Origin of the sequence: Pseudomonas sp. Z003-0.4C(8344-21), from assembly GCF_900104975.1 — a bacterium.
GTDB lineage: Bacteria > Pseudomonadota > Gammaproteobacteria > Pseudomonadales > Pseudomonadaceae > Aquipseudomonas > Aquipseudomonas granadensis.
In genome coordinates this window covers 2956786-3187471 of record NZ_LT629756.1, presented here as the reverse complement: position 1 = coordinate 3187471, position 230686 = coordinate 2956786, and the positions used below count along the sequence as shown (strand labels likewise).

The following is a 230686-nucleotide window of genomic DNA, read 5'->3' as shown; positions in this document are numbered from 1 at the left end:
ATCATCGAGCTGAGCCCGGATGGCGTGACGGATTTCAGCGGCACCTATGATGACTACCTGCGTAGTCAGGGCGTCGTTTTTTAAACGCAGCTGTGAGTTATTAGCTGCAAGCTGCAAGTTAAAAGCCCTGTCCTTGGTGACGGGGCTTTTTGCATTTTGAGCCGAGTGATCAGTTGATGCGGGGACCTTCGCGAGCAGGCTCGCTGCCACATTGGGAACGCGTTCTTCTGTGGGAGTGAGCCTGCTCGCGATGGCGGCCTCAGCATCACCGCACTCATCGGCGAAGTCGTTAGCCTGCTTTCTTTTCATCCATGCCCGCGCCATGATGACGGCAACGCTCCCACCGCCGCCCGCGATCGAGTTCTCATGTCTGCACAGCCTCAACCCCCGCAAAGCTCCCTGGCGATCACGCTGAAGATCGTCTCCATCGTCTTCTATACCTTCATTGCCTTCCTCTGCATCGGCCTGCCGATTGCGGTGTTGCCCGCTTACGTGCACGAGCAACTGGGTTTCAGCGCCGTGATTGCCGGGCTGGTGATTGGTTCGCAGTACCTGGCCACCCTGCTCAGCCGGCCGATGGCTGGGCGCATGTCGGATACTCTCGGAACCAAGCGGGCGATCATTTACGGTTTGTGGGGGATAGTCCTCAGTGGTGTGCTGACGCTGCTTTCGACGTTGCTGCAGGATTTTGCCCTGACCAGCCTGATCATTCTGATCATCGGCCGCTTGCTGCTCGGCGTGGCGCAAGGCTTGATCGGTGTGGGCACGATCAGTTGGTGCATGGGCGCGGTCGGCGTTGAGCACACGGCGAAATCCATCGGCTGGAACGGCATCGCCTCGTACGGCGCCATCGCCATTGGCGCGCCGTTGGGTGTGGTGATGGTCGCCGATTACGGTTTCACCAGCCTCGGCATTGCGCTCGCAGCGCTGGCAGCGGGCGCGTTGCTGCTGATTCGCAACAAACCTTCGGTGCCAGTGATTCGCGGCGAGCGCCTGCCGTTCTGGGCGGTGTTCGGGCGAATCGCACCTTATGGCACCAGCCTGACCCTGGCCTCGATCGGTTATGGCACGCTGACCACCTTCATCACGCTGTATTACCTGGATCGTGGCTGGACCGGTGCGGCGTACTGCCTGACGGTGTTCGGCGTGTGTTTCATCCTGTCGCGGCTGCTGTTCATTTCGGCGATCGCGCGCTTCGGCGGCTTCACCTCGGCCATCGCCTGCATGAGCGTTGAAACCCTGGGCCTGGTGTTGTTGTGGCTGGCGCCGTCCACCGCGTTCGCCTTGATCGGCGCCGGGCTGGCGGGGTTTGGCCTGTCGCTGGTGTACCCGGCGCTGGGCGTCGAGGCGATCAAGCAAGTCCCGAGTTCCAGCCGTGGATCGGGGCTGGGGGCGTATGCGGTGTTTTTCGATCTGGCGCTGGCGATTGCCGGGCCGTTGATGGGCGCGGTGGCGTTGAATCTTGGCTATGGGTGGATATTCTTCAGTGCTGCGATGCTGTCGGTGATCGGCTTGGGGCTGACGTTGCTGCTCAAGCGCCGGACAACCACCTGAACCCCAACGCGGTCCCCTGTAGGAGTGAGCCTGCTCGCGATAGCGGAGTGTCAGTCGACATCTTCTTGCCTGATACACCGCTATCGCGAGCAGGCTCACTCCTACAGGTGATTGGTGGTGTTTGACAGGTCGGGTTTATTGATCGGCCGTCTGCATCCCCGCCCGTGTCGGTTTGCCCAGCGCATGGGTGAAGAAGCGGCCGGCCTCGGAGATCAGGTTGCGGTGGATGTCTTCGCGGTCGACACCATCGGCATCGGTGCAAAGCGCTGGCATCGCGCGGATCTGCTCTTCATTGCACGGCGCCAGGAACACGAAATGCCCTGCCCCGGCCAATAATTTGAAGTCCGGCGCGGTCGGCAGTTTGCGCGCCAGTGCGGCGGCGTTCTTGTCGAAAGCCACCAGTTTGTCGCCGTCGCCGCTGTAGAGCAGCACCGGCACGTGCACATCGGCCAAGGTGTGCCGGCCGAACTTCAGGCTCAGCGGCGCCATCAGCAGCAAGGCGTGGACGCGCGGATCGGGCACCGGTTGCAGATCATCGCGATCGACGATCAATTCACCCTGAGTGTTACAGGCGTCGTGATCGTCCGGGCGTTCCTGGCAATAGCGACGCAGGCGATCCAGATCCGGCTGCGCGCCGGAGAGAATCAACGCGGTCTCGCCACCCGCCGAATAACCGATCACGCCGACCTGCTCGGCATTCACTAAAGGCGCGAGCATGCCGTCGCCGAGTGTCGCGGTGATCGCTTGAGAAATCTGGATCGGCCGCCCGTAGAGATTACTCAGGGTACCCAATCGGCTGTGGTCTTTGGAATTGTCGCCGGGATGAATCACCGCGACCACCACAAAGCCCTTGCGCGCCAGCGAGGTCGCGAGATCGTGCAAGGCCAGCGGTGTGCCGGTATTGCCGTGCGAGAGCATGAGCATCGGAAAACGGCCGATGGCGACTTTGGTGTCTTCACCCGCCTCGACCGAATAGCCCTCGAGCAGGCTCTGGTGTTCGCGGTCGCTGGACGGGTAGAACGCAATCGCGCGCATCGGTTGCAGATCGAGGGGATCGAGAAAGGTCATTTCGTGGTAGCCGACGCTCCACACGGGGTGTCGTCCGGGCGCAGCCTGCACTGAATCGAGGCTGACCAGCAGGCCTATCAGTAACACTGCACAAAGACGCACCATGGATGCCCCACCCTGTCTTGACTGAATCCTGTGATTCGCTGCCCGCGTGGATCGGCGCGCGAACGCTGAGCGATCAACTGCATAACCCGGGCCAGATTATGTAACAGCCAGAAACAAAAAACTCCGTACTCGCCCCTTGCGGAACCAGAATACAGAGTTTTTTGAGTACTGCCTGAACCTCAGCTGTTCTTTACGCAAGCCTTATGCGGCGGCGAACAGTTGCTCGCTGATCTTCGCCTGGGCTGCGGTCATGGCGTTGTTGCGCACTTCTTCGCCGTAAGCCAGACCTTCAGCGCGAACGATTTCGATGTCGGTGATGCCGAGGAAGCCCAACACCAGCTTCAGATATTCTTCGTGAGCGATGCCGCTGGCCTGACCGGCATGGATGCCGCCGGAGGTGGAAACGATCACCACTTTCTTGCCACCGCACAGGCCTTCAGGGCCGGCTTCGGTGTAACGGAAGGTCTGGCCGGCGACGGCAACGCGGTCGATCCACGCCTTGAGTTGGGTCGGCACGGTGAAGTTGTACATCGGCGCGGCGATCACTACGGCGTCGGCAGCGATGAACTCGGCCAGGGTGCTGGCGCTCAATTCGGCTTCGTGCTGTTGCGCGGCGTCACGCAGTTCAGCGGTGGTGCCAGCGGCGACCAGAGTAGTCGATGAAAAGTGGCTGATCGCGTCAGCCGCCAGATCACGGTAAGTCACCACGGCGCTCGGCTCAGCGGCCTGCCAGGCTTTGACGACCTGGCTGCTCAGCTGACGGGATGCCGAGTTGTCGCCCAGAATGCTCGAATCGATATGCAGCAGTTTCATGTGGATGCTCCTTAAGTGATCGCCGGTTGCGACGCAATGGAGACAATCCTACGCAAGAAACCAATGGATGATTAGCCGCCTGCAATGCGATAGTTTGTCCTATTGATAGAACAGTCGGATGACTCGAATGCAAAACCTCAACGATCTCTACTATTTCGCCAAAGTTGTCGAGGCCGGCGGGTTCGCCGCAGCCGGGCGTTTGCTGGGCATTCCCAAGTCACGGCTGTCGCGGCGCATTGCTGAACTGGAAGAACGCCTTGGCGCGCGTCTGCTGCAACGCACCACCCGCCAGCTCAACCTGACGGCGGTGGGCGAGCGCTACTTGCGCCATTGTCAGGCGATGTTGCTGGAAGCGGAAATGGCGGATGAGGCCGTGGCGAGCATGTCCAGCGAGCCGCGCGGGCGCTTGCGGGTCTCCTGCCCGACCGGACTGGCGCGGGAGATGCTGCCGTGGGTGATCAGCGAATTTCTCGGCAAATTTCCGCAGGTGCAACTGGAGGTGGTGCTGCTCAATCGCCGCGTTGACCTGGTCGGCGAAGGTTTCGATGTGGCGCTGCGTGTGCGCGAACACGGAGATGAAGATCCGTTGCTGGTCACCCGGCGTCTGCGTCAGGCGCAGATGGTCGTTGTCGCCAGCCCGACGTTTGTCGCGAGCCACTCGGTCAATCATCCGCAGGACCTGAAGAACCTGCCGGTGCTCGGCGCGCTTGAGGCCGATCGACTGGTCCATGTGCGCTTGCTCGACGCCCAGGGCAAAAGTTTCGAGCTGAACATGGAAGCACGCCTGGGCATCGATGACTTTATTGTGCGCAAAGCCTGCGTGCTGGCCGGCCAGGGTTTCACCCTGCTGCCGATGATGTATTGCGAAGAAGAACTGCGCAACGGCACGCTGGTGCAGATGCTGCCGGAGTGGTCATTGCCCGGCGGCTGGCTGCAAGCGGTGTATCCGCATCGGCGCGGGGTGATGCCGGCGGTGCGCGCGTGGATCGATCATCTGGTCGAATCGTTCAATGCCTGTGGGGAGCGACCGTTATGAGCAAGGGAAAAATGAACGAAGCCCAAGTGGCGGAGTTCTGCCTGGCATTGCCGGGCGCTCGGGAAGATTACAAGTGGGGCGGCGTTCGGGTGTTTTCGATTGCCGGCAACAAGATGTTTGCCTTGCAGGGACTGCGCGGCGACTCATTAGCCTTCAAGGTCGACAAGGATCTGTTCCTCGGCCATTGCGACCGCCCGGGCATTCATCCAGCGCCGTATCTGGCGCGGGCGCAGTGGATCATCATGCACCCACCCTACCCGCTGGGCGCCGAGGAGTTGCAGGGGCTGTTGCAGCGCTCGCATCAGCTGGTGGTGGGCAAATTGCCGAAAAAGACCCAAATCGGTCTGTTGCTATAAACGCGGTCCCCTGTAGGCCTTCGCCTGCTCGCGATTGCGGTTTACCTGTTTAAGATGTAGCGGCTGACACACCGCTATCGCGGGCAGGCGAAGGCCTACAGGGGGCGGAGGTGGTCTTAAGACAGTGTCAGCAGGTTCGAGCCGAGGAACAGCTGGTCGATCCAGAATACCTGATGCAGTACGACAATCACCCAGAACAGAACCTGAAACGACACCTTGCGCGTCTTGTGCCGGAACACTTGCTGGGCGATCAATGCACCCGGCCAGCCACCGGCCAGTTCCACGGCGTGGAGGATGTTTTCCGGGGTGCGCCAGGCATCGGCGCGGGCCTTGCGCTTGTCGGCCCAGTACATGAAGAACGCCAGCACACTGACAATCCCGTACGCCGCCAGCGGCACCAGAGAAATCCCGCGCAGCCACATCGACACGGAACCGAACAGCGGCAGCGCGCAAACCAACAACAGCACCAGCAGTTTGAATTTCAGATGTTGAATCGCGCCGCCCGAAGGCCGAGCTTCGGCGCGGCGCGCGCGGGAGTCATTCATGGCTTGGCCGCCGCCCAGTCGACCCAGCCGAACTGCCAGGTCGCCAGAATCACCAGACCGAACACGATCCGGTACCAGGCGAAGGCCGCGTAACTGTGGCTGGCAATGAACTTGAGCAGGCCGCGCACGGCGATCATGGCGAAGATGAACGCGGTGACAAAACCGATGGCAAACACCGGAAAATCTGCCGGCACAAACAGCTCGCGATATTTGTAACCGGAGTACACCGCCGCGCCGACCATGGTTGGCATCGCCAGGAAGAACGAGAACTCGGTGGCGGTTTTACGCGACAAGCCGAACAACAGGCCACCAATGATCGTCGAGCCGGAGCGCGAGGTGCCGGGGATCATCGCCAGGCACTGGGCGAAACCGACTTTCAGAGCGTCCTTCCAGGTGATCTCGTCGACCGTTTCGGCGTGCACCTCGTGCTGACGCTTCTCCGCCCACAACATGATCACCCCGCCCACCACCAGCGCGGCCGCGACCGTGATCGGGTTGAACAGATATTCGTGGATCAGGTCGGCAAAAATCACGCCCAGCACCACCGCCGGCAGGAAGGCGATCAGCAGGTTGGCGGTGAAGCGCCGTGCGCTTGGCTGGGTCGGCAGACCGATGACCACATCGAGAATCTTGCGGCGAAACTCCCAGACCACCGCGAGAATCGCGCCGAGCTGAATAATAATGTTGAACGCCATGGCCCGCTCACCGCCGAAATCGAGCAAGTCGGCAACGATGATCTGGTGTCCCGTACTGGAAATGGGCAAAAACTCCGTCAGCCCTTCTACAACTCCTAGTATCAGTGCCTGCAAGGCCGTCCAAAGATCCATCAATCCCCCAAAGAGCGATGCGCAGCGGCATGCTCCGATAGTATTTTTTTACGTTCACTGCGATCAGCGTAGCTGTTTATGGCTGTACCGATTCCGCGCGCACAGAATCCACACGAAACGGTAAAAATTCCGTGAAATTTCAAAATGGATTCAGGTTTTCACGCGCGGGGCCGAAATCCTAACAGACAAGCCCTAATAGCGCTGCCGCGTTATACGACTTGGGTCGCGTATGCCCACCCGCGTTATCGTGGTTGGATGCTGGCGGTCGATCATTACAAGAACAAGAATCCGGAGTGACAGCGTTATGAACAGCTTGCGCAGTGTGTCGATCAGCCGACGCTTGTGGCTCATCTTGATTGTGGCGGTGGTGATGTTGCTGACCTTGGGCGTGCTGATGCTCAAGCAGATCCATGACGACCTCTATCACGCCAAGGCCCAGAAAACCCAGCATGTGGTGCAGACCGCCAGCGGCCTGCTGACTTATTACCATGGCCTGCAGACCGCCGGCACCTTGACCAGGGAAGCCGCGCAGCAACAGGCGCTGACGGCGATTCGCGGCTTGCGCTACGACCAGAGCGATTACTTCTGGATCAACGACCTCACGCCCGTGATGGTCATGCACCCGACCAATCCCAAGCTTGAAGGCCAGAACCTTTCGGCAATCCGCGACCCTGACGGTTTTGCGGTGTTCAATGAGATGGTCGCCATCGCCAAGGCCAAAGGCGCCGGCATGGTCAACTATCGCTGGCCGAAACCCGGCGCCACCGACCCGGTGGCGAAAACCTCCTACGTCAAACTGTTCGAGCCGTGGGGCTGGGTGATCGGCTCCGGCGTGTATGTCGATGACGTGCAGGCCGAATTCCAGGGGCAGATGCTGAAAGCCTCGGTGATCGGCCTGGCCATCGCGCTGATCATGGCGCTGCTGGTGATCCTGATCGCGCGCAGCATCGTCCGGCCGCTGCAGGAAACCGTCAACGCCATGGCCAATATCGCCAGCGGCGAAAGCGACCTGACCCGCAGCCTCGATACCCACGGCAAGGACGAAGTCACCGAACTGGCCCACCACTTCAACGCGTTTACCGCCAAATTGCGTCGGGTGATCGGCGACTTGCAGGTCTCGGCCAGCGCCCTCGGCCAATCCTCCAGCGAGCTGGGCAACGACGCTTCGCAGGCGCAACAACGCAGCCAGCAGCAGTCGCAGCAGATGGAACTGGTCGCCACGGCAATCAACGAAGTGACCTATGGCGTGCAGGATGTGGCGAAAAACGCCGAGCACGCCGCCGCCGAAATGCGTGATGCCGAGGCGCAGGCGCAACAGGGCCAGATCAACATCGACGGCAGCCTGCAACAGATCGACAGGCTGTCCGGCACCATCGATCAAGCGGTGGAAGTGATTCGCACGCTGGCCGCCGAAAGCACGCAGATTGGCAGCGTGCTGGAAGTGATCCGCTCGATTGCCGAGCAGACTAACCTGCTCGCGCTCAACGCCGCCATCGAAGCCGCGCGCGCCGGCGAGCAAGGTCGCGGGTTTGCCGTGGTCGCTGACGAAGTGCGCTTGCTGGCGCAGCGTACGCAGAAGTCCACCGCAGAAATCCAGTCGATGATCGAGCGCTTGCAGAACCATTCCGAGGCCGCCGTGAAGGTGATCGGCGACAGCAGCAAGGCCTCGCAACTGACCATCGAACAGGCGGGGCTTGCCGGCGCCAGCCTCAACGCGATCGGCCAGGCTCTGCGCAATCTCAACGGCCTGAATGCCTCGATTGCCAGCGCGACGTTGCAGCAGGCGCATGTGGTTGAAGACATCAATCAGAACGTGACGCAGGCGGCGGGGCTTTCGCACAGCACGGCGTTGGCGGCGGAGCAGTCGAGTGCGGCGAGTTTGCGGCTTGGGCAACTGAGCGAACAGCTCAACGGGTTGCTGCGGCAGTTTCGCGTCTAGTCACCTTCCTTTGTAGGAGTGAGCCTGCTCGCGATAGCGGTGTGTCAGACAATGTGAGTTTCGCTGACACACCGCTATCGCGAGCAGGCTCACTCCTACATGTTTTTGTGTAAAATCCGCCCCTTTCTTCATTCCCCCCAAGGATCTTCAATGTCCGGGCTCGAACTGTTTGCCGCCGCCCTCGGTGTGATCGCCGTCTGGCTGACGGTCAAACAGAATCCGTGGTGCTGGCCGATCGGGCTGGTCATGGTGTTGCTATACAGCTGGATCTTCTTTGAGGTGAAGCTGTATTCGGACATGTTGCTGCAGGTGATCTACGCCGCGCTGCAACTCTACGGCTGGTGGCAATGGACCCGCGCCGGGACGATGCACGACGGGCGTGCGGTGACGCGGCTGGATGCGCGCGCCGTCGCCCTTGGCCTTGGCGTCGGCGCGCTCGGCAGTCTGCTGCTCGGCGCGGCGATGGCGCACTGGACCGACGCTGCGCAACCATGGCTCGACGCGGCGCTCACCGGTTTCAGCCTGGTCGCGCAGTTGTGGATGGCGCAAAAGCGTCTGCAATGCTGGGCGCTGTGGTTTGTGCTGGATGTGATTTTCGTCGGGTTGTTCATCTACAAGGGCCTTTACCTGACCGCCGCGTTGTACGGGCTGTTTACCTTGCTGGCCGTGCAAGGCTTCCGTGAATGGCGCGCCGACCCGGCGCTGCGCACATGAAAGTGGTGGTGTTGACCGGCCCGGAATCCAGCGGCAAGAGCTGGCTGGCGGCGGGCCTGCAACAGCGCTTTGGCGGTTTGCGCGTGGATGAATACGTGCGCCGCTTTATCGAACTCAATCCCCGCGACACCTGTCTGGCGGACATCCCCGAAATCGCTCGCGGCCAGTTGCAATGGGAGGATCAAGCGCGGGCGCAGCGGCCTGAGCTGCTGATTCTCGACACCCACCTGCTGAGCAATATGCTCTGGAGCCAGACGCTGTTTGGCGCGTGCCCGGCGTGGCTGGAGCAGGAACTGCTGACGCGGCATTACGACCTGCACCTGTTGCTGTCACCGGAACAGGTCGACTGGACCGACGATGGTCAGCGCTGCCAACCGGATCTCGTCGAGCGACAGGCCTTCTATCAGGCGACTCGACAGTGGCTGGAGCAGCATCACCAACCGCTGCAAGTCATTGCCGGCAACTGGGCCGAGCGCCAGGCACAGGCCTTCGCTGCCGTTGCGCGTTTGCTGGCTGAATGACCCGAACGCGGGCCAGGTGTCCATTGCTGAAACACCTTTCCTCACGCAGAAGGCCAGTCTCAACACGGTTCACAGCTTTGTCATGCCAGTTGTTTCAGCGCTGAAACACCACCGTACCAAGCCCCGTTCCAGAGCGTTGCTCAGAAAGTCGCCGGTTCATCGGCAACCCGCCTGTTTCAAAGATGAAACAGATGCCGCACAACGCAGCCAGACATTTCTGTAACCCTCTGAAATCAAAGATGATCTCAAAAGCGGCACAGCTTTCGCTCTCTCCTTCACAACGCTGACCAAGGGCAGCCCGTTAAAGAAGGAATTGCAGCCGTGGGGACTTTCAAAACCGGATTGACCTGTCTTGTGCTGATCGGATCGGCAGCCAGCGCAGTGATCAGTTTCAACGTGCAGGCCCAAGGCAATGGCGTGATCGTCCTGCAGCGCGACGTTCAGCCAATCCCGATCGGGCGCAATGGCGGCAAAGACCCCTACCCGACCACCGTCAACGCCAACCCTTCGGCACGCATCAATCAGACCGTCAACAGCACTGAACTCAGCGATGGCGATTTCGCCAGTGTCGCTAGCGGTTCCTCGATTCGCGGCAACATCAACACGCCCAATTCCAACCTGCCCGGCATGAACACACTGACCAACCAGAACGGTCTGCCCGGCATGCGCGTGGGCAGTGGCGGCGGTGCCGGTGGCTCGATTTCCAATACCGTCAACCGTGCCATGAGCACCGGTCTGGCGCCTCTGACCCGCATGGCCGGAGGCCAATGAGATGAATCGCACCCTGCTGCTTCTCGCCCTGCTCGGCTGCACCAGCGCCATGGCTGATTCAAATACGGTCAATCGCGCGAACATTCAGGATTCCGGCGCGCAGTACCGCGGCAATTTCAACGTCAACCAGGCCGCTGGTGACCAGATGCAGCAAGCCAACACCAAGGCGATCGCCATCGGCACCGAATCCCACGCGACCACCCAGGTCATGCAGAAAATCGACACGCCTGCCAGCCGCGCCATCGACGCGAGCGCCAACATCGGCGGCCACGCTTTCAGCAATGGCAACGGCATCCTCGGTGTGAACCAGGGCGCCGGTGCCAACAATCAGATGGCCAACGTCACGCGAATCAGCATCAGTGCTGCCCCGCAGAGCGTTGACGACAGCGCCCTTTCGCAACAGAACGTGGCGTTTTTACCCAGCTCAGGAGCAACTGGTACCTCACCCGGCAGTCGCCAGGTCACCACAAGTGATCAGGCCTTCACCGGCAGCCGCGGGGTTATCCAGGTGAACCAGAGTGCCGGGGTGGGGAACCGAATGGCCAACACCCTGAGCATCCGGGTCGCAGACTGACCCATACAAAGTGCAAGTGGAAAAGTAACGACACTTAACCCAACTAATAAGCACGATGGAGAAACACCATGAAACCTACAATGGCTCTCAAACCACTGGTTTTCGCACTCGCAGCAGTGATGGCAATCGCAGCACAGGCAGGCGGCCGTGATGACAACAACGGTCATGGTAACGGACATGGCAATGGCCACGGCAACGGTCACGGCCAGCAAGGTCCAAATCTTGAACAACTGCTGCAGATCACCGCAGGCGCTGGCGCCGCTGTACTCGACGCGCAAGACAGCGACGGCAACGTGGTGAAAAACCAGGGCACGCTGAACAATGCCAACGCCAGCGACTCGCTCAACGGCTCCAACGGCAACATGGGCGCCAACGTGGCCGCTGGCGACGGCAACCAGCAGGACAACGCTGCTGCGCTGGCCACCGCTGACGAAAGCTTTATCTTCGGCAATGCTGTTGCGGCCTCGAGCGCGACTCAGGTCAACAACAACAACTACGTGAAAAACTCTTCCACGTTCAACAACGCCACGCTCAACAACGCCGGCAACAATGGTTCCGGCAACATCGGCATCAACGTGAGCGCCGGCAACTTCAACCAGCAGAAAAACAACCTGGCGATCGCTGTATCGGGTGGTCGCGTAGCCACTGCTGCCGCTGCTGCCAACCAGTCCTCCACTGGCCTGGTCGTGGACAACAAAGGCGTGCAGGCGTACAAAACCGACACCCTTACCGGTACCTATGCAGCCGCTGGCACGTTCAAGGCCAAAGGCACTGCGACCATCGAAGACGACAACCATGGCGGTTGGGGTAACCGTGGCGGCGGCCACGGCGGTAACGATGATCAGAAAGCCAAGTTCGAAGCCGTGGGCAGTTTTGGCCTCGCTGGTGTCACCACCCAACAAGTGTTGACTAAAGATGGCTGGAAAACTCCGGTGGTCAACAATGCCAACATGACCAACTCGATGAACAACTTCTCCGGCAACGGTGGAGCCAACGTCTCGGCCGGTGTCGGCAACCAACAAAGCAACTCGCTGTCCATCGCCGCAGGTTGCAAAGCCTGCATGTAATCGCGATCGAAACGAAAGCCCCGGCAACGGGGCTTTTTCCCAGGCTCCACAAGGCGTATTCGATCATGCGGACTCCTGCCCTCCTCGCTCTGCTTTGTCTGTGTGGCCTGACTCAGGCAGCGCAGATGCCCGTCGCTGCCCTGCCTGGCGGCGTACTGGTCTACAAGGACGTACAAAGCATTCGTGAGCGCAAGTTTGCCGACATCGTCGAACAGAAAACCGATTTCAGTTGCGGCGCTGCTGCACTGGCAACGGTATTGCGCCAGGCCTATTGGCTCGACGTCGATGAAGAGCACATCATCAAAGGCATGCTGGTCAACGCTGACCAGGACCTTGTGCGTACGCAAGGGTTCTCCATGCTCGACATGAAGCGCTACGTGGAAAGCATCGGCATGCGCGCCCGTGGTTACCGGATCCCGCCCGAAAAACTCGAAGCGGTGACCATTCCGGTAGTGGTTCTGATGGATATTCGCGGCTACAAGCATTTCGTCGTGCTGCAGCGTTCGGACAAGGATTGGGTCTACATCGGTGACCCGGTTCTCGGCCACAAACGCTACAAGCATGATGACTTTGTCAAAGGTTGGAACGGCATTGTCTTTGCCATCGTCGGCCCCGGTTACGACAAGGCCAACGCCTTGCGCAGCCCTCCCGTGCCGCTGACGGCGAAGAATTCGCTGGACGGCTTCAACCCGGTCAAAGATGCGGAATTGATGGATTTCGGGTTCATTCAGAGCGACTTCTTTTAATCGCCGAGTTAGAGAATGGGACTGGATGTCCCGGGAGCAGCAGATGAAAACCTCATACTGGCTGGCCGCCGCCTGCCTGGCAGCGGGTGCGTCAGGCTTTGCCCATGCCGGATTCAAACCCATCGAAATCAAGGACCAGGAGCTCGCCGAGCTTCGCGGTCGGTACGTCATGCCGGGGCGGATCATCAGCTTCGGCATTGTCATGAGCAGCACCTGGCGCAACGCCAGCGGCGACCTGATCGGCGCAGCGACCTCGATGCAGGTCCAGGCCGCCACCGTCAAACCGGAGTTCTATGTCTCGACTATCAAGGAGTCGGGCAATGGCAGCACGCCAACGTTGGGAACGGGCACCGTGATCGGTGGCGCCGGCCTTAACAGCGCGCAAGGCGTGACGCAGAGCGTGCGCGCGGCGGGCGATGGCAACACCGCCAACAACAACGTCGCGATCAACGTCAGCGAAGCCAGTCAGGCGCCGGCGCTGATGCCGTCGCAAGGCCAGGCGCTCGTCGCTGGGCAGACCATCACCGGCAGCAACGGCGCTGGCAGCGTCGCGGTAACAGCCAATGGCGGCGGCGTGCAAATGGCCATTCAGGCGAGCGGCAATCAGGGCACCGCACTGCAACAAGTCGCCCAGGGTGGACTGCTGCAAAACACCCGACTGCTGGGCAGTGCCAACGTGGTCAACAACCTCACGCAACTCAATGTCGTACTGAACAATAACGGCAGAAGCGCCGGTGCACTGGACTGCAACCTGACTCAACTCGGGGCCCTACGCAGTATCGGATATTGAACTACGCTGAGTCTCGATCATTGGGCTTAAAGGGACGGCTTATTCATGTATCGATCAGTATCACTGCGTGCCGCAGTGTGTTTGAGTACCCTTCTACCGGCGGCGATGTTGCAAGCAGCACCCGACGCCGATGTAGAAGCCCTGAAACGGGAACTTCTGGAACTGAAACAACGATACGAAGTACAACAACAAGCCTTGGCAATCCTTGAACAACGGGTTCGCCAGGTCGAAGAACAGCCCGCCGCCCCACCGCCAAAACGCTTGGCCAAATCGCCATCGGACATGAAAGGCAATCGCGTCGCCACCGGAGCCGCTACCGGCACGGGTGCCGCCGCTGCATCCGGAGGCGCCGCCGGGGGCAGTGGCGCATCCTACGGGCAGTCGCTGGCCGATGATTCGCAACCGGCGCAAAGCGTTTCCAACCTGTACGACGAAGCCAGCGGCTTTTTCGGTGGCGGCAAATTCAGTTTCGAAACCGGCGTCACCTATTCGCGCTATGACACCCGCCAGTTGATCCTCAACGGCTTCCTCGCGCTGGATTCGATCTTTCTCGGCAACATCAACCTTGACCGGATCAAGGCCGATACCTGGACCCTCGACCTCACCGGCCGCTACAACTTCGACAACCGCTGGCAGTTCGACCTGAACGTGCCGGTGGTTTACCGCGAATCGACTTACCAGTCCGGCGGCGGCAATCAGGGCGCGGCCGGGGTGACCACCGAAGAAACCGTGACCAAGGACCCAACCATTGGTGACGTCAACTTCGGCATCGCCTACAAATTCCTCGACGAGTCGGTCAATACGCCGGACGCCGTCGTGACACTGCGCGTCAAGGCACCGACCGGCAAGGACCCGTTCGGCATCAAACTGCGCCAGACCGACGCCAACTCGAACCTGTTCGTGCCTGACACGCTGCCCACCGGCAACGGCGTCTGGTCGATCACTCCGGGCATTTCGCTGGTCAAGACCTTCGACCCTGCGGTGCTGTTCGGCAGCCTGTCGTACACCCACAACCTGGAGGAGTCGTTCGACGACATCAGCTCCACCGTCAATCAGAAAACCCCGGGCAAGGTGCGCATCGGCGACAGCTTCCAGATCGGCGCCGGTATCGCTTTTGCCTTGAACGAGAAGATGAGTATGTCGTTCTCGGTGTCCGACCTGGTGCAGCGCAAGAGCAAGCTGAAACAGGACGGCGGCGACTGGGAATCGGTCATTTCCAGCGACGCCAACGCCGGTTATTTCAATATCGGCATGACCATCGCGGCGACCGACAACCTGACCATCGTGCCCAACCTGTCGCTGGGCATGACCGACGACGCCCCGGACTTTTCCTTCAGTCTGAAATTCCCGTACTACTTCTGAGTCTGCGGCAAACAACAAAGGCCCGTTGCGATCACCTCGCAACGGGCCTTTGTTGTTTACCCGCCCTAGCGGATCTGATGCTTGTGCAACAACCGATAAAACGTCGGCCGCGACACGCCGAGCACTTTGGCTGCAACGCTGAGGTTATCACTGTGCCGGTTCAGGACGTCGCACAGCGCCTGGCGTTCGGCGCGGGTCTTGTAGTCTTCGAGGGTGCCCATGGGCGTGGCGATCGAGTGCTGACTGATCAGCCCCAAATCACGCGCCTCGATCTGCCGGCCTTCGGCCAACACCAGTCCACGGCGCACGCGGTTGGCCAGCTCACGCACATTGCCCGGCCAGTCGTGCTTGCCCATGGCGATCAGCGCGTCTTCGCTGAAACTGCGTGGACGGCGCCCGGTTTCATGACTGTAGAAGTGGGAAAAGTGATTGGCCAGCATCGACAGATCGCCGTGCCGTTCGCGCAACGGCGCGGTCATCACTTGCAGGACGTTGAGGCGGTAATACAGATCTTCGCGAAAAAGTTTTTTCTCGATCGCGGCTTCGAGGTCGACGTGAGTTGCCGCCAGCACTCGTACATCCACCGGGATCGGCTGGCTGCCGCCGACGCGTTCGATGTGTTTTTCCTGGAGAAAGCGCAACAGATTGGCTTGCAGCTCCAGCGGCAGATCGCCGATCTCATCGAGAAACAGCGTGCCGCCATTCGCCGCTTCGATCCGCCCGACCTTGCGTTGATGCGCGCCGGTGAACGCGCCTTTCTCGTGGCCAAACAATTCCGATTGAATCAGATGCTCAGGGATCGCGCCGCAATTGATCGCCACGAAGGGCTTGCTGTGGCGCTGGGACTGACGGTGCAGCGTGCGTGCAACCAGTTCTTTGCCGGTTCCGCTTTCACCGCGAATCAGAACAGGCGATTCGGTGGGCGCCAGTTTGCTGAGCAACTTGCGCAGTTCGCGAATCGGCTTGCTGTCGCCCAGCAGCTCGTGCTCGGGCTGGTCGACATGAATCGTGCCCTGCCCGCGCAATCGCGCCATGCCGAACGCACGCCCGAGGGTGACCTGCACCCGCGAGACGTCGAACGGCAACGTGTGGAAATCGAAAAACCATTCACAGACGAAGTCCCCGACGTTCTGCAGGCGCAGGACTTCCTGATTGAGCACGGCGATCCATTCGGTGCCGCTGCGGCTGATCAATTCCTTGACGGCTTCGGGTCGTTCGAGGTGAAACGGCTGTAGTCGCAGCAAGCCGATGTCACAACTGCGCTCGGCGGCGTTCTCCAGTGAACAACTATCAACGTCCCAGCCAACCGCGCGTAATCCGGGCAATAAGCGGTGGCAGTCGTCGCACGGATCGACCACCAGTAAACGTCGTAACGCAGGCGCTTCGCTCATGACTGTTCCTTGGCGCCAAATAAAGGAAATGATTGAAAAAACAGTCATTTGGCAGACCCGACTGTAACACTAGCAAGATTTTGACAGCCCCTTGTATCGATTGCTTATAGGCGTCCAGTCAAACCGGTTATAAGAACGTGAGTTGTTAGTCAGCTATCGACTTAGTTGGTTTTTAAAAACTTTCACCAAGCTTTCAAAAGACGGCTTCAAAACAGGATCTGAAAGAAACTTTGAAATTTCTTTGTTTCATGTGTGACCCGTTGCAGGGTTGCGTGCATCAGTACAAGTAACCAGCCGAACGGTAAGCCCAACCGACGGCACATCATTTGATTGGGCACGACAGAGAGAAGACCCCATGACCGCCCCGCTCCGTATCAACGAAGCTCTTCTGATTGCCAACCACGCTTTCAAACCTTTCCACTGCGTGGCCTGGGCGCCGCAAGACGGCAATGGTGAACTGAGCCTGACCGTCGTCGACCGGACCAACTCGCACATCGGCCGCAAACAGATTCCAAGCAGCGCCTACTCCGACCCGGCGCAACTCGAGCAACTGCTGAAGCAGGCTCGCGCTGAACTCAGCGAAGAAGGTTACAGCCTGCAATCGTGGTCAATGCCACACTGAGAAGCAGTTCGTGCAGGTGACTTCGAAGTCATTCACCTCTGCGCTTAGTTGCAACCTTGTAAACTTCCACCCGCTTGTATAACTCTTCTCAAGCCGACCAGGCTTAATTGCTTGGTCGGCTTTCTTTTGGTTCAAGAAGACACTGTTCTGGCACAGTGCGACCGTCCATCCGTTAGTTATTACAGTTGTACTTCTCCCGGTTCAGGGATTGAATGTTCCGCTCGTGCAGTTACCCATCCGGTTCGCGGTCATGGTCAACTCGCAAGGAGATGCGTGCATGTCCACCCTCAACACTTTTGCCTTGCCGGCGTTACCAGCGACCGTCTCACCGTCGTTTACGCCTCGATCCGGGCCACTCGATAAAAGCTTTGGTACTCAGGGCGTCGCCCAGGCGTACTTCGCGGGCAGCGTGTCCAGCCTGAGCGAAGACATTGCCCTCGATACACAGGGCCGAATCCTGGTCGCAGCGAAAGTCTGCGATGCGCGCGGCAGCCGATTTGGCCTGGCGCGCATGCTCGCCGACGGCTCCGCAGACCTGACCTTTGGCGAGCATGGCAGCGTGATCGACACCTTCGCCCACGGGTTCGAAGCCACGGGCGGCAAAGTCAGGATGCTGCCGGACGGGCGTATTCTGCTGGCCGGCCTGCATTACGAAAACGCCCATCGCACCCTGCCCGCGCTGGCCTTGTTCGACGCGGACGGCAAACCAGACTTGTCCTTTGGCGACAACGGCCGTCAGGTGATACGCCTGCCGGGCAATCTGTCCATGGGCAGCCGCGATGCCTGGTTGCCACCGGGCGTGCCGGGGGCGGAAGCCTGCGACGTCGCGGTGCAGGACGACGGGCGAATTCTGTTGATCGCCAACCATCATTTCGAACTGGCCGACCATGCCGGCATGCTGATTCGCCTCATGCCCAACGGCAGCCTTGACGACACCTTCAATGGCCGCGGCTTTGTCATGATCCGTCATTTATTGCTTAACACCTGGCTGAGCAGTCTGTTACTGCAAAAGGACGGACGAATCGTGGTGGCCGGCTCCATCGATCTTCCCCAGGAAGGCTTGCTGGCGCGTTACCTGCCAGACGGCCGTCTCGATGAGTGTTTTGCCGTGGACGGTTTCATGGCGTTCAAGGCTGAGAACAAAAGCGTTCAGGTCAGTCGCGTACTCGAAGCGCCCGAGGCCTTGCAGTGTTTTGGCAGCGGCCGCGATCCGATCCGCTGTCTGACCTTCAGCCTCCACTCAAACGGCCGACCGGATATTCACCGCCAGGGTGGCCAGCCGCAACTTCTGCAGATCGGCCACAGCGGCTGCCAGTGGAGCACCGCTCAACGTTTGCCCGACGGGCGGATGATCGCGGCAGGCGCGACCATTGGCGGCGTCGAGGCTGATTTCATCGTTGCCCGTTACCTGAGCGACGGTCGCCTCGACCCGGCGTTCGGCGACGGCCATGGCTGGCTCCGTACGCGCCTTGGACGCAGCCTGGACTCGGCCAGTTCACTGGCCGTGCAGGCGGATGGCGGGATTCTGGTGGGTGGGTTTTCGCTGGATGGAAATTATCGGGCGGTGGTTGTGCGGTATCTCGACCACTGAAAATACTGGCTGTACTTGATCTTCCCGAACGTATCCGGCAACTTGCGCGCTTCTATAAAAAAGGAGCAACCGATGTCCGGTTCGATGACCCAGGCGTTCGCGCAAAACTTTCTCGGGCATTCGCCACGCTGGTACAAGGCGACCATCGTTGGCTTCCTGATCCTCAATGCCGTGGTGCTGTTCAGCATCGGCCCAGTGGCGGCCGGCTGGTTGTTGGTGATCGAGTTCATCTTCACCCTCGCCATGGCCCTCAAGTGTTACCCGTTGATGCCCGGCGGCTTGCTGCTGGTTGAAGCGCTGCTGCTGAAGATGACCACGCCGCAGGCGCTCTACGATGAATTGGTGCACAACTTTCCGGTAATCCTGCTGCTGATGTTCATGGTCGCAGGCATCTACTTCATGAAAGACCTGCTGCTGTTCCTGTTTTCGCGGCTGCTGCTGGGCGTGCGTTCAAAAGCGGTGCTGGCGCTGATGTTCTGCTTTCTCTCGGCATTTCTCTCGGCGTTTCTTGATGCGCTGACCGTAACGGCGGTGATCATCAGCGCCGGTGTAGGCTTCTACTCTGTCTATCACCGCGTCGCGTCAGGCAACGATCCGCGCAAGGACAGTGAAATCGCTGACGATGAGAACCTGCCGAAATTGCACCACGACGATCTTGAGCAGTTCCGCGCGTTTCTGCGCAGCCTGTTGATGCACGGTGCGGTGGGTACGGCGCTGGGCGGTGTCTGCACGCTGGTGGGCGAGCCGCAGAACCTGTTGATCGGCCATGAAATGGGCTGGCACTTCGGCGAGTTCTTTACCAAGGTTTCCCCGGTTTCGCTGCCAGTGCTGGCGGCCGGTCTGGTGACATGCGTGTTGCTGGAGAAGCTGCGCTGGTTCGGCTACGGCACGTTGCTGCCGGACAACGTGCGTGGCGTTCTGGCTAACTACGCCGCTGAGGACAATGCCGAACGTACGCCCCGCCAACGTGCGGCGCTGCTGGTGCAAGGTGCTGCGGCATTGATTCTGATCGCCTGCCTGGCCATGCACGTCGCTGAAGTCGGCCTGATCGGTTTGATGGTGATCGTGCTGATCACCGCGTTTACCGGCATCACCGACGAGCATCGTCTGGGCAGCGCGTTCAAGGAAGCCATGCCGTTCACCGCGTTGCTGGTGGTATTTTTCGCGGTGGTGGCGGTGATTCATGACCAGCAGCTGTTTGCGCCGTTGATTCAATGGGTGCTGGCGCTGCCGGTCGAGCAGCAGCCGGGCATGCTGTTCATTGCCAACGGCTTGCTGTCGGCGATCAGCGACAACGTGTTCGTCGCAACGATTTACATCACCGAAGTGAAGCAGGCATTCCTCGCCGGGCACATGAGCCGCGAGCATTTCGAAACGCTGGCCATTGCCATCAATACCGGGACCAACCTGCCGAGCGTGGCAACGCCGAACGGCCAGGCGGCGTTTCTGTTCCTGCTGACCTCGGCGATTGCACCGCTGGTGCGCCTGTCGTACGGGCGGATGGTGTGGATGGCGGTGCCGTACACCGTGGTGATGGGAGGCCTGGGCTGGTATGCGGTGAGCTACTGGCTCTGACCGCTAGCGCGGGAGCCAGACTGCTGGCTCCCAAATCTGATTTCAGACGCTGGTCCCTGTAGGAGTGAGCCTGCTCGCGATAGCGGTGTGTCAGACTCGCAAATGGGGCAGATACTGCGCTATCGCGAGCAGGCTCACTCCTACATTGGTTTGTGGGTTGGCTCAGCGAGGGAGAATGTACTTCTCGATCGCCTGAGCCACACCGTCTTCGGTGTTGGCCGCCGTAACCACGTCGGCCTGACGCTTCACCGCTTCCTCCGCCTGGCCCATGGCAATCGACAAGCCTGCACACTTGAACATTGCTGGATCATTGCCACCGTCACCGATTGCCGCCGTTTGCTCCAGCGGCACGCCCAGGTATTCGGCAATCGTCGTCAGCGCCGTGCCTTTGTTGGCTTCCAGCGCCGTGACATCCAGATACACCGGTTGCGAGCGCGAGACTTGCGCCATACCGTTGACCTTCGGCAGCAGCTGCGCCTCAAGCTCAATCAGCAATTGCGTGTTGTTGCTGGTGGCGACGATCTTGTCGATACGCTGCAAGTACGGTTCGAAACTCTCCACCACTACCGGCGGATAGCCGAGGCCGTGCTGCTCGCGCGGGACCATCGGCCCGTGCGGATCCTTGAGCAGCCAGTCGCCGCCGCTGAACACCCAGACTTCGACGTCCGGCTGATCGGCAAACAGTGCCAGTGCGATAAGCGCTGTGGTCGCCGGCAAATAGTGCGCAGCCAACAGCGTGCCGTCCGGCTTGACGATAGTCCCGCCGTTGAACGCCGCTGTCGGCAAATCCACGCCCAAGGCTTCGATCTGCTGCAACATGGCTCTGGGCGGGCGGCCAGTGGCGAGGCTGAACAGCACGCCCGCCTCACGCAGCGACCGCACCGCATCAATGGTGCGCTGGCTCAGCGTGTGATCGGGCAACAACAGCGTGCCGTCCATGTCGCTGAGCAAAAAACGGATGGGTTGTTTCGGCACGTCACTCATCCGAGGCCATGCCAGACGCGACCATCGCGAGTCAGTAGTTCTTCGGCGGCCTGCGGGCCGTCTTCACCGGCGGCGTAATGCTGCACGCTGGCATCCTGCTGCCAGGCATCGAGGAACGGTTGCACGGCGCGCCAGCCGTTCTCGATGTTGTCGGCGCGCTGAAACAGCGTTTGATCGCCGGTCAGGCAGTCGTAGATCAGGGTTTCGTAACCGGTCGAGGCCTGCATCTCGAAAAAATCCTTGTAGGCAAAACCCAGCTCGATGTTGGCCATGTTCAGCGCCGGCCCCGGCCGCTTGGCCAGCAGGTCGAACCACATGCCTTCGTTCGGCTGGATCTGGATACGCAGGTAGGTCGGTTGCAACTCATCGACTTCGGTGTCGCGGAACTGCGCATACGGCGCCGGTTTGAAACAGATGACAATCTCGGTGTCGCGCACGCTCATGCGCTTGCCGGTGCGCAGGTAAAACGGCACGCCGACCCAGCGCCAGTTGTCGATCATCACCTTCAGCGCCACGTAGGTTTCCGTGGTGCTGTCCGGCGAAACGTTGGGCTCCTCGCGGTAGGCGCTCAACGGTTTGCCGTCGATCGCGCCGGCGCTGTACTGGCCGCGTACCGAATTGGCCCGTGCCTCCTCGACCGACCAGGGACGAATCGCCCCCACGACCTTGGCCTTCTCGCCGCGCACCGCATCGGCGCCGAACGCGGCCGGCGGCTCCATGGCAACCATTGCCAGCAACTGGAACAAGTGATTGGGCACCATGTCGCGCAGTGCGCCGGTGTGTTCGTAAAAACTGCCACGGGTCTCGACACCGACGGTTTCGGCGGCGGTAATCTGCACGTGGTCGATGTAGTGATTGTTCCAGAATGCTTCGAACAGGCTGTTGGAGAACCGGCTGACGAGAATGTTCTGCACGGTCTCCTTGCCCAGATAATGGTCGATCCGATAGATCTGCTTCTCGGACATCACCTTGAGCAGACAGGCGTTCAGCGCTTCGGCGGTTTGCAGATCGGAGCCGAACGGCTTCTCGATCACCACCCTTCTGAATGCCTCGGGGGTTTCTTCGAGCAATTTGGCAGCGCCGAGGCGGCGGACGACTTCGCTGAAGAAACGCGGCGCGGTGGCCAGATAGAACACCGCATTGCCGGTGCCGCTGTCGGCGATTTTCGCCGCCAGTGCTGAATAGGTGCTGTCGTCCAGAAAATCGCCCTGGACGTAGCTGATACCTTTGGCGAGCTTGGCCCACAAGGCCGGATCAAGCATCTGACCGCCCTTGCCGACCTTGGCCGCCGCTTCACTGCGAATGAAGTCCTCGAGCTTTTGCGCGAAGGCTTCATCGGTAATTGCGTTGTGGTCAACGCCGACGATCCGCAGATTGTCGTCAAGCAAGCCGTCGCGACTGAGGTTGTACAGCGCCGGCATCAGCAAGCGCTTGACCAGGTCGCCGTGGGCACCGAACAGAAACAGCGTGGTCGGTGGTGCGGGTTCTGCCTTGGACTTTCTGCGGATCGTTCGGGTCATTTCTTCGGTGTCTCCACGTGGCCGCCGAAGCCGAAGCGCTGCGCGGAGAGAATCTTGTCGCCGAACGTGCCCTGACCGCGCGAACGGTAACGCGAGAACAGCGAGTTCGACAGCACCGGTACCGGCACCGCTTGCTCCATGGCTGCCTCGATGGTCCATTGGCCTTCGCCGCTGTCCGCCACGGAACCGGAAAAACCGTCGAGTTTCGGGTCGCTGGCCAGCGCATCGGCAGTCAGGTCGAGCAACCACGACGACACCACGCTGCCGCGACGCCAGACTTCGGCAATGTCGGCCACGTTCAGATCGAAACGCTGATCTTCCGGCAGGCGTTCACTGGATTTGGTCTTGAGAATGTCGAAGCCTTCAGCGAAGGCCGCCATCATGCCGTACTCGATACCGTTGTGAATCATCTTCACGAAGTGCCCGGCACCGGCAGGGCCGGCATGGATGTAACCGTGCTCGGCGCGCGGATCGTCAGACTTGCGGTCCCTGGTGCGCGGGATGTCACCCATGCCCGGCGCCAGAGCAGCAAACAACGGGTCGAGGCGTTGCACGGTTTCGGCGTCGCCGCCGATCATCATGCAATAGCCACGCTCCAGGCCCCAGACGCCGCCGGAGGTGCCGACGTCGATATAGTGCAAGCCCTTCTCGGCCAGGGTCTTGGCCCGGCGAATGTCATCCTTATAGTTGGTGTTGCCGCCGTCGATGATGGTATCGCCAGCTTCGAGCAGATCGCTCAGGGTGTTGATGGTGTCTTCGGTCGGTGCACCGGCCGGCAGCATGACCCAGACCGCACGCGGCTTGGCCAGCCCGGCAACCAGTGCCGGCAGATCGGCGACGCCAGTGGAGCCCTCGGCGACCAGGTTATCGATGAAAGCGGTATTGCGGTCGTAAACAACGGTGGTGTGACCGTTGAGCATCAGACGTCGCGCAATATTGCCGCCCATGCGGCCCAGTCCAATAATCCCGAGTTGCATGTGCTGATGCTCCTTACTACAAATAAATATGTGTCATTGGTTATAGCCCAACGCGACTGATGGAGGTTAGTCCAGAGCGTTGCGATGAAGTTTCCGGGCATTGTGCCCGATCCAGACTGATAACGCCGCAAATCGCGCCGAAGACACACCGACCATGAAAAATAAAAAAGTTCCATAAATGGGCAAAAGAAATCAAAATTGGCGCCGATAGTAAGTCACCACCTCAGATCAGGGGTGGCTTACAGTTGATGCACGCCATTTGCGAGGTGAGCAATGGGCACAGTACACACAGCAATGCCGCCACAAACCCTGTACGTCACGATCCGTCGTGATGAGTTGCGTCAGTTGAAGGACGAACGCGACCAGTTGAAGCAAGAGCTGGCGCAGTTGCGCCTGTTGACCCAGGGCTCGCAGCCGCAACCCTTCCCGGTCGTTCAGCGTCACCCCCACGCCTGATCCCCGCCTGATTCGGGAACGGCAGCCGCGGTTCCCGACATGATGCCCCAGCCCCTTAGCGGGCTAAACGCGCGTCAAATAACAAACTTTTCACATCAGTCTGGTGATACTGCGCCGCATTCTGGCCGTACCTGCGCGTACGGCCTCCGTTCGTCGGTTTCACGGATGTCCCGGCGGTGGTTGTAACCAGAGCTGGAGCGCCGAATGGCATTGTTCAAACGCAGCAAAACGACTGCGACAGGTTTTGATTGGGCCGGACTTCTCTGGCTGTTCGTATTCTTCTGGTACTTCTCGGGTATCACCCAACTGCTGATTCAACTGACCGGCACCTCGGGCTTCACCGGGTTCCGTCAGGCCTTTGTCATGAGCGCGATCTGGCTGGCGCCGATGCTGCTGTTTCCCAAGCGCACCAAATTGCTCGCGGCGATCATCGGTGTGGTGCTGTGGGCCTGCTCGATGACCAGCCTTGGCTATTTCTTCATTTACGAGCAGGAATTCTCGCAAAGCGTCATCTTCATCATGTTCGAGTCGAACGTGTCCGAAGCCGGCGAATACATGACGCAGTACTTCGCTTGGTGGATGGTGCCGGCGTTCCTTGCGCATACCGCGTTTGCCTATTTCCTGTGGACCCGTCTGCGCCCGGTGTACATGCCGCGTGGCCGCGCCTTCGTCGCAGCCATGGCGATCCTGATTGCCGTGATTGGCTACCCGCTGGTCAAACAGACCTTGCGCATGGGGACCTTTGAGCAAGGCTTCGAAAAATTCGAAACCCGCATCGAGCCGGCGGTGCCGTGGCAGATGGTGGTGGCGTATCACCGTTATCAGGAAACCCTCGCCGACATGCAGGGCATGCTGCACAACGTCAGCAAGATCCCACCGTTGAAGAACCTCCAGGATGCCTCGGGCGATCAGCCCAAGACCCTGGTGCTGGTGATCGGCGAATCGACCAACCGCCAGCGCATGAGTCTCTACGGCTATCCGCGCAACACCACGCCGGAACTGGACAAGCTCAAGGATCAGCTGGCGGTGTTCGACAACGTCGTCACCCCTCGCCCGTACACCATCGAGGCGTTGCAACAGGTATTGACCTTCGCTGACGAACTGCATCCGGATCTTTACCTGTCGACGCCCTCGCTGGTCAGCGTGATGAAGCAGGCCGGCTACAAGACGTTCTGGATCACCAACCAGCAGACCATGACCAAGCGCAACACCATGCTCACGACCTTTTCCGAACAGGCCGACGAGCAGGTGTACCTCAACAACAACCGTAACCAGAACGCCGCGCAATACGATGGCGACGTGATCGAGCCGTTCAACAAGGCCCTGGCCGATGCCGCACCACGCAAGCTGATCGTCGTGCATTTGCTCGGCACACACATGAGCTACCAGTACCGTTATCCGCCGACCTTCGACAAGTTCAAGGACCGCGACGGCGTGCCGGCCGGTGTGCGTGACGACCAGGTGCCGACCTACAACAGCTACGACAACGCGGTGCTGTACAACGACTTCGTTGTCTCGAGCCTGATCAAGGACTACGCCAAATCCGATCCGAACGGCTTTTTGCTGTACCTCTCCGACCACGGCGAAGACGTGTTCGACTCGGTCGGCCACAAGACCCTCGGTCGTAACGAAAACAAACCGACCGCGCCGATGTACACGATCCCGTTCATGGCCTGGGCCTCGCCGAAGTGGAAAGAAAACCACGACTGGAACTTCGCCGGCGACCTTGACCGCCCTTACAGCAGCTCGCATCTGATTCACACCTGGGCCGACATGGCCGGGTTGAGCTTTGACGAACTCGACCGCAGCAAGAGCCTGGTCAGCGACAGCTTCAAGGAACGGCCGTTGTTGATCGGCGACCCGTACCAGACCGCGCAACGGGCGTTGATCGACTTCAGTCTGATGAAGCCGAAAAAGCCCGATGCGAATGTTGCGCAAGCGACCGAGCAATAAAACGAAGGGGCCTCAGCGGCCCCTTTTTTTCGTCCCCGAAACATCTACAAATAACAATATTTCTCGTTTGAGCCTAAATCTCCGCCCCACCCTTCGTCTTTGAACCAACGGAATTTTCCCTTCGAAGACAAGGAGTCGGCTGCGATGTTCGCGCCCATTACCCGTTCCATGACCCTCACGCTCGGCCTTTGCGGCGCGGCGATCAGCCCTGATCTGCTGGCGCAAAACCAGGCTGAAGAGCAACCTTCGCCGGCCGGTTCGGCGCTTGAACTGGCGGCGACCAGCGTCACCGCTCAAGGCCTGGGCACCACCACCGAAAACACCGAGTCCTATACCACCGGCGCGATGAGCACCGCGACGCGGTTGAACCTGTCAATCAAGGAAACCCCGCAATCGGTGTCGGTGATCACTCGTCAGCAAATGGATGATTTCAAACTCGGTACGTTGTCCGAGGCCATGCGCCAGACCACCGGCGTGGTGGTGCAGCACCTGGATTCGGATCGGGTCAGTTATTCTTCGCGCGGCTATGCGATCAGTAATTTCCAGATTGACGGGATGCTCAATACCTTCGATCGCATGAAGTCTGATTCGGACACCATCATCTACGACCGCATCGAAGTGGTTCGCGGGGCCACGGGGCTGACCACCGGGGCCGGCGATCCATCGGCGACGATCAACATGGTGCGCAAGCGCCCGACCGCGCAATGGCAGGCGCTGGCCGGGGTCAGTGGCGGCAGCTATGACAATTACTACAGCTACGTCGATGTCGGCGGCCCGCTGGCGTTTGACGGTCGCTTGCGTGGGCGCAGCGTGCTGGCTTACCGCGACAGCCAGTCGATCAAGGACAAATACGCGCTGCAACGCGAGGTTGGCTATGGCGTGCTCGAAGCAGACCTGACAGATTCAACTGTACTCGCGGTGGGTTACGACTATCAGAACAAGCACGTGCAAGGCTCGTCCTGGGGCACGGTGCCCTATTGGAATGCCGATGGCAGCAAGGCCGGATTGGGTCGCTCGACCAACATGGCGACGTCGTGGAGTTCCTGGCCGCTGCAAGACAAAACCGCCTTCGCCACCCTCGATCAGCAACTGGCGGGCGGCTGGCATCTGAAAGCGGCTTACACCCATCGCCAAAGCGATACCGACGGCAAGGTGTATTTCGGCGGCGCGGGTTTCCCCGAGGCCGACCGCAGCGGCATGCTCGCGTATACCTCGCACATGATCGGCACGCAAAAAATGCAGGCCTATGACTTCAACGTGTCAGGCCCCTACGCCTTGTTCGGCCGCGAACACGAAATGATGTTCGGCTACGGCGAGGCCGTGCGGCGTTCGAATTCCCCCTACACCATCGCCGGCGGACGTCCCGACGATTACGGGACCATCCGCGACTGGAAGTACATGGGCAACATCGGCAAGTTCAGCGACACCGTCACTGATCTCACTGGATCCAAGGACGACACGCGGCAAAAAGCCGGCTACATCGCCACACGCTTGAGCCTCACTGATGACCTGCACGCCGTGCTGGGCAGCCGCTACGGCAGTTGGCAAGCATCGAGCACCAGTAACAGTTACGACACCGACCGCCAACTGACCAAGGTCGATTACACCAGCCAAAAACAGAACGATATCTGGACGCCTTATGCCGGACTGCTCTACGACCTGACACCGCAATACACGGCCTACGTGAGTTACACCGACATATTCAAACCCCAGGGTAATCGCGACAAGAATCGCCAGTACATCGACCCGGTGGTCGGCAAGAACTATGAGCTGGGCCTCAAGGGCAGTTTGCTCGAGGACCGTCTGAACGTTGCCACAGCGTTGTTCTGGAGCAAGCAGGACAACGTCGCCGAGGTGGACAACACCGCACCGCCCGATCCGGTGACGCGTGAGCAGTTCTACAAATCCGGCGGCAAGGGCAACAAGGTCAACGGTTTTGAAGCAGAAGTCTCTGGTGAGATCCTGCGCGGCTGGAACATGACGGCCGGTTACACCTATACCCATTCAGTCAACGGCAGCAGTGAGCGCAGCAACACCAGCGAGCCGATGAATCTGCTGCGCGTGTCGACGGCGTATCGCCTGCCGGATGAATGGCAGGCGCTGACTGTCGGCGGTGCGGTGAATTGGCGGAGCGATGTATACGGCACTTCGACCCGGCCGGTCGGGGATGGCCAGGAAACGGCGCGGATCAAACAGAGCGCCTACACCGTGGTGAATCTGATGTCGCGTTACGAGTTTGATCGGCACCTGTCGGCGTCGCTGAACGTCAACAACCTGTTCGACAAGAAGTATTACGACAACGTCGGTTTCTACAACGGTGTTTATTGGGGCGATCCGCGCACGCTGACCGTCAGTCTTGACTGGAAGCTCTGACCCGCTCCCCCATGATCGTTCCCACGCGGGAGCGTGGGAACGATCATGCTCTGGCGCTGTGTGCATTCAGCGCTCTGCAACATGCTGCAAAACTCACCCTGAGCGGGCGTTAACCCCGGGTTAATTCACACGATAGAGACTCCTCTCGAGTTTTGCTTCATGGATGAAACGGCTCCCACTTGTTCAGTAGGAGGCACCATGAAAATCTCTACCCTCGTCCTTGCCGGGCTGTTTGCCCTGGGTTCTGCCAGCGTCTTCGCCGAGGGCGGCGCTGAGCGCATGCGCTATTACTACGACAACTTCCCGGTTCACCAGAGCCAGAGCGCGCAACAGAGCGACGCCAGCGTGAAAGAAATTCGCGTTCCCGCCGACCAGACCGCGCAAGTGACCGAGTCTTACCGCGACCGGGATTGACCGAGCAACCGATGGACCTTCCGCGGCTCCGCTCTGGCCCGGGAGATGACAGTTGAGGCGCCCTTTTGGGGCGCCTTTTTTTTTGGTTGGGTGGTTGCTTGTTCGGCTTGGGATTTGTGGTGAATTCGCCCCTCACCCCAGCCCTCTCCCGAGGGAGAGGGAGCCGATCTTCACGATCTTCAGAACCTGAGTTCGGCTCGGTACTTGATGTCGACGTAGCTCTTGCGATCACCTCGATCAGTCCCCTCTCCCTCCGGGCGGTCCGACGTTTCGGGAGGGTTAGGGTGAGGGGCTTTTCAGGCCTGCAAATTCTTGATCCAGAACAGCATGCGCCCATGATCCGGATCAAACATACCCGGCGCGAAGCCGAACTTGCGGTACGACTGCTGCGCGATGGCATTGCCTTCCAGTACTTCGAGGGTAATTTTGCAGCAGCCGCGCTGGCGCGAGATTTCTTCGACTTTCTGCAGCATTTTCTGACTCAGGCCCAAGCCGCGGAACTGGCTCACGACCACCACGTCGTGGACATTGACCAGCGGTTTGCAGGCGAAGGTCGAGAAGCCTTCGAAGCAGTTGACCAGCCCCGCCGGTTCGCCGCCAACGAAGGCCAGTACGCTGAAGGCGTGTGGGCGGCGGGCGAGTTCTTCGGGTAGTCGGCGCAGCAGGTCCGGGTCGAGCGAGTGACCGCCGCCCATGGGGTCTTCTGCGTAGTGGTTGAGCACAAGGCCGATGGCTTCGGCGTGCGTTGGGTTGGTGTAGCTGGCCTGAAGTACCAGAATTTCTGCGGAATCCATTTCCATCCCCGAACAGACAAAAGCCCCGGCACGCAAGGTACGCGCTGATAGGCTGCCTGACCTTAACGCGGCCACATACCGGTGAGCAACCGGCAAATCCTCAGGATCAGGCGTGGCCCCAGATCAATTCCTCGGTCCAGCCGAGTTCGGCGAAGTCTGCAGCACGCAGAGCGCTTTCGCCGGCGCAGAAGAATTCGTCCAGTTGCGGCGGTTCCACCGAAGTATCGCTGAGCATCGCGTGCACCTGGCCGCGGTGATGGATCTGATGTTCGAACAGATGCGACAGCAAGCGCAGGCGGCTGTCGTGCTGGGGCGTGTCGCGGGCAATGGTGACGATGCGGTTCAGCTCGGCATCGCGCAGTTGCTCGCAGTAGGCGATCAGCCGACGGTCGACGTGAGCCTGTTCTTCACGCAGTTGAACGGTGTCAGTGAACGGCTCGTCGGCATTGAAAAAAACATGACAGTCAGGATGCGGTTCAGCCCCGCGCAATTCGCGCTCCAGCGCATCGACGTAAAACCAGTCGCACGTCAGGATGTGGTTCAGCGTCAGGCGAATATTCGGGAAAAAACTCACCCGCGGCGCCGCAAGATCCGCCGCGCCGAGTTGGCTCCAGGCCTTGGCCAGACGATGATTGGCCCAGGCATTCTGATAAGCCATGGTCAGCAAATGATGGGACAACGGTTGGCTCATGTCGGCGCCCTCTTCCTTTCAAGCTTCGGCAAAGCGCTGCAGTTGCATTTCCTGCAAACGACTCAGGGTGCGGCGGAACGGGAATTCCAGGTAACCCTCGGTGTACAGCGCGTCCAGCGGCACTTCGGCCTCAACGTACAGCGGCACTCTGCGGTCGTAGCACTCGTCGACCAATGCAATGAACCGCCGCACGCCGTCGTCGTGTACGGACAACTGCGGCAGCTCTCGATCACCCGCCACTACGCGCTCGGCGCCGTCTTCCGTGCCACGGGCAATGCGCCCTTCGCGTTTGCGCGCGCTGAGGTTCGGCACCTCGCTCAACAGAATAGCCCGATAGCGATCGCACAGCGCGATGAAGTCCATGGCGGCGAACGGCTGCTCGCACAGGTCGGCGTAACGACACCACAACACCGATTCACTGGCCCGCACCACGTTCAATTGGCGATGACCGACTGACACCGGTTCGGCGGTGGCCGGTTCACCGGCGGCCAGCGCCTGGAAGACATCCTCCAGCGCACTGAGCGATGACGCGGCCACAAAGTAACGTTGCAGACCCGCCCCCGGATGCAGGCGATGATCCTCGGCGCCGTTCACGGCAACCACCCGCATATGCGCCTTGATCGCGGCAATCGCCGGGACGAAACGGTCCCGGTTGAAACCATCGGCGTAGAGATCGTCCGGCAGCAGGTTGGACGTGCAGACAATCACCACGCCCTCATCGAACATCACCTGAAACAGCCGCCCGAGAATGATCGCGTCGCCGATGTCGTTGACGAACAACTCATCGAAACACAGTACTTTGACTTCTGCAGCCAGCTCCTTGGCAAGCGCCCGAAGCGGATCGGCAATCCCGGTCAACTGGAACGAGCGCTGATGCACCCAGCCCATGAAGTGATGGAAATGCTGCCGGCGCGCTGGCACCCGCAGGCTTTGGTAGAACTGGTCCATGAGCCAGGTCTTGCCGCGCCCGACCGGGCCCCACAGATAAACGCCGGTGACCGTACGGGCACCGGCGTGCAGCGCTTCGTGACATTTTTGCAGGGCCCAGACCGCGTGTTCCTGGGCTTCATCCTGGACGAAGCCGTTGTATTGAACGGCGTGTTGCCAGGCGCTTAAGGGGGAGTCGAAAGTCATGCGCGGCAGTATGCCACGATGGCTACAGGGAAATATCCAACCGGGCAATTTTCCCCTGTTCGTTCAACCGGAACGTATAGCGCAGCTGTGCCGGGCTACCGGGGAACGTGCCAGAGATCAGCCCCTGTACCAGCACTTTCCCGGTGCGCTGCTGCACATCGAGCACTTCAACACGAGGCTGATAGCGTTGCCCGGTGTCGCGCATCCATTGGGCGATGGCTTGCGGGCCGACCTGATGCAGGCCTTCATCGAACACGTTGGCATCCTCGGCGAAAAAACTGGCGACCTGCGACGTGTCGCGTGCGTTGGCCGCATCGATATACGCAGCAATCGCCGGGGCCAGTGTTGAGGCGGGATGGGACATGGTGGCAGCTCCTTGTTGTGTGGTTCTGCGACCATCCTAAAACAGCGTTGTGTCAGTTTTTGTCAGGAGTGAAACGGCCGTCCTCGTCCAGTTGCATCTGTTTGCGCCAGATACGCAGCAGGTCGCTGCGCCGGCCCGGATAAGCCTCGCCCTGTGGACTTGCAGCGCTGATCCGGTCAGTCCGAAATGTGCGATAGGCACCGCGTAACTCACACCACGCGACAATGATCCGCACCTCATTGAGAAAACCCAGCGCCAAGGGCCAGATCAGCCGCTGAGTCGGCACCTGCTGCGCGTCGGCGTAATCGATGTGCAGTTTGGCCTGGTCGCGGATCGCGTGGCGAAACACGTTCAACGGCACGGCGTTCTGCGGGAAACCGTAGCCCGGCGGCCCCGGCAGCACGGTTGGATTGCGCAGTGCCTCCTGAGCCTGCGGATCGAGCACGGCGGCGATCTTGGCCAAGGCATCCGCCGCCGCTTTGCTCAGTATTTCATCGCCACGCTGATCGACGTAGCGCAAACCGAGAACGATGGCTTCGGTCTCGTCGGCATTGAGCATCAGCGGTGGCAGGAACAGGCCGTTGCGCAGCACATAGCCGATCCCCGCCTCGCCCTGAATTGGCGCGCCGAGGGCCGTCAACTCGGCGATGTCGCGGTAGAGCGTGCGCTCGGACACCTGCAGCTCGGCGGCCAGGGTGGCGGCAGTCACCGGGCGTTTCTTGCCGCGCAGCACTTGCAGCAGGGTCAACAGTCGGGTGGTACGCGACACGATGGCGGGCTCAGGTTGGAAAGATGTCGGAGATTAGCAGAGGTTGGAGTCAGAAAATGGCAGGAGCTTGAGGCGCAGCAAGATCGTTTCCACGCTCCGGCGTGGGAACGTCTCTACGGCGCTCCGCGTTTGGTTCTGTATGGGACGCGGAGCGTCCCGGGCTGCATTCCCACGCAGGAGCGTGGGAACGATCACGCCCGCAAAAGCTGACCTTTCGGGCAGTTATTGCTCGTTGCCCTCGCCGCTCGCTTACGGCATCCTGCGCCTCCATTTTCTGACCCGGCCTCGCCTCGCAGCGCGCAAACACCATGACCGCCTCTGAAAACGCCCCGCGCAACAACGACCTGATCTACGGCCTCAACGACCGCCCGCACCTGACCGCCACCGTGTTTGCCGCGCTGCAACACGTATTGGCGAGCTTCGTCGGGATCATCACGCCTACCCTGATCATGGGCGGCGCCCTCGGCCTGCAAAGTGAAATCCCTTATCTGATCAGCATGGCGCTGTTCGTTTCCGGGCTCGGCACGTTCGTCCAGGCCAAGCGCTTCGGCCCGGTCGGTTCCGGCCTGCTGTGTCTGCAAGGTACGAGTTTTTCCTTTATCAGCGTGATTCTCAGCGCCGGGTTCATGGTCAAGGCGCGCGGTGGCGGCACCGACGAAATCCTCTCGACTATCTTCGGCGTGTGCTTTTTCGCGGCGTTCATTGAGGTGGTGCTGAGCCAGTTCATCGGCAAATTGCGCATGCTGATCACCCCGGTGGTCACCGGCACGATCATCACCTTGATGGGCCTGTCGCTGATCAAAGTGGCGATGACCGACATTGCCGGCGGCTTTGGCGCAGCCGACCTGGGCGCGGCCAGCCATGTGTTTCTGGCGGCGCTGGTGATCGGCACCATTGTCGTGCTGAACCGGGTCGACGTACCGTTCCTGCGCCTGGGTGCGATCGTCATCGGCCTGACCCTCGGCTACGTCGTCGCCTGGCTGATGGGCACGGTGGATTTCACCACGATGCCGGCCGTGCCGCTGGTCAGTGTGCCGGTGCCGTTCAAATACGGCTTCAATTTCGACTGGGTGGCGTTCGTGCCGGTGGCGGTGATTTTCCTCGTTTCGCCACTGGAAGCGGCCGGCGATCTGACTGCCAATTCGATGATCTCGCGGCAACCGGTCAAGGGGCCGCTGTACATTCGCCGGATCAAATCCGGCCTGCTTGCTGACGGCCTCAACTCCGCCATGGCTGCGGTGTTCAACAGCATGCCGATGGTCACCTTCGCGCAGAATAACGGAGTCATTCAGCTCACTGGCGTGGCCAGCCGCTACGTTGCGTTTTTCATTGCCGGATTGCTGGTGATTCTCGGGCTGTTCCCGATGATCGGCGCGGTGCTGCAATTGATGCCGAAACCGGTGCTCGGCGGTGCCGAACTGGTGATGTTCGGCACCGTTGCCGTGGCCGGGATCAAGATTCTCGCCGAAGCCGGTCTGCATCGGCGCAATATGCTGATTGTGGCGATTTCGCTGGGCATGGGCCTGGGCATCGCGGCGGTCCCGGAAGTACTGCGCGAACTGCCGCAGGCGCTGCGCAATATCTTCGAATCGCCAATCACCGTCGGCGCGTTGTGCGCGATCGTGCTGAATATCTTCCTGCCGGAGGAATTCATCGAACTGGAAGAAGACGACTTCGACCCCGAAGCTTCTATTCTTCAGGTTATGGAAAACCCCGACGTGCCAGCCAAAGCTGAACCTGGCCCAGCGGCGACTGTCGCACAAGAGAACCGCTGACGTCCGGCCTTGAAAAAGGGCTGAACCGACAGGCCGGTTCAGCCCTTTTTTCGAGAGACCGTTTATGCGCCGTCTTCACGCCCTGATTTTGTCGTTGCTGCTGTTATCCCTGAGCGCCTGTGCGCTGTTCCCCAATCGAGATCCGGTCAATATCAACGTGGTCGGTCTCGAACCGTTGCCGAGCCAGGATCTGGAAGTACGCTTCGCGATCAAACTGCGCGTACAGAATCCCAACGAAACCGCCATCGACTACAACGGCATCGCCCTCGATCTGGACGTCAACGGCCATTCACTGGCCTCCGGCGTGAGCGATCAAAGCGGCTCGATCCCGCGCTTTTCCGAAACCATCGTCAGCGTACCGGTGAGCATTTCCGCATTCTCGGTCCTGCGTCAGACCCTGGGCCTGAGCCAGACCCAAACCCTCGACAACCTGCCGTATGTTCTGCGCGGCAAACTGGCCGGGGGACTGTTCGGCACTATGCGGTTTGTGGACAGCGGCACGTTGAGTTTGCCCAGGGCGAGTGCCGCAACGTGGTAAAAATGCGTTAGCCTGCCGCGATGCTTTGAGTTATCAACGGAGGCGGCACGTTTATGGAAAACACACCGACGCTGTACACCGAACGATTGATTCTGCGCCCACTCGAACTAGCCGATGCGGAGGCTGTGCAACGGCAGTTTGCGCACTGGGAAGTGGTCCGTTATCTGAATGCCGCCGTGCCATGGCCCTACCCGGACGATGGCGCCCTCACCTACGTTCGCGATGTCGCCCTGCCCGCCGTTGCCGCCGGCACGGAATGGCACTGGTCGATCCGCCTGAAAACCGCACCGGAGCAATTGATCGGCAGCATCAGCCTCATGGATCAAACCGATAATCATCGTGGTTTTTGGCTGGCGCCGGCGTGGCAAGGTCAGGGTTTGATGAGCGAAGCCAGCGCAACGGTGACCGATTATTGGTTCCGAACGCTTGAACGTCCACTGATGCGCGTGCCGAAAGCGGCGCCGAACATGGGCTCGCGCAGGCTCTCGGAGCGAGCGGGAATGCGCTTGATTCGTAGCGATGAGGATGATTTTGTCGGTGGACGGTTTGCTCGGGAGATCTGGGAGATCACCCGCGAGGAATGGCTGGATCGGCATTGATGCCTGGCAGCTCACAGGTGATGCGGTCATGCACATAATTGGCGGTGAACACAAAACCAATGTGGGAGTGAGCCTGCTCGCGATAGCGTGTTGTCAGGCAACTTATGTGTTGGATGTGCCGACGCATTCGCGAGCAGGCTCGCTCCCACAGGATTTCATTCGACAGGCCTATGCGGTGAAGCGCACGCCGGGTTTGGCGCGTTCGTCGACGGATAATTCGAACACATCCGGCCGTGCATAGTGGCCGACCACGTCGTAGTCGTAACGCGCGCGCACCAGTTCGTCGGTGTCGATTTCAGCCGTGAGCAGGCCCGCTTCGCCGCGTAACGGTCCTGCCAGCACGTCACCCATCGGCCCGACAATCACGCTGCCGCCGGCAATCAGCGGGCGGTCTGCCGGCCAGTTGGCAATGTCAACGCCCAGTTCGTTCGGCGAGGCCTGGACCTGGCAGGCGCTGACCACAAAGCATCGGCCTTCATGGGCAATGTGGCGCATGCTCACTTGCCACATTTCGCGCTCATCGACCGTTGGTGCGCACCAGACCTCGATGCCTTTGGCGTACATCGCCGTGCGCAGCAGCGGCATCATGTTTTCCCAGCACACTACCGCGCCAAGCTGGCCGACCTGGGTGTCGAACACCGGCAAGGTCGAGCCATCGCCCTTGCCCCAGATCAGCCGTTCAGTGCCGGTGGGCATGAGTTTGCGGTGTTTACCGACCAGCCCGGCCTGCGGGTCGAAATACAGGACGGTGCAATACAGGGTGCTGCCAGCGCGTTCGATCACGCCGATCACCAGATTGGCCCCGGTGCGCGCCGACAGCCCGGCGAGGGCCTCGGTTTCTGCGCCCGGTACGTCAATCGCGTTGGCGAAGTAGCGGGCGTAGGCTTCGCGGCCCTCGGGCAGGCGATAGCCCAGTTGCGTGCCGAAGCCTTCGCCTTTCGGGTAACCGCCGAGCAACGCTTCGGGCATGACCACCAGCGCCGCGCCAGATTCGCTGATCGCCGCTTCCCAGCTCAGAATCTGGTCAAGGGTGGCTTGTTTGCCGGCGGGCAATGAGCCGATTTGCAGCGCAGCGACAATGGATTTGGGCATCGCAGTAACTCCGTCAGGTTCAGTAGTTGCCGATTCTGCGGCGCCACGCGATCATGAATAAAGCCCCGATCACTGCTGAATGATATGAACCAAATGAATATCGCCAACGTCGACCTCAATCTGCTGAAAGTCTTCGAGGCGCTGCACGAAGAATCCAGCGCCAGCCGCGCCGCCCTGCGTCTGGGCGTCACCCAATCAGCAGTCAGTGCGGCGTTGCGCCGGTTACGCGAGGTGTATGGCGATCAGTTGTTCGTGCGCACCGGACACGGCCTCGCCCCGACGCTCAGGGCCAATCAATTGAAACCGGTGGTCAGTGAAGCCCTGAATAAATGTCGGCAAAGCCTGGCGATGGTCGACCCGGCGGCCAATCACTACGATGGCCGCTCGGTGACAATCGGGCTTTCCGATGATTTCGAGATTGCCTACGGTCGCCGCCTGATCGAGGAGATTGCCCGTAGCATGCCGAAGTTGCGTCTGATCTTCCGCCAGACCCACAGCCAGATTGTCGCCCGTGCGCTGATGGAGCGCAGCATCGATCTGGCGATCACCGCCGGCGGTTTTGCCGAGCGCTTGCTCAGCCGGCAGGTCTTGGGAGAAGGCGGTTATGCGTGTCTGGTCGACCCGTCGAGCCTTGCGCCCGGTCAGGCGCAGATCGGGCTGGAGGAGTTTGTCGCCCGCGAACACATTCTGGTGTCGTCCGGCGGTTTTATCGGCATCACCGATGAAGGGCTCGCGGCCGTGGGCTTGAGTCGTCGGGTCTGCGCTTCGACCACGCATTTTGCTGCGCTGCCCTGGCTGCTCAAGGGCAGCCGTGCCGTAGCGACGATCCCGGCGCATGCCGCCGAAAGTATCGCGGCACTCAGCGGCCTGGCGTTACTGCCCTGCCCGCTGCCATTGCCGCGTTACCCGATCGAGCTGGGCTGGCGTACCAGCACGCAGATCGATCCGCTGGTGGTCAAGGTTCGCGAGGTGATTGCCGCGACCTTCAACTGAACGTTACTTGTTCGCGGCCATCAGTCGATTGACTTCACTGCGCACCATGTTGGCGAATTCCGGCGGCGACATGCCGTCGAGTTCCGCGCGAACCCATTCGGCCCATTTGCCCTTGCGCTTGGCGCGCTCGCCGAACAACCGCGCGGCCTCGCCTTTGGCTTTGCCCAGATTGTTCTGCCAGAGTTCGAACAGACGGGATTTCTCATCTTCCAGCGCGGCGCGCTCTGCGAGTGATTTGTCGGCCAGATTGAAACTCATGGGGAATTATCCTGCTGCGTGAAATGGCGACATCTTACACGCTCGGCCGAAAACTCCGGCGCAGGTTTTTCTTTTGGGGAGCGTTGGCGTGCAACTTTATGCGTTGCGCCATACTCCATTGCTCACTGTCCATTCATCTGCAAGGAGTCACCCATGGCCCGCAAATCTGCCGTGCAAGCCGCTGAAGAGCAAATCAAGGATCAGGCGTTCAGCGAACTTCAGGCGCTGATTGAAGAATCGGACAAGCTGCTCAAGAGCAGTGCTTCACTGGTGGGCGAGGAAGCGGAGACGCTGCGGGGGCAAATCGCTCTGAAATTGCAGCAGGCGCTGGATTCGGTGTCGAGTGTGCGGGATCGGACCAAGCCTGCCGTTGAAGCGACCGAGACGTATATTGGTGGGCATCCTTGGCAGACGGTGGCGATTTCGGCTGGGTTTGGGTTGGTGGTCGGGTTGTTGCTTGGGCGACGTTGAGGTTTTTTGGTTTTTGGAAAAGCGGACCTTTGGGTTCGCTTTTTTTTGGATCTGGTTTTTGGACTTGGCGGCCTCTGGGCCGACCAGGCTTTGGTTGTTTTGGGTGAATATCCGTTTTTTTTGTTGTTGCGGCTGGCGGTTCCGCTCTTACAGCGGGTCACTTTTGCAGACGCCCAAAAGTAACCAAAACGCTGGGCCCCTGCGTTCGGCCCTCGCAGGCTCGGGTTCCTTCGCTCCGGGACCGATCCGGGCGCAGCGGCTACGGTTTGCTGCGCTGCACCTCCTTCCGCTGTGTACGACTGCGTCGTACGGTCGCTGCGCTCCCACGCCCGGATCGATCCCTCCACTCAGCCTGCCGATGGGGCCGGTTAGGCAAGATCAAGGGCACTCGAGCTGGCGCTCATTGTGAGGAGTGGTTAGAAGCGGGTGGTTGGCTTGGGATTGGTGGTGGATTCGCCCCTCACCCCAGCCCTCTCCCGAGGGAGAGGGAGCCGATTTGGATTGGCTTTGAAACTTGTATTCGCCTCGGTATTTCTTGTCGGCGTATCTATCGCATTCACCTCGGTCAGTCCCCTCTCCCTCCGGGAGAGGGTTAGGGTGAGGGGCTTTTGATCCTGAATTACTCCCCCGCCAACTCCCGCAATTGCCCAAGCGTCTGCGCATCCAGCACGATGCCTTCAGCCAGTGAGCGGCTGCGCTGCCCATGCCGGCGGTCGCCCGGCAGGCGTTTGAGGCCGACACTGTGCATCTGGCGGACCAGTTCGCCGCTGCGTTCGGCGAAGGTCTGACCGGCGGCTTTGCTGGGGTCGATGACGATGAGCAATTGGCCGGTCCATGGGGTTTTCGCGCCGGGGTGGTTGGACCAGTCGAATTCGAAGGAGAAGTTGCCGCCGGTCAGTGCCGCGGCCAGCAGTTCGACCATCATCGACAGTGCCGAGCCTTTATGGCCGCCGAATGGCAGGAGCGCCCCGCCTTCGAGGATGGCCTTGGGGTCCTGGGTCGGTTGGCCGAGGCTGTCGACGCCCGTGCCGGGTGGCAGGCGTTCGCCTTTGCGGGCGGCGATCTGCACGTCGCCATGGGCAATGGCGCTGGTGGCCAGGTCGAAGACGATGGGGGCGGCGCCGGCGCGGGGGGCGGCGAAGGCGATCGGGTTGGTGCCGAAGAGTGGACGGTCGGCGCCGTGAGGGACTACGCAAGTCATGCTGTTGACCACGCTGAGCGCCACCAGCCCTTCATCAGCGAAGGGTTCGACATCCGGCCACAGCGCTGCGAAGTGATGCGAATTCCGGATTGCCAGTACGGCGATCCCGGCGTGACGGGCCTTTTCCACCAGTAACGCGCGCGCCGCTGCCAATGCTGGCTGGGCGAATCCGTTGCCCGCGTCGACGCGCACGAAACCGGCGGCGACGTCTTCGACCTGCGGCACGGCGTGCCCATTGACCCAACCGCTTTTCAGCGTCGACACATACCCGGGAATCCTGAACACACCATGACTGTGCGCACCGTCGCGCTCGGCCGCTGCACAGTTGGCGGCGAGCACCCGGGCGACGTCGGTGGAGGTGCCATGGCGCAGAAAGATCGTTTCAAGCAATTGCGTCAGCGCTTCGAGCGACAACGACGACGAGACAGCGGAAGACACATGATCGTGTGGCGCAGACATCTGAAGCTCCAGAATGATTATTGGAGGGAACAACAGCGTACGGACGACTTGCCCAGCGATTAACCATGGCGCAGCGGTCGCCTGTCAACCCTTCGCTGATTCAACGATGGCGCGCGCGGGTGCGTGGCAGATTTATACGCGCTGAGTGCGGTATCCATGTACCGCCAATGCGTCGAGTTGCGTACCTATTCTCGGGTCTCTGCCCATGGCGTCCGTTCAGAGCTCCGATAATGCCCAGCCCCACCGCACCGCTTCTGTTTCCCGATATTCTCGATTCCCCTGGTGTGCACGCCAAACTCGGCAAAACCCACGGTTTGAACAGCAAGGATTTCAGTTGGCTTGCCCACGTGCAATTGGCGACTCACGCCCTGCGCCAGCAGCAGACTCCGCCCATGCACGCCGAACGCATTTTGCTCAACGCCGACAAGCAGCAGCCCGTGCCGCTGACTGGCAGCTTTATTCTCGGTGCCGGGCCGGATGACGGCGGCGTGTTCCTCTATACCCCTTATGACGGCCTGAAAAAGTACAGCGACGACGACGCACTGACCAAAGCCTTGCAAGCGCGCCTCGACAACGCGGACGAAAACGATGATCTGTTGGCCTTCATCAGCCTCTCCTTGCGCAAGGAACTGGTCGAGAAGCGCGATATCACGGTTACTCGCGAAACGATCAGCGGCGATGTATTTGAGGATCAGCAGTCAGCGATCGAGACCGCGCAGAATGCCTGCGCTCGCGATGTACTGGACGAGCTGAAGCGTCTGCCTTCGCTGACAACGCTGCTGGACAAGATTCTCGACGAGCTGCTGACACCGCATTTCGCCGGCCTGCAGCAGTCGCAGACCCGCGTCAGCCTGTATCCAGCCGGCGGCGCGGGTGCCGACGATCGCCGGCAGCAGCTGGATTCGCTGTCATTGAGTGAAGCGCTACTGGTGTACTTTCGCCGCCAGGGCTGGCCGCGCGGGCAGTCGGCCAAGTTTACTCATCCGGCCCGTACCGGCGGCGACGGCGACCAGAAGGCTTGGGCGAATGCGCTGAAATCAGCTTCGGGAAAACTCGTCATGCTGTTGTTTCGACAGCTTGAGGCTTACTGGAACGCCGCGTCCTTCGAAGGTTCGCCCAGGCGCACCTTCTTGCGCCAGACCCTGAAGGATCAAGCGCGTGCGCAACTGATGAGCAAGCGCGAAACCAGCATCATCAGCGCCGGGGAGTTCGATGCCCTGCACAGTTTGATCCGCGAGCCGAACACGGCTGTACGGCGGCCGACTTTCGAAACGGTGTGTTTGCGCAAGGACGCCGCCTCGGTCGAGCTGGCCGGCTCGCTGATGGTCAACCACGACAAGGCCTACCTCTACACCCCGACCCAGGGTCTGCAAGTACTCGAGGACTACGCCGATCTCAAACAGACGCTGACCGCCAAACTCGATGCAAAAGGTCATGAAGACGAGCTTTATGGCCTGATGAACCTGGAGGAACGCAACCGCTATCTGGGCTTCGTCGACCCGCAGGTGACCGGCGAGCATATCGGTGGCGACATCATTGCGACGCTGCTTGAAGCGATCCTGACCAAGCAACGTCAGAACGTCGAATTCGCCATGCAGCGTTTGCGCCAGGGTGAACATTCAACCGATATCCATGCCTTGTTCGACAAGGCCCTGGATATTCGCGCGATGCTTCATGAGCGCCTGCTCAAGCTTGAGGTCAATGAGCGTTGGAGTACTCGACCACTGTTTTCCAGCACACCGCCCTCCTCTGTGGTCCAGACCGACAAGGCGGCGCAACTGGCGTTCAAGCTCGAGCGAGAACTGGAAAATCTCAGCAGCAATTTCCGCGATCAGCCAACCGGCAACGACGCCGAGCAAGGGCGGTTTCTGCGAGACATTCTCTGGAAACTGGCGAAGGCGTTCGAAGACGGCCTCCGCGCCGAGGCCTACATCAACCAGCTCAGCGGTGCGTGGCGGGCAGCCGAACGGGGCATCGTCGATACCGTGTTCGACGCCAGACACCCGACCCGCATGGAGCGTCGATCGCTCAACGGTTTTCGCCCGGATGCCTGGTCGCTTACCCTCACCGGCCCCGGTGACGCTGGCACGCTGGCGCTCGCCAACTGTGTTCTGTTGACTGAACGCGGTGGTCTGGATATCGCGCATTCCGGGCGCGCGATTCTGTGGACTCCAGCGATCGGCCTGGAGACGTTCGACGATATCGCCATTGCCCAACAAACGTTGCAGCGCCGCCTGGACGATAAAGACCAGTGCCAGGCGCTGCTGGAAAATCTGCCAACGGCGCAACAACGGCTGGACGAGTCTTTCACCCTCGCCAGCTTCCAGTTGATTGACGGTAGTGTGGCCGGTGACCGCATGGATTCGGCCATCGGAATTTTCCTCGACCATTGCCAGACATTGCGTCAGTGCATCGAGGACAAGGCCGCGCTCAAACGCTTCCTCGAACAAATGAAAAATTCCGTGATCAACACCAACCTTGGTCGCGCCATTGAGCTGGCCAAAGCCCTTGCCCGTCAGCTTGATTATCCCGACTGGTTACAAATGGCGCCCGGCGCGGAACAGCGCACGCACCTTGCGCTGCTCGATCAATTGCGCAGCAGCTTTGTTGATGGCAAGGATTTTCTCGACGATGTGCCGGAGTTGCGCACGCATGTCGAGCAAACATTGCAAACGCTGCTCGACAGCCGATTTCCAGGCAATGGGCTCAAACCCGAGGACATCCAGATCACGCCGAATCTGACGCTCGCCGGCCCGGCCTGCAATCTGCTCGATTTTGCCCTGCATCATTTCAACGTCGTGCAGGGCACTGGTTTCAAGGTCGCCTCGCTGACCGTCACGCCCCTGCCAGAGAAATTGGATCAGACCGCAGTCCAGCAACTGCTGCAATCGCTGGAGATCACCACCACCTACGTGCGCAAAGTCAGCGCAGCGCTGTCAGGGGAAACCCCGTCTGCACGCACCAGCAAGGAACGCTTTCTGCGCCAGCTCCCCTGGCACCTGATGCAGCACGCGCATTCGATGAAGCTGCAACAGCAACTGTCGGACACCGGCTACGACTTGATCTGCCAGGTGCTGGATATGCCCGATGCGCTCGCACGCGCCACCGTGGCGCTGGCCCACGCCACTGTGAGCCCGCTTTCATTGATCAAGACCAGCGGCGCCGCTGCCGCCCACACACTCGGGCTGTATGTGATCGGCCCCGGCACAGGGCAAACAGGGCCGTGCATGCTTTACGCACCGTATTCGCGGTTTGTCTTTCGCGAGTTCGAAGATGAGGCGCAGTTGATCAACGCATTGAACACGCCCGGACAGTTCCAGGATCTGATGATTCGCCGCCTGCCATCAGAACAACAGGCGGTCTTCAAAAATCTGCTGCAAACCACGCTAGGCAACAGCAGTGAAATGACTCTGCAGAGCACACCCATCAGCGGCAATCTGCTCGAGCGTCTGCACAAGGACACACTCAGCCTGTTGCCACGCTTGCTCGGTTGCCAGGCGCAAATCGACGCGCAATCCGATTGGGAAGCAGCAAAGTCCTTGTTCAGTCGTGGTGTGCATCTGGTTCCCCATGTGTTGTCCGGCAAACTCGCCTCGTTGTTCTTTCTTTGGAAGAGCTACAACGACTTCGAAGATTCGGCCGAAAACCTGCAGCAGCACCGTTGGTCGAACGCCTTGAAAAGCTTCATCACCGGAGCGATATCGCTGTTCAGTCTTGGTCAGCTGTCATGGGAGGACGAGGCGAAGGAAACCATCGAGGAGTTTGCCGCCGAGACGCAGCTCCCCGTGGGGCCGGTGACCAAAACTCCTGGCCAAACCACGAAGATAGCCGCACCGCTGTGGAACAAAGTCCCGCCCGTCAGATCCTCTCGGCTGCATTTGCAGTCGTATGAAACCAGCACTGCGCTGGAAGACCTCACGCTCGAAGCCAGCAAACTGGTGTACGGCGATGCTGACGGCTCGCAAAAATACGCGGCGATTGCCGGCAAGGTCTATCAAGTCAGTCAATCTGAAAAAACCTGGTACCTGCACCACAAGGAAGACGGACAAGGGCCCGAGCTTGAGCAAAACAACCAGCGGCTGATCCTCGCCAAGCCCCGCAAGTCCGGTCGTCGTTGCCGTTCAAAGCAGCGCAACCGCATGCAAATCGAAGTCGAACGCAGCCGCTCGTATGTCATGCACATCCAGGCCAAAGGAATGGCGCAAATCAACAAGCGCTATCCGGCGCGCGCCTTCGTCATCCAGCAAGCGGTCGCTCGCGCACGCACCTATGCGCTCAATTGTCTGCATAACTTCGTGATAAATCGAGCAAATCCGGGTGGAACCCGACTAAAGCGCGTACTCAGGGAGATCTTCGAGGTCTCGCAGGTAACCCCGTCGCTGCTGGGTAAAATTGCAAAGGTGATCATCCCGCTTTGCCGCGAACTGACCGATCCGAAAGATGACTTGCTTTACACTGAGCGTTTTTTCGCCGGTTTGAATGTGCAACCAGATAACACGGTTGCCTTCGTTTTCAATGAGGACACACGCAGGATTATCCATCTGACCGAGCTGTTCTTTAATCCGGACATGGATGCCTATACGCCTTGTTTGCCTGCGCGATTCAACGTGGACTCGCACGCCCGCGCGGTAACGTTGATTCATGAACTGTCGCACTTGCTGTTCAAAACCGAGGACTTCGGTTCGGTCGAAGCAATCGCGCCATTTCCGGACCTGATCAATACCACCACCGCCATCGGCCAATCGCTCAAAGCCAGTACGGACCGCTTGCGCAGCACCTTTTCCCGCTCGACGGCGCCCGAGAAGTTGTTCCTGGATACCGATGACAACGGGATAGAGGTCGATCTGGATAAATTGCCCAAGCGGGTCGAGGTGCTGAAAAAACTCCTCGCCCTGACGAACACCAAAACTCTCGCCGATGCACGCAAGGCCTTTCGTGACCCCGTCTCCGCCGAAGCCAGGATTGACGTTATGCTCGCCAACGCTGACTCGATCGCTTGGCTGATCAGCGAAATGGGCCGGCAACTCGACCCATTGCCGACGGCGATCCCGTTACCGGCGCCAACCTCAAGCCAGACCGAAAACGCGGCGCTGGCGTAACGAGATACAAAAATGCGCAGGTTAAAAACCTGCGCATTTTGATTGAAGCATTGATTATTTGTGACGGCGAAGATCAGTCTTTCTGATCGCGCAACACGTTGCCCGAGGCGCCGTCGATGCGGAACTCGTAGACAACGCCGTCCGCCTTGCGCCCTTCCCCTTCCCAGTAACCGTCGTTGTCGGCGCCGATCTCGTAGACCTCGACATAACCCGCTTTGGTCTTGGCGATCTCGATGGCTTTTTCGATGGTGATCCAGCCTGCCCCCGGCTTGTCGGCCAGCGCAGCACCCGCGCTGAACAACGCGGCAGTGGCAATCAAGGCAGCGAATGTGTTTTTGATCATTTTTTCACTCCATTTATGGATAGTGGTCATTGGCGTCCTGTTTTTTGGGTGCCTGAGCGAAAAATAAGTTCCACTTTGATGGGTAAATGCCATGACTGCAGTTCTCGGCCACTTCCCCAGAAGGTTAGAATGTGCGAAATCAGGACGAGTCCATGACCCAAGACACCCTCTCGGAAGCCGAATACGATGCGATCACCGATGCCGCCGCGCATTGGTGCATGCGCGTGCATGCCGCTGACTGCACGGCCGAAGAGCAGCGCGCCTTCCAGCAATGGCATGACGCGCACCCGCTGCATGCCTTCGAATACCAGGCCATGCTGGAAATCTGGGACGTGGCCGGAGACCTTCCGCGCGCGGAAGCTGCGCCGGTCAAGCCTGTAGCGAAATCTTCACGCCCGTGGCGCCAATTCGCGATTGCCGCAGGTGTCTGTGCACTTGCGTTGCCGCTGGCGGCGTATTCGGGCTGGAATCTGGGCTGGCTGCCCGACAGCTATCAGCACTTCGCCGCCACTGACGAGATCCGCCAGGTCACCCTCAGCGACGGCAGTCAGCTGGAACTGAACCTGAACACCGATCTGACTTTCAGCAATTACAAGGACGAGCGGCGCGTCACCCTCAAGCAGGGTGAGGCGTTCTTTACCGTCAGCCACGATGTGTCGCACCCGTTTGTGGTGCGTGCAGGCGAAGGCGAGGTTCGCGTCACCGGCACGCGCTTCAATGTCTGGATGTATCAGGATCAGGTGCGCGTGAATCTCGTTGAAGGTTCGGTGCTGGTGACCAGCAATCGCTCATTGCCAGGCGACGGCTTGCGACTTGGTCCGTCGATGCAGGCGCGTTACCAGCACGGCGATTACATGCCGCAGATCAGCCAGACCTACGCCAGCGACACCTCGTTGACCTGGCGCGATGGCAAACTGGTGCTGGACAATCTCGCGTTGAGCGAAGCATTGCCACTGATCAACCGCTATCTGAACAAGCCGCTGGAACTGGCTGATACGCGAACCGGTTCCATTCGCGTCGGTGGTATTTACAACATCAAAGCGCTGAACAACTTGCCCGACAGCCTGCCCAAAGTGCTGCCCGTCTACCTGACGCGCAACAAGGAAGGCAATCCGGTGATCAACTCGATACCGCAACAACCGCCGAAAAGCTGAAGGCCGCGTCCCTTGCGGGATGCGGCCTCCATTTGCAGCACTTCACATTGCGGATTACTGAGCGGCCACCTTCCCTGCCTTGTCCAGTGTCTCGCGAACGGTCTGCACCTGATATTGCGGGTCTGCCTGGATCTGCTGTTCAGTGAACGGCAACACGCTCCACTGTTTCTTCGAAAACGCTTCAGTCTGATCCTGCGAGTACTTGGACGCCGGGTCGCTCGACAGCGAGAACGCCAACAGCCCTTGAGCGTGCGGCCCCTTGTCATCGAAGCTCACCACTTGCAGATAGCTGGTGCCGCTCACCACTTCGAGCTTGCCGTCCTCGCGCGGCACGCTTTGCATCGCGTTGTAGATGCCCAGCGTACCCGGCCCGCCATGAATCGGCGTTTGCCGCCCACCACTGCTGACGACCTGGATATCACCCCAGCGGGTTTTCGCGTCGAGGCCCATTTTCGTGCTCATCTTCAGCGACGCCAGCATCGCCTCGCGCAGAGCCTTGGCCACTGCTGGCTGTTCGACCGCCAGACCGCGCGGCGTCTGTAGCGGATCCTTCGGATCGAAGCCGACGCGCCACACATCCGGCATGGCCTGCAGCGTCTGCATGATGTTCTGGAAGTGCACCAGCCCCACGCCGGAGTCCAGATTCGCCCGGCCGTCCCAAGCCTTGAGGCTCGCGCACACCGGTTTCACTGCCTGCGCGTCGGCGCCAAGGTCAGCGCTACAGAACTTGAGCAGATCCGGCATGACCTGAGTCGCCAGATACACCTGGTCATCCATCACCATCTGCTGCAGATCCTTGATTGCCAACGGCCCCTTGTTCAGCTTGCCCAGGCGATCAAGGGCGAAACGCGAACGCAAGCCCAACGGTTGACCGTCCTGGCTGATCAGCGGCGAAAAACCGCTGAGCGGGTGCGCTGGATTGGCCAGCCAGGCCGAATCGTTGGAATGTTGAACGAAGTCCTTGCGCAGCAGTTGCGGCAACTGGCTGGCCGCGTAGATACCCTGCTGCGCCGCTTGCGGATCGATGTCCCAGGCGCAGGCGCTGCTGGAACCGTCGAGCACGATCATCTGCGTACCGATGCGCGGGTCGCTGCACTTGGCCAGTTTCTCGGCGTTGACGTTGGGCACTACCGACAGATTCATGTACAGCGTCTGGCCCTGGTCATCGACGGCCAGCGTATTGACCCAAGGGATGCCCTGAATGTCGTGCACCGAATCCTGCAACTGCTGCAGCGTCGAGGCCTGATTCATCGCATACCATTGTTTCAGTACGCGATCATTGTCGAGGTTGGCATCGCGCAAGCTATAGGCGTATTGATTGTCCCAATCCAGCTTGCCCGGCCACTGCACGACCGGCCCGAACAGTGAGCTGTAGACCTCCTTGGCAACCGGCACGACCTGGCCGTCGGCCTGTTTGACCTGCACGGTCACGGTCTGCTTGTGCATAGGCACCGACTGGCCATCAAGCAGATAACGCGTCGGATCCTTTGGGTCGAGTTGCAGACGGTACAGCGTGAAGTGTTTCGACGAGTCGACCGTGTGCGTCCAGGCCAGATGCTGGTTAAAACCAATGTTGATCATCGGCAGCCCCGGCAACGCCGCGCCCATGACGTCGAGCTTGCCGGGAATGGTCAGGTGCATTTGATAAAAACGCATGCCGCCGACCCACGGGAAATGCGGGTTGGCCAACAGCATCCCGCGGCCGTTGAACGAACGCTCACTGCCCACGGCCACGGCGTTACTGCCGCGATCCAGGGCGAAACGCTGCTGACGGGCTTCGGCCAGGCGATAAGCCTGCGCGTCCTGGCGAATGTCAGCCGTCGCTTGCGGCGCGGTGGCACCCGCCAGGGCTTCGGCAAACTGCCCGACCCCGCCCTCGACCAACAGCCGCCGGGTGAGCTTGACCAGATCCTGCGCGGCGATATCCCGCACCCATTCACCCTGACACTGCTGCGGCAAGCCCTGCTTGCGACGTTCGGCCAGATAGCGGTTGTAGCCGGCCGCATAACCTTCGACCAGATCACGCACAGGCCCCGGTTGCGCCTGCCAGAATCGCTCAACCGCCTGCGGCGTATTCAGCCAGGTGAAAAACACATCGCTGACCCGATTTTCCCGCTGCTCGACCGTGAACTGATCCGGCCCGAAATACTTCGAACGCTGACCGTTGACCGTAACGATCTCATTGGCCAGCAGACATAGATTGTCCTGCGCATACGCATAACCGATCCCGAACCCGAGCCCACGCTCGTCCTGCGCACGAATATGCGGCACACCAAAAGCGGTCCGGCGGATATCCGCACTTGCCTCAGCGGCCGGGCTCAACGCATGGGCTGAACAACTCAACCCCAGCAACACGCCAGCCAACGTCAGCCCGGTTAACTGTCTGGAAATAATCACGCTCGCTCCTGATCGACATGCCAAAGAGCGGATCAGCACCGTACGCAAAACACCGCACAAAGAAGACCCGCCCTGCAAATACCCACGCGCCCACGCGCAATGAGCCTTTTCGAAGAAACGAAGCAGGAGGAGAAAATTTAAGCGACCAACATCAAAAGCCCCTCATCGGAACGCCGCCCGCCTAACCCTCTCCCGGAGGGTGAGGGAATTGACTGTGATGGATGCGAGAGCTACGCCGACATGGAATACCGCGTCGAACTCAAGTCTTGAAAATCAACAGCCCCTCACCCTAGCCCTCTCCCGGAGGGAGAGGGGACTGACCGCGGTGGATGCGAGTGCTTCGCCGACGTGAATTACCGAGTCGTACGCAGTTCCCGAACAGCCCACAAATCGGCTCCCTCTCCAAGGGGAGAGGGCTGGGCGGGCGGCGTTCCGATGAGGGGCGAATACACCGCAAATCCCAAGCCGAACAACCGCTTCTAACCACTCAACAATGAGCGCCAGCTCGAGTGCTTTTGATCTCGCCTAACCGGCGACATCGGAAGGCTGAGTGGAGGGATCGATCCGGGCGTGGGAGCGCAGCGACCGTCTGGCGAAGCCAGACACAGCGGAAGTAGGTGCAGCGAAGCAAACCGTAGCCGCTGCGCCCGGATCGATCCCGCAGCGAAGGGACCCGAGCCTGCGAGGGCCGAACGTAGGAGCAAGCGTTTTTTTGCTTACTTTTTTTAGGCGTTTGTAAAAAAAGTGAGTCGCCGTAAGGGCGAAACCTTAAGTAGCCGTTACCGCAGCAACGGATATATACCCAGAACAAAAAACCAGCGCCTGACAGAAAGCCATCGCCAGCAGGCTGGCTCCCACAGTTCCAACCGAGTACATCAACAAGAGCCTGGTCGGCCCAGAGGCCGCCACGCTCCCAAAAAAATCACAACAAAAAAACACCGAGCCAACAAATTTTCCACATCTTTTCTTTCATGATTCGTCGCGCTGATACGTCTAGTTCAGAGACAACGAAAAAAACCCATTCCCGATCAGGCCCTGAAAAGGAGTAAGCGCATGTACAACTCGCAACTACCAACGGACGGTAGCCAGGCCCCCAAAGGAATCTCCATGAGCCCAAACGCGAGCGAATTCGGCCAACGCGGCGAGCGACACGGCAACGAACGCATCCGGTTGCTGTTGAAAAGCTTCGGCCTGCGCACCAGCCTTATCCGTCTGAAAGTCATCGACGCCCTGCTGGTCGCAGCACAACACGAGCGCAGACTGGGCGTGCGCGGTGTCCACAGTCAATTGCTGGACCTGGATATTCCGCTGTCCTTTCTCAGTGTGCGCGAAGTGCTCAAACGCCTGTGCAGCGAAGGGGTGATCGTCTTCAATGAAGACAAGAGCTACAGCCTGCATCCACAGGCTGCGTCGGTTCTCAAGCACGATTGAAGTGAGCGGCGATCGCCGTCAAGGCTTGACCTTGCGGCGCATCACGCCATTGATCACCACGACGACCACCGCTACAGCGATCGCGACAAACTGGAAGGTCTTCTCGGTAATCGTCCCGGCGTTCTGCAGCCACGACAGGCCGAGCATGATCGCCAGGACCGACAAGGCGATCACAATCGAATAAATCAAGCGTTGCTTCTGAGTCATTGCAGCTTCCTGAAACTTTTAAAATGTATCCGTTTGCATGCCATGCACATACCGATCGATTGCAATGCATTAGCTGTAACCGGGGTCTCATGTTACAGCCGCGCAGGCGTTTTGGCTTGCTGGCGGTGTTACCTCTGAGGATTTTTCAAATGCGGCATCGTATCACCTGGCTGATCCCCGTCCTGGCCCTGCTCACCCTGAGTGGCTGCATCATCTTCCCCCACGGGCATGGCGACTCGATTGCAGTCTGTTGGAACAGCTACGCCAACTGCCGCGGCAATGGATGATTTCGATCAGACTCAGGCTCGCCAGCGATTTTGCCAGCGCCACCGAGAGCCTGGCGGCGATGGGTTTCATTTTCACCAGGATTGCCCCGAATGAACGTCCGCTCGAGCGTTGAGCGGGCCAGCGCAGGCGCTTTCTATGCCTTGGCTTTGACGCCCTGATCGACCGGCTTGGCGACGTTGCCTTCGCCGTAAGTCTTGAGGTTCTGCAAGACGTAAATGGCTTTCTTGAATTCAGGAATCAGGTTTTTACCGTAAGCATTGCCATTCAGACCGTTGGTCTGGATTGCATCGAGTTGGGTGGCAAAATATTCCAGCGCATTGAATTTGACGTCGACGTCCTTGGTCACGCCGAAACGGTCGAACTTGTCGCCCGCGTTCATCAAGGTGAAGGAAGTGATTTCCGAGATCAGCCCGCGGCTGCGCAGCATCTCGCTCAGATTGCCCATTTGCTTGACCGAAACATTCGCCGGATCAAAGCCCTTGATGGCTTTGCGCAAGCCCTGCTTGTCCATCTCGGCGGTATTGATCGCGTTGGGATCGTTGCCGACCAGGGTGAGCATTTGCTGCACCTTGACGCTCTGGGCCACTTGTTTCTTGGCGCCGGTGTCGCGAACCATCACCCCTGCCTTGCTTTCCCAGCCGCCGACAATACCGATTGTCATGAAATGTCTCCCTGCGAAATGACCATGAAATGTCCGTTGAAGATGTTCAATGGGCGCGAGTATCGGCGGGCGTACTGATGGCACCAACCTCTTTCTGCACTTTTTTACAATTCTCGTACATTCACGATACAAAAGCCAAAATCCGCACAAGCCTTGTGCCAGAGCGGTCATCACACTGTCATGTCGAGGGGATTTTCGCACCGACCCAATGGCTGATCCGCCTCCCTGTATCCAGCTTGATACCAACCAGTCATCGGCGTCGCGATTATTAGCACGCGTGTACCTAAAGCTTCGCCCGAGAACGACGATACGCTTTCGATAGCCGCACCTTTGCGTCCCCGCCCCCAAACAAGAAACGCTGCTCAAGGACCGGTCTCCATGCCCGCATTCCGCACCATTCAGGCTCGCTATACGCTGTTTCTGGTTCTGTTCATCCTGCTGCTGTCAGTGTTGACGGTGGTCGGCATCAGCCAACTGGTCGCCCCGAAACTGCGCGAAACCGAAGAACAGGTGGTGCTCAACCGTATCGCCGAAGTCGCCGAGCAGATACAGGGCGAACTGAACAAGGTGCAGGCGCAACAACGCAGCATCACCCAGACCATTCCGTTGCTCGACAGCGCTGCCATCGATACCGTGCTGCCGGGACTTGTCGATCAGTACGGCGAGTTGAAGGTGTTTGGTGGCGGGATCTGGCCGCTGCCGGGCCAGCGCGAAGCCGGGCGCAACAAGTTCAGTACGTTCTGGCACCGCGACGCCTCGGGCAAGCTCGCCGTCAACACGTTCTGGAACAGCGACGCCGCCCCCAACTATTACGACCAGAGCTGGCACAAGGGCGGCATGGCCACACCCCGCGGCCAGTGCGCCTGGGCGGCGGCCTATAAAGATGATGCCAGCGCCGAGCCACGCACCAACTGCGCCATGGCGATTTACAAAAACGGCAGCGCCTGGGGCGTGTCGACGATTGACGTAACCCTGGGCTTCTTCAACGATCTGGTGGCGCGCAAGGAAAAAGACCTCAACGCCGAAATGCTCATTGTCGAGGCTGACGGCAAGATCATCAGTAACAGTTCGCGCATCAATGGTCCGATCGTGCTGAAGAACATCAGCGAACTGGCCGCGACCTCGACCTTCGCCGCTCAGGTGAAAACCGGCTTGCAGAACCGCGACCAGGCGCAGCGCAGCGAGTTCGATAACAACGGTGAAGACAGCACGTTCTTCATGCGCCCGATCGAAGGCACGCCGTGGTTCCTCGCCACCGCCCTGCCGACGCAGATGCTTACCGCCCAGCGTGACGACGTGCTCAGCACCTTGAGCATGCTGCAGATTCCGCTGGTGATTCTGCTGGTGTTGTTGCAGGTCTATGCGATTCGCCAGTTGGTGCAACGCATGAAAGCATTGAAAGCCAATATCGACCTGCTCTCCAGCGGTGATGCCGACCTGACACGACGCATCACCATTCGCGCCGAAGACGAACTGGGCGCCATCGGTCATTCGGTCAACACGTTTATCGCCTACCTGCAAAACATGATCAGCGAAGTGACCCAGGCCACCGGCGCCATGGCCTCCAGCCTCGACGACCTGCAACGCACCTCGGCGCATACCGGCCAGATCCTGCTGCGCCACGCCTCGGAAACCGATCAGACGGTCACCGCCATCACCGAAATGAGTTCGACCGCCGAAAGCGTGGCGCAGAACGCTGCCGAAACTGCGGCGTTCACTCAACGCGCCAACGAGAACGCCGATCGCTCGCGTGTGGTGGTCGGCGAAGCCACCAACAGCGTCGTTGCGCTGATCGACGAAGTGGCGAGTGCCACGCACAAGGTTGAAAACATGCAGCAGGACGCCCAGCGCATCACCGAAATTCTCGGCGTGATCGGCGCGATTGCCGGGCAGACCAACCTGCTCGCACTCAACGCCGCCATCGAGGCCGCACGTGCTGGTGAACAGGGTCGCGGTTTTGCCGTGGTGGCCGATGAGGTCCGCGCCCTCGCCGCTCGTACCCAGGCGAGTACGTCGGAAATCAACGAAATGCTGACGCGCCTGACGCAGGGCGTGAGTTCGTCGGTCAGCGCCATGGAAAACACCCAGGCCAGTTGCCAGTCTGCCGCTGACGCCACGGCACGGGTCAACTCGGGGCTGGACGAAATGGCCGGCTCGGTCAGCCATATCAACAGCCTCAGCACTCAGATCGCCACGGCTGCCGAACAGCAAAGCGCCGTCACCGAAGAGATCAACCGCAGCATGGTGCAGATTCGTCACATGGTCGACGAACTGGTGCAGAGCGGCCAGACCAGCGAACTCAACACCCGCCAGTTGCTGGAAGCCAACAGCCGGGTCAGCGCGATCATGGGGCGGTTCAAAGTCCGCTGATCTTCCAGACCTGGGCGCTCACATCACTTGAAACACGACCTGCAGGAGTGAGCCTGCTCGCGATAGCGCAATGTCAGCAAACACACATTGCCTGACACCGCCATTGCGAGCAGGCTCACTCCTACAGGGTTTTGCCTGTGTGTTTTGCAACAACCGGAAACACTGCGTTGATGCTGAACAGCGAAAACCGGGCAAAATGCGTTCTTTCCGATCGCTACCCGAGCCGAGAACCGTCATGCGAACTCACCTGCGTCTGCTCGCCCTGAGCGCCCTGTTCATTTCCTCTCTCGCCCAGGCCGCCGACCCGATCCCGATCGAAGTCCACCGCGACGCCAACTGCGGTTGCTGCAAAAAATGGATCAGCCACCTCGAAGCCAACGGTTTCAAGGTCGACGATCACGTCGAAAGCGACATGAGCAGCTTCAAGCAACAGCACGGCGTGCCGCCCCGTCTGGCTTCGTGCCACACCGCAATCATCAACGGCAAGTTCGTCGAAGGTCATGTCCCGGCTGAACAGGTGCTGGCCCTGAGCAAGCGCGACGACCTGCTCGGTGTGGCTGCGCCGGGCATGCCGATGGGTTCGCCGGGCATGGAAATGGACGGCATGAGCGATGCCTGGCAAGTGATCGGCCTGACAAAGGACGGCGCTGATGTCGTCGTGGCGGATTACCCGGCACATTGATCGGCGCCGCTTACGCCGGGCTGTTCCTTGCTGCGTTCGGCGCCGCAACGCTGCTGCCCCTGCAATCGGAAGCGCTGCTGGTCGGTTTGATCGTCAGCGAGCATTACTGGCTGTGGGGGCTGCTCGCCGTGGCGACGCTGGGCAATGTGTTGGGGTCGCTGGTCAACTGGTGGCTGGGACGAGGGCTTGAACGCTTTCAGGACCGGCGCTGGTTTCCGGTCAGTCCGCAGCACATGGCCAAAGCCCAAAAGCACTATCAGCGCTTCGGTCACTGGTCGCTGCTGTTCAGTTGGCTGCCCGTTGTCGGCGATCCGCTGACGCTGATCGCCGGGGTCATGCGCGAACCGCTCGGGCGCTTCCTGCTGATCGTGACCCTCGCCAAAGGTGCCCGTTATTGCGTGCTGGCCATGCTGACGCTGGGCTGGCTCGGTTGAACCATTGGCCGCGATCATTGCCTGTTTTTAACGTCGCCATAATCTGGCCGTTCGAGCATCGGCCCATTTCAAACGGAGTTTGACCTTATGCCTGTCTCGTTTTCCCGCTGGCTGCCCGGCCTGCTTCTTTGCGCTGCCCTGCCCTTGTCCGCTCACGCTGCCACACCCGCCGCCGCCGAAGGCCCGGCCTACGGCCCAGAGCTGCAAGGCTTCGATTACCCCTACACGCTGAAACACTTCGCCTTTGAATCCCAGGGCAAATCGCTGCAGATGGGTTACATGGACGTCGCCGCCAACGGCAAGGCCAACGGGCGCACCGTGGTGCTGATGCACGGCAAGAATTTCTGCGCGGCGACCTGGGACAGTTCGATCAAGGCGTTGAGCGAGGCCGGTTACCGGGTGATTGCGCCAGATCAGATCGGCTTCTGTACCTCCAGCAAACCCGATCACTACCAATACACCTTCCAGCAACTGGCGACCAACACGCAGCAGTTGCTCAAAGCGTTGGGTATCCAGAAAGCCACGCTGCTTGGCCACTCTACCGGCGGCATGCTCGCTACCCGTTATGCCTTGCAGTACCCCGAGCAGGTCGAACAGCTGGCGATGGTCAATCCGATCGGCCTGGAAGACTGGAAAGCCCTCGGCGTGCCGTATCGCACTGTCGATCAGTGGTATCAGCGCGAACTGAAAGTCAGCGCCCAGGGCATTCGCGACTATGAACGCACCACCTATTACGACGGCCGCTGGAAGCCGGAATTCGACCGTTGGGTCGACATGCTCGCCGGGCTGAGCAAAGGCCCGGGCAAGACTCAGGTCGCGTGGAACTCGGCGCTGATCTACGACATGATCTTCACCCAGCCGGTGTATTACGAGTTCAAGGATCTGAAGATGCCGACGCTGTTGCTGATCGGTACCTCAGACACCACCGCGATCGGCAAGGACATCGCACCGCCCGAAGTCAAAGCGAAGATCGGCCACTACGACGTGCTCGGCAAACAAGTCGCCAAACTGATCCCGCAATCGACACTGGTGGAGTTTCCCGGCATGGGCCATGCACCGCAAATGGAAGAGCCGGCTCAGTTCCACAAGGCCCTGCTCGGCTGGCTGAACACATTCAATCCCGTTCGTTGATAAGGTAAGGCTGATGGCGGTGCAGATTGCAGTGATCGACGACTGGCAGGACGTGGCCCGCGACGTGGTCGACTGGTCAGTCCTCGAGAGCATCGGTGAATTGACCTTCGTGCATGACTACCCGGCGGACAACGCCACCCTGGCCGAACGTCTGGGCCGCTATCAGGTGATCTGCGTGATGCGTGAACGCACACGTTTCGACGAGGACCTGCTCAAGCGCTTGCCGGCGCTCGAGCTGCTGGTCACCGGCGGCATGCGTAACGCAGCACTGGACATGCCGGCGGCAGCAAAACTCGGGATCAAGGTCTGCGGCACCGACAGTTACAAGCACGCCGCGCCCGAATTGACCTGGGCGCTGATCATGGCCGCCACACGCAATCTGCTCAGCGAAGCCAACGCCTTGCGCAACGGCCAGTGGCAGCAAGGGCTGGGCGGCGATCTGCATGGCAAGACTTTGGGCATTCTCGGTCTGGGCAGCATCGGCCAGCGCGTGGCGCAGTTCGGTCAGGTGTTTGGCATGCGGGTGATTGCCTGGAGCGAAAACCTCACTGCCGAGCGCGCCGCACAGGCCGGAGTGACTTACGTCAGCAAGCAGCAGCTGTTCGAGCAGGCCGATGTGCTGTCGGTGCACCTGGTGCTCAGCGAGCGCAGCCGCGGCCTGGTCGACGCGCAGGCGCTGGGCTGCATGAAACCGACCGCGTTGCTGGTCAACACCGCGCGCGGGCCGATCGTCGACCAAGCGGCGCTGATCAAGGCTTTGCAGAAACAGCACATTGCCGGGGCAGCGCTGGATGTCTTCGACGAGGAACCGCTGCCGGCGCTGCACCCGTTTCGCACACTCGATAACGTGCTGGCGACGCCGCATGTGGGCTATGTCAGTCGGCAGAACTATGCGCAGTTCTTTACGCAGATGATCGAGGATATTCAGGCCTGGGCTGCGGGGGAGCCGATTCGCCTGCTTAATTGAATCCATCGCAAATCAAGCGGTGTAGCGGCAATCGCTATCGCGAGCAGGCTCACTCCTACATTTTGGAATGCGTACCTTTTAGGAGTGAGCCTGCTCGCGATAGCGTCCTGATAGCCACTACCAACCCCCGCACCACAACAGTGCAACCGCCCTCCCCGCTAGCACAAAATCGTGACCGCCCGGTCACCGTTTTGGCTCTCCGTCGCCGAAAAACCTGCCCTTCGTCGGTGCGTTTGCTCCGATCCAGCAATATTTTCTTACGCACAAACCGATTGTCGAACAATTTACCCATTTGCTCTGGCCCGCTCTAGGATCTGGCCTAGACTCATTTTCGCAGGGTGAAACCGCCCGGTCACATCGTCGAAAAAAAGTCGAAACTTTTGCATCCAGCGTCGGGTCATCAAGAAGACAGAGCCAAAACGACTGGTGCAATCCTTGCAATGGCTTCACCACCCATTCTGCTTGCGCGTGTTGGGTAGCGTTTGCTCACCGATGCGTGGCGCGTTTGCGCCCGGTCACAGGACGTGGCTCTGAACTTCGTTTGTACGAGACAAGAACAGATCAACACTACGGGAGATACATATGATCAGTGCGGCATTGGATATTCAGGGAGAGCGTGCTCACCAGGTGATTGGCGACTCGAGCACCGTCAGCGTTCCCGGCAGCCGATCGATCAACGTTCCCGGCACCAGGACGCTGACTCCGGTCGCGAGCAAGAACCCCAACAAGAAAAAAGTCCTGTTCGTCACCTCGGAAATCGCCGATCTGGTGAAGACCGGTGGCCTGGGCGACGTTTCCGCCGCCCTGCCGCGCGCCATGGCACATTTGCACGATGTGCGCGTGCTGATTCCCGGTTATCCGCAAGTGATGCACAGCGAAAACCCGATTCACATCATCGGCGAACTCGGTGGCCATGCCGCGCTGCCACCGTGCAAGATCGGGCGCATGGACATGCCCGACGGTCTGGTGATTTACGTGTTGATCTGTCCCGAACTGTACGAGCGTGAAGGTGGCCCTTATGGCGCCAACAACGGCCGCGACTGGCCAGACAACCATATTCGTTTCGCCCGCCTGGGGCTGGCCGCTGCCGATATCGCCGCCAACCTCGCGCAGATTCACTGGTGCCCGGACCTCGTCCACGCCCACGACTGGCCAGCAGGCCTCGCCCCGGCCTACATGCACTGGCGCGGGCAGCGTACGCCGACGCTGTTCACCATTCATAACCTCGCGTACCAAGGCGTGACCAGCCTCGGTTCCTGCCCGGAGCTGGGTATTCCTGCCCACGCGCTGCAGCAGGAAGGCATGGAATTCTACGGCAAGATGTCGTTCCTCAAGGCCGGCATGGCCTATTCCAGCCACATCACCACGGTCAGCGCCACCTACGCGCAGGAAATCACCACCCCGGATTTCGGCTGCGGCCTCGACGGTTTCCTCGCCGCCAAGACCCAGCAAGGCTTGCTCAGTGGCATCCCTAACGGCATTGATGAAAGCTGGGATTCGGCCACCGACCCGCACCTGTTCGCGCCATTCGCCATCGGCGACTGGGAAGGCAAAGCGGTCAACGCCGCCCATGTTCGCGAGCTGTTCGGCCTCAACGACTCGACCGGCCCGCTGTTCGCCGTGGTCTCGCGTCTGGTCTATCAGAAAGGTCTGGACCTGACTGAAGCGGTCTCCGAATTCATCGTGCAGAACGGTGGCCAGATCGCAATCATCGGCCGTGGCGAGCCGGAAGAAGAACAGGCCATGCGTGAGCTGGCGTTGCGCTTCCCCGGGCAGATCGGCGTACGCATCGGCTTCAACGAGACTGACGCGCGGCGCATGTTCGCTGGCAGCGATTTCCTGTTGATGCCTTCGCGTTACGAGCCTTGTGGCCTGAGCCAGATGTACGCGCAGCGCTTCGGTTCGTTGCCGGTGGCGCGCAATACCGGCGGTCTGGCCGACACCATTGAGAACGGCGTGACCGGCTTCCTCTTCGATGAATCCACCGTCGACAGCTACAAGGAAGCCCTGAGCCGCGCGTTCAAGGTCTTTGCCTTCCCCGAGCTGCTCAATGCCATGCGTTGCCGGGCCATGGCGGCGCCATTCAACTGGAGCAAAGCGGTCGAACCGTACGCCGAACTCTACGAAAAACTGGTGGCCAAGGCATTGGGTAAAGCCAGCCACAAATAATCAGGGAGGTTTCAAAGATGCCGTCAAGGACCCAAGAAACCTGGCCCCACGGCGCGATCGTGCTGGACGCCGAACACACGCAATTTGCTCTGTGGGCTCCCGATGCGTTTTACGTCAGTGTTGAACTGGCCGATGGTCAATCGCTGCCCATGCTGCCGCAGGGTGATGGATGGTTTGTGATCAAGGCCCGCTGTCCGGCGGGCAGTCGCTACCGCTACTGTATCGATGGCGAACTGGAGGTGCCGGACCCGGCGTCCAGGGCGCAGGATGGCGACCTCGACCGCCACAGCGTGGTAATCGACCCGCACGCTTACACCTGGCGACATAGCGCCTGGAAGGGTCGGCCATGGAACGAAGCGGTGATCTACGAGCTGCACGTCGGTGCGCTCGGTGGCTTTGCCGAAGTCGAGCAACATCTGGCCCGGCTCACCGCACTGGGTATCACCGCCATTGAATTGATGCCGCTGGCGCAATTTCCCGGTGATCGCAACTGGGGTTACGACGGCGTCCTGCCCTACGCCCCGCAAGCCTCTTACGGCACGCCGGAACAACTCAAACATCTGATCGACACCGCCCACGGCCATGGTCTGGCGGTGATTCTCGACGTGGTCTACAACCACTTCGGCCCCGACGGCAATTATCTGCACCGCTACGCGAAAAGCTTCTTCCGTGAGGACAAGCACACACCGTGGGGCGCGGCGATCGATTTCCGCCGCAGCGAAGTGCGCGAATTCTTCATCGAAAACGCACTGATGTGGGTGCTCGAATATCGCTTCGACGGCCTGCGTCTGGATGCCGTGCACGCCATTGGCGACTCTGACTTCCTGCGCGAAATGGCCCAACGGGTGCGACAACAGATCGATCCGGCCCGTCACGTCTGGCTGACCGTCGAAAACGAGCTGAATCAGGCCAGCCTGCTGGAGCACGATTACGACGCGCAGTGGAACGACGATGGCCACAACGCCTTGCACGTGCTGCTGACTGGCGAAACCGACGCCTATTACGCTGACTACGCCGAGCAACCGACTGAGCAACTGGTGCGCTGCCTGAGTCAGGGTTTTGTTTTCCAGGGCCACGTCAACCGTCATGGCGAACGGCGCGGCGAGCCGAGCGAGCATTTGCCGTCCACGGCATTCGTATTGTTTCTACAGAACCATGACCAGATCGGCAACCGCGCGTTTGGCGAGCGTCTGCATCAACTCGCCGACCCACGCGCATTACAGGCAGCGACCGTGCTGTTGCTGCTGTCACCGATGGTTCCACTGATGTTCATGGGCGACGAGTTCGCCGCCGAGCAACCGTTTCTGTTTTTCACCAGTCATCACGGTGAACTGGCCGAACTGGTACGCGAGGGCCGGCGCAATGAGTTCGCCGCGTTCAGCGCCTTTGCCGATCCACACAAACGCGAGACGATCCCCGATCCGAATGCCGAAGCAACCTTCCACGCCTCCAAACCACGGCAAGAAAACGGCAATGAGCGCCAACAGCAAACCCTCGAGCTGTACCGCGAGCTGTTGCACCTGCGCCATCAGCACATCACTCCCCACTTGCCCGGTACGCAAACGCTGGGCGCACAGAAACTCGGTCACGCCGCGGTGAGCGCGCGCTGGCGGCTGGGCGATGGCAGCGAGCTGCGAATTGACCTGAACCTCAGCGACACGCCAGTGGTCAACCCTCCACACACCGATGCCGTCTGGCTGTTTCAGCAGCCTGCCGGTGTTACCCCGGATTCGGGCGAACTGCCCGCGTATTGCGCGCTTGTCAGCCTCACGGCCGCAACCCCTTTGCTACCTCTGGATGGAGAGCGCCTATGAGCGATGCGCAACTGGAAATACTCGCCAGCCGAGCCGGCCTCGCCGTCGACTGGATCGACGCCAACGGGCGTCAGCAAAAAGTCGCTCCTGCGGTACTACGCAACGTCTTGATCGGCCTCGGCCACCCCGCCAGCACGGCGCAGGAAATCGATGCCAGCCTGCTGGAATTGCAAGCGGCGCAGCAGGACCACCATCTGCCGCCGCTGTTGACCTGCGATGTCGGCACACCGGTGGACCTGACGCGCTATTTCGCCCCCGAAACGCCTTGTGAAATCCACCTCGAAGACGGCTCACGGCTGGATCTGAAGCTTGATTCGCAAGCAATGCTGCCTGGCCTGATTCCGGTCGGTTATCAGCAAGTGCATATCGGCGATCAATATTTCACCCTGGCGGTGGCACCGGAACGCTGCTTCAGTGTCGCCGACGCGGTGGACAATCCGATCCCCCGCGCCTGGGGCCTGAGCGCGCAGTTGTATGCCTTGCGCCGTCCCGGGGACGGCGGCTTCGGCGACACCCTCGCCCTTGAAGAACTGGTGCGTGTGGCCGGTGAGCGCGGCGCCGACGCCGTGGCGATCAGCCCGATGCACGCGATGTTCAGCGCCGACACCAGCCGCTACAGCCCGTATTCGCCCTCGAGCCGGCTGTTCCTCAATTCACTGTATGCCGCGCCCGGGGCGATCCTCGGTGAGCGGGCATTGCGCGATGCGATCGACGCTACCGGTCTGGCCAACCAGTTCGCGCAGCTTGAAGACTTGACCCTGATCGACTGGCCGGCCGCGGCCGAGGCCAAGCAGAAATTGCTGCAAGCCTTGTACGACGGCTTTGTCGCCGGCGATCATCCGTTGCACCCGGACTTCGCCAGTTTCCGCCACAGCGGCGGCGAAGCGCTGGAGAATCATTGCCGTTTCGAAGCGATCCAGGAAATGCGCGCCGCCCGCGGCGAAAGCCTCGACTGGCGCGAATGGCCGGAGCACTGGCGCGATCCGCGTGGCGCCGCGCTGGCGGCCTTCGCCGAGGAATACGCCGAGCGCATAGGCTACTTCGCCTTTTGCCAATGGCTGATCCACCGCTGCCTGGAACGCGCACAGACCGCTGCGCGCAGCGCCGGCATGAGCATCGGCCTGATCGCCGATCTGGCGGTGGGTGCCGATGGCGCCGGCAGCCAGGCCTGGAGTTTTCAGGATGAGTTGCTGGCCTCGCTGACGGTTGGCGCACCGCCGGACATTCTCAACCGTTCCGGTCAAGGCTGGGGCATCTCCGCGTTCTCGCCCGAAGGTCTGGTGCGCAACGGCTTTCGCGCCTTCATCGACATGCTGCGGGCCAATTTCGCCCACGCCGGTGGCTTGCGCATTGACCACGTCATGGGCCTGCAACGCCTGTGGGTGATCCCCAACGGCGCCGATCCCGCCGATGGCGCCTACCTCTATTACCCGTTTGACGACATGCTGCGTTTACTGACGCTGGAGTCCCACCGTCACCAGGCCATCGTGCTTGGCGAGGATCTGGGCACGGTGCCCGAAGGCCTGCGCGAAAAACTTGCCGCGCGCTCGATGCTGGGCATGCGCGTGCTGCTGTTCGAACAGGACAACACGCATTTCAAACCGATTCTCGACTGGCCCGACAACGCGCTGGCGACCACCAGCACTCACGACTTGCCGACGCTCAACGGTTGGTGGCATGGTCGGGATATCGACTGGAACGCGCGCCTTGGGCTGGTCGACGCCAACGGCGAAATCGACTGGCGCCATCACCGCCAGCGCGAGCGCGAAGGCCTGCGCAATGCGTTGAGCCAGGATCCACAGAATTTCCGCGAGGAATCCCACGAAGCCGATCAAGTGGTCGATGCCAGCGTGCGGTTCCTCGGCCACACCCGTGCGCCCCTGGTCCTTTTGCCGCTGGAAGATGCCCTCGGCATCAACGAGCAGGCGAATCTTCCGGGCACCACGGACACCCACCCGAACTGGTCGCGGCGCTTGCCGGGCACCAGCGAAACGCTGCTCGACACCGACGATGCCGCGCGACGCCTGGAATTGCTCGCCTGTGCCCGACTCCAGGCTGCCGAGCGTGACCAATGAACCAAACGCTTATCCAGCCGCTGCGCGCGACCCTGCGGCTGCAATTTCATAAAGGCTTTACCCTCGAACAAGCGGTGCCACTGGTGCCGTACTTCGCCAGCCTCGGTATCAGCCATGTCTACGCCTCGCCACTGCTGGCGGCGCGCGCCGGCTCGATGCACGGTTACGACGTGGTCGACCCGACCCAGGTGAACCCGGAACTGGGCGGCGAAGCGGCGCTGCGGCGTCTGGTCAGCACCCTGCGCGAGCACAACATGGGGCTGATCCTCGACATCGTCTCCAACCACATGGCCGTGGGTGGCAGCGACAACCCGTGGTGGCTCGACCTGCTCGAATGGGGCCGACTGAGCCCCTACGGCGAATTCTTCGACATTCAGTGGCATTCCCCTGACCCACTGATGGAAGGCCAGTTGTTGCTGCCGTTCCTTGGCAGCGATTACGGTGTGGCGTTGCAGGAAGGCACGCTGAAGCTGCAATTCAACGCGCAGACCGGCGGTTTCCATGTCGAGCATTACGACCACCACTTCCCGATCTGCCCGAACGATTACGGCGAATTGCTCAAGGGCGACGAAGCGCTGAAAGCTCTGGCCGATCGTTTCAGTGCGCTGAGTTATCAGACCGATGCGCATGCGCTGTCGATTCCGTTGAAGCAGGACCTGCAGCAACTGGCCGGCGATCCACAGATCCTTGATTCGATCCAGCGCAATCTGCAGCACTACGATTCGACCACAGCAGAAGGCTTCGACAAGCTGCACCAGTTGCTCGAACGCCAGAGCTATCGCCTCGCCAGTTGGCGCACCGCAGCGGATGACATCAACTGGCGGCGCTTTTTCGACATCAACGAACTCGGTGGTTTGCGCGTCGAACGCCCGGCGGTGTTCGAAGCCACCCACGGTAAGATCTTCCAGTTGATCGAAGAAGGCTTGGTCGACGGCCTGCGCATCGACCACATCGATGGCCTCGCCGACCCAAGGGGTTACTGCCGCAAACTGCGTCGGCGTCTCGACAGTCTTGCGCCGGGGCGGCACTTGCCGATCTACGTCGAGAAAATTCTCGGCGCCGGCGAAACCCTGCGCCGCGACTGGGCGGTGGACGGCACCACCGGTTACGAATTCATGAATCAGCTGTCGCTGTTGCAGCACGATCCGGACGGAGAACATGTCCTCGGTGAGCTGTGGCAGCGCCGCACCGAACGCCCCGCCGCGTTTATCGAAGAAGCGCAACTGGCGCGTCAGCAGATTCTCAACGGCTCGCTGGCCAGCGATTGCGAAAGCGTCGCCCAGGCGTTGCTGCAAGTGGCCCGCGATGACCTGATGACCCGTGACCTGACGCTCGGCGCGATCCGCCGGGTGTTGCAGGCGCTGATCGTGCATTTTCCGGTGTATCGCACCTATGTCAGCGCCATGGGCCGCTCTGAGCAGGACGAGGTGTTCTTCCAGAAAGCCATGGACGGGGCCCGGCAAACCCTCAGCGAAGCCGACTGGCCGGTGCTTGAGTGTGTCGCTGGCTGGCTCGGTGGCACGCCGTGGCGACGCAAGCCGCGCGGGCGCTCACGCAAGATTCTCAAGCACGCCTGCGTACGTTTCCAGCAACTGACCTCGCCCGCCGCCGCCAAAGCCGTGGAAGACACCGCGCTGTATCGCTCGGCCGTGCTGCTGTCGCGCAACGATGTTGGCTACGACACCGAACAGTTCAGCGCGCCGTTGAGCGACTTCCATGCCGTCAACCAACGGCGACTGAGCGAATTCCCGGATAACTTGCTGGCCACTGCGACCCACGACCACAAACGTGGCGAGGACACCCGGGCACGGCTGGCCGTGCTCAGTGAACGCAGCCATTGGTACGCCGAGCAGGTCGAATTGTGGCGCGCCCTCGCGCGCCCGGTGCGCAGTGACGAGCAGATGCCGTCGAATGGCGACGAACTGATCCTCTATCAAGCCTTGCTCGGCAGTTGGCCGCTGGACCTGCGCGATGACGATCAGGCCGGTTTCGCCGACTACGCCAAGCGCATCTGGCAGTGGCAACAAAAAGCCTTGCGCGAGGCCAAGCTGCAAAGCAGTTGGAGCGCGCCGAACGAAGCGTACGAAAACGCTGCCCAGGCGTTCACCGAAAAACTCATGACCAGCGCTGAAGGCGAACTGTTACGCGCAGCGTTGAGCAAAACCGTCAACAGCATCGCCGCCGCCGGCGCCCTCAATGGTCTGGCGCAAACCTTGCTGCGCATGACCGTGCCGGGGGTGCCGGATCTGTATCAGGGCAACGAGTTCTGGGATTTCAGCCTGGTCGATCCGGACAATCGCCGGCCCGTGGATTACCCCGCGCGCGCGCAGGCCTTGCAGGCGCAATCGGCGCCCGCAGAACTGCTGGCGAACTGGCGTGACGGGCGCATCAAGCAGGCACTGATCGCCGAGGTACTGAACCTGCGCGCCGAGCATGCCGAGTTGTTCCGTCGTGGCAGCTATCAGGCCCTCGAAGTGCTCGGCAGTCAGGCGCACAACGTGCTCGCCTTCGCTCGCGAACATGAGGGCAAACAGGCCGTCGTGATCGTGCCGGTGCGTTGCGCGAACCTGCTGGAAAACAGTGCCCTGCCTCAAGTGGATGCGCTGCGCTGGGGCGATACGCGAGTGGTTTTACCATTCGCCGCCTCTGACACAAACCTGAAGGGACTTTTTGCCAGCGCAGCAGTCACAAAGCACAGGGAGCTGAATGTCAGCGACGCGCTGGGGGATGTCCCGGTCAATCTCTTTATCCAACACTTAACGTAAGCAAGAGTTCAGTTCAGGAGTATTGCGATGAGCACCGACGATAAACGCATTCGCGAATTCGCCTATCAGATATGGGAATCGGAGGGTAAACCCGAAGGCCATGAGGAGCGCCACTGGGAGATGGCGCGCAAGCTGGCCGAGGCTGAAGCGCTGGCCCCGAAGAAGCCACCAAAGGCCACGGGTAGCAAAACCGCCGGCAAGACCGCGACCAGCAAGGCGACTGAGGGTAAAGCGGTAAACGGCAAGACCACGCCGGCGGCTAAAGCCAAACCGGCAGCGAAGGCCAAGCCGGCCAGCACCCCGAAAGTGGTGCCGCCGGGAGAAAAAACCGCCGAGAAAAAACCGCGCGCACCGAGAAAACCTCCGGCGATCTGACGCAACCCGATTATTGAACTGAACGAACCTGTGGCGGGCTTGCTCGCCATCGAGGGCGCACTCGCCCTCAAGAAACACACATCCCCTTGTAGGAGTGAGCCTGCTCGCGATAGCGGTGTACCCATTGACACATTGGCTGGTTGACACACCGCCATCGCGACCAGGCTCACTCCTACAGGGTTTTGCATCAGCCCAGAATTCGTTTTTTGCAGGAGCAATCATGACCCGTCCAAAAAAAGCCGAGCCCGCCGCGCACGCCGAGCCGTCCAGAATCCGTGAAGGCCTGCCCTTCCCGCTCGGTGCGACCTGGGATGGTCTGGGGGTAAACTTTGCTCTGTTTTCCGCCAATGCCACCAAGGTTGAGCTGTGCATCTTCGACGATGCCGGTGAAGTCGAACTCGAGCGCATCGAATTGCCCGAGTACACCGACGAGATCTACCACGGCTACTTGCCGGATGCGCACCCGGGCCTGATCTATGGCTACCGCGTTTATGGCCCATACGATCCAGCCAACGGTCACCGTTTCAACCACAACAAATTGCTCATCGACCCGTACGCCAAGCAGTTGGTGGGCGAACTGAAATGGTCGGAAGCGCTGTTCGGCTACACCATCGGCCATCCGGACGCCGACCTCAGTTTCGATGAACGCGACAGTGCGCCGTTCGTGCCCAAGTGCAAGGTCATCGACCCGGCGCACACCTGGGGTAACGACCACCGCGTCAGCGTGCCATGGGACAAGACGATCATTTATGAAACCCACGTGCGCGGCATCAGCATGCGTCACCCCTCCGTGCCGGAAAACGTACGCGGGACCTTTGCCGGCCTGATGGTCGATGATGTGCTGGAACACGTTCGCAAGCTCGGCGTGTCGACGGTTGAATTGTTACCGATCCATGCCTTCGTCAATGACCAGCATTTGCTGCAAAAAGGCATGACCAACTACTGGGGCTACAACAGCATCGCCTTCTTCGCCCCGGACCCGCGCTACCTGGCCAGCGGCAAGATTGCCGAGTTCAAGGAAATGGTCGCGCACCTGCACGATGCCAATCTCGAAGTGATCCTCGATGTGGTCTACAACCACACCGCCGAAGGCAACGAGCAAGGCCCGACCCTGTCGATGCGCGGGATCGACAACGCCTCGTACTACCGCTTGATGCCTGACGACAAGCGCTACTACATCAACGACTCCGGGACCGGCAACACCCTCGACCTGAGCCATCCATGCGTGCTGCAAATGGTCACCGACTCGTTGCGCTACTGGGCCAGCGAGATGCACGTCGACGGTTTCCGCTTCGATCTGGCGACCATTCTCGGGCGTTATCACGACGGTTTCGACGAGCGTCACAGCTTCCTCGTCGCCTGCCGTCAGGACCCGGTGCTGCGCCAGGTGAAAATGATTGCCGAGCCGTGGGATTGCGGTCCCGGTGGTTATCAGGTGGGCAACTTCCCGCCGGGCTGGGTCGAGTGGAACGACAAGTTCCGCGACACCGTTCGCGCGTTCTGGAAAGGTGACGACGGCCAGCTCGCCGACTTCGCCAGCCGCATGACCGCGTCGGGAGAAATGTTCAATCAACGCGGGCGCCGGCCTTACGCTTCGGTGAACTTCGTCACCGCGCACGACGGTTTCACCCTCAACGATCTGGTCTCGTACAACGACAAGCACAACGAAGCCAACGACGAAAACAATCAGGACGGCAGCAACAACAACCTGTCCTGGAATCACGGCGTCGAAGGCCCGACCGACGATGCGGAAATCAACGCCCTGCGCCACCGGCAGATGCGCAATTTCTTCGCCACGTTGCTGCTGGCCCAAGGCACGCCGATGATCGTCGCCGGCGATGAGTTCGCCCGCACCCAGGACGGCAACAACAATGCCTATTGCCAGGACAGCGAGATCGGCTGGGTCAACTGGGACCTGAGCGAGGACGGCAAGGCCCTGCTGAAGTTCGTCAAGCGCCTGATCAAGCTGCGTCTGGCCTACCCGATCCTGCGCCGTGGGCGGTTTCTGGTCGGCGAGTACAACGAGGACATCGGCGTCAAGGACGTCACCTGGCTGGCGCCGGACGCCACCGAGATGACCACCGAGCACTGGCATGACGCACACAACCGCTGCCTGGGCATGCTGCTTGATGGTCGCGCGCAGGAGACCGGGATTCGCCGCAAGGGTGGCGATGCGACGCTGTTGCTGGTGGTCAACGCGCACCACGACATCGTCAACTTCGTCTTGCCAGAAGTACCGGATGGCGGCTTCTGGACGTGCATGGTCGATACCAATCAACCGGCGATTCGCGGCCAGGAACGCTTCGAATTCGGCCACGAATACTCGGTGACCGGGCGCTCGTTGCTGTTGTTCGAACTGCAACGCGACGAAGAAGAGTGATATGGACCTGCAAAGCTATCTGGCCCGACGTGCGCCGGATTACGCCGCCACCGCCGCCCTCGGCCAATGCCTGCGGGCAATGGTCGAGGCTGGACTGGATCGCCTGCCGCTGCCCGGCAGCGGTCACACGCTGGAGCGTTTTCAGCGTCTGGCGGCGGTCGGCGGGCATGATCTGGGGCTGTGCAAGCTATATGAGGGGCACACCGACGCGCTGGCCATCATCGAACAACTGGGCGGCACGCCGACACCCGGCAGCACCTGGGGCATGTGGGCGGCAGAGCCGCCGCAGGCACGCGTCAGGGTCAGCCCGGCCGGGCACATGGTCAATCTCAATGGGCGCAAGGCCTGGTGTTCCGGCGCGGCGGTGCTCAGCCATGCCCTGCTCACGGCATGGGACGCGGACGATCAGCAGCAACTGGTTGCGGTGGCCCTCGACCAACCCGGCGTGACCATCACCGAGCACGGCTGGCAAGCCGTGGGCATGGGTGCCACCGGCAGCGTCGAGGTGGTGTTCGAGAACGCCGAAGCCCAGGCCATCGGCGATCCCGGCGACTACCTGCAACGGCCGGGTTTCTGGCAAGGCGGGATCGGCATTGCGGCGTGCTGGTACGGCGCGGCGCGGCAGATCGGCGAGCGCTTGCGCCAACACTGTGCCGAACGCGATGAACCGCACGCACTGGCGCACCTCGGTGCGGTCGACAGCGCCTTGCAGGCCGCCGCCGATGTGCTGCGCTTCAGCGCTTTGCAGATCGACGCCCAGCCCGAAGCCGACGCTGAACTGCTGGCGCGGCGTGCGCGGGCGGTGGTCGAACAGTCCGCCGAACAGGTCTTGCGTGACACCGGCCGAGCGCTCGGTGCCGGACCGTTTTGTCAGGATCGCCGTTTTGCCCATCTGGTGGCCGACCTGCCGGTGTTCCTGCGTCAGAGTCATGCCGAGCGCGATCTTGCCGCGCTCGGGCAAAGGGTCGCGCAGCAGCCCGGCGAGGTCTGGGCACTATGAAAGCCAACCCGATTGTCGGCCAGGGCACCTCGCTGCATCAGTGGCAAAATTCGCGGCGCCTGGCGGAGTTGCCGGTGATTGATGTGCTTGGTCTGGTGCCGCCCGGCGCACGAGCCGTCATTGTCGCGCCGCATCCGGATGATGAAGTGCTCGGGTGCGGCGGGCTGATGCAACTGCTCGCCGCCGCCGGACGGCCGATGCAACTGATCTCGGTCACCGACGGCAGCGCCAGCCACCCCGGCTCGACGCTCTGGCCGGTTGAACGTCTGAGCGTAGTGCGCCCGCAGGAGTCCGCCGAAGCCTTGCGCCGTCTCGGTTTGCCGATGCACAGCCTGAAATGGCTGCGCGGCGGTTTCACCGACACTCAAGTGGCAGCGCAAGAGCAGGCACTGAGCGAATTCATTCAAAGCTATTTGCATCCTCACGACGTGCTGTTTACCACGTGGCGTGAGGACGGTCACAGCGATCATGAAGCGGTCGGCCGCGCCAGCCTCGAAGCGGCGCGCCGTGCCGGCGTGGTGTGTCACGAGCTACCGGTGTGGACCTGGCACTGGGCGACGCCGGAAGACGCGGCGGTGCCGTGGCAACGCGCGCGCAAGATTCTGTTGTCGCCGACGCACGTCGCACGCAAACGCCACGCCGCCCATGCGTTCGCCAGCCAACTGGAAGGCGACCGCGATGCAGGACTGGCGCCGGTGTTGGCGCCGTATGTCCTTGAACGTTTGTTGCAGCCTTTCGAAGTGGTGTTCCTTTGAGTGTCGAGGATCGCTATTTCGACGGTCTGTTTTCCGGTAACGACGACCCTTGGGCATTCCGCCAACGCTGGTACGAACAGCGCAAACGCGCGATCACCCTCGCCGCCCTGCCGCGTCCGCATTATCGGGCGATCTTCGAACCGGGTTGCGCCAACGGCGAACTGAGCGCCGAGCTGGCCAGCCGTTGCAGCCGTCTGGTGTGCTGCGACACTGCCGCCGCCGCGGTGAAACTGGCGCAGACCCGCTTGAGCCTGTTCGACCACGTCGAAGTGCGGCAGAACCGCCTCCCCGGGCACTGGCCGGAGGAAAAATTCGACCTGATTGTATTTAGCGAAATCGGCTACTACCTCGACCGCGAGGATCTGACAGAAGTGATCCGCCACATCGGCAATTCCCTGACCGCCGACGGCCAATTACTGGCCTGCCACTGGCGCCCGCCGATCGAGGGCTGCGCGCTGAATGCACGGCAGGTCCACGATCAGATTCATGAACAACTGGCATTGCCGCGTCTGGTGCTGCATCAGGAAGCGGATTTCATTCTTGAGGTGTGGAGTCGCGAGCCACGTTCGGTGGCGGCGCTGGAGGGTTTGCGTTGATTGGGATCGTGATTCCGGCACACAACGAAGAGGCGCTGCTCGATGAGTGCCTGCGCGCCGCATTGCGCGCCAGTCAACATGCGCAACTGTCCGGCGAGGAAGTGCAAGTGCTGGTGGTGCTCGACAGCTGCACTGATCGCTCGGCGCAGATTGTCAGTCAATACCCGGTGCTGTGCTTGCCGATAGATGCCAGCAACGTTGGCGAAGCGCGCGCCGTCGGCGCCTGGTGGTTGCTGGAGCGTGGCGCACGCTGGATCGCCTGCACCGACGCCGACAGCCGCGTCGCCGACGATTGGCTGGTCGCTCAGCTCGGCCTGCAGGCTGACGCGGTGTGCGGCACGGTGACCATTGAGCACTGGCCCGATTCGGTGGATGAAGCGGCGCAGATCCGCTATCACCGCCACTATCAGGCACGTGAGGGCCACCGGCATATCCATGGCGCCAACCTGGGTGTCAGCGCGGCGGCTTATATCTCTGCCGGCGGCTTCAAACCCTTGGCTTGCGACGAAGACGTGCAACTGGTGCGCGCCCTGGAACGCTCGGGTGCGCACATCGCCTGGAGCCATCGCCCACGGGTACACACCAGCGCCCGCCTCGACAGCCGCGCCCGCGGCGGATTCGGCGACTATTTGCGCAATCTGACACAGTCTGGCGAAAAAAATACGGATCAGATTGATCTGTGACGCGACGAATCCCGTGTCTTGAGCAATACTCTGCATCGCGGTAACCCAAGGGTCGGAGCACCGCACAGTTGCAACCCATTTTGCCATCAGCGTTCACGGTCAGCGTTTGTGACCGATGACACTGGGCATGCCACACAAGGACGTCGCACTGATGAAACCGTTCATCCTCAATGAAAGCAATCTGCCGGCGCAGATCTGGAATTCGGCCGCGCAGCTCGACAGCATTCCCGTCATCAATACCCTCGCTCTGGTCCCGCCCGGCGCTCGCGCCGTGTTGATCGCCCCGCATCCCGGTGATGAGGTGGTGACGTGCGGCGGCCTCCTGCAACTGCTCGCCAGCCTCGGCCATCCGCTGCAATTGCTCTCGATCACCGATGGCAGCGCCAGCCACCCCGGCTCGCGGCAATGGTCGGAAAAACGCCTGAGCGTGTTTCGCCCGCAGGAAAGCGTCGAAGCCCTGCGCCGCCTCGGCCTGCCGATGCACAGCCTGAAATGGGTGCGCGGCGGTTTCACCGACAATGCGCTGCGGGTGCAGGAAGCGCAGGTCTGCGAGTTCATCAATCGGTACCTGCGCCCCGGCGATGTGGTGTTCAGTACCTGGCGCAACGATGGCAACGATGACCATGAAGCGGTCGGCCGTGCCAGCGCCAAAGCCGCAGAACAGGTCGGCGCCCGCTACCACGATGTGCCGGTCTGGGCCTGGCACTGGCCGGAGCGCGAACAGCAACAGATCCCCTGGGAGCGCGCACGCAAAGTGCGCCTCGACACCTGGACCGTCGCGCGCAAAAGCCACGCCACCCACGCCTACGCCAGCCAGCTCAACGGCGAACCGGCCATTGGCATCGCGCCGCTGTTGCCACCGGTGATCCTGGAGCGGATGCGCTTGCCCTATGAAATTGTCTTCGTCTGACAATGAATGCCCCCTGTAGGAGTGAGCCTGCTCGCGATAGCGGTCTATCAATTGACGCATCTATTGCCTGACCCACCGCTATCGCAAGCAGGCTCACTCCTACAGAGGGGTTGTGTTCAGATCAGACGGAACTGCCACCCCTCCCCATCAGTCGCATGAACAAGCGTGCGTAATTTCGAGGAGTGAACGTGTCCAGCGAACCCGAGCGTCAGCGTGTCGACGCACCCGTCATTCATCGCCTGCGCGTGTTGACGGTCAATACCCACAAGGGCTTCACCGCACTGAATCGCCGCTTCATCCTGCCCGAGCTGCGCGAAGCGGTGCGCAGTACGGCGGCCGACCTGGTGTTCCTGCAGGAAGTGGTCGGTGAACATGAACGGCATTCGAGCCGCTACAACGAATGGCCACAAACCTCGCAGTACGAATTTCTCGCCGACAGTATGTGGAGCGATTTTGCCTACGGGCGCAACGCTGTGTACCCCGACGGCCATCACGGCAATGCCCTGCTGTCGAAATACCCGATCCGCGAATACCGCAACCTCGATGTGTCGATCACCGGCCCCGAACGGCGTGGCTTGCTGCATTGCATACTCGATGTGCCGGGGCACGCCGAAGTGCATGCCATCTGCGTGCATTTGAGTCTGCTCGAAAGTCACCGGCAATTGCAGTTGAAGCTGCTTTGCCAGCTACTGGAATCGCTGCCTGACGACGCCCCGGTCATCATCGCCGGCGACTTCAACGACTGGCAGTTGCAAGGCAACGTCGCCCTTGCACGGCGTGACTATCTGCACGAGGCATTCGAGCGTCATCATGGCCGCCCGGCCAAGACCTATCCGGCACGATTCCCATTGCTGCGACTGGACCGGATCTACCTGCGCAATGCCAGCAGCCATGACCCGCAAATCCTTGGCAACAAACCGTGGACGCATCTTTCCGATCATTTGCCGCTGGCAGTGGAAGTGCATCTGTAGACGCAATTTTGACAGTGCCTTGCTTGGCGCCGAGGTCGGTGGCGCCACTGTTGGCGCATGCACGACTACCTTCCGTCGGGGGACTGAACAGCTCTGCCTGGCCGTTGCACAGGCGATTCCTCGCACAAACAACCACTTAGTAATACGCATAAAAACAAAGATTTGGCGGAGCCGTTTTGCCAATTACCGCCCATCGTCCAATTTCTTGACGCAGCGCCATCACTCTTCTTATCTCTACCTTACTACCCCGGAAAATCAACCGGGACGAACCTCCGGCCACTCGCAAAAGCGAGCGGTCACGGCTCGCCCCGCTCCATTCGGTCGCCCCTCGTTCGGGGTAGGAGAGGCGCCACATCGAGATGCCGCATGCGCCTGCAAGGTAGACCGCCATGAAAACTTCACTCACCCCACAAGAGATCAGATTCACTTTCTGCACCGTGTCGAGCTCGATCCTGTTGTGCTCGTCCATGGAGGCCAAGGCCGAGCCAGCGGTGGATGCCACCCGCATCTGGTATCGCGCGGACGTGCCGGTGATGACCCTCCCCGTCACAGTGCTTACCCCTGACCCGCAGCAACCCGGCCCACGGCGTGATCCAATCGGCTCACGGCTGATCAGTGAAGATCTCGCACCTTCAGCCTGGGATGAGTTGTACGGGCGCAGTGCGCGGCAAGCGCAAACCGATGTGTTGTCGTCCAGCTACGCAATGCCCGGCAGCGGCGAGAGCAAAGGGCCGGCGCTGCTGACCCTGCAAAGCCACAACGGTTATACGCAAACCATCGGTGTCATCGGTGGCGATAATCAGATCCGCGCCAGTCGCAACGGCCCGCTCACCAGCCGCGCCCTCGCCGACCCCGGCACTGACACACTGAATCTGCAAGGCCAAAGCCTGGGTGCCTATTACAGCCTGACCGGCGCTCAGGGCTGGCACGTCGATCTGTCCGCCAGCGCCGGACGTGTCAGTGGTTTCAGCCGCAGCCCGCAAGGCGCACGCCAGGCCAGTGAAGGCAGCGCGATGACGTTCTCGGTCGAAGGTGGTTTTCCCATCGGGCTGAGCGAAAACTGGGTGGTGGAGCCGCAGGCGCAATTGATCAATCAACGCATCAGCCTCGACACGCCTTATGCAGGTTCCGGCAACACCTCGTCCAGTGACCTGACGGCGTGGAGCGGTCGCGTCGGCGCGCGATTGAAGGGCAGTTACGATTTGAACGGTTTGCCGGTGGAACCCTACGTGCGCACCAACCTCTGGCACACCGTCTACACCGGCAGCACGGTAACGCTGGATCAGGTCGACAAGATCAGCAGCAGCCGCAAGTCATCGACGGTGGATTTAGGCCTCGGACTGGTGGCACGCATGAGTCCCACGGTGAGCCTGTATGTCAGCGCGGATTACAGCAGCGATGTCGATGATAACGATTTGAATGGGTTGATCGGCAGCCTGGGTGTGCGGATGCGTTGGTGAGTGGTTGGCTTGGTTGCGAAAGTGTTTGCGCTGACGCCATCGCGAGCAGGCTCACTCCTACAGGGGAACGCATTCCAAGTGTAGGAGTGAGCCTGCTCGCGATGGCTGCGCCACGGTCTCGGATCAACCCTCCGGCTTGAGAATCAACACGGCCAGCGGCGGCAGGTTCAACTCCAGCGACAGCGCCTGACCATGGCTTGGCACTTCTTCGGTCTGCGCCCCGCCGCCGTTGCCATAGTTGGAACCGGCATAGGTCTCGGCGTCGCTGTTGAGCAGTTCTTTCCAGCGGCCGGCAAACGGCACACCGACACGATAGGACTGGCGCGGCACCGGCGTGAAGTTGGCCACCACCAGCACCGGCTCGCCCTCCTTGCTCCAGCGCAACCAGGCGTAAACGCTGTTGATCGCATCGTCGCCGATCAACCACTGGAAGCCCTGCGGCGCGTCATCCTGATCGTGCAGCGCCGGCTCTTCGCGATACAACCGATTGAGATCGCCAACCAGCTTCTGCACGCCTTTGTGCTCGGAATATTGCAGCAGATACCAGTCCAGTTGCTGATCGTGGTTCCACTCGCGCCACTGGCCGAACTCGCAGCCCATGAACAACAACTTCTTGCCCGGGTGGGTCCACATGAAGCTCAGATAGGCGCGCAGGTTGGCGAATTTCTGCCAGCGGTCGCCGGGCATCTTGTCGATCAGCGAATGCTTGCCGTGCACCACTTCGTCGTGCGAAATCGGCAGGATGAAACGCTCGGACCAGGCGTAGACCAGACCGAAGCTCAGCTCGTTGTGATGATGCGCGCGGTACACCGGATCCTGCTGGATGTAATGCAGCGAATCGTGCATCCAGCCCATGTTCCATTTGTAGGAAAAGCCGAGGCCGCCCTGCTGGGTGCTCTGGCTGACACCGGGCCATGCAGTGGACTCTTCGGCAATCACCAACGCGCCCGGCGCTTCGAGTTCGACCACATCGTTCAGGTGGCGCAGGAAGTCGATCGCCTCAAGGTTCTCGCGTCCGCCGTGGCGGTTCGGCACCCATTCGCCAGCCTTGCGTGAATAGTCGCGATAGAGCATCGAAGCCACCGCGTCGACGCGCAAACCGTCGATATGGAAGTGCTTGAGCCAGTGCAACGCCGAAGCGAGCATGTAGCCGTGCACTTCGGTGCGGCCAAGGTTGTAGATCAGTGTGTCCCAGTCCTGATGGAAGCCTTCCAGCGGGTTGGCATATTCATACAGCGCGGTGCCGTCGAATTGCGCCAACCCGTGGGTATCGGTCGGGAAATGCGCCGGCACCCAGTCGAGGATCACACCGATGTCGGCCTGATGGCAGGCATTGACGAACGCGGCGAACTGATCCGGCGTGCCATATCGCGCGCTCGGCGCGAACTGCGAAAGCAGTTGGTAACCCCACGAACCGCCGAATGGATGCTCCATGATCGGCATCAATTCGATGTGAGTGAAACCGAGTTCTTTCACGTACGGAATCAGTCGATCGGCCAGCTCCGGCCAGCTGTACTGGCGCGCTACTTCGCCGAGATCGTCCAGCTCGCATTGCCACGAACCGGCGTGCAATTCGTAGATCGATAGCGGTTTGGCACGTTGCTGGCGCTCGTGGCGGCTGCTCATCCAGTCCTGATCCTGCCAGTCGATCTGCAACGGCGAGGCGACTTTCGAGGCGGTGTCCGGCGGCAGGCTGGTAGCCAGCGCCATCGGATCGGCCTTGAGCGGCAAAATGCCGTGCGCGCCAAGAATTTCGTATTTGTACAACTCACCCGCTTGCATACGCGGAATGAACAGTTCCCACACCCCGGACGGATGGCGCAAGCGCATCGGATGGCGACGACCGTCCCAGACGTTGAAATCACCGACCACCGAGACCCGCCGGGCATTCGGCGCCCATACGGCGAAGCGCACGCCATCGACGCCGTCGACGGTTGTCAGCTGCGCACCGAGGCAGGCACTGAGGTCACGGTGATTGCCTTCGGCGAACAGGTACAAGTCCATTTCGCCGAGCAACTGGCCGAAGCTGTAAGGATCTTCGGCGACCTGCTCGCCACCCGCCCAGCGTGTGCGCAGCAGGTACGAACGCGCCTGGGCAAAGTGGCCGACAAACAGCCCCGGCGTTTCGGTCATTTCCAGCGGGCCGAGTTCTTCGCCGCTGTCCTTGTCCAGCACCGCCACACTCAGCGCGCCGGGCAGATAGGCGCGGATGAATTGCCCGCCAGCGCCATCGCCGTGCGGACCGAGAATGGAAAAAGGATCGTGATGTTCAGCACGCACCAAGGCATCGATATCTTTTGCCGAGGGCAGCAAGGCCTCTTTGACCTGACCCTGTTCCTTGTTCGAGAAACTCATGACTACTCTCCACCAAGATCGGAAAAGGGTTTAAGCCCCGTCAATAACCCATACAAACCGTGCAATGGCACGGGCAGCCACGTGGGGCGATTCAAGGCTTCATAGGCCACTTCATAGGCCGCCTTCTCCAGGCCGAACAGCGCCAGCGCGGCGTCGGCACCTGCAGGATCCTGCCAGGCATGATCAAGGTTAGCCGCCGCCTGGCGGTATGCCTGAACAAATGCCTCACGGGCCTCGCGCAAATAGCGCTCGGCGACGCGTTTGCGCGCGGCTTCGGCTCCGGCGCTGTTATCGACGTTGTGCACGTTGATGGTCATCGCCGCTGCGTAATCGAAGGAGCGCAACACCCCGCTGACGTCCTTGTACGGACTGTGTTTGCCACGGCGTTCACCCAATGGCCGCGCCGGTTCACCCTCGAAATCGATCAGGTAGGCGTCGCCCTTGATCACCAGAACCTGCCCAAGGTGCAAATCGCCGTGGACGCGAATGCGCAGCCCGCCGGTGGCTTTTTTCGCCAGATCCTGCACATGGGCGAGGATGGTTTTCTTGTCGTCGATCAAGCGCTTGACCAGTTTCTGGTCCGCGGCGCTGAGTTCGCCCTGATGCTGCTTGAGCAGGGTCAGCGCGCGCTCCACTTGTGCGGCCACGTCCTTGCCGGTCGCCTGCATGTCCTTGGCCGACGCCACTTGCGGTGCGAAATCGGCATTGTCGGTCGGCGCGGCGAGCACCTGATGCATCTCGCCCAGACGCTGGCCGAGCATGCCGGCAAAATCCTTCAACTCGCCAAGGGCGTTGTAATGTTGCTCCTGCTCGGAGACGGCATCTGCCAGCTCGTCGCGCAAGGCCCGTTCGAGGTTGTTCTGCGTCCACTCCCACGCATCGCCCTGATTGCTCAGATAACCTTGGGCAATCATCAGCAGGTTGTCTTCGCCTGCGCCATCGCGGCGAATCACCGAACCCAGCAGCGGAGAGATATTGGCAAATCCGGCCTCGGTCAGGTAAGCGCTCATCTCCAGTTCCGGGTGTACGCCAGAAGCGACTTTACGTATCAGCTTAAGCACCAGGCTGTTGCCGATCACCACCGAGCTGTTCGACTGCTCGGCCGACAGATAACGCACTTCCGACTCCGCGCCAAGGCCAAGTTTTTCCAGATGCGGTGTCGAGGCAAAGCGGATTTCACCCTCGGCCGACTCCAGCACCGTGTCGTTCTGCATGCCTTGCAGCACTGCGCGCACGAACGCCTCAAGGCTGAACGCATCGGTGATCAGACCGACCTGTCGCACGCGTCTTACACGCGACAGCGCCAATTGCTGCGGCAATGCCGGGCCGACCTGGTCCTCTGCGATGAAGCCGAACGGCAACTGATAGCGATGGGTCTGGCCGCCAGCAGTGACTTCGATTTCGCTGAGCAGCACCGGATGCTGGGCATCGCCGAAACGCACGCCGTAAGCCAGATGGACCTTCTCGATGGCCGCATCCTTGCCGGCGAACCAGCGGCGGTTCTGCAGCCAGCTCGGCAGGATGCTTTGCTCCAGCGTCGTGCGCGACGGCGCTTCGAGCAGTTCTTCCATGCGTTTTTTCAGTACCAGCGTGGTGAAGTCGGGCAGGCTCTGCGCCGGCTCGACGTGCCAGCTCGGCATCTGGTTTTCCGCGGCCAGGCCGAACCAGTAGAAGCCATACGGCGCCAGGGTCAGGAGGAAATTCAACTGGCCGATGGGCGGGAACGCGTTGCCACCAAGCATTTCTACCGGGACCATGCCGGCGTAGGCCGAGAGATCCAGCTCCACCGCTTGCGCACTGCGCGACACGTTGGCCACACACAGAATGATCTCGTGCTTGCCGTCGACATCGGTGTACTCACGGATATACGCCAGCACGCGACGATTGTTCGGCGAGAGCATCTTCAACGTGCCCCGACCGAACGCCTTGGACTGTTTGCGCACAGCGAGCAGGCGGCGCGTCCAGTTCAGCAGCGAATGCGGATCGCCGGACTGGGTTTCGACGTTGACCGATTGATACCCGTAGAGCGGGTCCATGATCGGCGGCAGTACCAGACTCGCCGGGTCGGCACGGGAAAAGCCGCCGTTGCGGTCGATCGACCACTGCATGGGGGTGCGCACGCCATCGCGGTCGCCCAGATAGATGTTGTCGCCCATGCCGATCTCGTCGCCGTAATACAGAGTCGGCGTGCCGGGCATCGACAGCAACAGGCTGTTGAGCAATTCGATGCGGCGGCGATCACGTTCCATCAACGGCGCCAGACGGCGGCGGATACCAAGGTTGATCCGTGCACGACGATCCGCGGCGTAGTAGTTCCACAGGTAATCGCGCTCCTTGTCGGTGACCATTTCCAGGGTCAGCTCATCGTGGTTGCGCAGGAAAATCGCCCATTGGCAGTTGGCAGGAATTTCCGGGGTCTGGCGAAGAATATCGGTGATCGGGAAGCGATCTTCCTGTGCCAGCGCCATGTACATGCGTGGCATCAGCGGAAAGTGAAAAGCCATGTGGCATTCATCGCCATTGATCCCGGCAGCATCGGTGTCGCCGAAGTACAGCTGCGTGTCTTCCGGCCATTGATTGGCCTCGGCGAGCAGCATGCGGTCAGGGTAATTGGCGTCGATCTCGGCGCGGATCTGCTTGAGGACGTCGTGGGTTTCCGGCAGGTTTTCATTGTTGGTGCCGTCACGCTCGATCAGATACGGAATCGCGTCCAGACGCAGACCATCGATACCCATGTCCAGCCAGTAGCGCATCACTGACAGCACCGCTTTCATGACTTGCGGATTATCGAAATTCAGGTCCGGCTGGTGTGAATAGAAGCGGTGCCAGAAGTACTGGCCAGCGACCGGGTCCCAGGTCCAGTTGGATTTTTCGGTGTCGAGGAAGATGATCCGCGTGCCGTCGTATTTCTGGTCGTCATCCGACCACACGTAGAAATCCCGCGCCGCTGAGCCGGGTTTGGCCTTGCGTGCCCGTTGAAACCACGGATGCTGGTCCGAGGTGTGGTTGATGACCAGCTCGGTAATGACGCGCAAGCCACGCTTGTGCGCCTCGGCGATAAACCGCCGCGCATCGGCCATGGTCCCGTAGTCGCTGTGCACGCCGCGGTATTCGGCGATGTCATAGCCGTCATCGCGGCGTGGCGAAGGATAGAACGGCAAAAGCCAGATGGTGTTGACGCCGAGGTCGGCAATGTAATCGAGTTTGGCGATCAAGCCGGGAAAGTCGCCGATTCCGTCATTGTTGGAGTCGAAAAACGATTTGACGTGAACCTGATAGATCACCGCGTCCTTGTACCAGAGCGGGTCTTTGATGAAGGCGGCTGCCTTGGGTTTCTTCGCCATGTGAAACTCCTGTTAAATACTTGAAGACAACCTGCTTTTCAAAGCAATGAGGTCATTGTGGGAGCTGGCTTGCCAGCGATTGCGGTGGAACAGCACCGAAAATGCTGGCTGACCCAACGTCATCGCTGGCAAGCCAGCTCCCACAGGAAAATCGCCATTCTTACGTGGCGCTGATCCGCCAGATCCCGAACGGCTGGTACGCCGGATCAATGCGCATGAACTGGTATTTGCCATGCCAGTCCCAGCGGTGGCCGTTCATCAAGTCTTCGCCGTGTGTCGTCGCATCGTCTGGCAGACCCATTTCCCACAGCGGCAGTTCAAAATTCGCTTCCTGGACGTTATGCGGATCAAGGCTGACCGCCACCAGAATGAAATTGCTGCCATCCGCGCTGCGCTTGCCGAAGTACAGAATGTTGTCGTTCCAGGCGTTGTAGATCTTCAGGCCCAGATGCGTGTGCAGCGCCGGGTTCTGCCGGCGGATGCGGTTGAGCTGGGCGATCTCGGCAATGATGTTGCCCGGCGCAGTGAAGTCGCGGACGCGGATTTCGTATTTCTCCGAATCCAGATACTCCTCTTTGCCCGGCACCGGCGCCGATTCGCACAGTTCAAAACCCGAATACATGCCCCACAGGCCAGAGCCCATGGTCGCCAGCGCCGCCCGAATGAGGAACCCGGGACGCCCGGAGTCATGCAGGAACGCCGGGTTGATGTCCGGCGTATTGACGAAGAAATTCGGCCGGTAGCATTCACGCCACGGCGACTGGTTCAGTTCGGTGAAATACTCGGCCAGCTCGGCCTTGGTGTTGCGCCAGGTGAAATAGGTGTAGCTCTGCGTGTAACCAACCTTGCCCAGACGCGCCATCATTGCCGGGGTGGTGAAAGCTTCAGCAAGGAAGATCACCTCCGGGTACAGCGCGCGCACGTCGGCGATCAGCCATTGCCAGAACGGCAGCGGTTTGGTGTGCGGGTTGTCGACGCGAAAGATCTTCACACCCTCCTCGACCCAGCCGACGACGATGTCGCGCAACTCCACCCACAGGCTCGGAATCGCATCCGGTGCGTAGAAATCGACGTTGACGATGTCCTGATATTTCTTCGGCGGGTTCTCGGCATATTTGATCGTGCCGTCCGGGCGCCAGTTGAACCAGCCCGGATGCTGCTTGAGCCACGGATGATCCTGCGAACACTGGATGGCGAAATCGAGAGCGATCTCCAGCCCGTGTTCAGCAGCCGCCGCCACCAATCGGCGGAAGTCTTCGCGGGTGCCAAGTTGCGAGTGAATCGCTTCGTGGCCGCCCTCCTCGCTGCCGATCGCATACGGGCTGCCGGGATCGTCCGTGCCGGCGGTCAGCGAATTGTTGCGGCCCTTGCGATGCGCGCGACCGATGGGATGGATCGGCGTGAAGTACAGCACGTCGAAACCCATGTCCTGAATCATCGGCAAGCGTGAATGCACATCGTTGAACGTGCCGTGGCGCTTGGGATCGTCGGTGATCGAGCGCGGAAACAGCTCGTACCAACTGGCGAACTCGGCCAGTTCACGTTCAACGTCTACGGGGAATTCGGGGCTAATGCTCAGATAGGCGCGGTGATCGGCCTGGGCCATCAGCTCTGCACTGCGCGAATGCAGAAATAACGCGACCTGCTCGGTTTCGAGCAGGCCGGACAATTGGTGGTGCAGCGCGGCAAGGTCTTCGCTGAGCTGACCTTCGCTGCGTTCGGCGGCCTGTTGCACCATGCTGCGGCCTTCCTGCAATTCCAGCGAGACCGGCACGGCGGCGCTGTGTTTCTTCTCCAGTTCATATTGAAAACTGGCGAAATGATCGATCCACGCTTCGATGCAATAAACGTAGCGGCCCTGCTCCTGCGGGCGGAACTGGCCTCGCCAGCCGTTATTGCCCTGATCGGACATGACCTCGGTCTGCCATTCCTCGGCGCCTGCTTCGCGCCAGCGGATGCGCACCGCGAGTTTGTCGTGGCCATCGGCGAAGACCTTGCTGGTGACGACTATGTCGCGCCCGGCGATCGACTTGACCGCGAACTGGCCGCCGTCGAGGGTCGGCATGGTGTTTTCAATAACGATACGCGGCAGCAGCAACGCCTGCGCCAGCGGCATGTGCGGGTTGTAGCCGAGTTCGGAAGGTTGTTCAGCAGTCATTGAGCATCTCTCCTTCTACGCCCCAAGGACGCTCTTGTGCCTGATCACTGTTCGCGACAGGGCAGCCGCCCCGTGTTGAACTCACTTAGGTTCCGAGCGACCGCCGCGGATAAAAGTTCAGATGAAATTACTGCGCCGCGACGGCGGATCGAATTGATCGCAAGGTGGTCAACCCACTTAAGCACGTCTCACGCCATGTGCCACACGGAGGTTCTCAATGACTATCCCGATCCCGGCGGAAACGCCGGACCCGAACATCGACAAACCGACCCTGCCGGAAACCGAACCGCCAGCGGTGCCCGAGCAGGAACCGCCGGGTACCACACCGCCGCCGAAAGAAGAACCGCCATCGACGATGCCCCCCGTTGTCGTCTAGCCCTCGCACTGATCGTTCCCACGCTCTGCGTGGGAATGCAGCCCGGGACGCTCTGCGTCCCTTCTTAAACCGGAACGCGGAGCGTCCCTTGAGGCATTCCCACGCAGAGCGTGGGAACGATCACCGTGGCAGCGATCGGTCAGAGGTGGTCATTCTTGTCGACGTCCTTTTCAAACACCCGCACCACATGAGGCATCACGCTGAAGATCGCCAGCGCCAGAATGGTACTCAGCAGCGCTGTCGCCTCCTTGCCCAGCCCCACCGCCACGCCGATCGCCGCCGTCATCCACAACCCCGCCGCTGTGGTCAGGCCTTTGACGTGGGCCTCGTCGCCCTGCTGATTCTTCAGAATGGTCCCGGCCCCCAGAAAGCCGATCCCGGCGATCACGCCTTGCAACACCCGACTCATGGCATCGGATTCCGCGCCTGAGGTTTGCGGCACCAGCACAAACAACGCGGCGCCCAGCGCCACCAGCATGTGCGTACGCACGCCAGCGGCCTTGCCCTTGTGCTCGCGCTCGAAGCCAAGAATGCCGCCGAGCACCGCTGCCATCACCAGGCGTACGGTGATGCGGGTGATTTGCGATGCATCGGCGACGTCGGCAAATTCCGCTTGCAGGGTTTGCCACACCTCGTCCCACCAGTCGTCCATCGTTCAGTCTCTTGTTATGGCTTGATAAACGATGGACAACGGCGACCATTAATCGGTTGCGCAGAACCAACCGCAACGCTTGCGCCCTAATCCACAAGACCCTCATGGAAAAAGGACAGCGCTCATGCCCGTTCGAATCGAGAACCAGACGTGCTTCTTCACCACCGAAAACGGCGAGGAAATTCGCCTGTGCAGCGACCTGACGGTGGTCACCGACACCGACAAAGCCATGTCGGCCGTCGATATCGAAGGTCAGCGCATCTACCTGACCGAAGCTGAAGTCGATGCACTGACCGTCGCCGGCGCCAAAGACGGCCGCGAACACGTGAAAGCCGACACGGGTGATTCGGTGATTTGACTGACCGTGATCAACACCGCGCGCAAGCGCCTGCGATAGGCGCTTGCGCCTTTATCGGCGTGCTGCTTCAAGTTGACGCAGGCGCTGCGCCAAAGCTCATCTGATCCGCTTTTTATTCAAATACCTGAGTCTGTTCTGCAAACAGATCGACGCTCATAGTGCTCCGGCCTGATGGAGGCTGATGAGCGAACGACCATGAGCGAACGAATCCCCGTCCGAACCGTTGAAGCGTCCCCCACCCAAGCGCCTCATATAAAGAAGGTGCCCGCACGGCCGCTGAAGGCGACATTCAAGTCCAGCGACACCCAGATTCACACCCGCAGCTTCACCGGTCTGTTCCGCAACTTGCGCCTGAGTGGCGCGGGGTTTCTGTTTGCACTGTTCTTCGGCACCGTGTGGCTGAATTGGGGTGGTCGCCAGGCGGTGCTCTGGGATCTGGCTGAAAGCAAATTCCATATCTTTGGCGCAACCTTCTGGCCACAGGATTTCATTCTGCTGTCGGCGCTGCTGATCATTGCCGCGTTCGGCCTGTTCGCCATCACCGTGTTCGCCGGCCGCGTCTGGTGCGGCTATACCTGCCCGCAAAGTTCGTGGACGTGGATTTTCATGTGGTGCGAGAAAATCACCGAAGGCGAGCGCAACCAGCGGATCAAACTGCAAGCCGCGCCGTGGAACCTGAACAAACTGGCACGGCGCGCGGCCAAGCACACCTTGTGGCTGGCGATCAGCGTGCTCACCGGCCTGACCTTCGTCGGCTACTTCACCCCGATCCGGCCACTCGCGGAAGAGCTGCTGACCTTGCAGATCGGCGGTGTCAGTTTGTTCTGGGTGCTGTTCTTCACCGCAGCCACCTACATCAATGCCGGTTGGCTGCGCGAGGCGGTGTGCATGCACATGTGCCCCTATGCGCGGTTCCAGAGCGTGATGTTCGATAAGGACACCCTGACCATCGCCTACGACGCCGCCCGCGGCGAAAACCGTGGGCCGCGCAAACGCGAAATCAAACCGGTTGAAGCGGGGCTTGGCGATTGCATCGATTGTCAGCTGTGCGTGCAGGTCTGCCCGACCGGCATCGACATCCGCGACGGTTTGCAAATGGAATGCATCGGCTGCGCCGCGTGCATCGATGCCTGCGATTCGATCATGGACAAGATGAACTACCCGCGCGGGCTGATCCGCTATAGTTCCGAGCGCGAATTGCAGGGCGGCAAAACGCATCTGCTGCGGCCTCGTTTGATCGGCTACACGCTGGTGCTGCTGGTGATGATCGGCGCGCTGGCACTGGCGTTGGTAGAGCGGCCGATGGTCTCGCTGGACGTGACCAAGGACCGCGGGCTGTTTCGCGAAAATGCGTTGGGACAGGTCGAGAACATCTACAGCCTCAAGGTCATCAACAAGACTCAACAGCGACAGAACTACAACCTGCAACTGGTCGACGCGGATGGCTTCCAGTTGCAAGGCCAGACCGAACTGAGCCTGGCGCCCGGCGAGATTGTCGATGTGCCCGTGTCCGTGGCGATGACCAGCGAACGGCCGAGCAGCAGCTCGCAAACGTTGAGTTTCAAGATCGCCGACAGCGACGAGCCACAGGTTTACAGCGTGGCCAAGAGCAGGTTTGTCGCGCCGATGAATCGTTGAGCCGTTAGAATCGCGCCCCTCACCCCAGCCCTCTCCCGAGGGAGAGGGAGCCGACCGATGTGTATGACTTTCTGCATCAATCTGCAAAACCGAGTTGATTATGAATTCAACACAGCCAGCTCAGGTCAGCGTACTTCTCGAATTCAACACGGTCAGTTCCCTCTCCCCCCGGGAGAGGGCCAGGGTGAGGGGCCTTCCCCCTGACACACCACAAAAATCCAGAACACCAAGGCCCCCAATGAAACGCTACGAAAAATTCGCCGACGACATCGCTGAACTGATTCGCTCCGGCGTCCTCGGTCCCGGCCAGCGCGTGCCGTCGGTGCGTTACGCCAGCCAGACATACGGCGTCAGCCCGTCCACGGTATTCCAGGCCTACTACCTGCTCGAACGCCGCGGCCTGATCCGTGCGCGTCCGCGTTCCGGCTATTTCGTCAACACTCATGCACCGAGCCCGTTTTCCGAGCCGGTGATCAGCCATCAGGTCAATGAGTCCACCGAAGTCGACGTCAGCGAACTGGTGTTCTCGGTGCTCGATTCGATCAAGGACCCGAACACCGTACCCTTCGGCTCGGCCTTCCCCAGTCCGACCCTGTTCCCGCTGCAACGCCTGTCGCGCTCGCTCGCCAGCGCCGCGCGCGAGATGGACCCGCGCATGGTGGTCACCGACATGTCGCCGGGCAATCCGCAATTGCGTCGTCAGATCGCCCTGCGCTACATGGTCGGCGGGCTGATGCTGCCGATGGAAGAACTGCTGATCACCAACGGCGCGCTCGAAGCGCTGAACCTGTGCCTGCAAGCCGTGACGGAGCCCGGCGATCTGGTGGCCATCGAAGCCCCGGCGTTCTATGCCAGCCTGCAAGTGCTCGAGCGGCTCAAGCTCAAGGCCGTGGAAATTCCTGTGCATCCGCGTGACGGCATCGACCTCGGCGTGCTCGCGCAGACGCTGGAACGCCATCCGATCAAGGCCTGCTGGTGCATGACCAGTTTTCAGAACCCGATGGGCGCGACCATGCCCGAGGCGAAGAAACAGGAACTGGTCGAATTGCTGCGCGAGCACCAGGTCCCGCTGATCGAAGACGATGTCTACGCTGAACTCTATTACGGCCAGCACGCGCCGAAGCCGGCCAAGGCGTTCGACACCGAAGGGCTGGTCATGCACTGCGGCTCGTTCGCCAAAAGCCTCGCCCCCGGCTATCGCATCGGCTGGGTCGCCGCCGGGCGTTATGCGCAGAAAATCGAACGACTGAAACTGATGACCTCGCTGTGCGCGTCGATGCCGGCGCAAGCAGCGATTGCCGATTACCTGCAACACGGCGGCTACGACCGCCACTTGCGCAAATTGCGCTATGCGCTGGAAGAACAGCAAAGCGCCATGCTCGCGGCCATCGCTCGTTACTTCCCGGCGCAGACGCGCGTCAGCCAGCCGGCAGGCGGGTACTTTTTGTGGCTGGAATTGCCACCGCAGATGGATTCGCTGAAGTTGTTTCAGATGGCGCTGGCCCAAGGCATCAGCATAGCGCCGGGGCCGATTTTCTCACCGACCCAACGCTTTCGAAATTGCATTCGCCTGAACTATGGCAGCCCGTGGACCGAGGATTCGGAAAAGGCCATGGAGACGTTGGGGCGGATTGTGCGGTCGTTCTGACAGATTGATATCGCCTGGTTGATCGCCATCGCCAGCAGGCTGGCTCCCACAGTAGATTTGTGAATACAGAACCAATGTGGGAGCCAGCCTGCTGGCGATAGCGCCCGACCAGCCACCGCAGAACTAGCGCCCGCCCCCCAGATCCACAAACGTCCCCGTCGCATACGACGCCTTGTCCGACAACAACCAGACAATCGCCTCCGCCACTTCATCCGGGCGGCCACCACGGGCCATGGGGATGGCCGATTCCAGTTTGCTGACCCGCTCGGGGTCGCCGCTCAACGCGTGGAAATCGGTATAGATGTAACCCGGACGCACCGCATTGACCCGAATGCCTTCGCCCGCCACTTCCTTCGACAGGCCAATGGTGAAGGTATCGAGTGCGCCTTTGGAGGCGGCGTAATCGACGTACTCGTTGGGCGAACCGAGCCGTGCGGCGACGGAGGACACGTTGACGATGCTGCCACCCTGCCCGCCGTGCTTGGGCGACATGCGCAGGATCGCGTGTTTGGCGCAGAGGATCGGCGCCAGCACGTTGGTTTTCATGATTTTCAGAATACGGAATTCGGACATCTCATCGACCCGCGACTTTTGCCCGACGGTGCCGGCGTTGTTCACCAGAGCGGTGACCCGGCCCAGCTCGCTGTCGACGCGATGGAACAGCGCGATCACTTCGTCTTCGATACTGACGTCGGCGCGCACCGCAATGGCCTGGGCGCCCAAGGCACGGACTTGCTCGAGCACACTGTGCGCGGCTTGTTCATCCGACTGATAGTTGATGCAGATCCGATAGCCTTGCTCGGCCGCCAACAGCGCCGTAGCGGCGCCGATGCCACGCCCGCCGCCGGTGATCACGATGACTTTATCCATGCTGGCCTTTCCCCCAAATGCACACGTGACAGTCGGGGCCAAGAATAACCGTCATTGCCGGGTTTTGCATAAGGTCTGTGGCGCCCGGCCGGCCGCCATCGCCAGCAGGCTAGCTCCCACAGGGCTCGGCGTCATGAGCAGATCCAGTGTGGGAGCCAGCCTGCTGGCGATGGCAGGCGACGCGGTCAGTCAGGCCAGCGCCAATGCCTCACCGCGCACAATGTCCTGCATGAAACGCTCGGCCGGCATCGGGTGCCCGAGCAGATAGCCCTGCAAGGAATCACAGCCCAACTGGGTCAGAAACTTCTGCTGCACCCCGGTTTCAACCCCTTCAGCAACAATCCGCAGACCCAGCGCCTGCCCCAGCGCCACGATCGCCGAGACAATCGCCGCGTCGTCGCTGTCGTGTTCCAGATCGCGGACAAAACCCCGATCGATCTTCAGCTCGTTGGCCGGCAGGCGCTTGAGGTACATCAGGCTGGAATATCCGGTGCCGAAGTCATCGATCGACAGGTCGACGCCCATGTCCGACAACTCCTGCAACACCGTCATGCTCGCATCGGCATCGCTCATCGCCGTGGTCTCAGTGATTTCCAGGGTCAGGCTGTTCGCGGGCAAGTGATGCGTGGCCAACGCTTTGGCGACGCTGCGCACCAGCCCGGTGTGGCAGAACTGCAGGGCCGAGAGGTTCACGGCAATCCGCCAGTCGGTGTAACCGAGCACAAACCACTCGCGCATCTGCCGGCAGGCCTCGTTGAGCACCCACTCACCGATCGGAATGATCAGGCCGCTTTTCTCCGCCAGTTCGATGAACTTGTCCGGCATCAACAGGCCGTGCACCGGGTGCTGCCAGCGCAGCAACGCCTCGGCCCCGACCGCCCGACCATTGCCGGCGTCGAACTTGGGCTGGTAATGCAGGCTGAACTGACTGTGCTCCAGCGCCGCGCGCAGGTCCTGCAGCAACTGCAACTGCTTGCGCGCGTTGTTGTTCATCGAGGCGTCGAAAAAGCTGTAGCCGTTTTTTCCGCCACCCTTGGCGTGGTACATCGCCGCGTCCGCGTTCATCAGCAGTTCCTGGGCGTTCTGGCCGTTGCCCGGGTACAGGGCGATGCCGACGCTGGCGGAAATCTGCAGATCATGACCCGCGACGCGGAACGCTTGGGCGACCAAACCCACCTGGCGCGCAGCCAGGCCGAGCGCATCATTGGGTTCACTCAAACGCACCAGCAGGACGAACTCGTCACCGCCGATCCGCGCCAGCGTGTCCTGGCCGCGCAGATCCTCGCGCAGACGCACACCGACCTCGCGCAGCAACTCGTCGCCCATGTGGTGGCCGAACGCATCGTTGACCGGCTTGAAACCGTCCAGATCGATAAACATCAGCGCGAAACAGCCGCCGTGTTCATGGACTTTTTTCATCGCCTGATTGATGCGGTCGTCGAGCAGCATGCGATTCGGCAGACCGGTCAGGGTGTCGTGCAGCGCTAATTGGGTGAGTTCGCGGTTGGCCACGGTCAGCGAATGCGCGAGGTCGGCAGTACGTGCTTCGAGGCGGGCGTCGAGGATCGAGGTGAGCAAGGCAATCGATAGCACCGCCAGCGTGGTGATCAGGACCAGACCGTCGAGGCCGTTGCCTTTCAAGCCGTTGAGCGTGGCGCCGCAGAAACTGCCGGCCGGAAATTGCGCAGCGGCCATGCCGGTGTAATGCATGCCGACGATGGCAACCCCCATGATCACCGCTGCACCGGCGCGAATCAGCCGCACATGAGGCGAATGCTGGCGCAGACGGAAAGCGATCCACAGCGCTGCGGCCGAAGCGCCGACGGCGATCAGCAACGAGGCGCCAAACAGCGCCGGATCGTAATCGATGCCTGGTGTCATGCGCATCGCCGCCATGCCGGTGTAATGCATGGCACTGATGCCGGCGCCCATGATCAGCGCGCCGAAGCCCAGTTGCAGGATCGGCAGCTTCGGCTGGCTGACCAGCCACAGGGCAAAGCCGCAGGACAGCACGGCAATCAGCAGCGACAGCGCGGTGAGGACAATGTCGTAGCCCAGATCGATCGGCAGTTTGAAGGCGAGCATGCCGATGAAGTGCATCGACCAGACGCCGACGCCCATGGCGAACGCGCCGCCGGCCGTCCAGAAATGCACGGCCCGGCCTTTGGCAGTGGCGATGCGGCCGGTGAGGTCGAGTGCGGTGTAGGAAGCGAGAATCGCCACGCACAACGAAATGAAAACCAGAGTGGAGGAGTAACTACCGATGAGCATGGGGATTCTCGTGGCCACCCAACGCACAATCGCGTCCATTCTCGGTCGGGTAAATGCGGCGATTGTACTGATTGCGCAGAAGAACGCACTGACAAAGTTATCAAATGGCCATCAAGCCGATGAAGCGGTGTCCGATCGTCCTACAATCGGCTCTTCGGAGATTTCTGAAGCACGCGGGGTTAAATTGTGGGAGCGAGCCTGCTCGCGATTAGGCCATTCGCCTCGATATAAGCCGTGGCCGTGCGGACGCTTTCGCGAGCAGGCTCGCTCCCACAAGTGTTCGGCCAGTTATTGCGTGTCGCTGACTTCCAGCTGGCCATCCCAGCCACCGCCCAGTGCGGCAATCAATTGCACGCTGGCGATCAAACGGCTTTGCAGAATATTCAGCACACTGCGCTCGTTGCTCAGTGCCGTGGCTTGCACCACGACCACGTCGATATAGGCAATCAACCCGGCCTTGTACTGGTTTTCGGTCAGGCGCAAGGAATCGCGCGCCGCGTCGAGCGCTTCCTGGCGCACCGCGGCTTCTTCTTCATACACCTTGAGCTGCACCAAATAGTTTTCCACTTCGCGGAAACCATCGAGAACGGTCTGCCGGTATTGGGCCACGGTCTGGTCGTATACCGCTTCGGTGCGGTCGACTTCCGCCGAGCGCTGGCCGCCGTCGAACAACGGCAACGCCAGTTTCGGTCCCACCGACCAGAAACGGTTCGGCAGGCTGATCAGGTTCTGCGAAGTACTGCTGCTATAGCCGCCACTCAAACTCAGGGTCAGGTCCGGGTAGTACGCGGCTTTCGCCACGCCGATATTGGCGTTGGCGGCAATCACCGAACGCTCCGCCGAAGCAATGTCCGGACGCCGTTCCAGCAATTGCGACGGCAGACTCACCGGCACTTGCGGCAGTTTCGGGATGGTCTGCACTTCAGCAATGCTGAAGTCCGCCGGCGCTTGCCCGGTGAGCACGGCGATGGCGTTCTCGAATTGCGCACGCTGCCAGATCAGGTCGACCAGATCGGCCTGGGTGCTTTTCAGCTGGGTCTGCGCCTGTGCGACCGCATCACGTCCGGAAACCCCGGCGCGGTACTGGTTCTGGGTCATCTGCAACGATCGCTGATAAGCCGCAACGGTCGCTTCGAGCAAACGTTTCTGCTGATCGATGACCCGCAATTGCAGGTAATTCTGCACCAGTTCCGACTGCTGGCTCAGACGCATCGCCGCCAGATCGGCAAAACTGGCCTGGGCGCTGGCCTCGTCGGCTTCGAGGCCGCGGCGCAGTTTGCCCCAGACGTCAGCTTCCCAACTAACGCCCAGCTCAGCATTGTAAGTATCGCGAATGCCACTGGAAGAACTGCTCAGGCTCGAACTGCTGCTGCCGGTGCCCTGGCTGGAGCGAGTCTTGCCCAGGCTCAGATCGACGCTGGGGTAAAACGCCCCGCGCGCGCTGCGCACCAAGGCCTGGGCCTGGCGATACTGGGCTTCTGACTGGGCGACGGTCTGGTTGGAGCTGTTGAGTTTCTCGATCAGCCCGTTGAGCTGCTGATCGCCATACAACTCCCACCAGGCGCCCCGGGCCAGCGCATCGCTCGGGTTAGCCTGGGTCCAGCCTTCGGCTTCCTTGTACTGAGCGATTTCAGCCGTCTGCGGGCGTTGATAATCCGGGCCGACAGCGCAGGCACTGAGCAGCGCCACGCACAGCGACAGGCTCAGCAAGCGCGAACCCCGTGCGGTGGCGAAATTGAAAAGCGGACGGTCAGTCATAGCGGAGTTTCCAGAGCGGCGTCAGTACGCACGCCACGCCATTTGTTGAAACGATGGCGCAGCTTGTCGAGATAGAGGTAAACCACCGGGGTGGTGTAAAGCGTGAGGATCTGGCTGAAGACCAGCCCGCCGATGATGGTCAGGCCCAGCGGCTGGCGCATTTCCGCACCTTCGGCACGGCCGAGCAGCAGCGGCAAGGCGCCGAGAATCGCCGCCAGCGTGGTCATCAGAATCGGCCGCAGCCGTTGCAGGCAGGCGCTGCGGATCGACTCAAGCGGCGACAGGCCCTGATGGCGTTCAAGTTGCAAGGCCAGGTCGATCATCAGAATGGCGTTTTTCTTCACCACGCCGATCAGCAGGAACAGGCCAAGCAAGGAGATCAGGCTGAACTCGCTACCCAACACATAGATCGACAGCAACGCGCCGACACCCGCTGACGGCAGTGTGGAAAGAATCGTCAGCGGATGAATGTAACTTTCATACAACACGCCGAGCACCAGATACACCGCCAGCAGTGCGCCGAGAATCATGAATGGCTGGCTTTTTTGCGTCGCGGCAAAGGCGTCGGCGGTACCAGCCATTTTCGCGATCACGTCCTCCGGCAGACCGACTTTGGCGATCGCCCGCTCGATGGCCGCACTACCCTGCTCCACCGTCACGCCTTCGGCCATATCGAACGCGATGCTCTCGGAGGCGAACTGGCCTTCGTGGCTGACGCGATCGTCTTCGAGGCTGTTTTCGTAATGGGCGAAGGTCGATAGCGGCACGCGCGCGCCATCGGCGGTAATCACCTGGACCTGCTTGAGCGTCACCGGGTCCTGGGCGTATTTCGGATTGACCTCCATCACCACCTGATACTGGTTGAGGCTGTCGTAGATCGTTGATATCTGCCGCTGGCTGTAGGCGTTGTTGAGCACCGCGGTGACCATGTCCATGTCGACGCCGAGGCGTTTGGCCTGATCACGGTCGACGATCAGCGTGACTTGCTGCGCGCCCGCGCCTTCTCGGGCATCGATCGCGGTCAGTTCGGGCAACGCGCGCAACGCGGTGACTACTTTCGGGTACCACTTGCGCAGCTCGCCCAGATCACCGCTTTGCAGGATGTAGCTGTATTGCGAAGTGGTCTGCTCGCGGCCGCCGCCGAATTGCAGGTCCTGGTCGGCCATCAGCATCAGTTGTGCGCCAGGGACCTTGGGCATTTCCTTGCGCAGGCGTTCGATGACCTTCTGTGCGTTGAGCTGGCGGTCCTTGATCGGCTTCAGGCGCACCAGCATGAAGGCGTTGTTGGTGCCGTTGCTGCCACCGATGAAGCCGGCGACGCTCTCTACCGCAGCGTCCTTGAGCACGGCGCGGCGGAAGATCTCCATTTTTGGCTGCATCACGCTGAACGACAGGCCGTCGTCGCCGCGCACGAAACCGATCAACTGACCGGTGTCCTGTTGAGGCATGAAGGTCTTCGGCACCACCACGTACAAGGCGACGTTGACCGCGACGGTGATCAACAGGCTGAGCAGGGTTAAACGGCGGTGGCGCAGCACCCAGTCGAGACTGCTGGCGTACTTGTCGACCATCCAGTCGTTGGTCCGCTGGCTCCAGCGTTGCAGACGGTTTTCCTGCCCCGGCGTGTGCGGCTTGAGCCAGCGTGCGCAGAGCATCGGCGTCAAGGTCAGGGAGACCACCAGCGAGACGATGATCGCCGCCGCGAGGGTGATGGAAAACTCGCGGAACAGGCTTTCGACAATCCCGCCCATGAACAGAATCGACAGGAACACGGCCACCAGCGAGACGTTCATCGACAGCAAGGTGAAACCGACTTCCTTGGCCCCGAGGTAAGCGGCCTGCATCGGTTTGACGCCTTCGTCGATGTGCCGGGAAATGTTCTCCAGCACCACGATGGCGTCGTCCACTACCAGACCGGTGGCGAGAATCAGCGCCATCAGCGACAGGTTGTTCAGAGAGAATCCATACAGGTACATCACCGCAAAGGTGCCGACCAGCGACACCGGTACCGCCAGGGACGGAATCAGCGACGCGCGGAAATTCCCGAGAAACAGGAACACCACCACAATCACCAGGGCCACGGCGATCAACAGGGTCATTTCCGCTTCGTGCAGAGTCGCCTTGATCACCGGCGAGCGGTCCATCGCCAGGTTCAGCTTGACGCTGGCCGGCAATACCGCTTGCAAGGCCGGCAGCTGCGCCTTGATCTCGTTGACGGTCTCGATGATGTTGGCGCCGGCCTGCCGGTTGATCACCAACAGCACCGCCGCGTCATCGTTGAAGAAACCGCTGTTGTAACGGTCTTCGACGCCATCACTGACCTTGGCCACGTCCTTGAGGCGCAGCGCAGCGCCGTCGGCGTAGTGGATGATCAGCGACTCGTAGTCCTTGGCCTTCTCCAACTGGTCATTGGCCTGGATCTGCCACAGGCGCTGACCGTCCTCGACCGAACCTTTGGGCCGGCGCACGTTGGCTTCGGCGATGGTTTTGCGCACATCGTCGAGCGCCACGCCGTACTGGTTCAGCGCCTGCGGCTCAAGTTCGATGCGCACCGCCGGCAGCGAACTGCCGCCGATCTGCACTTCGCCGACGCCCTGCACCTGCGACAGGCTCTGCGAGAGGATGGTCGAGGCGAGGTCGTAGAGCTGACCTTTTTCCAGCACGTCCGATGTCAGCGACAGGACCATGATCGGCGCCTGCGACGGGTTGACCTTTTTATAGGTCGGCATGCTGCGCATCCCGCTTGGCAGCAGATTGCGCGACGCGTTGATCGCCGCCTGCACTTCCCGCGCAGCGCCATTGATGTCGCGGTCGAGGTCAAACTGCAGAATGACCCGGGTCGAGCCCTGACTGGAGCGACTGCTCATGGTATTGACGCCAGCAATCGCACCGAACGAACGCTCCAGCGGCGTCGCCACCGTCGACGCCATCACTTCCGGGCTGGCACCGGGCAGGCTCGCCTGCACGACAATCACCGGGAAATCCATCTGCGGCAGCGGCGATACCGGCAGCAGACCGAAACTGACGCCACCGAGCAGCATGATGGCCAACGAAAGCAGCATGGTTGCCACGGGGCGCTTGATGAACGGACCGGAGAGATTCATAGGTGGCAACCATCAGCTGCAAGCTGCAAGCCACAAGCCACAAGCTTGCAGTGAACCCGCTTCTCTCTTGCAGCTTGAAGCTTGGAGCCTGTAGCTGCTTTCATACCGAGACCTCTTCAGCTTCAACCTTGCGCTTGCCAAAGCGTCGGCCGAGGCGGTCGAAGTACAGGTAGATCACCGGTGTGGTGAACAGGGTGAGCACCTGGCTTACCAGCAATCCGCCAACCATCACCAGACCCAGCGGTTGACGCAGCTCGGCGCCGGACCCGGTCGCAAGCATCAACGGAACCGCGCCAAACAATGCCGCCAGCGTGGTCATCAGGATCGGCCGGAAGCGCAGCAGCGCTGCCTGATAGATCGCCTGTTCCGGGGCCATGCCCTGGGTGCGTTCGGCATCGAGGGCGAAGTCGATCATCATGATCGCGTTCTTTTTCACGATACCGATCAGCAGAATGATGCCGATGATCGCGATCATCCCCAGATCGTTGCCGCTGAGCAGCAGCGCGAGCAACGCACCGACCGCCGCCGAAGGCAGCGTCGAAAGGATCGTGATCGGGTGGATATAGCTTTCGTACAGCACGCCGAGCACGATGTACATGGTCACCACCGCGGCCAGAATCAGCAGCAAGGTGCTCGACAGCGACGCCTGGAAGGCTTCGGCCGCACCCTGGAACTGGGTCTGCACGCCAACCGGCATGCCGATCTCCTGCTGCACCTGTTCGATCACGTCGACCGCGTGCCCCAGCGCCACGCCAGGAGCGAGGTTGAAGGACATCATCACCGCCGGGAACTGGCCGATATGGGTAATTGCCAACTGCGCCTGCCGCTCTTCGACATGGGCCAGACTCGACAGCCGCACCTGCGCGTCATCGGTGGTCTTGACGTAGATCTGGTCCAGCGCCTGCGGGCCGATGCGTTCGCCGGCCTGGGCCTGCAGCACCACGCGGTACTGGCTGGCCTGGGTGTAAATGGTCGAGATCTGCCGCTGGCCAAAAGCGTCGTACAACGCATCGGTGATGTTCGACACCGAAACGCCAAGGCGTGAAGCGGCATCGCGGTCGATCACCAGGTAGACCTGCAAGCCCTTGTCCTGCAAGTCACTGGCGACGTCGGTCAGTTCCGGACGCTGAGCCAGTGCCTCGACCAGCCTTCCGCTCCATTGGCTGAGCAGTTCGGCATCCGGCGAGGACATGCTGAACTGGTACTGCGTGCGGCTGACGCGGTCTTCGATGGTCAGGTCCTGCACCGGCTGCATGAACAGGCGGATACCAACAAGCTTGTCCAGCTTGGGTTGCAGACGCGCGATCACTTCACTGGCGCTCAGATCACGTTCGCCGTGGGGCTTGAGGTTGATCAGCAAGCGACCGCTGTTGAGGGTGGCGTTATCGCCGTCAACACCGATATACGACGACAGGCTTTGCACCGCGGGGTCTTCGAGGATGACCCGGGCCAGTTCCTGCTGGCGCTCGCCCATCGCGGCAAAGGAGATTGACTGCGGCGCTTCGGAAATCCCCTGGATCACGCCGGTGTCCTGGACCGGGAAGAAGCCCTTGGGCACGACCATGTACAGGAACACCGTCAGCGCCAGTGTGCCGATGGCCACCAGCAAGGTCAGCGGCTGATGCTTGAGCACCCACTGCAACATGCGCCCGTAGCCGGCGATCATCCAGTCGATGAAGGCACCACTGGCCCGATAGAAACGGCCCTGCTCGTGTTCTTGCGGTTCACGTTTGAGCAAGCGTGCGCACATCATTGGCGTCAGGGTCAGCGACACCACCAGCGAAATCAGGATCGCCACCGCCAGGGTAATGGCGAATTCGCGGAACAGCCGCCCGACCACGTCCGCCATAAACAGCAGCGGGATCAATACGGCGATCAGCGACAGGGTCAGGGAAATCAGGGTGAAGCCGATCTGTCTGGCGCCCTTGAGCGCGGCCTGCATCGGACTGTCGCCTTCCTCGATGAAGCGCGAAATGTTTTCGAGCATGACGATCGCGTCGTCGACCACGAAACCGGTGGCAATGGTCAGCGCCATCAGGGTCAGGTTGTTGACCGAGAACCCGGCCAGATACATCACGCCGAACGTGCCGATCAACGACAGTGGCACGGCCACCGACGGGATGATCGTCGCGCTGAAACGACGCAGGAACAGGAATGTCACCATTACCACCAGAGCAATGGCAATGAGCAGTTCATGCTGCACGTCGGTGACCGAAGCGCGGATGGTCTGGGTACGATCAGTGAGTACCGTCACGTCGAGGCCGGCCGGCAGATTGTCGGTGATGCTTGGCAGCAACGCCTTGATGCGATCGACCACCTCGATCACGTTGGCCCCGGGCTGGCGCTGAATGTTCAGCAACACCGCCTGATTCTGGTTGGCCCACGCCGCCAGACGTTCGTTCTCGGCGCCATCGACGATCTCGGCGACGTCCTTGAGCCGCAGCGGCGCGCCGTTCTTGTAGGCGAGAATCAGGTTGGCGTAGTCCTCGGGCGAGGTCAGCTGGTCGTTGGCATCGAGCATGGAGACCCGCGTCGGGCCGTCGAAGTTGCCTTTCGGCTGGTTGACATTGGAGGCGCTGATCAAGGTGCGCACGTCCGACAGGTTCAGGCTGTTCGCCGCCAACGCTTCCGGGTTGACCTTGATCCGCACCGCCTGACGCTGGCCGCCGGCAATGCTGACCATGCCGACCCCGCTGATCTGGGCGATTTTCTGCGCCATACGCGTATCGACCAGATCGTTGAGTTTGGGCAGCAGCATGGTTTTCGAGGTGATCGCCAGTGTCAGCACCGGCGTATCAGCGGGGTTGACCTTGTTGTATACCGGCGGTGCCGGCAAGTCGGTCGGCAGCAGATTGGTCGCCGCGTTGATCGCCGCCTGCACCTGCTGCTCGGCGACATCCATATTGATGTCGAGGCTGAAACGCAGGGTCAGCACCGAAGCGCCGCCGGAGCTGGTCGAGGCCATTTGCGTCAGACCGGGCATCTGCCCGAACTGGCGCTCGAGCGGCGCCGTCACTGCGCTGGTCATTACATCCGGGCTGGCGCCGGGATACAGGGTCATGACGCGGATGGTCGGGTAATCAACCTGCGGCAGCGCCGACACCGGCAACAGGCGATAAGCGATCAGACCGGCCAGGACAATGGCCAGCATGCTCAGGGTGGTGGCTACCGGTCGGAGGATGAACAGCCGCGAAATGTTCATGCGCCCTTCTTGGCCTTGTCAGTCACGGCGGCGTCCGGCGCGTTGGCGGCGGATTTGCCTTGCAGGTGTTCGGTCGGCGTGGTCGGCACTTCATTGCTGTCGTTGACCACTTCGACTTCACTGCCTTCCTTGAGGCGGTCGGTGCCTTCCAGCACCACGCGGTCGCCGGCAGCCAAGCCTTCGGTGACAACGGTGTTCTCGCCATCACTGGCACCGATCTTCAACTGGCGGATGGTGACTTTCTTGTCGCCGTCCAGCGCATAAACGAAGGTGCCATTAGTGCCGAACTGAATCGCAGCCGACGGTGCCAGCACCACGCCCTTCAGCGTGTCCGCGAGCAAATGGATATTGACGAACTGATTGGGGAACAGCGCCTGATCGCGGTTATCGTAACGGGCCTTGAATTTCAGGGTGCCGGTGGCGACGTCGATCTGGTTGTCGAGGCTTTGCAGTACGCCGGTGGCCTGCAGTTTGCTGTCGCCGCGATCCCACGCCTCAGCCGACAGTTTCGCGCCGCTGCGATAGCGCGCGAGTACGGTGTCGAGGCTGTTTTCCGGCAAGGTGAAAGCCACGCTGATTGGCTGCGTCTGGGTAATGACTGCCAGCGCCGTGGTGTCGTTGGCGGTGACAAGGTTACCGACGTCAACCTGACGCAAGCCGACGCGCCCGGCAATCGGTGCGCGGATCCTGGTGAATTCGAGGTTGAGCTTGGCGTCGTTGACCGCGGCCTGATTGGTCTTGACCGTGCCCAGATACTGGCCGACCAGTGCTTCGGCGGTATCGAGTGTCTGTTTGGCGATGCTGTCTTCTTTATACAGGCCGCGATAACGCTCGACGTCGACCTGCGCGTTTTTCAACTGCGCCTGGTTCTGCAGCAAGGTGCCCTCGGCCTGGAGCAAGGCGTTCTGGTACGGACGCGGATCAATCTCGGCCAGGACATCGCCAGCCTTGACCATTTGCCCTTCTTCGAAATTGATCTTCATCAGCTCGCCGCCGACCCGGCTGCGCACGTTGATGGTATTGAGCGCGGTCACGGTGCCCAGCGCCTTGTAATACAGCGGGAAGTCCCCGGTGACCGCGGGCGCCACGCGCACCGGAATCGGCCCGGTGCCGCCGCCGAAGCCCGGCCGCACCATCCCCGAACGCCCGGCGTGCCCGGCCGCAGCCTTGTCCCCGCCCTCCTTGTGGGCGGAACCGGCGGGCCAGAATTTCCAGCACAGGACGGCGATCACCAACAGGACAAGCAGGCTGATCAGCCAGCGACGGGATTTGCGGGAGGACGATTGCATGGAGTGATTAACCATTGGGCGCGTGGGCTTCTATTACGGGAGGCTGAACGATAAGCACTGACTGGATTTAAGCAAAGCAGCTTTACCGGCAATTTACCTTGCACTTACGTTTCAAGGTGTGAGGCAAAACCCTGATACACAAATGAAAACGGCCTGGACAGGGCCAGGCCGTTAACAATTGTAAAAGCCTTACTTGAGAACGGACAGTGCCGCTTCGTAGTTTGGCTCTTCAGCGATTTCCTTGACCAGTTCGCTGTGCAGAACGTTGTCGTTCTCGTCCAGCACGACAACGGCACGGGCGGTCAGGCCTTTCAGCGGGCCGTCAGCGATGGCCACGCCGTAGTTTTCGATGAACTCGGCACCGCGCACGGTCGACAGGTTCTTCACGTTTTCGAGACCTTCGGCACCGCAGAAACGCGCCTGGGCGAATGGCAGGTCAGCGGAAATGCACAGGACCACGGTGTTTGCGATGTCGTTGCCCTGGGCGTTGAACTTGCGCACGGAGGTTGCGCAGGTCGGGGTGTCGACGCTTGGGAAGATATTGAGGATTTTGCGCTTGCCGGCAAAGTCTTTCAGGGTGACGTCAGACAGATCGCCGGCAACCAGAGAAAAGGCTGGCGCCTTGGAACCGGCTTGTGGCAACTGGCCGTTGACTTGAACCGGATTGCCTTTAAGGGTGACTTGAGCCATGACTGGAGTCCTTCTGATGTTTTTGATTGGAAAGCATGCAAGAGGCGGAAGTTAACCATGAAATGACCCAGCGAGCTAAACCCTTCGTTGAATTGTTGGGGGTGAGCGCGAGAAATTGTATACAAAGCGGCGACCTTATTAATGGGTATTGGGCAATACCTCAAGTCTTGTTGCGCCCCGGCCCCTCACCCCAGCCCTCTCCCCAAGGAGAGGGAGCCGAACCATGTTGAATGCTGAATCTGCGTTTGGCTGGGCTGAAATGTTGAACCGGCTACTTCGATCTGGCCCGCTTCGGCCAATGGATTCGGTGAAAGATCAACAGGTCGCCAGAACGTTTCAGCATCCCCCAATCAGTCCCCTCTCCCTTTGGGAGAGGGCTAGGGTGAGGGGCTTTCGAGCGAACATCCGACCTTCATTCCAGCGATGTAGCTTGAGTCTGCAAACAAAACGCTCTGGTAGACCGACAGGATCATCATCGCCAGATCTTTTTCACAACCCATTGTCGATTCACGTCCCGCCCATTCGACTAAACAGCGAATCCCCCGACAATCCACGGAGTCACCACCATGCGTTTCATGATTCTTGTCAAAGCCAGCGCCGATTCGGAGGCCGGCGTCATGCCCAGCGAAGAGCTGCTGACCGCCATGGGCAATTTCAACGAAGCACTGGCCCAGGCCGGCGTTCTGGTCAGTGCCGATGGCCTGCATCCGAGCAGCAAGGGCGCACGGGTCAGATTTTCCGGGGACAAGCGCAGCGTGATCGACGGCCCGTTCATCGAGACCAAGGAGCTGATCGCCGGCTACTGGGTCTGGGAAGTCAAATCGAAGGAAGAAGCCATCGAGTGGGTCAAGCGCTGCCCCAATCCGATGCCTGGGACCGATGCGGAAATCGAGATCCGCCAGATATTTTCCATGGAAGACTTCGGCGCCGAGTTCACCCCCGAAGCACGAGCGCAGGAACAACGGATCCGTGAACAAATGATGAAACCAAAGAATTAATCCATTCGACTGGCTAACCCCCGATTAGCTGCTAGCGTCAGACAGACGTGTCCTACAGGCTTGATTAAACAAGGGATTACGCCGTAACGGCCAACAAGTGCCGAGTTATCCGTAAGCCGTAGGGAAAATCGGGGTGTGTCCGGCCGCCAATCTCCAGGCCAGCATCAGCTCAAGCTGGAATCTAAAGCTCGCCCCCCAAAAACCGCCCCGAAGGCAATGGCTTCAGCGTCAACCTGACCCTGGCATTTTCTAGACTCGGCCACAAAGGATTGTCCCCATGACCGCGCTCAGCGACCTCAACGCCCTGCAAGCCAGCATCGCCGAAGCGGTGCTCGGTCAGGATCAAGTCATCCGGCAGATTCTGCTCGGCCTCCTGGCCAACGGCCATTTGCTGCTGGAAAGCCTGCCGGGGCTGGCCAAGACCCGCACCGTCAAAGCGCTGGCCAAACACCTCGACGCGAAAATGAGCCGTATCCAGTTCACCCCGGACCTGTTGCCCTCGGACATCACCGGTGCCGAGGTGCTGCATCAGGTCGAGGGCAAAAACGAAATCCGTTTTCAGCCCGGCCCGCTGTTCGGCAACCTGATTCTCGCCGACGAAATCAACCGCGCTCCGGCCAAGGTCCAGGCAGCGTTGCTCGAAGCCATGGAGGAACGCCAGATCACCGTGGCCGGCAACAGCCATGCGCTGCCGGAGTTGTTCATCGTCGTGGCGACGCAAAACCCGATCGAGCAGGAAGGCACCTACCCGCTGCCGGAAGCGCAGATGGACCGTTTTCTGATGAAGGTGCTGCTCGATTATCCAAGCGCCGAAAACGAAAGTCAGGTGCTGCGTCTGTTGCGTAACGAAGAATTCGCCCAAGGCGCAAGTACCGCGCCGGCGAAGGGCTTCAACCTCGCTCAGGAGGTGATTTTCGCGGCGCGCAAGGAAGTCAGCGCCGTGCACGTCTCGCCGGCCATCGACAGCTATCTGATCGACCTGATCAATGCCACACGCTACCCCGCCGATTACGACGAAGATCTGGCACGCTGGATCGCCATCGGCGCCAGCCCGCGCGGTGGTATCGGTCTGGACCGTTGTGCGCGCGCCGATGCATGGTTGCAGGGGCAGGATTTCGTTTCCCCGGACAACGTCCGCGCGGTGGTGCATCCGGTGCTGCGGCATCGCCTGCAACTGAGTTACGACGCAGTCGCCGACGGCGTCAGTGCCGATCAGGTGCTCGATCGCATCCTTGATAAAGTCGCGATTCCGGCATGAACACCGACGGGCTGGTTTACGTGTCTCTGGCGCAATTGATGGCGCTGGAGTTCAAGGCCCGTGATCTGAGCTTTCTTGCCCGCCAGCCACGCGGCAGCATTCTTGCCGGCAACCATGCCTCGCGGCTGCGCGGGCGCGGTTTGAACTTCGATGAGCTGCGCCGCTATCAGCCCGGCGATGACTTGCGTCACCTCGACTGGCGCGCGTCCTTGCGCACCGGCAAACCGGTGGTGCGTACCTTCACCGAGGAACGCGACCGCCCGGCGCTGATCGTCGTCGACCAGCGCATGTCGATGTTTTTCGGCTCGCAGCGCAGCTTCAAATCCGCCCTCGCCGCCGAACTGGCGGCACTGGCAGCGTGGATGGTGTTCAATGCCGGCGATCGGGTCGGCGGGTTGGTGTTCAACGATCAGCGCATCGACTGTGTCGCGCCGTTGCGCAGCCGCAAACGCGTGGAGGCGTTGCTCAGCCGTGTCGCCGAGCACAATCAGGCGCTGAACGCGAGCAACCCCGACGCTGAAGACGAAGCACAGCTGGACACCGCCCTGCAACGCTGCCTGGCACTGGCCGGGCATGATCATCTGATCTGCATTGTCAGCGACTTTGCCGGAGCCGGCCCGCGCACCTTGCAGTTGCTGCGGCAACTGGCGGCGCACAACGATGTGATCGCCTTGCAGGTCTACGATCCGTTGGCGCTGAAGTTGCCAAACAATGGCCGCCTGTTGGTCACTCAGGGTGAGTTGCAGGTCGAGTTGGCGGTCGACAAGCGCAACGTACGCCAGCCGCTGGGGGATTTTCTCAGCGGTCGCCTGCAAGACGTCGCCAGCCTGCTGCGCCGCAGTCAGGTGCCGCTGATGATGTTCAGCAGCGCTGAAACCGCTCACGAGCAGCTACGTGCCGAACTGGGCAAAAGCGCCGGAGCACGGCGGTGAACCCGAACATCCCCAGTATCGACCAGCTCAAGGAGCTGAGCCTGCCGGCACCGGTCAGCTACGCGCCACAAACGTGGGGTTGGTGGGTACTGCTGGCGATTTTGATGCTGGCTGCATTGCTGATCGGGCTGAGGCGTTATGGGCAATGGCGCAGAGACGCTTACCGACGCGAAGGCCTGGCGCGACTGGCGCAGTTGCGCGGGCGCAGTGATGATTTGAATGCCTTGCGCGAACTGCCGGAACTGCTCAAGCGCGTGGCGCTGTCGATGCCCACACAATCGCAAAAATGGAACCCGATCCCTGTGGGAGCTGGCTTGCCAGCGATGAGGCCATCAAATTCAGCATCGGCGTTGACTGACAGCACGCCATCGCTGGCAAGCCAGCTCCCACAGGGTGTGGCGGCGCTTGGGAGGGACGACTGGCAAGCCTTCCTGCAACGCCACAGCAAAAAACCGCTCCCCGCCGATTTCAGCACTCAACTCGCGCAACTCGCCTACGCCCCCGACGACACCCTGCGCGCCCTGCCCGCGCCGCAACGTCAGGCGCTGTTCGACATCTGCCAATACTGGGTGGAGCATCACCATGTGGCAGCTTGATTACCCGTGGCTGTTGCTGCTGATGCCGCTGCCCTGGCTGGCTTACCGCTACCTCCCCGCCTACAACGAAGCGCGCAGTGCCGTGCGCGTGCCGTTCTTTGCTGCGATGAGCCGCGCGGTCGGCGAAGCGCCGGGCGTTGTCGGCAGCCGCCGCAATCACTGGCAACTGCTGCTCAACCTGCTGGTCTGGGCGCTGATCCTGCTCGCCTCCGCGCGTCCGGTATTCATCGAAAAACCGCTGGAAAGGCAGCAGCCGGTGCGCGACCTGATGCTCGCGATCGACCTCTCGCAGTCGATGGAAACCGAAGATTTCACCAATGCGAACGGCGAGAAAATCAATCGCCTCGCAGCGGTCAAAGACGTCGTGCAAGGCTTCATCGACAAGCGCAAGGATGATCGCCTCGGCCTGATCGTGTTCGGCAGCGGCGCCTATCCGCAGGCGCCGCTGACCCTCGATCACGCCAGTCTGTCATTGCTGCTCGCCGACACTGGCATCGGCATGGCCGGCCCCAACACGGCGATTGGCGATGCCATCGGTTTGAGTCTCAAGTTGCTGGATCAGGCCCACGAGCAGGAGAAAGTGCTGATACTGCTCACCGACGGCAATGACACCAGCAGCGCAATCACCCCTGACCACGCGGCACAAATGGCAGCGAGCAAAGGCGTGATCATTCACACCATCGGCATCGGCGACCCGACCGCGTCCGGCGAGGCCAAAGTCAATCTGCCGGCGCTGGAACAGATCGCCCGCAGCACGGGCGGTCAGTTTTTCCGCGCCGAAGACCGCAACGCGCTGAATCAGGTCTACGACACCCTCGATCGCCTCACGCCGCATCAGGTCAAAACCCTCAGCCATCAGCCGCAGCGCGAACTGTTTTATTGGCCGTTGGCGGCCGCGCTGCTGATTCTGGCGCTGTATCACCTCGGCGCCCTGTTGCGGGTTCGGCTGGCCTTCGCTCGCCAGCGCGAGGAGGCTTGAGATGGAGATCAACCTCAGCGATCTGCACTTTCTACGCCCAGCATGGTTGCTGCTAGCGCTGTTCGCGGCGTTTTTACCGCTGCTCTGGCGCCGCGGCCGCGATTTGCAACGACAGCTGCGCGGGCAGATCGCCGAACACCTGCTGTCGCATTTGTTGGTCACGCCTGAAGATCAGCAGCGCCTGCGCCCGGTGCATGGGCTCTGCGCGTTGCTGATGCTTGGCGCGATCGCCGCTGCCGGTCCGACCTGGGAACAGGACCGCCCGGACTTTCTCGACAACCGCGCACCGCTGATCGTCGCGGTGGATCTGTCGCCGTCGATGGACGCCAGCGATGTGCAGCCAACCCGGCTGGAGGCGGTTAAACACAAGCTGCACGATCTGATCCAGCGTCGTGCCAGCGCGCGCACCGCACTGATTGCCTACGCCGGCAGTGCGCATCTGGTGTTGCCGGCGACCAATGATCCGGCGCTGCTCGATACCTTTATCCAAGCGTTGAACACGGGGCTGATCGATAAACCTGGCAAGAACGTTAGCGCCGTGATCGATCAGGCGAAACGCTTGCTCGACGCGGAAAAGACACCCGGCACCCTGCTGCTGCTCACCGACGGCGCCGACACCGCGCAGCTCGGCGACCTCGATCAGCGTTTACGCGGTAGCGCCTTGCAAGTGTTGGTACTCGCGGTCGGCAGTGTTGACGGCGGCGTCATTCAGGGTGCCAACGGCCAACCGCGCAGCGATGACAACGGGCGCCCGGTGCTGGGCAGCTTCGATCAGGCCGCGCTCAAGCAACTGGCGTCTGCGGTTGATGCACCACTGGGCAGTCTGACCCTCAACAACGACGATCTGGACTGGATCGAATTGCACGCGCAACGGCACTTTCAGACCAGCAGCAACGAACAGCGCGAACTGCACTGGAAAGACGCTGGTTACTGGCTGTGCTGGCCGCTGTTGTTGCTGGCGCTGTTAAACGTGCGCCGGGGCTGGAGCGTCAATTGGCTGCCCGCACTGTTGCTGACCGCGGGGCTGGGCTGGCCAGCAGCGCCGGCGCAGGCCAACGCGCTGACCGACGCTTTTTTCACCCGCGATCAACAGGGCCGCTGGGCCTTCGAACACGATCACTTGCCGCAGGCGGCAGCGCTGTTCGTCGACCCGTACTGGAAAGGCGTTGCCGCGTATCACGCGGCAGACTACGACCTTGCACTGGCGACCTTTGCGCGGCTGGACACGCCGCAGGCGTATTTCTATCTGGGCAACATTTACGTGCGCCGTTTCAAGTTCGATCAGGCCATCGCTGCGTATACCCAAGCCTTGAAACTGCAACCGCAGTTCCCCGAAGCCACGGCCAATCTGGCCCTCGCGCAGGCGCTGCTGCAAGACACCGAAAGCGCCGAGCAGAACGCCCCTGAAACCAAACCCGACGAGGTGAAATTCGACAAGGCACCGGGCAAGGGCCAGAGCAAAGCGATCAAGACTGAACAAGCGGCGTCCGATGCGCTGTGGTTGCAGAACCTGACCACCTCGCCGGCGAAGTTTTTGCGGCAGAAGTTCAGGTTGCAGGATCAACAGGAGGCAGCCAGTCGATGATTTTTTTCAGACCTGCTGCCGCCATCGCTGGCAAGCCAGCTCCCACAGGGTATTGCAGAGTAGTCAAATCTCGCCTTAACACAGTGAGCCCCTGTGGGAGCTGGCTTGCCAGCGATGGGGCCCGATCATTGATCACAAAAATCAGCTTGCTAATGAGCTGCGTGTTCACACTTCAGGTCTTCGCCGCCGAACCCCAACTCAAAGTCCAGGCCCATCTGCAACCGGCCGAAGGCGCGATGGTCGGCGGTCTGGTCGAGCTGCAACTCGACGTTCTCACCGACACCTGGTTCACCAGCGCCGCCACCCTGCCCGATCTCAAGCTCGACGGTGCCTTGGTCACGCCGCCGGACGGTCAGGCGCAGCACCTCAATCAGACCTTCGACGGCGTGGCTTTTAGCGGCCTGCGCTACCGCTACCTGATCACGCCGAACGTCGCGCAAACCTTCGCTATTCCGGCCCTGACCGTGCGCGCCACGCCCGGCCAGGCCAGTGCTGAACTCAGCGCCCAAATCCAGCCGCTACAGTTCGGCGCTACCCGGCCGCCAGGTTTTGCCGCCAGTGAAACGCCGCTGGTAGCGACCGCGCTGCGCTTTACGCAAGAAGTCGTCAAGTCGGCCACGCCGCTGAAAGTCGGCGACAGCATCAGCCGGCAGTTGACCCTGCAAGCGGACGGCGCGTTGGCGATGGCCCTGCCAATACCGTCACTCGGCGATGTCGGTGGCCTGAGTCGCTACGTGCAAACCCCACAAGTCAGCGCCATGGACGACGGTCGCGGCAATGTCCTCGGTGGTCAACGCATCGACAGCGTCAGCTATCGCGTCGATCAGGCAGGTTCATACACGCTGCCGGCGCTCGAGATGAAATGGTGGGACGCTACGGCGAAACAACTGCGCAGTGCACAAGTACCGGCGGTCACCTTCGAGGCCGTGGCGAACAGCGCTTATCAGCCGGTGTTTTCGATCACTGAAGACCTCCAGCAATTGGGTCGCGATCAACTGCGTTTTTCCACCCGCTGGTTGCTCTGGCTGAGCGTATTGGTCGCGTTGATCAGCGCCGTTTATCTGCTGCGCCCTGCGTTCACTCGCGCCCGGCAGCGCTGGCTGGCACGCAGGCACGCCAGGCAGATGGCGTGGCTGCAATCCCCCGCGTTCGCCTGGCAACAAATCGATGGCCAGTTGCAAGCCCGCCCGGCGCAATTGAGCGCCCTGTATCTGTGGCTGCGGCGCAGTCGACTGGGGCTGAAACTGGTCGAGGCCGGGCCGCGCCTTCAGGGACTGTTACGCGGGCTTTACGGACGTCAACCGACCACTGAGCAAACACTTGTTCAACTGCGCCAATCCTTGACTACGCTTCAAAGTCAGGCCGAACAGCAGCAGGTAAAACCGGCCTCGGCGCTGCGTCCGCTCAACCCTGTTCACGAGAAGGATTTCCCATGACGAACCCGATGCTGTACCGCCAACGTTTCGGACTCGCCTTGCTGTTTGCACTGGCCCTGCCGTTGCTCGCCCAGGCCAGCGAGCCGCTACCGTCGTGGCAGGAAGGCCCGGCGAAAAAAAGCATCATCGAATTTGTCCAGGCTGTGACCGACCAGAGCAGCAAGGACTTCGTCAAACCGGCCGACCGGATCGCCGTATTCGACAACGACGGCACGTTGTGGAGTGAGCAGCCCGCCTACTTCGAACTGCTCTTCGCCTTTGACGAGATCAAGCGCACCGCGGCGCAGCATCCGGAATGGAAAACCACGCAACCCTTCAAAGCGGTACTGGAAAGCGATCACAAAGCCCTGGCCGCGACCGGTATGGAGGGCGTGCTGAAAATCGTCGGTGCCACCCACACCGGCATGACCACCGAAGCTTTCGATGACTACGCGAAAACCTGGCTGAGCCAGGCGCGCCATCCAAAGACCGGCAAGCCGTACACCGAAATGATCTTCCAGCCGATGCTGGAAATGCTCGACTACCTGCGCAGCCAGGACTTCAAGACCTACATCGTTTCCGGTGGCGATACCGGCTTCATGCGTGCGTTTGCCGAGAAGGTCTACGGCATTCCCCCCGAGCAAGTGATCGGCACCACGTTCATCACTTCCTTCCAATACGAGGACGGCAAGGCCTCAATCCTGCGCACGCCGAAACTGGCGCACAACGACGACGGCCCCGGCAAACCGGAAAGCATCGACGCGGTCATCGGCAAGCGCCCGATCCTCGCCTTTGGCAATTCCGACGGCGACCTGCAGATGCTGCAGTGGACGGCCGCCGGGCCAGGCAAACGATTCATGGGGCTGGTGCATCACACCGACGCCAAACGCGAGTGGGCCTATGACCGCCAATCGAGTATTGGCCGGCTCGACCTGGCCCTCGACGAAGCAGAATCCCGCGGCTGGACCGTGGTCGACATGGCTGCCGAATGGCGGCGTATCTACCCGTTCGAACCGCTGGCCACCGAGCAGGTGCAATAAAAGAAAGCGTGCTGCAGGACTGCAATAAACGTTTGTCGCAAAAACAACCACCCCCGCGAAAGGAGCAAGTCATATGACTCGCATACGCAAGTGGCTACCGAAGCTCGCCCTCGTGGCGACGTCGGTGATGGCGTTGTCGGCAACCGCCACAGCGGCTGAAAAACCCAACATTCTGGTGATCTTCGGCGATGACGTTGGCCAGACCAACATCAGCGCCTATTCCATGGGCGTGGTCGGCTACAAGACGCCCAACATCGACCGTATCGCCAAAGAAGGCATGATCTTCACCGATTATTATGCGGAAAACAGCTGCACGGCCGGGCGATCCTCGTTCATCACCGGGCAGACGCCGTTGCGTACGGGGCTGTCGAAAGTCGGCATTCCGGGCGCACCCGTAGGCTTGCAAAAACGTGACATCACCATTGCCCAGGCGCTCAAGGCGCAGGGTTATGCGACCGGTCAGTTCGGCAAGAACCACCTCGGCGACAAGGATGAGTACCTGCCGACCAACCACGGCTTCGATGAATTCTTCGGCAACCTGTATCACCTCAACGCCGAGGAAGAACCGGAGCGCCCGTATTGGCCCAAGGATGATGCCGAGTTCGTCAAAACGACCTCCCCGCGTGGCGTCATCCACAGCTTCGCCGACGGCAAGATCGAAGACACCGGCGCGTTGAACAAAAAACGCATGGAAACCATCGACGACGAAACCACGGCCGCTGCACAGGCCTTCATCGAGAAACAGGCCAAGGCTGACAAACCCTTCTTCGTCTGGATGAACACCACGCGCATGCACGCCTTTACCCATGTACGCGATTCGATGAAGGGCCAGAGCGGCATGCCCGGCAATGACTACGCCGACGGTATGCTCGAACATGATGGTGACGTGGGCAAACTGTTGAAAACGCTCGATGATCTGAAAATCACCGACAACACCATTGTGGTCTACACCACCGACAACGGTCCTAACCAATGGTCGTGGCCAGACGCTGCCACCACACCGTTCCGCAACGAGAAAAACTCCAACTGGGAAGGTGCGTACCGGGTGCCGGCGATGGTGCGCTGGCCGGGCAAAATCAAACCGGGCGAAGTGTCCAACGAGCTGTTCTCGGGTCTGGACTGGTTCCCGACCTTGCTCGCGGCGGCCGGTGAAACCGATGTGACCAACAAATTGCTCAAAGGCTGGGCGCCGACGTCTGGAGGCAGCACCTTCAAAGTCCATCTGGATGGCTACAATCAGTTGCCCTACCTGACTGGCCAGAGTCCGAAGAGCGAGCGCAAAGAGTTCTACTACTTCAATGACGACGGCGTGCTGGTGTCGATGCGCTTTGGCAACTGGAAAGCGGTGTTCTGCGAGCAGCGCGCGCCGGGCGGATTCAAGGTCTGGAGCGAACCGTTCGTATGCCTGCGCGTACCGAAGATTTTCAACCTGCGCATGGACCCGTATGAACGTGCCGACATCGTCTCCGACCAGTATTACGACTGGACGACGAAGAACGTTTATCTGACTGAAATGGCCGTTGGCAAGTCTGCCGCATTCCTGCAGACCTTCATCGACTATCCACCCAGCCAGAAACCGGCGAGCTTCAGTATCGACCAGATCCGTGCGGCAGTAGACGCTAAAATCGCTGAAAAAATGAAAGCTGCTCAGTAACACCGTTGCACCGCCGCTCGCCCTCGTCGGCGGGCGGCCCTTTTGACTTGAGACCGTGTCGCCTCCATCGCGGGCAAGCCCGCTCCCACAGGTATCTCTGTGGTTCACACAACCGGTAATCACCGGAGTTCCTTGTGGGAGCGGGCTTGCCCGCGATGAGGCCGGCACTGTCATGATGATTTTCGAATCGAAACAAGGCCCCCGCAATGTCCACACGTATCGCCAGCAAGCCGTCGGCCATACCCGCCTCGCCCAGCGCCGCTGTGACCCTGCTCGTCCCCGCCATCCTGCTGTGCATTTCCGGTGCTGCCGCGCTGGTTTATCAGGTGCTGTGGATCAAGCAGTTGTCGCTGGTGGTCGGGGTCGAGGTGTATGCGATCACCACGGGCATCAGCGCCTTTTTTGCTGGGCTGGCCATCGGCGGCTGGGTGTTCGGGCGGTGGGCCGACCGCGTGGCGCAACCGTTGTTGCTGTATGCCGGGCTGGAAGTACTGGTGGCGATCCTCGGGGTCGGCGCCACGGTGGGCATGAGCCTTGCGGCCAGCGCGTTTGCCTGGCTGCAAAGCCATGTCGGCGTGTTCGCCTGGCTGTTGCCGTTCACCCTGGTCGGCATTCCCGCCGTGTTGATGGGCGGCACCTTGCCGGTGCTGGTGCGCGCGCTGGCCAACGATCCGGGCAAGGCTGGCGGGCAGTTGTATGCGGCGAACACTTTGGGGGCGATCATCGGCACTTTGCTCGCCGCGTTTATGCTGATCGCCAGTCTCGGCGTTCGCGGCAGTGCGTTGTTTGCGGCGATGCTCAACCTGCTCGCGGCGGCCGGCGTATTGTGGTTCGCCCGCCAGCATCCAGCCGCTGTGACAACCCCCATCAAACATCACGCTGAGAAAGCGCCGGACCGCACCGCGCTGTGGCTGTACTCCGTCGCCGGTGGCGTGGCGCTCGGTTATGAAGTGGTGTGGTCACAATCGATCGTGCAGTTCATGAGCACACGCACCTATGCCTTCGCCGTGGTGCTGGCGACCTATCTGGCCGGTTTGTTCATCGGCAGCGCCCTGCTCGCCCGCCGCGTCGAGCGCATCCGTGATCCGTGGGGCGTGTTCGGTCTGTTGATTGCCGGCGCCGGGCTGGTCGCGTTGCTGGAAATCGCCCTGCTCGGGCGCTGGCTGGTGCTGGCACAGAGTCAGGCAGAAACCTGGTTGTTGAACATGGGAGCCAGCGAACTGGCCGGAATGAGTGCGCGCTTTGCCGTGGCGGCGCTGAGTATCGTGTTTGTGCCGACCCTGTTGCTGGGCGCGGCGTTTCCGTTGGCGTTGCGTTTGAGCGTCGGCCAGCAGCGCGTCGGCCGGGACGTCGGCGCGGTGGTGGCGTTCAATACGCTGGGCGGGATTGTCGGCGTGATGCTCTGCGGTTTTCTGCTGATCCCTTGGCTGGGTCTGGTGCGCACCTTGGGCCTGCTGGCGATGACCGCCGCAGGCATCGGTTACTTCGCCGTGCGCAAAGGGCATCACGTCAAGAAAGGCCGGCGTCAGGCCGTGGTGGCATTGGGACTGGTCACCGTGGCCGTGGCGCTGTTGACCCCGGCCGAAAAACTCGCCAGCCTGCTGCCCGGTGCACGCAATGGCACCCTCGCGTTCTACGAAGAAGGCCGTGGCGGCACCGTTGCGGTCGTCGCTCAAGGTCGCGGCGCGAACACGTTCCACCGTTTGTACATTCAAGGCGTATCCAACACCGGCGATGCCATGCCGTCGCTGCGCTACATGCGCATTCAGGCACTGCTGCCGCTGCTGATCCACAACGGCGAACCGCGCTCGGCCCTGGTGATCGGTTTCGGCACCGGCATTACCGCCGGCGCCCTGCTGCGCTACCCGGGCCTGCAGCACCGGGTGGTTGCCGAGCTGTTACCTGCCGTGGTCGAAGCCGCGCCACTGTTCAAAGGCAACTTCAACGCCGCCAGCGACCCCGGCGTGGACGTGCGCCTGCGCGACGGCCGCCAGGAACTGCTGCGCAGCGCGCAGACCTACGACCTGATCACCCTCGAACCGCCACCGCCGTCAGCCGCCGGTGTGGTCAACCTGTATTCGCGCGACTTCTACCAACTGGCCGCCAGCCGCCTGCAACACCAGGGCATCGTCGCGCAATGGCTGCCACTGCCGACGCAGAACATCGACGACTCACGCTCATTGGTACGCAGCTTCCTCGATGTGTTCCCCTACGCCTCATTGTGGACCAGCGAATTCCACGAAATGCTACTGGTTGGGTCGCTGCAACCCATGACCCTCGACACGGCGAAAATCAGCGCACGTATCCAGCAGGACAGCGTGCGCAGCACCTTGCAGGATGTCGGCATCGGCTCCGCCGCCGCCCTGCTCGCCACCTGGGTCACCGACCGCGCCGGCCTCGAACGCTTCGCCGCCGACGCCCCCGCCGTGACCGACGATCAACCCCGCATCGAATACGCACCGTGGGTGCGCAGCCAGGAAATCACCCGCGTGCTGCCGGCCTTGCTTGACCTGTACCAACCGCCGCCACTGGTGAACGCCGATGGCGGATTCACCGAACGCCTGCAAGCGCACCGCCAGCGCCTGATGCAATTTTATCGGGCGAGCCTGCATGCCTATGACGGTGATCGCGACGCCTGGGCGCGGGATATTCGCGCAGTCATGCAGGGGGATGGCGGGAACCCGTATTTTCGCTGGTTTGTCGGGCAGTGATGTGGCGCCTGTTGGGGCGCTATCGCCAGCAGGCTGGCTCCCACAGGTTTCGCGGTGGAGGCAAGGCTTGGGACAACATACGAATTCACAGTGGGAGCCAGCCTGCTGGCGATGGCGGTGGTTCAGGCAAATGTTTGACTCAGTCTGAAAATGAAAAGCCCCTCACCCTAACCCTCTCCCGGAGGGAGAGGGGACTGACCGCGGTGATTGGCAGACATACGCCAACATGCAATACCGAGTTGTACACACAATTTGAAAAGCCCAAAGATCGGCTCCCTCTCCAGAGGGAGAGGGCTGGGGTGAGGGGCAGCCACACCACCAATCCAAAGCCAACCACCCGCTTCTAACCACTCAACAATGAGCGTTAGCTCGAGTGCTCTTGATCTCGCCTAACCAGCGACATCGGAAGGCTGAGCGTAGGGATTGATCCGGGCGTGGGAGCGTAGCGACCGTCTGGCGCAGCCAGACACAGCGGAAGGAGGTGCAGCGAAGCAAACCGTAGCCGCTGCGCCCGGATCGATCCCGGAGCGAAGGGACCCGAGCCTGCGAGGGCCGAACGCAGGAGCTAGCGTTTTTTGCTTACTTTTTTAGGCGCTTGTAAAAAAGTAAGTCGCCGTCAGGCGAAACCGCCAGCCGCAGCACCCGAAGCAAAGGATATGTACCCAAACCAAAAAAACTCAGCGCCTGAAAAAAAGCCATCGCCAGCAGGCTGGCTCCCACAGTTTCAACCGCGTACGCCATTGAATATCAGGCCCCCAGCCCCACCAGATACTCCCAGGGATAAATCCCCCGCTGATGCCCATCACTGAACACCAACTGCACCCCATACCCCTGACCATTCACCTCAACCAGACGCACCCGATCATCGACGAACGGCGTAACCCCCCGCAGCCGAAACGCACGGCATTGCGAACACGGACACTGCCGCCGCAGTTGAGCATGCCCCAACACCGACTCACGCCCATCCGGCCAGCTCAGGCGCAACGTCCGCGTGCTCTGCGAATTGACCACCGCCAAAGGACTCATTGCAACTGACTCAAGGCAATGCGCACCGCCTTGCGCACTTCCGGATCGCCGTCATCCTGCGCCGCCTGCAAAGCCGCCACCGCGCCACGATCATTCAGCTCACCCAAGGCCAGCGCCGCCTCCTTGCGCAGGTTGCTGATGCGATGACCGAGCGTATCGATCAACGCCTCCAGCGCCGGCACAAAACGCAAACGACCCAGGCTGCGAGTGGCGCGCAGACGCACTTGCCAATAGTCATCGCTCAACGCCTCGACCAGCGCCGGGCCGGCGTCGCCATGGCCGACCTTGCCCAACGTCGTCGCAGCTTCTTCGCGCACCTGCCACGCAATGTCGCGCAAGGCCTGACGCAGAGCTGGCAACACCTCGGCACAGGAGGCCAAACCCAGCGCTCCGGTAGCCGCACGGCGCACTTCGGTGTCCGGATCGTCGCTGGCCAAACGCGCCAACGCCGGCAGCGCGTCGAGTTGCTTGAGCCAACCCAGCACGCCGACCGCTTCGCGGCGCACATTGGCGTCGGCATCGTTCAGCGCGGCGACGGCAGCGGGTGCCGCGTCGGCAAAACGCAACTCACGTAAAGCGCGAAACGCAGCGATGCGCACATTAACGTCGGCATGATCAGTCCACGGCAGAATCACCCGCCCCGCCGCTTCAGACTTGAGCAGACTAAGGCTTTGTGCGGCAGCCGCTTGCACGGCCAGCGATGGATCGGTCAGCGCCTCACACAAGGCCTGCACGACCGGCTCATCCTCCCAGGCCTCAAGCAATCGCGCTGCTTCGGCACGCACTTCTTCGGCAGGATCGTGGCCAAGTCGATCGACCAGCCAGAGCAAGCCGTCGGGTTCTTCAAGATCCGCCAGCTCGATCAGGGCGATGCGCCGCACACCAGCGTCATCAGCGGTCAGGCGCGGTTGCAGGGCAAGGATTTCATCGATATCGGTCACAGCAAAAATAGAGGTCATAGGGCAAATCGCGGCAAAGGGTTTTCAGGAGGCAAGCCGAGCGGGTTGAGGCGCGGCAGCGGTCGGTCGGTGTCGTGGCGCAGCAGGTCGAGGCAATGACGCTTGAGGCGCGCGAATTCAGCGCTGGTGACCAGTTCGCTGGTGCGCGGACGCGGGAAATCCAGACGCAGGTCTTCGATGATCCGCCCAGGGCGTGCGCTCATCACCAGCAAGCGGTCGGCGAGAAACAGCGCTTCGTCGATGTCGTGGGTGACGAACACGACGGTGGTACGGATGCGCGTCCAGATATCCAGCAGCAGTTCCTGCATGTTCAGGCGGGTCAGCGCATCCAGTGCGCCGAACGGCTCGTCCATCAGCAACAGCCGTGGACGATTGACCAGCACCCGAGCAATTTCCACCCGTTGCTGCATGCCGCCGGACAGCTGATCGGGCCAGCGCTCGGCAAATCCGTCGAGGCCCACCAGTTTGAGAATGTCATCGGCCGCGCGATGCCGCTCGACCTTGCCGATACCGCGCATCTTCAAGCCGAAGGCAACGTTGTCGCGCACCGTGCGCCATGGAAACAGCGTGTGATGCTGGAACACCATGCCGCGCTGCGGCGATGGCCCGGACACCGCCGCGCCGTCGACTCTCAGGCTGCCGGTGCTGGCCTTCAAGTGCCCGGCCAGAGCGCCGAGCAACGTCGATTTGCCGCAACCGGACGGGCCGAGAATGCACACGAACTGGCCGGGTTCGATCTGGCAATCGAGATCCTGCACCGCTTCGAAAGCATCGCGACCTTCGCCGAGCACGATCGACAACTGGCGAATGTCGATCCGCCCCTGCGGAGTTTGCATTACGCTCATCAGGCTTTTCCTCGCGGTCGATGCCAAGGCGTGAACACGCCGCCCAGACGTTTGATCAGCCCACTGCTGCCCATGCCCAGCACACCGATGAGCAGCATGCCGACGACAATGTCGGCGTAGTTCTGAATGGTGTAGGACTCCCACGTGTAGTAGCCGATGCCGAACTGGCCGGAGATCATTTCCGCCGTGACCAGACAGAACCACGACGTGCCCATGCCGATGGCCAGGCCAGTGATGATGCTCGGTGCCGCGCCGGGCAGAATCACTTCGAGCAGAATCGCCCGGCGTCCTGCCCCGAGGCTTTTCGCTGAAGCGACCAGCCGCGGGTCGACGCCCTCGACGCCGTGCACGGTGTTGAGCAGAATCGGAAACAGTGCGCCGGTGAAGGTGATGAAGACCATCGACAGTTCCGAGGACGGAAACATCAGGATTGCCAGCGGTATCCACGCCACGGCGGGAATCGGGCGCAGGACTTCCAGCGGTGGCAGCAACACGTCTTCGGCCCATTTCGAGCGGCCGATGGCCAGGCCCAGGGCGATGCCGATGACCAGCGCGGCGAGGTAACCGGCAAACACGCGGCCGAGGCTGGCGGTCAGGTGCTGCCAGAGTTTGCCGGAGTCACCGAGGCCCAAAGCGGCTTCGATCACGGCCAATGGCGGGGGCACGTTGGCGAACGTGACCAGGCCGAGGTTCCAGTGGTGGCTGGCAGCGAGTTGCCAGAACAGCAGGCAGAGCAGCAGGGAGGCGGCTCTTGGAACCCAGCGTAAACAGGATCGGTACACAATAATTCCTCTCAACACAAATCCCTGTAGGAGTGAGCCTGCTCGCGATAGCGGTGTGTCAGGCGATGATATTTTGGGTGTGCCACCGCTATCGCGAGCAGGCTCACTCCTACAGGGGAAACGGTGTTCCGAAGTTAGCGAGCAGCAACGGCCTGCGTCGTAGCATCGGTAAAGTCAAACACCTTGCCCCCCTGCACCGAAGCAAACGCCTGCGCCTGCCCCTTCAGCAGAAACGCACTCAACCGCCCCTTCGCATCACTGGCAAACCACGCCTGCTCGGCCAACAACTTGATCCCGCTGTCGCTCGCCTGCGCATACACCGCACGAATGTTTTTGCCCTCCTGCTTCAACGCGGCCAACGCGCTGAACGCCGATTCAGCCGAGGCATAACGGCGCACCTTGTCTTCGCCGCGCACCCAGATTTCCGCGACATGGCTGACGTCGGTGATCGCTTTGCCCGTTGCGGCATCCACCCCCGTCAATGGCGTTTGCGCGTAATCGGCCAGTTGCGCGGTGTAATCCAGATTCGACGCCTTGAACGCCGCGCGGATGTACTGGTCGTCGATGAAGCTGTTGAGATCGAGCCCGCGATCGGCCTTCTTCAGCAGCTTCAGCGAGTCGATGGCGGTACCCACCGCTTGGCGATATTCAGGTTTCCAGCTCAGGTCACGGGTCTGCACGCCAAGCGGGCCGTGGAACAGGTAGGCGACCTCGGCATCGACACCGGTGACCTTGGCGATCAGTTCGCTGTATTTCTCAGGCTCTGCGGCGAGCAGTCGATTGGCTTCGATACTCGCCTGCAGATACGCGATGACGATTTCCGGGTATTTCTTCGCATAGGCCTGATCGACCAGCGCACCGTGAAATGTCGGCGCGTTGGCTTGAGAGCCGTCATAAATCTTGCGAGCGAAACCGCGGCTGGGGAACAGTTCGGCGAACGGCACAAAATCAGCGTGGGCGTCGATCTTGCCAGCCTGCAACGCCGAGCCAGCGACTTCCGGTGGCTGGGCGATGATATTGACGTCCTTGAGCGGATCCCAGCCCTGCGCCGCCACCGCACGCAACAACATGCCGTGGGCTGTGGAGGCGAACGGCACGGAAATGGTCTTGCCCTTGAGCTCGGCCAGCGACTGCACCGTGGACGCGCTCGGCACGACGATGCCGTTGCCGCTGCCCTTGATGCTGCCCGACAGCACACTGATGAACAGGCTGTGCTTGCCCGCGGTTTCAAACGCCACGCCGTTGAACGCACCGGGGAAATCGGCCATGGCGCCGAAGTCGAGTTTGCCGGCGACCATCTCGTTGGTCAGCGGTGCGCCGCTGGTGAAGTTCTTCCACTGCACGTCGTATCTGGCGTCTTTGTAGGCGCCGTCGTGGGGCAGGTATTTATCGAGCAGACCGAGTTCACGAATCAACAAACCGCCAGCGGCGCAGTTGATGGTGGTGTCCTGGGTGCCGATGGCGATGCGGATGGTTTCGGCCGAAGCCGACACGGTGAACGAAGCCAGTAGCAGACCGGCAATTGCTGCACGCAACATGGGTGTTTCCCCTCGAATCGTTTATTGGATGTTCGTCTCCGCCGCGATCAGGGTGCGGTGGGAAACGAGGGGGTTTCGGTAAATCGAGCGTCCGGCGTTTCCGGATGGCTTTGGGTTGTCTCGGCTGGCCTCATCGCTGGCAAGCCAGCTCCCACAGTTTACTTCGGTGTTTATACAATCGTTGTTCGACCACAAATCCCTGTGGGAGCTGGCTTGCCAGCGATGGCGTCCGCCCGATCAACGCAGGAGATAGGGGATGTCGACCTTGACGGCCCCGGTCGGGCAATCTTTCTCGCACGGCATGCAGTACCAGCATTCATCGAACGCCATGTAGGCTTTTTGCGTCGCCGGGTTGATCGCCAGCAAGTCCATCGGGCACACATCGACACACACGGTGCAGCCCTTTTCGGCGATGCATTTGTCCTCGTCCACGGTGACGGGAGCGTTGGAGCGGAAGAAGATTTCCTGAGCTTGATAGGCCATGGTTCGGGCTCTCTTGTTTAGTCGTGCATCAAGCGGCGAAGGCGCCTACGCGCAAGCGGTCGTAGGCCTGCAGTTCTTCGGCATCGAGCGGGATGATGTAAGGCTCGACGGCTTTCTTGAAACTGGTCATCTGGCCGTCCTCGCCCTTCTTCAGGTGGCAATGGCAGAACCACTCGCTGTCGTCGCGTTGCGGGTGATCGACGCGGTAGTGATACAAGCCCCAGCGGCTTTCGGCGCGGAACAACGAGGCGCGAGCAGCCATTTCGGCGCAGTCGCGAATCACGCTGGTTTCCATCGCGCGCATCAGTTCGTGAGCATTGTTGGCTTTCATCTGCTCGAGATCGCGCTCGATGTCGCTGAAGCGTTGCAGGCCGATCTGCATTTTTTTCGTTACTTTCGGCGGTTGCAGGTAGTCGTTGACGAAGCGCCGCAGCTTGTATTCGACCTGCGCTGGCGGCAGGCCGTCTTCGCGATCCAGTGGTGCGTAGACCCGAGCCTTTTCCTTGGCGATCTGCTCGGCATCCAGCGCCGTAAATTCGCGGTCGGCGACAAACTCCGCCGCGTTATGCCCGGCGAACCAGCCGTAAGTGAAGGCGCCAAGCATGTAGTTGTGCGGCACGGCGGCCATATCACCCGCCGAGTACAGGCCTTTCACCGAGGTTTCTGCGCGTTCGTTGACCCACACGCCAGACGCCGAGTGGCCGCTGCAAAAGCCGATTTCGGAAATGTGCATCTCGACCATGTGCGTGCGGTAGTCGGTGCCGCGATTGGCGTGAAACTGGCCGCGACTCGGGCGCTCGTTGCTGTGCAGGATCTCCTCGATGTTCTGGATGGTTTCCTCGGCCAGGTGATCGAGTTTGAGGAACACGGGGCCGTTGCCGCTCTCCAGTTCCTGATGAAATTCCCACATCATCTGCCCGCTCCAGTAATCGCACTCGATGAAGCGCTCGCCCTTGTTGTTGGCGGTGTAGCCGCCCAGGGGACCAGTGACGTAGGCGCAGGCCGGGCCGTTGTAGTCCTTGATCAGCGGGTTGATCTGGAAGCACTCGAGGTTGGCCAGTTCGGCGCCGGCGTGATAGGCCATCGCGTAGCCGTCGCCGGCATTGGTCGGGTTCTCATACGTGCCCATCAGGTAGCCCGACGACGGCAGACCGAGGCGCCCCGCCGCACCGCACGCGAGGATCACCGCTTTGGCCTTGATCACATGGAAATCGGCGGTGCGGCAATCAAAGCCCATCACGCCATTGACGGCGCCCTCCTCGTCGGTCAGCAAACGCGTGCAGACCAGGCGATTGGTAATGCTCACCCGAGCGCGCTTCAACTGCCGATACAGAACTTTCTTGATGTCGTGCCCTTCCGGCATCGGCAGCACGTAGGCGCCCATGTGGTGGACCTTTTTCACCGCGTAATCGCCGGTTTCGTCCTTCTCGAATTTCACGCCCCAGCGGTCGAGCTGTTCGATCGTTTCGAAACTGTGGGTCGCATAGGCATACACCGCTGCCTGATTGACGATGCCGTCGTTGGCGATGGTGATTTCCTTGGTGTACTGCTCCGGCGTCGAGTGGCCGGGAATGATCGCGTTGTTCAGGCCGTCCATGCCCATGCTGATCGCGCCACTGCGTTTGACATTGGCCTTGTCGACCAGCAGAACGCGCAAGTCACGGTTCTGCTCTTTCGCCTTGATCGCCGCCATCGGCCCGGCCGTACCGCCACCAATCACGACGATGTCGTATTCCTGCTCGAGCACGTTGCGGGTCATGCCTGCTCCCCTTTTTGCCGATCGATGCGCAGGCGGTACTGGAAGGCATCGCCACGGTAGTAAAGGTGTTCAAAGTCCAGCGGCTGGCCTTGGGCATCGTGGGTCAGACGCTCAATGCGCATGATCGGCGAACCGGCCTCGACGTTGAGCGCCTGGGTCAGGTCGCTGTCGGCCAGCACCGCGTCGATGGCCAGATCGGCGTGGCCGAGGGCGATGCCGCAGTCGTTTTCGAGGATCAGGAAAATGTCGCGGGTGACCAGATCAGCCTTCTCCAGACGCTCGCCCAGCGCTTTGGGCAGGTAGGTGATTTCCAGCGAGATCGGCTCGCGGTTGATCAGGCGCACGCGTTTGATCTGCGCGACGATTTCGCCTTCCGCTACCTGCAAACGCTCGGCGACACGCTTGTCTGCGGCAATGAATCTGAAACTGCGCAGGCGGTTGATCACCTCGTAACCGCGGCCGGTCATCGACTCGGCGAGGCCTTGCAGGCTGCTGACATTCTGGAAGGTTTTCGGCTTGGCGACGAAGGTGCCTTTGCCGTGGATCTTGAAGATCAGCCCTTCTTTCTGCAGATCACCGAGTGCCTGGCGCACGGTGATGCGGCTGACTTTGAACAGCGCACCGAGTTCGCTTTCGGAGGGCATCTGGCTGTCTTGCGGGTATTCACCGTCGAGAATCCGCGCGCGCAGCACGTCGCGCAACTGGGTGTGCAGCGGGACGCTGCCAAGGGAGAGAACGTTATCGGTCATCTTCGGATCACTTGTCATAACGAGTTATGGCGTGATCTTAGGGTTGTTATGACAAGTGTGGGAAATACCGAATGGGCATAACCTTAGACGCTTCACACGGTCGCTTTTGCAGGAGTGAGCCTGCTCGCGATAGCGGTGTGTCAGTCATTGATGTGTTGTCTTACACACCGCTATCGCGAGCAGGCTCACTCCTACAGGGAATCGCGGTACAGCACGCGATCAGCCGATGCGCAAGGCGCGCAGGTCGAGGTGGCCGTTCTGGAGTGGCGGGCACCAGTAGTAGCCGCCGGTGATTGGCCGGCTGATACGGTACAAGCCGTCGGTGATGCCGTCTTCCAGGCCGCTCATACGCCGCAGTTGCGCTTCGAAGGCATCCAGCGAGAAGCCGAACGCGAGGAACATCAAACCGGCGCGATCGCCTTCGATCCACGGCATCGAGCGGCGCACGACGAAGGCTTCCGGGGCAAAGCTTTCCTGCGCGGTGCGTTTGACGTGGGCCGAAACCGGCGCGTCGTCGATTTCTTCGTTGTCGCTCAGGCGCCGGCCCATGATGTTGTCTTTGTCTTCGGCGGACAGTTGGTGAAAGCCCTTGAGGTCGTGCTGCCACTGCTGGATGGCGGCGAAACTGGCACCGACGTGGCCGTCAGCGCCTTGGCTCAGCAGCGCGGCAGCGATGGCGGCGTCATCGTGTGGGTTTTCCGTGCCGTCTTCATAGCCGGTCAGGTCGTGGCCGTCCTTGTGGCGAAAGGCTTCCTGACGATCGACGAGGCGCAAGGCCGGTGCGAGTGCGGCTTCGAGGGCGTTGGAGCGATTGAGCAATTCGCCACGGTCGACGCCGTGCAACCAGACCCACAGCGCGTGCTGGGTGGCAGGGTTTTCGACACCGACGCCGGCCAGTGCCGGGAAGCTGCGCAGACCGTCGATGTGCACGTTGAGCACCTTGACCAGCGGTTCACCGAAACCCACCACCGCCGACGCGCCATCTACCTGATTCAGCAGGTTGTCGAGCGCCTGCGGCAGCGCTTCCACCGACTCGAGGGCGAAGAACAGGTGACGCGCTTGCGCAGGAACTGGGGTGGCGAGAATGCCCGGCTGGTAGTAACTCATGTGAACTCCTTGAAAAAGTGCGCGGAGTTTACCTGCGGGCGGTGGATTTGTGGGGGTTTGGTGAATGTGTAGAACACCGAGGACCCTCACCAAAGCCCTCTCCCAGAGGTAGAGGAAACTGATTGGGGGATGTCCGAGGGCTTCGTCGAGTTGAACATCCTGCTGTGAGTTCATCATCGACGCGGTTTCTCAGGTCGATGCATGACTCAAGACGCCTCGGTCGGCTCCCTCTCCCTCTGGGAGAGGGCTGGGGTGAGGGTTGGCCTCGTTGCGCCAGGCACTCGGGCTCAGTCCGGTCCAGCGTTTGAAGGCGCGGCGAAAACTGCGCACGTCGCTGTAGCCGACTTCTTCGGTGATGCGCTCGATAGGCATGTGCGGATTCGCCAGCAGGCTCAATGTGCGCGCCTGGCGCACTTGCTCCAGCAAGGCCTCGAACGTCAGCCCGTGCTCGGTCAGGCGCCGGCGCAAGGTGCGGCTGCTCATGTTCAAGTCGCCGGCAATCTTTTCGATATGGCTGCCACGACTCAAGTCCCGAGCGATCGCCCGCTCCACCGCCTGAATCAAATCGAGCTTCTGATGCACCTGCGCCGCCTCCAGCTCCAGCAACGCCACGGCCTGCCGCAACGCCAGTGAATGATGATTGGGCAGGTTCACGTCCAGCCATTGCACGTCGATCAGCATGCGATTGTGCAGACAACCAAAGCGCACGTCCGGCCCGAGCAAGCGCTGATATTCGCTGCGATAGTCCGGTGCGGCATGCACGAATTCCACGGCGACCGCCTTGAATTCAGCCCCCACCAGCGCGCGCCCGTACACCAGCAGACTGGCGAAGAATTCCTCGACCGCAAACACCTGCACATCTGCAAATGGCAGGCGACATTCGGCATCGAGCCAAACCTGATCGCCCACCACATCGACACTCGATACGACAATCCCGCCCGAGGTGTGCTGATGGCGAATGCCAAGCGCGAACGCATCGCGCAAGGTCTTGCACAGCGACAGCACATGGCCGAGCAAGCCCAGCGTACCCAACACATTCTGCGCACCGACCCACAACCCCAGGCCCTGATTGGGCAGCACCTTGAGCGCACGTTGAATCATCGCCACGGCCTGACGATAGGAGATCCGCTGCGCCGGATCCTGCAGATCTTCGAGGTTGAAACCCAGCCCGCGACACAGGCTCTGCGGATCGACACCGTTGATCTGCACCACGTCGGCGAGAGTCTGCAACAGGAATGGCGAGACCATCGCTATTTCAAAAGTGGGGTCTTGGACTTTTACGTTCATGGGGGCTGACATTCCGGATCACGCTTGATTGTTATTTTTGTAACCGGTTATGTCGAACGAAGTTAGCACAGGGTTGGCCGAGTGTCCGCAGAAGTCCCCCTGATTGTCCGCCAATACCCTGCCCCGCCGGGCGCCAAGCGCTTATTTCTAGCGTACCCGACACCCCGTGTGCCGGCGTTGCGCTCCAACACAATAATAATGAGGACCGCCATGCACCCGAACCGCGCGACATTCCCCCTGCGCCTGGCCCTTTGCTTGCTGGGCTGCGCTAACGCAGCGGCCTTGGCGACCGAGGCCGGCGTCGACAATATCGGCCCCGGCACCGATGGTTTCTTCATGCTGCCGACTGACGTCGACAGCCTTCCCGACCACATGGTCGCGTTCAACCTCTACTACAACCATTACAAGTCACGGAAGCTCAATATCAGCTCGCTGGGCGGCAAGGTGCCGAATGTCGAGATCGAATCGACCGCGGTGATTCCGCGCCTCGACTATCTGAGCCCCGTGCGGGTGTTCGGCGGGCGCTTGGCCGGGTACATCGCCCAGCCGTGGCTGAAGCAGGAGGTCTCGGTGTTCGGCCTGCGTGACACCCGCGAAGGCATGGGCGATACCACCGTCGCGCCGATCATCCTGTGGGACATGGGCAAGGACCTGACCCTCGCTGCTGCGTTGGAAATCACCGTCCCCACCGGCGAATACAGCGTCGATCGGCTGGCCAACACCAGCAACAATTTCTACACCTACAAACCGTTGTTTTCCTTCACCTGGCTGCCGACCGACAAGACTGAAGTCTCGATGAAGACCACCTACAGCTTCAACGAGAAGAACAAGGACACCGACTACAAATCAGGACAGATCTTCCACTTCGATTATTCGGCCAGCTACAAGCTGACCGACGACCTGATGCTCGGTATCAACGGCTATTACCTGAAACAGACCACCGACGACAAACAGTTCGGCCATACCGTGCAGTTCGCCGGGCAGGACGTCGATGACGGCGTACGTGGGCAGGTCTTCGCCATCGGCCCGGCGCTGCATTTCACCTTCCTCAAATACGCCAGCGCCGAGATCCGCTGGGCCAAGGAGCTTGATGTGGAAAACCGGCCGGAGGGGGAAATGTTGTGGGCGAAGATCAGTATTCCGTATGCCTTTTGAGTAAATTTGTAGGAAATTCGCACCCGAATTTGTAGCCTGAACAACTGAAAAACGTATCGATGGAATACGCCTACAGCGGCGGTCGTGATTACCCGACGACAGGAGGAAACGTCTGGCAGATTTAAAGGGGGTGCTTGCAGATACTGGGCTCCGTTATCCCATGGTTCATCAAGGGCTCATGGGGTGCATCGTCAGCCAGTGACGACAATGAGCCATTCCCCTTAGACTGCTTGAAATTGATCACGGAGGTCATATGAGCCTATTGCTTTCCCCGTTTTATTCTGAGTTCGATTCCGAAGAAGAGGCAGAGAGCTACGATCGCTGGTTTCGTGCCAAGGTGCAGACTGCGCTGGATGATCCTCGCCCGGGCATCCCCCACGAGGAAGCCATGGTGCGGCTCGACCAATTATTAGAAGAGAAACGCAAGAATCGACGCGCTGCCGCTTGAATGGAGCGATCAAGCTCTGGACGATCTGGCTGACATTATCGATTACGTTGAACAACACAATTCCAACGCTTCAGTTGCTCTGCAACACAAGGTGGGTGCAGCAACGCAAAGGCTTTCATCAATACCCTATAGCTACAGATCCGGTCGAGTGCCAGGTACCCGGGAAATGGTGGTCAATTCAAACTATCTGCTGGTCTATCGGGTAAACGGCCGCATCAGAATCCTGACGCTGGTTCACACCCGACAACAATACCCGCGAAACTCATAGAATAAAAAAAGGGCGACCCACCGGTCGCCCAAACGTACTGCACGAGAGTCCTCTTACAACGTCAGCTGCCCACGCTCCTCCTCGGTCAACTGCTGCCTGGCCTGTTCATCCAACGCCCCGGCGCCCAGTACCTGCACCGGGCTGTTCGGGTTGTACCCCGGCGCCGGTGCGCGGCTGGCGCCATCGCGCGAGGGTGTGAGCTGTTCGTTGCCGAAGCTCAGCACCTGCACGGTAAATACCGAGGCCTGATTCTGCCGCGCCGCCGCTTGTTGCTGGCGCGCCACATCTTCCGCCGCTTGCGTGGCAGAAGAGGCTGCCGAGCTGGCCGAGGTGATCGCGCCGGTATTCACCGCCGACACCACCGGCACACCGGTCGCCTTGCCCTGCACCGAAATGTTTGCGGCGTTGACCACCGTCAGGGCGGCGATGTTGACGTTGCCAGACACGCGAATCCCCGCCTCGCCCGCATCAATGGTGCCCAGCGGCGCGATCAGGTCGATATCGCCCGGTGCCACTTCGGCAATCGGGTTGAGCGTGGCGATACCGGCGCCGGTGCTCGGCACCGATGGCGACAGCGTGACGTTGCCCCAAGTGTCGTAGACACGTTTTGGCGGGGTGTAGACCACGGTGGTTTTCGAACCGCGACCGGCGTTGATGTCGCCCTCGGCCGACCAGCCGAGAATCGAGCCGCCGAAGGTGGTCATGATCCGGCTCTGCCCGAGCAGAATGCTGCCTTGCGAATACAGCTGAATGTTGCCCGAGCCCTGGGTGATGATCCCGGCCGTGGACGGCGGTGCTGCACCTTCGATGCCGAACACCTGACCACCGCCCGGGGTGAGCATCTGAATGTCGCCGCCGAACAGGGTCTTGACCCCTGCTCCGCCGTAGAGCGTGATGTCGCCGTCATAACGGATCGCATTGCCGGCAACATCAGTGGTCGGGAACAACGCAGCTATCGCGTTGCGGCCACGCAGATAACTGCCCGGACGCGGACCGTCGGCGTCGTTGTATTCCAGGCCACCGGCGCGCAGTTCGGCGAAGTACACCTGCCGCGCGAAGATCGCTTGCTCGGCACTCGGCAGCGCGGCGTAGAAGGCTTGTGCCTGTTCGGCGTTGCCGCTGAAGCCGTAACCGAGGGTCAGCCAGCTCTGCAGTTCACCGACGTAGCTCTTGACCACCTTGCCTGGCTGCGCGCTTAACGAAGCATCGGGATTGGCCAGATTTTGCGGGTCCAGATAGCGCGCGATAAAACGCGAATAATCCGGCCCCTGCGCGCCGATGCCGGCCTGCAATACCACACTGGCGCCCGGACGGTTGTCTCCCGCCACGATTGAGCCAAGGCTGGTGATGCTGGCGCGGTCCTCCATGACGATGTTGCGTCCGGCATTGACGTCCAGCGTGCCAGGCCCGGCAATATCGAAGCTGCTGTAGAGAATGTCGCGCCCGGCCCAAACGCGCGAAACGTCATGCGGATCGTTGTGCACAAATACGTTGCCGGACGAGGTGATGACTTCCTGCCCGACACCTATCTCATCTGCCTGCACAGGCGTGGGCTGCCCCAGGTAAGTCCCGGAAGCCACGATGTCACGCCCCGCTACCATCCACACCGGGCCTGCCGCTTCATACCAAGTGCGCTTGCTCGTTCCGAAACTCAAGGTTTCGCCACTGCGAACCCCGACCAGATCGCCGGTCAGGGCGTAGAACCGTGCCGATGCCCGACCGCCGTTCAGTTCCGAATAGCTGTCGGGACCGAACGCGAACAATGGATAACGCGTGTTGCTGTCCGGCAGTACGCCGTCTCTGCTGTAGTTGCTGCTCTGCGGTTTGCCGGAGGTGTTTGTGGCGAAAGTATTGAAGGCCGGATTGAACGGCGTGGCAATCGCCGAAGGACTGGCCCCGGACTGGTTGATGGCGTAACCGCCGGCATAAATGGAATCACCGGCCAGCAGCTCGAGCTGCCCCGATGGCGACGGTGCCAGAAGCAATGAGTAAGCCGTCAGCGGGTTTTGCAGGTTGGTAAACGTCGCCGATGGCCCGGCATAAATCGAGCCCTGCCCTGCCACCGCACGCAATATGGACGGATAGACAAAGCGGCCGTCGGTCGGTGAGGTATTACGGCCGCTGATCAACCTGCCGAACTCGCTGAATTCGCCGATTTGAGTGCTCGGCGCCAGGTTGCCGCCGGCTGAGAACAGGTCGATTGCCGTGTGCTCGGTCCACAGCGAGAAACCACTGAGTACGCCGCCCTGGGTGACGCTGCCAGTGTCGTCATAGACCGGCGAGGCATTGGTCAGGATGACGCGACCCGGATCTGTCGCCCCGCCCAACACCAGGTCACCGCGGCTGTTGAGCTGCATGGCCGAATCGCCCGGTATGAGCACCAGGCCACCAGACGCACTGCCGACGGTTGCCGTGAAGGGATCGAACGGGCGTGTTTCCCGTGAATCGTTGACCTGCGCCAACGCACCGTATTGCAGGTTGATGCCGCCCAGCGCACCGCCGTTCAATTGCGCCGCACCGCGCAGGTTGATCAACGCGCCTTGCAGATCATGGGTCGGCTTGCCGATGCCGGTCTCACTGGCGCGCGCTTGCAGGGACGGATTGAGCGCACCGCCGATGCGAATATCCATGTCGCCGCCACCGGTCATTTGCACACTGCCATCGCTGCCGACTCGCCCGGTGCTGCCGACGGCGAGGATCACTCCTTGGCTGCGCGGGTAATTGATCGCATCACCCAGCGGTTTGAGCATGCCGACGTCTGCCCCGGCGCGCAGACTGATGTTGCCGCCGCCCAGGGTGCCGAAGCCGGTGAAGCCCACCAGGTACGGTTCGGTGTTGTTGCTCCCGGTTGAAATCAGCTGGCTGCCATAGCTGCCGAAGTTGATCCACCAGGCTGTAGGCATGCCCGCATCGCCCGTGCCTTGACGCCACAGCCAGTTACCGACGGCGGCACTCGCCATCTGTTCGCGAAAGCCACCGTTCAGCGAGGACACTTTGGTGCCCACCGAATCGCCGGACACCGAGCCGCCGGCATTGATCGTCAGGTTGCCGCCCAACTGCGGATACCAGGCCTGATAGAGGCTGTCAGTCCCACCGTTGACCCATTTTTCATAATCGGTGCCAGCGCTGCCAAGCACCGAATTGCTGTCCGAAAGATGCCCGCGCGGCTGATTGTAGAGCGGGTCGATATTCGCCGACTGGGTGCCGGCGGTGTACACGCCAAACGGTGAGTCCATGCTCAGATTACCAGCTGCGATGAGGTCGAGATCACCCGTACCGGTGCGCAGCACGCTGAACATCTGGGTGTGGGCTTTGGCCGTTTTCCCGGGATTGTTGCCAATGCACAGATCTGGCTGTAGATCACAGATCACGTAATATTCTTCCGGCACCGGCTCGTAGTCCGCGCCCATGCCGCTGCCCGGTGCCCAGACCCAGCGGGCCATGGGTGCGCAGTCGCCCGGTTCTATATCGCACAGGATGAGATATTCCTCGGACACCGGCTCGAACTCAGGGAATCCATACGGGTTGCCAGCGGCCCAGACCAGTTTGCCGGCCTCGGTGGTGACCTTTACGCCGTAGTGACTATCCGCCAGGTGCAGATTGCCCTCGCCTGTCAGCGGTTTTACCGTACGGCTGTCGGCAGCATCAAGGTCCGCGCCCGCCACTACACGCATCGACCACGACGCGCTGCCGGAAGGCAACATGCTTGCCACTGCCCAGTTCTTGCCTTGTTGCTCGCCGGTGAACGGTCGCAGCTCAATCAACGACGTGCCCTCGGCAAGTTTCACATCGGTCATCGACGGAATCAGCGAACCGCGCAGCAACGCCAGCGAACCACTGAGTTTCACCCCGGAGACGCTGAGGAGATCGGCGTCGTAAACCCCCGGCAAGGGCACGCCTTTAGGCCAGGTCATGGCTTGCAGAGCGGTCGCCTTGTTCAGGCGAATGCCGGCGCCAAGGCGCGTTTGCGCGGGCAACGTCACGCTCTCGCTCAGCAACGTACCGGCGGCGTACAGCAAGTTGCCGCTCGGGTCATGAATGGCGCCGGTCAGCACCGTACCGGCGCTGAAGGTGTACGCTTCGGTCAGCACCGCCTGCGTCGGCAGCAAGGTGCCACTGGCCAGGACTGCGCCCTGAATCGTCACGTCGTAATTGAGCGTGGCGCCGATCGGAAACTGCGTGCCTTCGGCCAGCGAAACACCGCTGCCCGGCACGATCAGATCACCGCCAAACGGTTGCACCCCGGCAATCAGTTTCCAGCCAGCGTCATCGACGGTTTCCGGCGGCGGCGCGAAGCCGTCGTTGATGCTGCCATAGATGTCGAGGTTGCCACCGGCGCGAATCACCAGGCTGCCAGCCTCACCGGAACCGTAAACCGACGGGTTCAGTTGTGTATGCCGGTTGAGGCTGGCGTAGCGATAACCGGACAAGTCCAGATCGCCTTCCACCACCATATCGCCGTCCGCGGTTTTGCTGGCAATTTCCACACCGGGGCGCAGGTGGAAAGCGTCCGCATAGGTGGCGTTGTTGAGGCCAGCCAGTTTGCGTTGCAGCAGATCCGTGTTGCTCAGCGCGGCATTGATGAAGGTGGCGCTGTCGGTGTGGATACGATCCAGCATGGCCTGATCGATCACTTGATACGGTCGACCACTCACCGCCTCATCGACGCCATCGCGGGCATCGGTATAGCGACGGGTGCCGTTGAGGCCGATGGAGCGTGCGCCCTGGATCGTCAGCGCACCGCTGGCATCGATGGCGATGTCATTGCTGCCCAGGCGCGGCGCATTCAGCTCCAGCGTGCCACGCAACATGCCATCGTTTTGCCCGGCCAGATTGCCCGGCACGGCATCGGTGCCGTGGCGCAGGTCGATCCGCGCACCGGAGGCCAGCGTCAGCACGCCTTCACCGGAGTTGAGCTCGACGGTGGCGCGGTTTGGCGCATCGATGATTTCGCCATAACTGTCGACGCGCAACACGCGGCCGTGAGCGTCGAGGACGCTGTTGCCGGTGAGGGTCAGGCCGTTTTTGGCCGACAGGCGTATGCTGCCGACGCGCTCGCCACTGGCGTCAACAAGTCCCGCAACGGTCAGGCTGCCGTTGTCCAGCGAAACGTTGACCTCGCTCGCCTTGAGGCCATCGCCGATCAGCAGATCGCCTTGCTTGAGCTGCAAGCTGCGGCTGCCGAACACTTGCCCAACGTTCAGGCGCTGATTGAGCGCTGCGAACTGCTCAGTGGCATCACCGCCCAGCCGTTGCGCACGGATTTCCACACCGCCCGCCTTGTACGGCACCAGCGTGCCGCCGGCATCGTAATAACCGCTGCTACCGCCAAGGATCTGTCCTTGCAGATCGACAGTTCCCGCCGCGTCAGCCAATGCGATGGCGCTGAGGTGGCCGGCCTGATTGTTCTTCGCCGACAGATCGATTCGCGAGCCCGCCGCCTGACGAATGTCGCCGTTGGCGCTGAACAGCGACACATCACCGCCCCAGCTGTATTTGTTCACATCGTTGAACGGCAAGGTACGCCCGGCCAGATCCAGCACCGCGCCGCTACCCAGATTCAGATCCTCTTCGGACTTGACCGTCAGTTTGCCGCTGGCCAGGGTAATACGGCTGTCGAGAACGATACTGCGCGCCTCGAGATTGAGTTCTGCACCCAACGCATCCGCGACACCGGCAGCCCCGCCACCATTGAGCGTCAGGTTGTTACCGGCCTTGAGCAGGTTGACCGATGCCGCCTCACCGGTGAGCAACGGCGTACGCAGATTGAGGTTGCCGCCGCTGTAGGTGTAACCCTTGACCGGGTCGTAAGCGCCCTGTTCCTGATACACGGCGAGGCTGCCCTTGTGGTTGGCGGTGATGCGCTCGCTGGCCGTCAGGTTGACGTTGGCAAAACCCAGCGCCAGACGATTGTTCTGATCCAGACCACTGGCTTGCGGCATCGGCCCGTAACCCAGTTCGATGCGTTGTGCCTGAATGTCCAGGGTGCCGCTGCCCGTGCCGGCGCCGTCGGCAATGACACCGCCAGGGCTCTGCGTAGCGCCGTTCCAGATCAGACTGGCGGTGCGGATGCTCGCCACATCGCTGGCATCGCCCAGACCGTAGATCGCGGGCGTGGCCAGTACCAGATTCTGCAGTTTGCTCTGGCCGGTCTGCGGATCGAGGGTGTCGAGGCTGACGCTGCCAAAGAAGTTGAATGCATCGCGGGTGGTGAGACTGAGGGTTTCCAGGGCCGGCGCACCGGCCTGCGTATCGCCGCGCAGCAAACGGTCGAGGACATTCTGATTGAGCGTCAATCCGGCGGGTACGCGATTACCCGCCGCGGCCAGTGCCTCGGCACTGCCGGCATTCACCGCACCGACCGACAACGCCAGATGCCGGGTGCCGAAACGCACCGCGTCACTGAGTTCGAACTGATTGTCCGTGGCGGCGGTGATGCTGCCGGTCGAATAGAGCACTGCCGGCGCAGTGCAGAGGTCCGTCGCGCAGGTGCCGATGCGGATACTGCCGGCGCCCGTGATGCCGCTCGCCACCTCTGGCGCCAGCACGTTGGTCCAGCCGTTGGAAGCCAGCAACAGACTGGAATTGCGCGGCTGATACAGATAGCCGGCGGTCGAATCGTAAGCCACCTTGCCATGCCCCAGGGTATTGATCCCGGCACCTGCCTCGACGGTGATGCCACCCAGGGTCGAGGTGGTGCGCAAGATGACCTCCGGCGCAGCCAGAATCGCGCCTTCGCGCAGGACGATATTGGTGCTGGTGCCCGTGAACTCGATGAGGTTGGGTGAGATGTTGTACACAACCTTGGGCAATGCACCGAGGGTCAAGCGCGCGGCGTTGAGGTTGTTCAGCGAATCGGCATACAGCGACACACCGGCGAAATCCTCGGTCGGCGCACGTCCCGTGCCGAGTACTTCGATGTCAGCGCCGGCATTGCCGCCGCGTATCGCAGCCGTACCGGTAAAGCCACCCTCGACAGCCTTGAACAACGCCTGCCCGTTGAACAGCAAGGCGATATCCTGCTCGCCACCGGCGCTTAACCGCATGTCCAGCGTTTTGCCATCCATCGGCGCCAGTGCGCGAGGTATGCCACGGCGTGCCGCATCGCTTTGAATGAACTGCGTGAACCCGGTTTCGTTGTATTGCGAGTACCGCCGCAACACATCCGCCGAAGTCAGGATGACCTGGCTGGCGAGGCTGTCACGGACTCCGGTATTGGCAATCGACAATTGCCCGCTACCTGCCCACGAACCGTTGCGCAATGGCAACGCCGAATTCATCGCGCCTGCTGTGGCCTGGCCGTTGACCTCGACCCGGAACGCCCCCGGCAACAGCGCAAAGGTCGACGGCAACAGGGTGTAGGTGCCCGCCGCCAGCCCCGGCACGCCTGCGCCGAGGGTGATCTGCTGGCCGATACGCGGGTCGACCGCACCTGCCTCGGCCAGCATCGGCGCGTAAACGCTCTGATCGCCCGGAACGATGGCGTACACCGGGTTGCTCGCCAGACCCGGCAGGCTGAAGCTGCCGTCGCCGGCATTGCGCACCAGCGGGTTGAAACGCGCATCGGTGGAACCGCCGCGTCCGGAAACGAATCCGGCGCCACGCAAATCGCCACCGCCTGACAGGTCGATCAGCGCGCCGCTCTGTACATCAATGAATTGCGAGTTCAGCACAACGCCATCGGTATCACCGGTGACGCCGTTCAGCACCACAGACTTGCCGTCGTAGCGATAATCGATGCCATCGGTAGTGCCGCCGTAAGGCATCACCAGTCCGGCGCCGCTGACTGACGTCACGCTGCCCGGCAGCAGGCGCACTTCGCGGGTTTTGGTGACCACATCGTCACCTACTGTAATCAAGCCCAGTGGCGCGCGGATAACGCCGCCCTGCTCAATGGTGCCCGCTGCCAAACTCAAACTGCCGAATACCGAGTACGGCACGGCAGCGGGTGCCGGTCCGCGACCGCTGATGCGCAGGGTGTGTGAGGAAGTGGCAATGTCACCCTGATAACCGACGCGCACCTCAGCCTGTACCCCCGTCGCCGGATAAATCTGCGCTGCGCCCAGGTCCAGGTCACCCGGCGTCCATAGTCGGGTTTTCGGTGCGCCATCGTTCGGCGCGAGGAAACGCAGGTCACCGCTGCTGTTCAGGGACACCCGACCAAAAGCGCGCCGACTGTATTCCACCGCCGGAGCCTGCAGTTGCGCGATCGAACCCTGGGTGCCGAATGACAGGCCATTGCGCAGATCCAGTAGATTGGCCGATGCGCTGAAGGTTGCGTCGGCCAGCTTCGTTGTTGGATTGAGCAGCAGTCGCGGACGCATTAAGCCAACGCCCGCGAAGTAGCTGCCGACACCTGACAGCCGCAGGTACGGAGCGCTCAACTCGACATGGGCCGTCGCCTTTGAATCCTCAGCCAGCGACAGCGCTGCGGCATAAAGATTGAGGCTCTGCTTCATCTGCAGAGCGACATCACCGTCAAACGACAGCAGACCGTTGCTGAACAGACTCAGGTTATCGAAACCGCCGGCCATCAAGCTGTCCGCACTCAGGCGCGTCTGCCCATAACGCAAGCCATCGGCAGCCTCGCCCGGTTGCAGATCCACCGGCAACGGTTTGCCACCGGCGCTTTGGCCGACGATCATTTCCCGTGGCGCGCGTACCGCGTTGCTCGCCGAGTCCGCGTACAACGGCGTTTCAAGGGCCAGCTCCAGACGTCCACCCGCCGCGCCGAGACCACCGGCCGCCGCGCGCAAATCACCGTCGATGAACAGCCCGTTGTAGGAACTCAGGCTGATGCGTCCGCCGTCGCTGGCGACACGGGTCGGGCCCTGGCCCGCAACGTCGAGCACCGCCTCGCTACCGGACGCGTCGAGCCGCGCGCCCTGGCGAACAATCACGTAGGCATCGGCCGCCGTTGCGGTGGCGGCTGTTGCATCGATCTCGCCACCGACAATGATGCTGCCACCCTTGCCGACCTGGCCGTAGCTTCGGCCTAGCGCATCGGGCGCCGTGCTGGCGCGCCCGGCAACGTCGAGCACGGCCTGTTCGCCGATCCAGATCGAACGCTCGTGCGCCTTCGGGTCGGCCTGTTGATTAGACGTGGTCGGATTGATCGACCCGAACTGCTGTTGACGGACATCGATCGTACCGCCCCAGGCGTTCAGCTCACCGTCAACCGTAATCTGCCCCGCGCCACGCAGCGTGATGCGCTGCCCCGGATCGACGCTGATGCGCGATCCGCGGTCCAGGGTTAACGTGCTGTTGGTGGCATCGATCAGCCCGATCAAGCTGGCCCCGCCTTGCAGGGTCAGGCTGGCGCCGCCGCGTTGTGTCAGCACGCCTTTGAGCGGATCTTGTTGAAACAGCGGCGGTGTCCACAGTTCCAGCGCCGCCCGAGGGTCGACAGCGCTGGCCAGATTCAGCGCTTGCTCGGTAAAGCGGTACACCGGCATGCTCACGTCGATCGCGGCGCCTTCGGCAACCTGCAGCCCACTCAGGCCGATGAGGTTGTAAGCGGAAAAACCTTTTTTGAACAAGTCGGCAGACACTTGCAGGGTATGGTCTGCCAGCGCTTTGTCAGTCTGCCCGACGCGTATCTTGTTGGCCTGCACCGTCAACGTGCCGCCACCGATGACACCGTAACCGCGCAAATCGCCTTCAAGCTTGAGATGCGTCTGGCCAGGCGCTGAAATGGCACTGGACTCCAGCTTCAGGTCACCGCCCTTGCCGCCCCGGGTCTTGCCGTTGGCCAGGATGGCGCCGCCGGACGAAACGTCCAGCAGGCTGCCGGCGCCGATGTCGATATCGCCACTGCTGCGAATCGACAGCAGACCACCGTTGAGGTACGCCAGGCTGGCGCTGTCGTCCGGGTTGGTGCGCAGGTTGCTCCACAGACCACCGGCATCAAGCCGCACGCCCTCGGTGACGGTGACTTGCGTCGCCTTGCCATCCTTCGCCGTCAGGCGGGTGTCAGTGGTACCGCTGCTGAGGAACTGATTGAGTACGTTGCCCAGCCGCAGACTGCCGCCACGCGCGGTCAGATCGGCACCAATCTGCACATCCGGCGCATACAGGGTGATGTCGCCGCCGTTATCGACCGTGAGCGCGCCATCGACCACGACCTGATCCCTGGCCGCGACCTTGAGCGCGCCGAGGCGGAAACCGTTGAGTTGCTTGTTATCGAGGAACAACGCGCCCTTGCGTGCATCGGCCACCGCACCGGTGAGATCCAGATCACTGCCGCCGACCGGACGTTCGCCACCGATCTGCACTTTATCGAGCGTCGGATTGAGCGTGTACAACAAGCCGCCCGCCGCCGCGACATAGGTCGGCTCATAACTGCCGACGATCAATTGCGCACGCCGCGCCAGCGCCGTCTGGCTCTGATCGTAGCCATCGAGCTGAGGTTTCGGCGCCTGATTCTGCCGCTCGCCCTGGTACACCTCGCCAACCATCTGTCCATCAAGCAGCGCGTTGGCGGTGGCGATCACCAGTTGCCCGGCGTCGCGGCCGACGGTGTATCCCGACTCGAACCGTGAGCGTGGGGCAATCAGCGGGTTATAAAAAACGCTGGTCTGACCCCAGCGTTCACTGTGATCCTCATATCCCTTGTACAGCCCGGTGTAGAGCAAATCCCCGGGAGCGCGGGAAACTTCATAGAGTTTGCCATCCTCGCCACGCAGCCAACTCTGCCGCACTTCGCCACTCTGCACATCGAGGGTACCGCCCGACAGGTTGATCAGCGAACCGTTCTCGGTGACCACGTCGTTGCCGGCAAAACTCACCGTACCGCCCTGGGCCATCCACTCGCCAACGCTGTGACCTTGGGTGCCGAGATAACCACCGACTTCGAGCAAGCCACCTGCCGTGTACCAGCGGTCGGTGGCATAGCCGTTGGTGCCGGCCGGCACGTAAACCAGTTCGCGCACGTCGACCCAGATGTCATTGCTGTTGAGCGCGCCTTTGTCACGGTTGCCCGAGGCATCGCGCTGCTCGTTGCCCTGCACGTTGATCTTGATGCTGTTGTTTTCCATCGCCACTTTGACGCCGAGGGCTCCGGACACATCAATCATCGCGCCATCACGCACCAGGCTGCGGCGCTGCGCACTGACAGCCACCTGGCCGCCAGTGGCAAGGGTAATCGAGCCATTCTGGAATTCGACGGTGCCACCGCTCTGCACCTCGATACGCGATTGATCGCCCCGAATGCGGTTGTTGGCGTTGACGCCGGTCAGCGCCGCGTCATGCTGACTGTCGAGGGCGGTCAGGTCGCTGCTGTCGAGCAGAACCGCGGTGGCACTGCCCTGCCCCAGCGTGATGCTGCCAGTGGCGTCGGTGCTGGGGTTGCTCAGGTGAATCGTGCCGCGCGTTGCGACCGAAGTGCTGGCGAGCAAGACGCCGTTTTGCACCACCTCATGACCGGCCAAGGTGATGTCACCGGTCGCCGACTGAATCAGACCGTTGTTGGTGACCTTGCCGGCAGCCGCCCCGGCTTTGAACCCCGGAATGACTTCACTGCCGAACGTGGTCGACAGGGCATTGCCCTCGGTGCCCGAGCCTTTGCGGATGTAGAAGCGGTCACCGGCGGCGAGTACGGTCTGGCCCTTCACGGTGCTGATGCTGCCGTCGTTCTGCACGTCATGGCCGAGCAATAACGCGTAACCGCCGGCATCGGTCGAGGCCGCCGGTTTGTGGGTTTCGATGGCCGCGCCGCGCTCCACCAGCACCTTGCCGGCCGCTTCGGTGAAGGTCGGCTGCGTGCCGTTGCTGTCAAAATACAGCCCGCGGTCACGGAACTGGATGTCCGTGATATTCGCCGCCGCGGCCACCAGATTGCGCACGTTGACCTGACTGCTGCCGCTGAAGACGATGCCGTTGCGGTTGATCAGCATCACCGTGCCGTCGCCCTTGATCTGGCCCTGAATCTGGCTTGGCCGCGCGCTCGGATCGTTGACCCGGTTGAGCACCGCCCAGTTCGATTGCTGGGCGAATTCGACGGTGGTGTTGCGACCGACGTTGAAGGTTTCCCAGTTGAGGATCGCCTTGTCGGCGGTCTGCTCGATCTTCACCGTGGTCTTGCCGCCGCTCTGGGTCTGCTGCGGACCTTTGGCGTTCTGCCAGCCCTGGGCGAGGCTGTTATCGACCTTCAAGCCGCCCTCACCCAGCCCGTCCGGCACCCCTTGCACCGTCCCCAACGCCGCAGCCCGCCCAGCCGCCTGCGCCGCTTGCTGCGCAGCAATCGCCGCGACCGTGTTGTTGAGCGTCTGAATCGAACGCTGCAATTGCTGATTGGCCTTCTGCTGCTGCGCCAACGGCGGCGTCATCCCCGGCAACCCACCCCCACCCGACCGCGCCGCCGCAGCCTGCTGCGCCGCGCCCTTGGCCGCAAACCAGGCCGAATTGAACGCCGTCTGCGCCTGCGCCCCACCCGCCACCAGACACAACGCCACCGCCTGCGCCAACGGCTTGAGCAGCCACAGCGCCGGCTCGACGATTTCACGCCTGGATGACTGAACGTTGGAACGACGACGGGACGGGCGAGCGAGCATCACTACGAGATCCTTTTGTTGACTGCCACACATGGCTGCAGGCATGCATAGACCTGCTGTTACGACATAGGCAGTTGGCAAGGACCACGACCGAACGGATGTCACACAAACTTCATGAAGGGGGAGTAACTGGGCGGGAAACTACGCTGAAAATCAAAAGCCCCTCATCGGAACGCCGCCCGACGGGCCCTCTCCCAGAGGAAGAGGGAACTGACCGAGGTGATTGGCAGGGAATTGCCGGCGTGAAATACCGAGTCGAATGCAGACTTGAAAGCAAAAAATCAAAAGCCCCTCACCCTAGCCCTCCCGAAACGTCGGACCGCCCGTAGGGAGAGGGGACTGACCGTGGTGGATGCGAGAACTACGCCGACTTGGGATATGGAGTCGTACGCGATTTCGAAGCCAACATAGATCGGCTCCCTCTCCCTCGGGGAGAGGGCTGGGGTGAGGGGCGAATCCACCACAAACCCCAAAGCCATGCGACGCTTCTAACCACTCAACAATGAGCGTTAGCTCGCGTGCTTTTGATCTTGATCTTGCGTCACCGGCGACATCGGAAGGCTGAGTGGAGGGATTGATCCGGGCGAGGGAGCGCAGCGAAGGGACCCGAGCCTGCGAGGGCCGAACGCAGGAGCAAGCGTTTTTTGCTTACTTTTTTAGGCGCTTGTAAAAAAGTAAGTCGCCGTAAGGGCGAAACCGCCAGCCGCAGCACCCGAAAAAACGGATATTCACCCAACCAAACAGCCAAAAAAAAGCCCCAAGACCAAAAGGCATGGGGCAAAGGAATTGGTTGGTTGCGGCCAACCAAAGGAGCTCAGCCAAATCAGAAAATCAGATGCAATCCTGCGCCGCCCGCTCAAAACTCGACGGCAACAAATTTGACGCCAGCAAATGCCGCTCATAAATGAATACCTTGCCGCCATTCCCCGCCTTGTAAGCCTCAAGCACGTTGTCCGCGGAAATCTTGCTCGGCACCACAATCCGATAACTGCGCTGGGTCTGCGAAACCGTCGGGTGCAGCGCACTGCCCTGCAACTTCGGCACCACGCACTCGGCGTACTGCTCTGGAGTCTTGCTGGTCTGCAAGGTCAGGCTCGGATTGTTCGGCGCCGAAGCACAACCGGCGAGCAACAAGGAAGCAACAGCCATGGCAGGAACGAATAAAAGACGCATCGGGGTAATCCTGAAAATAAAGGTTCGGTTCAACCGGCAACGGTCCAGCCTCACGGAGCCGCCGTTGCCATTTATGTTTTGAGAGATCAGCTCGACGCCACCAGGGCCTTGAGCGACACATCGAATTGTTTCAAGGCATCGAATTGCAGGTCGCGCTGTTTATCGATCTGCGCCGCAATCGCCGGTGCGGCCTGGTCATGCACCCAGACCGAAGGCAGCTGTTTTTCCACCGCGCCTTCAGCCTTGCCGATGTATTGCAGGTCGGCGTCGTAGAAGCGTGCGGTAAAGCGCGCCTCGACCAGGCTGTTACGCTGGGTCAACAAGCGGTTGAAGGTGTCGAGCTTGACCACCACGTCCGGATGCGCCTGCACCAGCGCATCGAGGTTGTCGTAGACCGTCACCGACAAAAACTGCTGTTGCAACGAACTTACCAGCCAGTCGATCGCCAGTTCCGGATCGGAGCTGCCAACAAATGCTTCACGAATTCGCGAATCCAACGCATCTTTCGCGCCATTGGCCGCCATGTCGTGATAACGCTCAAGGTATTGCAGGTTGTCCAGGGTGTTCGCACTGAGCAACACGCCAACGGTTTGCGAATGCTGCAAGGTCGCGCTGCTGCCACCCAGGCTCTGGAAATGGCACGCCCCGCCGCCGGCTGCGTAGGTCGGTGCGGTAAACATCGCGCCCGCTGTCAGCAGGGCGAGCAAAGCCAGTCGGGGCAGAATGTTCATCGCGCAATTTCCTTGAGCGGCGTGGTCGATGGAGGCGATTTTCCGCCGATTGCCGACAAAGCAGAACTTGCGTTTCTTGATGGTCACTATTACTTCTAGCAATAGTTGCGCTCGCGCAGACTGCGAGACACTCCATTACAACGACAAAGACCCGTGAGGTTTGCCTTGAGAACGTTTGACCTGATCCGTGACGCGGTATTTCCCGAATATCGCGAGCGCGTGGCCGAGTATCTGGTGCAGTACGAAAGTGTGTTGCTGGACAAAAACCGCCTCGATCCACAACTGATCAAAGACACAGCCAACCAGTTGCGCGGTTACCTGCGCGGGCTCAACACCACGCGCGTGTTGGGTATGGCTTATTGGGAGGAACTGGATCGCCGAGTGGTCGACACCTGGCTCGCGCCCGCGCCATGACCGTCTAGACTTGCCGGGCGTTGTCCCGTCAGTCGAACCGGAGGTGCGTCATGAGTAACAGCGAACCCACAACTTTCAGCGGCAGCAACGGCGGCTTCGCCGATCGCTTGCGTGCGCATTAGGCGTGGGGCTGCGAGCCCGGCACCAGATTCTGCCGCAGGTCGAGATGTTCCCGATGAGCAAGGTCAACGAGGCGGTCGACCACTTGCGCAGTGGCAAGGCACGCTACCGCGTGGTGCTCGACGCCAGCCAATAACGCCAAGGCGCGGCGGTGCAGGCCGACCGCGCCCTCTGCGAAGAATCCGCCCGAACGCTTACAATCGCCGGTCTTACCGCCCAATCAGACAGGCCCGCCCGTAAATGCTGCTCGACCCGCCAACGATGCTCACCATCACCATCGCACTTGCAGCCGCTGCCGCGCTGTACCTGGCGGTCGAATGGCGCAGTATTCGTGAATCTTCGCTGCTGTTCTGGAGCGCCGGTTTCGCCACGATCAGCTTGGGCTCCACCCTCGCCCTGTTGCGCAGCAGCGGCTTCCTGTGGCTTGGCATCTGGTTCGCCAATGGCTTGTTGGTGACCGCGCACTTCTTTTTTCTGCTCGGCGTGGCGCGCTTTACCCAGACACGGCTGTCGCCGGCCTGGTACCTGATTTTCCTGATCTGGCTGGTAATGCTCCAGTTACCGGACGGGCCGCTGTGGTCGAAAGCCATGCTGGTGGCCAATTCGCTGCTGGTGGCGCTTCCCACGCTCAAGGCCAGCTCGCTGTTGCGCCCGCACGGCAAATCGCTGAGCGTCGGCGCAGTGCAACTGCGTTATGTGCTGCTCGGCCATGGCCTGTTCTACGTGGCCAAAGCGCTGACCGTGGTGATACCCGGCACGTTGATCGATCTGGCGGCGTTTCGCGGCGAGATCATTCAGATTTCCCTGGTCGAAGGCGCAATGGCGATCATGTTGATCGCGTTATCGATGACCGGCACCGAACGTTATCGCCGGGAAAAACAGATCGCCCGCCTCGCCGAGCGCGACCCGCTGACCGCCCTGTACAACCGCCGCGCCCTGGAAAAGCGTGCACCGCGCCTGCTGCAACAAGTGTCGCCGCAACAGCCAGGTGCCCTGCTGCTGATCGACATCGACAACTTCAAACTGGTCAACGACCACTACGGTCACACCGCCGGCGACCGTTTGCTCATCGCCCTCAGCGAAATGATCCTTGCGGCCCTGCCGCGCAATGCACTGACCGCGCGGCTCGGCGGTGACGAGTTTGTCATTCTGTTGAACAACACCTCCAGTGAGCGCATCGTTGAACTCGGCGACAGCCTGCGCGATCAGTTTTTGAACATGGCCTCACAAACCTTTGCCACGCCCGCCGCGGTTACCCTGAGTATCGGCGCCACCGCATTCGACACGGCCCCGGCCAGCCTCGCGGCACTGATCGAACAAGGTGATCTTGCGCTCTACGAATCCAAACGCGGCGGGCGAAATCGCCTGCGTCTGACCGGGCTCACCACTTCAGGATAATAAAAAACATGTCCAGCCTCGACACGCCACTGCAAGACCTCGCCGCCCCCGAAGGCGTCTGCTACGGCTGCGGTGGCCGCAACCCGCATGGCCTGCACGTCAAAAGCCGCTGGCACGACGACGGCATCCACGTCATCGCCGAACATTTGCCGGACAGTCAATATTGCGGCTGGCCGGATCTGGTTTACGGCGGGCTGATCGCCATGCTCGTCGACTGCCACTCCAACTGGACGGCGATGGCCTACCACTACCGCGCGGAACACCGCGAAGCCGGCAGCCTGCCGCGCATCGACTGTGTCACCGGCAATCTGGGCATCAAATTCATCAAACCGACACCGATGGGCGTGACGCTGATCTTGCGGGCCAGAGTTGACGGTGAAGTCGGGCGCAAAACGCGGGTGATTTGCGAGGTGTATGCAGGGGAAGTGCTGACGGCGGTAGGCGATTCGGTGTTCGTGCGGGTGGATACCGGACAGTTGGCGGATGCGGCGCATGGGCGTTGAAGCCTCGACCATTCGATGCTGCCGATTGGGTGGTTTATCTGAACCCTGCAAATGCGACATTTTGTAAACTCATAGGACTACGCGGCCCTGCGTCGTTGCCTACAAACATCACGGAAAGCGCCGGCTTGTAAGGCGTTGGTCCAAACTCTATCGTTTGCATGTCGCTGCCAAGCAACAAATCGCAGTGGAAAAATCGGGGTGACGCTAATGTCTGCCAGATCTAATCTGCCCCCATCTCGCCCAAGGCAGTACGCCGTCCTAACCATCCAGGACGTGCCAAACCCTTGGGCGTTTTGCTATCAGGAAGAAAGCATGCCAACAGCGGTATTGGTCGACGGCGCCTTTTTCATCAAGCGCTTTCGAAAGATCGAGCCACAAAATTCTTTCAATGCCGAGCGCGCCGCCGACCTTGTTCATCATTGGGCTACGGCTCATCTCACTAGCAGAACAAACACATCCAACAGCCATTGCGCTGCTTCTCAACCTCGCCACAGAAGAGACCTGTACCGGATCTTTTTCTATGACTGCCCGCCACTCGACACCAAGCAGCACAATCCAATCACCAAAAGAGCCATAGATTTCTCCAAATCCAACGAAGCGCTTTTTCGTCGAGAACTCCATACCCGATTGCGCACCAAGCGCAAGCTGGCTTTACGACTCGGTCATCTCTCAAAAGATGTGAAGTGGACAATCAAACCGGCGAAAATCGCTCAGCTCCTGAAAGGAATCATCCAGATTGCAGACCTTACGGAAAACGACGTCAGCATCGAAACACGCCAGAAAGGCGTAGACATGAGAATCGGTGTAGACGTGGCATCGCTCTCGTTCAAGCAACAGGTCGATCAGATTGTGCTCATCGCGGGCGATGCGGATTTTGTACCCGCGGCGAAGATGGCCAGGCGAGAAGGTGTCGACTTTATCCTCGACCCAATGTGGCAAAGCATCCCTGACGGTTTGATGGAGCATATCGACGGTCTGCGTTCAACCTGTCCGAAGCCGGCTGTACGGCTTGACTGCCCTACCATATGAATCCTCCCTGGCGCTTTAGAGGGATTCCAGGCTTTGACTGATTTCCAGAAGGCATGAAGCCTGAGATTTACCCCCAGGCCCTACCAGCGTCAAAGGGACAGATTTGCCACTTTGGCCCGCGCCGAATGCAACTTCCTGTAACTCTCAATCAAACGCAAATGCCGATCCAGCCCTTCCAGCTTCATGCTCGTCGGCGTCAGTCCGTAGAAGCGTACGCTGCCGTTGACCGAGCCAATCGCTGCGTCCATGCGCTCATCACCGAACATGCGTCGGAAGTTGGCTTCGTAGTCTTCCAGTTGCAGATCTTCGTCCAGTTCCATTTCCAGCACGACGTTGACTGCTTGATAGAACAAACCGCGTTCGACGGTGTTGTCGTTGTATTGCAGGAAGGCTTCGACCAGGTCCTTGGCTTGTTCGTACTTCTGCAGGGCGAGGTAGATCAGCAGGCGCAGTTCGAGGATCGTCAGTTTGCCCCACGGCGTGTTGTCGTCGAACTCGATGCCGATCAGCGTGGTGATGTCGGTGTAATCGTCCTGCTCGCTGTTTTCCAGACCTTGGGCAAGGTTGCGCAGGCCGACTTTGCTCAGGTTGTGCAGGTTGAGGATGTCAGCGCGAAATTGCAGGGCTTTGTTGGTGTTGTCCCAGATCAGATCTTCGATCGGGTAGATCTCCGAATAGTCCGGCACGAGGATGCGGCAGGCCTTGGCGCCGATGTGCTCGTAGACCGCCATGTAGACTTCCTTGCCCATGTCTTCAAGGATGCCGAACAGCGTCGCGGCTTCTTCGGCGTTGGAGTTTTCGCCCTGACCGGAGAAATCCCACTCGACAAACTCGAAGTCGGGTCTGGCACTGAAGAAACGCCACGACACCACACCGCTGGAATCGATGAAATGTTCGACAAAGTTGTTGGGCTCGGTCACGGCCTGGCCGGAGAACGTCGGCTGCGGCAGGTCGTTGAGGCCTTCGAAACTGCGGCCCTGGAGCAATTCGGTCAGGCTGCGTTCCAGCGCCACTTCAAGGCTCGGGTGCGCGCCAAACGAGGCGAACACGCCACCAGTGCGCGGGTTCATCAGGGTCACGCACATGACCGGGAATTCGCCTCCCAGCGAGGCATCCTTGACCAACACCGGGAAGCCCTGTTCTTCCAGGCCTTTGATGCCGGCAAGGATGCTCGGGTATTTTTCCAGCACCGCTTGCGGCACATCCGGCAGGGCCATTTCACCTTCGAGAATTTCGCGTTTCACCGCGCGTTCGAAAATCTCCGACAGGCACTGCACCTGCGCTTCGGCCAGGGTATTGCCGGCGCTCATGCCGTTGCTCAGGTAGAGGTTTTCAATCAGGTTCGACGGGAAGTACACCACTTCGTTGTCCGACTGACGCACGAACGGTAGCGAGCAGATGCCGCGCTGGGTGTTGCCGGAATTGGTATCGAACAGGTGCGAGCCGCGCAGTTCGCCGTCGCGGTTGTAGATCTTCAAGGTGTAGTCGTCGAGGATCTCGCTCGGTAACTCGTCTTTCGCACCGGGCTTGAACCATTTTTCGTCCGGGTAATGGACGAACTCGGCGTTGGCGATCTCTTCGCCCCAGAACTGGTCGTTGTAGAAGAAGTTGCAGTTCAGCCGTTCGATGAACTCGCCCAGCGCCGAAGCCAGCGCGCCTTCCTTGGTCGCGCCCTTGCCGTTGGTGAAGCACATCGGCGAATGCGCATCGCGGATGTGCAGCGACCAGACGTTGGGCACGATGTTGCGCCACGAAGCGATTTCGATCTTCATGCCGAGGTCGGCGAGGATGCCCGACATGTTGGCAATGGTCTGCTCCAGCGGCAGGTCTTTACCGGCGATGTAGGTGCCCGCGTCAGACCCCGAATGTGGCATCAGCAAGGCCTGCGCATCGGCGTCGAGGTTGTCGACTTCTTCGATGATGAATTCCGGGCCGGTCTGCACGACTTTCTTCACGGTGCAGCGGTCGATCGAACGCAGGATGCCCTGGCGATCCTTGTCGGAAATGTCCGCCGGCAACTCGACCTGGATCTTGAAGATCTGGTTGTAGCGGTTTTCCGGGTCGACGATGTTGTTTTGCGACAGGCGAATGTTTTCCGTGGGGATATTGCGCGTGTCGCAGTACAACTTCACAAAGTAAGCCGCGCACAGCGCCGACGACGCCAGAAAGTAGTCGAACGGCCCCGGTGCCGAGCCATCACCCTTGTAACGAATGGGCTGATCGGCGATCACCGTGAAGTCGTCGAACTTGGCTTCAAGTCGAAGGTTGTCGAGAAAGTTGACCTTGATTTCCATGCGGGATTACCAGAATACGGCTAAACGAATGGCCGCCATTATCCGGCTTTTGCGCGCGATGTCTTGTGCTTTCGGGATTCGCCGCCCGCCGGCGACACTGGCAATTTCGGCAAATTCGCTACACTTCGAAGCAACGCGTCGTCATCCATGACAACAATCTGAACAATGTGCCCGCGCCGTTGTTCTAGATTCAGAAGACACCGGATCAAGGACGAGCACATGGCCGTTTCTGCTTCTGCGCCACCTCTGCCGAGCCCGCAACGTGCGGTCACCCGCCGACTGGCCATCGCTGTTGGCGCACTGTTTATTGCTGGCGTCATCGCCGCGGTCAGCGCCCTCCTCGGCATCGCCAATCAGCTTGATGAAAAAGACGTCGAACAGAACCAGTTCTACTCGGCGCGAGCATTGGAAAACCGTATCACCGCCACCAAAAACTACATCACCAGCTACGCCTACTGGACCACCGCGTATGAACATTTGAGCGGGCCGGTGGATACGGACTGGGCCTACGCCGAGCAGAACATGGGCAAAACCATGTTCACCAGCGACGGCTATGACGGCGTTTTCGTGATTGATCGCAATCGCACCAAATACTCGGTGATTCGCGGGCAAATGGTCGAGACCGACATTTCCGAGGTATTGCAGGTGCCAGCCGCGGCCTTGCTGGAGCAAGCGCTGAACCAGCCGGATCTGACCAAACCGGTCGCCACCTATTCGCTGTTCGAGGGCTGGCCGGCACTGATTACCGCAGCGCCGATCATCCCCAACGACGAACGCCCGCTCGACGAACTGAGAAACACCTCGGTGCTGGTGTTCGTTGACAAACTGACCCCGACCAAGCTGCGCAAGATCGGCAGCGGATACGGCCTGACCAACCTGACGCTGGCCCCGGATGACACCATCGAAAGCCATCAGCCGAGGGTGGCGCTCGACAGCACCGGTTACAGCCTGATTGCCGATCTGCAGCGGCCCGGCCAGCAATTGTTGTGGTCGTTGATCCCGCCACTTGGCGCGACGCTGGTGGTGCTGATGCTGCTGACTGCGTATTTTTTCCGCCACGCGCTGCGCTCCTCACAGTATGTCGATAACAGCATCGAAGCGATGCAAGCCTCCAACCTCGCTCTCGAAAGTGCCAACCATGCGCTTGAAGCCAGTGAAGAACGTTTTCGTGCCGTGGCCGAGGCGGCTTCGGACTGGATCTGGGAAGTCGATCGCGACCTGTTGCTGACCTACCTGTCGGCACGCTTCAGTGAAGTCACCGGTTACCCGCAAACCCTGTGGCTGGGTCAGCCTGTCGGCGAACTGCTGTCGTGCGACACCACACCGCTGGACCTGTGGCTGCGCAAGCTCAGCGAAGAAACCAGCAGCGGCGATTTGCGCTGCACTTACCGCGACCACTCGGGCCAGCCGCGCCACTGTCGACTGTCGGCGCGGCCAATCGTCCATCAGCACGATGTCGTCGGCTATCGCGGCACCGCCAGCGACATCACCGACGAAGTGGCCGCCCATGCGCAGATCCAGCACTTGTCGATGCACGATGCCCTGACCGGCCTGCCCAACCGCAACAAGCTCGCACGTTATCTGGATGAAGCCCTGTTGCTCAAGGAACACGCGCTGCCGCTGACGTTGCTGATGATCGACCTCGACAATTTCAAACCGATCAACGATTCACTCGGGCATCCGGCCGGCGACGCGGTATTGCAGGAAGTCGCCGCACGCCTGCGCGAATGCACCCGCGAACATGACCTCGTCGCGCGTCTGGGCGGCGATGAGTTCATCGTCGCGCTCAACGGCATGGACAGTCATCACGAGATCGACAAGTTCTGCACGCGCCTGATCGGCAGCCTGCACCAGCCGATCGTGTTCGAAGAACATCCGTTGCACATCGGCGCCAGTATCGGTATCGCGCTGAGTCGGCGCCACGGCTACGTGCCGAGTGATCTGATTCGGTATGCCGACATTGCCTTGTATCAAGCGAAATCCGACGGCAAGAACACCTGGTGCTATTTCGAAGCGCACATGAGCGATCAGATCCAGACACGTCGGCAGATGGAAGACGACATGCGCCACGCGCTCAAGCACAACGAATTCATCCTGCATTACCAGCCGCGCTACAAGGTCGATGGCAAGCAGATCGTCTCGGTCGAAGCGCTGGTGCGCTGGCAGCATCCGACCAAGGGCCTGCTCGGCCCGGACGTGTTCATCCCGCTGGCCGAACAGACCGATCTGATCGTGCCGCTCGGGCGCTGGGTGTTGCGCGAAGCCTGCGAAACAGCGCTGGCGTGGCCGGAGGATGTGCTGTTGTCGGTGAATCTGTCGCCAGCGCAATTTGCGGTCAGCGATGTGGTTGAGGATGTACGCGAGGTGCTGGTCGCCACGCGCTTCCCGGCCAGTCGCCTGGAGCTGGAGATCACCGAAAACGTCATGCTCAACGACACCGACGGCGCACTCGCGACCATGAACGCTCTGAAGCAACTCGGCGTGCGCCTGAACATGGACGATTTCGGCACCGGTTATTCCTCGCTCGGCTACTTGCGCGCTTACCCCTTCGATGGCATCAAGATCGACAAGCGCTTTATCGCCTCGATCAGCAGCGGCGCCAACGATCGCGCGGTGGTGCAGGCGATCATCGGGCTGGGTAAAGCCATGGGGCTGACCGTGACCGCAGAAGGTGTCGAAACCGAAGAACAGCTGGATATCCTTGGCGTCGACCAGTGCAACGAAGTCCAGGGCTACTTCATGAGCCGGCCGATAGACAAAGCCGCGTTTGCCGAGTTGTTGCAGGCCTCGCGCCTGTCGCCAGTGAGCAGCACGACCAGCAGAAAGGGCCGGGTGACCTGAGGTCAGCCCTGCCCGGCTACCCTGACTTTGCCGCTGAAGACCTTGAAGCCGAAGGTGTTGTAGGCCAGCGTCAGCGGTACCAGCACGGCAAAACCGATGAGCATGAATGTTTGACTGTTCGGGCTGGACGCCGCCGCGCTCAAGGTCAGGTCCGGCGGAATAATATAAGGGAACAGCGCGACCAGCATCACGGCGAACGCCAGTACAAAGACACCCAGCGCAGCGAACAAAGGCAGGAAATCCCGGCGGCTGCGAAAGCCCATGGCAAAGACCAGCAGTGAGACGCCGAGGAGCAACCCCGCCGGCAACCACAGCCGTACATCCATCAAGCGATGCGTGTATTGCGGATACAACGTGGCAGTCCACACAACCAGCGCCAGCAACAACAGCACAACGATCAATGCCAGGACCCGGGCCTGGCGCGCCGAGCGCTGCTGCAATTGATCCATCGTGCGCCAATAAAGCCAGCAGGCGCCCAGCCATAGATAACCGAGCACCAGCACCACACCGCAGAACAACGCAAAAGCACTGAGCCACTCACGGCCATCGCCGCTGTATTGGCCATCGCGATGCGCGACGCCCTGAACCAGAGTACCGAGCACCATCCCTTGGACGAACCCGGTCAGCAACGATGCAACCATCAACACCCTGTCGATCGCCCTTTTGTGACGTTCATTGGACGCATGGTCACGAAACTCCAGCGCCACCGCTCGCGCGATCAATGCCATAAACATCACAATGAATGGTACATACAGCGCCGGCAGTAAAATCGCATAGGCCAGCGGAAACAGCGCCAGCAGCCCACCGCCGCCAAGCACCAGCCATGTCTCGTTGGCGTCCCACACCGGCAGAATCGTTACCGCCATGGCCCGGCGCTCGCGGCTGCAAGCGGTCACGCCCATAAGCATGCCGACGCCCAGATCGGTGCCGTCGAGAATCACGTAATTCATCACTGAGAATGCCAGCGCGGCGGCGCACAGCAGGGTCAGCCAGTCAGTGTCCATGCGAACGCATCCTCAAGAATGCCCGGTTTCGTCGGCCAGGGTCGGTTGCGGTCCCGGCTCATTGGCATGCGGTGGCTCACGCAGCAAGCGCAGCAACACCCACAGGCCGATGGCGAAAATCAATAGATAGAACAGCAGGATCAACCACGTCGACCCGAGCACTTGCGCACGCGATACCGATGACAGGCTGTCCGCCGTACGCATCAAGCCGTACACCGTAAAAGGTTGGCGGCCGACCTCGGTAACGACCCAGCCGCTGAGCATCGCCAGAAATCCCGCCGGCGCCAGCCACACACAGCCGTTCAACCACCAGCGCGCGCTGTACAGGCGCCCACGCCTGCGCAAGATCAGGCTGATCACGCCTTGCGCCAGCATCAACAGGCCCAGCCCGACCATCAGGCGAAAGGCGAAAAACACCGGCGCCACCGGCGGGATGTCTCGCGGCGGGAATTCATCCAGCGCGGCGATGCTGCTGTGTAAATCGTGATGCAAATACAACGAGCCCACGCGTGGAATCGACAATTCCCACAGATTGCGTCGCTCGTTCATGTCTGGCCAGGCCAGCAGGCGCAACGGTTCGCCGGCGCCTGCGGGTGGTCGGGTCCAGGAACCCTCGATCGCGGCGACCTTCTGCGGCTGGACCTGCAAGCTGTGCCGGCCATGCAGATCGCCGACCACGATCTGCAGCGGCATCAACAATACAATCAGCCACAACGACATGGAAAACTGCACGCGGGCGCGGGGATTGTGCGCGGCCTTGCGCAATTGCCAGGCGCTGACGCCGGCAATGAACGTGGCACTGCCGATGAACACGGCGAGGATCATATGCGCCAAGCGATACGGAAACGACGGGTTTAAAATGATCGCCCACCAGTCCTCGGCGATGAATCGGCCGTCCGAGGCAATCGAATAACCTGCCGGCGTTTGCATCCAGGAGTTGGCGGAGAGAATCCAGAATGCACTGATCAGCGAGCCCAGCGCCACCGCGCAGGTGGCGAAAAAATGCAGTTTCGGCCCGACCTTCTTCAAGCCAAACAGCATGATGCCAAGGAAACCCGCTTCGATGAAAAACGCCGCCAGCACTTCGTAGAACATCAGCGGGCCGATAACGTCGCCGGCCTGCACCGCCAGCCGCGACCAGTTCAACCCGAACTGATATTCCAGAATCAACCCCGACGCGGTGCCCACCGCTACGTTGAGCGCGAACACTTTTAACCAGTAGCGATAAACATCCAGATAAACCGCGCGCCCGGTTTTCAACCACAACGCTTCCAGCACCATCAGGAAGTTGGCCAGACCGATGCTGAACGCCGCCAGCACGATGTGAAAACTGATGGTGATTGCGAACTGGGCGCGGGCCGCCATCAGGGCGGAATCAACGGACTCCATGCGGGCATTCAGCCGCTGAAGAACAGCGCAAGCTTGTTGCCCTCGGGATCGCGCAGGTACGCCACATAAAAGTCCGGCGTGTAAGCCTCGCGGGTGCCCGGCGCGCCTTCGTCGCTGCCGCCATGCTCCAGCCCGGCCTTGTGAATCTGGTCGACCTGCTGCCGTGATTCGGCACGAAACGCCGGCATCATGCCGTTGCCTGCAGTGGCCGGCTCGCCGTTGAAAGGCTTGGCGATGTGCACGCTGCCGGGTCCATTGGATTTGTCAGCAGCGCCGGGCAGGTAAAAGCAATCGTGTTCTTCGCGATCGTGCTGATAACCCAGCGGCGTCAGGATCGCGTGGTAAAAGGCCGCTGAACGTTCCACGTCATTGGCGCCGATAAACAGATAACTGAGCATGGGAAGTTCCTCCGCTGGCCATTCAACCGTGGGTTTGTTCTTCGTTATGGGTGAACAGGTTGCCGGCCTCGCGCACCAGCTGCCGCCATTCGGCGCTGGTGATCAGGCCTTGTTCCTCCATCGCATCGGCAGCCTTGAGCAGTTCGTCGTAGCGGTGTTCGGGGTCCGGATCGTCCTGTATTTGCGCCGCCAGTTCGCGCCAAGCCGCCAGTGATGCCTGTTTTTGTTGATCGAACATGGGGGTATCTCCTGAAAGACTCACCCGGTAGAAAGAATCGGCCCGGCGCAGGTTCAGGGCAGTCGACGGATGGACGGTCTGTTTGAAACGGCTCAACGGCGTCGCGGTATTTGTTTATTGACCGTGCAGTGCCGATCCGCGAAGTTATTCCTCGTTCGGTGCGGACCATGGCCGGGAAAAAGCGTGCTCATCATGTGTTTCCCCGCTTGTTTCCTGCGTCGCACTGTTCACTGTTCATCCCTGTTCGCTGGAGTTTTTCAATGCCGTCGCCCAAATCCCTGCCCACCGCCCTGCTCGGCCTGGCCCTTGCCTGCCCGGCGCTGGCCGAGACCCAAGGTCTGGAACTGGGACAAGTGCTGATTTCGGCGGATGAGCGCAGCGGCGCAGACGCCAGCGTCGAAGAGGCCAAGACCCGTCTGGTACAGGTGCCTGGCGGCACTAATGTGGTCGACATGCGCCAGCCCTTGCAGGGCCGCGTTGCGAGCAATCAGGATGTGCTGGCCTACCAACCGGGCGTCTATGCGCAGTCGGCGGGCAATGAAGGCGTGAAGATTTCCGTGCGTGGTTCGGGCATCAACCGCGCGCCGGGGGCGCATGCGTCGGGGCTGTACACAATGCTCGATGGCTTGCCGCTGACCGGCCCCGGTGGTACGCCGTATGAATTGCTCGAGCCGTTGTGGGTCGATCATGTTGAAGTGCTGCGCGGCGCCAACGGTTTCGATCGCGGTGCGCTGGCGCTGGGTGGGGCCATCGATTACGTCAGCCACACCGGCTACACCGCACCGAAGCTGCAAGTGCGCTATGCGACCGGCAGCCACGGCTATCAGCAGCGCCAGGTCAGTTCCGGGCAGGTGCTCGGCGAGTTCGATTACTACGTGTCGCTGACCGATGCCAATGCCGATGGCTATCAGGATCACACCGCCAGCAACAGCAAAGGCGTGATCGCCAACTTCGGCTATCGCTTCAACCCGAACCTGGAGACACGCTTCTATATCCGCTACCGCGAAACCGACAACGACCTCGCCGGCCGCGTGACCAAGCACTCCATCGAGCATCACTCGCGGGCCGCCAACCCGTCCTACGTGGCGCGGGACGACAGCCGCAAGCAACCCGGCAGCACCTTCATCGGCAACAAGACTACCTACTATATCGACGACGATTCGAGCATCCAGACCGGCCTCGTCTATCACGACTATCCAATGGATCTGCGCGAAGGCCCGAACCGCTTGAAAGTCGCCTACACCGACGTCAGCGGCACCTTCGACTACAAGCGCCGCGACACCCTGTTCGGTATGGAAAGCCGCAGCAATGTCGGCCTGCGCGTGACCAAGCACCTGCCCAACGACGGCGCCAGCGAATTCGTCCGGGTCCCGAGCGGCAATACGGCCGGTTACGCGCCGGGCACGCGTATGCGCAACTTCACCTATCAGGGTTCGGACACCGTCCTGCATTTGGGCAACGACCTAGAAATCGCCAACGACCTGTGGCTGACCACCGGCCTCGCCGCTATTTACACCCGCCGCGAAAGCGCCGTGACCTATCCGAACAGCGGCGGCAAAACCAGCCTCAACGATTGGGACTACGCGCCGCGAATCGGCCTGCGCTACCAGATCACTCCGGATGTTCAAGTGTTCGGCAACCTCAGCCGCTCGGTCGAGGCGCCGCACCCGTGGTCACTGATCTACAGCTCCAACGTGCGTTTCCCGGCCGGCAATGGCGCGGCCACCGGCACGCAAAAAGACCCGACCACCCTGCAAAACCAGACCGCCACCACGCTCGAACTCGGTGGCCGGGGCGACAGCGCTGTCGGCGAATGGAGCCTGGCCTGGTATTACGCACAAGTGCGCCACGAACTGCTTTCGGTACTGCCTGACGCCACGGCGGTGACCCCATACGAACTCAACGCCAGCCCGACCGTGCATCAAGGCGTCGAAGCCAGCCTTAACAGCAAACTCTGGTCGGGAGCGGATGGCCGTCAGCTGAGTCTGCGCCAGGCCTACACCTTCAGCGATTTCCACTATCGCGATGACCAGCGTTTCGGTGACAACCGTCTGCCGGGCTTGCCGATGCACTATTACCAGGGCGAGTTGCGTTACGACTGGCCGCAAGGTTTCTTTGCCGCCGTAAACACCCAACTGGTATCGAAAACGGCCGTGGACTATGCCAACAGCTACTACGCTGATCCCTACGCCCTGTTCGGCGCAACGCTGGGCTACAACGCACCGAAGGGTGACTGGCAGGGCTGGGTCGATATGCGCAACCTGACCAACAAGCATTACGCGGCCACGGTCACACCGGGGTATGACGACAAGGGGCTGGATGCAGCGCGGTCGACACCGGGTGAAGGGATGGGGGTGTATGTCGGGGTTTCGTGGAGTTTGCTCTGACCGATTGCCCTTGGAAGCAAGTACTGCGGGTTGCTCAGAGTCAGTCTCGCCAAGCTGACTTTGATTTCACCCGCCTCCGATGATGGATCGTTCGATGAAATCTCGATGTCCTGAATGTGGCTATATTGCGAACAGTATTCCTCCAACCCACAAGTGCCCCGAGTGTGGAAGTTTCTCCCACGACTGGCTGATTTATGATTGGGACAGCTTCGCGTCGATCAAGCGTCGGCATCTCAACTATAACGTGGCAATTATCTGTATGGCGCTCGCTGGCATGCTGACGGCTTTGGGTGTGGGATCATCCCCTGTGCTGCCATGGATGCTCGCCTTGCTGCTCATCCCTGCGATGATCAGCGGATGGCGTTGCCGCAGACAGCTGAGAGCCCAATCACAATACCAGGGACACAAGGCTGGCATTATGTTTCCCTGGTTCAGCGGTTTCGAGGGATTGTGAAACGTACAGACGACGAGATCCGCTTCACCCTACTCATCAAGTAAGATAACAACATTGAAAACAGCTCTGCGCCTCCTGCTTTTGATTGGCGTTTCAACCAGTGCTTTGGCTGACGTCGAGCAGATCGGCTTCCAGACCACCACCTTGCCCGACCCGCACCATCAGCGCCCACTGGAGATGGTCGTGTGGTACCCGAGCCCGACAACCGACGCGCCAGAGCTGATTGCCGACGATGTCGTGTTTGCCGGCGCCAGCGCCGTTCGCAACGCGCCTCCTGCTACGGAGGAGCATCCCTTGGTGGTGTTGTCTCACGGCTATCGCGGCAACTGGAGCAATCAGATCTGGCTGGCCAGTGCGCTGGCTCATCAGGGCTACATCGTTGCGGCCATCAACCATCCTGGCAGCACGACCCATGATCGCAGCGCACAGGCAGCAGAACAGTTGTGGCAGCGACCCGTCGATCTCAGCCGGGCGATTGATGCAGTCATGGCACAACCGGACAAATTCGGTGCGACCGCCAAACGGCGGATCGCAGTCGTCGGACATTCCCTCGGTGGCTGGACTGCGCTGGAAATCGCCGGTGCACGCTTTGACCCACAGCTGTTCGCTGGCGATTGCAAAGCCCATCCGCAGCTGTCCAGTTGCGAGGTTTACCAGATCATGAGTCCCGCAAAAACTGCGCAACTTACAGCAGCATTAGCCAGCGATTTGCGCGATCCTCGCGTCAGTGCCGTCGTGACACTGGACCTTGGGCTCTCGCGCGGAATGACCAACCAGAGTCTCGCCGCTCTACCCGTGCCGGCGCTGGTGATCGCAGCCGGCGCACCCTCGCTGGATCTGCCCGCCCAGCTGGAGTCCGCCGACCTCGCCAAACGCTTGCCCAAAGCGAGCAGCCGATATGTCGAGATCGGTGACGCCAGTCATTTCAGCTTTCTGCCAACCTGCAAGGCGGGGGCGGTGGAACTGTTGGAGGACGACGCACCGGGGGACGGGATCATTTGCAGCGATGGCGGCAACGCCCGCCCAAGGGCAGTGATTCAGCAGCAGGTGACCTTGCTTATTTCCGGCTTTTTGACGCAAGCGGCGAACATCCAGGAAGAACGTTGAGTTCTGCGTGGAAGATACCTGATCACAAAAACAGCACAGCCGCCGCTTCCCGCATGAAAATCTCAACGGTCTTTGGCCCGATCCCGTCGAACTCGCAGAGGCGCTTTTCAAACGCCCTGCGATCAGCACTCGCGGCGACAATGTTGCTCACCTTGCCGGCGTATTCGCTATTGAGTTTGTTTGCCAATGCAAGCAAACGCACAGCCGTGCTCTCGTCGTAACGCACATACCGAGCCTGCCCGAGAAGCCCGACCAATTGGCGGTGGCTGCACTTCGCGAGTTTTTGCGGTGAACCGTTTTCATGCGCCACGACGATGATCTGGTACGCCTGCGCAGCAATCGCGCCCTGGATTCTTTTGCCCATCAAAAAACTGGCAACCAGCCATTTGAACAGCCCCGCTTCGTTGGCTCCTTGAAGGTCGATCTGCAAATCGCTTGCGCTGATGTTTTTACTCACGGTCTGGTCTCAATGAAGACACTCGGCCCGGCGTGGCAGCCGAGATGTAGCTACGCTTCAGTCTTGCCTCGTCATTTCTGATAGGCCCGGACGGGTGAAGGTTCGGAAAAACATCACGCTTGGAACATGTCGCGAGTCTCGATGTAGTCAACGATGTCTGCCTCGGCCGTTAAATTGAATCTCAACCCGGTCAGCGCGGTCAGCTTGTGGAGGAAGACCAGACGAATGCCACGGGAAGAACCTATGAGCCTCGCAGCCTATGAATGCGCACATGCCCGGTCGAAACCGGCCTGACGAGAAGATGCAAGACAACGCAGACGCTGCCCCGATCAAGGCTGTCAGCGCTGTCGCGGCGTTCCGCCTCACAGTGGCGTTCATGTTGACGGTGATCCTGGCGTTTCTCGGCGTGGAAGGATGGCGGACCTGGCGTGACTACCACTCAGCGTTTACGTCGGCGCGCAATTCCGTCACCAACCTTGCCAGGGCGACGGCGCAGCATGCAGAGGATGCCATTCGACAGGTGGATGTACTGACTGCTGCGCTGGGCGAGCGCGTAGAAGGTGACGGACTGCAAAACATCAATGTGAATCGCATTCACAAATTGTTGGTACAGCAAGCCAGATTGATGCCGCAATTGCACGGCCTGTTCATTTATGGTCCGGATGGACAATGGATCGTCACCGACAAGGAAGTCATCCCTGAACCGGCGAACAACGCCGACCGCGATTACTTCCAATACCACCGCACACACACCGATCGTAATGTGCGTATCGGCAAAGTGGTCAAAAGCAAATCCACCGACGATCTCATCATTCCTATCTCGCGTCGCTTGAACAACCCTGATGGTTCCTTTGCAGGGGTTCTCCTTGGGACCATCAAAGTCAGCTATTTCGTGGATTATTACGGTGATTTCAAAATCGACGACCGAGGCGCATTGGTTCTGGCACTGCGCGATGGAACAATCCTGGTACGTCGACCGTTTATCAAATCCGTTATCGGTCAGAGCCTGGCGAGCAGTGAAATTTTCACCCGTTACCTGCCCGTCTCCAGCGACGGCATCGCAGAAGTCAAAGCCGTCGTGGACGGCACCGAGCGCCTGTATGGTTATCGGGCGCTGACCACATACCCCTTGGTGGTCGAAACCGGGCTGTCCCGTGAATCGATCATCGCGCCCTGGCGCTGGGATCTCTACAAGACCGGATTTGTGCTGTCCTCGGTGATCTGCGCATTCACGGTGTTCGGTCTGATTGTCCTCAATCAGCTTCGCCAGCGCATGGCCATTGAAAAAGAGCTGCGTATTGCTCATCAGACCATGCGTGATATGGCCCTGACCGACAGCCTCACCGGCCTGGCCAACCGGCGTCGGCTGGACAGTGCGCTGGCAGACGAGATTCGGCTGGCCAAGCGGCAGAACTCGTCACTGGCATTGATCATGATCGACGTCGATTACTTCAAACGCTACAACGATACCTACGGGCACGCCGCCGGTGACGAATGTCTGGCCACTGTAGCAAAGGCGATTTCCCACGCGCTGAAACGCCCCGGGGATCTTGCCGTCCGGTATGGCGGCGAAGAGTTTTCCGTGCTGCTGCCGAACACCGATCTCCAGGGGGCAGAAATGGTCGCCCGGCACATCATCGAAACCATTCGAGCTTTGGGTATAGACCACGCCGCACATCCCCTCGGCCACGTCACTGTCAGCGCAGGCATCGCGGCGGCCAGGCCAGCCGAACATGAGGTTAGCGCCGCTGTACTGATCAATGCCGCCGACAAGATGCTCTATGCCGCGAAGCAGCAAGGTCGCGATCGCTACTGCAGTGCCACGCAACTACCGTGATCGCCGCTCGTCACAATCCAGTCACTGCCATTTGCTAGGCTCTGCCGCACGTACCATTTGCTCAAGGCCCGCAATTTCACATGCAATGGAATGAGTCCACACCTCGCCAGCCCATCATCCTGCGCTCCGACAACCTCCACTCCGATGACTTCGGCGCCCTCTTCTCCCGATTTTTCGGCAACCGCTACGCCGACACTCCGCCGATTCCCTCGAACATCGTGATCAGTGGCGTCTACGGTCGACACGAAGGCGTGAGCTTTCGCCGCATGCATTATCGCGGTGACTTCAGCGTGGCCTTCCCTGACCCACAGGACGAGATCACGTTCGTCATCCCGACCGCTGGCAAGATCCTGTTCAATCACGCCAGCGAATCCATCGGTGCAAGCCACATCGGCCTGGCGATCGACAAGGCGGACATCCGCTCGATGCGTTTCTTCGATGATCACGCGCATCACGGCATGTCGATCAACCGCCATCAGCTCACCGAGCGTTTATCGGCGCTGCTGGACAAACCGATCGTGCAGAAGATCGCTTTTCAGCCCAGCGTGGATTTGCAGTCGCCAGCCTTTCAGGGCCTCAAGGCGCTGATCGATCTGGCGACGGGAACCGAGTTCGACACGTTGCTCAACAGCGGAACCTTGATGCCCTCGCGCCTGCGCGAAATGTTGATCGATGCGGTGCTCGAGGCGTGGCCGCATAACTTCTCCGAGGTGCTGCGGCGGCCGGCACCGCTGGTGGCGCCCAGGCACGTGAAGCTGGCGGTGGAGTTTATCCAGGCACATCCAGAGCAACCGGTCAGCGGCGTGGAGCTGGCGCGAATGAGCCATGTCAGCCAGCGCGCGTTGCAGGAAGGCTTTCGCCGCTTCGTCGGGATGTCGATCGTGGCGTATCAGCGCCAGGTACGTTTGCAGCGTGCTTATGAAGCGTTGGCGCAGCGGCATTCGGCGTCGGTCACGGAGGTGGCGCTGCGCTTGGGTTTCAGCAATGTCGGGCGGTTTTCTCAGTACTTTCAGAGCGCGTTCGGAGTGAGCCCGGCGCAACTGAAGTCGAGGCTTTGAGGTTCGCGTCTTGCCGGTTGTTCACATGCCCGTCGTTCGCCGCCCGCGTAATTTGATGGAACAGCCACCTGCTCAAAACGACTAACCCCTGACAGGCCACTCGATCGCCGCAACGCATCGGCTGGCGTCTACCTGGCTGCGACGGCCGCTGCGCATGCGTCGTCGCAGGCTTTGATAGGGGGTTTCGCATGACTGAGGACTTCACAGGATTTTTCATCCATCACGCGGTTTTAGGCATTTCACTGGGGAACTGGATTCTGGCGTTTTGCGCAACGTTGCTGAGCTATTTCCTCGCACGAACGGCCATCCGCTTCGTGTTTCGAAAGGTGCAGGCGCGGGCGGCGGCCGGTAATGGACACTTGAGTTACATGGCCAGCGAAGTGCTGTCGGCAACCAGCACCACGCTGTTGCTGCTGGCGTCGATTCTGATCGGGATCGGTTTGCTCGACTTGCCCGAGCGCTGGCTCACTCGAGTTAGCAGCCTGTGGTTTGTGGTGGCGGCATTGCAGGTCGGTCTGTGGGTCAATCGCGCATTGGCGCTGGCGCTGCATCGTTACTTCTCGCGCCACAGCACCACCGGCACGTTTCAGGGCAGTGCTCTGGCGACGCTGAGCCTGTGGGGCGTCAAGGTGTTGTTGTGGGCGGTGATTCTGCTGGCCATGCTGTCGAACCTCGGCGTCAACATCACCGCGTTCGTCGCCAGCCTCGGCGTCGGCGGTATCGCGGTAGCGCTGGCGGTACAGAACATTCTCGGCGACGTATTCGCCTCGCTGTCGATTGCCGTCGACAAGCCTTTTGAAGTGGGCGATTTCATCGTCGTCGGCACGCTGGCCGGTACCGTCGAACACGTCGGCCTGAAAACCACACGCATACGCAGCCTCGGCGGCGAGCAGATCGTCATGGCCAACGCCGACATGATCGGCAGCACCATTCAGAACTACAAACGGCTGCAGGAGCGGCGGATCGTTTTCGAGTTTCGCCTGACCTATGAATGCTCGACCGAGCAGATCAAAGAGATCACCCGCCGCGTCGAAGCGATCATCAAGCATGAAAAACAGGCGCGCTTCGATCGCTGCCATTTCCGCAGTTTTGGCGAGAGCGCACTGGAATTCGAGACGGTGTATATCGTCCTGGATGCCAGCTACAACGTGTACATGGACGTGCAGCAACGAATCAATCTGCAGATCATGGAAGCGGTTGCCGATGTTGACGCCGAGTTCGCCTTCCCGTCGCGGACAGTGCACATAGCGTCATTGCCGGAAGCCGCTGCGTTGCCGCCAAAAGCGCAGCATGCCTCGCGTACGGAACATGCCTGAGCGCGTTAAAACACCGGCCGCCAGCAGCACTGGCGGCCGGTTGTTCGTTCAGAACGCGTAACTGGCCTTGAGCCCGCCGTTGAAGCCGTGGCTGTCACCGCCGCCACTGGCACCGACCTCAGCGCCCAGGCTCAGGGCGCCGAGATTGGCCATCAGGTTGACGCCGCCGCTGAACTGATCGCGATTATCGAAGGCCGCGCGCTGATCAACGTCGAGGCCGAGCAAGTGACCCTGGCTGTCGACCCGGTTATCACCCAGGGTGCGTTCGTAGCCAACCTGTACGCCCGGCACCAGTTGCCAGGCGCCCATTGCCAGCGGAGCGAAGGCGACGTTGAGGTTGGCGATCGCGCTGCGGCGGGTGGCGCTGTTGTCGTCGACGTCCAGCGCCAGTTCGCTGCCCTTCTCCTGGAAGCCGTTGAGGTCGAGGTGACTGATGCGCAAACCGAGGCTCGGTTCGAAGGTCATGCCGTTGACCGGAGCGCGATAACCCAGCGCCAACGTCGCACCGGTGAGGTTGCCATGGCTGTCGCCTTTCGCCGTACCGAGGCCACCGCCGAGTTCGCGTTTGCTGGTGTAATCGACGTAACCGGCACTGGCATTGGCGTCAAGGAACAGGCCGCGCTCCAGGTTGCTGAAACCGTAGCGCGCGCCGACATTGAGGAAGGTCAAGTCCGCGTCCGCCTCCCCACCTGCCCCGCCGACGTTGCCATTGCTATAGCCAAACCCGCCGCGCGCACTGAATTGTTCGCTGAAGCGTTGAGTAATGCCAACCATCAGGCCTTGGCTGTGTTCGTTGCTGCTGTCGGCATGGGCCGAGCCATCGGTGCCGAGGTAGCCAGCCAGCGCGGTACTCCAGAGGCGGTACTGCCCGACCTTGAGATCACTGCCCCTGACGAACGGTGCCGCGGCTTGCTCAATCATTGCGTTCTGGCGCAGCAGATAGCTCGCCGCGTCGGCATGCACCTGACCGCCAACCTGGCTTTCAACCCCACCGAGCGTGCCGGCATCGATCGCCGATTGCAGGTAGTAGTTGTAAGCGCTGTAAGTCCCGGACAACTCGGTGTTCTGCAACTGCCGCAGCAACTCGGCACCGGCCGCAGCGTTACCGATCAGCCCGGCCTGCCCCGGCAGACTGTTGTATTCGACCAGCTTGCCGCGCAGCACGTAAATGGTTTCCTGCGACAGACCGAGACCCTGTTTGAGGTAATTGTCCATGCTGCCGTACTCGGCGGCGACCTGATCGAGACCGGCCTGCAAATAACTGGCCTGCACGCCCAGCAACGGCTCGTAGACCGCGGCCATGCTCGGCGGCAAGGCTTTCAGGGTTGCCGCGACACGGGCGGCGGTGTAGTCGTTGGTCGCCAGATAGTTAGCCATGATGGTCGCCTCATCGACCCCGGCAATGCTCTGCAAAACAGCCGCGGTCCAGCCGGTGCGGTCCTTGCCGGCGGTGCAGTGAAACAGCTGCGCCGCATCGACACTGGCGAGGGCATTGAACAACTGGCCGAACTGACTGCGCATGCCGGCGTCGCTGACGAAGGCGCGGTTGGTCTGCTCCATCATCGCGATGGCGTCAGCGGCGCTTTTGAACGAGATATGGGTGATATCGGCACCGGAGGTCGTGCTGCCGATGATATCGATGTTCTGCCAGGTCGCGCCCTCAATCATCGTGTCAGGCGTGGCGGCAATTTCGCTCGGCGTACGCAGATCATAAATCGCCCCGATACCCAGCCCGCCAAGCGTCGCCAGATCCGCCGCCGACGGCGTCAGCGCATTGGAACGATAGAACACCCCGCCACGCATCGTGCCGTCATGGGCGGTGGAATAAGCGCTGGTGGTACCGGCGACATCACGAAAATTATCGATGCCTTGCAGGCGCGGCGTGTCGAGCACGACAGGCTCGGCAGCGTGGGCGGCAGCAATGGACAGGCTCAGAACGGACAGCGAACACAGAAGACGTTGGAACACAGTGCAGCCTCTTTGAACAAGCGTTGGGCTTTTCACTATGGGGATGCCAGTGGGACGGAATATGACAGTTTCGAATGGAAGGGAAATGCCTGCGCAAATGGGCCGTGGGGTGCGTGAATGGTCTGTTTTTGACAACGGGAACGAGTGCTACCTGGATTGCCGGGGCGGCTTGAAATCAGCCTTAAAATCAAAAGCCCCTCACCCTAGCCCTCTCCCGGAGGGAGAGGGAACTGACCGTGGTTTTTGGAAGAGTTACGCAGACATGAAATACCGCGTCGTACGCCAACTTCGAAGCCAAACGAAATCGGCCCCCTCTCCCTCGGGAGAGGGCTGGGGTGAGGGGCAGCCACACCACCAATCCAAAGCCAACCGCGCGCTTCTAACCACTCAACAATGAGCGCCAGCTCGAGTGCTCTTGATCTTGATCCACCGGCGACGTCGGAAGGCTGAGTGGAGGGATCGATCCGGGCGTGGGAGCGCAGCGACCGTCTGGCGAAGCCAGACACAGCGGAAGGAGGTGCAGCGCAGCAAACCGTAGCCGCTGCGCCCGGAGCGATCCCGGAGCGATCCCGGAGCGAAGGGACCCGAGCCTGCGAGGGCCGAACGCAGGAGCAAAGCCTTTTGGTTCCTTTTTGGCGTCTGAAAAAGGGACTCGCCGTAAGGGCGAAACCGCCAGCCGCAGCACCCGAAGCAATGGATATGTACCCAGCGCGAAGATCAACCCTTTCGATCACCCACCTGAATATCCGTCAGCCCCACCCGCTCCGCCTGCTCCATCACCTGCTCCGGCGTCGAATCCGCCGACGGCATGAGCAGACTGTTCTCCGCATCCCCCAAATGCAACTGCAACAAATGCATCGCCGCCTCATGCTCAGCCAGTTGCACCTGCTTCAATTCAAGCTCATAACTGCGCGGCTCACCATTGAAGCGATACTCCAAAACAAAAACAGCCATCGTCTCATCCTCGAAGAAAATCAAAACAACTGCATACCCTGACCGACCGGTCAGCTTATTGGTTCAACCGCATCGCTTGCCGGGCAAACTTTTCGCGGCGCCGGGCGTCCCTTGCATACACTTCCCGAAAAGCTGATCACAGCTAAGGACTGGCAATGACCTTCTTCATCTTCCTTCTGGCCTGCGCAGCAGCGGCAACCACCGGCGTCATGTTCAAACCGGGCGCGTGGTACGAAGGCCTGAACAAACCCGGCTTCACCCCGCCCAACTGGGCGTTTCCGGTGGCCTGGACGATCATTTATCTACTGCTGGCCTGGGCCGGTTATCGCTTGAGCCTGATCCCCGGCAGCCAGACCGTGCTCGCCCTGTGGGCCGCGCAAATCGCCTTGAACACACTGTGGACGCCGGTGTTCTTCGGCGCGCATCAAGTGTTGGCGGCGATGGTCATCCTCACGCTGCTATGGCTGGTCGTCGCGGCGATGGTAGTGCTGGCGTTGCAACTGGACCTGATCACCGGACTGATCCTCTTCCCGTATCTGGCCTGGCTGTGCGTCGCCGCGGCACTGAACTTCTCCATCCTGCTGAAGAACCGCGCATGACGGCCCCTGCGCCTTGGCCGCAAGGTGAACGTGAACTGGCGCAAGTGCGCGCGTTCAACCGCAAGCTCGCCTGGCTGCCGCGCTTCAAGATCCGCAACCGCCTGACGCCGCGCCTGATCCAGGCGCTGCTGCGCCTCAGTCAGGTCGGCGGCGCGAAAAAGCTGCGCGAGCATGGCCTGACCGCTGAGCGAAGGATCTTCGACACCGTGCCCGTGCGCATTATCCGGCCCAAAGGCCAGCCGCGTGGCGTGGTACTGGATTTCCACGGCGGCGGCTGGGTCATCGGCAACGCGCAGATGAACGACAATTTCAACATCGCCATCGTCAACGACTGTCAGGTTGCGGTGGTCTCGGTCGATTACCGATTGGCCGTTTCAACCCCGGTCGAAGATCTGCTGGACGATTGCCTGCGCGCCGCGCGCGGGGTGCTGAATGACGCCGAGTTCGCCGGACTGCCCCTAGTGGTGGTCGGCGAATCCGCCGGCGCCCATCTCGCCGTCGCAACGTTGCTTGCATTAAAAGCATCGCCCGAATTGCTTCGACGCATTCACGGTGCACTGCTGTATTACGGCGTCTACGACCTGACCGGCACACCCAGCGTACGCAACGCGCCGGCCGAGACACTGGTGCTTGACGGCCCCGGCATGGTCGACGCGTTGCGCCTGCTGACCCCCGATCTGAACGATACACAACGCCGCCAGCCTCCGTTGTCGCCGCTGTATGGCGACTTCAGCGACCTGCCCCCGGCGCTGCTGTTTGCCGGCGAGCTCGACCCGCTGCTTGACGATACCCTGCTGATCGCCGAGCGCTGGCAGCTCTCGGCCCCGGTTGAGCTGCATGTATTACCGGCGTCGCCCCACGGGTTCATTCATTTTCCGACGGCCATCGCTCAGGGCGTGCTGGCTTGCAGTCGGCAGTGGATCTCGAAACGTGTCGAGAGCGCTAAGGCGTGATGACGCGGCTTCAGTGAAGGTTGGGTATTCGGGCATCGCTTTTACCCCCTTGAAACAGCCTGCAATACCCGTTTTCCTCAAATTGCCGGTGTTCACCCGCCAACCGCTGATTTTCTGCCTAGACTTGTTTTTGTTCCGGCCTGCGCATGCACTCAATGCATCGAGCCATCCGAAAACAAAAACAAGAGGAAATCCGTAGATGCTCAGATCCCTGTATACCGCGCTGGCCTGCGCATTGGCGTTAGGCACAATGAGCTCGGCCATGGCAGCCGACCCGGTAATCATCAAGTTCTCGCACGTCGTCGCCGACCAGACACCCAAAGGCCAGGGCGCCTTGCTGTTCAAGAAACTGGTGGAGGAACGCCTGCCGGGCAAGGTCAAGGTCGAGGTCTATCCCAACTCCTCGCTGTTTGGCGACGGCAAGGAAATGGAGGCGCTGCTGTTGGGCGATGTGCAGATGATTGCACCGTCGCTGGCCAAGTTCGAGCAATACACCAAAAGCCTGCAGCTGTTCGACCTGCCGTTCCTGTTCAATGACATCAACGCCGTCGACCGCTTCCAGCTGAGCCCGCAGGGTCAGGGGCTGCTCAAGTCGATGGAAAGCAAGAACATCACCGGCCTGGCCTATTGGCACAACGGGATGAAGCAACTGTCGGCCAACAAGGCGCTGCGTGTGCCTGCCGACGCCCGTGGCCTGAAATTCCGCGTGCAGGCCTCTGCCGTGCTCGAAGAACAGTTCAAGGCCGTGCGTGCCAACCCGCGCAAGATGAGCTTCGCCGAGGTGTACCAGGGCTTGCAGACCGGCGTGGTCAACGGTGCGGAAAACCCCTACTCGAACATCTACAGCCAGAAGATGCACGAGGTGCAGAAATTCATCACCGAATCCAATCACGGTGTGCTGGATTACATGCTGATCACCAACACCAAATTCTGGAACGGCCTGCCACCTGACGTGCGCAGCGAACTCGACAAGATCGTCGTCGAAGTCACCGCCCATGTGAACAAGGAGGCGCAGCAGCTAAACGAGAGCGACAAACAGCGCATCCTCGCTGCCAAAACCACGGAAATCATTACCCTCACGCCTGAAGAACGCGAGCAGTGGCGCGAAGCGATGAAACCGGTGTGGAAGAAGTTCGAGGCCGATATCGGCCCTGACCTGATCTCCGCCGCCGAAGCCGTCAACAAGGCTCAGTAATCGCATGGCAGGCGCTGCCGGGGCGGCGCCTGCCAGTCTTGACTCGACGTGAGATGCCCGCCATGAAAGCGCTTCGGCGAATCTGGGAACACTTCGAGGAAGGTTTTATCGTCTTCCTCCTGGCTGCGATGACGCTGGTCACGTTCGTTTACGTGATCCTCAACAACTTCTACAGCCTGTTTTACTGGCTTGCCGATCAATGGCCTGCGGCAAGCTCCCCGTTGTTCGCCATCGGCGACGGCATCATGGGCATGGCGCAGGCGATGACCTGGAGCACCGCCCTGACCAAGGCACTGTTTGGCTGGCTGATCTTTTTCGGCCTGGCCTATGGCGTGCGCACGGCCGGGCACATCGGCGTTGATGCGCTGGTCAAACTGGCCCGTCGTTCGGTGCAGAAATACATCGGCATACTCGCCTGCCTGTGCTGCCTGGCCTATGCCGGGGTGCTATGCATTGCCAGCCTGGAATGGATCGCGACCTTGATGAACGCCGACATCGGTGCCGAAGATCTCGGCCACTTCGGCATCATGCAATGGCATATCGGGCTGATCGTGCCGGTGGGTTTCGCGCTGATTTTCATCCGTTTTGCCGAAATCCTCGTGCGCATACTGCGCAACCGTCAGACCGGACTGGGCCTGGCCGATGAAGCCGCCGACGCGCTGAAACTCGCCGAGCACGAGGGTGACAAGCCATGACCATCGCCTTCCTGTTCGTCGCGCTTTTCGCTTTGATGTTCATTGGCGTGCCCATCGCCATTTCCCTCGGCCTGGCCGGGTCGTTGACGATCATTTTCTTCAGTCCCGATTCCGTACGTTCGCTGGCGATCAAGCTGTTCGAGACCTCGGAGCATTACACCCTGCTGGCGATTCCGTTTTTTCTGCTCGCCGGCGCGTTCATGACCACCGGCGGGGTTGCCCGTCGCCTGATCGACTTCGCCAATGCCTGTGTCGGGCACATTCGCGGCGGCCTGGCCATCGCGGCGGTGCTGGCGTGCATGCTGTTTGCCGCCCTCTCCGGCTCAAGCCCGGCGACCGTGGCAGCGGTGGGCTCGATCGCCATCGCCGGCATGGTCCGTTCCGGTTATCCGCAGGCTTTCGGCGCGGGGATCATCTGCAACGCCGGGACGCTGGGCATTCTGATTCCGCCGTCGATCGTGATGGTGGTGTATGCCGCCGCCACCGAAACCTCGGTCGGCAAGCTGTTCATGGCCGGGGTGATACCGGGCCTGCTGTTGGGCACCGCGTTGATGGTGGCGATCTACATCGTCGCAGTGAAAAAGAACCTGCCCGCCCTGCCCCGCGCCACGCTGCGTGAATTTCTCGCCACGGCGCGCCAGGCCATCTGGGGCCTGTTGCTGATGGTGATCATCCTCGGTGGCATTTATTCCGGAATGTTCACCCCCACCGAGGCGGCGGCCGTGGCAGCGGTCTACTCGGCGTTCATTGCGTTGTTCGTCTACAAGGACCTGACGTTTCGCGAGACGCCTAAAGTCCTGCTCGAGTCAGCCAAACTGAGCATCATGCTGATGTTCATCATCGCCAACGCCATGCTCTTCGCCCATGTGCTGACCACCGAACAACTGCCGCAGCAGATCACCGCCTGGGTGATCGAAGCCGGCCTGACCCCGGTCACGTTCCTTTTGGTGGTCAACATTGTGCTGCTGATTGCCGGTGCGTTCATGGAGCCGTCGGCGATCATCCTGATTCTGGCGCCGATTCTGTTCCCCATCGCCATGAAACTGGGCATCGACCCGATTCACCTGGGCATCATCATGGTGGTCAACCTGGAAATCGGCCTGATCACGCCACCGGTTGGCCTGAACCTGTTTGTCACTTCGGCGGTGACCGGCATGTCCTTGCCCGCGACCATCCGGGCGGCGATGCCCTGGCTGATGATTTTGCTGCTGTTCCTTATATTGATTACCTACGTACCGTGGATTTCACTGGTATTGCCGACCTGGCTGGGGATGAGCTGATGCCCGCACCCGTGCCGTGCAGCGCTAAAACACTCTGCTGACAACCATAACAAGACGGAGAGCTTTCCCATGCGAGTCAAAACACGCTTTGCCCTGTTGGCCGCCGCCACCCTGGCATTGAGCACCGCGGCACAGGCCGCGCCGGTGTTCATCAATATCCTGACCGGAGGCACCAGCGGGGTGTATTACCCGATCGGTGTCGGCTTGTCGCAGATCTACAGCGATGGCATTGCCGGTTCGAAGACTTCGGTGCAGGCCACCAAGGCCTCGGTGGAGAACCTCAATCTGTTGCAGGCCGGTCGTGGCGAGTTGGCGCTGGCCTTGGGCGATTCGGTGGCGGATGCAAAAAACGGCGTGGAAGATGCCGGTTTCAAAGCGCCCCTGACCAAACTGCGCGCCCTCGGTGGCGCCTACCCGAATTACATTCAGATCGTCGCCAGCCAGGAATCGGGGATCAAGAGCCTCGCCGATCTCAAGGGCAAGACCATCTCGGTCGGCGCCCCCAAGTCCGGAACAGAACTCAACGCCCGGGCCATTTTCAAAGCCGCCGGCCTGACCTACGAGGACATGGGCAAGGTGCAATACCTGCCCTTCGCCGAATCGGTGGAGTTGATCAAGAACCGCCAACTGGACGCCACACTGCAATCCTCCGGCTTGGGCATGGCGGCGATTCGCGACCTGTCTTCGGTGATGCCACTGAACTACATCGCCATCCCGCCTGATGTGGTCAGCAAAATCGGCAACCCGGCGTATCAGAGCGCGATGATTCCGCCCAACACCTATGACGGTCAGGCCGAAGCCGTGCCGACCGTGGCAATCACCAACATCCTGGTGACACGCGCCGACCTGCCCGACGAGGTCGTTTACCAAATGACCCGACTGCTGTTCGAGAACCTGCCGCGCCTGGGCAATTCTCATTCGGCCGCCAAGGACATCAAGCTGGAGACGGCGGCGAAAAACCTGCCGATCAATCTGCACCCCGGTGCCGAGCGCTACTACCAGGAAAAAGGCGCGTTGTAACCGCCCCAAGGCCAGTGGCGATTCGAGCGTCGCCACTGGCTTCTTCCAGCGTAGTCATGAGGCAGCCGCCAATGAGCGATGAGCATCACGGCATTTCCGCGAACCCGCGGGACTGGCCAAAAGCGCTATTTTACGTAGCGCTGCTGTTTTCGATATTCCAGATCATCACCGCAGCCTTCGCGCCGATCTCCAGTCAGGTGCTGCGCGCGGTGCACGTCGGCTTTCTGTTGTGGGTGGTGTTTCTCAGCTACCCGGCTTACGGCCAGAGCCGACCCTGGCAACCACTGGCCTGGTTGCTCAGCCTGGCCGCCATCGGCGTTGCCCTGTATCAGTGGGTGTTCGAAGCGGATCTGATTCAGCGTTCCGGCGACCTGACGCCAACCGACATGCTCGTTGGCGTGGTGCTGATTACGCTGGTCTTCGAAGCCGCGCGGCGGGTAATGGGCATTGCACTGCCGATCATCTGCGGCTTGTTCCTCGCCTATGGCCTGTTCGGGGAGTACCTGCCCAGCGAACTGGCCCACCGCGGCTACGGCGTCGACCAGATCATCAATCAATTGTCGTTCGGCACCGAAGGGTTGTACGGCACCCCGACCTACGTGTCGGCCACCTACATCTTTCTGTTCATCCTGTTTGGCGCGTTTCTCGAACAGGCCGGGATGATCAAGCTGTTCACCGATTTCGCCATGGGCCTGTTCGGCCACAAGCTGGGCGGGCCGGCCAAGGTCGCTGTGGCCTCGTCGGCGTTGATGGGGACCATCACCGGTTCGGGGATCGCCAACGTGGTGACCACCGGGCAATTCACCATTCCGCTGATGAAACGCTTCGGCTACCGGGCGGCGTTCGCCGGCGGCGTCGAAGCCACGTCCAGCATGGGCAGCCAGATCATGCCGCCAGTGATGGGCGCGGTGGCGTTCATCATGGCGGAAACCATCAACGTGCCGTTCGTGGAAATCGCCAAGGCCGCGTTGATCCCGGCCATCCTGTATTTCGGTTCGGTGTTCTGGATGGTCCATCTGGAAGCCAAACGCTCCAACCTGCAGGGCTTGCCCAAAGAGCAATGCCCCAGCGCGTTTGGCGCGGTCAAGGAGCGCTGGTACCTGCTGATCCCGCTGCTGGTCCTGGTTTACCTGTTGTTTTCCGGGCGCACGCCGCTGTTTTCCGGGATGGTCGGCCTGGCCTTGACGGCGATTGTGATTCTCGGCTCGGCGATCATTTTCAGGGTGCACAGCTTCGGTCTGCGTTGTGCGTTCTGGATCGCATTGGGTGTGCTGTGCACAGGCTTTTTTCAGCTGGGGATCGCGGTGATTTTCGCCGTCGTTGCGGTGCTGGTGCTGGTCTGCGCATTGATCAAGGGCAGTCGGGAGACCCTGCTGATCTGCCTGCACGCATTGGTCGAAGGTGCACGCCACGCGGTGCCGGTGGGCATTGCCTGCGCGCTGGTCGGGGTGATCATCGGCATCGTTTCGCTCACTGGCGTCGCGTCGACGTTTGCCGGTTACATCCTGGCGATCGGCCGCGACAACCTGTTGCTGTCGCTGATCCTGACGATGATCACCTGCCTGGTGCTGGGCATGGGCATTCCGACCATTCCCAACTACATCATCACCAGTTCGATTGCCGCCCCGGCGCTGCTGGAACTGGGCGTGCCGCTGATTGTGTCGCATATGTTCGTGTTCTATTTCGGCATCCTCGCCGACCTCACTCCACCGGTGGCGCTCGCCTGCTTTGCCGCTGCGCCAATCGCCAAGGAAAGCGGCTTCAAGATCAGCCTGTGGGCGGTGCGCATTGCGCTGGCCGGTTTCATTATTCCGTTCATGGCGGTCTATAACCCGGCGTTGATGCTGCAAGGCGACAATCTGTGGATGAGCGCTTACATGCTGCTGAAAACCGTTCTGGCGGTCGGCCTGTGGGGTGTCGCGTCTACGGGTTTCCTGCAACGCAAAATGGCAGTGTGGGAGCGTTTGCTCAGTTTCGCTGCGGGGGCTTTGCTGATCGTCGCGCTGCCGCTGACCGATGAGATCGGCTTCGTCCTCGGCATTCTGGTGCTGTTCCAACACGTCTGGCGATCCCGCCGCGCCGGGCTGGCGGCGGCATGATCGGTTTGTGCCTGGGGCTGGCCGGCAGCCTCTGGGCGCAACTGCCGGTGAGCCATTTCACCCTGGCGTGGAATCACAGCATCGAGAAGATTCGCTGGGAAGAAGATTACCGCGTCAGCGCCGAAGGCCTGATGCTGCAAGAAGCGCGGGTACGCGGCAACGGTGCCGGCATGGACATCCCCGATGACGCACGACTGGACAACGGCAGTTGGCACTTCCAGCGCCGCTTGCCGCCCCAACAACCACTGAAACTGGGGCGCACACCCGAGGCGGGCGATTATCAGTTGTGCTTCGAGGGCGACTGCCAATCGATGAGTCAATGGGTCGGCGCCCCGACCAGCGCGCAACCGTTCATTGAGCTGTGGAGCTGCGAGATCGCCGGATAATCGTCATTCAGCGCCCGCTCCTCTTTTGCATGGAACCCTGCGTTCCCCGCCGTTCTCTATCACAGAACCAACGGAGGAGGAATTCCCTATGATCGCCCCTGAAACCGGTATGAAGCCGGGTGAGCGCTATCGCATTGACAGCGTCGAGCGCGCGCCGCAGTTTCCTGGCTTTTTTCTTGATGGCAGGTATTACCTCGGCCCCGAACTGCAGACCGCGGTGGGTTGGCTCGAAGGCCAGACGTTTGTCTACGACATGCTCGATCCCACAGGCGAGCCGATCTACCCCGATCGGGTCGTCGGCCGGATCGAGGCGCTGACGCTGGTGATGAACGACGGGTTGCGCCTGGCGGTCGAGTTGGTGCCCTACGAGCCGGAAACCATTGAGCCGGCTGCGACGCCTGAACCTCTCGCCCCCAAACGCTCAATGACCAGCCCGCGCCTGGCGGGCAAACTGGTGGTCATCACCGGCGCCTCCAGCGGCATTGGCCGGGCGACCGCGCATGCGTTTGCCGCTGAGCATGCGCGGCTGGTGCTGGCCGCGCGTGACGGCGAGGCGCTGGCCGAGGTGGTCGATGAGTGCGCGGCGCGGGGTGCACAAGCGCTGGCGGTGCGCACCGATGTCACCTCCAACGAGCAAATGCAACAACTGGCCGAGCAGGCGGCGGAATTTGGCAATGGCCGTATCGATATCTGGATCAACAATGCCGGTGTTGGGGCGGTGGGCGATTTTGCGCAGACGCCACTGAAAGTGCATGAACAGGTTCTGCAGACCGACTTGCTCGGCTATCTGCGCGGCGCCTACGTCGTGTGGCCTTATTTCAAGGCACAGCAACAGGGGATTCTGATCAACACGCTGTCGCTCGGCAGTTGGGTGGCGCAGCCGTATGCGGCGGCGTATTCGGCGAGCAAATATGGCTTGATCGGTCTCACCGAAGCCCTGCGCGGCGAACTGGTCGGGCAGCCGGATATTCATGTCTGCAACATCTATCCAGCGGTCATCGATACCCCGGGGTTTCGCGACGGCGCCAACTACACCGGCCATGCGCTGAAGCCGCCACCGCCGATTTATGATCCGCAGCAAGTGGCGAGCGCAATGGTCAATTGCGCGCTCAAGCCAAAACCGCAGGTGACGGTCGGCAGTGCGGCAACGCTCGCTCGCATGGCGCACTTTCTGCTGCCGGGCTTTTCGCAGTTGTCGGGCTGGCTGACCCGCCGGGGCATCCAGCGCAGTCCGGCCATTGAAACGTCGTCGGGGAATTTGTTCACACCACCTAGCGGCGAGCGGCGCGTCGAGGGCGGTTGGCGCCAGCCGACAAGACCCTCACCGCTGCTGGTGGCTGGCGCCGCGATGCTGGTCGGTGGCTGCCTGCTGGCGATCAATCGATCACGCGGACGCCACCGCTAGCCAGCTTCCGGCGAGCGGTGGCGCGATAAAGCGTCACTGCTCGCGGGTTACCGTCAACGCCACCACGGCGATGCGCTCGGCGAGGGCGTATTCGGGTTTGACCAGTTCTTCACCGAACACGTCCGGGTCAAGCTCTTCATAAGTCCACGCATACCTGCCACCGGCCACCAGCGGTTTGATCGCTTCGAGGAAAGGATCCTGCCCGACCTGAATCGCCACGCCGGTGTAGACCAGCAACGTCCCGCCGAGCGCCAGACGCGGCAGTGCTTCGCGCACGATGCGCACTGACAGGCCTTCGCCCAGCGCCCCGCCACCGTGGCGATAGGCACGCTGATGCTGATCGTTCATGTACGGCGGATTGGCGATGATCAGATCGAACTCGCCCTCAACGCTGGCCAGCAGATCGCTGTGGTACGCCGAGACGTTATCAGCCCCGGCGAGTTCCGCGTTGACCGCGGTCATGCGCAGCGCCTGCGGATTGATATCGACGGCCAGCACTTCAGCCTCGCGCCGCGCCCGGGCAATGATCACCGCGCCTGCCCCGCTGCCGCAGCCAATGTCCACCGCACGTTTGATCGGAGCGAAGCGTTGCTGTAGCTGCGCCTGGATGGCGCGGGCGAAGCGATAGGTATCGGGGCCGAAAAACACCGCATCGTTGGCGGTGGTGGGAAAAGCCGAATGCACAAACAAGCGGTCATTGAGCGTCGACCAGCGCACGTTGCTGCGCCACAGCGAACCTTGCTGCTCGATGATGCCCGCCTGCTCGAGCTTGCCCAGCTCATCCGCTGATAACAGCTCGCTGGCAAACGGCATCGACCACCCGAATACATCGCGCAGGTCCTTGGCCAGCGGGCTGGCGAAGCGTTGACAGACCCGTTCGTGGGTCAGCGGTGTCGGAGTGATAAATCGATAACCGCTGTCCTGCAAGCGTTTACCCAATTCGAATAGCGTTCGATCCGAAGTTTCCTGTAGCGACATGCAGCCTCCTGTGGTCAACGCAAACGGTCACGCAATTGAATAAAACGCCGGGTCGCAAACAGCCCGGCCGGACGCCAGTGCCGCTGCGGTTGCAGCCAGGGTTGCAGCTTGTGCATCTGTTCCACAGGCGGCAGATTTTCCAGGCTCTTCTCCAGCGTGCGCTGCTCGGTATCAGCGATGTCGATTTGTTCATCGGCTGCTGCACCTCGGCGCGCGACGTAGGGCCGGTGCGCGTTGTCCGGGCAGTCACCGGTAATCCAGTCGCTGAGCAATTGTTTTTCGTAACCGTTGAACACACCGAACATCACCGCTTCGCTGCCCTCGATCAGGCGCCAGAAACGGCTTTGCTCAACCGGTTGGCCACGTTTGATCCAACTCTTGCGCTCCAGCGCCGCGAGGAAATCGGCCATCTGCCCCGGCGCCGCCAGCCACTGGTTGATGGTGCGGTCTTCGATCCGGCAATAGTCGGAATGCATGTGCTGGCCGAAGATTGCCTTGCGTTCGAGCATCGACACCACCGCGCGCTGCATATCGAACTCCTGAATGACCGCCGTCGAGCCCTTGCCCAGATCATTCAGACGATAACCGACGGTCATGCGCCGGTAAAAATTGTCGCGCTCCGGGCCTGCCGGGATCAGCCGCAACAGCGCCTGCACGGCCTTGCGCGCATGCCCGGTGCTGGCATTATCGATGGTCACGTGCAGGCGGAAATATTGCGGGTCGATGCCCAGCTCGGCCAGTTCGTACGAGCTGATCAACAGGTGCAGAGGTGGCTGTTCGTAGCCAAGGTTGTAGCCGATGACTTCCGGCAGAAACTCATCGCCGAAACGCCCCAGCGCCAGTTGCAAGGCGCCCTGCAGAAAGTACTCATCGGCCAGACCTTGCAGGTCGGCGCAATCGTGTTCGGCCAGCAGCTTGCGGTAGATCACCACATGGTTCTGCCGTGGGAGGCCGTTGCCCAACTCCTCGAGATAGGTATCGAGCAGGTAGTCGAAACGCTGGTCCTGCCAGTGCGCAGGAATGCCCGCCAGCCAGGCGCCGTCGACCTCTTTGGTTGGCGCCACATGCTGAAGGAAATACAGCGCGTGGGACTTGTTGCGAAAATAGCGCCGGTCCGCACCCTGCTGACGCGCTGACAGGTACTCCGCATATTGCGCCGCGACATCGGCACAGTGCGCCTCCGACCATTGCGCCAATGCCTCAGGCTCCGATGGCAGATCCAGCGGCAGCTCGGCGGCCAGCTGCAATTGTTGGCGAAGCAGATCGTAGGCAATCCGGTCAACCGCAGAATCTTCCGCCAACAGCCGATCATAAAGATCGTGATAAGAGACCGGTTGCAACACGGCCCTCTGTGAAGACTTCTTGATCGGGATGTCGATCAGCGTCATGGCAGCTCCCCTCATCAAATGCATGCTCATAAACGAGAGAGTCGCCGCCGGTTAAAATAATTCCTTTTTTCAGCGCAGCGACGGAGCCAACGGTACATCCCCCACTGCTGCCGTCATTCGCCCGCGGAAAATGCCTGGGCAGCACAAACTGCCCAGGTAAATTCCTGGCTTTTTGCGGCGAATCGCGTGAGCAAAAGCGCGATTACTTTTTCTCTTCGGCCGACTCGCCTTGCTGTATCTGCAACGAAGCCTTGCTCTTGTCGCCTTCCTTGTTGGGCGCATCGTTCGAGCCTTCGAAGCAGCCTTGCAGCAGCAACATCGAGCAGAAACCGAGGCATACGCAGAGGGTTTTCATGGGTGTCTCCTGACGGGGATTGTGGAACATTCGGCGTTGATTACGCGGTCGCCGGTTTAGCAGTGGTAGCGCCATCGGCACCGGGCTCGAGCTTGACCTTGATCCAGCCGTGCTGATGTTTATCGAACGCCTTGAACGCCGATATCGCATCGGTCAGCGGTTCGTCCTGTGTGATGACTTTGGCCGGGTCGACGCGACCGGCCAAGGTCATTTCGATCAGCTTGGGAATGTACTTGCGGTGGTGACAGTTGCCCATGTTCAGGCGCAGGTTCTTGTTCATCGCCGCGCCGATCGGGAAGCTGTCGAACCCGGCCGGGTACACGCCGATGATCGACACAGTGCCGGCCTTGGCCACCGCCTGCACCGCCCATTGCAGGGCTTGCGAGGGCTCATCGCCCGGCTGCCATTGCGCCGGTTCGTGAGCGCCATGGTGGGCGTGATTAGCGTCGATGCCGACCGCATCGATGGCGCAATCCACGCCAGTGTCGTCGGTCAGGCGGGCGATGGTTTCGAGCGGGTCTTCCTGTTCGAAATTGATGCACTCGGCGCCCAATGCCTGCGCTCGAGCAAGACGATCTGCGAGGCCATCGATGGCGAACACGCGGCCAGCGCCCATCAGTTTGGCGCTAACGATAGCGAACAGCCCGACCGGGCCGCAGCCGAACACGGCGACGGTATCGCCGTCTTTGATTTCGGCCATCTCCGCACCAAACCAGGCGGTGGGCCAGATATCCGACATGGCGATGGCCTGGTCGTCGCTGATGGCATCGGGGAGTTTGATCAGACCGATGTTGGCGAACGGGATACGCGCTTTTTCGGCTTGCAGGCCGTGGAACGGGCCGGTGGTTTTCGGCCCGCCAAAGAACGATGTGCCGGCAGTTTTGCCGTTGGGGTTGGCAACGTCGCACTGGGCGAAATAACCGGCACGGCAGTAGGCGCAGTTGCCGCAGGCAATGGTCGACGGGATCAGCACGCGGTCGCCGACCTTTAGATTGCGCACGTCACTGCCCAGGGCTTCGACGATGCCCACGCCTTCGTGGCCGAGGATGGTGCCGGGTTGCATGTCCGGGGCGCTGCCGCGGATGAAATGCAGGTCAGTGCCGCAGATGGCTGAGGCGGTGAGCCTGACGATGGCGTCGGTCGGGGCCTGGATTGTCGGGTCCGGAACGTCATCCAGGCGTATGTCGCCGATACCGTGAAAGACGATGGCTTTCATTGTCTTCTCCCGTTGGGTGGTGGGTTTATGGGTTGAGGTGCGGGTGGGCGGCAAGGTTTCATCGGGGTTTGGGGTGGGCTGATTAATGGTCGGGTTTTCCGCGTGGGATTTGTGTTGGACCCGCCCCTCACCCCAGCCCTCTCCCCAGCCCTCTCCCCCAGGAGAGGGAGCCGATTCTGGTTGGTTTCAAAATTTGCATTCGACTCGATATTGCGCGTTGCCGTAGCTCTCGCATTCCCCGCGATCAGTCCCCTCTCCCTCCGGGAGAGGGCTAGGCGGGCGGCGTTCCGATGAGGGGCTTTTGATCTTCTGCCACGGACCACCGGTAAACTCGTTGGAATTTTTTCCACGCCCCCCGACTCCTTTGGCTATGAGCCTAAGGAGGAACTCATGAGTCGTACGGATATTTTCACCATTGAATACTTGCTTCACGGTCAACCCCGGTCGTTTGTCATCCGCGCTAAAAACATGAGCAACGCGGATGCGTGGCATTGGGCGAGTTGTGACGCGGGTATTGCGCCGATTCCCAAACCAGGGAGACCACCGCTGAAGGTCATTTCGAAACCGCAGGCAGAACGGTTTGGCATCACCGAGGTTAAATGGCGCGAGACTACCGCTTTGGTGTGGACGGAGGCTTCATCATGACTTCAACGACGTCATCGGCTGGCTTTTCAACTGAGGATGAGGACGACGAACCGGCGCGGATCAACGCCTTGTTTTACGAAGCGGACCGCCTTGAGGAAATCGCCTACCGACTGTTCGATGAGAGCAGTCGCAATGCGGCGATGTGGGAGCATTTCAACCAGGCCAAGGCTGTGGCCGACGCCAAGCGCACCGAGGCGTATCAGGCCTTCATGCAGTTGCGCAGACGCTCGCGAAGCTGACCGTTGCAAACGCTGAAAAAACAACACCCGCCCTTCGACGGGTGTTGCAGGTGTGCCGTTCAGCCCTTGCTGTGTTCCGGCGATGACGGCCCCTCCTTGACCCCGCGCGGGCCGGCGATGCCCCAGACGATCAGGCCCAACACCGGGAACACGATCAGGCCGATGGCCCATGCGGCTTTGGTGCCAACGCTTTTCTCGCTGCGAAACACACTGACAATCGCCCACAGGTCGACCAGCAGAATGATCACCGCGACCGCTATCGAAAAGTAACTCGTTGCCTCGTTCATGGCGCACTCCTCCAATGACTGGTATGCATTGGGTTGCGCGATCAAATCAGCGTTCAAAAAATCCTGCATAAGGCGGATAGCCGTGATCTGCCAAGCTGAATCGGCCCGTGCAGCAGATCCGAATCCATTCCCGATCTGGGGCTTGCTGATGAAACTTCTGTCTTGGCCGGACGATCTCCTGAACATCACAAAACCGGGAGAGCAACCATGAAATGCTACCTATGCGGACTCAACGCACAGAAAACCGACGAGGCCCATGGCGGCCAGCTCGTCGACTGTTCCGACTGCGGCATTTACCGGGTTTCAGGCCTTGTACTGAAAGAGCTGGGCGCAAAAAGATTCAACTTCACCAAGATGCGTGATGACTTGCATCGGCAAAGGCAGTTCAACGCCACGCTGGTCGCCGAAATCAATACCGAGACCGCAATCTGGGCGTAAAAAAGCCCGGTTTCCCAGGCTTGTCGTCAGCCATGCTTGACCAGATTCAGCGCCGGTAACGGGCCACCGGGGAACTGCGCCAGTTGGCCCTGCTGCACGCCGCCCAGATCGATGCCGTAAAAGCCAAGGTCGGCGATCAGCGCCGCGACGCGCTCTTTGCTGGCAGCGTGTTCACCAGAGTAAAACAGTACCCGTTTGCCGCCTTCGGCGGCCGGGTTACTCAGCAAAGCCGCCAACAGATGATTGAAGGCTTTGACGACGCGTGCGCCGGGCAGTAGCTGCGCAATCACTTGCGAGGACGGTACGCCGTGCAGATCGACCGGCTGAAACAGCGGCGCTTCGATCGGGTTGTTGGTGTCGATCACAATGCGCCCGTCCCATGACCCCAGATCGCGAACCGCCTCAGGGATTTTCGTCCAGTTCACCGCGAGGAAAACCATATCCGCCCGGCTGGCTTCCTGCGCTGTCACCGGCCGCGCCAGCGGCCCCAACTCGTTGGCCAGGTCGGTCAGGCTCTGCGGCCCACGGCTGTTGGCGATGTTGACCGGCAGACCGGCGTTGACGAGCAATCGTGCGATGGCCGAGCCGATGGCGCCGGTGCCAATAATGCTGATCGTATTCATGTTGAAGCCTCGTATTGATGTGTGAAGTTGATGAGGCTATGAGACGCTTTTTGACCTTTCACAAGTAGTAGGAGCTGACTAGAATCACTTTCAATCAATGCTTGAAGGTTTGAGTATGGAAACGCTGGGCAATCTGCTGTCGTTCGTTCGCAGCGCCGAGTCCGGCAGCTTCTCCGCCGCTGCCCGACGCCTGGGCCTGAGTCCTGCCGCGGTCAGCCGTAATGTCGCGCAACTGGAAAGCAATCTGGGGGTGCGCCTGTTTCAGCGCAGCACCCGCAAACTCACCCTCACGGAAGCGGGCGAGCGCTTTCTGGCCAATGTCGGTTCGGGACTGGACAGCGTGCAAGCCGCGATTGCCGATGTTGCTGGCAATGAGGGAGCGCCTTCCGGCGTTCTGCGTCTGAGCGCGGCGCCGGGGTTTGCCAAAGATTTTCTGCTGCCGCTGATGCCCGATTTTCTCGAGCTATATCCTGCGGTGATTCCCGAATGGCACGTCGACAACCGGCAGGTCGATCTCATTGCCGAAGGGTTCGATGCGGCTATCGGTGGTGGCATCGAACTGGCCCAGGGCGTGGTCGCCAGAGCCGTCGCTCCGGCCCATCTGATCCTCGTGGCGTCGCGCCAATATCTGGCAGATCACGGGCATATCGAGCGCCCGGAACAACTGCCGACCCTCGATCACCTGGCCATGCGCTCTGTGCAGACAGGCAAGATTCGCAGCTGGATGCTGCAGGGCCCCGACGGGCAACGCGCGCCGCTGGAGATCACGCCGCGTCTGCTGGTCAATGATCCGCAGGCGTTGTGTCAGTGCGCGCATCTGGGCTTGGGCGTCGCGCTGCTGGCGGTGCCGGATGTGTTGCCGTACCTGCAGAATGGCGCGCTGGAAAGGGTTTTGCCGGACTGGCATGTCGACGCCGGGCAGATCTACCTGTATTTCTCCAGCCAGAAATTACTGCCGGCCAAGACCCGTGCGTTCGTGGATTTTCTGGTCGAGCGTGCCCGCGCAGATCGCTGGCAAACCCGACTGGATGCCCGGCCATCGTCCGCACATACCGGTGCTCACATCCGGTAATGCTCCAGCAGAAAGTCGACAAACAAACGCACTCGCGCTGGCATCGCCGGACCGCCGACGAACACCGCATGGATCGGCTCGTCATCGCCCGGATTCCAGTCTTCCAAGAGTGAAATCAACTCGCCACGCTGCAGATCCTCTTTCACGCTGAACTCGCCGATCCGCGCGATGCCGGCGCCGCCCCGCGCGAGTTGCGCCAGCGCTTCACCGCTGTTGCATTCGATGCTGCCGCTGACCTTCAAGGAAAACACCTGGCCGTCGCGGATGAACGGCCAGTTGGGTTCGGCCCGGCGAAAGTTGAAGCGCAGGCAGTTGTGCCGCAGCAAGTCTTCCGGTTCCTGCGGGGTGCCGTGGCGCTCAAGATATTCGGGCGAAGCCACCACCACCTGACCGGTGACGCCGAGTCTGCGCGCGGTCAATGGGCTGTCCGGCAAATGCCCGAAACGCACCGCGACGTCGGCCTGGCCACCGAGAATGTCGACGACTTCATCGCCCAGGGTAAGGTCGACCACGATGTTCGGGTAACGCGCGCTGAAGGCGGCAACCAACGGTACGATCGCCAGCCGCCCATGCACGAGGGCGGCGCTGACCCGCAAGCGGCCTCGTGGCACGCCTTGATCGGCGATAGCCTCTTCGACCTCGGCCATGTCCGCCAGAATGCGCCGGGCGCCACGCAGAAACGCCTCGCCTTCGGCAGTAAACGTGAGCGCCCGAGTGGTGCGCAAGAGCAGGCGCGTGCCCAGACGCTGCTCGGTGCGCGCGATGATCCGGCTGACCGCCGACGGTGTCAGCCCCAATGCGCGCGCAGCGGCCGACAGACTGCCTTCGCGCGCCACCGTGACGAACACGTCCATTTCACCTGATCGACCACCGACGTCCATTTGTGATTCCTGCGCAAAGGTGATTGCCAAAATCGCGGTCTACCGCCGCAAACGTTCGCATCGTAGCATTGGCGGCATAGATGAGGAGATTTTCCATGCGTATCAATCCACCCCTTGTTGCACTCGCCATTGGTGCCTTTGGCATCGGCGTCACCGAGTTCGCGCCCATGGGCATGTTGCCGGGCATCGCTGCCGATCTCGACGTTTCCATTCCGGCCGCAGGGCTGCTGGTCAGTGCTTATGCGCTGGGCGTTCTGCTCGGTGCACCGCTGATGACCCTGACCACGGGCAAGATTCCACGGCGCTATCTGCTGATCGGGCTCATGGCGATTTTCACTCTCGGCAATCTGATGTCGGCGCTGGCTACCGACTACTACAGCCTGATGGTCGCCAGGGTGGTGACTTCACTCAATCACGGCGCATTTTTTGGGGTCGGCTCGGTCGTCGCCGCCAGCGTGGTCGCCCCGCAAAAACGTGCCGGCGCGGTAGCGGCGATGTTCATGGGCCTGACCCTGGCAACCATCGGCGGCGTGCCGCTGGCCGCATGGTTCGGTGAAATGTTCGGCTGGCGCACCGCGTTCTGGGGCATTACCGGCCTCGGCGTGATCACCATGGCCGCGCTTTGGTTCGCCCTGCCCAACCTGCCGGCACCAAAAGGCGCCGGAGCACTGGCGGAAATTCGCGTGCTGGGCCGTGGCCCGGTGCTTGGCGCGCTGGCCCTGACCGTGGTCGGTTCGAGTGCGATGTTCACCGTGTTCACCTACATCGCGCCGATCCTCAGCAGCGAAACCCACGCCTCCACCGCTTACATCACCGCGATGCTGGTGCTGTTCGGTGTCGGTCTGACCCTGGGCAACATGTGGGGCGGCAAGGCTGCGGACCGCTCGATCGATCGCACCCTGATCGTTTCGCTGAGCGCGCTGATTGCGGTGCTGCTGGCGTTCACCGTGCTGATGCGCTGGCCGCTGCCGGCCGCCGTCGCCATCCTGATCTGGGGCATCGCCAGCTTCGCCCTGGTACCGCCGCTACAAATGCGCGTGATGGAAGCCGCCAAAGACGCACCCAACCTCGCCTCGGCGGTCAACATCGGCGCCTTTAACTTCGGCAACGCAATCGGCGCGGCGCTCGGCGGCGCGGTTATCAATGCCGGGCTGGGTTATCCGGCGATCTCCCTGGCCGGCGCGGCAATGGCGGGGCTGGGGTTGTTGATGGTGTTGGGGTTTGTCTGGCGGTCCCGGGCTGCTGCGGCTGCGGTGGCATAAGAAAGCAGCAGGCTGGCTACCGCATCGGATTCGTCATCGACACGAATCCCCTGTAGGAGCCAGCCTGCTGGCGATGGCGGTCTAACCAACACCTCAAACTCAACGCGGAAACAACAACGTCACCGCAAACCGAACCCCCCACCCTTGCGGCCCGTCGTCAGGGCTGTCGAGCCAATAGCGCGGCCCCGCTTGCACCGTCAGCGGTTGCCCGCCGATTTTCAGCAGTTGCGTCACCGTGAGGTTGACCGGTACCGACCACTCGCGCGATTGCCAGTTGTACGTCGATTCGGTGTTCACCCCCCAAGTGGTCAAGGTGCTGGTGGTGTAGGAAAGGAACGGTTGCAGGAAGGTCTGGTTGACCTTGTCCTTGTCATCCGGCGGGCTGCCCTCCAGTCCCCAGATGTGGTTGGCGAGGATGCCGTGGGTCCAGCCGTTTTCCTGTTTCAGGGCGACGGCGGTCGGGCCGATTCCCCACTGCTCGCTGCTCAGCAGTTCATCACTGCCGGTGGGAATCAGAATCGCCGGGCCGGCGCCGAGGATCCAGCCACTGGCCGTGGGTTGTCTGGGTGAAAAGAAAAAGCTCTGGGTGATATCGCCGACGCCGGATTTGTCCGCGGCGCCATTCGGTGCAAGGCCGTGCTGATCGATGACCGGGAGGATCGTGCGGGAGATCAGGTTCCAGTCATCGTTGAGGGTAAACGGCAGCACCGGCTGAATGTTGGTGGTGCTGCGCATGCCCTCACCGGTTGGCCCCATCTTCTGGTCCCAGTTGTATTGCACCGGCAGGCTGTACATGGCCGCGACCGGGTTGAGCGCCTTCTTGGCCAGTTCTGCGGAGTCTTCCGCCTGCACGGACAGCACGATCGACAGAGTCACCCAAAGTGCCGCGCCGCGCCTCAACCAATAGTTGTCAGTTCCCATACTTCGTCACCTTGGGTCAATGATCAATGAGCGGCAGGTTTGGGCTCAGGCAGTGTGTACTCGTTGTTCTGAACGGACTTGTCCGGCATGTAAACCCGGAAGGCCAGCGTCCAGTTGTCGGTGGGAGCGATCAACAGGTTTTGCGCGGTGGCGCCGCAACTTTTGGCATTGCCGAAGTGCAGGGTGAATGTTTTGCCATCCTTGTCCGGCACAATTTCATGGTTCGAAAGGCTTGAGCCTTTCTCGGTGTGCAAGTACAGGTCGTCGCCGTAGATCGTCATGGAATAAAAGCCCAGCTTCGGGTTGGTCATGCCCGGCACCGGATAATTCGCGGTGTAGCAAATGTCTTTGTTGACCTTGTAAGACTTGAAGGAATACCAGGCATGCTGATCAGGCAACAAACCGGTCGCCACGGCAGCACCGACGTTGATGTCATCCTGAGAAATCGAGCCGCGAGCGCCCATGGTTTTACTGACGCCACGGGTGTCGGCGACCTTCACGTAGTGCGCCTTGATCTGCTTGAGCTGGTCCTGATTCCAGTCAATCGCCTTGAACGCTTCTGGCGTGTAACCGGCCGGAAAGCTGACCTTGTACTCATCCTGTATGGCGTTGGCCTTGGCGACGTCCGCAGGGTCGTTCGGATTGACCTGAGTACGGATATTGACGACGACAAAGTTGGTGACGGTTTTCGGGTCGATGACGTAATCACCGCCGCCGTAATAGACGTTGTCGGTGACATGGTCGTGTTGCATGAGGTGCACCGAGGTGTAACGTCCATCGCCTTTGGGCACATGGACCGTAGCACCGTGGGAGGCATCGATGATGGCGAAGGAATACAGCGTATCGCGGTTCATCAACACGGCCGGTTGCTTGTCCAGCTCCATCGGTTTGCGGTGGTTGTAGAAAGTGTTGGTTGCACCGAGCTTCACCTCGTTCTGCATCGATTCATCCAGCACGGCGAAGGCGAAGTTTTCCCGGGTCACCGCCACGTTCTTTTCGTTGACCAGCGTCGACTCGAGTTTTCGCGCTGCTTCCAGGCCCGGCAGCGGCGTTTTTTCATCGGGCTGTGCGGCATGGCTTTGTATTGCCAACAGGCTCAACAGAACAGAAACGGACGTCACTAACTTCATCGACGGAGCTCCTTGCAAAAAGTCATGCACAACATTTCAGTGATGCTCGAGTCGCCGAAGCATCACCCGTTCCATTCGGCGAAAAGGTCCCCCCAAATGCGGAACAGCAAAAGGCAAGCGTAGGCAACTGTGACCAATGCGCAACCTTTCGCCTTGTTGGGTGAAATGTTTGAGAGCAAGGAACCCGCTGATGCCTTACTCGGTCTTCAGCTCAAACAACTCACCGCCCTCCTTGCACAGGCGATCGAGATACCCGGCGGCATCCAGCAACTGATAAGGAAAGTACAGACCTGGCGCAGTGGGCGCTGAGCCGTCGAGCCCGATCAGCCGCTCCAGCAGCATGGCGACGCTCAACCCCGTCAGCGCTGCGGCGCCGGCCGGGTGAACGAGAGCATGACGGGTATGCAGCGCTTGCCCGTCCCGCCCTTCCCCGACCATTTCGATGAGAATTTCGGTCGACATCGGCCGCCCCGCACGCCGCGAAGAGCTGACGCCGCTGGCGAGATTGAACTGCACATTCACCGCATCGGTGGCGGCGGCGAGACCCGCGACGTCGATCGACGAAAAGCCGCTGGCCTGCATAAGCGTACCGTCCAGCGCGCGGAAGCTGACGTTCGCCTCCTCGCCCTCACGCCAGACATACGCACCTTCGCATCGGGTCAGCGCGGCGGGTAGCATTCTGTTCAGATGTTCGAAGTCAGCGGCCACGGTCGGCCCGCCGCCGTCCTGTTCGTCGACCAAGGCGTCAATGCGGATATCGCGAACCTGCGCAAACGCCTTGGCAAGTTGCAACGTCGCCACGGTTGTGGCGCCGACCATCCACTCGTAACCGAGTACGATCGGCGACGCGTTCGGGGCATGGATATAGCGGGCGATTTGCGGCGCCATTTCGAATACGCCAGAGGAAATGCTCAGGTGCGGCACTTTGCGTTTCTGCGCAAAACGCAGCCCGGCCAGCGTGTGATCCATATAGAAAACCGCCACGGTGCTGACCGGGCGACCGCCCAATCCGAGATCATCCGCGGTGAGATCGATGACCACACCCTCGGCCCCGCCCATTTCTTCAGCGGCTTGCTGAGCCTTCGCCAGATCACGTCCGCCGATCAATAACGGCACGTCGGGATGGGCCGCGCGCAAGGCCTTGGCAGAGCGGTGGCCGATGGCGCCGGAACCGCCCATGAACAAAATTGGATGCACTGACATCTGGAATCCCTCCGCGTTTTTATGGGTCGCAACCTAGCGTTGGTGCGCGCCCGGCCATGAGGGTTCCACTGCGTTGGGTTTGTTGCGAGGCGAACCGACGCATGGCCGCCACCTGCGTTCGAACGACCAGGCTCACATCGAACGTTTTTCCACCCAGCGCCGATATTGCCGAGTGCGAAACGCCATACCGATCTGCTGCAAAATCAGCGCGCGTAAAGGTGACACGGTCGGATCAGGCTTTTTTGCCCGGCTGAGTCGACGCAGCTGAAACTTCACCACCGCCATGTTCGCCAGGGCGGCGATCGCTTTGTTTTTCCAGGTGATTGGCGGCAGTTGGGGAGCATTGTCCTTGCCTGCCAGCCAGTCACGCGGCAACTGCGGATCGATGGCCAGCGCCGTGCCGATACCGACCATGTCGACACCGCTCTGCACAACGCTTTCGGCCACTGCACGGCGACGGATGCCACCGGTGACCATCACCGGCATGTTCGCGACGGTCTGTATATCGCGGGCAAACTCAACGAAATAAGCTTCGCGGGCCAAGGTCCGGCCATCGCGCGCCTCGCCCTGCATGGCCGGCGCTTCGTAACTGCCACCGGACAGTTCCACCAGATCCACACCTGAGTCGTTGAGCAGTGCAACCACCTTTTTCGCATCCTCGGCGGTGAAGCCGCCGCGCTGAAAATCGGCGGAGTTCAGTTTGACTGCAACCGCGAATTCGGCCGAAACCATGGCTCTCACAGCCTTGACGATTTCCAGCAGCAGGCGTGCGCGATTCTCCAGAGAGCCGCCCCACTCGTCCGTCCGCTGATTGGTCAGCGGCGACAAAAACTGGCTCAACAGATAGCCATGGGCGGCGTGGATTTCCACCCCGGTGAACCCAGCCTGCTCGCCGAGCCGTGCCGTGTTGGCGAAGCGCTGAATGACCTCGTTGATTACGCTTGGGGTCATCGCGTGAGGCGTAGCGAAACGCTTGGACAGTGTGCCCAGCTCAAGCGCTACCGGTGACGGCGCCCAGGTTTTCTGCCCAAGGCTGGACTGCATCTGACGCCCCGGATGATTGATCTGCAACCAGAACTGCGCACCGCCGGATCGCCCGATGTGCGCCCAGCGTTTGAACTTGTCCAACTGCTGGTCATCCTGCAACACCACGCCACCGGGCCCGGTCATGGCGCGCCCGTCGACCATCACGTTGCCGGTGATGATCAGCCCGGCACCACCGTCGGCCCACGCCTGATACAGACGCATCAGTTCGACCGAAGGCGCCTGGTCGGCGTCGGCCATGTTTTCTTCCATGGCGGCTTTGGCGATGCGGTTCTTGATGGTCGAACCGTTGGGCAGGATCAGCGTGTCGAACACGTTCATGGGGAAGTTCTCAACTGGGAATGAGGCCAGCATAAGTTTGAAGTCGACTTTAAGGTCAACCGCTTTTTCAGGGCGCATCGAGCATGATCGCACCGCACGCAAAACGGCTATTGACCTTAAAGTGAGGTTTAAGGTGAGCATGCGCCGACCTGCTCGATTTGAAGATATCCCGATGATGCTGAAGACCCTTGTTTCCTCTGCGCTGGTATTGATAGGTGGTGCGTTCATGACATTTGCAAACGCTCAATCGGCTGTCAGCAGCGATCGCCAGATCCTGGTGTTCATGACCAATCACGCAAGCTATCCCTCGCGAACCGATACCACCGGGTTGTGGCTGACCGAATTGACCCACTTCACCGATGTCGTGGAAGCAGCCGGCTACACCACGGTGTTTGCCAGCCCGAAAGGCGGCGCGGTGCCGCTGGATGAACGCAGCCTCGGCTGGTTCTACATGGACAAGGGTGCCCGCGAGCATCTGCAGTCACCGGCCTTTCGCGCCCGACTGGCCAACACACTGCCGATCAGCGAAGTCGACCCGTCGCGGTTCAGCGCCATCTATTTCACCGGCGGCCATGGCGTCATGTGGGACTTTCCCGACAACCCGGACCTGCGCCGCGTCGCTGAAACGATCTACAACCGCGGCGGCATCGTCGCGGCGGTGTGCCATGGCGTGGCCGGTCTGCTGGATCTCAAGGATGAGCAAGGCCAGTTGATCATCAAGGGCAAAAACATAACCGGTTTCTCCGACCGCGAAGAGCTGTTCTCGGGCATGAAAGATCAGGTGCCGTTTTTCCTTGAGGATCGGTTGGTACGCCAAGGGGCTCGCTACCGCAAAGCCTGGCTGCCATTCACTGCCTTTGCCATCACCGATGGCCGGCTGGTCACCGGGCAAAACCCGCAATCGCCCAAAGCCGTGGCACACGCCGTGATGGCCGTGCTCCACGCTGGCGTAGGCACGCACTGAAAGTTCTCGTAGATCACAATAGCCGGAGGAAGCCCCATTGAAACCCGCAAGCGCCGTTCTGACAGGATTACTGTTCAACTCACTGGCCAACGCTGCGTTGGCCCAGACGCCTGAACCGGCGAGCCCCACCGGCACCGCCGTTATCGATATCGGCGGCCATCAAGTGCCCGTGGTCAAGGATGGCCTCTATGACCGTTTTCGCTCCAACCCGCCGTTGTCGGTGATTGCCAAAGAAGTTCCGGGCGTTGATCTGAGCTGGTTCAAGGGCCTGAACAAGACCAGGGTCGATATCGGCTTCGAGTCTTACTCACCCAACTTCTACTACCAGAACAGCCGCGTGACCGCCATTTATACCGCCGACCTCGAGCGCCTGCGCGCACTGATGCCGGCCGAAGTACTGGCAACCGTGCAACCGCTGCAAGTCTGGCCGGGGCGCGGCCTGATCGCGTTCACCGCCTACACCTACGAGCATTGCGATAACGATGCGTATAACGAGGTGGCCGTGTCGATCGTCACTAACCAACCCGGCAAGGCCAATCTGGGCCCGGCCACACTGGTTGGCCAGTCGCTGTCGCAAGACTTCTGGGGTTATGTGCTCAAGTTGCCGGTCAATACCGAGCTGGCGCGGGTGCGCGGTGTCGTCGGTTACAACCTGCCGAAATGGTTGACTGGCATCGACCGCCGGGAGGATGGGCAATCGGTGATCTACCACATCACCGACAGTCGGACCGGCAAGCCCGACGTGTCCTTCACAGCGAAGAAACTCGACACGTTGTCCCGCGATGTCGAGAGGGTCACCAGCAGTTTCACCAACCTCGATCATCAGGGCCAATTGGCCTATGGCTACGCTGTCTCCCGCGACCTCAGCCATGCTTCTAGCCGCGACGCCGAGTCCGCCACTCTGACGCTGGGCGACGGCGACTTGTCGAACTACCTTCGCTCGCTGGGGCTGGGAAAGATGCTGAAGTACGAGTACGTGCCTGAATTCCAGAGTGCGCTGTATGCGCCAAGACCACTGTCGACGCTGGTGGGCGAGCGCTGAAACCCGTTGCGCCCGTCAGGCCTGGGAAGCCCGGCGGGCGGTTGTTTTCTTCGCCGCCATTGCGCCCGCACCTTTGCCTGAAGCACCCGCGGCGCCCTCCTCACGCAGACGATTGATCAGCAGTTGCGCATTGTCCGCACAGGCCATGCCCTCGGGTTTGCTTTCGATGCCCTTGATCACCTGCAGCAGTTGTTGTTTGTTGCGCGCCAGCCGTTGCTGCAGGACTTCGATTTCCGCAACCTTTTGCTTGAGGCCGCCGAGCAACTGGTCATGCTGCCAGCCATTGGCGTTCATCGGCATCAACTGGCGGATTTCATCGAGGGAAAATCCGGCAGCCTGCGCGCCAGTGATGATCTCCAGCACCCACTCTGTGTCGGGGGCGTAATCGCGATAGCCATTGGCTTTGCGCGCCACCGATCTGATCAGACCACTGGCCTCGTAGAAGCGGATACGTGACGGTGCCAAGCCGCTGATTTTCGCCAGTTCGCCGATTCTCATGTCGCACTCCCAAAATGCTCTAGACCTTAAAGGAGACTTTAAGCCTGAAGTCGCCTTTAAGGTCAAGCGCTCGGGTTGCAATGCTCCGTCGTTACGACCAAAACCCTTTATGCGGCTCGGCCGCCTCACCTTCCAGCATCGGCCCCAACACACTGACCTTGCGCTGCCCCTTGGCAAATACCTCGCGGCACGGCAGGGAGAACGTCGGGTTCTCCGGGTGGTCACCGGTCAGCCCCAACAACGCATGCTCCGACAAGGCGTAAACCACTCGCCCGATTCCGGTCCAATACACCGCGCCAGCGCACATGCAGCAAGGTTCGGCGCTGGTGAACAGTGTGCAGTGTTCCAGCTCTTGCGGCGTCAGCAGTTTGGCCGCCGCAGCCGCCGCGACCAGCTCCGCGTGTTGGGTCGGATCGCCCTCCGGTGGCATCGAATTGTTCCCCGCTTCGACAATCACCTTACCGTGACGGTCGGCGACCAATGCGGCGAACGGATGGCGACCGCGCTGTTTTGACGCCTCGGACAAGGCGATGGTCTGGCGCAGCAACGCCAGATCCAGATCGCTGACGCCGGCCGGGACGAGCTGAGTGAATTGATTCATGGGTAACTCCTGGGCAGTGGAAAAACAACAGGTCAGTCGGCCAGTTCAGCCGATGTCGCGCCGATGGTTTCGGTCGATTTTTTTTCGTTGTTGAGCAGAACATTGAGCACGATGGCGGTGATCGCCCCGAGGAAAATTCCGCTGTCGAGCACCAGTTTCAGCGTTGGGCCGACGTGTTCGAACAGCGCCGGGAATGACATCGGCAACACGCCGACACTCACCGACACGGCGACGATAATGCCGTTGCGAGTGCCCTCGAATTGCACCCGCGACAACTCCTGAATACCGGCGACCGTGGTCATGCCGAACATGACGATCGCGCAGCCACCGAGTACCGGTGTCGGCACCGCCGCAATCAGCGCACCGAGTTTCGGGAACAGCCCCATCAGCACCATGATTGCCCCGGCAGCGGCCACGACGAAGCGGCTCTTGACGTTGGAAAGCGCAATCAAACCGGTGTTTTGCGTGAACGCGTTGTAGGGAAAACTGTTGAAAAAACCACCGAGCATGGTCGACAGGCCATCGGCGCGAAACGCGTTCCCAAGGGTCTGTTGCGTGGTCGGTTTGCCGGTCAATTTGCCGATCGCCAGGCAGTTGCCGGTGGTCTCGGCCATGATCACCAGCATCGCCAGGGTCATGACCAGAATCGGCACCGGCGCGAATTCCGGCGCACCGAAAGCCATCGGCGCGCTCAGTTCGAACCACGCTGCCTCGCTGACCCGGCTGAACTGGGTCATGCCGCACGCCGCCGCAATCAGGCTGCCGACGAACAGGCCGATCAACACGCTGAGGTTGCCGACAAAGCCCTTGCATTTGGCATAGATCACCAGCGTCACGCTGACCGTGGCCAGGCCCAGCAACAGGTTGGCCGGATTGCCGAAATCCGCCGCGTCGGGATTGCCACCGCCCAGCCAGATTGCCGCCGCCGGCATCAACGAGATCCCGATGATGGTGATGAGGCTGCCAATCACCACCGGCGGAAAGAACCGCAGCAATCGGCTGAACACCGGCGCCAGGGCGATGGTGATGAAACCCGCTGCGATCACCGCACCGAAAATCTGGCTGAGCCCGAACTCCTTGCCGATCATGATCATCGGCGCCAGCGCAATAAACGAGCAGCCCTGAATCAACGGCAAACGCGCACCGAATTTCCAGAAGCCCAAGGTCTGAATCAGCGTTGCGATGCCGGAGGTCAGCAGGTTGGCGTTGATCAGCAACACCACCTGCGCCGAGGTCAGCCCCATCGCGCTGCCCAGGATCAGCGGCACCGCCACCGCCCCCGCGTACATCACCAAAACATGCTGCAAGCCAAACGTGAACAACTGTCGCAGCGGCAAAACCTCATCCACCGGATGAATGCATTGTGTGGTCATTTCACACGCTCCTGAAGGTGCGGCATCTGTTGAGATCGCGGGCATTCTCAGGCGCGTTTGAAGATCAATGCGCCTCAGAGATCGTTAAGTGCGGTGCCATGGTTCAACGTTTGTTGCGATGAAACAAATGAGCAACCATCGCTTTTTTCGATGGTGAAAAGTCGGCACACTCGGCGCTTGCTGATCCATCTTCGATTCGGGAGTCCACCGCTTGCGCTTCTCACTCGATCAATTGCTGATGTTTGTTCAGGTCGTGAAAAGCGGCTCGTTCTCCGCCGCCGGGCGCAAACTCGGCAAGACCCAGTCAACCATCAGCGCGGCGATTGCCAACCTCGAAACCGACCTCGGCGTCGAGCTGTTCGATCGCAGTAACCGCAGCCCGGCGCTCACCGCCAGTGGCCACAAACTGCTGATCCAGGCCGAAGCTGTGCTTGAGCGCTGCATGACCTTCGAGGCGCACGCCGACTGTCTCTCGGACAACGTCGAGCCCTGCCTGACGCTGGCCATCGAAACACCCTACGGGCCGATCATGCCGGCGCTGAAAGCCTTCGAGCAGGCCTTCCCCTTCGTCGACCTGATCATCCGCCACCCGGTGTACGGCGACGTCAGCGAACTGGTCAGCAGCGGCGAGGCCGTGCTCGGCGTCGCCTTCTCACAGCCCGGCTACCCCAAGGAACTGGCGTTCCAGCAATTGGGCAAACTGATCATGCTGCACGTCTGCCACCCCGACCATCCGCTGGCGCAACTCGACGATGTCAGCTTCGATGACCTGCACGTTCACCGACGCCTGGCCTTCAGCGCCCACGCGAGCAAGCTGCCGAGCAGCGAATACCTGCGCTCCGCGCAGTTGTGGCAAGCAGAAAACTATCTGGCGTTGCTGGAAATGGTCCGCGCCGGACTCGGCTGGGCCACCCTGCCCCGGCAGTTGATCCAGCGGGAATTGGCCAAAGGCGAATTGGTCGAGTTGCAACTCACGGCGTACCCGCACACCGACTGGCAGATTGGTGTGGATCTGTTATGGGCGCGGCAGCGTCCGCTGGGCAAGGCGGAGCGTTGGCTGAAGGAAAAACTGCAGGCCAACAAGGTGTTTGAGCGCGATCGCAATGGGCAGATCACCACGCTTTGAACCCGCGTTTCGCCGCCTTTGAAAATGCTCCGCCGGCTGACCGGTTCGGCAAACATGAAAGTTTTCCTGCAGGCGAGATGATACTTGTACGATGTCCTATCACGATGTATTACTAGGTCTCCCGAACAAAAATAAAACCACGGAGATCGCTACATGGACTCAACCCTGTCCGCCCTGCCTGACAGCCTTGACCCAGCGCAAGGCAACACCCGCCGCAGCTTCCTGAAAAAGTCACTGGCGGTTTCCGCCACGCTCGCCGCCATCGGCAGCACCGCCCTGAGCCGACTCGCCGATGCCGCCGAACCGTTGAGTCAACGCTACCCCGACCCATTGATTCACATCCTCGACGACAGCTTCATGGAGCTGCGGATTTTCAACGCCAGCGTCGAAAAACTCGCCACCGGCATGCGCTGGGCCGAAGGGCCGGTCTGGGTCGGTGATGGCCGCTATCTGCTGGTCAGCGACATCCCCAACAACCGCATCATGCGCTGGGACGAAATCACCGACACCTTCAGCGTGTACCGCGACCACTCGAACTTCTCCAACGGCATGTGCCGTGATCGCCAGGGACGGCTGATCGTCTGCGAAGGCTCCACCACCACCAGCGAAGGCCGGCGCATCACCCGCACCGAAGCCAATGGCACGATCACCGTGCTGGCCGACAGCTTCGACGGCAAGCCCTTCAACTCGCCCAACGACGTCGTCTGCAAAAGCGACGGTTCGATCTGGTTCACCGACCCGCCCTTCCAGACCGGCAACAACTACGAAGGCCACAAAATCACCCCGACCCAACCCCACGCCGTGTACCGCATCGACGGCGAGAGCAAAAAAGTCACCCGAGTGATCGACGATCTCAACGGCCCCAACGGCCTGTGCTTTTCCCCCGATGAAAAAACCCTCTACGTCGTCGAAGGCCGCGCCAAACCCAATCGCCTGATCTGGGCGATTGCCGTGAAAGACGACGGTACCTTGGGCGAACGCCGCAAGCACATCGAAGGCCTGGACTACGCCGCGATCGACGGCATCAAGTGCGACGAAGCCGGCAACTTGTGGTGCGGCTGGGGCGGCAACGGCGACCCGAAAGCTGACCTGGAAAAACTCGACGGCGTGCGCGTGTTCAATCCGCAGGGCAAGGCCATCGGGCACATCTCGCTACCCGAGCGCTGCCCGAACCTGTGCTTCGGCGGGCGCGAAGGCAATCGGTTGTTCATGGCCAGCAGTCACTCGATCTATTCGCTGTTTGTGAATACGCGCGGGGCTACTTTTGGGTTGTGAAAACGCTGCCACCGAATCACTGAGCTCGGCCTCGGTGATGCTGGCTAACGTCATCGGCACCGTCGAAGGCCCAGCACGCAAGACGCTGCAAGGGATTGCGCAGGTGGTGATGTTGGGCGAACTGGCGGTGAATCAAGCGCTGGGCAATGTGGTGCCGGTGGATTGTTGCGTGGGCTCTTTGTGGCAATGGTTAGGCTGTTGCCACGAAGGGTTCGGGTTACTTGATGCGTCTGCTTTCGCTCCTGAACAGACGGTCGCCTTCATTCGAGTTCAGATTGAACAAACCGGGCGCTCTCCCAAACGCTCTACCAACCTTACGAGATAACCATCGGGATCCTGGACGATAAATTCGCGCTGACCGACTTCTACATTGTTAGCCCGATACCAAGTGTCTTTGCATTCTCGATAGAGTGGAAATCCAGCTTGACCAAGTTTTTGGATGATCGGGCCGACAGCCGCAACGTCAATCTGGAGGTTGATTCCTCTTCCAAACGGCTTAGTCAGGGGGGCAGTTAGCCATTGGCCTGCGTCGGGGTCAGCCTGCTCAAGCATTACTTGCGCACCGTTCAAGTCGAGGTAAGCGAATCCGTCTTCTGGGCGTTGATAAGCTACTTCAAGTCCCAGGCAAGAAATCCAAAAGTCCAGACTACTACCCAGGTCAGTGACCATTAACTCTGGAACCAGTTTGCTACGTTCGAACATGAGATGACTTCCATTTCAATCGGCTCAATCGCCGGGGGTAAAAAGCCGAGTCGCGGGATCAGGCTGTGCTCTTCTGGCACGGCGCCATGGGAGCAGGTGGTGAGCATCATGATGCACGGTCGGCTGAGTATTATCGAATCGAGTCGAATGGCGGCTTCTGGCCGATTGCTGCCGTTCACGACTGACCGCTTTCGGCCAATAGCAGTCGTTCAGGTCGGTACAAACGCCTGACTTTATACTCTGGAAAAAACGCGTGGTTGAGTTATCTTGTCGAGCTGCCTATTCGCTCAGCACTCCAAGGAAAACAATGCTCAGTTCACTCATATCAAATGGTCAGCCACAAACGATTGACCGATTAGAACTGATGATCCCTTGGTGGAGTTTTACGAAAACAGTATTGGCTGCAACAGCCCTGTCGTTGGTTCGTGATGGACTCACCGGGCTGGACGAGCGAATTCCTGATCAGCCTTTCACGTTACGTCAGTTACTGCAGCATGAGGCGGGTCTGGCAGATTACGGCGAGCTTGCGGAGTATCACGCCGCCGTCAGGAAGAATGTGTCGGCCTGGTCGGTAGATGACATGATGCGGCGCCTTGACGGCACCAGACTTCGATACTGTCCCGGAGCCGGTTGGCATTACTCGAATGTTGGCTACTTGCTCATCGGCAGGCTAATTGAACGGCTAACTGATCTGACGCTTGATGAAGCAGTGATTCAACGAACACTTTCCCCACTTGGCCTTTCGAACGTTCGCTTCGCTAAAACGCGAGCAGACTTTCAAATCACCCATCTTGGAGACGCCTCAAATTATGACCCTGCCTGGGTTTATCACGGCCTGCTGATCGGCCCAATTTCGCAAGCAGCGCTATTTCTGGATCGACTCCTCTGCGCAGACCTGCTCCCTACAGGCTTGCTGCAGGAAATGCAGGTAGCGCGAATATTAGGCGGCCCAATTCCCGGGCGCCCATGGATCACGCCGGGTTACGGCCTTGGTGTGATGCAGGGAGCTATTGACGGCGGATTTACCATCTGCGGGCACACGGGCTGCGGGCCAAACAGTGTCATTGCTGTCTACCGTATTTGCGATGGAGACGCATCGGCGTGTTGCGCTGTTTTTGAGACGGACGCCAGTGATGGCGCAGTCGAAACCAAAGTCGTTGGACAGCTGATGCAAGCTTTGCAGAGTGGCTGAAAGAAGGCACTTCATATTGACCGCTTATGGCCGAAAGAGGCCATTGCTATGCCGCTAAAAACGCAGCTCAACAAACGGGATGAGGGGCGAATCTGTCTGAGGCGACATAACGCTATAGATTTCAATAAACACCGACGTTTAAAAAGACATCTCCAAACACTCTCCCAGGCTACACCTCCTTGCGCCTTTGCCTACAGCTACGCCAGAATCCGCCGGCTTGTGCGCTTTGGGGGCGGGTTCTATTGTGGTCTGGTCGCTGACGAATCAGCGATCGGGTTTCGCAGCCCGGTTAATCAAGGCGCACAGCGCTCCAGATCGTTGCCATCAAAAATTGGTAATGGTGCTTTATGGCGGCTGTGCGCGGGATACCTTCGGGTATGCCGGGTTCCTTGATTCCCGGTCTGCGAACCTGCGTACAGCTGCCACCTCCATTCGTTTCGCAGCGAAATGTGGCGGCTCCAATAATCAGGGAGCTTCACCATGATCAAACCCACACCCAACCCACCCGAATCCAGCCCCACATCCCCCTACGAATCCACTAACTCCAAAAAGCTCCACGAAGCCGCCGACCGTGCGCTCGACCATTACCTCTGTCCGCCCGGATCCACGCCGCCGCCACGTAAACACCGTGGGATGTATGCCGTGACTGCGGATAACAAAAACGAAGAGCTGCTGATCGATGCCAGTGAAACACTCGCTTCGGCCCAGACCATTGCGCAGAACGTCGCCAGCTTGTTGCCGGCGTCGCAGCGTCGGGCGTTGTTGGGGATTTCGCAGTTGATCATGCTCGGGGAGCTGGCGGTGAATCGGGCTTTGGATAATTTGCAGTTGCCGGAGTGATGTAAGTGCTGGGGTTGGCTGGCGGATGACTTGGGGGCTGTGAGCAAGCGCGGCCCTCACCCCAGCCCTCTCCCGGAGGGAGAGGTGGCCGACCGAGGTGTCTTTCGTGATGCATCGACCTGGAAGACCTCAGCGATGGTGAGTTTCGGCGATTCTGGAGTCGAAGCGTTACGTTCAGGTCGCCGTCACTCTCGAATATCCCCGAATCGGTTCCCTCTCCTGGGGGAGAGGGCTAGGGTGAGGGGTTGTCCGTTCGTGTAAAAGTCTCCAGCCTGGTCAAGGGCGGCGCATCCTGATTTTAGCGAGATGGCGTCTGATTTATTTTCCGCTGTCGGCCAATAGCGGCCTTTCGGGTCCGAGTTTCGATTGGCTCAGACTCCAGAATTGAATCTACTGACCCAGACGAAAAAAAGCGCCAACCTGGCGCCTTAACACATCAAGCGATTTTGATCACGACCTTTCCAAATGCTCCCCTCGCGAGATGCTCATAAGCCTTGCGTGCGTCCTCGAACGGATATACCTGATCAATAACGGGACGGATCTTGTGTTCGTTGAGAAACGCGTTCATCCGATCAAAGGATGAACGCGGCGCCACGGCGATTCCGCGAATGGTCGTCTGGCGGAAAATCAGTGGCATCAGATTCAGTTCAACGGTTTGCCCTGTCAAAAAACCGATCTGCGCAATACGCCCTGATGCCTTGGTGGCTGCTACCGATTGATTGATGCCGCTGCCACCGGCCACATCGAGTAGCAGATCCACGCCTTTGCCGTCGGTTAGTTTCAACACCTCGTCCGCCCAATTCGGAGTTGTTCTGTAATTGATTCCTGCCACAGCCCCGAGCGCCTTCACGGCTTGCAGGTTTTGGTCGCTACTCGAGGTTGCGATTACCTTTGCGCCAAGCGCAGTAGCGATCTGCACGGCAAATATTGATACACCCCCGGTGCCTTGAACCAATACGGTCTGGCCCGACTGGATTTGTCCGAAGTCGACCAGCGAATACCAAGCCGTAAGCGCCGCAATAGGAAGTGTTGCTGCCTCTATATCACTCATGTTGTCCGGGGCACCGACGGCGCTATCCTCATGAATGATCATGTATTCGGCCAAACCACCAGGCAACGGCGAACCGAAGCAGTAATCGGGTTCGTTTGGCCCTGGCTCGCCATCCAGCCAACGCGAGTAAAGATGGGAGTTGACGCGATCACCGACCTTGAAGCGCGTGACGTTGTCACCAATGGCTACCACCGTGCCGGCTGCATCGCTCACCGGAATCAATGGCTTGGGCACCATGTGCGGTTCATAAATGCCGTCGACAATTGCCTTGTCGCGAAAGTTGAGCGAAACAGCACCGACCTTCACCAATAATTCGCCAGCCTTGGGTTGCGGGGTCGCCACCTCCTCCAACTGCAGATTGTCGAGTCCGAAATCTTTCAATAACCACGCTTTCATTGCGAGTCTCCCAATACATATCAATGGTGATGAACCAAGCCGGTTCAGCCTTGGGTGCATTTTTCGCTGTTGAGGGCGCGCAATAAATGCGTGGAAAAAGACATGATTGTTCTATTCTTGGACAACAATCATGTTCAACCTCTTAGTCACTTGGGTTCATAGGAAAGTCATGGAATTGCTTCAATCGATGCGACTGTTCGCCAGGCTTGCCGAACTTGGCAGCTTTACCAAAGCTGCGGAATCGCTAGACATCGGGCGACCTCAAGTCACTCGATCTATCCAGGAGTTGGAAACGTCATTGGGCGTGCGCTTGTTCCAGCGCACCACAAGAAAGGTAGCCCTCACCGCCGAGGGCGAGAGGTTCTATGAGCGGGTACAGGAAATTCTGGCGGGTATTTCTGCTGCGACCTCTATGTTCGATCGATCAGGAGCAACGCTTACAGGCCGACTTCGCGTCGATATTCCAAGCGCCTTCGCGCAGATGAAATTCATCAATAGCCTTAAAGAGTTCACCGTCTGCTACCCAAACATCAACATGATTCTGGGCGTGACTGATCGGGCCGTCGACTTGATCGGCGAAGGCGTCGACTGTGCGTTGCGTATCGGCGATCTACCGGATTCGACCTTGATCGCTCGCCCTGTTGCGATGGCGACCATGGTGACGTGTGCCGCGCCCGATTATTTGAACGAGCATGGCGAACCCAAGACACTTGGTGAACTGGCTTCCCATCGAGGCGTCAACTTCTTGTCCGGCCAGAGCAACAGAACATTACCCTGGCATTTTTCGCTGAAAGGTCAGGATCGATCCTTTGTGCCTGATGCAGGCATCACCGTCACCGAGTCGAATGCGTACGTTCAGTGTGGCGTGTCGGGTTTCGGAATAATCCAGGCACCCGGGATTACCGTGTCCGAGCATTTGGTCAGTCGCGGTTTGGTGGAGATTCTAAAACCCTATCGGCCAGCCCCTCGTCCTGTATCGTTGCTATACCCGAGCCGGGCTCATCTCGCTCCGCAGGTTCAAGTTTTTATTGAGTGGCTGCAAACGCGTATTCCGCAGCTTCATTCTGACTGGCTGGAAGCATAGCGATCATTGAGCCCCGTAAAAGTGACTGCGGGTCGGGAATGCTCACATCATCAATGCCTGCTTATGCGCCGAAAGCAGACGCCCAGGTCTTAGCCATCAAATCGTGTATGACCTACTATCCGTCCGCACCGCTCATGGCTAACGAGTCGGGCAGTTAGTCATCAAGGGATCCAGTGAATCTACATTCTGAAATTGAAAGAATCTTTGCTGGCAAAGCATTTGCCAGACCACTTTTCCATTCATGTCCAGGAGGTTTGCGTTTTGAGCTATCTGGATCCGGTGGAGTGATAGAGCAATTCCTGACAGCCCTTCTGAAAGCAAAAGAAATCTGCAGCGATATCTTCCTGAACGACACAACGCTTGTCGCTTGTCTTCGCGTTCATTCGGGCGCCAACAAATTTGCCCATCGGCCCCGTATCCAGGCTCTGCGGTCAGCTGGGATCAACATACCCTCGGAGTGCTCAGTCTGGAGCGAGGAGATAGACCCACAGCAATGGTTTTGCGACGAAGAACCGGAGTTCTGGATCAACGTCGCGTTTGAAGCGCCTGCGACTCTGCTTCAGTCATTGCTATGGTGCGCTTTGACCAAGGATTTTGCCGCTATCCAGCCTAACCCCCAATGCGCGGTTTACCTGTTCAATCTGAACAAGCAAGTCATGGTTTTTCCGTACGACGATAGAGGTATGGATGTGGTCGGCCCTAACAAAGATCTGCTTGCAAAGCTTTATCGTCAGTTTCCTGGATACTTGCTGAATTATGACCGACACACGATGGACGCTACATTCGAAAAGTTTCTGCGCTAGCGTCTTTGCTGGATTTAGCGCGACGACGACGGCCAGGCGGTCTTTGATTGACCATTAACGACAAGGCAGGCTTTGCACCGGCCTTGCCCCGACGTGAAGCGTCTGTTCACTCGGTCAAAAGAGCGATCAACCCCGCCTCCACATAACTGCCAATCAACTCGTCAAACAACCCAATATCCCCCCGACTGCGCGCAATCAACTGCGCACCAGCTACCGCCGCGTAAATCGCCCGAGCACGCGCTTTACAGCGTTCTTCATCCGCCGTGCCCGCACTGATCAACACCTCGGTCAGCCACTCGATATTCGCCTCGGCAAACCGCTTGACCTGGGCCTTGACCTCGTCCGGCAGGTCTTGATATTCGGCGGCCATGAAGCTGGCCAGGCACAGCCGGTTGCCACTTTCCAGCGAGGTGCGAAAGATCGACGGATACAGCGTCAGGCAGCGTTGCGCATCGGGATTGGCCTGGCGAATGCCTTCGAGCACTTGCGCCGCGTCCTGCCAATAGCGCTCGGCAACAGCGGCGCCCAGATCGGCTTTGCTCGGGAAGTGGTAGTAAATACTGGCATTCTTGATGCCCACCACTTCGCCGATGCTGCGGAAATTGATGCCGCTGTAGCCATGCAGCTGCGCGGCTGTTTTAGCCGCCTCCAGAATCGCTTCGCGCGCGTTCACACTCATTTTCATGCCCTCAATGCGTTCGATCATGGCGTGGAGTGTACGCTCAGAATGATTACCTGCCAATTGACAGGTAGGGGTTGACACTTGGTAAAACTGGTCGCAATCTTATACCTACCAAATGACAGGCAGGTAACCCGAAATGACTCATTCCAGTGCTGTGATCGACCCTTCTTCGCTGCCGATGATGAAGATTTACGATTGGTACAACGGCCCCTACCCGGCCCGTGTGCGCATTGCGCTGGCGGAAAAATCGCTGCTGTCGCGCATCGAATTCGTGTCGGTCAACCTGTGGACCGGCGAGCACAAGCAAGCTGAATTCCTGCGCCTCAACTACTCCGGCACGTTGCCGCTGCTGGAGCTGCAGGACGGCACGCTGATCGCCGAGTGCACCGCGATCACTCAGTACCTCGACAGCCTCGATGACAACCCGACGCTCACCGGCCACACGCCGGTGGAAAAAGGCCTGATTCACATGATGACCAAACGCGCCGAGATCGAATTTCTCGATGCGGTCAGCGTGTACTTCCACCACGCCACACCGGGCCTCGGGCCGGAAGTCGAGCTGTATCAGAACGCCGAATGGGGCCTGCGCATGCGCGACAAGGCTGTGCGCGGCATGCACTACTTCGATAATGTTCTGCGTGATCGGCCTTATGTCGCCGGCGAGCACTTTTCCATGGCCGACATTGCCGTGCTGGGCGGGATGATTTTCGCGGCGCTGGTTGAACTGCCGGTGCCCGACGAATGTGTCGCGTTGAAGGCCTGGCATGCGCGGGTGCAGGACCGGCCAAGCGTGCAGCAATGGCGGGCAATGGTTGCGCAAGGAGATGCGCAACGCCGATAAACCCACAGTTGCCGCCCCGCTTCTGGGGCGGCAATGATCAATCCTCCCGACACAATCTGCGAGCGAATAACCTACGCTCTAGCGCAATCCTCTTGAATGCTTGCCTGATCCTCTGGACTTGCACCGCCGTGGATACCCAACGCACGCGCGAGGCCATACAGTCCGATAACAACCGCAACCGCGCCCACACGCACGCGAAGCGGACTTCACAGCGCGCCAACCTCAGTGACAAACAGCTCACTGGCGCTGCGGCCCATGCTTATAAAAATGCACGTCAACCGATGATCAGGCGGGTGAACCCATGGAACTACGAATCAACCAGAAGACCGTTCAGGTCGATGCCGACGCCGATACGCCCCTCCTCTGGGTGTTGCGCGATGACCTCGGCATGACCGGCACCAAATATGGCTGCGGCCTGGCCCAGTGCGGTGCCTGCTCGGTGCTGGTCGACGGCAATGTGGTGCGCTCGTGCGTCACGCCGGTGGCCGGTGTGGTTGGCCGCGATATCACCACCATTGAAGCCATCGAATCCGACGAGGTGGGCAAGCGTGTGGTCGCGACCTGGGTCGAGCTGCAAGTTGCGCAATGCGGTTATTGTCAGTCCGGGCAGGTCATGGCCGCGACCGCGCTGCTCAAGCACAACCCCACGCCGAGCGATGCGCAGATTGAGGCGGCGATGGTCAATCTGTGCCGCTGCGGCACTTACAACGCCATTCATGCCGCCGTGCATGAGCTGGCTGGCAAGAGGGACGCCTGATGAATGTTTCCATCGAAACCACTGCACAATCCTCGTTGCCTGACCTGACGACGCCGATCAACCTTTCCCGCCGCCGCTTTCTCACCGGTACCGCCGTCGGTGCGCTGGTGCTGGGCTTCGGTCTGCCACTCGGCGCGCCCCGCGCGTTTGCCGCAGCAGCGGCTGCCACGACCAGCGAACGCGGTACGCAGGTGCCGGCGTTTCTGGAGATCCGCCCGGACAACCGCGTACGCCTGATGTGCCCGTTCATGGAAGGTGGCCAAGGCACTTTCACGGCGATGGCGCAGATTGTCGGCGAAGAACTCGACGCTGATCCGGCGACGTTCCTGGTCGAAGCCGCGCCGCCCGGCGAGGCGTACGTGGTGATGGACAACGGTATGCGCATTACCGGCGGCAGCATGTCGGTGCGCATGAGCTATCCGGTGATGCGCCGCCTCGGCGCCTTGGCCCGCGCCATGCTCCTGCAAGCGGGCGCCGAACGGCTCGGCGTGCCGGTGAGCGAACTGAGCACCGAACCGGGCAAAGTGCTGCACGCCGCATCCGGCCGCTCGCTGACCTACGGTGAGTTGGCCGAACGCGCAATGGACCTGCCCGTGCCCGACCCGGCCAGCGTCAAGCTGCGCGATCCGAGCCAGTTCCGCTGGATCGGCAAACCGGTCAAGCGCATCGACGCTTACGACAAGTCCACTGGCAAGGCGCTTTACTGCATCGATCTGAAGGTCGACAACATGCTCCACGCCGCCGTTCAGCACGCGCCGCGTCTGGGCATGACCGTGGGCAATCTGCGCAACGAAGAGCAGGTCAAAGCCATGAAAGGCGTGCATTCGGTGCACCGTCTGCCCGGCGCCGTGGCGGTGCTTGCCGAGCGTTGGTGGCACGCCAAACGGGCGGTCGAGGCGATTCAGGTCGACTGGCAAGAACCGGGCGCCGACAGCCCGGTCCGCGTGATGCCGGCGGATTTTTCCAGCGATGCGTATTTCAAGCGTCTGGCTGCGGAAAAAGGCCCGGCCCGTGACGATGAAAACGAGGGTGACGTGGCCGCGAGTCTGGCCAACGCGAAAACCCGCGTCGATGCGACATATCACAACCAGTACCTCAATCACGCGCAACTCGAGCCGCCGTCCGCGCTGGCTCGCTTCAATGCCGATGGCTCGCTGGAAGTCTGGCTACCGAATCAGGCACCGGACCTGTATCGCGCCGACATCGCCAAACGCACCGGTCTCGAGCTTGGGCAAATCACCCTGCACTCGCCGCTGCTGGGCGGGTTTTTCGGTCGGCATTTTCTCTACGACTCGGCCAGTCCGTACCCGCAGGCCATCGAGCTGGCGAAGGCTGTCGGGCGTCCGGTCAAACTGATCTGGAGCCGCGAAGAGGAATTTCTGCGTGACGTGCTGCGCCCAGTGGCAGCGGTCAACTTTCGCGCGGCGCTGGATAACGACGGCTGGCCGTTGGCAATCGAAGCGATCAGCGCCACCGAAGGCCCCACCGAAGCCATCGCCGGCAAGCAAGGCGAAAAGCTCGACCCGACGGCGCTGGAAGGCTTGTCGGGCAAGTCCTATGCGGTCGCCAACAAGCGCATCGCGCAGATCTACGTCAAAGGCCCGGCCATGCTCGGTTACTGGCGTTCGGTGGGCAATTCGCTGAACGACTTTTTCTATGAATCGTTCCTCGACGAACTGGCCGACAAGGGCGGCAAGGACCCGTTCGACTTGCGCCTGCATCTGCTGCGTGACAATGCTCGGCTGACCACCCTGCTGCAAGCGGTGGCCGAATTGTCGGGCGGCTGGAAACGTGGACCGTTTACTGCCGAGGATGGCAGCCGGCGCGCGCGCGGTGTGGCGATGGCGTCGCCGTTCGGCACCGAGACGGCCGTGATTGCCGAAGTGTCGATCGAAAACGGCCAGGTCAAGGTGCACGACATCTGGCAAGCGATTGATCCTGGCAGCATCGTCAATCCGGCGATTGTCGAGGCGCAGGTCAACGGCGCCGTGGCGTTGGGGCTGTCGCAGACGCTGGTCGAGGAAGCCGTGTGGCTCGATGGCAAACCGCGCGCGCGCAATTACGACCTGTATCCGATCCTGGCGCCTTCGCGCATGGCCAGGGTGCATGTGCGGGTGGTTGAAAGCGGGGAAAAAATGGGTGGCATCGGTGAACCGCCACTGCCCGCCGTCGCGCCCGCCGTGGCCAACGCGGTGGCCGCACTGACCGGGCAGCGAATTCGCAGCCTGCCCATGAGCCGTCACACCTTTAGCTGATCAGCGCCGGAGCGTTTATGAACAACAGCCGATTCGCAAGAACCGCTGGCTGGCTGGCCGTGCCGTGTCTGATCGCGGCAGGTCTGCTGGCCTGGTATGTCACCCGCGAGCCTGTCTCGCCCCTGGAAAAGCCACCGTTCAGCGTGGCCGACATCGACCCCGGGCTGGTTACCCGCGGCGAATACGTCGCCCGCCTCAGCGACTGTGTCGCCTGCCACAGCGTGCCGGGCGGCGCGCCGTTCGCTGGCGGCCTGGAAATGGCCACACCGCTGGGCGTGATCCATGCGACCAATATCACCCCGGACGCCGACACCGGGATTGGCCGCTACAGCCTCGCCGATTTCGACCGTGCCGTACGCCATGGCGTAGCGCCGGGCGGTCGGCGTTTGTACCCGGCGATGCCGTATCCCTCGTATGCCAAGCTCAGTGACGACGACGTGCGCGCGCTGTATGGGTTTTTCATGAAAGGCGTGGCGCCGGTCAAGCAGACCAACCAGCAGAGTTCGATCCCTTGGCCGCTGAACCTGCGCTGGCCGATTGCGATGTGGAACGGCGTGTTCGTCGACGCCGAACCTTACGCCAGCAAACCTTCGCAGGATGCACAGTGGAACCGCGGCGCCTATCTGGTCCAGGGCGCCGGGCATTGCGGCAGTTGCCACACGCCACGCGGACTGGCCTTCAACGAGAAAGCGCTCGATGAGTCCGGCCAACCGTACCTCGCCGGCGCACTGCTCGACGGCTGGTACGCGCCAAGTCTGCGTGACGATCACAACACCGGACTGGGCCGCTGGAACGAGGCGGAAATCGTCCAGTTCCTCAAGACCGGGCGCAACCGCCATGCGGTGGTTTACGGTTCGATGACCGAAGCGTTCAACAACTCCACGCAGTTCATGAGCGACGAAGATCTGAGCGCCATTGCCCATTACCTGAAATCGCTGCCTGGCGACCCACAACGTGATGGCCCGCCCTGGCAATATCAGCAAGCGTCTGCCGCGCCAAGCCTGGACAGCCCCGGCGCGCATACGTACGTAACGCGCTGCGCGTCTTGCCACGGTGTCGACGGCAAGGGACAGGCCGAATGGATGCCGCCGCTGGCCGGCGCCACTTCCGCGCTGGCGAAGGAACAGGCATCGGCGATCAACATCACCCTCAACGGCTCGCAACGGGTCGTCGCGGCGGGCGTACCGGACGCCTATCGCATGCCAGCCTTCCGTGAACAGCTCTCGGATCAGCAGATCGCCGAGGTGCTGACATTCATGCGCAGTACCTGGGGCAATCAGGCCAGCGCGGTCGATGCCGCGTCGGTCGGCAAACTGCGCGAACACACTGATCCGGCGAGCAGCAGTCCGATTATTTTGCAGATGCGTTAGGAGCGCTGAGACTGCAATTGCCGGTCCCGCGTGGGACCGGCATTTTACTTTCAATGAGACGTCACAGGCTTTGTAACCGGCGACTTGTCTCAACCGATCAATGCGGACTGGCCACCGGCCGCACAACAATCTCACTGACATCCACGTCGTCCGGCTGGTCAATGGCGTAAACCAGCGCTCGTGCAATCGCATCGGCACCCAACGCTACGCTACGGAACGCGCGCATTTCTTCACGCGCCACCTCATCGGAAATCGAATCCGCCAGTTCGGACTCGACCACGCCCGGGCAAACCACGGTCACGCGGATCTTGTCCGTCTCTTGGCGCAGGCCGTCGGAGATGGCCCTGACTGCGAATTTGGTGGCGCAATACACGGCGGCGGTCGGTGACACCGAGAGGCCGCCAATCGAAGAAATGTTGATGACCTGGCCGAAGCCTTGCGCTTCCATCCCCGGCAACACCGCGGCAATACCGTGCAGCACGCCACGTACATTGACGTCGAGCATCTGGTTCCATTCATCGACCTTCAGCGCAGCCAGTGGCGACAGCGGCATGATCCCGGCGTTGTTGATGATCACGTCGACCTTGCCGTGCTGCGCCTTGGCGAATTCAACAAAGGCCTGCATCGAATTCATATCGATCACGTCGAGTGCGCAAGCGCTGGCCGAACCGCCTTCGCTGCGGATCTCGCCGACCAGCTTTTCCAGGCGTTCGGTGCGGCGGGCACCGAGTACTACGTGAGCGCCTTTGGCTGCGATCAGTCGTGCGGCGGCTTCGCCGATACCGCTGCTGGCGCCGGTGATCAGTACGACTTTGTTGTGGATGTTCGACATATCCGTTTCTCCTGCTCAGTGCATGGAAAGTCAGCCGGGCCGCGTTGTGCGGGGTGTTGGCTGGGTACGTCGAAAAGCTTAAGCGCGCAGGCGCGGTGGACGCGTGCCGAAAGCTGCGTGAGGTTTGCCTATTCGTGTCTGAGTGCGCGGTGATGGTTTATCGGCGCTCTTCAAGCACCGCGAAATTCGCTGGGCGTTACGCCCACTTCACGACGAAACACCTGCGAAAAGTGACTGGCACTGGAATAGCCGACCTCCAGACCGATGTCGATCACGCTGCGCTGGGACTCGAGCAACAATTGCCGCGCGCGGGCCATGCGCAAGCGGATGAAATACTGCGAAGGCGCCAGACCGGTGGCGCGTTTGAACAGGCGGCTGAAGTGGTATTCGCTGAGCTCGGCGAGCGTTGCCAATTTCGCCAGACTGAATTCGTCGTCCAGATGCGCGGTCATCGCGTCGGTGACTTTGCGCAGTTTGTAAGCCTGCAGCGCGTTGACGCGACGCCCCGCCTGGGTCTCGGCTGGATAGGTACGCAGCAGGTGCACGGCGAGCGCCTGGGCCAGCGACTGGGCGAACAGTGCGCTGGGCGTGCGTTGCTCGATCAGTTCGCTGCGCAATTGCTGCATGACAAACGCTACGTGCGAATCCCGCGCGCCTGAAACATCGCGCAAGCGCAGCGGCGCGTTGGCCTGCCCGGACAGCTCGCGCGAGGCACGTTCGATCAGCGGCAAACCCAGATAAAGGTGCATGACTTCAAAGGTTTCGCCGCCGTGGGTCTGCCAGCGCATTTCGTAGGGTTCATCCGACTGGGTGAGAAAAAAGTCGCCGGCCTTGACCTCGACCGCCTCCCAATCGCCACCCGGCGCCCGTTCTTCCACCCGCGCCGCGCCTGCCAGAACCAATACCAGCAACGGCTCTACCACCGCCGGCACCGTGATCGGCTCATTGATACTACGATGGCTGAATAGCTGAATCACGACATCGTCGATTCGCGGTCGCGAAATCAGCGCGAGCGGTTCACCCGGCAGGTAATCAGCCATGGACTCGCCTGTTATGCGCATCCGATCAGTATTCGCCATGAAAGGGTCCTTCTATTCTCGCAGTTGCAAAATCCGACAATAACCCAGCCATACCTCATATTGTGCGCAAAACTCCGACAGCCCCGGCAAACCCGCGAAAGTTGTCACCCGCGCATTGCGAGACAGTTGAACCGTCGCCGACGCCAAACGTTGCTGGCAAGGCAATCCTGACTGGATCACAACGTGGAGAAAGATCATGAGCGAGATCAACAACAGCACGCCAAATGAAGTGATGGGCAAAGTGGCCCTGGTGACCGGCGCGGCCAGCGGCATCGGCAAGGCGATCGCCTTGTTGCTGCACGCCCGTGGCGCCAAAGTCATCGCCGAAGACCTCAACCCCGACGTGCAGGAACTGGCCCGCCCCGGCCTGGTACCGCTGGTGGCCGACATCACCGAAGACGGTGCCGCCGAACGTGCGGTAGCGCTGGCGGTCGAGCAGTTTGGTCGGCTGGATATTCTGGTCAACAACGCCGGGATCATCATCAACAAACTGGTGGTCGACATGACCCGCGACGACTGGGAGCGCATTCAAGCGGTCAACGCCACCGCCGCTTTCCTGCACAGTCGCGAAGCGGTCAAAGCGATGATCCCGAACAAGTCCGGTGCGATCGTCAACATCGCGTCCTATGCGTCGTATTTCGCCTTCCCGACCATCGCCGCCTACACCGCCTCGAAAGGCGCGCTGGCACAACTGACACGCACCCTGGCCCTGGAAGTGATCGAACATGGCATTCGTGTCAATGCCGTCGGCGTCGGTGATGTGGTGACCAACATTCTCAACGACGTGGTCGACGATGGTCCCGGGTTCCTCGCGCAACACGGTGAAAGCGCGCCCATCGGCCGCGCCGCGCAGCCGGAGGAAATTGCCGAAGTGGTCGCGTTCATCGCCTCGGACCGCGCCAGTTTCATGGTCGGCGCGGTGGTCATGGCCGATGGCGGCATGACCGTCACCGCTGGCTGACATGGCAACGGGCGCAGGCGAAAATGTCCGGCACGCGCAGCAGGATCAGGCAGATCTGCGGCAGTATCGGCGTAACACTGCGCCCTCCCCGCTGTGTAATCTGAAGATCAGCGACGGGTACCGCCATGGCCCCCGAATTTTTAATGAGAGTTTGCTATGCACCAGAGCGATGCTTCCCTCTTGCAAAACACCGCCCTCTATCGCACTGAACTGATCCGCGCACTGACCCAGCGCTTTGCCGAGCCGGGCATCTACGAGACCGCCATCGCGCCGCTGCATGTGATTCGCATGGACCAGCCCACCGAGCTGATCCACACCGTGCACAAACCGGCGCTGTGCCTGATTTTGCAGGGGCGAAAGGAAGTTGGCCTGGGCGAGGACTGCTACCGGTACGACCCGCTGAATTATCTGGTGGTCTCAGTCACGTTGCCGGTGTCCGGTCGAGTCTTGCAGGCGAGCCCTGAGGCGCCTTATCTGTGTATCCGTCTCGATTTCGAAGCCACCGATCTTGCGCAGGTGATCGCCGATGCGCCGCCGACCGGTGTTCCGGACGAGCCTGAGCGCGGGATGTTTCTGGAAACCATCGATGTGCCGCTGCTGGAAACCATGCTGCGTCTGGTGCGTCTGCTGGAAACCCCGCGCGACATCGGCATGCTCGCGCCGCTGGCCCTGCGCGAGATGTACTACCGCCTGTTGCGCGGCGTCCACGGGCGTCGCCTGTATGAACTGGCCATGGGTGATTCGCAAGCGCGCCGCGTGTCGCGGGCGATCGACTGGCTGAACAGCCATTACACCCAGCCACTGCGCATCGAGGAACTGGCGCGCATCGCCAACCTCGGCAGCTCAACCTTGCATCACCGCTTCAAGGCGATGACCGCGATGAGCCCGCTGCAATACCAGAAGCAACTGCGCCTGCAGGAAGCCCGCCGGCTGATGCTCGGCGAGGGGCTGGATGTGGCAAGTGCCTGTTATCGCGTCGGCTATGAAAGCCCCTCGCAATTCAGCCGTGAGTACAGCCGCCAGTTCGGCTCGCCGCCCTCGAAAGATATCAGCAGTGCGCGGAGCCTGGCGTGAGCGACGAACAGCATTGCCTTACTCGCCCAGAGCGAGCTTGGCTGCGCGAGATTTACGCGCAAGCATTATGCGGAATACCACAAAACCGGCGACGGCAAACGCAGCATTCAGCGCGACCATCGCGAAGGCGGTGTCGTCCTGCAGACGACTGAGCAGCAATCCCGCAACGGTCGCACCGGCCATTTGCGCAAAGCCGATAAAACCAGCCGCCAGCCCGGCGCGGGTCGGATTGGGAATCACCGCGCCGGCGACCGAACCGGGCAGCACCATGCCCGCTCCCAGCGTCAGCAAGACCTGTGGCAGCATCAGACCGGTTACCGATGGGCCAGCCAACTGGTGAATAATGAACGACAGACTGGCGCCTGCCGCAACCAGGCCGGTGCCCACGGCAACGATCCTTTCCGGCCCGGACTTGATGATGGTGCGGTTGGTGTAGACCGCACCGGCAATCAACCCGGAAACAATGCTGCCAAACAGCAGACCGTATTGGGTCGGACTCAAGCCAAGCTGGCCCACGAACACCCGCGATGAGCCGGCGATAAAGCTGAACATCGCGCCGTAAGTGCAGGCGATGGCAACCGAAAAACTGCGCACAGACGAGCCCTTGAGCAGCGTCGCGTAGTTGCCCAGCAATGTCTTCAGGCGCCCGGCCTGCGGGTCACGTTGTAGATGGGTTTCCTTGAAAAACAGCGAAGCGATCAGCGCAAGTGCGCCGAACACTACGGTTGCCATCACCACGGCGCGCCAGCCGCCGGCGTGGGTGGCGATCAACCCGCCGATTACCGGTGAGAGCATGATGGTACTGAGCATGCCAATCACGGTGATGGCCATGATCGGTCCGGCGCGCTCTTTCCACACATCCCGCACAATGCTGCGCGCCACCACCAGCGCCGCGCAGGCGCCCAACCCCTGAAGCGCACGGCCGACGATGAACTCGTCCATGCTCTGCGCATACGCCATCCAGAGTGAAGCCAGCACGTAAGTCGCAACGCCGGCGAGCAATAGCGGGCGCCGACCGAGGCGATCTGAGAGCGGGCCGAAGAACAACTGCCCCAGACCAAAAGCGGCGACAAACATCGACAACGCCGCCAGCGAGGCACCCGGTGCAGCGCCAAGGCCTGACTCGAGTTCGCGCAGGCTGGGAATCAGCAACTGCGTGGAAATTTCCCCGAGGCCGCATAGCCCGATCAGGAGTGCGAGCAATACGCTGGAACGAGTGGATGTGTGCATGGCTTTATCCCAAATGATGGGGAGACAGATGCCCCGATCCATTTGGGGTCCCGGTTGTGTTAAACGCCCTCACGCGCAATCCAGGACAGCAGCCAACCACTGCACCAAGGGCGCAGCATTATGATCATAATAATTTCCACCTGTAAATATGACGCCCGTAATTTCAATAACCGCAAAGCGTAGACATGCACTCAGCTCACAGGCACAGCAAACACCGCACTGGCGCGCGCCACCGTGCGCTCACCGACATGCAGGCTGACAGCGGCGTACGCCAGTTGCCGACCTTTTTTCGAATGTTCGAGGCGCACCTCAAGCCATTCATTGATTTGCACGGCACCGAGATAATCCAGGGTCATGCTCGCCGTGATCAATGGCTGCGGAGGGTCGCTGGCAAATGCCATGGCGTAGCCCATACCCACATCCGCCAACGTCGCCAACACACCGCCATGCAACGTGCCACGGCCGTTGGCGTGCCTGGCGTCGGTCAACAATCCGAGTTCCAGTTGCAGACCACTGCCGCGCGCGTAGATTGGGCCCAGCAAATCGAGCAATGGGCTGCTGCGACTGAACAGCGTGAAACCTTCGGGGATTACAGTGGCGTTCATGCTTGCTCCCGTTGCGGGTGATTCAACGATGATGTTGACCTGCTGAGTTCGGTTGTATGTGCCGAGAGATGATCGGGCCAGAACTATACGGACATGGAATATGCTGGGATAAGTCGCCCGTGCTACACGGCTGACACTGTAAAAGGAGCGATGCGAGTGGATGTGCAGATTCGAAACGCATCGGATAGCGATGCGCCGGCCATCAGCAAGACGATCATCAACGCACTTCGAGAGTCCAACGCGCGGGACTATTCATCCGACATTATCGACCAAGTGGTTCAAGGCTTCTCCGTCCCGGCGGTCCTGCGTATGTTGACTGAGCGCCAAGTGCTCGTCGCGACAATTGACGGCCACATCGTCGCCACAGCGAGTCTTCAGAAGAACATTATTCGAAGCGTATTTGTCGACCCGCAATATCACCGAAGGGGCATCGGCAGGCACTTGATCAGCACCATTGAATCCATCGCTCTGGATGCAGGCTTGAGTTTGCTCAACGTGCCCTCTTCAATCACAGCAGAAGGCTTCTACACTTCGTTAGGCTTCAGGAAAATCCGCGACGAGTATTATCAATCGGAGCGTACGATCATCATGGCCAAGATGCTGATGCCGTAATGTTTGCTATTACCGGAATACAACGCGGCGCTATGCTGGTAACCAGCCCTGCCCTGGAATCCGATGGAATGCCAACCCCGAACATGCGCCCTACCCCCGCGCCGCTTCTCAAACCCGGCGAAACCGTGGTTCTGTTCGACGGCGTCTGCAAACTCTGCAATGGCTGGGCGCGTTTCCTGATTCGTCACGATCAGCAGCGACGCGTGCGCCTGGCCGCCGTGCAATCCCCAGAAGGCCAGGCGCTGCTGGCATGGGCCGGGTTGCCGGTGGACCAGTTCGACACCATGGCGGTGATTCGCGATCGGCATTATTGGGAACGTTCCGATGCGTTCCTTGAAGTGATCCGCCAATTGCCAGCCCGCTGGCAGCCGCTGCGCCTGCTGCGCGTCTTGCCTCGACGCCTGCGAGACTGGGCGTATGACCGCATCGCGCTGAACCGCTATCGGCTGTTCGGCCAGTACGACACCTGCCTGCTGCCCAATGCGGACCATGAGTTGCGTTTTCTGAAGATGCGTGCGCCTCCGGCCACTACAGCCAATAACCCAGCAATTGAACCGGCGTCATCTTCGTCACCATCATCAGCACAATGACAAACATCCCGGCGAATCCCATTACGCCCATCCAGAACCACGCGCGGTACACGTTCGCATAGCGCACGTCGAGGACGGCGCCCGCCTCGCCCGCCTGCACGGCCATCCGCCAGAGTCGTTTCTGCAACAGCAGAACCGGCAGCCACAACGCGCCCACGCAGACGAAGATGATCAGCGACGTCAGTATCCAGCCGGTGCTGATGGGCAATCCGGAAAGACGCAGCAGCCCATAGCCGGTGATGATCTGCGCAAAGCCTGCCGGTGTGGTGATCCAGGTGTCGAAGCGCACCACCATGCGCGCGACGTGGGCGATGACTTGCGGGTTGGCCGTGCGGCTGGCGGCGATCAGGTAGAGGTAGGAGCCCATACCGAACCCGAAGAGGAAAATCGCCGCGACCACATGCAGGTATTTCAGGCACAGATAGAGCATCAGCGCTGCCCGTCCGAGAACTGCACCGACAGGCTCAGGTTATGCGGATCGTTGATCGCGGTCAGATACTCGTCAACGGTGATTTCGCCCACGCAAGGGCGTGCGCCCACGGACGGTACGTAGCCTTGGGCCATTTTGCTCGCCAGTGCGACGGCAGCGCAGCTGGGGATTTCCGGGCCTTTGTCGTTGAGGGCGGTGAGCTGCGCGGTCATCGTCAACGGTTGGCCATCGAAACCCAACCCCTGCACATCGATGTACATCGCACTTTTGCCGTCGCCGAATCGCTCGAAACGCATGCCCAGGCGATGCAGCCGCGCGGCCCAGAGTGCATGGTCGCGGACCAGGCCGAGCTTCAATGCCTGCGCCAACAGACCATTGGCGAGGCCGCCGAGCTTGAGCCCGGCACCGGCCTTGAAACGCAGGGTCTGCGCGCCATAGCGAGCGGCAAAGATGTCCATGTCCGGAACGTCGACATTGGCCAGCAGGCGCGTGCCCAGTTGCGGCATCTTGCGCAAGGTCAGATCGAGCCAGCCGAAGACTTCATGGACCTTGCCGTTCTTCAGTTGCCTGATCGGTTTGCCGGCGTAGGCCAGCACGCCTTCGATGGTCGACAACCCCGGCATTTTCGCCGACGAGGAAATCCCGTGCTCGATCGAGTCGATCCGCAAAAAGCGCTGGCGTTGCTCGTCGATGATCGCTGACGACAGCGTCGGCACCGAGCTGCAGCCGCTGAGGATCGCCACGCCCGCCTGTTTCGCCCGTGCGTCGAGCGCGTCGATGCCATTGACGAAGGTGCGGCAATCGGCAAGATCGCAATAATTCACGCCGGCCGCGATGCAGCTTTCCGCCACCGCATAGGACTGCCCCTGAAACGGCCCGCCGGTGTGCACCACCAACTGGATATTCAGCGCGCGCAATACGTTGCTGAACCCCGCGCCCATCGCATCACCGCACCAGCCCTCGCACACCGCGCCAGACTCCGCCTGCAACTGGTCGACCTTGCCCTGCAACTTGCGCGGATCACGTCCGGACAGCACCAGACCGATGGCCGGCATCGAGATCAGATGCCGGCAAACGATACTGCCAAAATTTCCGTAACCGCCGACCACCATCACCCTGAACGGCATGCAATTCTTCCCTAAGTCAGTCCATTACACAGCGGGCAGGATATAGGGCTGGTGATCGACGGGCCATCGCGCGGCACCATAAAACCTGTGGAGGATTGTGTCAGGTCAGGCAGATCTTATGAGAATGACAGTGCGCCATCGCCAGCAGGCTGGCTCCCGCATGGGGTTCGAGGTGCAGCGTGCATGTAGTTTCACCCGCGAAAGTGAAATTAAATGAACCCGACGAACCCGGCACCGCCTAACGCATAGACCATCAGGAGGTAGCCTATGCAAATCGAAACCGTGTGGATCGTACTGGCGGCAGTGCTGGTGCTGATCGAGTTGTGGGCCATCAATCGGGTGCGCAAGAGCGAGGGGAAATCGAGCAACAAAGGCGTATGGATCGTGCTGATCGTGTTTGTGCCGCTGTTCGGCCTGATCGCTTGGGCATTGGCCGGACCGAAGCATATTCGTCACGATACCGCGTCAAATCCGGGTCGCTGATGTTGCCAACGCTGGCCGCAAGCCTTTGGATTTGCGGCCAGCGCGCTCAGGAATCCTGCGGGATCACTGATATCTTGCCGTTGCGCTCGATGATCGCGAATTTGATCTGATCAATCGTTTCAATGCCTTGGCTCGAGCGCGCAGCCTCCATCACGTCCGCTTCCACCAGCCGCGCATGGCGCAATCGGCGATGCAATAGCTTGCCGTTCTCGACAATGATTGTCGGTTCGCCGTCGATCAGGCGTGACACCCAGCCCGAACGCTGCTTGAGCAAGGAAAAGCCGACATCGATCGCGATCAGCGAAACGATCACCAGCAACGAATTGGTCAGCGAAAAATCGTCGCCGAGCAGCGCTTGCTGAGTGGCTTCGCCGATGATCATCAGCAGGACGAAATCGAACGTGGTCAGCTCGGCCAGTGAACGCCGTCCGGCGATTTTGAACAACACCATCAGGGCCAGGTACATCGCTACTGCGCGCAACACGGAATCCATGGCGTCACCTACGGAAAGATGAATTGAACCAGCTCAACGCCAGTTGAACCGGGCGATTCGATGCGGCTGCGAAACAGCCCGAGGCCGTCGCCGCGCAAAGTCAGGTACAACGTCGCCTGGCCCTGCCCGTCTGCCTGTAACCACAGGCGCATGCCCTGCGCCGAATTGCGCGAGCGCAGCGGTTGCGGCTGCAGGGTTTCGACACTGAAGCCTTCCAGGAGCTCGCCACCGATGTCGAGTTCCAGCGTGGCATCGGGTTTGCCGTTCAGGCTGATTTTCATCGCATTGGTTGAGCCATTGCGATGGAACATTTCGTACTCGGCGCGCAGGTGGCCGTTGTCGCTAATGACTTCCCGCGAACTGATGAGCCCGCGCGAAAACAACCCCAGCAGACCAAGCACCACCAACAACACCAGCACGTACCAACCGCACCGCTCGAAGCGCCAGACCTTCGCCTGATAGGCCATGTCTTCGCGCACCGGGTAGTCCCTGCTTTGCAAGTCCGGATGATCGCCGTCGCCTTTCATCGGTTCAGCCTCGCTCGCCGCGCAGGGCTCGTTGATGGAAGTGCGGCAGTTGCTGCAAGGCGAATTCCGAAGCAATCTGCAGCACCTCTACACGCGAACCGGGAAACCATTGCTGGCGCGTGAATACGGCGTGTTGTCCGTCCAGCTGGAAGGCCCAGGCGAAACAGACGGTGCCGGCAGCGATGCCGTCGACGTCGTCAGGACCGAGAATCCCCGTGGTCGCAACGGCGACGTTGGCGGTGCTGTCACGCAACGCACCGATCGCCATTTCCCGCGCGACTTCAACGCTGGTCAGGTTGAAGGTTTCGATGGTGTCCGGGCTGACATGCAGCAGCCGTTGCTTGGCCTGCGGTGAATACACTACATAGCCGCTCTCGATCAGTTGGCCGCTGCCCGGCACCTCGGACAGCAGCATGACAATGTTGCCAGCGGTGCACGATTCCGCCGTGGTGATGGTCAGCGAATGGTCGCGCAAATAATCGACCGTTTCATTGGCGATAGACATGACGCTCACTCTTGGAATTATTGCCGGTTGACCGCATACCGCGGTGATCATTCCCACGTTCAGCGAGCCCGGTAGACGCCGGGCTCGCCGGTTCCCTCAAGTGGCGGGCACCCACGGTGGCGTCTCCGTGGTTTCCGCCAGCGGCACGTCGCTGCTGCCGGGCGTGAGGATCACCTTGCGGCAATTTTCCTGCTTCTTGTCGAAGAGCTTGTAGCCCTCGGCCGCCTGCTCCAGCGAGAGCCGGTGGGTGATGATCGCGTCGGGTTGCAGCGCTCCGGTTTCGATATGCCCGAGCAGCTCCGGCAGGTAGCGCTGGACATGGGTCTGGCCCATCTTGAACGTCAGGCCCTTGTCGAACGCATCGCCAAACAGGAATCCATGAATAAACCCGGCATACACACCTGGCACGCTGACCACACCGCCACGCCGCACAGCGGCGATGCACTGACGCAGGGCCTTGCCACTGCTGCCTTCGAGCTTGAGCGTAGCCAGCACCGTTTCGGTGGTGCTGCCCTTGGCCTCGAACCCCACTGCATCGATCACCCCGTCAACGCCGCGATGGCCGGCCGTCTGCCGAATGATCGTGTCAGCCGGATCGTCGTCTTCATCGAAGTTGATTGGAATCACGCCATAGGTGCGCTGCGCGTATTCCAGCCGATACGGATGGTGATCGACCATGAAGATCTGCTCGGCACCGAGCATTTTCGCGCACGCTGCGCTGAGCAGCCCGACCGGGCCGGCACCGTAAATGGCGACGGTCGAGCCCTTGCCGATCTGCGCGTTGTTCACCGCTTGCCAGGCAGTCGGCAAGATGTCCGACAGGAACAACACCTTTTCGTCCGCCAGCGTGCCCGGCACCTTGAATGGTCCGGTGTTGGCCTTGGGCACGCGCACAAGCTCCGCCTGCCCGCCGGGAATGCCGCCGTACAAGCGACTGAAGCCGAACAACGCCGCCGGCGGTGTGATGGATTTTTTGTTGAGGATTGCGCCGCGACCGGGGTTGGTGGTTTCGCACGCGGCATAGAGTTCCATCTGGCAGAAGAAGCAGCCACCGCAGGCGATCACGAACGGAATCACCACGCGATCACCGCGCTGTACCGCAGTCACCTCCGGCCCGGTTTCTTCGACGATGCCCATGAATTCATGGCCGAAGATATCGCCGTGTTCGACAGTGGGAATCTTGCCTCGGTACAAGTGCAAATCGGAGCCGCAAATGGCGGTCGCGGTGACGCGCAAAATGATGTCATCGGGGGCTTCGAGCTTCGGATCCGGCACGGTTTCGACTCTCACATCGTGAGCGCCGTGGTAGGTCATTGCACGCATGGCAAGGTCCTCTTCCTGATCAATGAAATGGCGTGAGTCTCTTCATTTCGGAAGCGCAGCGTTCTGCAGGAGTTCAGTGAAATTTTGCCGCAGCGGATCAATGGCTGCGGTGGCAGCAGGCTCGGTTTTGTTCAGATTGGTAATCTGCAAGGCGTGCACGATGCGCTTCATGCAGAGTGCACGAAGCGGTTTTGTCGCGGCTCCGGCAAAGCCTTGATCCAGCGCGGTTTGGCCGATCACTGCAAGTTGGCACAGCTCATGCGTTGTAGACAGGGAATACACCGCACGGCCCATAGAGGCCTGTGTTCATACCGTGATAGCAGAGGCCAATAAATAATGAACGCCATCGACCTACTCAAAGCCGATCATGAAAAAGTCAAAGACATCCTTAGCCAACTGAGCGAGTCGACTGAACGGGCGTTGAAAAAACGCCCCGAGCTGCTGGCCAAGCTGGAGATGGAAGTCTCGATTCATACCCGTCTTGAAGAAGAAATCCTCTATCCCGCATTCAAGGAAGCGGGCAGCAAGGAAGAGGACGTGATGTATTACGAGGCCAAGGAAGAACACCGCACCGTGGATTCGCTGGTGCTGCCGGATCTGAAGGAAACCGACCCGGGCACGCCTGAGTTCGCTGGCCGGGTGAAGGTGGTCAAGGAGCTGCTTGAGCACCATATCGAAGAAGAGGAATCGGAGATGTTTCCCAAGGCCAGGCAGCTGTTGGGCAAGGCGAAGCTCGATGAGCTGGGCGCGCAGATGGAGGCCATGAAGGCCAGTTACAAGAAGGAAATGGCTGCTTAAGGATTACGCGTGGTTTGGCCCGGCTTTGGCCGGGCTTTTTTTGCCTGGCGCTCGCGCAGTTGCTAGCGATGGCGGTTGTGGTCGGCTTTGGTTCGGCGGTGCATTCTCCCCTCACCCCAGCCCTCTCCCGAGGGAGAGGGAGCCGATCTCGGGCGGCTTCGAAATCGCGTACGACTCGGTATTTCATATCGACGTATCCCTCGCATCCACCGCGGTCAGTCCCCTCTCATCCGGGAGAGGGAGCCGATTTCGGTTGGTTTCGAAATCGCGTACGACTCGGTATTTCATATCGACGTATCCCTCGCATCCACCGCGTTCAGTCCCCTCTCATCCGGGAGAGGGAGCCGATTTCGGTTGGTTTCGAAATCGCGTACGACTCGGTATTTCATATCGGCGTATCCCTCGCATCCACCGCGGTCAGTCCCCTCTCATCCGGGAGAGGGAGCCGATCTCGGGCGGCTTCGAAATCGCGTACGACTCGGTATTTCACATCGGCGTATCCCTCGCATCCACCGCGGTCAGTCCCCTCTCCCTCCGGGGAGAGGGAGCCGATTTCGGTTGGTTTCGAAATCGCGTACGACTCGGTATTTCATATCGACGTATTCCTCGCATCCACCGCGGTCAGTCCCCTCTCATCCGGGAGAGGGAGCCGATCTCGGGCGGCTTCGAAATCGCGTACGACTCGGTATTTCATATCGGCATATCCCTCGCATCCACCGCGGTCAGTCCCCTCTCATCCGGGAGAGGGAGCCGATTTCGGTTGGTTTCGAAATCGCGTACGACTCGGTATTTCATATCGGCGTATCCCTCGCATCCACCGCGGTCAGTCCCCTCTCATCCGGGAGAGGGAGCCGATTTCGGTTGGTTTCGAAATCGCGTACGACTCGGTATTTCATATCGGCGTATCCCTCGCATCCACCGCGGTCAGTCCCCTCTCATCCGGGAGAGGGAGCCGATTTCGGTTGGTTTCGAAATCGCGTACGACTCGGTATTTCATATCGGCGTATCCCTCGCATCCACCGCGGTCAGTCCCCTCTCCCTCCGGGAGAGGGCTAGGGTGAGGGGCTTTTGTCTTTTCGCTTGTCGCGCGCCCCGACAACCCCTTATAACGACTGCTTTCATTTCAAGAACAAGAGACGTCAACCATGAGCAACGCCTGGAACGAAGGCTATTTCACCGACGAAGGCTACACCTACAGCTACAGCCGGGAGATCAACCCGGTGTTCCAGCGCTACTGCCTGTTGTTGCGCGGTTTTGCCAGTCTGGACAGTTCCGACGGCTACCACTGCGAACTCGGTTTCGGTCAGGGCGTGTCGATCAATATCCACGCCACCGCTAATCCGGGCACGTTTGTCGGTACGGACTTTCATCCGGGCCAGGCGGCTTATGCCGTTGAGCTGGCAGCGGCGGCCAACAATGGTGCCCGCCTCTACGACGACAGTTTCGAGCAACTGCTGGCGCGTGATGACCTGCCGCAGTTCGACAGCATCAGCCTGCACGGCATCTGGACCTGGGTCAGCCGCGACAACCAGAAGCTGATCGTCGAATTCACCCGCCGTCACCTCAAACCCGGTGGTCATCTGTACGTCAGCTACAACAGTTTTCCGGGCTGGTCGCCATCGGCACCGTTGCGCCAGTTGTTCAGTCTGCATGACCGCTTCGCTAACACCTCTGCGCGTCCGGATCAGCGCATCGATGCTGCGCTGCAGTTCTCCGAGGCGCTGCTGGCAGCCAACCCGAAATACGCCGCGGCGGCGCCGAGTCTGGGTGCGCGACTGCAGAGCATCAAGGGCCAGGATCGTCAGTACGTCGCCCATGAATATTTCAACCGCGACTGGAACTGCATGTACTTCGCCGACATGGTCGATGCCCTCGCACCTGCCAAGCTCGATTACGCGACGACCGCGGTACCGCTGGACTCAGTCGATCCGCTGAACCTGAGCGCGGAGGCGATGGATTTCCTCGAAACCATTGAGCATCCGGTCATGCGCGAGCAGGCGCGCGACTATTTCGTCAATCAGCATTTCCGCCGCGATCTGTACGTGCGCGGGGCCAATCGTCTGTCTGCGCCCGAGCGCCGCGCTCAGATGCTGCATACGCGCTTCGTGCTGCTGCAACCGGCAACAAGCGTACCCACCGCCGTCACCGGTCCGGCCGGCGAAGCCTCGTTGCAAGCGGAGATTTATGGCCCGGTACTGGACGCACTGGCGGACCAGACGTATGCCGCAAAATCAATGCGCCAATTGCTCGGGGCGACGGCGCCGCTGACCTTCGACGATCTAGAACAAGCGCTTGCCGTGCTGGTCGGCATGGGGGTCGTGGCGCCGTGCCAGAGCGAAGCGGCTGAATTGCAAGTGCAGGACCGCTGCGCGGCGCTCAATCTGCAATTGTGCAAACGCTCCCTGTTCACCGCCAGGGTTCAGGTGCTGTCCAGCCCGGTCACCGGTGGTGGCGTGACGGTCAGCCGTTTCCAGCAACTGTTCCTGATTTCCATCAAGCAAGGTAGAAAGCACCCAGCCGAATGGGCGCAACTGGCCTGGGGTGTGATCAGCGAACAAGGCGAAGTGCTGATCAAGGGCGACCAGCCGTTGCTCACTGCCGAACAAAACCTCGCTGAACTGACCGAGCAGGCGCAAGCGTTTGCCGAGCAATCGCTGGTGGTACTCAGAGCGTTGAAAATCGCTTGATGTGCAGTATGTGCGCAAGCACCAGCGGGCAATCCTGTCGGCGCTTGCGCGTTGTCTCAATGGCCGCGCCGTTTAATCAAAGGCGCCATCGAGTATTTCGTAAATCACACCGGTAGCCAGCGCGACTAGAATCAGATCCGTCCCCACCTGCTGCCATTCGTAGCCGTCGTAACGTGGCAAGTGCCCTAGCAGGCGCCCGTCCAGTTTCTTCGCGATACCGGGTGGCAGCGGTTTACCTCGCGCCAGATTTTTCTGGATGCCCGGCGGCAACGCCGGCCCCGGACTCCAGTAGTCGCGATAGCCACCAACAATTCCGAGGATGTTGCCGCGATCAATACTCGGACCGCCCCCGTGGCCTTGGTTGCCTTGGCCTCCCTGCTTGCCTTGCCCACCCTGATTACCCTGGCCTTTCTGTTTACCGTGATCCTGCATGTTCTGCGGATTGCCTTTGCCGTTGCCCTGCCCTTTGCCGTTTCCGGGGTCGGCCGAAGCCACCGCAGACGCTAAAACCAGTGCAAGGGACGACGCCGTGGCAATCCATTTACGAGAGCTGATCATGGGTACTCCTTCATGGCGGGAAGCTTCACTGTCATATGGACGCTGAACCTCAGCTTAGTTTATTTCCCCGCGCTGACCATCGGTTAACCAAGCGGCCGGGCTGCAGACTGTGCGAGGCTTCACTGTTTCTCTAACAAATTGACATTGCCTTGGCCCGGCGCTTGGGTCAGGATTCGCGCCTTTTCAACCGTCAGCCGCGTATCCGTCCACCGTACTGCGCCAGTCGCCCCCACTTGCCTGCCGAGCACCCCAGATGAACCGCCAGAAGAAACTCAAACAACTGTTCAAGGAAAAGGCCAAGAAGGCCAGTGCCAAACTGGCACCGAAAAAGCCCAGGTACATCAGCAAGGCGGATCGCTTGAAACTGGCCGCTGAAGCCGCGGAGCCGGTCGAGAGCGACGAACGTTACGCTTGAAGCGCGTTGCCTGGTAGCAACGCGCTGACCCGCTCGATCAAACGTCCGAATGCGTGTGGTAAATCTTGCTGACAATCGTCCACTGCCCTTCAACCTTCAGCAGATTGAAAAAATCGGTGAAACGAAAGCCCGAGACATTGTCGGTATCGACTCGCGCGCTGGCGGCAGTGCCGACGATATCGATCCGCACGATCGCCGCCTGAGCTTCGGGCGATGGGCGAAAGGACGTGTCGATCACGTCGTAGAGATTCTGGATCGCGCCGCCGACCAGGCGCTCGCCGTCGACGCCAAACATCGTCGCCTGCGGATGGAATGCCGGTTTCATCAGAGCACTGTCAGCTTTCGCGCCGCCCTCGTTGTACTGGCTGAGGACGGCGACGATCGCGTTGTATTCCTGCACGTAGGTGGGAGTGGTCATGGTGGGGTTCCTGTTTTGAGTGAAAAGGCTGCCGCCAGCCAAGGCTGACGCGGCAACGGGGGTTGATCAGGCGCTGGCGGTGGGCCAGTCGATGTAGCCTTTGGCGCCGCCGCCGTAGTAGCTCTCACGCGGCGCGATGGTCAGTTCGATTCCGCGACGCAGGCGCTCGACCAGATCGGGGTTGGCGATGAACAGCCGTCCGAACGCCACCGCATCGATCCGTCCTTGTGCGCGTCGCTCGAGGGCCATTGGCAGGTCGTAGTTGTTGTTGCCGATGAACGGCCCGGTGAACTGCGCACTCAGCGCGTCCAGATCAACACCTTCCGGCACGCTGCGCGACGTGGCTGTCGCCCCTTCGACGAAATGCAGGTAGGCCAGATTCAATGGATTGAGCTGCTGGATGAGATAGCCGTAAGTCGCCATGACATTGCTGTCGGGCGGCGTGTTGCCGGCATCAGGGGTAACCGGCGAAAGACGAATACCGACGCGGTCGCTGCCCCACACATCAATCACCGCGCGGGTGACTTCCAGGGTCAGGCGCGTACGGTTTTCGATGCTGCCGCCGTACTGATCGCTGCGCTGGTTGGTCGAGTCTCGCAAAAACTGATCGAGCAGATAGCTGTTCGCCGAATGCACTTCCACGCCATCGAAACCCGCCTGTTTGGCATTCTGCGCGGCACGCCGGTATTGCTCTATGACGCCGGCAATCTCCGCTGTTTCGAGTGCGCGCGGCATTGACACGTCGACGAAGCCTTATTCGGTGTAGGTGCTGCCCTCAGCCTTGATCGCCGAAGGTGCAACAGGGGCTTGGCCGTCCGGCTGCAACTCGACACTGGAAAACCGCCCGACGTGCCACAACTGGCAGATGATCTTGCCGCCGGCGGCGTGCACCGCATCGGTGACAGTCTTCCAGCCAGCGACCTGCTCCTGCGTCCAGATACCTGGCGTCATCGCATAGCCGCGACCTTGGGCAGAAATATTCGTCGCCTCCGCGATGATCAATCCGGCCGTGGCGCGCTGGGCGTAATAAGTCGCATGCATGGCGTTGGGCACGCCGTCGTTGGCCATTCGGCTGCGCGTCACCGGGGCCATGACGATGCGATTGGCCAAGTGCAGCGCGCCGAAGGTGACGGGTGAAAAAAGGTCGGTGTCAGCCGCGTGATCAATCATCTAACCTCCAAAACATTAGACTGGTCGTCTAGCAACCAGCGTTAAAAAAACGCCCCTGAGCCAGCGGGCGATTGCTTGTTTCAAGCGTCCGTTGAGTGGACGTTCAGTGGCAGTGCAGCGGCGCCTGGTGTTTCACATTTGCCTCGGCGGCACCGGGTTGCAGTGCGATTTTTTCCCACTTGGCAATCACCAGCGGCGCGATGGCATTGCCCAGTACGTTCAGCGTCGTGGTGCCGCTGTCGATGATCCGGAAAATCCCCGCGATCAACGCCACGCCCTCCAGCGGCAGGCCGGCCGACGCCAGGGTCGCGGAAAGAATGATGATGGCGAACCCCGGTACGCCCGCTGCGCCCTTGGACGTCAGCACCATGGTCACCACCAGCAATATCTGCTGCGACAGTGACAGGTCGATGGCGTATAGCTGCGCAACAAAAATCGTCGCGACGCCAAGGAAAATCGATGCCCCATCGAGATTGAAGGCATAGCCCACCGGCACCACGAAACTGACAATCCGCCGCGGTACGCCGTACTGCTCGAGTCTGCTCATCAACTGCGGCATGACCGCCGCCGAAGCGGCACTGGAAAACGCCAGGATCAGCTCGTTGCGGAAGTAGCCGATCAACTTGAAAATGTTCTCGCCGATCAGGTAGCAAATCCCGCCGAGTATCACCAAGGCAAAGACAACCAGCGCCAGATAGACCACGCCGATCAACTTGAGCAACGGCAACAGTGAGGCAAAACCAAACGTCGCGACGGTCGCACCGATCATGCCGAACACGCCAATTGGCGCGTAGGCCATGACCATGGAAACCACCTTGAACATCGCATCGGAAATGCTCTGCACCAAAGCGATGGCTGGCGCACTCTTGTCTTTGGGCAGTGCATTCAAGGCCAGGCCAAACAACACCGCGAAGAACAATACGGAGAGCAACTTCGCTTCCGACATGGCCACCAGCACATTGTCCGGGACGATGTTCTGCAGGATCACCAGAGCACCTTTGGACGGCTCCAGTTTGATCTCAGCGGCGTTGTGCGAAATGCCGGAAATATCGGTGCCTGCACCCGGTTCGAACAGGTTGGCAAAACACAGTCCGATGACGATCGCCAGCGCCGTGATCGCGAAGAAATAGCCCAACGACTTGGCGCCCATACGACCGAACGATTTGTTATCGCCACCGCCGGCAATCCCCAGAATCATGCAACAGAACACAATCGGCACCACCACCATCTTCATCATCTTGATAAAAATGTCGCCGAGCGGTTTAAGGATCTCCGCGCTGACCCACATTTGATACTGCGGATGGGTATTGAAATACCAACCGACGAGCACGCCAAGCACCAGCCCGGCAACGATTTGCCACACCAGGGGAATACGTTTCATGTCTAGCCTTCTTGTTGGAATGAACGGTCTGCGCAAAAGGCAGTTGCTAGAGTCATGAGCTTCCAGCTCACTGTGAGAAATGGCACAACGCTGTTGTGCCATGGCAGTTGTTACTTGGCGAAGAGCTGGCTCATATCCTTGAACGCCTTGAATTCCAGGGCATTGCCGCAGGGATCGAAGAGAAACATGGTGGCTTGTTCACCGACCTGGCCCTGAAAGCGAATGTACGGTTCGATCACGAACTGCGTGCCGAACGACTTCAGACGTTCTGCCAGTGCCTCCCATTGTTGCCAGCCGAGAATAATGCCGAAGTGCGGCACCGGCACGTCATGACCGTCAACCGGGTTGCTGTGCACGCTCTCTTGAGAGGCGGTTTTCGGATGTTCGTGAATCACCAGTTGATGGCCGTAAAAGTTGAAGTCGACCCATTGAGTGCTTGAGCGTCCTTCTTCAAGACCGAAGACTTCACCGTAAAAAGTGCGCGCCGCAGCCAGGTCATAAACAGGGATAGCGAGGTGAAAAGGCGAGAGAGTCATCAGAGCTCCAGGATCGTTTTGTTGGTTGGCAAACAAGTCACAGCGACATCGGCTCTTGCGGTTCAGCCAGCGCCGGGATGAAAAACATCCTAGGACGAAAAACCCAACATAAAAATCAATATATATTTCTCAGACTCACAACTAATATTTGTGAATGATCAAAGAACTGAAAACACTTATTGCCGTTGCGCGTGAAGGCACCTTCGCGGCGGCCGGTAACCGGATCGGCCTGACGCAGGCCGCGGTCAGCGCGCAGATGCAGCGCCTGGAAGCCGAACTCGGTTTCGAGATCTTCGACCGAAAGGGCCGCTCGGCGCACCTGAACAAGATGGGCCAGCAGATCCTGCTGCAAGCCCAGGACTTGCTCAGGCTCTATGACAACCTCGGTTCGACGGCGGTGGGCCTGCCGCCCAGTGTGCTGGTCAACCTTGGCGCGATTGCTTCGGTGCAGCGCTCCTATCTACCGGATGCGCTGGCGCGCTTTCACCAACAATGTCCGTACTGCCGAACCCGGGTGATTCCGGGCCTGTCGATGGAGCTGGTCAATCTGGTGGATACCGGCGAGATCGACATGGCTGTGGTCATTCGCCCGCCCTTCTCGCTGCAGAGTGATTTGCGCTGGACCACCCTGGCCCTCGAGCCGTATCGGTTGATCGTGCCCCGCGATATGGCGGGCGATGACTGGACGCAATTGCTGAGCAGCCAACCGTTTATCCGCTATGACCGCTCCTCCTTTGGCGGCAGACAGGTCGACCGGTTTTTGCGCCAGATGCATTTCAACCTGCGCGAAGTCTGTGAGCTGGACGAACTGGAGGCGATCATCAAACTCGTCGAAAACGGCGTCGGTGTGGCGCTGGTGCCGCAAACCTCGCCCGACTTTGAATGGCCTGCCGGCGTCCGCGCCTTCGATCTTGGGCCGCACACGTTTCACCGCGACATCGGCCTCGTCCACCGAGCGCGCGAGACTTTCACCGAGCCTGTGCGTGTCCTCGCCGAGTTGATCAGCACTCAGCTCAAGCCCCGCAGCGAGCAGGCTTGACCGGCCCAACCATTAACTGCGTCAATAACAACCATTAACTCAATGAAGTTCTCTTATCAGTGCCGCGGCGTAAGATCGGCTCCAGACCCAACCACTACCCAACGGAGCACACCATCATGAAACGCCAAGCCCTTCTCAGCATCGCTTTCTCGCTCTTCGCACTGAACGCTTTCGCCGCTACCCCTGCGCAGCCGCTGGTTGTCGAAGGGGGTTCCGACCGTTTGCTGGAACAACGCACCGCTGCTGCCACGCAAACCGATCCACTGTTCAGCGATGCCGTCGCCGCGACCGAAACCGATCCGCTGTTCAGCGACGCCGTAGCCGCCACTGAAACCGATCCCTTGTTCAGCGACGCCGTCGCCGCGACCGAGACCGACCCGCTGTTCAGCGATGCAGTAGCCGAAGGCGGTTCTGACCGTCTGATCGAACGCCGCGCCGTCTGAATGCCGCGTTTCACCGCGGTCACCGAAGAAAAGCCCGACCTCGCCGTCGGGCTTTTTGCGTTTGGGCTTGCGCAATACTGCGCGTAACCTCCTGCTCTCAACTAACCTTGAGTAACCTTATGCGGGAGCAAACAAATCATGTCCCTCGCGATCAGATTTCTGCTCGCCCCGACGGCTTCACTTCTGCTTGCCATGAGCGCCGACGCGCAAACCGAGGCCGACCCGCAGCAACCACCCGCCCTGCTCCCGCTGGCTTCCGAAGCCGCGCCCATGCTTACTGCCTACCCGCCGCTCGCCGAGCCGCTGGCCCGTGGCGTGGTGATCATTCAATACCGCACCGAACACACGCGGATCATGCCGGTGTTCGGCAAAGCGGCGGTGCTGGTCTCGCCGCGTCTGGGCCATCTGCACGTCACCGTTGATGACTGGCAAGGCACCTGGGCCCATACGAGTGAGGATCCGATCATTCTGGTCGGCCTGACCCCCGGTGCTCACAAGGTGCTGCTGGAGATTGCCGATCCGACGCACACCGTGCTGACCAGCACGACGGTGAATTTCGTCGTGCCCGCCAAGCAGCCCTGAGCGAAGTCGGCAGCCGGCGCGCAAACTTTTCCTCCGCCCTCGGGTTGATCACCTACCCTCATAGACTGTCTGGTCGATGCGAGCCGCCACGCCATGCGCGACACCTTGAAATGGATGTTGTTGGTCGCCCTTACCCTGCTCGGTAGCAGCAGCCTGGCGCTGTGGGCGGAGGATTTGCCGGCGCCGGCGCAGAATGCCGCCGCGCCGTTGCCGGTGATCGCGCAAAGTGATCTGCAAGCTCTGCAACAACGCCTCGACGGGCTCAAGCAGCAGATCTCGGCGGCGAACAATTACAACCAGCTCGAAGGACCGCAGGATCGGGTCCAGGCGTTCATTCTCGATATCGATCGATTGTCGGCTGCGCTGTTGCCGCAACAGGCGCAACTGGCGGTGCAATTGGGTGTGTTGGGCGCCGCGCCGGACACCGATGTGGCCGCCGAACAGGCCGACATCATTGCCCAACGGGCGACGCTGACGGCGCAGAAAAGCAAGCTCGACAGCACGCTTAAAAGCCTCGCCGCGCTAAAACAGAATGCGGCGGACCTGATCACCCAGATTGCCGGCATCCGCCGCACGTTGCTGGAAAGCGAACTGACGCTGGGCACCCATAGCGTACTGAATCCAGGCTTTTGGTCGCCGCTGGTCAATCCCGACGCAGATGACCGTCGGCGATTGCATTTCTTCGTCGACCAACTGCGCACTTCCGGGGCCAGCGTGTGGCTACCCGGCGAGCGCTTTTACACCAGCCTGCTGGTATTTCTGGCCTTTATCGTCTGGACATTCGGACGCCGGCTGGCCGAGCGCGGCCTGACCTGGCTGTGCATTCATCGCGTGCCGGAGGGACGGCTACGCCGCAGCGCGCTGGCCTTCGCCTCGGCACTGGCGACGATCGCCACCACCGCCATCGCCCTGCAAATCCTGTTCTATGCGTGCACCCGCCATCAGCCGTTGTCGCCGGTACTGCAAACCTTCTCCGAGGAATTCGAAAAGGTCGTGTATGCCTGCGTGCTGATCACCGGCCTGAGCCGCGCCCTGCTGTCGACCGCGCATCCCTCGTGGCGCTTGCCGGCGATTGCCGATCCAGTGGCGCAGGCGCTCAAGCCGTATCCGCGAGTTTTATCCTGCACGTTGCTGGTGTTGGTGACGCTGGTCCAGGTCAGCAACGCCACCGGCATGAGCAGCCAGATCGTGATTGCCGGGCGCGGGATCATTGCCATGGTGGTGCTGGCGATTGTCCTGACCTTGCTGCTGCGGGTCGGCAAGGTGCGCAAGGCGCTGGTCGCGGCCAACGATGCGGCGGCGGCCAACAGCACCTTTGCCGGGATCATCTACACGGTCGCGAGCGTTTCGATTCTGGTTTCGGCGCTGGCCCTGCTCGCCGGCTATGTTTCGCTGGCGCGGTTCATCAGTTACCAGCTGGTCTGGGGCTTTATTGTCCTGTCCGGTTTCTACCTGCTGATCCAACTGGTCAAGGACCTCTGTGAACACGTGTTCTCGCCCCGACATGCCAGTGGCAAGGCTCTCAAGCAACTGCTCGGCATCGGCGATCGGCGCCTCGATCAGATGGCAATCCTGCTGTCGGGCTTCAGCCGTGCCGCGCTGATGCTGCTGGCGGTGATCAGCCTGTTCGTCGGCGGTATTGGCACCACGCTCGGGCAACTGCTGAGCAACATCATGGTCATCCTCGGCGGCGCCGGGTTGCGCAAGTTGAACATCGTCCCCGCGCACCTGCTCAATGCCGTGCTCGCGCTGATTATCGGAATCTGGCTGATCCGCACCCTGAGCCGCTGGCTGGACAATGAGTTCCTGCCCAAGACCGAGATGGACCCCGGCATGTGCGCGTCGCTGAGCACGCTGTTTTCCAACATCGGTTATGCCTTGGTGATTCTGCTGACCCTGTCGTCGCTGGGCGTGCAGTGGACCAATCTGGCGTGGATCGTCAGTGCGCTGTCGGTGGGCATCGGTTTCGGTTTGCAGGAGATCGTGAAGAATTTCGTTTCCGGGCTGATTCTGTTGACTGAACGGCCGGTGAAGGTTGGCGACCTGATCAGCATCAGCGGCGTTGAAGGCGACATCCGCCGGATCAACGTGCGCGCCACGGAAATTCAGCTCAGCGACCGCTCGATTGTCATCGTGCCCAACTCGCAATTGATCTCGCAGAACCTGCGCAACGTCACCCTGGGCGGCAGCGCGCAAGGCGTGGCATCGCTGGAGCTGATGTTCCCGCTGGACATCGACCCTGAGCAAGTCAAAGAGCTGCTTCTCGATGCCTACCGCGAGAACGAAACCCTGCTCGATAAACCGGCGCCGTTCGTGCGCTTCAGCAAGCTGTCGCCGGACGGGATCACCCTGACGGTGACCGGGTACGTGGCGAGCCCGAGGATTGTCGGGGTGACCAAAAGTGATTTGCTGTTTGAAATCTTGAAGCGTCTGAGTGCGGCGGGCATCGCGCTGGCGAAACCACCGGCCGCGAGTTGAGGGAGCCCGACCCGGC

At 60.7% G+C, this 230686-nt stretch carries 196 protein-coding genes and 5 pseudogenes (1 of these 201 cut by a window edge); 115 read left to right on the top strand and 86 right to left on the bottom strand.

Going from position 1 to position 230686, the window contains the following annotated elements:
- A protein-coding gene (locus BLU24_RS14600; protein WP_090283621.1) for an ABC-F family ATPase crosses the window boundary here: on the top strand, positions 1-84 show its 3' portion. 1503 nt of this gene lie to the left of the window's left edge; the window shows 84 of its 1587 coding nt (coding positions 1504-1587); its start codon lies off the left edge, out of view; its stop codon occupies positions 82-84.
- Positions 85-366: 282 nt separating this feature from the next.
- A complete protein-coding gene (locus BLU24_RS14595) occupies positions 367-1554 on the top strand; it encodes an MFS transporter (protein WP_093101413.1) in 1188 nt (395 codons plus the stop codon).
- A gap of 135 nt (positions 1555-1689) precedes the next feature.
- On the opposite strand, the gene BLU24_RS14590 is transcribed toward BLU24_RS14595, so the two are convergent.
- The gene (locus tag BLU24_RS14590) at positions 1690-2727 is read right to left on the bottom strand and encodes an alpha/beta hydrolase family protein (protein ID WP_093101411.1); all 1038 of its coding nucleotides are present in this window, start codon (positions 2725-2727) and stop codon (positions 1690-1692) included.
- Positions 2728-2928: 201 nt separating this feature from the next.
- Entirely contained in the window at positions 2929-3540 is a 612-nt protein-coding gene (locus tag BLU24_RS14585) for an FMN-dependent NADH-azoreductase (RefSeq protein WP_093101409.1), read from the bottom strand.
- Between the two features lie 127 nt (positions 3541-3667).
- Here BLU24_RS14585 and BLU24_RS14580 point away from each other — a divergent pair, with 127 nt between their 5' ends.
- Together BLU24_RS14580 and BLU24_RS14575 are read left to right on the top strand one after the other, a co-directional pair.
- Positions 3668-4576, top strand: a complete 909-nt coding sequence (locus BLU24_RS14580) for a LysR substrate-binding domain-containing protein (RefSeq protein ID WP_093101407.1) — start codon at positions 3668-3670, stop codon at positions 4574-4576.
- The gene (locus tag BLU24_RS14575; protein ID WP_093101405.1) at positions 4573-4932 is read left to right on the top strand and encodes an MmcQ/YjbR family DNA-binding protein; all 360 of its coding nucleotides are present in this window, start codon (positions 4573-4575) and stop codon (positions 4930-4932) included. Before BLU24_RS14580 ends, BLU24_RS14575 begins: the two co-directional genes overlap by 4 nt.
- 116 nt (positions 4933-5048) lie before the next feature.
- Here the strand turns inward: BLU24_RS14575 and BLU24_RS14570 are convergent, their stop codons facing one another.
- Both BLU24_RS14570 and BLU24_RS14565 read right to left on the bottom strand, forming a co-directional pair.
- Positions 5049-5477 carry a DUF1294 domain-containing protein gene (locus tag BLU24_RS14570; RefSeq protein ID WP_093101403.1) on the bottom strand — a complete coding sequence of 143 codons (429 nt, stop codon included), beginning with the start codon at positions 5475-5477 and terminating at the stop codon, positions 5049-5051.
- The gene (locus BLU24_RS14565; protein WP_090283634.1) at positions 5474-6304 is read right to left on the bottom strand and encodes an undecaprenyl-diphosphate phosphatase; all 831 of its coding nucleotides are present in this window, start codon (positions 6302-6304) and stop codon (positions 5474-5476) included. The genes BLU24_RS14570 and BLU24_RS14565 overlap by 4 nt, the downstream gene beginning before the upstream one ends.
- 304 nt (positions 6305-6608) lie before the next feature.
- Between BLU24_RS14565 and BLU24_RS14560 the strand changes: the two genes are divergently transcribed.
- The 9 genes from BLU24_RS14560 (at position 6609) to BLU24_RS14520 (ending at position 14788) form a co-directional block, all read left to right on the top strand.
- Positions 6609-8243, top strand: a complete 1635-nt coding sequence (locus BLU24_RS14560; RefSeq protein ID WP_093101401.1) for a methyl-accepting chemotaxis protein — start codon at positions 6609-6611, stop codon at positions 8241-8243.
- Positions 8244-8393: 150 nt separating this feature from the next.
- Positions 8394-8957 carry a nicotinamide riboside transporter PnuC gene (gene pnuC, locus BLU24_RS14555; protein WP_090283638.1) on the top strand — a complete coding sequence of 188 codons (564 nt, stop codon included), beginning with the start codon at positions 8394-8396 and terminating at the stop codon, positions 8955-8957.
- Positions 8954-9478 (top strand): AAA family ATPase, encoded by a 525-nt coding sequence (locus tag BLU24_RS14550; protein ID WP_093106686.1) that lies wholly within the window; start codon positions 8954-8956, stop codon positions 9476-9478. The genes pnuC and BLU24_RS14550 overlap by 4 nt, the downstream gene beginning before the upstream one ends.
- 321 nt (positions 9479-9799) lie before the next feature.
- Positions 9800-10249 carry a hypothetical protein gene (locus BLU24_RS14545; RefSeq protein WP_093101399.1) on the top strand — a complete coding sequence of 150 codons (450 nt, stop codon included), beginning with the start codon at positions 9800-9802 and terminating at the stop codon, positions 10247-10249.
- A 1-nt stretch (position 10250) separates the two neighbouring features.
- Complete coding sequence (locus BLU24_RS14540; RefSeq protein WP_093101397.1) at positions 10251-10823, top strand: adhesin; 573 nt, start codon at positions 10251-10253, stop codon at positions 10821-10823.
- Between the two features lie 68 nt (positions 10824-10891).
- Positions 10892-11890 (top strand): heme utilization protein, encoded by a 999-nt coding sequence (locus BLU24_RS14535; RefSeq protein WP_093101395.1) that lies wholly within the window; start codon positions 10892-10894, stop codon positions 11888-11890.
- Positions 11891-11955: 65 nt separating this feature from the next.
- Positions 11956-12636, top strand: a complete 681-nt coding sequence (locus tag BLU24_RS14530) for a C39 family peptidase (RefSeq protein WP_039760558.1) — start codon at positions 11956-11958, stop codon at positions 12634-12636.
- A 43-nt stretch (positions 12637-12679) separates the two neighbouring features.
- The gene (locus BLU24_RS14525) at positions 12680-13426 is read left to right on the top strand and encodes a hypothetical protein (protein WP_093101393.1); all 747 of its coding nucleotides are present in this window, start codon (positions 12680-12682) and stop codon (positions 13424-13426) included.
- Positions 13427-13471: 45 nt separating this feature from the next.
- The gene (locus BLU24_RS14520) at positions 13472-14788 is read left to right on the top strand and encodes a transporter (protein ID WP_093101391.1); all 1317 of its coding nucleotides are present in this window, start codon (positions 13472-13474) and stop codon (positions 14786-14788) included.
- A 65-nt stretch (positions 14789-14853) separates the two neighbouring features.
- Here the strand turns inward: BLU24_RS14520 and BLU24_RS14515 are convergent, their stop codons facing one another.
- On the bottom strand, positions 14854-16179 hold the full coding sequence (locus tag BLU24_RS14515; RefSeq protein WP_093101389.1) for a sigma-54 dependent transcriptional regulator: 1326 nt from the start codon (positions 16177-16179) through the stop codon (positions 14854-14856).
- Positions 16180-16534: 355 nt separating this feature from the next.
- On the opposite strand from BLU24_RS14515, the gene BLU24_RS14510 reads away from it, so the two are divergent.
- The 3 genes from BLU24_RS14510 to nhaB all read left to right on the top strand — a co-directional run bounded on the left by BLU24_RS14510 (position 16535) and on the right by nhaB (position 19967).
- The gene (locus BLU24_RS14510; RefSeq protein WP_090283653.1) at positions 16535-16801 is read left to right on the top strand and encodes a hypothetical protein; all 267 of its coding nucleotides are present in this window, start codon (positions 16535-16537) and stop codon (positions 16799-16801) included.
- A 277-nt stretch (positions 16802-17078) separates the two neighbouring features.
- Complete coding sequence (locus BLU24_RS14505; protein WP_093101386.1) at positions 17079-18392, top strand: hypothetical protein; 1314 nt, start codon at positions 17079-17081, stop codon at positions 18390-18392.
- 72 nt (positions 18393-18464) lie between these two features.
- On the top strand, positions 18465-19967 hold the full coding sequence (gene nhaB, locus BLU24_RS14500) for a sodium/proton antiporter NhaB (RefSeq protein WP_093101384.1): 1503 nt from the start codon (positions 18465-18467) through the stop codon (positions 19965-19967).
- Between the two features lie 162 nt (positions 19968-20129).
- On the opposite strand, the gene BLU24_RS14495 is transcribed toward nhaB, so the two are convergent.
- From BLU24_RS14495 to gnd, 3 genes are read right to left on the bottom strand one after another with little or no spacing between them, the layout of a single operon-like run.
- Positions 20130-20951 carry an HAD family hydrolase gene (locus BLU24_RS14495; protein ID WP_093101382.1) on the bottom strand — a complete coding sequence of 274 codons (822 nt, stop codon included), beginning with the start codon at positions 20949-20951 and terminating at the stop codon, positions 20130-20132.
- A complete protein-coding gene (gene zwf / locus BLU24_RS14490) occupies positions 20948-22471 on the bottom strand; it encodes a glucose-6-phosphate dehydrogenase (protein ID WP_093101380.1) in 1524 nt (507 codons plus the stop codon). The genes BLU24_RS14495 and zwf overlap by 4 nt, the downstream gene beginning before the upstream one ends.
- Positions 22468-23448: a phosphogluconate dehydrogenase (NAD(+)-dependent, decarboxylating) gene (gene gnd, locus BLU24_RS14485; protein ID WP_093101378.1), complete on the bottom strand. Its 981-nt coding sequence runs from the start codon at positions 23446-23448 to the stop codon at positions 22468-22470. Before gnd ends, zwf begins: the two co-directional genes overlap by 4 nt.
- Before the next feature lie 273 nt (positions 23449-23721).
- Between gnd and BLU24_RS14480 the strand changes: the two genes are divergently transcribed.
- The 4 genes from BLU24_RS14480 to BLU24_RS14465 all read left to right on the top strand — a co-directional run bounded on the left by BLU24_RS14480 (position 23722) and on the right by BLU24_RS14465 (position 28644).
- Positions 23722-23904 (top strand): DUF6026 family protein, encoded by a 183-nt coding sequence (locus tag BLU24_RS14480; protein WP_090283663.1) that lies wholly within the window; start codon positions 23722-23724, stop codon positions 23902-23904.
- 204 nt (positions 23905-24108) lie between these two features.
- Positions 24109-25857: a phosphoethanolamine transferase CptA gene (locus BLU24_RS14475; RefSeq protein ID WP_093101376.1), complete on the top strand. Its 1749-nt coding sequence runs from the start codon at positions 24109-24111 to the stop codon at positions 25855-25857.
- Between the two features lie 144 nt (positions 25858-26001).
- A complete protein-coding gene (locus BLU24_RS14470) occupies positions 26002-28230 on the top strand; it encodes a TonB-dependent siderophore receptor (protein WP_093101374.1) in 2229 nt (742 codons plus the stop codon).
- A gap of 198 nt (positions 28231-28428) precedes the next feature.
- Positions 28429-28644 carry a hypothetical protein gene (locus BLU24_RS14465; RefSeq protein WP_093101372.1) on the top strand — a complete coding sequence of 72 codons (216 nt, stop codon included), beginning with the start codon at positions 28429-28431 and terminating at the stop codon, positions 28642-28644.
- 296 nt (positions 28645-28940) lie between these two features.
- On the opposite strand, the gene BLU24_RS14460 is transcribed toward BLU24_RS14465, so the two are convergent.
- The 5 genes from BLU24_RS14460 to BLU24_RS14440 form a co-directional block, all read right to left on the bottom strand.
- Positions 28941-29438, bottom strand: coding sequence for a GNAT family N-acetyltransferase (locus tag BLU24_RS14460; protein ID WP_093101370.1), 498 nt, complete (start codon positions 29436-29438; stop codon positions 28941-28943).
- A 106-nt stretch (positions 29439-29544) separates the two neighbouring features.
- The gene (locus tag BLU24_RS14455; RefSeq protein WP_093101368.1) at positions 29545-30129 is read right to left on the bottom strand and encodes a DinB family protein; all 585 of its coding nucleotides are present in this window, start codon (positions 30127-30129) and stop codon (positions 29545-29547) included.
- A gap of 18 nt (positions 30130-30147) precedes the next feature.
- Positions 30148-31263, bottom strand: a complete 1116-nt coding sequence (zapE, locus tag BLU24_RS14450; RefSeq protein ID WP_093101366.1) for a cell division protein ZapE — start codon at positions 31261-31263, stop codon at positions 30148-30150.
- A gap of 22 nt (positions 31264-31285) precedes the next feature.
- Positions 31286-31627 (bottom strand): nuclear transport factor 2 family protein, encoded by a 342-nt coding sequence (locus tag BLU24_RS14445; RefSeq protein WP_093101364.1) that lies wholly within the window; start codon positions 31625-31627, stop codon positions 31286-31288.
- Positions 31628-31679: 52 nt separating this feature from the next.
- A complete protein-coding gene (locus tag BLU24_RS14440; RefSeq protein ID WP_093101362.1) occupies positions 31680-32396 on the bottom strand; it encodes a helix-turn-helix transcriptional regulator in 717 nt (238 codons plus the stop codon).
- A 308-nt stretch (positions 32397-32704) separates the two neighbouring features.
- On the opposite strand from BLU24_RS14440, the gene BLU24_RS14435 reads away from it, so the two are divergent.
- From BLU24_RS14435 to BLU24_RS14425, 3 genes are all read left to right on the top strand, one after another.
- A complete protein-coding gene (locus BLU24_RS14435) occupies positions 32705-34171 on the top strand; it encodes a nucleobase:cation symporter-2 family protein (protein ID WP_093101360.1) in 1467 nt (488 codons plus the stop codon).
- A 64-nt stretch (positions 34172-34235) separates the two neighbouring features.
- Positions 34236-34709: an LEA type 2 family protein gene (locus tag BLU24_RS14430; protein WP_090283683.1), complete on the top strand. Its 474-nt coding sequence runs from the start codon at positions 34236-34238 to the stop codon at positions 34707-34709.
- A 53-nt stretch (positions 34710-34762) separates the two neighbouring features.
- A complete protein-coding gene (locus BLU24_RS14425; RefSeq protein ID WP_093101358.1) occupies positions 34763-35308 on the top strand; it encodes a GNAT family N-acetyltransferase in 546 nt (181 codons plus the stop codon).
- Between the two features lie 168 nt (positions 35309-35476).
- Here BLU24_RS14425 and BLU24_RS14420 read toward each other — a convergent pair whose 3' ends face one another.
- Positions 35477-36400, bottom strand: coding sequence for a carbon-nitrogen hydrolase family protein (locus BLU24_RS14420; RefSeq protein ID WP_093101356.1), 924 nt, complete (start codon positions 36398-36400; stop codon positions 35477-35479).
- Between the two features lie 84 nt (positions 36401-36484).
- Here BLU24_RS14420 and BLU24_RS14415 point away from each other — a divergent pair, with 84 nt between their 5' ends.
- Positions 36485-37393, top strand: coding sequence for a LysR family transcriptional regulator (locus tag BLU24_RS14415; RefSeq protein WP_093101354.1), 909 nt, complete (start codon positions 36485-36487; stop codon positions 37391-37393).
- Positions 37394-37396: 3 nt separating this feature from the next.
- Here BLU24_RS14415 and BLU24_RS14410 read toward each other — a convergent pair whose 3' ends face one another.
- Entirely contained in the window at positions 37397-37651 is a 255-nt protein-coding gene (locus BLU24_RS14410; protein WP_038363082.1) for a hypothetical protein, read from the bottom strand.
- 153 nt (positions 37652-37804) lie between these two features.
- Between BLU24_RS14410 and BLU24_RS14405 the strand changes: the two genes are divergently transcribed.
- On the top strand, positions 37805-38122 hold the full coding sequence (locus tag BLU24_RS14405) for a DUF883 family protein (RefSeq protein ID WP_093101352.1): 318 nt from the start codon (positions 37805-37807) through the stop codon (positions 38120-38122).
- A 619-nt stretch (positions 38123-38741) separates the two neighbouring features.
- Here BLU24_RS14405 and BLU24_RS14400 read toward each other — a convergent pair.
- Complete coding sequence (locus tag BLU24_RS14400; RefSeq protein WP_093101350.1) at positions 38742-39782, bottom strand: Ldh family oxidoreductase; 1041 nt, start codon at positions 39780-39782, stop codon at positions 38742-38744.
- A 230-nt stretch (positions 39783-40012) separates the two neighbouring features.
- On the opposite strand from BLU24_RS14400, the gene BLU24_RS14395 reads away from it, so the two are divergent.
- Positions 40013-44881 carry a dermonecrotic toxin domain-containing protein gene (locus BLU24_RS14395; protein WP_093101348.1) on the top strand — a complete coding sequence of 1623 codons (4869 nt, stop codon included), beginning with the start codon at positions 40013-40015 and terminating at the stop codon, positions 44879-44881.
- A gap of 73 nt (positions 44882-44954) precedes the next feature.
- Here BLU24_RS14395 and BLU24_RS14390 read toward each other — a convergent pair whose 3' ends face one another.
- Positions 44955-45224, bottom strand: a complete 270-nt coding sequence (locus tag BLU24_RS14390; RefSeq protein WP_093101346.1) for a PepSY domain-containing protein — start codon at positions 45222-45224, stop codon at positions 44955-44957.
- 152 nt (positions 45225-45376) lie between these two features.
- On the opposite strand from BLU24_RS14390, the gene BLU24_RS14385 reads away from it, so the two are divergent.
- Entirely contained in the window at positions 45377-46378 is a 1002-nt protein-coding gene (locus tag BLU24_RS14385; RefSeq protein WP_093101344.1) for a FecR family protein, read from the top strand.
- Positions 46379-46432: 54 nt separating this feature from the next.
- Here the strand turns inward: BLU24_RS14385 and pvdQ are convergent, their stop codons facing one another.
- Positions 46433-48775: a bifunctional acylase PvdQ gene (gene pvdQ / locus BLU24_RS14380; protein WP_093101342.1), complete on the bottom strand. Its 2343-nt coding sequence runs from the start codon at positions 48773-48775 to the stop codon at positions 46433-46435.
- 1053 nt (positions 48776-49828) lie between these two features.
- On the opposite strand from pvdQ, the gene BLU24_RS14375 reads away from it, so the two are divergent.
- Entirely contained in the window at positions 49829-50206 is a 378-nt protein-coding gene (locus BLU24_RS14375) for a fe2+ zn2+ uptake regulation protein (RefSeq protein ID WP_090283701.1), read from the top strand.
- An 18-nt stretch (positions 50207-50224) separates the two neighbouring features.
- On the opposite strand, the gene BLU24_RS14370 is transcribed toward BLU24_RS14375, so the two are convergent.
- Positions 50225-50413 (bottom strand): hypothetical protein, encoded by a 189-nt coding sequence (locus BLU24_RS14370; RefSeq protein WP_093101340.1) that lies wholly within the window; start codon positions 50411-50413, stop codon positions 50225-50227.
- Positions 50414-50562: 149 nt separating this feature from the next.
- On the opposite strand from BLU24_RS14370, the gene BLU24_RS27790 reads away from it, so the two are divergent.
- Positions 50563-50700, top strand: a complete 138-nt coding sequence (locus BLU24_RS27790) for a hypothetical protein (RefSeq protein ID WP_172833272.1) — start codon at positions 50563-50565, stop codon at positions 50698-50700.
- 134 nt (positions 50701-50834) lie between these two features.
- On the opposite strand, the gene BLU24_RS14365 is transcribed toward BLU24_RS27790, so the two are convergent.
- Positions 50835-51362: a hypothetical protein gene (locus BLU24_RS14365; protein ID WP_090283705.1), complete on the bottom strand. Its 528-nt coding sequence runs from the start codon at positions 51360-51362 to the stop codon at positions 50835-50837.
- Between the two features lie 378 nt (positions 51363-51740).
- On the opposite strand from BLU24_RS14365, the pseudogene BLU24_RS28255 reads away from it, so the two are divergent.
- The 19 genes and pseudogenes from BLU24_RS28255 to BLU24_RS14275 form a co-directional block, all read left to right on the top strand.
- Positions 51741-52823 (top strand): annotated as a pseudogene (locus tag BLU24_RS28255) (cache domain-containing protein); the annotation flags it as partial.
- 381 nt (positions 52824-53204) lie between these two features.
- Positions 53205-53732, top strand: a pseudogene (locus BLU24_RS28250) (methyl-accepting chemotaxis protein); the annotation flags it as partial.
- Positions 53733-53967: 235 nt separating this feature from the next.
- Positions 53968-54414 (top strand): DUF411 domain-containing protein, encoded by a 447-nt coding sequence (locus tag BLU24_RS14355; RefSeq protein ID WP_093101336.1) that lies wholly within the window; start codon positions 53968-53970, stop codon positions 54412-54414.
- Positions 54414-54848, top strand: coding sequence for a YqaA family protein (locus BLU24_RS14350; RefSeq protein WP_093106684.1), 435 nt, complete (start codon positions 54414-54416; stop codon positions 54846-54848). The genes BLU24_RS14355 and BLU24_RS14350 overlap by 1 nt, the downstream gene beginning before the upstream one ends.
- 87 nt (positions 54849-54935) lie before the next feature.
- Entirely contained in the window at positions 54936-55979 is a 1044-nt protein-coding gene (locus BLU24_RS14345; RefSeq protein WP_093101334.1) for an alpha/beta fold hydrolase, read from the top strand.
- Between the two features lie 13 nt (positions 55980-55992).
- Positions 55993-56946, top strand: coding sequence for a D-2-hydroxyacid dehydrogenase family protein (locus BLU24_RS14340; protein ID WP_093101332.1), 954 nt, complete (start codon positions 55993-55995; stop codon positions 56944-56946).
- A gap of 582 nt (positions 56947-57528) precedes the next feature.
- A complete protein-coding gene (glgA, locus tag BLU24_RS14335) occupies positions 57529-59115 on the top strand; it encodes a glycogen synthase GlgA (RefSeq protein ID WP_093101330.1) in 1587 nt (528 codons plus the stop codon).
- 17 nt (positions 59116-59132) lie between these two features.
- Entirely contained in the window at positions 59133-60929 is a 1797-nt protein-coding gene (treZ, locus tag BLU24_RS14330) for a malto-oligosyltrehalose trehalohydrolase (RefSeq protein ID WP_093101328.1), read from the top strand.
- Complete coding sequence (gene malQ / locus BLU24_RS14325) at positions 60926-63004, top strand: 4-alpha-glucanotransferase (RefSeq protein WP_093101326.1); 2079 nt, start codon at positions 60926-60928, stop codon at positions 63002-63004. The genes treZ and malQ overlap by 4 nt, the downstream gene beginning before the upstream one ends.
- Positions 63001-65769 carry a malto-oligosyltrehalose synthase gene (locus BLU24_RS14320; protein ID WP_093101324.1) on the top strand — a complete coding sequence of 923 codons (2769 nt, stop codon included), beginning with the start codon at positions 63001-63003 and terminating at the stop codon, positions 65767-65769. Before malQ ends, BLU24_RS14320 begins: the two co-directional genes overlap by 4 nt.
- 27 nt (positions 65770-65796) lie before the next feature.
- A complete protein-coding gene (locus BLU24_RS14315; RefSeq protein WP_093101322.1) occupies positions 65797-66144 on the top strand; it encodes a DUF2934 domain-containing protein in 348 nt (115 codons plus the stop codon).
- 220 nt (positions 66145-66364) lie between these two features.
- A complete protein-coding gene (gene glgX, locus BLU24_RS14310) occupies positions 66365-68524 on the top strand; it encodes a glycogen debranching protein GlgX (RefSeq protein ID WP_093101320.1) in 2160 nt (719 codons plus the stop codon).
- 1 nt (position 68525) lies between these two features.
- The gene (locus BLU24_RS14305) at positions 68526-69524 is read left to right on the top strand and encodes an acyl-CoA dehydrogenase (RefSeq protein ID WP_093101318.1); all 999 of its coding nucleotides are present in this window, start codon (positions 68526-68528) and stop codon (positions 69522-69524) included.
- Positions 69521-70279, top strand: coding sequence for a PIG-L deacetylase family protein (locus BLU24_RS14300; protein ID WP_093101316.1), 759 nt, complete (start codon positions 69521-69523; stop codon positions 70277-70279). Before BLU24_RS14305 ends, BLU24_RS14300 begins: the two co-directional genes overlap by 4 nt.
- Positions 70276-70875, top strand: a complete 600-nt coding sequence (locus BLU24_RS14295) for an SAM-dependent methyltransferase (protein WP_093101314.1) — start codon at positions 70276-70278, stop codon at positions 70873-70875. Before BLU24_RS14300 ends, BLU24_RS14295 begins: the two co-directional genes overlap by 4 nt.
- Positions 70872-71558 (top strand): glycosyltransferase, encoded by a 687-nt coding sequence (locus tag BLU24_RS14290; RefSeq protein WP_093101312.1) that lies wholly within the window; start codon positions 70872-70874, stop codon positions 71556-71558. Before BLU24_RS14295 ends, BLU24_RS14290 begins: the two co-directional genes overlap by 4 nt.
- 151 nt (positions 71559-71709) lie before the next feature.
- Positions 71710-72468: a PIG-L deacetylase family protein gene (locus BLU24_RS14285; protein WP_093101310.1), complete on the top strand. Its 759-nt coding sequence runs from the start codon at positions 71710-71712 to the stop codon at positions 72466-72468.
- A gap of 188 nt (positions 72469-72656) precedes the next feature.
- Entirely contained in the window at positions 72657-73439 is a 783-nt protein-coding gene (locus tag BLU24_RS14280; protein ID WP_090283735.1) for an endonuclease/exonuclease/phosphatase family protein, read from the top strand.
- Positions 73440-73828: 389 nt separating this feature from the next.
- Positions 73829-74899, top strand: a complete 1071-nt coding sequence (locus BLU24_RS14275; protein ID WP_093101308.1) for an autotransporter domain-containing protein — start codon at positions 73829-73831, stop codon at positions 74897-74899.
- A 123-nt stretch (positions 74900-75022) separates the two neighbouring features.
- Here the strand turns inward: BLU24_RS14275 and glgB are convergent, their stop codons facing one another.
- From glgB to BLU24_RS14260, 3 genes are all read right to left on the bottom strand, one after another.
- The gene (gene glgB, locus BLU24_RS14270) at positions 75023-77254 is read right to left on the bottom strand and encodes a 1,4-alpha-glucan branching protein GlgB (RefSeq protein ID WP_093101306.1); all 2232 of its coding nucleotides are present in this window, start codon (positions 77252-77254) and stop codon (positions 75023-75025) included.
- 2 nt (positions 77255-77256) lie between these two features.
- The gene (gene treS, locus BLU24_RS14265) at positions 77257-80598 is read right to left on the bottom strand and encodes a maltose alpha-D-glucosyltransferase (protein ID WP_093101304.1); all 3342 of its coding nucleotides are present in this window, start codon (positions 80596-80598) and stop codon (positions 77257-77259) included.
- 160 nt (positions 80599-80758) lie between these two features.
- Positions 80759-82756 carry an alpha-1,4-glucan--maltose-1-phosphate maltosyltransferase gene (locus BLU24_RS14260; RefSeq protein ID WP_093101302.1) on the bottom strand — a complete coding sequence of 666 codons (1998 nt, stop codon included), beginning with the start codon at positions 82754-82756 and terminating at the stop codon, positions 80759-80761.
- A gap of 217 nt (positions 82757-82973) precedes the next feature.
- Here BLU24_RS14260 and BLU24_RS27785 point away from each other — a divergent pair, with 217 nt between their 5' ends.
- The gene (locus BLU24_RS27785) at positions 82974-83132 is read left to right on the top strand and encodes a hypothetical protein (protein ID WP_172833271.1); all 159 of its coding nucleotides are present in this window, start codon (positions 82974-82976) and stop codon (positions 83130-83132) included.
- Positions 83133-83271: 139 nt separating this feature from the next.
- On the opposite strand, the gene BLU24_RS14255 is transcribed toward BLU24_RS27785, so the two are convergent.
- Complete coding sequence (locus BLU24_RS14255; RefSeq protein ID WP_090283745.1) at positions 83272-83784, bottom strand: MgtC/SapB family protein; 513 nt, start codon at positions 83782-83784, stop codon at positions 83272-83274.
- A gap of 124 nt (positions 83785-83908) precedes the next feature.
- Here BLU24_RS14255 and BLU24_RS14250 point away from each other — a divergent pair, with 124 nt between their 5' ends.
- The 3 genes from BLU24_RS14250 to mapR all read left to right on the top strand — a co-directional run bounded on the left by BLU24_RS14250 (position 83909) and on the right by mapR (position 87428).
- A complete protein-coding gene (locus BLU24_RS14250; protein WP_093101300.1) occupies positions 83909-84142 on the top strand; it encodes a DUF3203 family protein in 234 nt (77 codons plus the stop codon).
- 195 nt (positions 84143-84337) lie between these two features.
- Positions 84338-85780, top strand: coding sequence for a cytochrome c oxidase accessory protein CcoG (gene ccoG / locus BLU24_RS14245; RefSeq protein WP_093101298.1), 1443 nt, complete (start codon positions 84338-84340; stop codon positions 85778-85780).
- Between the two features lie 238 nt (positions 85781-86018).
- On the top strand, positions 86019-87428 hold the full coding sequence (gene mapR / locus BLU24_RS14240; RefSeq protein WP_093101296.1) for a GntR family transcriptional regulator MpaR: 1410 nt from the start codon (positions 86019-86021) through the stop codon (positions 87426-87428).
- 123 nt (positions 87429-87551) lie between these two features.
- Here the strand turns inward: mapR and BLU24_RS14235 are convergent, their stop codons facing one another.
- From BLU24_RS14235 to tpx, 7 genes are all read right to left on the bottom strand, one after another.
- Positions 87552-88298 (bottom strand): SDR family oxidoreductase, encoded by a 747-nt coding sequence (locus tag BLU24_RS14235; RefSeq protein WP_090283753.1) that lies wholly within the window; start codon positions 88296-88298, stop codon positions 87552-87554.
- Between the two features lie 189 nt (positions 88299-88487).
- Entirely contained in the window at positions 88488-90569 is a 2082-nt protein-coding gene (locus BLU24_RS14230; RefSeq protein ID WP_090283755.1) for a putative bifunctional diguanylate cyclase/phosphodiesterase, read from the bottom strand.
- 288 nt (positions 90570-90857) lie between these two features.
- Complete coding sequence (locus BLU24_RS14225; RefSeq protein ID WP_093101294.1) at positions 90858-92327, bottom strand: efflux transporter outer membrane subunit; 1470 nt, start codon at positions 92325-92327, stop codon at positions 90858-90860.
- Complete coding sequence (locus BLU24_RS14220; RefSeq protein ID WP_090283759.1) at positions 92324-95431, bottom strand: efflux RND transporter permease subunit; 3108 nt, start codon at positions 95429-95431, stop codon at positions 92324-92326. Before BLU24_RS14220 ends, BLU24_RS14225 begins: the two co-directional genes overlap by 4 nt.
- A gap of 100 nt (positions 95432-95531) precedes the next feature.
- Positions 95532-98633 carry an MdtB/MuxB family multidrug efflux RND transporter permease subunit gene (locus tag BLU24_RS14215; protein ID WP_090283761.1) on the bottom strand — a complete coding sequence of 1034 codons (3102 nt, stop codon included), beginning with the start codon at positions 98631-98633 and terminating at the stop codon, positions 95532-95534.
- Positions 98630-99937, bottom strand: coding sequence for an MdtA/MuxA family multidrug efflux RND transporter periplasmic adaptor subunit (locus BLU24_RS14210; RefSeq protein WP_093101292.1), 1308 nt, complete (start codon positions 99935-99937; stop codon positions 98630-98632). Before BLU24_RS14210 ends, BLU24_RS14215 begins: the two co-directional genes overlap by 4 nt.
- Before the next feature lie 174 nt (positions 99938-100111).
- The gene (tpx, locus tag BLU24_RS14205; RefSeq protein ID WP_093101290.1) at positions 100112-100612 is read right to left on the bottom strand and encodes a thiol peroxidase; all 501 of its coding nucleotides are present in this window, start codon (positions 100610-100612) and stop codon (positions 100112-100114) included.
- A gap of 566 nt (positions 100613-101178) precedes the next feature.
- Here tpx and BLU24_RS14200 point away from each other — a divergent pair.
- From BLU24_RS14200 to BLU24_RS14155, 10 genes are all read left to right on the top strand, one after another.
- Positions 101179-101610, top strand: a complete 432-nt coding sequence (locus BLU24_RS14200) for a YciI family protein (protein WP_093101288.1) — start codon at positions 101179-101181, stop codon at positions 101608-101610.
- Between the two features lie 277 nt (positions 101611-101887).
- The gene (locus BLU24_RS14195) at positions 101888-102868 is read left to right on the top strand and encodes an AAA family ATPase (RefSeq protein ID WP_090283776.1); all 981 of its coding nucleotides are present in this window, start codon (positions 101888-101890) and stop codon (positions 102866-102868) included.
- Entirely contained in the window at positions 102865-103800 is a 936-nt protein-coding gene (locus BLU24_RS14190) for a DUF58 domain-containing protein (RefSeq protein WP_093101286.1), read from the top strand. Before BLU24_RS14195 ends, BLU24_RS14190 begins: the two co-directional genes overlap by 4 nt.
- Positions 103797-104396, top strand: a complete 600-nt coding sequence (locus tag BLU24_RS14185) for a DUF4381 domain-containing protein (RefSeq protein WP_093101284.1) — start codon at positions 103797-103799, stop codon at positions 104394-104396. The genes BLU24_RS14190 and BLU24_RS14185 overlap by 4 nt, the downstream gene beginning before the upstream one ends.
- Positions 104383-105375, top strand: a complete 993-nt coding sequence (locus BLU24_RS14180; RefSeq protein WP_093101282.1) for a vWA domain-containing protein — start codon at positions 104383-104385, stop codon at positions 105373-105375. Before BLU24_RS14185 ends, BLU24_RS14180 begins: the two co-directional genes overlap by 14 nt.
- Before the next feature lies 1 nt (position 105376).
- Positions 105377-106960 carry a VWA domain-containing protein gene (locus BLU24_RS14175; RefSeq protein WP_093101280.1) on the top strand — a complete coding sequence of 528 codons (1584 nt, stop codon included), beginning with the start codon at positions 105377-105379 and terminating at the stop codon, positions 106958-106960.
- A complete protein-coding gene (locus tag BLU24_RS14170) occupies positions 106957-108396 on the top strand; it encodes a BatD family protein (protein WP_093101278.1) in 1440 nt (479 codons plus the stop codon). Before BLU24_RS14175 ends, BLU24_RS14170 begins: the two co-directional genes overlap by 4 nt.
- Positions 108393-109415 carry an HAD family hydrolase gene (locus BLU24_RS14165; RefSeq protein ID WP_093101276.1) on the top strand — a complete coding sequence of 341 codons (1023 nt, stop codon included), beginning with the start codon at positions 108393-108395 and terminating at the stop codon, positions 109413-109415. The genes BLU24_RS14170 and BLU24_RS14165 overlap by 4 nt, the downstream gene beginning before the upstream one ends.
- 73 nt (positions 109416-109488) lie before the next feature.
- On the top strand, positions 109489-111069 hold the full coding sequence (locus tag BLU24_RS14160) for an arylsulfatase (RefSeq protein WP_093101274.1): 1581 nt from the start codon (positions 109489-109491) through the stop codon (positions 111067-111069).
- 206 nt (positions 111070-111275) lie between these two features.
- Entirely contained in the window at positions 111276-113780 is a 2505-nt protein-coding gene (locus BLU24_RS14155; RefSeq protein WP_093101272.1) for a fused MFS/spermidine synthase, read from the top strand.
- 579 nt (positions 113781-114359) lie between these two features.
- On the opposite strand, the gene BLU24_RS27630 is transcribed toward BLU24_RS14155, so the two are convergent.
- The 11 genes from BLU24_RS27630 to BLU24_RS14105 form a co-directional block, all read right to left on the bottom strand.
- Positions 114360-114521 (bottom strand): hypothetical protein, encoded by a 162-nt coding sequence (locus BLU24_RS27630; protein WP_157720848.1) that lies wholly within the window; start codon positions 114519-114521, stop codon positions 114360-114362.
- A 6-nt stretch (positions 114522-114527) separates the two neighbouring features.
- Positions 114528-114806, bottom strand: a complete 279-nt coding sequence (locus tag BLU24_RS14150; RefSeq protein WP_093101270.1) for a DUF971 domain-containing protein — start codon at positions 114804-114806, stop codon at positions 114528-114530.
- Positions 114803-115765, bottom strand: coding sequence for a HEAT repeat domain-containing protein (locus BLU24_RS14145; RefSeq protein WP_093101268.1), 963 nt, complete (start codon positions 115763-115765; stop codon positions 114803-114805). The genes BLU24_RS14150 and BLU24_RS14145 overlap by 4 nt, the downstream gene beginning before the upstream one ends.
- On the bottom strand, positions 115762-116610 hold the full coding sequence (locus tag BLU24_RS14140; protein WP_093101266.1) for an ABC transporter ATP-binding protein: 849 nt from the start codon (positions 116608-116610) through the stop codon (positions 115762-115764). Before BLU24_RS14140 ends, BLU24_RS14145 begins: the two co-directional genes overlap by 4 nt.
- Positions 116610-117392: an ABC transporter permease gene (locus BLU24_RS14135; protein ID WP_093101264.1), complete on the bottom strand. Its 783-nt coding sequence runs from the start codon at positions 117390-117392 to the stop codon at positions 116610-116612. The genes BLU24_RS14140 and BLU24_RS14135 overlap by 1 nt, the downstream gene beginning before the upstream one ends.
- Positions 117393-117526: 134 nt before the next feature.
- A complete protein-coding gene (locus BLU24_RS14130; protein WP_093101262.1) occupies positions 117527-118930 on the bottom strand; it encodes an ABC transporter substrate-binding protein in 1404 nt (467 codons plus the stop codon).
- A gap of 237 nt (positions 118931-119167) precedes the next feature.
- Positions 119168-119413 (bottom strand): 4Fe-4S dicluster domain-containing protein, encoded by a 246-nt coding sequence (locus tag BLU24_RS14125; protein ID WP_003225615.1) that lies wholly within the window; start codon positions 119411-119413, stop codon positions 119168-119170.
- A 28-nt stretch (positions 119414-119441) separates the two neighbouring features.
- Complete coding sequence (locus tag BLU24_RS14120; RefSeq protein WP_093101260.1) at positions 119442-121172, bottom strand: fumarate reductase/succinate dehydrogenase flavoprotein subunit; 1731 nt, start codon at positions 121170-121172, stop codon at positions 119442-119444.
- Positions 121169-121921 carry a GntR family transcriptional regulator gene (locus BLU24_RS14115; RefSeq protein ID WP_090283790.1) on the bottom strand — a complete coding sequence of 251 codons (753 nt, stop codon included), beginning with the start codon at positions 121919-121921 and terminating at the stop codon, positions 121169-121171. The genes BLU24_RS14120 and BLU24_RS14115 overlap by 4 nt, the downstream gene beginning before the upstream one ends.
- A 219-nt stretch (positions 121922-122140) precedes the next feature.
- Positions 122141-123028, bottom strand: coding sequence for a Dyp-type peroxidase (locus tag BLU24_RS14110; protein ID WP_093101258.1), 888 nt, complete (start codon positions 123026-123028; stop codon positions 122141-122143).
- Positions 123029-123217: 189 nt separating this feature from the next.
- Positions 123218-124315 (bottom strand): AraC family transcriptional regulator, encoded by a 1098-nt coding sequence (locus BLU24_RS14105; RefSeq protein WP_093101256.1) that lies wholly within the window; start codon positions 124313-124315, stop codon positions 123218-123220.
- A 210-nt stretch (positions 124316-124525) separates the two neighbouring features.
- On the opposite strand from BLU24_RS14105, the gene BLU24_RS14100 reads away from it, so the two are divergent.
- The 3 genes from BLU24_RS14100 to BLU24_RS14090 all read left to right on the top strand — a co-directional run bounded on the left by BLU24_RS14100 (position 124526) and on the right by BLU24_RS14090 (position 126186).
- Entirely contained in the window at positions 124526-125470 is a 945-nt protein-coding gene (locus BLU24_RS14100; RefSeq protein WP_093101255.1) for a SphA family protein, read from the top strand.
- A gap of 253 nt (positions 125471-125723) precedes the next feature.
- Positions 125724-125918 (top strand): type II toxin-antitoxin system RelB family antitoxin, encoded by a 195-nt coding sequence (gene relB / locus BLU24_RS14095; RefSeq protein ID WP_093101253.1) that lies wholly within the window; start codon positions 125724-125726, stop codon positions 125916-125918.
- A complete protein-coding gene (locus BLU24_RS14090) occupies positions 125899-126186 on the top strand; it encodes a type II toxin-antitoxin system RelE/ParE family toxin (RefSeq protein WP_331717147.1) in 288 nt (95 codons plus the stop codon). Before relB ends, BLU24_RS14090 begins: the two co-directional genes overlap by 20 nt.
- A gap of 53 nt (positions 126187-126239) precedes the next feature.
- On the opposite strand, the gene BLU24_RS14085 is transcribed toward BLU24_RS14090, so the two are convergent.
- The 3 genes from BLU24_RS14085 to BLU24_RS14070 all read right to left on the bottom strand — a co-directional run bounded on the left by BLU24_RS14085 (position 126240) and on the right by BLU24_RS14070 (position 140641).
- Positions 126240-138737 carry a filamentous haemagglutinin family protein gene (locus BLU24_RS14085; protein ID WP_093101248.1) on the bottom strand — a complete coding sequence of 4166 codons (12498 nt, stop codon included), beginning with the start codon at positions 138735-138737 and terminating at the stop codon, positions 126240-126242.
- 831 nt (positions 138738-139568) lie between these two features.
- The gene (locus BLU24_RS14075) at positions 139569-139910 is read right to left on the bottom strand and encodes a hypothetical protein (protein ID WP_093101244.1); all 342 of its coding nucleotides are present in this window, start codon (positions 139908-139910) and stop codon (positions 139569-139571) included.
- A gap of 86 nt (positions 139911-139996) precedes the next feature.
- The gene (locus BLU24_RS14070) at positions 139997-140641 is read right to left on the bottom strand and encodes an ATPase (protein ID WP_093101242.1); all 645 of its coding nucleotides are present in this window, start codon (positions 140639-140641) and stop codon (positions 139997-139999) included.
- Positions 140642-140806: 165 nt separating this feature from the next.
- Here BLU24_RS14070 and BLU24_RS14065 point away from each other — a divergent pair, with 165 nt between their 5' ends.
- From BLU24_RS14065 to BLU24_RS14050, 5 genes and pseudogenes are all read left to right on the top strand, one after another.
- On the top strand, positions 140807-141055 hold the full coding sequence (locus tag BLU24_RS14065) for a hypothetical protein (RefSeq protein WP_090283809.1): 249 nt from the start codon (positions 140807-140809) through the stop codon (positions 141053-141055).
- A 136-nt stretch (positions 141056-141191) separates the two neighbouring features.
- Positions 141192-141311, top strand: a pseudogene (locus BLU24_RS27625) (alcohol dehydrogenase); the annotation flags it as partial.
- Between the two features lie 104 nt (positions 141312-141415).
- Positions 141416-142573 carry a GGDEF domain-containing protein gene (locus BLU24_RS14060; RefSeq protein ID WP_093101240.1) on the top strand — a complete coding sequence of 386 codons (1158 nt, stop codon included), beginning with the start codon at positions 141416-141418 and terminating at the stop codon, positions 142571-142573.
- An 8-nt stretch (positions 142574-142581) separates the two neighbouring features.
- Positions 142582-143076 (top strand): PaaI family thioesterase, encoded by a 495-nt coding sequence (locus BLU24_RS14055; RefSeq protein ID WP_093101238.1) that lies wholly within the window; start codon positions 142582-142584, stop codon positions 143074-143076.
- 312 nt (positions 143077-143388) lie between these two features.
- On the top strand, positions 143389-144105 hold the full coding sequence (locus tag BLU24_RS14050) for an NYN domain-containing protein (RefSeq protein ID WP_093101236.1): 717 nt from the start codon (positions 143389-143391) through the stop codon (positions 144103-144105).
- An 89-nt stretch (positions 144106-144194) separates the two neighbouring features.
- Here the strand turns inward: BLU24_RS14050 and BLU24_RS14045 are convergent, their stop codons facing one another.
- The gene (locus BLU24_RS14045; protein ID WP_093101234.1) at positions 144195-146399 is read right to left on the bottom strand and encodes an OsmC domain/YcaO domain-containing protein; all 2205 of its coding nucleotides are present in this window, start codon (positions 146397-146399) and stop codon (positions 144195-144197) included.
- Positions 146400-146618: 219 nt separating this feature from the next.
- Here BLU24_RS14045 and BLU24_RS14040 point away from each other — a divergent pair, with 219 nt between their 5' ends.
- Positions 146619-149240, top strand: a complete 2622-nt coding sequence (locus tag BLU24_RS14040) for a bifunctional diguanylate cyclase/phosphodiesterase (RefSeq protein WP_093101232.1) — start codon at positions 146619-146621, stop codon at positions 149238-149240.
- Between the two features lie 2 nt (positions 149241-149242).
- Here the strand turns inward: BLU24_RS14040 and cydB are convergent, their stop codons facing one another.
- The 4 genes from cydB to BLU24_RS14020 are packed head-to-tail and all read right to left on the bottom strand — an operon-like array spanning position 149243 to position 152269.
- On the bottom strand, positions 149243-150244 hold the full coding sequence (gene cydB, locus BLU24_RS14035) for a cytochrome d ubiquinol oxidase subunit II (protein WP_093101230.1): 1002 nt from the start codon (positions 150242-150244) through the stop codon (positions 149243-149245).
- 12 nt (positions 150245-150256) lie between these two features.
- Entirely contained in the window at positions 150257-151633 is a 1377-nt protein-coding gene (locus BLU24_RS14030) for a cytochrome ubiquinol oxidase subunit I (protein ID WP_093101228.1), read from the bottom strand.
- Positions 151634-151641: 8 nt separating this feature from the next.
- Positions 151642-152031, bottom strand: coding sequence for a VOC family protein (locus BLU24_RS14025; RefSeq protein WP_093101226.1), 390 nt, complete (start codon positions 152029-152031; stop codon positions 151642-151644).
- A 22-nt stretch (positions 152032-152053) separates the two neighbouring features.
- The gene (locus BLU24_RS14020) at positions 152054-152269 is read right to left on the bottom strand and encodes a hypothetical protein (RefSeq protein WP_093101224.1); all 216 of its coding nucleotides are present in this window, start codon (positions 152267-152269) and stop codon (positions 152054-152056) included.
- Between the two features lie 260 nt (positions 152270-152529).
- Between BLU24_RS14020 and BLU24_RS14015 the strand changes: the two genes are divergently transcribed.
- The gene (locus BLU24_RS14015) at positions 152530-154656 is read left to right on the top strand and encodes a TonB-dependent receptor family protein (RefSeq protein WP_093101222.1); all 2127 of its coding nucleotides are present in this window, start codon (positions 152530-152532) and stop codon (positions 154654-154656) included.
- Positions 154657-155164: 508 nt separating this feature from the next.
- On the top strand, positions 155165-156217 hold the full coding sequence (locus tag BLU24_RS14005; RefSeq protein WP_093101220.1) for an alpha/beta hydrolase family protein: 1053 nt from the start codon (positions 155165-155167) through the stop codon (positions 156215-156217).
- Positions 156218-156239: 22 nt separating this feature from the next.
- On the opposite strand, the gene BLU24_RS14000 is transcribed toward BLU24_RS14005, so the two are convergent.
- Positions 156240-156674, bottom strand: coding sequence for a DNA methylase (locus tag BLU24_RS14000; protein ID WP_093101218.1), 435 nt, complete (start codon positions 156672-156674; stop codon positions 156240-156242).
- A 271-nt stretch (positions 156675-156945) separates the two neighbouring features.
- Between BLU24_RS14000 and BLU24_RS13995 the strand changes: the two genes are divergently transcribed.
- The 3 genes from BLU24_RS13995 to BLU24_RS13985 all read left to right on the top strand — a co-directional run bounded on the left by BLU24_RS13995 (position 156946) and on the right by BLU24_RS13985 (position 160885).
- Positions 156946-158511, top strand: coding sequence for a sensor domain-containing diguanylate cyclase (locus BLU24_RS13995; RefSeq protein ID WP_093106678.1), 1566 nt, complete (start codon positions 156946-156948; stop codon positions 158509-158511).
- Between the two features lie 80 nt (positions 158512-158591).
- On the top strand, positions 158592-159569 hold the full coding sequence (locus tag BLU24_RS13990) for an AraC family transcriptional regulator (RefSeq protein WP_093101216.1): 978 nt from the start codon (positions 158592-158594) through the stop codon (positions 159567-159569).
- A gap of 188 nt (positions 159570-159757) precedes the next feature.
- Positions 159758-160885: a mechanosensitive ion channel family protein gene (locus BLU24_RS13985; RefSeq protein WP_093101214.1), complete on the top strand. Its 1128-nt coding sequence runs from the start codon at positions 159758-159760 to the stop codon at positions 160883-160885.
- Positions 160886-160933: 48 nt separating this feature from the next.
- On the opposite strand, the gene BLU24_RS13980 is transcribed toward BLU24_RS13985, so the two are convergent.
- A complete protein-coding gene (locus BLU24_RS13980) occupies positions 160934-162853 on the bottom strand; it encodes a tyrosine-protein phosphatase (RefSeq protein WP_093101212.1) in 1920 nt (639 codons plus the stop codon).
- Positions 162854-163570: 717 nt separating this feature from the next.
- Positions 163571-163807 carry a hypothetical protein gene (locus tag BLU24_RS13975; protein WP_093101210.1) on the bottom strand — a complete coding sequence of 79 codons (237 nt, stop codon included), beginning with the start codon at positions 163805-163807 and terminating at the stop codon, positions 163571-163573.
- A gap of 155 nt (positions 163808-163962) precedes the next feature.
- On the opposite strand from BLU24_RS13975, the gene tspO reads away from it, so the two are divergent.
- The 9 genes from tspO (at position 163963) to BLU24_RS13930 (ending at position 173439) form a co-directional block, all read left to right on the top strand.
- Positions 163963-164406: a tryptophan-rich sensory protein TspO gene (gene tspO / locus BLU24_RS13970; RefSeq protein ID WP_093101208.1), complete on the top strand. Its 444-nt coding sequence runs from the start codon at positions 163963-163965 to the stop codon at positions 164404-164406.
- A complete protein-coding gene (locus tag BLU24_RS13965; protein WP_093101206.1) occupies positions 164403-165359 on the top strand; it encodes an alpha/beta hydrolase fold domain-containing protein in 957 nt (318 codons plus the stop codon). Before tspO ends, BLU24_RS13965 begins: the two co-directional genes overlap by 4 nt.
- A 199-nt stretch (positions 165360-165558) precedes the next feature.
- On the top strand, positions 165559-166554 hold the full coding sequence (locus tag BLU24_RS13960) for a TRAP transporter substrate-binding protein (RefSeq protein ID WP_093101204.1): 996 nt from the start codon (positions 165559-165561) through the stop codon (positions 166552-166554).
- Positions 166555-166616: 62 nt separating this feature from the next.
- Entirely contained in the window at positions 166617-167249 is a 633-nt protein-coding gene (locus BLU24_RS13955; RefSeq protein WP_093101202.1) for a TRAP transporter small permease, read from the top strand.
- Complete coding sequence (gene dctM / locus BLU24_RS13950) at positions 167246-168529, top strand: C4-dicarboxylate TRAP transporter large permease protein DctM (RefSeq protein WP_093101200.1); 1284 nt, start codon at positions 167246-167248, stop codon at positions 168527-168529. Before BLU24_RS13955 ends, dctM begins: the two co-directional genes overlap by 4 nt.
- 69 nt (positions 168530-168598) lie before the next feature.
- A complete protein-coding gene (locus BLU24_RS13945; protein ID WP_093101198.1) occupies positions 168599-169549 on the top strand; it encodes a TAXI family TRAP transporter solute-binding subunit in 951 nt (316 codons plus the stop codon).
- A gap of 71 nt (positions 169550-169620) precedes the next feature.
- Positions 169621-171648 (top strand): TRAP transporter permease, encoded by a 2028-nt coding sequence (locus BLU24_RS13940; RefSeq protein ID WP_093101196.1) that lies wholly within the window; start codon positions 169621-169623, stop codon positions 171646-171648.
- Positions 171645-172034, top strand: coding sequence for a DUF1850 domain-containing protein (locus BLU24_RS13935; protein ID WP_093101194.1), 390 nt, complete (start codon positions 171645-171647; stop codon positions 172032-172034). The genes BLU24_RS13940 and BLU24_RS13935 overlap by 4 nt, the downstream gene beginning before the upstream one ends.
- 88 nt (positions 172035-172122) lie before the next feature.
- Positions 172123-173439 (top strand): SDR family oxidoreductase, encoded by a 1317-nt coding sequence (locus tag BLU24_RS13930; protein ID WP_093101192.1) that lies wholly within the window; start codon positions 172123-172125, stop codon positions 173437-173439.
- Positions 173440-173472: 33 nt separating this feature from the next.
- Here the strand turns inward: BLU24_RS13930 and BLU24_RS13925 are convergent, their stop codons facing one another.
- The 4 genes from BLU24_RS13925 to BLU24_RS13915 form a co-directional block, all read right to left on the bottom strand.
- Positions 173473-174417 (bottom strand): methyltransferase, encoded by a 945-nt coding sequence (locus BLU24_RS13925; protein ID WP_093101190.1) that lies wholly within the window; start codon positions 174415-174417, stop codon positions 173473-173475.
- 14 nt (positions 174418-174431) lie between these two features.
- Positions 174432-175805: an iron-containing redox enzyme family protein gene (locus tag BLU24_RS13920; protein ID WP_093101187.1), complete on the bottom strand. Its 1374-nt coding sequence runs from the start codon at positions 175803-175805 to the stop codon at positions 174432-174434.
- A 202-nt stretch (positions 175806-176007) separates the two neighbouring features.
- Positions 176008-176160: a hypothetical protein gene (locus BLU24_RS27620; protein ID WP_157720699.1), complete on the bottom strand. Its 153-nt coding sequence runs from the start codon at positions 176158-176160 to the stop codon at positions 176008-176010.
- 40 nt (positions 176161-176200) lie between these two features.
- A complete protein-coding gene (locus BLU24_RS13915; protein WP_093101185.1) occupies positions 176201-177376 on the bottom strand; it encodes a zinc-dependent alcohol dehydrogenase in 1176 nt (391 codons plus the stop codon).
- A 390-nt stretch (positions 177377-177766) separates the two neighbouring features.
- Here BLU24_RS13915 and BLU24_RS13910 point away from each other — a divergent pair, with 390 nt between their 5' ends.
- Positions 177767-178021: a DUF6555 family protein gene (locus tag BLU24_RS13910; protein WP_090283857.1), complete on the top strand. Its 255-nt coding sequence runs from the start codon at positions 177767-177769 to the stop codon at positions 178019-178021.
- Complete coding sequence (locus tag BLU24_RS13905) at positions 178018-178260, top strand: hypothetical protein (protein WP_090283859.1); 243 nt, start codon at positions 178018-178020, stop codon at positions 178258-178260. The genes BLU24_RS13910 and BLU24_RS13905 overlap by 4 nt, the downstream gene beginning before the upstream one ends.
- 59 nt (positions 178261-178319) lie before the next feature.
- On the opposite strand, the gene BLU24_RS13900 is transcribed toward BLU24_RS13905, so the two are convergent.
- Positions 178320-178547 carry a PLD nuclease N-terminal domain-containing protein gene (locus BLU24_RS13900; protein ID WP_090283861.1) on the bottom strand — a complete coding sequence of 76 codons (228 nt, stop codon included), beginning with the start codon at positions 178545-178547 and terminating at the stop codon, positions 178320-178322.
- A gap of 207 nt (positions 178548-178754) precedes the next feature.
- Here BLU24_RS13900 and BLU24_RS13895 point away from each other — a divergent pair, with 207 nt between their 5' ends.
- On the top strand, positions 178755-178985 hold the full coding sequence (locus BLU24_RS13895) for a hypothetical protein (RefSeq protein ID WP_093101183.1): 231 nt from the start codon (positions 178755-178757) through the stop codon (positions 178983-178985).
- 26 nt (positions 178986-179011) lie between these two features.
- Here BLU24_RS13895 and BLU24_RS13890 read toward each other — a convergent pair whose 3' ends face one another.
- Complete coding sequence (locus tag BLU24_RS13890) at positions 179012-179608, bottom strand: NADPH-dependent F420 reductase (RefSeq protein WP_093101181.1); 597 nt, start codon at positions 179606-179608, stop codon at positions 179012-179014.
- Between the two features lie 115 nt (positions 179609-179723).
- Between BLU24_RS13890 and BLU24_RS13885 the strand changes: the two genes are divergently transcribed.
- Positions 179724-180680, top strand: a complete 957-nt coding sequence (locus BLU24_RS13885; protein ID WP_093101179.1) for a LysR family transcriptional regulator — start codon at positions 179724-179726, stop codon at positions 180678-180680.
- On the opposite strand, the gene BLU24_RS13880 is transcribed toward BLU24_RS13885, so the two are convergent.
- Positions 180668-181561 (bottom strand): LysR family transcriptional regulator, encoded by an 894-nt coding sequence (locus BLU24_RS13880; protein ID WP_093101177.1) that lies wholly within the window; start codon positions 181559-181561, stop codon positions 180668-180670. The two genes, BLU24_RS13885 and BLU24_RS13880, sit on opposite strands and share 13 nt — an antisense overlap.
- Before the next feature lie 95 nt (positions 181562-181656).
- Here BLU24_RS13880 and BLU24_RS13875 point away from each other — a divergent pair, with 95 nt between their 5' ends.
- On the top strand, positions 181657-182823 hold the full coding sequence (locus BLU24_RS13875; protein ID WP_093101175.1) for an MFS transporter: 1167 nt from the start codon (positions 181657-181659) through the stop codon (positions 182821-182823).
- Positions 182824-182922: 99 nt separating this feature from the next.
- Here BLU24_RS13875 and BLU24_RS13870 read toward each other — a convergent pair whose 3' ends face one another.
- The 4 genes from BLU24_RS13870 to BLU24_RS13855 form a co-directional block, all read right to left on the bottom strand.
- The gene (locus BLU24_RS13870) at positions 182923-183744 is read right to left on the bottom strand and encodes a hypothetical protein (protein ID WP_093101173.1); all 822 of its coding nucleotides are present in this window, start codon (positions 183742-183744) and stop codon (positions 182923-182925) included.
- 23 nt (positions 183745-183767) lie between these two features.
- Positions 183768-184874: a DUF1254 domain-containing protein gene (locus BLU24_RS13865; protein ID WP_093101171.1), complete on the bottom strand. Its 1107-nt coding sequence runs from the start codon at positions 184872-184874 to the stop codon at positions 183768-183770.
- Positions 184875-185069: 195 nt separating this feature from the next.
- On the bottom strand, positions 185070-186077 hold the full coding sequence (locus tag BLU24_RS13860) for a saccharopine dehydrogenase (protein WP_093101169.1): 1008 nt from the start codon (positions 186075-186077) through the stop codon (positions 185070-185072).
- A gap of 132 nt (positions 186078-186209) precedes the next feature.
- Positions 186210-187442, bottom strand: coding sequence for an NADH:flavin oxidoreductase/NADH oxidase family protein (locus BLU24_RS13855; protein WP_093101167.1), 1233 nt, complete (start codon positions 187440-187442; stop codon positions 186210-186212).
- Between the two features lie 172 nt (positions 187443-187614).
- Between BLU24_RS13855 and BLU24_RS13850 the strand changes: the two genes are divergently transcribed.
- Both BLU24_RS13850 and BLU24_RS13845 read left to right on the top strand, forming a co-directional pair.
- On the top strand, positions 187615-188406 hold the full coding sequence (locus tag BLU24_RS13850) for a type 1 glutamine amidotransferase domain-containing protein (RefSeq protein WP_093101164.1): 792 nt from the start codon (positions 187615-187617) through the stop codon (positions 188404-188406).
- A 37-nt stretch (positions 188407-188443) separates the two neighbouring features.
- On the top strand, positions 188444-189448 hold the full coding sequence (locus BLU24_RS13845) for an acetoacetate decarboxylase (ADC) (RefSeq protein ID WP_093101161.1): 1005 nt from the start codon (positions 188444-188446) through the stop codon (positions 189446-189448).
- Between the two features lie 15 nt (positions 189449-189463).
- On the opposite strand, the gene BLU24_RS13840 is transcribed toward BLU24_RS13845, so the two are convergent.
- From BLU24_RS13840 to BLU24_RS13830, 3 genes are all read right to left on the bottom strand, one after another.
- Positions 189464-189946 carry a MerR family transcriptional regulator gene (locus BLU24_RS13840; protein ID WP_093101158.1) on the bottom strand — a complete coding sequence of 161 codons (483 nt, stop codon included), beginning with the start codon at positions 189944-189946 and terminating at the stop codon, positions 189464-189466.
- A gap of 91 nt (positions 189947-190037) precedes the next feature.
- A complete protein-coding gene (locus BLU24_RS13835; RefSeq protein WP_093101155.1) occupies positions 190038-190547 on the bottom strand; it encodes a nucleoside deaminase in 510 nt (169 codons plus the stop codon).
- 32 nt (positions 190548-190579) lie between these two features.
- Positions 190580-191920: a nucleobase:cation symporter-2 family protein gene (locus BLU24_RS13830; RefSeq protein WP_093101153.1), complete on the bottom strand. Its 1341-nt coding sequence runs from the start codon at positions 191918-191920 to the stop codon at positions 190580-190582.
- A 211-nt stretch (positions 191921-192131) separates the two neighbouring features.
- Here BLU24_RS13830 and BLU24_RS13825 point away from each other — a divergent pair, with 211 nt between their 5' ends.
- From BLU24_RS13825 to BLU24_RS28245, 3 genes and pseudogenes are all read left to right on the top strand, one after another.
- Entirely contained in the window at positions 192132-193046 is a 915-nt protein-coding gene (locus BLU24_RS13825; RefSeq protein WP_093101150.1) for a LysR family transcriptional regulator, read from the top strand.
- Positions 193047-193199: 153 nt separating this feature from the next.
- A complete protein-coding gene (locus tag BLU24_RS13820) occupies positions 193200-194321 on the top strand; it encodes an SMP-30/gluconolactonase/LRE family protein (RefSeq protein WP_093101147.1) in 1122 nt (373 codons plus the stop codon).
- A gap of 7 nt (positions 194322-194328) precedes the next feature.
- Positions 194329-194478 (top strand): annotated as a pseudogene (locus BLU24_RS28245) (DUF6124 family protein); the annotation flags it as partial.
- Positions 194479-194591: 113 nt separating this feature from the next.
- Here the strand turns inward: BLU24_RS28245 and BLU24_RS13810 are convergent.
- On the bottom strand, positions 194592-195023 hold the full coding sequence (locus BLU24_RS13810; RefSeq protein WP_093101141.1) for a bleomycin resistance protein: 432 nt from the start codon (positions 195021-195023) through the stop codon (positions 194592-194594).
- Positions 195024-195330: 307 nt separating this feature from the next.
- Here BLU24_RS13810 and BLU24_RS13805 point away from each other — a divergent pair, with 307 nt between their 5' ends.
- Positions 195331-196215 carry a serine hydrolase domain-containing protein gene (locus tag BLU24_RS13805; protein ID WP_093101138.1) on the top strand — a complete coding sequence of 295 codons (885 nt, stop codon included), beginning with the start codon at positions 195331-195333 and terminating at the stop codon, positions 196213-196215.
- Between the two features lie 480 nt (positions 196216-196695).
- Positions 196696-197055 carry a DUF6124 family protein gene (locus BLU24_RS13800; RefSeq protein ID WP_093101135.1) on the top strand — a complete coding sequence of 120 codons (360 nt, stop codon included), beginning with the start codon at positions 196696-196698 and terminating at the stop codon, positions 197053-197055.
- Between the two features lie 436 nt (positions 197056-197491).
- Here BLU24_RS13800 and BLU24_RS13795 read toward each other — a convergent pair whose 3' ends face one another.
- Positions 197492-198502 (bottom strand): zinc-dependent alcohol dehydrogenase family protein, encoded by a 1011-nt coding sequence (locus tag BLU24_RS13795; protein ID WP_093101132.1) that lies wholly within the window; start codon positions 198500-198502, stop codon positions 197492-197494.
- Positions 198503-198671: 169 nt separating this feature from the next.
- Here BLU24_RS13795 and BLU24_RS13790 point away from each other — a divergent pair, with 169 nt between their 5' ends.
- Together BLU24_RS13790 and BLU24_RS13785 are read left to right on the top strand one after the other, a co-directional pair.
- Positions 198672-199586 carry a LysR family transcriptional regulator gene (locus BLU24_RS13790; protein WP_093106675.1) on the top strand — a complete coding sequence of 305 codons (915 nt, stop codon included), beginning with the start codon at positions 198672-198674 and terminating at the stop codon, positions 199584-199586.
- Positions 199587-199759: 173 nt separating this feature from the next.
- A complete protein-coding gene (locus tag BLU24_RS13785) occupies positions 199760-200389 on the top strand; it encodes a DUF3885 domain-containing protein (protein ID WP_093101129.1) in 630 nt (209 codons plus the stop codon).
- Between the two features lie 106 nt (positions 200390-200495).
- Here BLU24_RS13785 and BLU24_RS13780 read toward each other — a convergent pair whose 3' ends face one another.
- Positions 200496-201068, bottom strand: a complete 573-nt coding sequence (locus BLU24_RS13780; protein WP_093106671.1) for a TetR/AcrR family transcriptional regulator — start codon at positions 201066-201068, stop codon at positions 200496-200498.
- A gap of 184 nt (positions 201069-201252) precedes the next feature.
- Here BLU24_RS13780 and BLU24_RS13775 point away from each other — a divergent pair, with 184 nt between their 5' ends.
- The 4 genes from BLU24_RS13775 (at position 201253) to BLU24_RS13760 (ending at position 206294) form a co-directional block, all read left to right on the top strand.
- Complete coding sequence (locus tag BLU24_RS13775; RefSeq protein ID WP_093106668.1) at positions 201253-201912, top strand: glutathione S-transferase; 660 nt, start codon at positions 201253-201255, stop codon at positions 201910-201912.
- 301 nt (positions 201913-202213) lie between these two features.
- Positions 202214-202669 (top strand): (2Fe-2S)-binding protein, encoded by a 456-nt coding sequence (locus BLU24_RS13770; protein WP_093101126.1) that lies wholly within the window; start codon positions 202214-202216, stop codon positions 202667-202669.
- On the top strand, positions 202669-204924 hold the full coding sequence (locus BLU24_RS13765; protein WP_093101123.1) for a xanthine dehydrogenase family protein molybdopterin-binding subunit: 2256 nt from the start codon (positions 202669-202671) through the stop codon (positions 204922-204924). The genes BLU24_RS13770 and BLU24_RS13765 overlap by 1 nt, the downstream gene beginning before the upstream one ends.
- A 17-nt stretch (positions 204925-204941) precedes the next feature.
- Positions 204942-206294: a c-type cytochrome gene (locus BLU24_RS13760; RefSeq protein ID WP_093101120.1), complete on the top strand. Its 1353-nt coding sequence runs from the start codon at positions 204942-204944 to the stop codon at positions 206292-206294.
- Between the two features lie 97 nt (positions 206295-206391).
- Here the strand turns inward: BLU24_RS13760 and BLU24_RS13755 are convergent, their stop codons facing one another.
- Positions 206392-207126, bottom strand: a complete 735-nt coding sequence (locus BLU24_RS13755) for an SDR family oxidoreductase (protein ID WP_093101117.1) — start codon at positions 207124-207126, stop codon at positions 206392-206394.
- 170 nt (positions 207127-207296) lie between these two features.
- A complete protein-coding gene (locus tag BLU24_RS13750) occupies positions 207297-208166 on the bottom strand; it encodes a helix-turn-helix domain-containing protein (protein ID WP_172833270.1) in 870 nt (289 codons plus the stop codon).
- Between the two features lie 235 nt (positions 208167-208401).
- Between BLU24_RS13750 and BLU24_RS13745 the strand changes: the two genes are divergently transcribed.
- Together BLU24_RS13745 and BLU24_RS13740 are read left to right on the top strand one after the other, a co-directional pair.
- Entirely contained in the window at positions 208402-209166 is a 765-nt protein-coding gene (locus tag BLU24_RS13745) for an SDR family NAD(P)-dependent oxidoreductase (protein WP_093101111.1), read from the top strand.
- A 156-nt stretch (positions 209167-209322) separates the two neighbouring features.
- A complete protein-coding gene (locus BLU24_RS13740) occupies positions 209323-210240 on the top strand; it encodes an AraC family transcriptional regulator (protein ID WP_093101108.1) in 918 nt (305 codons plus the stop codon).
- Positions 210241-210258: 18 nt separating this feature from the next.
- Here BLU24_RS13740 and BLU24_RS13735 read toward each other — a convergent pair whose 3' ends face one another.
- A complete protein-coding gene (locus BLU24_RS13735; protein WP_093101105.1) occupies positions 210259-211470 on the bottom strand; it encodes a multidrug effflux MFS transporter in 1212 nt (403 codons plus the stop codon).
- A gap of 191 nt (positions 211471-211661) precedes the next feature.
- On the bottom strand, positions 211662-212075 hold the full coding sequence (locus BLU24_RS13730; protein ID WP_093101102.1) for a PaaI family thioesterase: 414 nt from the start codon (positions 212073-212075) through the stop codon (positions 211662-211664).
- Between the two features lie 156 nt (positions 212076-212231).
- On the opposite strand from BLU24_RS13730, the gene BLU24_RS13725 reads away from it, so the two are divergent.
- Together BLU24_RS13725 and BLU24_RS13720 are read left to right on the top strand one after the other, a co-directional pair.
- The gene (locus tag BLU24_RS13725) at positions 212232-212687 is read left to right on the top strand and encodes a GNAT family N-acetyltransferase (protein ID WP_172833269.1); all 456 of its coding nucleotides are present in this window, start codon (positions 212232-212234) and stop codon (positions 212685-212687) included.
- 68 nt (positions 212688-212755) lie between these two features.
- The gene (locus BLU24_RS13720; protein ID WP_093101097.1) at positions 212756-213277 is read left to right on the top strand and encodes a thiol-disulfide oxidoreductase DCC family protein; all 522 of its coding nucleotides are present in this window, start codon (positions 212756-212758) and stop codon (positions 213275-213277) included.
- On the opposite strand, the gene BLU24_RS13715 is transcribed toward BLU24_RS13720, so the two are convergent.
- Together BLU24_RS13715 and BLU24_RS13710 are read right to left on the bottom strand one after the other, a co-directional pair.
- A complete protein-coding gene (locus BLU24_RS13715; protein WP_093101094.1) occupies positions 213216-213707 on the bottom strand; it encodes a DUF2269 family protein in 492 nt (163 codons plus the stop codon). The genes BLU24_RS13720 and BLU24_RS13715 overlap by 62 nt on opposite strands.
- Complete coding sequence (locus BLU24_RS13710) at positions 213707-214834, bottom strand: saccharopine dehydrogenase family protein (protein ID WP_093101091.1); 1128 nt, start codon at positions 214832-214834, stop codon at positions 213707-213709. Before BLU24_RS13710 ends, BLU24_RS13715 begins: the two co-directional genes overlap by 1 nt.
- A gap of 267 nt (positions 214835-215101) precedes the next feature.
- On the opposite strand from BLU24_RS13710, the gene BLU24_RS13705 reads away from it, so the two are divergent.
- The gene (locus BLU24_RS13705; protein WP_090283927.1) at positions 215102-215317 is read left to right on the top strand and encodes a PLD nuclease N-terminal domain-containing protein; all 216 of its coding nucleotides are present in this window, start codon (positions 215102-215104) and stop codon (positions 215315-215317) included.
- A 46-nt stretch (positions 215318-215363) separates the two neighbouring features.
- Here BLU24_RS13705 and BLU24_RS13700 read toward each other — a convergent pair whose 3' ends face one another.
- The 5 genes from BLU24_RS13700 to BLU24_RS13680 all read right to left on the bottom strand — a co-directional run bounded on the left by BLU24_RS13700 (position 215364) and on the right by BLU24_RS13680 (position 218459).
- On the bottom strand, positions 215364-215810 hold the full coding sequence (locus BLU24_RS13700) for a DUF421 domain-containing protein (RefSeq protein WP_093101089.1): 447 nt from the start codon (positions 215808-215810) through the stop codon (positions 215364-215366).
- 8 nt (positions 215811-215818) lie between these two features.
- On the bottom strand, positions 215819-216337 hold the full coding sequence (locus BLU24_RS13695) for a hypothetical protein (RefSeq protein WP_093101086.1): 519 nt from the start codon (positions 216335-216337) through the stop codon (positions 215819-215821).
- Between the two features lie 4 nt (positions 216338-216341).
- Positions 216342-216842 carry a CinA family protein gene (locus tag BLU24_RS13690; protein ID WP_093101083.1) on the bottom strand — a complete coding sequence of 167 codons (501 nt, stop codon included), beginning with the start codon at positions 216840-216842 and terminating at the stop codon, positions 216342-216344.
- A gap of 96 nt (positions 216843-216938) precedes the next feature.
- Entirely contained in the window at positions 216939-218165 is a 1227-nt protein-coding gene (locus tag BLU24_RS13685) for a zinc-dependent alcohol dehydrogenase (RefSeq protein ID WP_093101080.1), read from the bottom strand.
- Between the two features lie 42 nt (positions 218166-218207).
- Entirely contained in the window at positions 218208-218459 is a 252-nt protein-coding gene (locus BLU24_RS13680) for a hypothetical protein (RefSeq protein ID WP_157720847.1), read from the bottom strand.
- Positions 218460-218501: 42 nt separating this feature from the next.
- On the opposite strand from BLU24_RS13680, the gene BLU24_RS13675 reads away from it, so the two are divergent.
- Together BLU24_RS13675 and BLU24_RS13670 are read left to right on the top strand one after the other, a co-directional pair.
- Positions 218502-218963: a hemerythrin domain-containing protein gene (locus BLU24_RS13675; RefSeq protein ID WP_093101074.1), complete on the top strand. Its 462-nt coding sequence runs from the start codon at positions 218502-218504 to the stop codon at positions 218961-218963.
- Between the two features lie 1145 nt (positions 218964-220108).
- Positions 220109-221650, top strand: a complete 1542-nt coding sequence (locus tag BLU24_RS13670; RefSeq protein ID WP_093101071.1) for a class I SAM-dependent methyltransferase — start codon at positions 220109-220111, stop codon at positions 221648-221650.
- Positions 221651-221722: 72 nt separating this feature from the next.
- Here the strand turns inward: BLU24_RS13670 and BLU24_RS13665 are convergent, their stop codons facing one another.
- A complete protein-coding gene (locus BLU24_RS13665; protein WP_093101068.1) occupies positions 221723-222208 on the bottom strand; it encodes an anti-virulence regulator CigR family protein in 486 nt (161 codons plus the stop codon).
- 253 nt (positions 222209-222461) lie between these two features.
- On the opposite strand from BLU24_RS13665, the gene BLU24_RS13660 reads away from it, so the two are divergent.
- Positions 222462-222623 carry a DUF2986 domain-containing protein gene (locus BLU24_RS13660; protein WP_093101065.1) on the top strand — a complete coding sequence of 54 codons (162 nt, stop codon included), beginning with the start codon at positions 222462-222464 and terminating at the stop codon, positions 222621-222623.
- Between the two features lie 37 nt (positions 222624-222660).
- On the opposite strand, the gene BLU24_RS13655 is transcribed toward BLU24_RS13660, so the two are convergent.
- The 4 genes and pseudogenes from BLU24_RS13655 to BLU24_RS13640 form a co-directional block, all read right to left on the bottom strand.
- Entirely contained in the window at positions 222661-223041 is a 381-nt protein-coding gene (locus tag BLU24_RS13655; protein WP_093101062.1) for a nuclear transport factor 2 family protein, read from the bottom strand.
- Positions 223042-223107: 66 nt separating this feature from the next.
- A pseudogene (locus BLU24_RS13650) lies at positions 223108-224211 on the bottom strand (alkene reductase).
- 103 nt (positions 224212-224314) lie between these two features.
- Complete coding sequence (locus tag BLU24_RS13645) at positions 224315-225592, bottom strand: cation:dicarboxylate symporter family transporter (RefSeq protein WP_093101059.1); 1278 nt, start codon at positions 225590-225592, stop codon at positions 224315-224317.
- A gap of 110 nt (positions 225593-225702) precedes the next feature.
- Entirely contained in the window at positions 225703-226128 is a 426-nt protein-coding gene (locus tag BLU24_RS13640) for a VOC family protein (protein ID WP_090283955.1), read from the bottom strand.
- Positions 226129-226282: 154 nt separating this feature from the next.
- Between BLU24_RS13640 and BLU24_RS13635 the strand changes: the two genes are divergently transcribed.
- The 4 genes from BLU24_RS13635 (at position 226283) to BLU24_RS13620 (ending at position 230670) form a co-directional block, all read left to right on the top strand.
- Complete coding sequence (locus BLU24_RS13635) at positions 226283-227167, top strand: LysR family transcriptional regulator (protein ID WP_093101056.1); 885 nt, start codon at positions 226283-226285, stop codon at positions 227165-227167.
- Between the two features lie 116 nt (positions 227168-227283).
- Positions 227284-227610 (top strand): hypothetical protein, encoded by a 327-nt coding sequence (locus BLU24_RS13630; protein WP_093101053.1) that lies wholly within the window; start codon positions 227284-227286, stop codon positions 227608-227610.
- Positions 227611-227748: 138 nt separating this feature from the next.
- On the top strand, positions 227749-228192 hold the full coding sequence (locus BLU24_RS13625; protein WP_093101050.1) for a DUF6130 family protein: 444 nt from the start codon (positions 227749-227751) through the stop codon (positions 228190-228192).
- A 93-nt stretch (positions 228193-228285) separates the two neighbouring features.
- On the top strand, positions 228286-230670 hold the full coding sequence (locus tag BLU24_RS13620) for a DUF3772 domain-containing protein (RefSeq protein ID WP_093101047.1): 2385 nt from the start codon (positions 228286-228288) through the stop codon (positions 230668-230670).
- Positions 230671-230686: the final 16 nt, after the last annotated feature.

Excerpts from the sequence above, each read along its gene's own strand:
- BLU24_RS14225 (WP_093101294.1), bottom strand. The coding sequence starts at position 92,327 with ATGACTGACCGTCCGCTTTTCAATTTCGCCACCGCACGGGGTTCGCGC.
- BLU24_RS14170 (WP_093101278.1), top strand. The coding sequence starts at position 106,957 with ATGATTTTTTTCAGACCTGCTGCCGCCATCGCTGGCAAGCCAGCTCCC.
- BLU24_RS14075 (WP_093101244.1), bottom strand. The coding sequence starts at position 139,910 with ATGCGTCTTTTATTCGTTCCTGCCATGGCTGTTGCTTCCTTGTTGCTC.
- BLU24_RS13680 (WP_157720847.1), bottom strand. The coding sequence starts at position 218,459 with ATGGGCCGTGCGGTGTATTCCCTGTCTACAACGCATGAGCTGTGCCAA.
- glgB (WP_093101306.1), bottom strand. The coding sequence starts at position 77,254 with ATGAGTTTCTCGAACAAGGAACAGGGTCAGGTCAAAGAGGCCTTGCTG.
- BLU24_RS27620 (WP_157720699.1), bottom strand. The coding sequence starts at position 176,160 with ATGAAAACCCTCTGCGTATGCCTCGGTTTCTGCTCGATGTTGCTGCTG.
- BLU24_RS13705 (WP_090283927.1), top strand. The coding sequence starts at position 215,102 with ATGCAAATCGAAACCGTGTGGATCGTACTGGCGGCAGTGCTGGTGCTG.
- BLU24_RS13930 (WP_093101192.1), top strand. The coding sequence starts at position 172,123 with ATGATCGCCCCTGAAACCGGTATGAAGCCGGGTGAGCGCTATCGCATT.
- BLU24_RS13990 (WP_093101216.1), top strand. The coding sequence starts at position 158,592 with ATGCAATGGAATGAGTCCACACCTCGCCAGCCCATCATCCTGCGCTCC.
- BLU24_RS14425 (WP_093101358.1), top strand. The coding sequence starts at position 34,763 with ATGGAAAACACACCGACGCTGTACACCGAACGATTGATTCTGCGCCCA.
- BLU24_RS13810 (WP_093101141.1), bottom strand. The coding sequence starts at position 195,023 with ATGTTCGAACGTAGCAAACTGGTTCCAGAGTTAATGGTCACTGACCTG.
- BLU24_RS13960 (WP_093101204.1), top strand. The coding sequence starts at position 165,559 with ATGCTCAGATCCCTGTATACCGCGCTGGCCTGCGCATTGGCGTTAGGC.
- BLU24_RS14435 (WP_093101360.1), top strand. The coding sequence starts at position 32,705 with ATGACCGCCTCTGAAAACGCCCCGCGCAACAACGACCTGATCTACGGC.
- dctM (WP_093101200.1), top strand. The coding sequence starts at position 167,246 with ATGACCATCGCCTTCCTGTTCGTCGCGCTTTTCGCTTTGATGTTCATT.
- BLU24_RS14105 (WP_093101256.1), bottom strand. The coding sequence starts at position 124,315 with ATGAACGTAAAAGTCCAAGACCCCACTTTTGAAATAGCGATGGTCTCG.
- BLU24_RS13735 (WP_093101105.1), bottom strand. The coding sequence starts at position 211,470 with ATGCACACATCCACTCGTTCCAGCGTATTGCTCGCACTCCTGATCGGG.
- BLU24_RS13745 (WP_093101111.1), top strand. The coding sequence starts at position 208,402 with ATGAGCGAGATCAACAACAGCACGCCAAATGAAGTGATGGGCAAAGTG.
- BLU24_RS13665 (WP_093101068.1), bottom strand. The coding sequence starts at position 222,208 with ATGATCAGCTCTCGTAAATGGATTGCCACGGCGTCGTCCCTTGCACTG.
- BLU24_RS13715 (WP_093101094.1), bottom strand. The coding sequence starts at position 213,707 with ATGCTCTATCTGTGCCTGAAATACCTGCATGTGGTCGCGGCGATTTTC.
- gnd (WP_093101378.1), bottom strand. The coding sequence starts at position 23,448 with ATGCAACTCGGGATTATTGGACTGGGCCGCATGGGCGGCAATATTGCG.
- BLU24_RS14050 (WP_093101236.1), top strand. The coding sequence starts at position 143,389 with ATGCCAACAGCGGTATTGGTCGACGGCGCCTTTTTCATCAAGCGCTTT.
- ccoG (WP_093101298.1), top strand. The coding sequence starts at position 84,338 with ATGAGCGAACGAATCCCCGTCCGAACCGTTGAAGCGTCCCCCACCCAA.
- BLU24_RS14540 (WP_093101397.1), top strand. The coding sequence starts at position 10,251 with ATGAATCGCACCCTGCTGCTTCTCGCCCTGCTCGGCTGCACCAGCGCC.
- malQ (WP_093101326.1), top strand. The coding sequence starts at position 60,926 with ATGAGCGATGCGCAACTGGAAATACTCGCCAGCCGAGCCGGCCTCGCC.
- BLU24_RS14515 (WP_093101389.1), bottom strand. The coding sequence starts at position 16,179 with ATGAGCGAAGCGCCTGCGTTACGACGTTTACTGGTGGTCGATCCGTGC.
- BLU24_RS13975 (WP_093101210.1), bottom strand. The coding sequence starts at position 163,807 with ATGGCTGTTTTTGTTTTGGAGTATCGCTTCAATGGTGAGCCGCGCAGT.
- BLU24_RS14025 (WP_093101226.1), bottom strand. The coding sequence starts at position 152,031 with ATGCTCAGTTATCTGTTTATCGGCGCCAATGACGTGGAACGTTCAGCG.
- BLU24_RS13835 (WP_093101155.1), bottom strand. The coding sequence starts at position 190,547 with ATGAATCAATTCACTCAGCTCGTCCCGGCCGGCGTCAGCGATCTGGAT.
- BLU24_RS14250 (WP_093101300.1), top strand. The coding sequence starts at position 83,909 with ATGCCCGTTCGAATCGAGAACCAGACGTGCTTCTTCACCACCGAAAAC.
- BLU24_RS14275 (WP_093101308.1), top strand. The coding sequence starts at position 73,829 with ATGAAAACTTCACTCACCCCACAAGAGATCAGATTCACTTTCTGCACC.
- BLU24_RS13965 (WP_093101206.1), top strand. The coding sequence starts at position 164,403 with ATGACGGCCCCTGCGCCTTGGCCGCAAGGTGAACGTGAACTGGCGCAA.
- BLU24_RS13740 (WP_093101108.1), top strand. The coding sequence starts at position 209,323 with ATGCACCAGAGCGATGCTTCCCTCTTGCAAAACACCGCCCTCTATCGC.
- BLU24_RS14510 (WP_090283653.1), top strand. The coding sequence starts at position 16,535 with ATGACCGCCCCGCTCCGTATCAACGAAGCTCTTCTGATTGCCAACCAC.
- BLU24_RS14580 (WP_093101407.1), top strand. The coding sequence starts at position 3,668 with ATGCAAAACCTCAACGATCTCTACTATTTCGCCAAAGTTGTCGAGGCC.
- BLU24_RS14565 (WP_090283634.1), bottom strand. The coding sequence starts at position 6,304 with ATGGATCTTTGGACGGCCTTGCAGGCACTGATACTAGGAGTTGTAGAA.
- BLU24_RS14120 (WP_093101260.1), bottom strand. The coding sequence starts at position 121,172 with ATGACCCGCAACGTGCTCGAGCAGGAATACGACATCGTCGTGATTGGT.
- BLU24_RS13855 (WP_093101167.1), bottom strand. The coding sequence starts at position 187,442 with ATGAACGTGTTCGACACGCTGATCCTGCCCAACGGTTCGACCATCAAG.
- BLU24_RS14210 (WP_093101292.1), bottom strand. The coding sequence starts at position 99,937 with ATGGTTAATCACTCCATGCAATCGTCCTCCCGCAAATCCCGTCGCTGG.
- BLU24_RS14480 (WP_090283663.1), top strand. The coding sequence starts at position 23,722 with ATGGGCACAGTACACACAGCAATGCCGCCACAAACCCTGTACGTCACG.
- BLU24_RS14230 (WP_090283755.1), bottom strand. The coding sequence starts at position 90,569 with ATGCTCATCGGTAGTTACTCCTCCACTCTGGTTTTCATTTCGTTGTGC.
- BLU24_RS14155 (WP_093101272.1), top strand. The coding sequence starts at position 111,276 with ATGTCCACACGTATCGCCAGCAAGCCGTCGGCCATACCCGCCTCGCCC.
- BLU24_RS13860 (WP_093101169.1), bottom strand. The coding sequence starts at position 186,077 with ATGTCAGTGCATCCAATTTTGTTCATGGGCGGTTCCGGCGCCATCGGC.
- BLU24_RS13905 (WP_090283859.1), top strand. The coding sequence starts at position 178,018 with ATGACTTCAACGACGTCATCGGCTGGCTTTTCAACTGAGGATGAGGAC.
- BLU24_RS13870 (WP_093101173.1), bottom strand. The coding sequence starts at position 183,744 with ATGGGAACTGACAACTATTGGTTGAGGCGCGGCGCGGCACTTTGGGTG.
- BLU24_RS13690 (WP_093101083.1), bottom strand. The coding sequence starts at position 216,842 with ATGTCTATCGCCAATGAAACGGTCGATTATTTGCGCGACCATTCGCTG.
- BLU24_RS14415 (WP_093101354.1), top strand. The coding sequence starts at position 36,485 with ATGAACCAAATGAATATCGCCAACGTCGACCTCAATCTGCTGAAAGTC.
- BLU24_RS14405 (WP_093101352.1), top strand. The coding sequence starts at position 37,805 with ATGGCCCGCAAATCTGCCGTGCAAGCCGCTGAAGAGCAAATCAAGGAT.
- BLU24_RS13880 (WP_093101177.1), bottom strand. The coding sequence starts at position 181,561 with ATGGACGTCGGTGGTCGATCAGGTGAAATGGACGTGTTCGTCACGGTG.
- BLU24_RS14255 (WP_090283745.1), bottom strand. The coding sequence starts at position 83,784 with ATGGACGACTGGTGGGACGAGGTGTGGCAAACCCTGCAAGCGGAATTT.
- BLU24_RS14030 (WP_093101228.1), bottom strand. The coding sequence starts at position 151,633 with ATGGAGTCCGTTGATTCCGCCCTGATGGCGGCCCGCGCCCAGTTCGCA.
- BLU24_RS13670 (WP_093101071.1), top strand. The coding sequence starts at position 220,109 with ATGAGCAACGCCTGGAACGAAGGCTATTTCACCGACGAAGGCTACACC.
- BLU24_RS13940 (WP_093101196.1), top strand. The coding sequence starts at position 169,621 with ATGAGCGATGAGCATCACGGCATTTCCGCGAACCCGCGGGACTGGCCA.
- BLU24_RS14315 (WP_093101322.1), top strand. The coding sequence starts at position 65,797 with ATGAGCACCGACGATAAACGCATTCGCGAATTCGCCTATCAGATATGG.
- BLU24_RS13795 (WP_093101132.1), bottom strand. The coding sequence starts at position 198,502 with ATGAAAGCGTGGTTATTGAAAGATTTCGGACTCGACAATCTGCAGTTG.
- mapR (WP_093101296.1), top strand. The coding sequence starts at position 86,019 with ATGAAACGCTACGAAAAATTCGCCGACGACATCGCTGAACTGATTCGC.
- BLU24_RS14115 (WP_090283790.1), bottom strand. The coding sequence starts at position 121,921 with ATGACCGATAACGTTCTCTCCCTTGGCAGCGTCCCGCTGCACACCCAG.
- BLU24_RS13675 (WP_093101074.1), top strand. The coding sequence starts at position 218,502 with ATGAACGCCATCGACCTACTCAAAGCCGATCATGAAAAAGTCAAAGAC.
- BLU24_RS14595 (WP_093101413.1), top strand. The coding sequence starts at position 367 with ATGTCTGCACAGCCTCAACCCCCGCAAAGCTCCCTGGCGATCACGCTG.
- BLU24_RS14305 (WP_093101318.1), top strand. The coding sequence starts at position 68,526 with ATGGACCTGCAAAGCTATCTGGCCCGACGTGCGCCGGATTACGCCGCC.
- BLU24_RS14125 (WP_003225615.1), bottom strand. The coding sequence starts at position 119,413 with ATGGCCTATCAAGCTCAGGAAATCTTCTTCCGCTCCAACGCTCCCGTC.
- BLU24_RS14070 (WP_093101242.1), bottom strand. The coding sequence starts at position 140,641 with ATGAACATTCTGCCCCGACTGGCTTTGCTCGCCCTGCTGACAGCGGGC.
- BLU24_RS14165 (WP_093101276.1), top strand. The coding sequence starts at position 108,393 with ATGACGAACCCGATGCTGTACCGCCAACGTTTCGGACTCGCCTTGCTG.
- BLU24_RS14475 (WP_093101376.1), top strand. The coding sequence starts at position 24,109 with ATGGCATTGTTCAAACGCAGCAAAACGACTGCGACAGGTTTTGATTGG.
- glgA (WP_093101330.1), top strand. The coding sequence starts at position 57,529 with ATGATCAGTGCGGCATTGGATATTCAGGGAGAGCGTGCTCACCAGGTG.
- BLU24_RS13850 (WP_093101164.1), top strand. The coding sequence starts at position 187,615 with ATGATGCTGAAGACCCTTGTTTCCTCTGCGCTGGTATTGATAGGTGGT.
- BLU24_RS13625 (WP_093101050.1), top strand. The coding sequence starts at position 227,749 with ATGTCCCTCGCGATCAGATTTCTGCTCGCCCCGACGGCTTCACTTCTG.
- BLU24_RS13920 (WP_093101187.1), bottom strand. The coding sequence starts at position 175,805 with ATGACGCTGATCGACATCCCGATCAAGAAGTCTTCACAGAGGGCCGTG.
- BLU24_RS14560 (WP_093101401.1), top strand. The coding sequence starts at position 6,609 with ATGAACAGCTTGCGCAGTGTGTCGATCAGCCGACGCTTGTGGCTCATC.
- BLU24_RS27785 (WP_172833271.1), top strand. The coding sequence starts at position 82,974 with ATGACTATCCCGATCCCGGCGGAAACGCCGGACCCGAACATCGACAAA.
- BLU24_RS14195 (WP_090283776.1), top strand. The coding sequence starts at position 101,888 with ATGACCGCGCTCAGCGACCTCAACGCCCTGCAAGCCAGCATCGCCGAA.
- BLU24_RS14020 (WP_093101224.1), bottom strand. The coding sequence starts at position 152,269 with ATGTTCGATCAACAAAAACAGGCATCACTGGCGGCTTGGCGCGAACTG.
- BLU24_RS13945 (WP_093101198.1), top strand. The coding sequence starts at position 168,599 with ATGCGAGTCAAAACACGCTTTGCCCTGTTGGCCGCCGCCACCCTGGCA.
- BLU24_RS13685 (WP_093101080.1), bottom strand. The coding sequence starts at position 218,165 with ATGCGTGCAATGACCTACCACGGCGCTCACGATGTGAGAGTCGAAACC.
- BLU24_RS13660 (WP_093101065.1), top strand. The coding sequence starts at position 222,462 with ATGAACCGCCAGAAGAAACTCAAACAACTGTTCAAGGAAAAGGCCAAG.
- BLU24_RS14430 (WP_090283683.1), top strand. The coding sequence starts at position 34,236 with ATGCGCCGTCTTCACGCCCTGATTTTGTCGTTGCTGCTGTTATCCCTG.
- BLU24_RS13630 (WP_093101053.1), top strand. The coding sequence starts at position 227,284 with ATGAAACGCCAAGCCCTTCTCAGCATCGCTTTCTCGCTCTTCGCACTG.
- BLU24_RS14590 (WP_093101411.1), bottom strand. The coding sequence starts at position 2,727 with ATGGTGCGTCTTTGTGCAGTGTTACTGATAGGCCTGCTGGTCAGCCTC.
- BLU24_RS13770 (WP_093101126.1), top strand. The coding sequence starts at position 202,214 with ATGGAACTACGAATCAACCAGAAGACCGTTCAGGTCGATGCCGACGCC.
- BLU24_RS14535 (WP_093101395.1), top strand. The coding sequence starts at position 10,892 with ATGAAACCTACAATGGCTCTCAAACCACTGGTTTTCGCACTCGCAGCA.
- BLU24_RS14375 (WP_090283701.1), top strand. The coding sequence starts at position 49,829 with ATGTACAACTCGCAACTACCAACGGACGGTAGCCAGGCCCCCAAAGGA.
- BLU24_RS13655 (WP_093101062.1), bottom strand. The coding sequence starts at position 223,041 with ATGACCACTCCCACCTACGTGCAGGAATACAACGCGATCGTCGCCGTC.
- treS (WP_093101304.1), bottom strand. The coding sequence starts at position 80,598 with ATGGCGAAGAAACCCAAGGCAGCCGCCTTCATCAAAGACCCGCTCTGG.
- BLU24_RS13805 (WP_093101138.1), top strand. The coding sequence starts at position 195,331 with ATGCTCAGTTCACTCATATCAAATGGTCAGCCACAAACGATTGACCGA.
- BLU24_RS14130 (WP_093101262.1), bottom strand. The coding sequence starts at position 118,930 with ATGTTGCGTGCAGCAATTGCCGGTCTGCTACTGGCTTCGTTCACCGTG.
- BLU24_RS13720 (WP_093101097.1), top strand. The coding sequence starts at position 212,756 with ATGCCAACCCCGAACATGCGCCCTACCCCCGCGCCGCTTCTCAAACCC.
- BLU24_RS13790 (WP_093106675.1), top strand. The coding sequence starts at position 198,672 with ATGGAATTGCTTCAATCGATGCGACTGTTCGCCAGGCTTGCCGAACTT.
- BLU24_RS14520 (WP_093101391.1), top strand. The coding sequence starts at position 13,472 with ATGTATCGATCAGTATCACTGCGTGCCGCAGTGTGTTTGAGTACCCTT.
- BLU24_RS13695 (WP_093101086.1), bottom strand. The coding sequence starts at position 216,337 with ATGAAAGGCGACGGCGATCATCCGGACTTGCAAAGCAGGGACTACCCG.
- BLU24_RS14400 (WP_093101350.1), bottom strand. The coding sequence starts at position 39,782 with ATGTCTGCGCCACACGATCATGTGTCTTCCGCTGTCTCGTCGTCGTTG.
- BLU24_RS14180 (WP_093101282.1), top strand. The coding sequence starts at position 104,383 with ATGTGGCAGCTTGATTACCCGTGGCTGTTGCTGCTGATGCCGCTGCCC.
- BLU24_RS14495 (WP_093101382.1), bottom strand. The coding sequence starts at position 20,951 with ATGAGTGACGTGCCGAAACAACCCATCCGTTTTTTGCTCAGCGACATG.
- BLU24_RS14145 (WP_093101268.1), bottom strand. The coding sequence starts at position 115,765 with ATGACCTCTATTTTTGCTGTGACCGATATCGATGAAATCCTTGCCCTG.
- BLU24_RS14215 (WP_090283761.1), bottom strand. The coding sequence starts at position 98,633 with ATGAACATTTCGCGGCTGTTCATCCTCCGACCGGTAGCCACCACCCTG.
- BLU24_RS14550 (WP_093106686.1), top strand. The coding sequence starts at position 8,954 with ATGAAAGTGGTGGTGTTGACCGGCCCGGAATCCAGCGGCAAGAGCTGG.
- BLU24_RS13985 (WP_093101214.1), top strand. The coding sequence starts at position 159,758 with ATGACTGAGGACTTCACAGGATTTTTCATCCATCACGCGGTTTTAGGC.
- BLU24_RS14465 (WP_093101372.1), top strand. The coding sequence starts at position 28,429 with ATGAAAATCTCTACCCTCGTCCTTGCCGGGCTGTTTGCCCTGGGTTCT.
- BLU24_RS14110 (WP_093101258.1), bottom strand. The coding sequence starts at position 123,028 with ATGAGTTACTACCAGCCGGGCATTCTCGCCACCCCAGTTCCTGCGCAA.
- BLU24_RS13915 (WP_093101185.1), bottom strand. The coding sequence starts at position 177,376 with ATGAAAGCCATCGTCTTTCACGGTATCGGCGACATACGCCTGGATGAC.
- BLU24_RS13865 (WP_093101171.1), bottom strand. The coding sequence starts at position 184,874 with ATGAAGTTAGTGACGTCCGTTTCTGTTCTGTTGAGCCTGTTGGCAATA.
- BLU24_RS13620 (WP_093101047.1), top strand. The coding sequence starts at position 228,286 with ATGCGCGACACCTTGAAATGGATGTTGTTGGTCGCCCTTACCCTGCTC.
- BLU24_RS14040 (WP_093101232.1), top strand. The coding sequence starts at position 146,619 with ATGGCCGTTTCTGCTTCTGCGCCACCTCTGCCGAGCCCGCAACGTGCG.
- BLU24_RS13750 (WP_172833270.1), bottom strand. The coding sequence starts at position 208,166 with ATGGCTGATTACCTGCCGGGTGAACCGCTCGCGCTGATTTCGCGACCG.
- BLU24_RS13635 (WP_093101056.1), top strand. The coding sequence starts at position 226,283 with ATGATCAAAGAACTGAAAACACTTATTGCCGTTGCGCGTGAAGGCACC.
- BLU24_RS14385 (WP_093101344.1), top strand. The coding sequence starts at position 45,377 with ATGACCCAAGACACCCTCTCGGAAGCCGAATACGATGCGATCACCGAT.
- BLU24_RS14140 (WP_093101266.1), bottom strand. The coding sequence starts at position 116,610 with ATGAGCGTAATGCAAACTCCGCAGGGGCGGATCGACATTCGCCAGTTG.
- BLU24_RS13775 (WP_093106668.1), top strand. The coding sequence starts at position 201,253 with ATGAAGATTTACGATTGGTACAACGGCCCCTACCCGGCCCGTGTGCGC.
- BLU24_RS13885 (WP_093101179.1), top strand. The coding sequence starts at position 179,724 with ATGGAAACGCTGGGCAATCTGCTGTCGTTCGTTCGCAGCGCCGAGTCC.
- BLU24_RS14100 (WP_093101255.1), top strand. The coding sequence starts at position 124,526 with ATGCACCCGAACCGCGCGACATTCCCCCTGCGCCTGGCCCTTTGCTTG.
- BLU24_RS14470 (WP_093101374.1), top strand. The coding sequence starts at position 26,002 with ATGTTCGCGCCCATTACCCGTTCCATGACCCTCACGCTCGGCCTTTGC.
- BLU24_RS27790 (WP_172833272.1), top strand. The coding sequence starts at position 50,563 with ATGCGGCATCGTATCACCTGGCTGATCCCCGTCCTGGCCCTGCTCACC.
- pnuC (WP_090283638.1), top strand. The coding sequence starts at position 8,394 with ATGTCCGGGCTCGAACTGTTTGCCGCCGCCCTCGGTGTGATCGCCGTC.
- BLU24_RS14455 (WP_093101368.1), bottom strand. The coding sequence starts at position 30,129 with ATGAGCCAACCGTTGTCCCATCATTTGCTGACCATGGCTTATCAGAAT.
- tspO (WP_093101208.1), top strand. The coding sequence starts at position 163,963 with ATGACCTTCTTCATCTTCCTTCTGGCCTGCGCAGCAGCGGCAACCACC.
- BLU24_RS13895 (WP_093101183.1), top strand. The coding sequence starts at position 178,755 with ATGAAATGCTACCTATGCGGACTCAACGCACAGAAAACCGACGAGGCC.
- zwf (WP_093101380.1), bottom strand. The coding sequence starts at position 22,471 with ATGACCCGAACGATCCGCAGAAAGTCCAAGGCAGAACCCGCACCACCG.
- BLU24_RS14300 (WP_093101316.1), top strand. The coding sequence starts at position 69,521 with ATGAAAGCCAACCCGATTGTCGGCCAGGGCACCTCGCTGCATCAGTGG.
- BLU24_RS14370 (WP_093101340.1), bottom strand. The coding sequence starts at position 50,413 with ATGACTCAGAAGCAACGCTTGATTTATTCGATTGTGATCGCCTTGTCG.
- cydB (WP_093101230.1), bottom strand. The coding sequence starts at position 150,244 with ATGGACACTGACTGGCTGACCCTGCTGTGCGCCGCCGCGCTGGCATTC.
- BLU24_RS14190 (WP_093101286.1), top strand. The coding sequence starts at position 102,865 with ATGAACACCGACGGGCTGGTTTACGTGTCTCTGGCGCAATTGATGGCG.
- BLU24_RS13935 (WP_093101194.1), top strand. The coding sequence starts at position 171,645 with ATGATCGGTTTGTGCCTGGGGCTGGCCGGCAGCCTCTGGGCGCAACTG.
- BLU24_RS14460 (WP_093101370.1), bottom strand. The coding sequence starts at position 29,438 with ATGGATTCCGCAGAAATTCTGGTACTTCAGGCCAGCTACACCAACCCA.
- BLU24_RS13710 (WP_093101091.1), bottom strand. The coding sequence starts at position 214,834 with ATGCCGTTCAGGGTGATGGTGGTCGGCGGTTACGGAAATTTTGGCAGT.
- BLU24_RS14235 (WP_090283753.1), bottom strand. The coding sequence starts at position 88,298 with ATGGATAAAGTCATCGTGATCACCGGCGGCGGGCGTGGCATCGGCGCC.
- BLU24_RS14200 (WP_093101288.1), top strand. The coding sequence starts at position 101,179 with ATGCGTTTCATGATTCTTGTCAAAGCCAGCGCCGATTCGGAGGCCGGC.
- BLU24_RS14575 (WP_093101405.1), top strand. The coding sequence starts at position 4,573 with ATGAGCAAGGGAAAAATGAACGAAGCCCAAGTGGCGGAGTTCTGCCTG.
- BLU24_RS14445 (WP_093101364.1), bottom strand. The coding sequence starts at position 31,627 with ATGTCCCATCCCGCCTCAACACTGGCCCCGGCGATTGCTGCGTATATC.
- BLU24_RS14345 (WP_093101334.1), top strand. The coding sequence starts at position 54,936 with ATGCCTGTCTCGTTTTCCCGCTGGCTGCCCGGCCTGCTTCTTTGCGCT.
- treZ (WP_093101328.1), top strand. The coding sequence starts at position 59,133 with ATGCCGTCAAGGACCCAAGAAACCTGGCCCCACGGCGCGATCGTGCTG.
- BLU24_RS13925 (WP_093101190.1), bottom strand. The coding sequence starts at position 174,417 with ATGTCGCTACAGGAAACTTCGGATCGAACGCTATTCGAATTGGGTAAA.
- BLU24_RS14525 (WP_093101393.1), top strand. The coding sequence starts at position 12,680 with ATGAAAACCTCATACTGGCTGGCCGCCGCCTGCCTGGCAGCGGGTGCG.
- BLU24_RS13955 (WP_093101202.1), top strand. The coding sequence starts at position 166,617 with ATGAAAGCGCTTCGGCGAATCTGGGAACACTTCGAGGAAGGTTTTATC.
- BLU24_RS13755 (WP_093101117.1), bottom strand. The coding sequence starts at position 207,126 with ATGTCGAACATCCACAACAAAGTCGTACTGATCACCGGCGCCAGCAGC.
- BLU24_RS13780 (WP_093106671.1), bottom strand. The coding sequence starts at position 201,068 with ATGAGTGTGAACGCGCGCGAAGCGATTCTGGAGGCGGCTAAAACAGCC.
- BLU24_RS14320 (WP_093101324.1), top strand. The coding sequence starts at position 63,001 with ATGAACCAAACGCTTATCCAGCCGCTGCGCGCGACCCTGCGGCTGCAA.
- nhaB (WP_093101384.1), top strand. The coding sequence starts at position 18,465 with ATGTCCGGTTCGATGACCCAGGCGTTCGCGCAAAACTTTCTCGGGCAT.
- BLU24_RS27630 (WP_157720848.1), bottom strand. The coding sequence starts at position 114,521 with ATGGCGTACGCGGTTGAAACTGTGGGAGCCAGCCTGCTGGCGATGGCT.
- BLU24_RS13730 (WP_093101102.1), bottom strand. The coding sequence starts at position 212,075 with ATGAACGCCACTGTAATCCCCGAAGGTTTCACGCTGTTCAGTCGCAGC.
- BLU24_RS14150 (WP_093101270.1), bottom strand. The coding sequence starts at position 114,806 with ATGAGTCCTTTGGCGGTGGTCAATTCGCAGAGCACGCGGACGTTGCGC.
- BLU24_RS14530 (WP_039760558.1), top strand. The coding sequence starts at position 11,956 with ATGCGGACTCCTGCCCTCCTCGCTCTGCTTTGTCTGTGTGGCCTGACT.
- BLU24_RS14395 (WP_093101348.1), top strand. The coding sequence starts at position 40,013 with ATGCCCAGCCCCACCGCACCGCTTCTGTTTCCCGATATTCTCGATTCC.
- BLU24_RS13995 (WP_093106678.1), top strand. The coding sequence starts at position 156,946 with ATGCCCGGTCGAAACCGGCCTGACGAGAAGATGCAAGACAACGCAGAC.
- BLU24_RS14260 (WP_093101302.1), bottom strand. The coding sequence starts at position 82,756 with ATGACTGCTGAACAACCTTCCGAACTCGGCTACAACCCGCACATGCCG.
- BLU24_RS14055 (WP_093101238.1), top strand. The coding sequence starts at position 142,582 with ATGTCCAGCCTCGACACGCCACTGCAAGACCTCGCCGCCCCCGAAGGC.
- BLU24_RS13645 (WP_093101059.1), bottom strand. The coding sequence starts at position 225,592 with ATGAAACGTATTCCCCTGGTGTGGCAAATCGTTGCCGGGCTGGTGCTT.
- relB (WP_093101253.1), top strand. The coding sequence starts at position 125,724 with ATGAGCCTATTGCTTTCCCCGTTTTATTCTGAGTTCGATTCCGAAGAA.
- BLU24_RS14585 (WP_093101409.1), bottom strand. The coding sequence starts at position 3,540 with ATGAAACTGCTGCATATCGATTCGAGCATTCTGGGCGACAACTCGGCA.
- BLU24_RS14420 (WP_093101356.1), bottom strand. The coding sequence starts at position 36,400 with ATGCCCAAATCCATTGTCGCTGCGCTGCAAATCGGCTCATTGCCCGCC.
- BLU24_RS13760 (WP_093101120.1), top strand. The coding sequence starts at position 204,942 with ATGAACAACAGCCGATTCGCAAGAACCGCTGGCTGGCTGGCCGTGCCG.
- BLU24_RS14220 (WP_090283759.1), bottom strand. The coding sequence starts at position 95,431 with ATGAATCTCTCCGGTCCGTTCATCAAGCGCCCCGTGGCAACCATGCTG.
- BLU24_RS13910 (WP_090283857.1), top strand. The coding sequence starts at position 177,767 with ATGAGTCGTACGGATATTTTCACCATTGAATACTTGCTTCACGGTCAA.
- BLU24_RS14410 (WP_038363082.1), bottom strand. The coding sequence starts at position 37,651 with ATGAGTTTCAATCTGGCCGACAAATCACTCGCAGAGCGCGCCGCGCTG.
- BLU24_RS13900 (WP_090283861.1), bottom strand. The coding sequence starts at position 178,547 with ATGAACGAGGCAACGAGTTACTTTTCGATAGCGGTCGCGGTGATCATT.
- BLU24_RS14365 (WP_090283705.1), bottom strand. The coding sequence starts at position 51,362 with ATGACAATCGGTATTGTCGGCGGCTGGGAAAGCAAGGCAGGGGTGATG.
- glgX (WP_093101320.1), top strand. The coding sequence starts at position 66,365 with ATGACCCGTCCAAAAAAAGCCGAGCCCGCCGCGCACGCCGAGCCGTCC.
- BLU24_RS14015 (WP_093101222.1), top strand. The coding sequence starts at position 152,530 with ATGCCGTCGCCCAAATCCCTGCCCACCGCCCTGCTCGGCCTGGCCCTT.
- BLU24_RS14045 (WP_093101234.1), bottom strand. The coding sequence starts at position 146,399 with ATGGAAATCAAGGTCAACTTTCTCGACAACCTTCGACTTGAAGCCAAG.
- BLU24_RS13800 (WP_093101135.1), top strand. The coding sequence starts at position 196,696 with ATGATCAAACCCACACCCAACCCACCCGAATCCAGCCCCACATCCCCC.
- BLU24_RS14160 (WP_093101274.1), top strand. The coding sequence starts at position 109,489 with ATGACTCGCATACGCAAGTGGCTACCGAAGCTCGCCCTCGTGGCGACG.
- BLU24_RS13890 (WP_093101181.1), bottom strand. The coding sequence starts at position 179,608 with ATGAATACGATCAGCATTATTGGCACCGGCGCCATCGGCTCGGCCATC.
- BLU24_RS13765 (WP_093101123.1), top strand. The coding sequence starts at position 202,669 with ATGAATGTTTCCATCGAAACCACTGCACAATCCTCGTTGCCTGACCTG.
- BLU24_RS13820 (WP_093101147.1), top strand. The coding sequence starts at position 193,200 with ATGGACTCAACCCTGTCCGCCCTGCCTGACAGCCTTGACCCAGCGCAA.
- BLU24_RS13830 (WP_093101153.1), bottom strand. The coding sequence starts at position 191,920 with ATGACCACACAATGCATTCATCCGGTGGATGAGGTTTTGCCGCTGCGA.
- BLU24_RS14285 (WP_093101310.1), top strand. The coding sequence starts at position 71,710 with ATGAAACCGTTCATCCTCAATGAAAGCAATCTGCCGGCGCAGATCTGG.
- BLU24_RS14175 (WP_093101280.1), top strand. The coding sequence starts at position 105,377 with ATGGAGATCAACCTCAGCGATCTGCACTTTCTACGCCCAGCATGGTTG.
- BLU24_RS14570 (WP_093101403.1), bottom strand. The coding sequence starts at position 5,477 with ATGAATGACTCCCGCGCGCGCCGCGCCGAAGCTCGGCCTTCGGGCGGC.
- BLU24_RS13840 (WP_093101158.1), bottom strand. The coding sequence starts at position 189,946 with ATGAGAATCGGCGAACTGGCGAAAATCAGCGGCTTGGCACCGTCACGT.
- BLU24_RS14060 (WP_093101240.1), top strand. The coding sequence starts at position 141,416 with ATGCTGCTCGACCCGCCAACGATGCTCACCATCACCATCGCACTTGCA.
- BLU24_RS13640 (WP_090283955.1), bottom strand. The coding sequence starts at position 226,128 with ATGACTCTCTCGCCTTTTCACCTCGCTATCCCTGTTTATGACCTGGCT.
- tpx (WP_093101290.1), bottom strand. The coding sequence starts at position 100,612 with ATGGCTCAAGTCACCCTTAAAGGCAATCCGGTTCAAGTCAACGGCCAG.
- BLU24_RS14340 (WP_093101332.1), top strand. The coding sequence starts at position 55,993 with ATGGCGGTGCAGATTGCAGTGATCGACGACTGGCAGGACGTGGCCCGC.
- zapE (WP_093101366.1), bottom strand. The coding sequence starts at position 31,263 with ATGACTTTCGACTCCCCCTTAAGCGCCTGGCAACACGCCGTTCAATAC.
- BLU24_RS14505 (WP_093101386.1), top strand. The coding sequence starts at position 17,079 with ATGTCCACCCTCAACACTTTTGCCTTGCCGGCGTTACCAGCGACCGTC.
- BLU24_RS13875 (WP_093101175.1), top strand. The coding sequence starts at position 181,657 with ATGCGTATCAATCCACCCCTTGTTGCACTCGCCATTGGTGCCTTTGGC.
- BLU24_RS13700 (WP_093101089.1), bottom strand. The coding sequence starts at position 215,810 with ATGGATTCCGTGTTGCGCGCAGTAGCGATGTACCTGGCCCTGATGGTG.
- BLU24_RS14390 (WP_093101346.1), bottom strand. The coding sequence starts at position 45,224 with ATGATCAAAAACACATTCGCTGCCTTGATTGCCACTGCCGCGTTGTTC.
- BLU24_RS14355 (WP_093101336.1), top strand. The coding sequence starts at position 53,968 with ATGCGAACTCACCTGCGTCTGCTCGCCCTGAGCGCCCTGTTCATTTCC.
- BLU24_RS14085 (WP_093101248.1), bottom strand. The coding sequence starts at position 138,737 with ATGCTCGCTCGCCCGTCCCGTCGTCGTTCCAACGTTCAGTCATCCAGG.